The 204,575-nt window shown below is 71.7% G+C and carries 189 protein-coding genes, 2 tRNA genes and 3 pseudogenes (1 of these 194 cut by a window edge); 82 read left to right on the plus strand and 112 right to left on the minus strand.

Going from position 1 to position 204,575, the window contains the following annotated elements:
- The 5 genes from ABD374_RS20605 to ABD374_RS20625 all read right to left on the minus strand — a co-directional run.
- Positions 1–556, minus strand: partial view of an HD-GYP domain-containing protein gene (locus ABD374_RS20605; RefSeq protein WP_344497045.1) — the beginning only. Its footprint begins 875 nt before the window's first position; only the first 556 of its 1,431 coding nucleotides appear in the window; it begins with the start codon at positions 554–556; its stop codon lies beyond the left edge, outside the window.
- A gap of 167 nt (positions 557–723) precedes the next feature.
- A complete protein-coding gene (gene rsrA / locus ABD374_RS20610) occupies positions 724–1,050 on the minus strand; it encodes a mycothiol system anti-sigma-R factor (protein WP_093799134.1) in 327 nt (108 codons plus the stop codon).
- A complete protein-coding gene (locus ABD374_RS20615; RefSeq protein ID WP_167518243.1) occupies positions 1,047–1,706 on the minus strand; it encodes a sigma-70 family RNA polymerase sigma factor in 660 nt (219 codons plus the stop codon). The genes rsrA and ABD374_RS20615 overlap by 4 nt, the downstream gene beginning before the upstream one ends.
- 234 nt (positions 1,707–1,940) lie before the next feature.
- The gene (locus ABD374_RS20620) at positions 1,941–2,585 is read right to left on the minus strand and encodes an alpha/beta hydrolase family protein (RefSeq protein ID WP_344497046.1); all 645 of its coding nucleotides are present in this window, start codon (positions 2,583–2,585) and stop codon (positions 1,941–1,943) included.
- 31 nt (positions 2,586–2,616) lie between these two features.
- On the minus strand, positions 2,617–3,432 hold the full coding sequence (locus ABD374_RS20625; protein ID WP_344497047.1) for an SOS response-associated peptidase: 816 nt from the start codon (positions 3,430–3,432) through the stop codon (positions 2,617–2,619).
- A gap of 104 nt (positions 3,433–3,536) precedes the next feature.
- Between ABD374_RS20625 and ABD374_RS20630 the strand changes: the two genes are divergently transcribed.
- The 6 genes from ABD374_RS20630 (at position 3,537) to ABD374_RS20655 (ending at position 8,676) form a co-directional block, all read left to right on the plus strand.
- On the plus strand, positions 3,537–4,250 hold the full coding sequence (locus tag ABD374_RS20630) for a M50 family metallopeptidase (RefSeq protein ID WP_344497048.1): 714 nt from the start codon (positions 3,537–3,539) through the stop codon (positions 4,248–4,250).
- Between the two features lie 128 nt (positions 4,251–4,378).
- Entirely contained in the window at positions 4,379–5,722 is a 1,344-nt protein-coding gene (gene aroA / locus ABD374_RS20635; RefSeq protein ID WP_344497049.1) for a 3-phosphoshikimate 1-carboxyvinyltransferase, read from the plus strand.
- A 14-nt stretch (positions 5,723–5,736) separates the two neighbouring features.
- Positions 5,737–6,747 (plus strand): ribosome small subunit-dependent GTPase A, encoded by a 1,011-nt coding sequence (rsgA, locus tag ABD374_RS20640; protein ID WP_344497050.1) that lies wholly within the window; start codon positions 5,737–5,739, stop codon positions 6,745–6,747.
- Positions 6,748–6,840: 93 nt separating this feature from the next.
- Complete coding sequence (locus tag ABD374_RS20645; protein ID WP_344497051.1) at positions 6,841–7,164, plus strand: DMT family transporter; 324 nt, start codon at positions 6,841–6,843, stop codon at positions 7,162–7,164.
- Between the two features lie 96 nt (positions 7,165–7,260).
- Positions 7,261–8,055 carry a histidinol-phosphatase gene (gene hisN / locus ABD374_RS20650; RefSeq protein WP_344497052.1) on the plus strand — a complete coding sequence of 265 codons (795 nt, stop codon included), beginning with the start codon at positions 7,261–7,263 and terminating at the stop codon, positions 8,053–8,055.
- Positions 8,056–8,268: 213 nt separating this feature from the next.
- Positions 8,269–8,676, plus strand: a complete 408-nt coding sequence (locus ABD374_RS20655; RefSeq protein WP_344497053.1) for a CBS domain-containing protein — start codon at positions 8,269–8,271, stop codon at positions 8,674–8,676.
- Between the two features lie 64 nt (positions 8,677–8,740).
- Here ABD374_RS20655 and ABD374_RS20660 read toward each other — a convergent pair whose 3' ends face one another.
- A complete protein-coding gene (locus tag ABD374_RS20660) occupies positions 8,741–10,192 on the minus strand; it encodes a catalase (RefSeq protein ID WP_344497054.1) in 1,452 nt (483 codons plus the stop codon).
- 144 nt (positions 10,193–10,336) lie between these two features.
- Here ABD374_RS20660 and ABD374_RS20665 point away from each other — a divergent pair, with 144 nt between their 5' ends.
- Positions 10,337–10,753, plus strand: coding sequence for a Fur family transcriptional regulator (locus ABD374_RS20665; protein ID WP_344497055.1), 417 nt, complete (start codon positions 10,337–10,339; stop codon positions 10,751–10,753).
- 146 nt (positions 10,754–10,899) lie between these two features.
- On the opposite strand, the gene ABD374_RS20670 is transcribed toward ABD374_RS20665, so the two are convergent.
- From ABD374_RS20670 to ABD374_RS20685, 4 genes are all read right to left on the minus strand, one after another.
- Positions 10,900–10,973, minus strand: a tRNA-Met gene (locus tag ABD374_RS20670).
- Positions 10,974–11,104: 131 nt separating this feature from the next.
- On the minus strand, positions 11,105–13,204 hold the full coding sequence (locus ABD374_RS20675; RefSeq protein WP_344497056.1) for a tetratricopeptide repeat protein: 2,100 nt from the start codon (positions 13,202–13,204) through the stop codon (positions 11,105–11,107).
- 210 nt (positions 13,205–13,414) lie between these two features.
- Positions 13,415–13,488: transfer RNA gene (locus ABD374_RS20680), tRNA-Met, on the minus strand.
- Between the two features lie 42 nt (positions 13,489–13,530).
- Positions 13,531–16,473, minus strand: a complete 2,943-nt coding sequence (locus ABD374_RS20685) for a UPF0182 family membrane protein (protein ID WP_344497222.1) — start codon at positions 16,471–16,473, stop codon at positions 13,531–13,533.
- 127 nt (positions 16,474–16,600) lie between these two features.
- On the opposite strand from ABD374_RS20685, the gene ABD374_RS20690 reads away from it, so the two are divergent.
- Positions 16,601–17,167, plus strand: a complete 567-nt coding sequence (locus ABD374_RS20690; protein ID WP_344497057.1) for a PPA1309 family protein — start codon at positions 16,601–16,603, stop codon at positions 17,165–17,167.
- Positions 17,168–17,209: 42 nt separating this feature from the next.
- Here the strand turns inward: ABD374_RS20690 and ABD374_RS20695 are convergent, their stop codons facing one another.
- The 4 genes from ABD374_RS20695 to ABD374_RS20710 form a co-directional block, all read right to left on the minus strand.
- The gene (locus ABD374_RS20695) at positions 17,210–18,298 is read right to left on the minus strand and encodes a YlbL family protein (protein ID WP_344497058.1); all 1,089 of its coding nucleotides are present in this window, start codon (positions 18,296–18,298) and stop codon (positions 17,210–17,212) included.
- Positions 18,299–18,397: 99 nt separating this feature from the next.
- Positions 18,398–18,568, minus strand: coding sequence for a hypothetical protein (locus ABD374_RS20700; protein ID WP_344497059.1), 171 nt, complete (start codon positions 18,566–18,568; stop codon positions 18,398–18,400).
- A 191-nt stretch (positions 18,569–18,759) separates the two neighbouring features.
- Positions 18,760–19,221, minus strand: coding sequence for a molybdenum cofactor biosynthesis protein MoaE (locus ABD374_RS20705; protein WP_344497060.1), 462 nt, complete (start codon positions 19,219–19,221; stop codon positions 18,760–18,762).
- 80 nt (positions 19,222–19,301) lie between these two features.
- The gene (locus tag ABD374_RS20710) at positions 19,302–20,435 is read right to left on the minus strand and encodes an SDR family oxidoreductase (protein ID WP_344497061.1); all 1,134 of its coding nucleotides are present in this window, start codon (positions 20,433–20,435) and stop codon (positions 19,302–19,304) included.
- A 191-nt stretch (positions 20,436–20,626) separates the two neighbouring features.
- Between ABD374_RS20710 and ABD374_RS20715 the strand changes: the two genes are divergently transcribed.
- Both ABD374_RS20715 and ABD374_RS20720 read left to right on the plus strand, forming a co-directional pair.
- A complete protein-coding gene (locus ABD374_RS20715; RefSeq protein WP_344497062.1) occupies positions 20,627–22,105 on the plus strand; it encodes a zinc-dependent metalloprotease in 1,479 nt (492 codons plus the stop codon).
- Entirely contained in the window at positions 22,102–22,659 is a 558-nt protein-coding gene (locus tag ABD374_RS20720) for an NUDIX hydrolase (protein WP_344497063.1), read from the plus strand. Before ABD374_RS20715 ends, ABD374_RS20720 begins: the two co-directional genes overlap by 4 nt.
- Before the next feature lie 129 nt (positions 22,660–22,788).
- Here the strand turns inward: ABD374_RS20720 and ABD374_RS20725 are convergent, their stop codons facing one another.
- From ABD374_RS20725 to ABD374_RS20740, 4 genes are all read right to left on the minus strand, one after another.
- Positions 22,789–23,544 (minus strand): AIM24 family protein, encoded by a 756-nt coding sequence (locus tag ABD374_RS20725; RefSeq protein ID WP_344497064.1) that lies wholly within the window; start codon positions 23,542–23,544, stop codon positions 22,789–22,791.
- 19 nt (positions 23,545–23,563) lie between these two features.
- Entirely contained in the window at positions 23,564–24,244 is a 681-nt protein-coding gene (locus ABD374_RS20730; RefSeq protein ID WP_344497065.1) for an AIM24 family protein, read from the minus strand.
- 11 nt (positions 24,245–24,255) lie between these two features.
- On the minus strand, positions 24,256–25,872 hold the full coding sequence (locus ABD374_RS20735) for a TerD family protein (protein ID WP_344497066.1): 1,617 nt from the start codon (positions 25,870–25,872) through the stop codon (positions 24,256–24,258).
- Positions 25,873–25,988: 116 nt separating this feature from the next.
- Complete coding sequence (locus tag ABD374_RS20740) at positions 25,989–26,564, minus strand: M48 metallopeptidase family protein (protein WP_344497067.1); 576 nt, start codon at positions 26,562–26,564, stop codon at positions 25,989–25,991.
- Positions 26,565–26,843: 279 nt separating this feature from the next.
- Here ABD374_RS20740 and ABD374_RS20745 point away from each other — a divergent pair, with 279 nt between their 5' ends.
- Both ABD374_RS20745 and ABD374_RS20750 read left to right on the plus strand, forming a co-directional pair.
- Entirely contained in the window at positions 26,844–28,007 is a 1,164-nt protein-coding gene (locus tag ABD374_RS20745) for a ThiF family adenylyltransferase (protein WP_344497223.1), read from the plus strand.
- A gap of 42 nt (positions 28,008–28,049) precedes the next feature.
- Positions 28,050–29,474: an ABC1 kinase family protein gene (locus tag ABD374_RS20750; RefSeq protein ID WP_344497068.1), complete on the plus strand. Its 1,425-nt coding sequence runs from the start codon at positions 28,050–28,052 to the stop codon at positions 29,472–29,474.
- A gap of 130 nt (positions 29,475–29,604) precedes the next feature.
- On the opposite strand, the gene ABD374_RS20755 is transcribed toward ABD374_RS20750, so the two are convergent.
- The 4 genes from ABD374_RS20755 to ABD374_RS20770 all read right to left on the minus strand — a co-directional run bounded on the left by ABD374_RS20755 (position 29,605) and on the right by ABD374_RS20770 (position 33,168).
- Positions 29,605–29,928 carry a hypothetical protein gene (locus ABD374_RS20755; RefSeq protein ID WP_344497069.1) on the minus strand — a complete coding sequence of 108 codons (324 nt, stop codon included), beginning with the start codon at positions 29,926–29,928 and terminating at the stop codon, positions 29,605–29,607.
- Positions 29,925–30,323 (minus strand): WhiB family transcriptional regulator, encoded by a 399-nt coding sequence (locus tag ABD374_RS20760; protein WP_344497070.1) that lies wholly within the window; start codon positions 30,321–30,323, stop codon positions 29,925–29,927. Before ABD374_RS20760 ends, ABD374_RS20755 begins: the two co-directional genes overlap by 4 nt.
- Before the next feature lie 157 nt (positions 30,324–30,480).
- Positions 30,481–30,783, minus strand: coding sequence for a hypothetical protein (locus tag ABD374_RS20765; protein WP_344497224.1), 303 nt, complete (start codon positions 30,781–30,783; stop codon positions 30,481–30,483).
- 183 nt (positions 30,784–30,966) lie between these two features.
- Complete coding sequence (locus tag ABD374_RS20770) at positions 30,967–33,168, minus strand: ATP-dependent DNA helicase UvrD2 (protein WP_344497071.1); 2,202 nt, start codon at positions 33,166–33,168, stop codon at positions 30,967–30,969.
- A 173-nt stretch (positions 33,169–33,341) separates the two neighbouring features.
- Here ABD374_RS20770 and ABD374_RS20775 point away from each other — a divergent pair, with 173 nt between their 5' ends.
- Positions 33,342–33,596: a glutaredoxin domain-containing protein gene (locus tag ABD374_RS20775; RefSeq protein ID WP_344497072.1), complete on the plus strand. Its 255-nt coding sequence runs from the start codon at positions 33,342–33,344 to the stop codon at positions 33,594–33,596.
- A 114-nt stretch (positions 33,597–33,710) separates the two neighbouring features.
- Here the strand turns inward: ABD374_RS20775 and nudC are convergent, their stop codons facing one another.
- The 5 genes from nudC to ABD374_RS20800 all read right to left on the minus strand — a co-directional run bounded on the left by nudC (position 33,711) and on the right by ABD374_RS20800 (position 44,081).
- Positions 33,711–34,664 carry an NAD(+) diphosphatase gene (gene nudC, locus ABD374_RS20780; protein ID WP_344497225.1) on the minus strand — a complete coding sequence of 318 codons (954 nt, stop codon included), beginning with the start codon at positions 34,662–34,664 and terminating at the stop codon, positions 33,711–33,713.
- Between the two features lie 77 nt (positions 34,665–34,741).
- The gene (locus tag ABD374_RS20785; RefSeq protein WP_344497073.1) at positions 34,742–36,142 is read right to left on the minus strand and encodes a dipeptidase; all 1,401 of its coding nucleotides are present in this window, start codon (positions 36,140–36,142) and stop codon (positions 34,742–34,744) included.
- A gap of 10 nt (positions 36,143–36,152) precedes the next feature.
- Complete coding sequence (locus ABD374_RS20790; RefSeq protein WP_344497074.1) at positions 36,153–39,911, minus strand: UvrD-helicase domain-containing protein; 3,759 nt, start codon at positions 39,909–39,911, stop codon at positions 36,153–36,155.
- A gap of 51 nt (positions 39,912–39,962) precedes the next feature.
- Positions 39,963–43,436 (minus strand): ATP-dependent helicase, encoded by a 3,474-nt coding sequence (locus tag ABD374_RS20795; protein WP_344497075.1) that lies wholly within the window; start codon positions 43,434–43,436, stop codon positions 39,963–39,965.
- A 231-nt stretch (positions 43,437–43,667) separates the two neighbouring features.
- Positions 43,668–44,081, minus strand: coding sequence for an MGMT family protein (locus ABD374_RS20800; protein ID WP_425577291.1), 414 nt, complete (start codon positions 44,079–44,081; stop codon positions 43,668–43,670).
- Between the two features lie 167 nt (positions 44,082–44,248).
- On the opposite strand from ABD374_RS20800, the gene ABD374_RS20805 reads away from it, so the two are divergent.
- The 6 genes from ABD374_RS20805 (at position 44,249) to ABD374_RS20830 (ending at position 53,593) form a co-directional block, all read left to right on the plus strand.
- Positions 44,249–46,942 carry a lysylphosphatidylglycerol synthase domain-containing protein gene (locus ABD374_RS20805; RefSeq protein WP_425577292.1) on the plus strand — a complete coding sequence of 898 codons (2,694 nt, stop codon included), beginning with the start codon at positions 44,249–44,251 and terminating at the stop codon, positions 46,940–46,942.
- 88 nt (positions 46,943–47,030) lie between these two features.
- Entirely contained in the window at positions 47,031–47,426 is a 396-nt protein-coding gene (locus ABD374_RS20810) for a TOBE domain-containing protein (protein WP_344497078.1), read from the plus strand.
- Between the two features lie 3 nt (positions 47,427–47,429).
- Complete coding sequence (modA, locus tag ABD374_RS20815) at positions 47,430–48,260, plus strand: molybdate ABC transporter substrate-binding protein (RefSeq protein ID WP_344497079.1); 831 nt, start codon at positions 47,430–47,432, stop codon at positions 48,258–48,260.
- A gap of 5 nt (positions 48,261–48,265) precedes the next feature.
- Entirely contained in the window at positions 48,266–50,248 is a 1,983-nt protein-coding gene (locus tag ABD374_RS20820; RefSeq protein WP_344497080.1) for an ABC transporter permease, read from the plus strand.
- A 97-nt stretch (positions 50,249–50,345) separates the two neighbouring features.
- Complete coding sequence (locus tag ABD374_RS20825; protein WP_344497081.1) at positions 50,346–51,908, plus strand: alpha/beta hydrolase; 1,563 nt, start codon at positions 50,346–50,348, stop codon at positions 51,906–51,908.
- A gap of 89 nt (positions 51,909–51,997) precedes the next feature.
- Positions 51,998–53,593 (plus strand): alpha/beta hydrolase, encoded by a 1,596-nt coding sequence (locus ABD374_RS20830; protein ID WP_344497082.1) that lies wholly within the window; start codon positions 51,998–52,000, stop codon positions 53,591–53,593.
- A gap of 85 nt (positions 53,594–53,678) precedes the next feature.
- Here the strand turns inward: ABD374_RS20830 and moeZ are convergent.
- From moeZ to ABD374_RS20865, 7 genes and pseudogenes are all read right to left on the minus strand, one after another.
- A pseudogene (gene moeZ / locus ABD374_RS20835) lies at positions 53,679–54,839 on the minus strand (adenylyltransferase/sulfurtransferase MoeZ); the annotation flags it as partial.
- Positions 54,840–54,902: 63 nt separating this feature from the next.
- On the minus strand, positions 54,903–55,658 hold the full coding sequence (locus ABD374_RS20840; protein WP_344497083.1) for a spherulation-specific family 4 protein: 756 nt from the start codon (positions 55,656–55,658) through the stop codon (positions 54,903–54,905).
- On the minus strand, positions 55,646–56,656 hold the full coding sequence (locus ABD374_RS20845; RefSeq protein WP_344497084.1) for an SDR family oxidoreductase: 1,011 nt from the start codon (positions 56,654–56,656) through the stop codon (positions 55,646–55,648). The genes ABD374_RS20840 and ABD374_RS20845 overlap by 13 nt, the downstream gene beginning before the upstream one ends.
- A 171-nt stretch (positions 56,657–56,827) precedes the next feature.
- A complete protein-coding gene (locus ABD374_RS20850; protein ID WP_344497085.1) occupies positions 56,828–58,096 on the minus strand; it encodes a hypothetical protein in 1,269 nt (422 codons plus the stop codon).
- A 127-nt stretch (positions 58,097–58,223) separates the two neighbouring features.
- Complete coding sequence (locus tag ABD374_RS20855) at positions 58,224–59,981, minus strand: DUF3492 domain-containing protein (protein ID WP_344497086.1); 1,758 nt, start codon at positions 59,979–59,981, stop codon at positions 58,224–58,226.
- Between the two features lie 217 nt (positions 59,982–60,198).
- Positions 60,199–61,746 carry a DUF3152 domain-containing protein gene (locus ABD374_RS20860; RefSeq protein WP_344497087.1) on the minus strand — a complete coding sequence of 516 codons (1,548 nt, stop codon included), beginning with the start codon at positions 61,744–61,746 and terminating at the stop codon, positions 60,199–60,201.
- A gap of 8 nt (positions 61,747–61,754) precedes the next feature.
- On the minus strand, positions 61,755–62,717 hold the full coding sequence (locus ABD374_RS20865) for an alpha/beta fold hydrolase (RefSeq protein WP_344497088.1): 963 nt from the start codon (positions 62,715–62,717) through the stop codon (positions 61,755–61,757).
- A 115-nt stretch (positions 62,718–62,832) separates the two neighbouring features.
- On the opposite strand from ABD374_RS20865, the gene ABD374_RS20870 reads away from it, so the two are divergent.
- The 4 genes from ABD374_RS20870 to ABD374_RS20885 all read left to right on the plus strand — a co-directional run bounded on the left by ABD374_RS20870 (position 62,833) and on the right by ABD374_RS20885 (position 64,834).
- A complete protein-coding gene (locus tag ABD374_RS20870) occupies positions 62,833–63,066 on the plus strand; it encodes a hypothetical protein (RefSeq protein ID WP_344497089.1) in 234 nt (77 codons plus the stop codon).
- Positions 63,067–63,241: 175 nt separating this feature from the next.
- The gene (locus ABD374_RS20875) at positions 63,242–63,880 is read left to right on the plus strand and encodes a TetR/AcrR family transcriptional regulator (RefSeq protein ID WP_093803330.1); all 639 of its coding nucleotides are present in this window, start codon (positions 63,242–63,244) and stop codon (positions 63,878–63,880) included.
- A gap of 230 nt (positions 63,881–64,110) precedes the next feature.
- On the plus strand, positions 64,111–64,338 hold the full coding sequence (locus ABD374_RS20880; protein ID WP_344497090.1) for a DUF3107 domain-containing protein: 228 nt from the start codon (positions 64,111–64,113) through the stop codon (positions 64,336–64,338).
- Between the two features lie 229 nt (positions 64,339–64,567).
- Positions 64,568–64,834, plus strand: coding sequence for a hypothetical protein (locus ABD374_RS20885; protein WP_344497091.1), 267 nt, complete (start codon positions 64,568–64,570; stop codon positions 64,832–64,834).
- A 15-nt stretch (positions 64,835–64,849) separates the two neighbouring features.
- Here ABD374_RS20885 and ABD374_RS20890 read toward each other — a convergent pair whose 3' ends face one another.
- Complete coding sequence (locus ABD374_RS20890; protein ID WP_344497226.1) at positions 64,850–65,599, minus strand: ferritin-like fold-containing protein; 750 nt, start codon at positions 65,597–65,599, stop codon at positions 64,850–64,852.
- Positions 65,600–66,063: 464 nt separating this feature from the next.
- Between ABD374_RS20890 and ABD374_RS20895 the strand changes: the two genes are divergently transcribed.
- Positions 66,064–67,734, plus strand: coding sequence for a DEAD/DEAH box helicase (locus ABD374_RS20895; RefSeq protein ID WP_344497092.1), 1,671 nt, complete (start codon positions 66,064–66,066; stop codon positions 67,732–67,734).
- A 152-nt stretch (positions 67,735–67,886) separates the two neighbouring features.
- Positions 67,887–68,744, plus strand: a complete 858-nt coding sequence (locus ABD374_RS20900; protein WP_344497093.1) for an alpha/beta fold hydrolase — start codon at positions 67,887–67,889, stop codon at positions 68,742–68,744.
- A gap of 36 nt (positions 68,745–68,780) precedes the next feature.
- Here ABD374_RS20900 and ABD374_RS20905 read toward each other — a convergent pair whose 3' ends face one another.
- Positions 68,781–69,698 carry an NYN domain-containing protein gene (locus ABD374_RS20905; RefSeq protein ID WP_344497094.1) on the minus strand — a complete coding sequence of 306 codons (918 nt, stop codon included), beginning with the start codon at positions 69,696–69,698 and terminating at the stop codon, positions 68,781–68,783.
- A 202-nt stretch (positions 69,699–69,900) separates the two neighbouring features.
- Here ABD374_RS20905 and ABD374_RS20910 point away from each other — a divergent pair, with 202 nt between their 5' ends.
- Positions 69,901–70,053, plus strand: coding sequence for a hypothetical protein (locus ABD374_RS20910; RefSeq protein WP_093799180.1), 153 nt, complete (start codon positions 69,901–69,903; stop codon positions 70,051–70,053).
- A 62-nt stretch (positions 70,054–70,115) separates the two neighbouring features.
- Here the strand turns inward: ABD374_RS20910 and ABD374_RS20915 are convergent, their stop codons facing one another.
- The 4 genes from ABD374_RS20915 to ABD374_RS20930 form a co-directional block, all read right to left on the minus strand.
- Positions 70,116–70,721 (minus strand): MarC family protein, encoded by a 606-nt coding sequence (locus ABD374_RS20915; protein WP_344497095.1) that lies wholly within the window; start codon positions 70,719–70,721, stop codon positions 70,116–70,118.
- A 68-nt stretch (positions 70,722–70,789) separates the two neighbouring features.
- Complete coding sequence (locus ABD374_RS20920; protein ID WP_344497096.1) at positions 70,790–71,656, minus strand: PHP domain-containing protein; 867 nt, start codon at positions 71,654–71,656, stop codon at positions 70,790–70,792.
- Positions 71,657–71,731: 75 nt separating this feature from the next.
- Positions 71,732–72,370 carry a DUF6758 family protein gene (locus ABD374_RS20925; protein ID WP_344497097.1) on the minus strand — a complete coding sequence of 213 codons (639 nt, stop codon included), beginning with the start codon at positions 72,368–72,370 and terminating at the stop codon, positions 71,732–71,734.
- 115 nt (positions 72,371–72,485) lie between these two features.
- A complete protein-coding gene (locus ABD374_RS20930; RefSeq protein ID WP_344497098.1) occupies positions 72,486–73,070 on the minus strand; it encodes a suppressor of fused domain protein in 585 nt (194 codons plus the stop codon).
- A 460-nt stretch (positions 73,071–73,530) separates the two neighbouring features.
- On the opposite strand from ABD374_RS20930, the gene ABD374_RS20935 reads away from it, so the two are divergent.
- Positions 73,531–74,646 (plus strand): magnesium and cobalt transport protein CorA, encoded by a 1,116-nt coding sequence (locus ABD374_RS20935; RefSeq protein WP_344497099.1) that lies wholly within the window; start codon positions 73,531–73,533, stop codon positions 74,644–74,646.
- Here ABD374_RS20935 and ABD374_RS20940 read toward each other — a convergent pair.
- Positions 74,624–75,559, minus strand: coding sequence for a DMT family transporter (locus tag ABD374_RS20940; RefSeq protein WP_344497100.1), 936 nt, complete (start codon positions 75,557–75,559; stop codon positions 74,624–74,626). The genes ABD374_RS20935 and ABD374_RS20940 overlap by 23 nt on opposite strands.
- A 140-nt stretch (positions 75,560–75,699) precedes the next feature.
- Between ABD374_RS20940 and ABD374_RS20945 the strand changes: the two genes are divergently transcribed.
- Positions 75,700–76,206, plus strand: a complete 507-nt coding sequence (locus ABD374_RS20945) for a hypothetical protein (protein ID WP_344497101.1) — start codon at positions 75,700–75,702, stop codon at positions 76,204–76,206.
- Between the two features lie 6 nt (positions 76,207–76,212).
- Here ABD374_RS20945 and ABD374_RS20950 read toward each other — a convergent pair whose 3' ends face one another.
- Positions 76,213–76,995, minus strand: coding sequence for a hypothetical protein (locus ABD374_RS20950; protein ID WP_344497102.1), 783 nt, complete (start codon positions 76,993–76,995; stop codon positions 76,213–76,215).
- Between the two features lie 173 nt (positions 76,996–77,168).
- Between ABD374_RS20950 and ABD374_RS20955 the strand changes: the two genes are divergently transcribed.
- From ABD374_RS20955 to ABD374_RS20965, 3 genes are read left to right on the plus strand one after another with little or no spacing between them, the layout of a single operon-like run.
- Positions 77,169–78,467, plus strand: coding sequence for a magnesium transporter MgtE N-terminal domain-containing protein (locus tag ABD374_RS20955; protein ID WP_344497103.1), 1,299 nt, complete (start codon positions 77,169–77,171; stop codon positions 78,465–78,467).
- Positions 78,457–79,044 (plus strand): DUF1003 domain-containing protein, encoded by a 588-nt coding sequence (locus ABD374_RS20960; protein WP_344497104.1) that lies wholly within the window; start codon positions 78,457–78,459, stop codon positions 79,042–79,044. The genes ABD374_RS20955 and ABD374_RS20960 overlap by 11 nt, the downstream gene beginning before the upstream one ends.
- 42 nt (positions 79,045–79,086) lie before the next feature.
- Positions 79,087–80,220, plus strand: a complete 1,134-nt coding sequence (locus ABD374_RS20965) for an Mrp/NBP35 family ATP-binding protein (RefSeq protein WP_344497105.1) — start codon at positions 79,087–79,089, stop codon at positions 80,218–80,220.
- Between the two features lie 90 nt (positions 80,221–80,310).
- Here ABD374_RS20965 and ABD374_RS20970 read toward each other — a convergent pair whose 3' ends face one another.
- From ABD374_RS20970 to sigE, 5 genes are all read right to left on the minus strand, one after another.
- On the minus strand, positions 80,311–80,991 hold the full coding sequence (locus ABD374_RS20970) for a hypothetical protein (RefSeq protein WP_344497106.1): 681 nt from the start codon (positions 80,989–80,991) through the stop codon (positions 80,311–80,313).
- Positions 80,992–81,109: 118 nt separating this feature from the next.
- On the minus strand, positions 81,110–81,580 hold the full coding sequence (locus ABD374_RS20975; RefSeq protein ID WP_344497107.1) for a sec-independent translocase: 471 nt from the start codon (positions 81,578–81,580) through the stop codon (positions 81,110–81,112).
- Between the two features lie 219 nt (positions 81,581–81,799).
- Positions 81,800–83,359 (minus strand): S1C family serine protease, encoded by a 1,560-nt coding sequence (locus ABD374_RS20980; RefSeq protein WP_344497108.1) that lies wholly within the window; start codon positions 83,357–83,359, stop codon positions 81,800–81,802.
- A gap of 94 nt (positions 83,360–83,453) precedes the next feature.
- The gene (locus ABD374_RS20985) at positions 83,454–84,380 is read right to left on the minus strand and encodes an anti-sigma factor family protein (RefSeq protein ID WP_344497109.1); all 927 of its coding nucleotides are present in this window, start codon (positions 84,378–84,380) and stop codon (positions 83,454–83,456) included.
- Positions 84,377–85,156, minus strand: a complete 780-nt coding sequence (gene sigE, locus ABD374_RS20990; protein ID WP_344497110.1) for an RNA polymerase sigma factor SigE — start codon at positions 85,154–85,156, stop codon at positions 84,377–84,379. Before sigE ends, ABD374_RS20985 begins: the two co-directional genes overlap by 4 nt.
- Positions 85,157–85,296: 140 nt before the next feature.
- Here sigE and ABD374_RS20995 point away from each other — a divergent pair, with 140 nt between their 5' ends.
- Entirely contained in the window at positions 85,297–85,962 is a 666-nt protein-coding gene (locus ABD374_RS20995; protein ID WP_344497111.1) for an O-methyltransferase, read from the plus strand.
- A 121-nt stretch (positions 85,963–86,083) separates the two neighbouring features.
- Here the strand turns inward: ABD374_RS20995 and ABD374_RS21000 are convergent, their stop codons facing one another.
- Positions 86,084–86,251 (minus strand): DUF3117 domain-containing protein, encoded by a 168-nt coding sequence (locus ABD374_RS21000; protein ID WP_003966491.1) that lies wholly within the window; start codon positions 86,249–86,251, stop codon positions 86,084–86,086.
- A 302-nt stretch (positions 86,252–86,553) separates the two neighbouring features.
- Between ABD374_RS21000 and chcB the strand changes: the two genes are divergently transcribed.
- A complete protein-coding gene (gene chcB, locus ABD374_RS21005) occupies positions 86,554–87,354 on the plus strand; it encodes a 2-cyclohexenylcarbonyl CoA isomerase (RefSeq protein ID WP_344497112.1) in 801 nt (266 codons plus the stop codon).
- A 37-nt stretch (positions 87,355–87,391) separates the two neighbouring features.
- On the opposite strand, the gene ABD374_RS21010 is transcribed toward chcB, so the two are convergent.
- Both ABD374_RS21010 and ABD374_RS21015 read right to left on the minus strand, forming a co-directional pair.
- Positions 87,392–87,991, minus strand: a complete 600-nt coding sequence (locus ABD374_RS21010; RefSeq protein WP_344497113.1) for a DNA-3-methyladenine glycosylase I — start codon at positions 87,989–87,991, stop codon at positions 87,392–87,394.
- The gene (locus ABD374_RS21015) at positions 87,988–88,380 is read right to left on the minus strand and encodes a hypothetical protein (protein ID WP_344497114.1); all 393 of its coding nucleotides are present in this window, start codon (positions 88,378–88,380) and stop codon (positions 87,988–87,990) included. The genes ABD374_RS21010 and ABD374_RS21015 overlap by 4 nt, the downstream gene beginning before the upstream one ends.
- A 107-nt stretch (positions 88,381–88,487) precedes the next feature.
- Here ABD374_RS21015 and folP point away from each other — a divergent pair, with 107 nt between their 5' ends.
- Entirely contained in the window at positions 88,488–89,348 is an 861-nt protein-coding gene (folP, locus tag ABD374_RS21020) for a dihydropteroate synthase (protein ID WP_344497115.1), read from the plus strand.
- Between the two features lie 118 nt (positions 89,349–89,466).
- Here folP and ABD374_RS21025 read toward each other — a convergent pair whose 3' ends face one another.
- Both ABD374_RS21025 and dapE read right to left on the minus strand, forming a co-directional pair.
- Positions 89,467–90,216: an LOG family protein gene (locus ABD374_RS21025; RefSeq protein ID WP_344497116.1), complete on the minus strand. Its 750-nt coding sequence runs from the start codon at positions 90,214–90,216 to the stop codon at positions 89,467–89,469.
- Between the two features lie 69 nt (positions 90,217–90,285).
- The gene (gene dapE, locus ABD374_RS21030; RefSeq protein ID WP_344497117.1) at positions 90,286–91,365 is read right to left on the minus strand and encodes a succinyl-diaminopimelate desuccinylase; all 1,080 of its coding nucleotides are present in this window, start codon (positions 91,363–91,365) and stop codon (positions 90,286–90,288) included.
- Positions 91,366–91,461: 96 nt separating this feature from the next.
- On the opposite strand from dapE, the gene ABD374_RS21035 reads away from it, so the two are divergent.
- Both ABD374_RS21035 and ABD374_RS21040 read left to right on the plus strand, forming a co-directional pair.
- Positions 91,462–92,448: a VldE C-terminal domain-containing protein gene (locus ABD374_RS21035; RefSeq protein WP_344497118.1), complete on the plus strand. Its 987-nt coding sequence runs from the start codon at positions 91,462–91,464 to the stop codon at positions 92,446–92,448.
- Positions 92,449–92,755: 307 nt separating this feature from the next.
- Positions 92,756–93,181 carry an ATP-binding protein gene (locus ABD374_RS21040; protein ID WP_344497119.1) on the plus strand — a complete coding sequence of 142 codons (426 nt, stop codon included), beginning with the start codon at positions 92,756–92,758 and terminating at the stop codon, positions 93,179–93,181.
- 104 nt (positions 93,182–93,285) lie between these two features.
- On the opposite strand, the gene ABD374_RS21045 is transcribed toward ABD374_RS21040, so the two are convergent.
- Both ABD374_RS21045 and fdxA read right to left on the minus strand, forming a co-directional pair.
- Positions 93,286–94,386, minus strand: a complete 1,101-nt coding sequence (locus ABD374_RS21045) for a bifunctional succinyldiaminopimelate transaminase/glutamate-prephenate aminotransferase (RefSeq protein WP_344497120.1) — start codon at positions 94,384–94,386, stop codon at positions 93,286–93,288.
- A gap of 118 nt (positions 94,387–94,504) precedes the next feature.
- A complete protein-coding gene (gene fdxA / locus ABD374_RS21050; protein ID WP_019058397.1) occupies positions 94,505–94,825 on the minus strand; it encodes a ferredoxin in 321 nt (106 codons plus the stop codon).
- Between the two features lie 141 nt (positions 94,826–94,966).
- Between fdxA and ABD374_RS21055 the strand changes: the two genes are divergently transcribed.
- The 8 genes from ABD374_RS21055 (at position 94,967) to ABD374_RS21090 (ending at position 102,266) form a co-directional block, all read left to right on the plus strand.
- Positions 94,967–95,962: a GNAT family N-acetyltransferase gene (locus ABD374_RS21055; protein ID WP_344497121.1), complete on the plus strand. Its 996-nt coding sequence runs from the start codon at positions 94,967–94,969 to the stop codon at positions 95,960–95,962.
- 67 nt (positions 95,963–96,029) lie between these two features.
- Positions 96,030–96,863: a transglutaminase-like and tetratricopeptide repeat-containing protein gene (locus ABD374_RS21060; protein ID WP_344497122.1), complete on the plus strand. Its 834-nt coding sequence runs from the start codon at positions 96,030–96,032 to the stop codon at positions 96,861–96,863.
- Between the two features lie 143 nt (positions 96,864–97,006).
- Positions 97,007–97,642 (plus strand): MerR family transcriptional regulator, encoded by a 636-nt coding sequence (locus ABD374_RS21065; RefSeq protein WP_344497123.1) that lies wholly within the window; start codon positions 97,007–97,009, stop codon positions 97,640–97,642.
- A gap of 245 nt (positions 97,643–97,887) precedes the next feature.
- Positions 97,888–99,000 carry a sensor histidine kinase gene (locus ABD374_RS21070; RefSeq protein WP_344497124.1) on the plus strand — a complete coding sequence of 371 codons (1,113 nt, stop codon included), beginning with the start codon at positions 97,888–97,890 and terminating at the stop codon, positions 98,998–99,000.
- A complete protein-coding gene (locus ABD374_RS21075) occupies positions 98,963–99,631 on the plus strand; it encodes a response regulator (protein WP_344497125.1) in 669 nt (222 codons plus the stop codon). The genes ABD374_RS21070 and ABD374_RS21075 overlap by 38 nt, the downstream gene beginning before the upstream one ends.
- Before the next feature lie 272 nt (positions 99,632–99,903).
- Positions 99,904–100,701, plus strand: coding sequence for a UbiA prenyltransferase family protein (locus tag ABD374_RS21080; RefSeq protein ID WP_344497126.1), 798 nt, complete (start codon positions 99,904–99,906; stop codon positions 100,699–100,701).
- 87 nt (positions 100,702–100,788) lie between these two features.
- Complete coding sequence (locus tag ABD374_RS21085) at positions 100,789–101,574, plus strand: AfsR/SARP family transcriptional regulator (RefSeq protein ID WP_344497127.1); 786 nt, start codon at positions 100,789–100,791, stop codon at positions 101,572–101,574.
- On the plus strand, positions 101,571–102,266 hold the full coding sequence (locus tag ABD374_RS21090) for a 4'-phosphopantetheinyl transferase family protein (protein WP_344497128.1): 696 nt from the start codon (positions 101,571–101,573) through the stop codon (positions 102,264–102,266). Before ABD374_RS21085 ends, ABD374_RS21090 begins: the two co-directional genes overlap by 4 nt.
- A gap of 139 nt (positions 102,267–102,405) precedes the next feature.
- On the opposite strand, the gene ABD374_RS21095 is transcribed toward ABD374_RS21090, so the two are convergent.
- The 5 genes from ABD374_RS21095 to ABD374_RS21115 form a co-directional block, all read right to left on the minus strand.
- Positions 102,406–103,593 (minus strand): lactonase family protein, encoded by a 1,188-nt coding sequence (locus ABD374_RS21095; protein ID WP_344497129.1) that lies wholly within the window; start codon positions 103,591–103,593, stop codon positions 102,406–102,408.
- Positions 103,590–104,333: a hypothetical protein gene (locus ABD374_RS21100; RefSeq protein ID WP_344497130.1), complete on the minus strand. Its 744-nt coding sequence runs from the start codon at positions 104,331–104,333 to the stop codon at positions 103,590–103,592. Before ABD374_RS21100 ends, ABD374_RS21095 begins: the two co-directional genes overlap by 4 nt.
- A gap of 179 nt (positions 104,334–104,512) precedes the next feature.
- Positions 104,513–106,723, minus strand: a complete 2,211-nt coding sequence (locus tag ABD374_RS21105; RefSeq protein WP_344497131.1) for an MMPL family transporter — start codon at positions 106,721–106,723, stop codon at positions 104,513–104,515.
- A 56-nt stretch (positions 106,724–106,779) separates the two neighbouring features.
- Positions 106,780–108,237: an MFS transporter gene (locus ABD374_RS21110; protein ID WP_344497132.1), complete on the minus strand. Its 1,458-nt coding sequence runs from the start codon at positions 108,235–108,237 to the stop codon at positions 106,780–106,782.
- 103 nt (positions 108,238–108,340) lie between these two features.
- The gene (locus tag ABD374_RS21115; RefSeq protein ID WP_344497133.1) at positions 108,341–108,982 is read right to left on the minus strand and encodes a DedA family protein; all 642 of its coding nucleotides are present in this window, start codon (positions 108,980–108,982) and stop codon (positions 108,341–108,343) included.
- A gap of 267 nt (positions 108,983–109,249) precedes the next feature.
- On the opposite strand from ABD374_RS21115, the gene ABD374_RS21120 reads away from it, so the two are divergent.
- A complete protein-coding gene (locus ABD374_RS21120) occupies positions 109,250–109,879 on the plus strand; it encodes a class I SAM-dependent methyltransferase (RefSeq protein ID WP_344497134.1) in 630 nt (209 codons plus the stop codon).
- Positions 109,880–109,959: 80 nt separating this feature from the next.
- On the opposite strand, the gene ABD374_RS21125 is transcribed toward ABD374_RS21120, so the two are convergent.
- Complete coding sequence (locus ABD374_RS21125; protein WP_344497135.1) at positions 109,960–110,601, minus strand: MerR family transcriptional regulator; 642 nt, start codon at positions 110,599–110,601, stop codon at positions 109,960–109,962.
- A gap of 143 nt (positions 110,602–110,744) precedes the next feature.
- Between ABD374_RS21125 and ABD374_RS21130 the strand changes: the two genes are divergently transcribed.
- The 4 genes from ABD374_RS21130 to ABD374_RS21145 are packed head-to-tail and all read left to right on the plus strand — an operon-like array spanning position 110,745 to position 113,608.
- On the plus strand, positions 110,745–111,737 hold the full coding sequence (locus tag ABD374_RS21130; RefSeq protein ID WP_344497136.1) for an AfsA-related hotdog domain-containing protein: 993 nt from the start codon (positions 110,745–110,747) through the stop codon (positions 111,735–111,737).
- Positions 111,734–112,408, plus strand: coding sequence for an HAD-IA family hydrolase (locus ABD374_RS21135; RefSeq protein ID WP_344497137.1), 675 nt, complete (start codon positions 111,734–111,736; stop codon positions 112,406–112,408). Before ABD374_RS21130 ends, ABD374_RS21135 begins: the two co-directional genes overlap by 4 nt.
- Before the next feature lie 4 nt (positions 112,409–112,412).
- Positions 112,413–113,117 carry a 3-oxoacyl-ACP reductase FabG gene (fabG, locus tag ABD374_RS21140; RefSeq protein WP_344497138.1) on the plus strand — a complete coding sequence of 235 codons (705 nt, stop codon included), beginning with the start codon at positions 112,413–112,415 and terminating at the stop codon, positions 113,115–113,117.
- 47 nt (positions 113,118–113,164) lie between these two features.
- Positions 113,165–113,608 carry an ester cyclase gene (locus ABD374_RS21145; RefSeq protein ID WP_344497139.1) on the plus strand — a complete coding sequence of 148 codons (444 nt, stop codon included), beginning with the start codon at positions 113,165–113,167 and terminating at the stop codon, positions 113,606–113,608.
- 99 nt (positions 113,609–113,707) lie between these two features.
- Here ABD374_RS21145 and ABD374_RS21150 read toward each other — a convergent pair whose 3' ends face one another.
- The 5 genes from ABD374_RS21150 to ABD374_RS21170 all read right to left on the minus strand — a co-directional run bounded on the left by ABD374_RS21150 (position 113,708) and on the right by ABD374_RS21170 (position 117,314).
- Positions 113,708–114,130 (minus strand): MaoC/PaaZ C-terminal domain-containing protein, encoded by a 423-nt coding sequence (locus ABD374_RS21150; RefSeq protein WP_344497140.1) that lies wholly within the window; start codon positions 114,128–114,130, stop codon positions 113,708–113,710.
- Positions 114,127–114,531 carry an FAS1-like dehydratase domain-containing protein gene (locus ABD374_RS21155; protein WP_344497141.1) on the minus strand — a complete coding sequence of 135 codons (405 nt, stop codon included), beginning with the start codon at positions 114,529–114,531 and terminating at the stop codon, positions 114,127–114,129. The genes ABD374_RS21150 and ABD374_RS21155 overlap by 4 nt, the downstream gene beginning before the upstream one ends.
- Positions 114,532–114,680: 149 nt before the next feature.
- The gene (locus tag ABD374_RS21160; protein WP_344497142.1) at positions 114,681–115,817 is read right to left on the minus strand and encodes a beta-ketoacyl synthase N-terminal-like domain-containing protein; all 1,137 of its coding nucleotides are present in this window, start codon (positions 115,815–115,817) and stop codon (positions 114,681–114,683) included.
- Complete coding sequence (locus ABD374_RS21165) at positions 115,814–117,046, minus strand: beta-ketoacyl-[acyl-carrier-protein] synthase family protein (RefSeq protein ID WP_344497143.1); 1,233 nt, start codon at positions 117,044–117,046, stop codon at positions 115,814–115,816. Before ABD374_RS21165 ends, ABD374_RS21160 begins: the two co-directional genes overlap by 4 nt.
- On the minus strand, positions 117,039–117,314 hold the full coding sequence (locus ABD374_RS21170; RefSeq protein WP_344497144.1) for an acyl carrier protein: 276 nt from the start codon (positions 117,312–117,314) through the stop codon (positions 117,039–117,041). The genes ABD374_RS21165 and ABD374_RS21170 overlap by 8 nt, the downstream gene beginning before the upstream one ends.
- A gap of 275 nt (positions 117,315–117,589) precedes the next feature.
- Here ABD374_RS21170 and ABD374_RS21175 point away from each other — a divergent pair, with 275 nt between their 5' ends.
- Genes ABD374_RS21175 through ABD374_RS21185 form a run of 3 tightly spaced genes read left to right on the plus strand, consistent with a single transcriptional unit; the run spans position 117,590 to position 121,112 of the window.
- Entirely contained in the window at positions 117,590–118,594 is a 1,005-nt protein-coding gene (locus tag ABD374_RS21175) for an ACP S-malonyltransferase (protein WP_344497145.1), read from the plus strand.
- Entirely contained in the window at positions 118,591–120,333 is a 1,743-nt protein-coding gene (locus ABD374_RS21180) for a phytoene desaturase family protein (protein ID WP_344497146.1), read from the plus strand. Before ABD374_RS21175 ends, ABD374_RS21180 begins: the two co-directional genes overlap by 4 nt.
- Positions 120,330–121,112 carry an SDR family NAD(P)-dependent oxidoreductase gene (locus tag ABD374_RS21185; protein WP_344497147.1) on the plus strand — a complete coding sequence of 261 codons (783 nt, stop codon included), beginning with the start codon at positions 120,330–120,332 and terminating at the stop codon, positions 121,110–121,112. The genes ABD374_RS21180 and ABD374_RS21185 overlap by 4 nt, the downstream gene beginning before the upstream one ends.
- A gap of 6 nt (positions 121,113–121,118) precedes the next feature.
- Here the strand turns inward: ABD374_RS21185 and ABD374_RS21190 are convergent, their stop codons facing one another.
- From ABD374_RS21190 to ABD374_RS21205, 4 genes are all read right to left on the minus strand, one after another.
- Positions 121,119–123,200 carry a peptidoglycan binding domain-containing protein gene (locus ABD374_RS21190; protein ID WP_344497148.1) on the minus strand — a complete coding sequence of 694 codons (2,082 nt, stop codon included), beginning with the start codon at positions 123,198–123,200 and terminating at the stop codon, positions 121,119–121,121.
- A 168-nt stretch (positions 123,201–123,368) separates the two neighbouring features.
- Positions 123,369–123,746, minus strand: a complete 378-nt coding sequence (locus tag ABD374_RS21195) for a DUF6113 family protein (RefSeq protein WP_344497149.1) — start codon at positions 123,744–123,746, stop codon at positions 123,369–123,371.
- Complete coding sequence (gene mshB, locus ABD374_RS21200; protein WP_344497150.1) at positions 123,743–124,630, minus strand: N-acetyl-1-D-myo-inositol-2-amino-2-deoxy-alpha-D-glucopyranoside deacetylase; 888 nt, start codon at positions 124,628–124,630, stop codon at positions 123,743–123,745. Before mshB ends, ABD374_RS21195 begins: the two co-directional genes overlap by 4 nt.
- Before the next feature lie 23 nt (positions 124,631–124,653).
- Positions 124,654–124,848, minus strand: a complete 195-nt coding sequence (locus tag ABD374_RS21205; protein ID WP_138896464.1) for a hypothetical protein — start codon at positions 124,846–124,848, stop codon at positions 124,654–124,656.
- Positions 124,849–125,016: 168 nt separating this feature from the next.
- Here ABD374_RS21205 and ABD374_RS21210 point away from each other — a divergent pair, with 168 nt between their 5' ends.
- Positions 125,017–127,182 (plus strand): prolyl oligopeptidase family serine peptidase, encoded by a 2,166-nt coding sequence (locus ABD374_RS21210; protein ID WP_344497151.1) that lies wholly within the window; start codon positions 125,017–125,019, stop codon positions 127,180–127,182.
- Positions 127,183–127,324: 142 nt separating this feature from the next.
- On the opposite strand, the gene ABD374_RS21215 is transcribed toward ABD374_RS21210, so the two are convergent.
- The 12 genes from ABD374_RS21215 to ABD374_RS21270 form a co-directional block, all read right to left on the minus strand.
- Positions 127,325–128,407: an ABC transporter ATP-binding protein gene (locus ABD374_RS21215; RefSeq protein ID WP_344497152.1), complete on the minus strand. Its 1,083-nt coding sequence runs from the start codon at positions 128,405–128,407 to the stop codon at positions 127,325–127,327.
- Entirely contained in the window at positions 128,400–129,383 is a 984-nt protein-coding gene (locus ABD374_RS21220; protein WP_344497153.1) for an ABC transporter ATP-binding protein, read from the minus strand. Before ABD374_RS21220 ends, ABD374_RS21215 begins: the two co-directional genes overlap by 8 nt.
- Positions 129,384–129,394: 11 nt before the next feature.
- Complete coding sequence (locus ABD374_RS21225) at positions 129,395–130,378, minus strand: ABC transporter permease (RefSeq protein ID WP_344497154.1); 984 nt, start codon at positions 130,376–130,378, stop codon at positions 129,395–129,397.
- Positions 130,371–131,294 (minus strand): ABC transporter permease, encoded by a 924-nt coding sequence (locus ABD374_RS21230; protein ID WP_344497155.1) that lies wholly within the window; start codon positions 131,292–131,294, stop codon positions 130,371–130,373. The genes ABD374_RS21225 and ABD374_RS21230 overlap by 8 nt, the downstream gene beginning before the upstream one ends.
- Before the next feature lie 42 nt (positions 131,295–131,336).
- Positions 131,337–132,965, minus strand: coding sequence for a peptide ABC transporter substrate-binding protein (locus tag ABD374_RS21235; protein ID WP_344497156.1), 1,629 nt, complete (start codon positions 132,963–132,965; stop codon positions 131,337–131,339).
- Positions 132,966–133,158: 193 nt separating this feature from the next.
- Positions 133,159–134,310, minus strand: coding sequence for an ABC transporter ATP-binding protein (locus ABD374_RS21240; RefSeq protein WP_344497157.1), 1,152 nt, complete (start codon positions 134,308–134,310; stop codon positions 133,159–133,161).
- The gene (locus ABD374_RS21245) at positions 134,303–135,361 is read right to left on the minus strand and encodes an ABC transporter ATP-binding protein (RefSeq protein WP_344497158.1); all 1,059 of its coding nucleotides are present in this window, start codon (positions 135,359–135,361) and stop codon (positions 134,303–134,305) included. Before ABD374_RS21245 ends, ABD374_RS21240 begins: the two co-directional genes overlap by 8 nt.
- A gap of 15 nt (positions 135,362–135,376) precedes the next feature.
- Positions 135,377–136,330, minus strand: a complete 954-nt coding sequence (locus tag ABD374_RS21250; protein ID WP_344497159.1) for an ABC transporter permease — start codon at positions 136,328–136,330, stop codon at positions 135,377–135,379.
- Positions 136,323–137,252 (minus strand): ABC transporter permease, encoded by a 930-nt coding sequence (locus ABD374_RS21255; RefSeq protein WP_344497160.1) that lies wholly within the window; start codon positions 137,250–137,252, stop codon positions 136,323–136,325. Before ABD374_RS21255 ends, ABD374_RS21250 begins: the two co-directional genes overlap by 8 nt.
- Before the next feature lie 121 nt (positions 137,253–137,373).
- Entirely contained in the window at positions 137,374–138,993 is a 1,620-nt protein-coding gene (locus ABD374_RS21260) for a peptide ABC transporter substrate-binding protein (protein WP_344497161.1), read from the minus strand.
- 491 nt (positions 138,994–139,484) lie between these two features.
- The gene (gene typA / locus ABD374_RS21265) at positions 139,485–141,356 is read right to left on the minus strand and encodes a translational GTPase TypA (RefSeq protein ID WP_344497162.1); all 1,872 of its coding nucleotides are present in this window, start codon (positions 141,354–141,356) and stop codon (positions 139,485–139,487) included.
- Positions 141,357–141,710: 354 nt separating this feature from the next.
- Positions 141,711–144,086, minus strand: coding sequence for an ABC transporter family substrate-binding protein (locus ABD374_RS21270; RefSeq protein ID WP_344497163.1), 2,376 nt, complete (start codon positions 144,084–144,086; stop codon positions 141,711–141,713).
- Between the two features lie 303 nt (positions 144,087–144,389).
- Here ABD374_RS21270 and ABD374_RS21275 point away from each other — a divergent pair, with 303 nt between their 5' ends.
- The 3 genes from ABD374_RS21275 (at position 144,390) to ABD374_RS21285 (ending at position 147,655) form a co-directional block, all read left to right on the plus strand.
- Positions 144,390–144,683: a hypothetical protein gene (locus tag ABD374_RS21275; RefSeq protein WP_344497164.1), complete on the plus strand. Its 294-nt coding sequence runs from the start codon at positions 144,390–144,392 to the stop codon at positions 144,681–144,683.
- 139 nt (positions 144,684–144,822) lie between these two features.
- Positions 144,823–145,659 (plus strand): hypothetical protein, encoded by an 837-nt coding sequence (locus tag ABD374_RS21280; protein WP_344497165.1) that lies wholly within the window; start codon positions 144,823–144,825, stop codon positions 145,657–145,659.
- A 43-nt stretch (positions 145,660–145,702) separates the two neighbouring features.
- Positions 145,703–147,655 (plus strand): fumarate reductase/succinate dehydrogenase flavoprotein subunit, encoded by a 1,953-nt coding sequence (locus tag ABD374_RS21285; protein ID WP_344497166.1) that lies wholly within the window; start codon positions 145,703–145,705, stop codon positions 147,653–147,655.
- 31 nt (positions 147,656–147,686) lie between these two features.
- On the opposite strand, the gene ABD374_RS21290 is transcribed toward ABD374_RS21285, so the two are convergent.
- The gene (locus ABD374_RS21290; RefSeq protein ID WP_344497167.1) at positions 147,687–148,883 is read right to left on the minus strand and encodes an RNA-guided endonuclease InsQ/TnpB family protein; all 1,197 of its coding nucleotides are present in this window, start codon (positions 148,881–148,883) and stop codon (positions 147,687–147,689) included.
- Between the two features lie 119 nt (positions 148,884–149,002).
- Between ABD374_RS21290 and ABD374_RS21295 the strand changes: the two genes are divergently transcribed.
- From ABD374_RS21295 to ABD374_RS21310, 4 genes are all read left to right on the plus strand, one after another.
- Positions 149,003–149,773, plus strand: a complete 771-nt coding sequence (locus tag ABD374_RS21295; RefSeq protein WP_344497168.1) for a succinate dehydrogenase/fumarate reductase iron-sulfur subunit — start codon at positions 149,003–149,005, stop codon at positions 149,771–149,773.
- A 63-nt stretch (positions 149,774–149,836) separates the two neighbouring features.
- Positions 149,837–150,685: an arylamine N-acetyltransferase family protein gene (locus tag ABD374_RS21300; protein WP_344497169.1), complete on the plus strand. Its 849-nt coding sequence runs from the start codon at positions 149,837–149,839 to the stop codon at positions 150,683–150,685.
- Positions 150,686–150,860: 175 nt separating this feature from the next.
- Positions 150,861–152,963 (plus strand): TPM domain-containing protein, encoded by a 2,103-nt coding sequence (locus ABD374_RS21305; protein WP_344497170.1) that lies wholly within the window; start codon positions 150,861–150,863, stop codon positions 152,961–152,963.
- Positions 152,964–153,000: 37 nt separating this feature from the next.
- Entirely contained in the window at positions 153,001–153,711 is a 711-nt protein-coding gene (locus ABD374_RS21310; RefSeq protein WP_344497171.1) for a PspA/IM30 family protein, read from the plus strand.
- A gap of 45 nt (positions 153,712–153,756) precedes the next feature.
- Here ABD374_RS21310 and ABD374_RS21315 read toward each other — a convergent pair whose 3' ends face one another.
- The 8 genes from ABD374_RS21315 to ABD374_RS21350 all read right to left on the minus strand — a co-directional run bounded on the left by ABD374_RS21315 (position 153,757) and on the right by ABD374_RS21350 (position 160,872).
- On the minus strand, positions 153,757–156,273 hold the full coding sequence (locus ABD374_RS21315; protein ID WP_344497227.1) for a SpoIIE family protein phosphatase: 2,517 nt from the start codon (positions 156,271–156,273) through the stop codon (positions 153,757–153,759).
- Positions 156,274–156,463: 190 nt separating this feature from the next.
- A complete protein-coding gene (locus ABD374_RS21320) occupies positions 156,464–156,892 on the minus strand; it encodes an ATP-binding protein (RefSeq protein WP_344497172.1) in 429 nt (142 codons plus the stop codon).
- A gap of 213 nt (positions 156,893–157,105) precedes the next feature.
- Positions 157,106–157,534, minus strand: coding sequence for a (deoxy)nucleoside triphosphate pyrophosphohydrolase (locus ABD374_RS21325; RefSeq protein ID WP_344497173.1), 429 nt, complete (start codon positions 157,532–157,534; stop codon positions 157,106–157,108).
- Between the two features lie 93 nt (positions 157,535–157,627).
- The gene (locus tag ABD374_RS21330; protein ID WP_344497174.1) at positions 157,628–157,807 is read right to left on the minus strand and encodes an SPOR domain-containing protein; all 180 of its coding nucleotides are present in this window, start codon (positions 157,805–157,807) and stop codon (positions 157,628–157,630) included.
- 182 nt (positions 157,808–157,989) lie between these two features.
- Positions 157,990–158,250 (minus strand): hypothetical protein, encoded by a 261-nt coding sequence (locus tag ABD374_RS21335; protein WP_425577295.1) that lies wholly within the window; start codon positions 158,248–158,250, stop codon positions 157,990–157,992.
- Between the two features lie 139 nt (positions 158,251–158,389).
- A complete protein-coding gene (locus ABD374_RS21340; protein ID WP_344497175.1) occupies positions 158,390–159,142 on the minus strand; it encodes a GntR family transcriptional regulator in 753 nt (250 codons plus the stop codon).
- 276 nt (positions 159,143–159,418) lie between these two features.
- Complete coding sequence (locus ABD374_RS21345) at positions 159,419–160,318, minus strand: alpha/beta hydrolase fold domain-containing protein (protein ID WP_344497176.1); 900 nt, start codon at positions 160,316–160,318, stop codon at positions 159,419–159,421.
- A complete protein-coding gene (locus ABD374_RS21350; protein ID WP_344497177.1) occupies positions 160,315–160,872 on the minus strand; it encodes a quercetin 2,3-dioxygenase in 558 nt (185 codons plus the stop codon). Before ABD374_RS21350 ends, ABD374_RS21345 begins: the two co-directional genes overlap by 4 nt.
- A gap of 172 nt (positions 160,873–161,044) precedes the next feature.
- Here ABD374_RS21350 and ABD374_RS21355 point away from each other — a divergent pair, with 172 nt between their 5' ends.
- Positions 161,045–161,488: a MarR family winged helix-turn-helix transcriptional regulator gene (locus ABD374_RS21355; RefSeq protein WP_344497178.1), complete on the plus strand. Its 444-nt coding sequence runs from the start codon at positions 161,045–161,047 to the stop codon at positions 161,486–161,488.
- Between the two features lie 154 nt (positions 161,489–161,642).
- On the opposite strand, the gene ABD374_RS21360 is transcribed toward ABD374_RS21355, so the two are convergent.
- Positions 161,643–163,220 carry a S8 family peptidase gene (locus ABD374_RS21360; protein WP_344497179.1) on the minus strand — a complete coding sequence of 526 codons (1,578 nt, stop codon included), beginning with the start codon at positions 163,218–163,220 and terminating at the stop codon, positions 161,643–161,645.
- A 576-nt stretch (positions 163,221–163,796) separates the two neighbouring features.
- On the opposite strand from ABD374_RS21360, the gene ABD374_RS21365 reads away from it, so the two are divergent.
- Positions 163,797–164,102, plus strand: coding sequence for a hypothetical protein (locus ABD374_RS21365; protein ID WP_344497180.1), 306 nt, complete (start codon positions 163,797–163,799; stop codon positions 164,100–164,102).
- A 93-nt stretch (positions 164,103–164,195) separates the two neighbouring features.
- Here the strand turns inward: ABD374_RS21365 and ABD374_RS21370 are convergent, their stop codons facing one another.
- Positions 164,196–164,708 carry a MarR family winged helix-turn-helix transcriptional regulator gene (locus ABD374_RS21370; RefSeq protein WP_344497181.1) on the minus strand — a complete coding sequence of 171 codons (513 nt, stop codon included), beginning with the start codon at positions 164,706–164,708 and terminating at the stop codon, positions 164,196–164,198.
- Between the two features lie 111 nt (positions 164,709–164,819).
- Between ABD374_RS21370 and ABD374_RS21375 the strand changes: the two genes are divergently transcribed.
- Positions 164,820–166,052 carry an MFS transporter gene (locus tag ABD374_RS21375; protein ID WP_344497182.1) on the plus strand — a complete coding sequence of 411 codons (1,233 nt, stop codon included), beginning with the start codon at positions 164,820–164,822 and terminating at the stop codon, positions 166,050–166,052.
- Positions 166,053–166,143: 91 nt separating this feature from the next.
- On the plus strand, positions 166,144–166,587 hold the full coding sequence (locus tag ABD374_RS21380) for a nuclear transport factor 2 family protein (RefSeq protein ID WP_344497183.1): 444 nt from the start codon (positions 166,144–166,146) through the stop codon (positions 166,585–166,587).
- Between the two features lie 378 nt (positions 166,588–166,965).
- Here the strand turns inward: ABD374_RS21380 and ABD374_RS21385 are convergent.
- Positions 166,966–167,457, minus strand: a pseudogene (locus ABD374_RS21385) (DUF234 domain-containing protein); the annotation flags it as partial.
- 291 nt (positions 167,458–167,748) lie between these two features.
- Here ABD374_RS21385 and ABD374_RS21390 point away from each other — a divergent pair.
- Both ABD374_RS21390 and ABD374_RS21395 read left to right on the plus strand, forming a co-directional pair.
- Positions 167,749–168,024 carry a hypothetical protein gene (locus ABD374_RS21390; protein ID WP_014048106.1) on the plus strand — a complete coding sequence of 92 codons (276 nt, stop codon included), beginning with the start codon at positions 167,749–167,751 and terminating at the stop codon, positions 168,022–168,024.
- On the plus strand, positions 168,021–168,428 hold the full coding sequence (locus ABD374_RS21395) for a type II toxin-antitoxin system VapC family toxin (RefSeq protein WP_344497184.1): 408 nt from the start codon (positions 168,021–168,023) through the stop codon (positions 168,426–168,428). The genes ABD374_RS21390 and ABD374_RS21395 overlap by 4 nt, the downstream gene beginning before the upstream one ends.
- 13 nt (positions 168,429–168,441) lie before the next feature.
- On the opposite strand, the gene ABD374_RS21400 is transcribed toward ABD374_RS21395, so the two are convergent.
- The 3 genes from ABD374_RS21400 to ychF all read right to left on the minus strand — a co-directional run bounded on the left by ABD374_RS21400 (position 168,442) and on the right by ychF (position 170,534).
- Positions 168,442–168,981: a hypothetical protein gene (locus ABD374_RS21400; RefSeq protein ID WP_344497185.1), complete on the minus strand. Its 540-nt coding sequence runs from the start codon at positions 168,979–168,981 to the stop codon at positions 168,442–168,444.
- Positions 168,939–169,223, minus strand: coding sequence for a type I restriction-modification system subunit M N-terminal domain-containing protein (locus ABD374_RS34685; protein ID WP_425577296.1), 285 nt, complete (start codon positions 169,221–169,223; stop codon positions 168,939–168,941). Before ABD374_RS34685 ends, ABD374_RS21400 begins: the two co-directional genes overlap by 43 nt.
- Positions 169,224–169,445: 222 nt before the next feature.
- Positions 169,446–170,534 carry a redox-regulated ATPase YchF gene (gene ychF, locus ABD374_RS21410; protein WP_093799267.1) on the minus strand — a complete coding sequence of 363 codons (1,089 nt, stop codon included), beginning with the start codon at positions 170,532–170,534 and terminating at the stop codon, positions 169,446–169,448.
- A gap of 283 nt (positions 170,535–170,817) precedes the next feature.
- On the opposite strand from ychF, the gene ABD374_RS21415 reads away from it, so the two are divergent.
- Positions 170,818–171,417 carry a DUF6542 domain-containing protein gene (locus tag ABD374_RS21415; protein ID WP_344497228.1) on the plus strand — a complete coding sequence of 200 codons (600 nt, stop codon included), beginning with the start codon at positions 170,818–170,820 and terminating at the stop codon, positions 171,415–171,417.
- 28 nt (positions 171,418–171,445) lie between these two features.
- Here ABD374_RS21415 and ppgK read toward each other — a convergent pair whose 3' ends face one another.
- Positions 171,446–172,186: a polyphosphate--glucose phosphotransferase gene (gene ppgK / locus ABD374_RS21420; RefSeq protein WP_344497186.1), complete on the minus strand. Its 741-nt coding sequence runs from the start codon at positions 172,184–172,186 to the stop codon at positions 171,446–171,448.
- 30 nt (positions 172,187–172,216) lie between these two features.
- Complete coding sequence (locus tag ABD374_RS21425; protein ID WP_344497187.1) at positions 172,217–173,209, minus strand: 4-hydroxy-3-methylbut-2-enyl diphosphate reductase; 993 nt, start codon at positions 173,207–173,209, stop codon at positions 172,217–172,219.
- 85 nt (positions 173,210–173,294) lie between these two features.
- Here ABD374_RS21425 and ABD374_RS21430 point away from each other — a divergent pair, with 85 nt between their 5' ends.
- The 4 genes and pseudogenes from ABD374_RS21430 (at position 173,295) to ABD374_RS21445 (ending at position 177,003) form a co-directional block, all read left to right on the plus strand.
- Positions 173,295–174,680 (plus strand): APC family permease, encoded by a 1,386-nt coding sequence (locus ABD374_RS21430; protein ID WP_344497188.1) that lies wholly within the window; start codon positions 173,295–173,297, stop codon positions 174,678–174,680.
- Between the two features lie 9 nt (positions 174,681–174,689).
- Complete coding sequence (xseA, locus tag ABD374_RS21435; protein ID WP_344497189.1) at positions 174,690–175,898, plus strand: exodeoxyribonuclease VII large subunit; 1,209 nt, start codon at positions 174,690–174,692, stop codon at positions 175,896–175,898.
- 129 nt (positions 175,899–176,027) lie between these two features.
- Positions 176,028–176,325 (plus strand): annotated as a pseudogene (locus tag ABD374_RS21440) (exodeoxyribonuclease VII small subunit).
- An 87-nt stretch (positions 176,326–176,412) separates the two neighbouring features.
- A complete protein-coding gene (locus tag ABD374_RS21445; RefSeq protein WP_344497191.1) occupies positions 176,413–177,003 on the plus strand; it encodes a malonic semialdehyde reductase in 591 nt (196 codons plus the stop codon).
- 102 nt (positions 177,004–177,105) lie between these two features.
- Here the strand turns inward: ABD374_RS21445 and ABD374_RS21450 are convergent, their stop codons facing one another.
- Complete coding sequence (locus ABD374_RS21450) at positions 177,106–177,630, minus strand: DUF4245 domain-containing protein (protein WP_344497192.1); 525 nt, start codon at positions 177,628–177,630, stop codon at positions 177,106–177,108.
- Positions 177,631–177,790: 160 nt separating this feature from the next.
- On the opposite strand from ABD374_RS21450, the gene glpX reads away from it, so the two are divergent.
- Positions 177,791–178,822: a class II fructose-bisphosphatase gene (gene glpX / locus ABD374_RS21455; protein WP_344497193.1), complete on the plus strand. Its 1,032-nt coding sequence runs from the start codon at positions 177,791–177,793 to the stop codon at positions 178,820–178,822.
- A gap of 325 nt (positions 178,823–179,147) precedes the next feature.
- On the opposite strand, the gene ABD374_RS21460 is transcribed toward glpX, so the two are convergent.
- Positions 179,148–179,516 carry a WhiB family transcriptional regulator gene (locus ABD374_RS21460; RefSeq protein WP_344497194.1) on the minus strand — a complete coding sequence of 123 codons (369 nt, stop codon included), beginning with the start codon at positions 179,514–179,516 and terminating at the stop codon, positions 179,148–179,150.
- 92 nt (positions 179,517–179,608) lie between these two features.
- Entirely contained in the window at positions 179,609–180,271 is a 663-nt protein-coding gene (locus ABD374_RS21465) for a DUF1707 SHOCT-like domain-containing protein (RefSeq protein ID WP_344497195.1), read from the minus strand.
- Between the two features lie 158 nt (positions 180,272–180,429).
- Here ABD374_RS21465 and ABD374_RS21470 point away from each other — a divergent pair, with 158 nt between their 5' ends.
- Together ABD374_RS21470 and ABD374_RS21475 are read left to right on the plus strand one after the other, a co-directional pair.
- Entirely contained in the window at positions 180,430–182,121 is a 1,692-nt protein-coding gene (locus ABD374_RS21470; protein ID WP_344497196.1) for a fumarate hydratase, read from the plus strand.
- Positions 182,118–182,429 carry a hypothetical protein gene (locus tag ABD374_RS21475; RefSeq protein WP_344497197.1) on the plus strand — a complete coding sequence of 104 codons (312 nt, stop codon included), beginning with the start codon at positions 182,118–182,120 and terminating at the stop codon, positions 182,427–182,429. The genes ABD374_RS21470 and ABD374_RS21475 overlap by 4 nt, the downstream gene beginning before the upstream one ends.
- A 33-nt stretch (positions 182,430–182,462) precedes the next feature.
- Here ABD374_RS21475 and ABD374_RS21480 read toward each other — a convergent pair whose 3' ends face one another.
- Entirely contained in the window at positions 182,463–183,998 is a 1,536-nt protein-coding gene (locus ABD374_RS21480; protein ID WP_344497198.1) for a ricin-type beta-trefoil lectin domain protein, read from the minus strand.
- 117 nt (positions 183,999–184,115) lie between these two features.
- Between ABD374_RS21480 and ABD374_RS21485 the strand changes: the two genes are divergently transcribed.
- The 3 genes from ABD374_RS21485 to ABD374_RS21495 all read left to right on the plus strand — a co-directional run bounded on the left by ABD374_RS21485 (position 184,116) and on the right by ABD374_RS21495 (position 188,405).
- Entirely contained in the window at positions 184,116–185,531 is a 1,416-nt protein-coding gene (locus ABD374_RS21485; protein WP_344497199.1) for a class II fumarate hydratase, read from the plus strand.
- Between the two features lie 89 nt (positions 185,532–185,620).
- Complete coding sequence (fomD, locus tag ABD374_RS21490) at positions 185,621–186,295, plus strand: cytidylyl-2-hydroxypropylphosphonate hydrolase (protein ID WP_344497200.1); 675 nt, start codon at positions 185,621–185,623, stop codon at positions 186,293–186,295.
- A 262-nt stretch (positions 186,296–186,557) separates the two neighbouring features.
- Positions 186,558–188,405 carry a SpoIIE family protein phosphatase gene (locus ABD374_RS21495; RefSeq protein ID WP_344497201.1) on the plus strand — a complete coding sequence of 616 codons (1,848 nt, stop codon included), beginning with the start codon at positions 186,558–186,560 and terminating at the stop codon, positions 188,403–188,405.
- A gap of 115 nt (positions 188,406–188,520) precedes the next feature.
- Here ABD374_RS21495 and ABD374_RS21500 read toward each other — a convergent pair whose 3' ends face one another.
- Entirely contained in the window at positions 188,521–190,896 is a 2,376-nt protein-coding gene (locus ABD374_RS21500) for a transglycosylase domain-containing protein (RefSeq protein ID WP_344497202.1), read from the minus strand.
- A 250-nt stretch (positions 190,897–191,146) separates the two neighbouring features.
- On the opposite strand from ABD374_RS21500, the gene ABD374_RS21505 reads away from it, so the two are divergent.
- On the plus strand, positions 191,147–192,097 hold the full coding sequence (locus ABD374_RS21505) for an SPFH domain-containing protein (RefSeq protein ID WP_344497203.1): 951 nt from the start codon (positions 191,147–191,149) through the stop codon (positions 192,095–192,097).
- Entirely contained in the window at positions 192,094–192,375 is a 282-nt protein-coding gene (locus tag ABD374_RS21510; protein ID WP_344497204.1) for a type II toxin-antitoxin system antitoxin, read from the plus strand. Before ABD374_RS21505 ends, ABD374_RS21510 begins: the two co-directional genes overlap by 4 nt.
- 131 nt (positions 192,376–192,506) lie before the next feature.
- Here the strand turns inward: ABD374_RS21510 and ABD374_RS21515 are convergent, their stop codons facing one another.
- A complete protein-coding gene (locus tag ABD374_RS21515) occupies positions 192,507–193,481 on the minus strand; it encodes a hydrogen peroxide-inducible genes activator (protein WP_344497205.1) in 975 nt (324 codons plus the stop codon).
- Between the two features lie 132 nt (positions 193,482–193,613).
- On the opposite strand from ABD374_RS21515, the gene ABD374_RS21520 reads away from it, so the two are divergent.
- Both ABD374_RS21520 and ABD374_RS21525 read left to right on the plus strand, forming a co-directional pair.
- The gene (locus ABD374_RS21520; protein WP_093799289.1) at positions 193,614–194,168 is read left to right on the plus strand and encodes a peroxiredoxin; all 555 of its coding nucleotides are present in this window, start codon (positions 193,614–193,616) and stop codon (positions 194,166–194,168) included.
- A gap of 5 nt (positions 194,169–194,173) precedes the next feature.
- Positions 194,174–194,707, plus strand: a complete 534-nt coding sequence (locus ABD374_RS21525) for an alkyl hydroperoxide reductase (RefSeq protein ID WP_344497229.1) — start codon at positions 194,174–194,176, stop codon at positions 194,705–194,707.
- A gap of 66 nt (positions 194,708–194,773) precedes the next feature.
- Here the strand turns inward: ABD374_RS21525 and ABD374_RS21530 are convergent, their stop codons facing one another.
- The 5 genes from ABD374_RS21530 to ABD374_RS21550 all read right to left on the minus strand — a co-directional run bounded on the left by ABD374_RS21530 (position 194,774) and on the right by ABD374_RS21550 (position 200,647).
- Positions 194,774–195,505: a hypothetical protein gene (locus tag ABD374_RS21530; RefSeq protein ID WP_344497206.1), complete on the minus strand. Its 732-nt coding sequence runs from the start codon at positions 195,503–195,505 to the stop codon at positions 194,774–194,776.
- Positions 195,502–196,935: an AI-2E family transporter gene (locus ABD374_RS21535; protein WP_344497207.1), complete on the minus strand. Its 1,434-nt coding sequence runs from the start codon at positions 196,933–196,935 to the stop codon at positions 195,502–195,504. Before ABD374_RS21535 ends, ABD374_RS21530 begins: the two co-directional genes overlap by 4 nt.
- Before the next feature lie 120 nt (positions 196,936–197,055).
- The gene (locus tag ABD374_RS21540; protein ID WP_344497208.1) at positions 197,056–197,814 is read right to left on the minus strand and encodes an aggregation-promoting factor C-terminal-like domain-containing protein; all 759 of its coding nucleotides are present in this window, start codon (positions 197,812–197,814) and stop codon (positions 197,056–197,058) included.
- 431 nt (positions 197,815–198,245) lie between these two features.
- Complete coding sequence (phoH2, locus tag ABD374_RS21545) at positions 198,246–199,568, minus strand: RNA 5'-3' helicase PhoH2 (RefSeq protein ID WP_344497209.1); 1,323 nt, start codon at positions 199,566–199,568, stop codon at positions 198,246–198,248.
- 317 nt (positions 199,569–199,885) lie between these two features.
- Complete coding sequence (locus ABD374_RS21550; RefSeq protein ID WP_344497210.1) at positions 199,886–200,647, minus strand: isoprenyl transferase; 762 nt, start codon at positions 200,645–200,647, stop codon at positions 199,886–199,888.
- 166 nt (positions 200,648–200,813) lie between these two features.
- Between ABD374_RS21550 and mgrA the strand changes: the two genes are divergently transcribed.
- The gene (gene mgrA / locus ABD374_RS21555; RefSeq protein ID WP_344497211.1) at positions 200,814–201,851 is read left to right on the plus strand and encodes an L-glyceraldehyde 3-phosphate reductase; all 1,038 of its coding nucleotides are present in this window, start codon (positions 200,814–200,816) and stop codon (positions 201,849–201,851) included.
- 348 nt (positions 201,852–202,199) lie between these two features.
- Here the strand turns inward: mgrA and ABD374_RS21560 are convergent, their stop codons facing one another.
- The 3 genes from ABD374_RS21560 to ABD374_RS21570 all read right to left on the minus strand — a co-directional run.
- Positions 202,200–202,559, minus strand: a complete 360-nt coding sequence (locus ABD374_RS21560) for a winged helix-turn-helix transcriptional regulator (RefSeq protein ID WP_425577297.1) — start codon at positions 202,557–202,559, stop codon at positions 202,200–202,202.
- Positions 202,560–202,671: 112 nt separating this feature from the next.
- Positions 202,672–203,790, minus strand: a complete 1,119-nt coding sequence (locus ABD374_RS21565; RefSeq protein ID WP_344497212.1) for a baeRF3 domain-containing protein — start codon at positions 203,788–203,790, stop codon at positions 202,672–202,674.
- A gap of 121 nt (positions 203,791–203,911) precedes the next feature.
- Positions 203,912–204,575, minus strand: a 664-nt coding sequence (locus ABD374_RS21570) for a prepilin peptidase (protein WP_344497213.1), incomplete at its 5' end; no start/stop codon positions are given.

Below are 204,575 nucleotides of genomic sequence, written 5' to 3' on the forward strand. Positions count from 1 at the left end.
CGCGCCACGCCGTCCGTACGGGCAGCCGCTCGGCCGTCGCCAGGATGCCGCCGTCCAGGGCGGTCAGGACCAGGCAGAAGGCGAGGACGGCGGCCCCGGCGGGCAGCAGGACGTACGGGAAGTCGGGCGCCGCCGGCCCGGCTGCCCCGCCCCCGCCCAGCGACGCACCGCCGCCGAGGAGCGTGCAGACATGGGCCGCGGCCCACGCGGCGAGCGCGAGCTGCGCCGCCCGCCAGGCCCGCCGCACGGCGCGCGGGCGGCGCTCGACATGGCCGACGAGGGCCCCGGGTACGGCGACGAGCGCGGCGGCCGGCGGCGGCAGCAGCAGTACGGCGGCGAGCAGCACGGGGAAGAAGGACCCCGCGCCGACCCGCAGCGCGCTGACGAGGAACGGCCGGCGCCCGAGCAGCTCGCAGGCGGCGTGGAGCGCGGCGAGCAGTGCGGCGGTGCCCCAGGGGGTGCCGACGCCGGGCCGCAGGGCGGGCAGCGCGCACCAGGCGGCCGCCAGCAGCGCACACAGGAGGTACGCGCGCGCCGCCACCGAAAGGACTCCCACCAGCCTCGCTCCTGTTGTCCCGAGTCCGCCCGCCACAATCAGTGCGTCACGCTAGCGAGTTGAGCGGGGCTGGAGACGACGAAGCGGCCGATTAGCACCTTCGAGTGATAATCGGCCGCTTCGTGACGCGGGAGCCCGGCCGGGACGGGACAGGGCGGAGCCCGGGGCTACGCCTCGTTGGCGGCGGCCGGCAGGTCGGCGGACGTCGTGGCCGTCACGTCCTGCTCGGGCACGGCCTGCCCCGACCGGATCAGATCGATGCGCCCCATGACCTTGGCCCGCAGATCGGCCGGTACGTCGTCACTGCCGCAACAGCGCTTCACCAGCTTCTTGACGGCCTGCTCCAGGCCGTACTTCTCCAGGCACGGGGAGCACTCCCCGAAGTGCACCTCGAACTTGGTGCAGTCGCTGTCCGGCATCTCGTGGTCGAGGAACTCGTAGAGGTGGTCCAGGACCTCAGAGCAGTCAGTCTCGTGCGGCTCTCCGCAGCTCATGAGCCCGAACCTTTCCCGTCGTTCGACTCTCCGGCACCCGCCGGGACGAGCCCGCGGTCACGCGCGTAGTCCTCGAGCATGCCGCGCAGTTGACGGCGGCCCCGGTGCAGCCGGGACATCACCGTGCCGATGGGTGTTCCCATGATGTCCGCGATCTCCTTGTACGCAAAGCCCTCTACATCCGCGAGGTAGACCGCGATGCGGAACTCCTCGGGGATCGCCTGCAGCGCGGACTTGACGTCCGAGTCGGGCAGGTGGTCGAGCGCCTGCGACTCGGCGGAGCGCAGGCCCGTCGACATGTGCGACTCGGCGCGCGCGAGCTGCCAGTCCTCGATCTCCTCGGCGCCGCTGCGCTGCGGTTCGCGCTGCTTCTTCCGGTACGTGTTGATGAAGGTGTTCGTCAGAATGCGGTAAAGCCACGCCTTCAGGTTCGTACCCTCACGGAACTGGTGGAAGGACCCGTACGCCTTGGCGTACGTCTCCTGCACCAGGTCCTCCGCGTCGGCCGGATTGCGCGTCATGCGCAGCGCGGCCGAGTACATCTGGTCGAGGAAGCCCAGCGCGTCGCGCTCGAAACGCGCGTTGCGCTCGGCGGTGCTCTCCTCCGCCGCCTGGCCGTCGTCGGTCCCTGTGTCGGTCCCAGTGACCGGACCCACCTCCTCCAACGCCGTGGCGGGGCCGAATGCGGACCCGCTCGAAACGGAGGATAGACGACGATCCTGCCCGGCCGCCGCCCGACGGGGGGCGGTCTGGGCCGCGGTGAGCACCGTCCACTCCAGGTCAGCGGTGTTCGAGCGGCTCGGGCAGATGGTCGATCCCATGCGACGGACTCCCTCTCCACGTACGTGCGGTCTGTGTCGACGCACGGAACAACAGAGGTCTCGCGCAGATCATTCCCCGAGCCCGCCGATCCAGCCCCCGACGGCGTCCGTGATCACTTCCACCACCTGCCCGCCGGTGGTGCCGGCCTTCTTCGGCACGGCGAACCCGTGGTCGGCGTACTCCACTTCCACCAGGTCGTACGTCCCGTCCGGGAACTCCCCGGGCTTCCCGAAGGGATCGTTTCCGCCCTGTACGACCAGAGTGGGGACCCCGGCGCCCAGAAGTTCCTCCGCCCGGGACTTCTCGGGGCGGCCGGGAGGGTGGAGCGGAAAGCTCAGCGCGAGTACGGCGCGCGCGCCCAGTTCGGCGGCGGTCCGGCACGCGACGCGCGCCCCGGCGCTGCGCCCGCCGGAGACGACCGGCAGTCCGGGCTTCTCCAGGGCGGGCCACAGCCCGCGCCACCCGGCGTCCAGGGTCCGGGGCGCGGGCGCGAGCTTCTTCCCGGCCACCCGCCAGGGCTGCTCCACCAGGGCGACGCTCACCCCGCGCGCGGGCAGCGCGGCCGCGAGCCCCTGGAGGTCCCGCGCCTCGATGCCGCCCCCGGCGCCGTGGCCCACGGCCAGGACGATCCACGGCGCCTCGGCCCCGAACCAGGTGATCCGGGCCTCACCGGCCGCCGTCTCCACCGTCCCGGCCGTCCCGCTCCGCGTCACACGCACCGTCCTCCCCGCTCCCCGTACCGCCTCAGAACAGCGTTTCCTCCTCCGGAGCCGCCAGTTCCTCCAGCAGCTCCGGACCGTTGTTGCGCACGTTGCTCACCGCCGTGCCCACCGGATACGCCCGCATCAGCCCGCCCGGCGGCGGCGCCAGCAGCGACCGTACGTCCTCGGCGTCCGTACGGGCCGGATCCAGCCACGCGTCCCACCGGTCCGGCGTCAGCATCAGCGGCATCCGGGGGTGGATCTCGGCCAGCGTTCCCGGCCCGTCGGCCGGCGCGACCGCCAGCGGCGTCGTCTCCGCCTCGGTGGTGATGACCGAGCACGTCGCCCACCACGCCTGCGGGTGGTCGTCCGGCAGCGTCCGGTCGCGCCAGAACTCGTACAGCCCGGCCAGCGCCATGACCGACCCGTCCGCCGGAGTCACGAAGTACGGCTGCTTCCGCGGCCGCTTCTTCTTCCCCTGCTCCTCCAGCTGCCGCTCGTCCGCGCCGGTGACCCACTCGTAGTAGCCGTCGGCGGGAAGGACGCAGCGCCGGGAGACGAACGGCCGCCGGAACGACGGCTTCTCGTGCACCGTCTCCGCCCGCGCGTTGATCATCCGGGCCCCGCCGTCGGGCGACTTCGCCCACGAGGGCACGAGCCCCCATTTCAGCTTCCTCAACTGCCGGACCGGGCGCTCGTCGCCCGCGTCCTTCACAGGACGCTCCAGGACCGCGTAGACCTCCTTCGTCGGAGCCACGTTCCAGTCCGGGGCGAGTGCCTCCTCGGGCTCCCACTTCTGCACATCGAAGAGCCCGACGAGTTCCTCGGCACTCCGGCTCGCTGCATACCGTCCGCACATGGATGCCACACTGCCACGACTTCCGGACTTCCGGACTTCCGGACTTCCGGACTTCCGGACTTCCCGACTTCCCGACTTCCCGACTTCAAGGAGCCGCCCTGACCATGGACAGCACACCTCTCGGCGATCTGTGGGACCGCCTCTCCGGTACGCAGCCCGATCCGGGCCAGTGGCTCGTGGCGGCCGCGGCCCTCCTCGCCCTGGCCGTCGTCGTCCCGCGTCCCGTGTGGCGCCTGTCGCGCAACGCCGTCACCATCGCCCACGAGGGCGGGCACGGCCTGGTCGCCCTGCTCACGGGCCGCAGCCTCGACGGCATCCGCCTCCACTCCGACACGAGCGGCCTGACCGTGAGCCGGGGCAGGCCGACCGGCATCGGCATGATCCTGACGGCCGCCGCCGGCTACCCCGCGCCCTCCCTCCTGGGCCTCGGCGGCGCCTGGCTGCTCGCCGCGGACCGCATCACGCTCTTCCTCTGGATGGCGACGGCCCTGCTGCTGGCGATGCTGGTGATGATCCGCAACGCGTACGGCGCCCTGACCGTGATCGTCACCGGCGCCGCCTTCCTCCTGGTCTCCTGGCTCACGGCCCCGGAGATCCAGGCCGCCTTCGCGTACGCCGCCGTCTGGTTCATGCTCGTCGGCGGTGTCCGTCCCGCCTTCGAGCTCCAGTCCAAGCGCCGTCACGGGGGCGCCCCCGACTCGGACGCCGACCAGCTGTCGCGGCTCACGCACGTACCGGTCGCGCTGTGGCTGTTCTTCTTCCACACGGTGTCGGTCTGCGCCCTGCTGGGCGGCGGGCGCTGGCTGCTCGGCCTGTGACGGCGTCCGGAGCGGCCCCGGCCGGGGCCGTCACACACCGTCCGCACACTGACACCATTGAGTTACGCCCCGGTTTCGGGGCATTTGATCAAGATCGGGGCCCGCCGCGAGCCATTAAAGTGAAGGCCATGACCGAAAGCCCCGTGCACCCCGCCCTCTGGCCCGCACCCCACACCGGCGAAGCCGTCGACGCGACCGTCACCGTGCCCGGATCGAAATCGGTCACCAACCGCGCTCTCGTCCTGGCCGCCCTCGCCGCCGAGCCCGGCTGGCTGCGCCGCCCGCTGCGCTCCCGCGACACCCTGCTGATGGCCGACGCGCTGCGCGCGATGGGCGTCGGCATCGAGGAGACCGTGTCGTCCTCCTCGTCCGCCACGGGTGAGCTCGACGGCTCCGGCGAGGCCTGGCGCGTGATTCCGGCGGGGCTGCACGGCCCGGCCACGGTCGACGTCGGCAACGCGGGCACCGTGATGCGCTTCCTGCCGCCCGTCGCGGCGCTCGCCGACGGCCCCGTCCGTTTCGACGGCGACCCCCGTTCGTACGAACGCCCGCTCGGCGCCGTCATCGACGCGCTGCGCACCCTCGGCGCCCGTATCGACGACGACGGCCGCGGCGCGCTCCCGTTGACCGTGCACGGCAGCGGCGCGCTGGACGGCGGCCCGGTCGAGATCGACGCGTCCTCGTCCTCGCAGTTCGTCAGCGCGCTCCTGCTGTCCGCCCCGCACTTCAACCAGGGCGTGGAGGTGCGCCACACCGGCGCCGTCCTCCCCTCCATGCCGCACATCCTGATGACCGTCGACATGCTGCGCGCGGTCGGCGCCCAGGTGGACACCCCCGAGTCCGGCGGCGAGCCCAACGTGTGGCGGGTCTCCCCCGGCGCCCTGCTCGGCCGCGACCTGACCGTCGAGCCCGACCTTTCCAACGCGCAGCCGTTCCTCGCCGCCGCCCTGATCACCGGCGGCCGGGTCACCATCCCCGACTGGCCCGAGCGCACCACCCAGCCGGGCGACGCGCTGCGTGAGATCTTCACCGCGATGGGCGGCTCCTGCGAACTCACCGAGCAGGGCCTGACCTTCACCGGCAGCGGCACGGTGCACGGCATCGACGTGGACCTCGGCGACGTCGGCGAGCTGACTCCCGGTATCGCGGCGGTCGCCGCCCTGGCCGACTCCGAGTCCGTACTGCGCGGTGTCGCGCACCTGCGGCTGCACGAGACCGACCGGCTGGCCGCCCTCACCCGGGAGATCAACGCGCTCGGCGGCGACGTCACCGAGACCGAGGACGGCCTGCGCATCCGGCCGCGCCGCCTGCACGGCGGGACCTTCCACACATACCACGACCACCGCATGGCGACCGCGGGCGCGATCATCGGCCTCGCGGTCAAGGACGTGCTGATCGAGAACGTGGCGACCACCGCCAAGACACTGCCCGACTTCCCGCAGATGTGGACCGGAATGCTCGACGGAAACTGACGGGGCCTGACGACATGCGCCGCTACGGCAAGAACCCCGACGAGGACGACATCCGGATCCGCCCCAACCGCAAGGGCAACCGGCCTCGCACCCACACCCGCCCCAAGCACGAGGACGCCGTCGAGGGCTTTGTCCTGACCGTCGACCGGGGCCGCATCACCTGCCTCGTCGAGGACCGCACGGTGGTCGCGATGAAGGCCCGCGAGCTGGGCCGCAAGTCCGTCGTCGTGGGCGACCGGGTCGCCATCGTCGGCGACCTGACGGGCGACAAGGACACCCTGGCCCGCATCGTCCGCGTCGAGTCCCGCCGCTCGGTGCTGCGCCGTACCGCCGACGACGACGATCCGTTCGAGCGGGTGGTCGTCGCCAACGCCGACCAGCTGGCGATCGTCACGGCCCTGGCCGACCCCGAGCCGCGCCCGCGCATGATCGACCGCTGCCTGGTGGCGGCGTACGACGCCGGGCTCGAGCCTCTCCTCGTACTGACCAAGTCGGACCTGGCGCCGGCGGACCAGCTGCTGTCCGCCTACCGCCCCCTCGGCGTCCCGTACATCGTGACCAGCCGCGAGGACCTGGCGAACGGGGCCGCGACCGAGCTGGTGCGGCGGCACCTGGAGGACAAGGTCACGGCCTTCGTCGGCCACTCGGGGGTCGGGAAGACGACGCTGGTCAACACACTGGTGCCGGAGGACCGCTGGCGTACGACCGGCGTGGTCAACGCGGTCACCGGCCGCGGCCGGCACACCACCACATCGGCGCTCGCGCTGCCGCTCACGGGGGTGGACGGCTGGGTGATCGACACGCCCGGCGTCCGCTCCTTCGGGCTGCACCACGTGGATCCGTCGCGCGTCATCCTCGCCTTCCCCGACCTCGAACCGGGGACGGAGGGCTGCCCGCGCGGCTGCAGCCACGACGAGCCGGAGTGCGCGCTGGACCAGTGGGCGGCCGACGGCCACGCCGACCCGGCCAGGCTGGACTCGCTGCGGCGGCTGCTCGCGACGCGGGAGCGGCGCGAGGGCGACTGACCCGCCGCGCCGCGTTCACCGCTGCCCGCTCCCGGCAAGGGCATACTCACACCACGTACGACGAAGCAGTCACCGACGCGGGAGGAACCGGCCATGGCGTGGCTGCTGGTGGTGGTGGCGGGGCTCCTGGAGACCGGCTTCGCGGTGTGCCTGAAGCTGTCCCACGGCTTCACCAGGCTGTGGCCCACGGTCGCCTTCGCCTCGTTCGCGCTGGGCAGTTTCGGGCTGCTGACGCTCGCACTGAAGAAGCTCGACGTGGGACCCGCGTACGCGGTGTGGACCGGCATCGGGGCCGCGGGCACCGCGATCTACGGGATGGTCTTCCTCGGTGACGCGGTCTCGACGCTGAAGCTCGTCTCGATCTCGCTGGTGATCATCGGCGTCATCGGGCTCCAGCTCTCGGGCTCGGTCCACTGAGAGCGGTGCGCGGGATCCGCGGCGTACGGACGGCAGAGCGCGCCCGCACACCGGGACCGTGTGGTTCGCGGAGAACGTGGTCGATACTGTTCGGTCATGCCCGACTATCACGATGATCTGCGCTTCGCCCATGTCCTCGCGGACGCCGCGGACGCCACGACGATGGAGCGCTTCAAGGCTCTGGATCTCAAGGTCGAGACCAAACCGGACATGACTCCGGTGACGGAGGCCGACAAGGCCGCCGAGGAGCTGATCCGCAGCCACCTGCACCGCGGCAGGCCGCGCGACGCCGTCCTGGGCGAGGAGTACGGGCTGCAGGGCTCGGGCCCGCGCCGCTGGGTGGTCGATCCGATCGACGGCACCAAGAACTACGTGCGCGGCGTGCCGGTCTGGGCGACGCTGATCTCGCTCATGGAGGCCGGCGAGAACGGCTTCCAGCCCGTGATGGGCGTCGTGTCCGCGCCCGCGCTGGGCCGTCGCTGGTGGGCGGCGAAGGGCGGCGGCGCGTACACCGGGCGCAGTCTCACCTCGGCCACGCGGCTCCGTGTCTCCAAGGTCGACCGGATCGAGAACGCGTCCTTCGCGTACTCCTCGCTCAGCGGCTGGGAGGAGCAGGGGCGCCTCGACGGCTTCCTGGACCTGACCCGCGCCTGCTGGCGGACGCGCGGGTACGGCGATTTCTGGCCGTACATGATGGTCGCCGAGGGGGCGGTGGACATCTGCGCGGAGCCGGAGCTCTCGCTCTGGGACATGGCCGCGAACGCGATCATCGTCCAGGAGGCCGGCGGTGTCTTCACCAGCCTCGACGGTGTGACGGGACCCCACGGCGGCAACGCGGCGGCGTCCAACGGCCTGCTCCACGAGGAGATGCTGGGCCACCTCCGCGGATAGGGCGTCCTCCCCGTACGGAAGTCCGGCACCCGGCGCAGTTCGTCACGGCCCTCGTGAAACCGGCGCGCGGAGGCGTGTGATCGCGTCACACGCCTTCCCGCGCCCTCTTGTTGCCGTCCCGCCCGGCTGCCACTCTGGAACCCCCCACTTGTGAACTTGTGAATCAGTTCTCGCAGTTCGTGGGTTCGCTTCACCAAGGAGGTGGCTCCTTCCATGCTCGTCCGTGACGCCATGAGTACGGTGGTCCTCACCATCGGCCCCGCCCACACGCTCCGCCAGGCAGCCCGGCTGATGGCGGAGCGCCGCGTCGGGGCGGCCGTCGTCCTCGACACCGACGCCGACGGACTCGGCATCCTGACCGAACGCGACATCCTCGTCTCCGTCGGGTCGGACCAGGACCCCGACCTCGAAACGGCCGGAGCCCACACCACCACCGACGTCGTCTTCGCCGCCCCCTCCTGGACGCTGGAGGAAGCCGCGCAGGCCATGGCGCACGGGGGCTTCCGGCACCTGATCGTGCTGGACGGCGACGGCCCCGTGGGCGTCGTCTCCGTGCGCGACATCATCCGCTGCTGGGCACCGGCCCGGAGCCGGCCGCAACCGACCGCACTGGCGCTCTGAGTACGCGAGAAGGCCGGACTCCCCTCGGGGAATCCGGCCCTCCGCCTACGGCGAGCGGTCCGTACTAGCCGCGCAGGGCCTGGACCGCGGCTTCCAGCCGCTTGCCGAAGTCACCGTCGGCCTGACGGAAGTTGTTGATCGCGCGCTCCGCGATGTCGTCGCGCGACACCTTGGAGATGAACTGGGCCAGGTTGTCGACCAGACGGCCCTTCTCGTCCTCGGACATCAGACGGTAGAGGTTGCCCGCCTGGACGAAGTCGTCGTCCTCGGCGTGGCGCGGAGCCTCGTGGTTGCCCGTGGCGCCCTCGACCGGGAGGGGCTGCCACAGCGGCTTGTCCGTCTGGAACGGGCCGCCGAAGCTGTTGGGCTCGTAGTTCTTCGTGCCGTTGTGGCGGCCGTCGTACAGGTAGCCGTCACGGGAGTTCGTCCGCGCCTCGGTGGCGTGCGGGCGGTTCACCGGCAGGTGGTCAGCGTTGATGCCGACGCGGTAGCGGTGGGCGTCGCCGTACGCGAAGAGACGGCCCTGGAGCATCTTGTCGGGCGAGGGGCCGATGCCCGGCACGAAGTGCGCGGGGCTGAAGATCGACTGCTCGACCTCGGCGAAGATGTTCTGCGGGTTGCGGTTGAGCTCCAGCTTGCCGATCTCGATCGGCGGGTAGTCCGCGTGCGGCCAGACCTTGGTCAGGTCGAACGGGTTGAAGCGGTACGTCGCCGCGTCGGCCGCCGGCATGATCTGCACCTGCACGGTCCAGGACGGGAACTCACCGCGCTCGATGGCCTCGCGCAGGTCGCGCTGGTGGCTGTCCGGGTCCATGCCGGAGAGCTGGTTGGCCTCGTCGGTGGTGAGGTTCTTGATGCCCTGGTCGGTCTTGAAGTGGTACTTGACCCAGAAGACCTCGCCGGCCTCGTTGTTCCACTGGTACGTGTGCGAGCCGTACCCGTTCATGTGGCGCAGCGTCGCCGGGATGCCGCGGTCACCGAACAGCCAGGTCACCTGGTGCGTCGACTCGGGGCTCAGGCCCCAGAAGTCCCACACGTTGTCGGCTTCCTGCGAACCGGTGTACGGGTCGCGCTTCTGGGTGTGGATGAAGTCGGGGAACTTGATGGCGTCCTTGATGAAGAAGACGGGCGTGTTGTTCCCGACGAGGTCGTAGTTCCCCTCCTCCGTGTAGAACTTCAGCGCGAAGCCGCGGGGGTCGCGCACGGCGTCCGCGGAGCCGAGGTTGCCCGCGACCGTAGAGAAGCGCAGGAAGGTCTCGGTCTGCTTGCCGACCTCGGAGAGGAACTTCGCGCGCGTCCACTGCGAGACGTCACGGGTCACCGTGAAGGTGCCGTACGCACCGGCGCCGCGTGCGTGCACGACGCGCTCCGGGATGCGCTCACGGTTGAAGTGCGCGAGCTTCTCGAGCAGTGCCTGGTCCTGAACCAGGACCGGACCTCCGGCGCCCGCGGTCTCACTGTTCTGGTTGTCGGCTACCGGCGCGCCGGCCTCCGTAGTGAGCGGTCCCTGCGTCACGTGCGCCTCCTGCGTCATACCTGCAAGTCCTGTCCCTTGGTGTTTGCCGTTGTCGATCCTACAATGGACTTTGTCTAAGTCAAGCAAACATCCAAAGTCACACCCGTTCGGGACCTGGGTCCCACCACTGTTAGGCTGGACCTCATGAGTGACCTGTTGGAACGACTGCGCGGACGCGGCTGGCGCATGACTGCTCAGCGGCGCGTCGTGGCCGAAGTCCTCGACGGGGACCACATCCACCTCACCGCCGACGAGGTGCACGCGCGCGCTGTGGCCAAGCTGCCGGAGATCTCCCGGGCGACCGTCTACAACACGCTGGGCGAGATGGTGTCCCTCGGCGAAGTGATCGAGGTCTCCACGGACCGCCGGGCGAAGCGGTACGACCCGAACGCGCACCGGCCGCACCAGCACCTGGTGTGCGCGCAGTGCGGCGCCATACGCGACGTGCACCCGGTGGGCGATCCGCTCACGGACCTGCCGGACTCCGAGCGCTTCGGCTTCACCATCTCGGACGTAGAGGTCACCTACCGGGGCACCTGCCCCCACTGCGCCTCCGCCTGACGCCGGCACACGAAGGGCCCGGCACCGGTATTCCGGTGCCGGGCCCTTCTGCCACTCACGTGCACGCCCGCACGCGCCCTGGTGCGTCCGCACACGACGAAGGCCCGGATCTCTCGCGAGATCCGGGCCTTCGGCCACCTCTTCAGTAGCGGGGACAGGATTTGAACCTGCGACCTCTGGGTTATGAGCCCAGCGAGCTACCGAGCTGCTCCACCCCGCGTCGGTAAACACGACTGTACGTCGCCCCGCCGACCGGCGCAAATCCGTTCCCGTGCGAGGCGACCGGGCGAGGTGGCCGCGCCGGCCTGGCGAGATGGCGAAACGATCCGTGGGCCGCCTGGCCGGGCCCGGCTAGGCGGTGAGCTCCTGGTGCAGCGCCTCGCGCAGCCGCGCCGCGCGCTCGGCGACCTCGGGGGGCCCGAGTTCCACCGCCCGCGCGCACCACCGCTCGCCCTCGTCCAGCTCGCCGTGGCGGGCGGCCAGCAGCGCGAGGCGCAGCGCGGCGCGGCCGTGGCCGGCGTGCGCGGCGCGCGACCACCACAGGGCGGCCTCCGGCTCGCTGCCCTCGCGGGCGAGCAGCAGTCCGAGGTTGAAGGCGCCGTTGCGGCTGCCCGCCTCGGCGGCCTCCCGGTACCAGCGCGCGGCGCCCTCCAGGTCGCCGCGGCCCGCGGCGAGCATGCCGACGCGCACCTGGGCGCGGCGGTGCCCCTGCTCGGCGGCCCGCTCGTACCACTCCTCGCACTCGGACTTCTCGTTCAGCGCCTCGCCGAGGACGGGCCGGCCCGCGGGGGGCTGCCGGCAGTCGAGCAGCGTGGCGAGGCGGAAGGCCGCCTCGGCGCTGCCGCCGCCCGCGGCGCAGCGCAGATGGCGCTCGGCCTCCTGCTCCTCGCCGTCCCGCAGCAGGGCGATGCCGACCTGGAGTGCGGCCTCCGTGTGCCCGGCGGCGGCCGCGCGCTCGTACCAGACGAAGGCCGTGCGGTCGTCGTCGCGGCCCGCGTACAGGATGCCGAGGTTGAAGGCCGCGTCGACGCTGCCGGCCTCGGCGGCCTTGGAGAACCAGGGCTCGGCGCCCGCCGCGTCGCCGCCCTGGAGCAGCAGGATGGCGAGCGCGTTGGCGGCCTCGCGGTGGCCCGTGTAGGCGGCGCGGCGGTACCACTGGTCGGCCTGGGCGGTACGGCCCTGGGCGGCGCACAGCAGCCCGAGGTTGTACGCCCCGTTCACGTCACCGGCGTCCAGGGCGGCGCGGTACCACCGCTCGGCGGTCTGCTGTTCACCGCGGGCGGCGTGCAGGGCGCCCAGCGCGTTGGCGGCGTTGCCGTCGCCGTCCTGGGCGGCGCGCAGCCACCACACGGCGGCGCTGTCCTCGTCGCCCGCGTCGCGCAGCAGGAAGCCCAACGCGCAGGCGGCCCGGGGCTCGCCGTCCTTGGCGGAGGTCAGGTACCAGCGCCCGGCCTCCTTGAGCTCGCCGCGCTCCTCCAGGATGGCGCCGAGGTGCAGGGCGGCACGCCGGTGCCCGCGCGCGGCGGCCTGCCGGTACCACTGCTCGGCCTCGACGGCGGGGTCGAGCTCCCCGGCGCCGCTCCCGGCGTGCCGGGTGCCCGTGCCGGACTGCCCCGCACCGGTGCCCGCACCGGGGTGGCCGTGGCCCGGCCCGCGGGTGCCGGTGGGGGCGAGCACCGCACCGGTGCCGGGGAGCCGGGTGCCGGTGCCGAAGTCGAGGAAGCCGGTGCCCAGGCCGGTCCCGGTGTCGGGGCCGGGCCGGCGGAGGTCCGTGCGGCCGGTGGCGGGAGCCGCGCCCGTGTGCGGCCCGCCCGCGCCCGTACGCGGGTCCGCGCCGCCCGGCGCCGTACCGGAGTCGGCCGCGCCGGCGCGCGCCTCCGCGGCGGCGCGGCGGTCCAGGGTGCGGGCGAGGCGGTACGCCGCCTCGCGGTGCCCCTGCTCGGCGGCGGCGCGCAGCCAGCGCTCGGCGCCCACGTCGCTGCGGTGTTCCAGGAGGTCGGCGAGGGCGTACGCCCCCAGCGCGTGCCCCTGTTCGGCGGACTGGCGCAGCCAGTACTCCGCGGCGGGCTCGTCGCCGCGCTCACGGTAGTGGCGGCCGAGTGCGTGCGCGGCGGCGGCGGAGCCGGCCACCGCGGCGATGCGCCACCAGCCGGCCGCCTCTTCGGCGTACCCGCGCTGGTGGAGGAGGACTCCCAGGTTGTTGGCGGCGGCGCGGTCGCCGTCGGCGGTCGCGGCGCGCAGATAGGGTTCGGCACCGTCGAGGTCGCCGCGGCGCAGCAGCAGCGAACCGAGCACGCTCATGGCCTCGGTGTCGCCGTTCTCGGCGGCGCTCCGGTGCCGTGCCTCGTACTCGGCCTCGGCGGTGTCCACGGCGTCAACAGCGTGCTCTTGGTCTCGCTGCACAAACCGCCCTGTCTCCAACAGAGTTGTCCTGTCCCCCATAAAACCCATCGTCGCACCACCCGTAACCCGCGTATACCTGGTATACCGCAGCCAGTGAGGTCACTTCAGCGTTTTGTCGACATGCCCACAGAGAGACACTTCAAACGCCTTGACCCCAACTCTCCCCGCCAGAACGGGAGTTCGTACGGGCGCACGGATGTCCGGACACACGACGAGGGCCCGGATCTCTTTCGAGATCCGGGCCCTCGTCTTCTTCAGTAGCGGGGACAGGATTTGAACCTGCGACCTCTGGGTTATGAGCCCAGCGAGCTACCGAGCTGCTCCACCCCGCGCCGTTGTGTTCAAACAGTACCACGGCGCGGGGACGTCCCTGCTCAGCTGCCCTTCTGGTCGCCCTTCTCGTCCTTCTCCGCCTCGGCGCCGGGTTTGCCGCCGGGCTCGGCCTCGGCGCCCGGCTTGGCCGGCGCCCCGGTCTCCGCCCCGGCGTCGGCGGCCCGCTGCAGCGCGTCCTGGAGCTTCTCCTGCGCCTTGCCGTACGCGGTCCAGTCCTGCTCCTTCAGCGCCTCCTCGCCCTCGTCGTACGCCTTCTGGGCGTCCTCGATGGCCTCCTGGAGCGAATCGTCGCCGCCGGACGGGGGCCTGGTGGTGTCGTCCTCACCGTCACCCGGCGGCGGAGGCGTCTCGCCCTCCTCGCCGAAGACCGCGTTCAGCGCCTCGCCCAGCGTGTCCTTGAAGACGGTCTCCCTGCCGTACGAGACGGCGACCTTCTTCAGGAGCGGGTAGGCGTTGTTGCCCTGGGCGTACACCGGCTCGACGTACAGGAAGCCGTCGTTCAGCGGGATCGTCAGCAGGTTGCCGTACTCGATGTCCGAGTTGGCGCCCTTCAGGTTCCTGACGAACTCGGCGACTTCGGCGTTGCTGTTGAGCCGGTTCTGCACCTGCTGCGGGCCCGGTACGTCGCCCGTGACCCTCAACAGCCTTATCGTGCCGTAGTCCTTGCTCGACGCGTCGGCGTCGACCGCCATGAACGCACCGAGGTTCGGGCGCCCGTTGGGGGTGAACGTCGTCGTCAGCGAGAACTTCCGCTCCTGCTCCTGGGGCATCTTCAGGCTCAGGTAGTACGGCGGCACCGAGCTCTTCTCGCCGGTCGTCGGGTCGTCCGGCACCTGCCACGCGTCACTGCCGCTGTAGAACTGCGACGGGCTCTCGACGTGGTAGCGGGTGAGCAGCTCGCGCTGCACCTTGAAGAGGTCCTGCGGGTAGCGGAGGTGATCCATCAGCGCGGGGGCGATCTCGCCCTTCGCCTTCACCGTGCCCGGGAACGCCTTCATCCAGGTCTTGAGGACGGGGTCCTCGGTGTCCCACTGGTACAGCTTGACCGTGCCGTCGTACGCGTCGACGGTGGCCTTCACCGAGTTGCGGATGTAGTTGACCTGGTTCTGCTGGGCGATCACCGCGCGCTGGCTGTCGGTCTGCGACAGCGAGTCGGCCGTCGTGTCCCCCAGCGTCGTGCGCGAGGCGTAGGGGTAGCCGTTGGTGGTGGTGTACGCGTCGACGATCCACTGGATGCGTCCGTTCACGACCGCCGGGTAGGCGTCGCCGTCGAGGGACAGCCAGGGCGCGACCGCCTCGACGCGCTCCTTGGGCGTGCGGTTGTACAGGATCCGCGAGCCCTCGCCGATGGCTCCCGAGTAGAGGATCTGCGGCTCGCTGAAGGCCGCGGCGTACGCGGCGCGGTTCAGCGGGCTCGACAGGTTGACCCCGCTCTTGCCCTCGTAGCTCGTGGTCTTGGTGGGCTCGCCGTTCTTCTCGTAGTCGAGTTCCTTCTGCGGCCCGCCCACGATCGAGTACTGCTCGGTCTTCTCGCCGTAGTAGATCCGCTGCTCGTACTCGCCGAGCGTGCCCCGGGACGGCAGGCCGGACTGCACGAAGTCCGGGGCGCCCTCGGTGTCCGGCTTGACCGCGGTGCCCTTGGCGGCGACCACGCCGTATCCGTGGGTGTACGTGAAGTGGTCGTTGATCCAGTTGCTCTTGGGGATGCCCTTGACGTCGAGCTCGCGCAGGCCGACGACCGTGTCCTGGCCGTCGTACCGGTCCACGTCCAGCGTCGTGGGGAACTGGTAGTACTTGCGCTCCTGCTGGAGCTGCTGGAAGGTCGGCGAGACGACGTTCGGGTCGATCAGGCGGTAGCTGGCCGCCGTCTCGGCGTCCTCGCGCAGCTTGGCGTTGTCCTTGCTGTCGCCGACGCCCTGGTAGTCGTCCACCTTCGCGTCGTCGATGCCGTACGCCTCACGCGTCGCGTCGATGTTCTTCTTGATGTACGGCGCTTCCTTGGCCTGCTCGTTCGGCTGGACCTGGAACTTCTGCACGATCGCCGGGTAGAGCCCGCCGATGAGGATCGCCGAGAGCACCATCAGGCCGAAGCCGATGACGGGCAGCTGCCAGGTGCGGCGCCACAGCGTCGCGAAGAACAGCAGTGCGCAGATCACGGCGATGCAGAAGAGGATCGTCTTCGCCGGCAGGTAGGCGTTCGCGTCGACGTACCGCAGGCCGGCCCAGTTGCCCGTGGCCTTGAAGTCACTGGACTTCACCGCCAGGCCGTACCGGTCGAGCCAGTACGCGACGGCCTTGAGCGCCACGAAGATGCCGAGCAGCACCGACAGGTGGCCGGTCGCCGCGGCGGTCGCCCTGGCTCCCGGGCTGGTGATGCGCAGGCCGCCGTACAGGTAGTGCACCAGCGCGGCGGCGATCAGGGAGAGCACGGCGGCCGCGAAGCCGAAGCCGAGCAGGAAGCGGTACCAGGGGAGGTCGAACGCGAAGAACGACACGTCCAGCTGGAACTGGGGGTCCTTCTGGCCGAAGGGGACACCGTTGACCCACATGAGCCAGGTGCGCCACTGCCCGGACGCGGACGCTCCGGCGATCAGCCCGACCAGAGCGGTGACCGCGAGGAGCACCCACTTCTTGTACGGGGCGATGCCCATCCGGTAGCGGTCCAGGTTCTGCTGCTCCAGCGACATCGCGCTCAGCGGCGGCCTGAGCCGGTGCGCGAGCCAGATGTTCACGCCGACGGCCAGGGCCATCAGCAGGCCGAAGGCGGCAAAGAGCCCGATCTTGGTCCACAGGGTGGTGGTGAAAACGGACGAATATCTGACCGAGCGGTACCAGAGCCAGTCCGTCCAGAACCCGGCGAACATGACGAACGCCATGGCCAGTACGGCCAGGACGCCCAAGGTCATGAGCAGGGTCCTGGCACGCCGGGAGGGCCGGCCGACTCTGATCCGTGGCCCTGTCGGGCCTCCGCCGCGGTCCGGCATCTGGAAAGCCAAGGTGCGCACCTCGAAAGTTCGCTGTCGTAGGAGCAGGCTCCGCGATCGTAGAGCCCACTCATGCAACTTACTGAAGCTTTACTCAGTTCCCGCTTCGGGGTCCGAAGGAGGCAGGATGTCAAGCATGTCCAATGTTTCTCCCTCCGGGCCCCCCATGGCCACGAGCCCGCTCACCCGCGCCGTGCTCGAAATCGACGAATACACCTCCGGTCTCGGCTGGGACCAGCCCGCCAGGCTGTTCGCCCTCGTCGACACCGCCCAGCTGCGTGCCCAGGAGCCGGGCCTCGCCGCCCAGCTCGGCCTCGCCGACGGCGGGTCGACGGCCACGCTCACCCCCGTCGAGCAGGAAGAGATCCCGTCGGGCACCGCGCTCGACGAGTTCCTCGCCACGATCGCCTGGCCCGACGCGGTGGCCGGCTGCGCGCTGACGGTGGAGCGGCTGATGCTGCCGCCGTCCGCCGAGACGTCCGTACCCGAAGGGCTGAACGAGGCCCAGCTGGCGAAGTGGGTCGCGAAGCACCCGGACCGTCAGGAGGTCCGCATGACGGTGGCCGTGCTGCGCGACGGCGCGCGCGAGTCCGCGCTGCGGCTGCGGGAGAAGGACTCCCCGACCGAGGTGCTCACCGGCTCCATGCTCGTTCCCGGTCTCGCCGAGGCCCTGGCCGCGACCTTCGAGGCGTAGGCGCCGCGAAGCGTCACCGCCGTCCCCCCGGGGGCGCGGCCGTCAGCCCGTCGTGCACTGCGGCAGGCCGGCCGTGTCCCCCTTGCCGATCCTCTCCAGCGACTTCTTCGCGTCGTCGATCGTCTCGACCTTCACCAGGGTGAGGCCGTCGGGGATGTCCGCGACGGCGGACGTGCAGTTCTCGCTGGGTGTCAGGAAGTACTCGGCGCCCGCGTTGCGCGCGCCGACGGTCTTCATCTCGATGCCGCCGATCGGGCCGACCTTGCCGTCCTCGTCGATCGTGCCGGTGCCCGCCACGAACTTCCCGCCGGTCAGGTTGCCGGGCGTGAGCTTGTCGACGATGCCGAGCGAGAACATCAGGCCCGCGCTGGGGCCGCCGACGTCCGCCAGCTTGATGTCGATGTCGAACGGGAAGGTGTGGTCGGGGCCCGCCTGGATGCCGACGACCGCGCGGTCGTCGTCCTCGGCCCTCTCCGTGGTGATGACGACGTCCTCGCTGCCCATCGGCTCCTTGCCCGCCTTCTCCGCCGCGACCGCCTCCTTGGCCGGGACCACCGTGAAGACGACCTTCTCCGTGGGCTTGTGCCGGGTGACGAGCTCGGCGACGTCCTCGGGGGCCTCGACGGCCGTGCCGTCCACGGCCTTGATGACGTCGCCCGCGTGCAGCCTGCTCTCGGCGGGGCTGTCCTTGAGAACGGTGGAGACCACGACCCGTGTCTTCACCGGAATGCCCAGTTCCCTCAGCGCCGCGGTCTTGGCGCTCTCCTGGGACTGACTGAACTCCTCGGCGTTCTCCTGGGTCGACTGCTCCTCCGTCTTGCCGTCCGGATAGAGCGTGTCGTGCGGTACCACCACGCTGTCGTGCGCCAGCCAGCCGTAGACCGCCTCGACGAGGTTCATCCGGTAGTCCGCGCCGGTGACTCTGACCGTGGTCATGTTGAGGTGGCCGGTCGTCGGGTATGTCTTGTGACCGGAGATCTGCAGTACCGGCTCGCCGTCGGCCTCGCCGAGAGTGTTCACCGTCGGGCCGGGGGACATCTCCGAGTACGGAGGAGTGATGAGTACGCCCGCGCACAGCAGCGCGATCATGATGAGGGTGGAGGCGAGCATCGTCGCTGTGCGGCGTGGCATGGAACGACAGTACGGGACAGGCATGTCAGTACACCGCTGGGGCCGGTCCGTACGGGGCCTCCGGGCCCTGACGTACGGGCGGGTCCGCTTCACGGGGCCTCAGGCGGCGTCGGAACCGGAGCGGGTTTTCTCCATCGCCTCACGGAACCGGGCGTAGCCGGCGAGTTCCGAGACGTCGCCGGCTGTTCGACTACGGGTCGCCCAGGTCCCCCATATCGCAGCGCCGAATGCGGCGAACAGCGGAATCAGCAACCACGCGAGTGCCGCCATTCCGACCTCCCGACCCCAGGGACCGACCACTGTCGGCCGATCAGCAGATTAGCCATTGGTCAGTCCAACGCTCATGGCAGGGGCCCGGTTACGCAAATCGGGGCGCATGGACGCCCCCCAGGTTTCAACCGTCTCAGCGCTCTCAGCGCTCTCAGCGGTCCAGCGGTCTCAGTGGTCTCGACGGGGATCCGTCAGCACGCTCCGACCCACTCCTCCGTACCGTCGGAGAACGTCTGGTGCTTCCAGATCGGCACTTCGTGCTTCAGGTCGTCGATCAGCCTGCGGCAGGCCTCGAACGCCTCGCCCCGGTGCGGGCAGGAGACCGCCACGACGACCGCGAGGTCGCCGACCTCCAGGTCGCCCACACGGTGGACGGCCGCCAGCGCCCGCACGGGGAAGTCCGCGGCGACCTTTTCGGCCACCCGGCGTAGCTCGTCCTGGGCCGAGGGGTGACAGGAGTAGCCGAGCCGGTCGACGTCGGCGCCCCCGTCGTGGTTGCGCACGGTGCCGACGAACAGCGCCGTTCCGCCGGCGGCGTCTTCGCCCACGGCGGCGAAGACCTCGTCGACGGAGAGCGGGGTGTCGCGGATCGCCAGCAGCCGGATGGGGTCCTGTGCCGCCTGCTCGCCCGGGTGGGAGTACGTACCTGCCATGGCGCCCATCGTGCCGTACCGCACCGGCATTGCGGAATAGCGCTTTCGACCGGCTGTACGGGACCCGCGTATGGAGGGTCCTACATGCGGCCCCGCGCCTTGCGTACGCGGCGCACCAGTGCGGCCGTGCCCAGCAGGGCGACCGTGGCGCCCGCCGCGCCCGCCGCCGTGGCGTCCTTGCGGCCGAGGCGGCGGCCCGCGACGGTGTGCCGGCCCGCGACCTCCTCCAGCAGTTCGGCCAGTACCTCCTCGTTGGTCCACTGCGGTCGCCAGCCCGCTTCGTGGAGCCTGCTGACGCTCACCACCCAGGGGTGCATCGTGTAGGCGAGATCCCCGGCCGGAGAGGGCGTGAGGCCGATCCGGTGCAGCCGGGCCGCGGCGCCCAGGGCGACCGCGGACGGCAGCTCCATGCGGCGGATGCCGCTGAGCTCCTCGATTTCCTCCTGCTCAAGCCAGCCGTCGCAGCCGACCGCGATCTCGCCCTCGACCTTCTCCAGCACGGCGTACTCCAGCGCGCTGACCAGGTCCTCGACATGGCAGAACTGCCAGGTCGGGCGGGACCCGGCGACGACCAGCAGGCGCGGGGACTCGAAGTACCGGGTCAGCGCGGTGTCCGTGCCGCCGACCAGGACGGCGGGGCGGACCACGGTGACGTTGAGGCCGGGGTGCGCGCGGGGCGCCCGGCGGCCGAGGCGCTCGATCTCCAGGAGGTCGCCGACGCCGGCGGCCTCGGCGGTGGCGCGCAGTTCCGCGTCCTCGGACAGCGGGATGTCGTTGTCGGGCAGGGCGCCGTAGACCATGGCCGACGTGCAGAGCACGACGCGGTGGACACCGGCGGCCGCGGCGGCGGTGAGCACCGTCTGGGTGCCCCGCACGTTGTACGCCGTACGGGCGGCGGGGTCGGTCTCCAGGTCGAGGTCGAGCGCGAGATGCACCACGACGTCGGCACCCCGCAGCTTCTCCGCGATGGCGGGGTCGCGCACGTCCAGGATGTGCCACTGCGCCTCGGCCGCCTCGCCGCGGCGCTCGTCGATCGCGACGACCTTCTTGATCTGCTCGGACTCGGCGAGGCGCCGGGTGAGCAGCGCGCCGATGCCCGAGGCGGCACCTGTGACCGCGACCACGGGGCCGCGGGCCGATGGGGACGATTCGTTTCGCCTCTGGCGAACTTCAGCGCTCTGTGATGCGCGAACCTGCGGATCTGGGGAACTCACCGGGCATCTCCAGCGGTTGTCTTCAATACGTGCACGCTGTGACGCGTACGTACCAGGTGGCGTCCATCCTGCCGCAGGCGACGAGTCGGCGGAGCACCGAGCCCATCTCCGGCTCGGGTGTCTACGCTGGGTGGTGATGTCGGGCAGCCGCCGCCGGCCGGAGCCGGCGGCCTTACGAGCCGAGGAAACCCGTGAGTGACACCCCATTCGGATTCGGCCTTCCGCCGGAGGAGCCGGAGGACGGCGACGATGGCAAGAAGAAGGGCAGCGAGGGCGGTGGCCAGGGTGGCCAGGGTCCGGCGAACCCGTTCGGCGGGTTCGGCGGTCTGCCGGGCGGCGCGGGCGGGGAAAACCCGTTCGCCGCGATGTTCGGCTCGCTGAACCCGAACGACCTGGGCGCGGCCTTCCAGCAGCTCGGGCAGATGCTCAGCTACGAGGGCGGTCCCGTGAACTGGGACATGGCCAAGGACATCGCGCGTCAGACGGTCTCGCAGGGCACCGCCGACGGCTCCAAGGACTCCAGCGTGAGCCCCGGTGAGCGGTCCGCGGTCGAGGAGGCGGTGCGTCTCGCCGATCTGTGGCTGGACGGCGTGACCTCGCTGCCCTCCGGCGCGAGCACGTCGGTGGCGTGGAGCCGCGCCGAGTGGGTCGAGGCGACCCTGCCCGCGTGGAAGCAGCTGGTGGACCCGGTCGCCGAGCGCGTCGGCGCGGCCATGGGCGACGTACTGCCCGAGGAGATGCAGGCCATGGCGGGCCCGCTGCTCGGGATGATGCGCTCCATGGGCGGTGCGATGTTCGGCCAGCAGATCGGGCAGGCCGTGGGCGTGCTGGCGGGCGAGGTGGTCGGCTCGACCGACATCGGCCTGCCGCTGGGCCCGGCCGGCAAGGCCGCGCTGCTGCCGCTGAACATCGAGGCGTTCGGCAAGGACCTGGGCATCGAGAAGAACGAGGTGCGGCTGTACCTGGCGCTGCGCGAGGCCGCCCACCAGCGTCTCTTCGCCCATGTGCCGTGGCTGCGCTCGCACCTGTTCGGCGCGGTCGAGGGATACGCGCGCGGCATCCAGGTCGACACCTCGAAGCTGGAGGACGTGGTCGGCCAGCTCGACCCGTCGCACCCGGAGCAGCTTCAGGAAGCGCTCCAGCAGGGCATGTTCCAGCCGGAGGACACCCCGGCGCAGAAGGCGGCGCTGGCCCGTCTGGAGACGGCGCTCGCGCTCGTCGAGGGCTGGGTGGACGCCGTGGTGCACGAGGCGGCCAAGCCTCGGCTCACGTCGGCGGACGCGCTGCGCGAGACGCTGCGCAGGCGGCGGGCCTCCGGTGGTCCCGCCGAGCAGACCTTCGCGACGTTGATCGGCCTTGAGCTGCGTCCGCGGCGGCTGCGGGACGCGGCGCGGCTGTGGGCCTCGCTCACGGACGCACGCGGCCTGGACGGGCGCGACGCGCTGTGGGAGCACCCGGACATGCTGCCGACGGCAGAGGACCTGGACGACCCGGACGGGTTCGTGCACCGCGAGCAGATGGACTTCTCCGAGCTCGACAAGATGCTCGGCGAGGCGGCCGGCGGGGGTCCGGCTCCGAAGCCGGGCCTGAAGAAGGACGACGGCAGGGGCAGCGCCGCAGAGGGCGACGCCCCGGAGGGCGGCAGCGCAAAGGGCGACAGCGACAAGTGAGCCTGCACGACGACGCGGTCCTCGTGCTGAAGAGCTACGAGGACCAGGAGGAGTTGCGCCGGACGTACCTGGATCACCTGGCGGCGCACCCGAACGGGATGTGGAAGGCCTGCGAGGCCGGGCACGTCACGGCGAGTGCGCTGGTCGTCGATCCGGAGCGCGGCCGGGTGCTGCTCACGCTGCACAAGAAGCTGAACATGTGGCTCCAGATGGGCGGCCACTGCGAGCCGGACGACGCGACGCTCAAGGACGCCGCGCTGCGCGAGGCCACGGAGGAGTCCGGTATTCCGGGGCTGACGCTGCTGCCCGTCGGCCCGGTGCGACTGGACCGGCATCCGATTCCGGCGCCCTGCAACTGGCACCTGGACGTGCAGTACGCGGCGTTGGCGCCGGGTGGTGCGGTCGAGGCGATCAGCGAGGAGTCGCTGGATCTGCGCTGGTTCGCGTACGACGAGGTGGCGGGTGTGGCCGACCAGTCGGTCGTACGGCTGATGGAACGTACGCGCGCGGCACTGCAGACGGGCGTACGCATCGCAGGTGAGTGCCACAGGTGAGTGCCACAGGTGAGTGCCACAGGTGAGTGCCACAGGTGAGTGCCACAGGTGAGTGCCACAGGTAAGGGGCGGGCTCCTGGGAGCCCGCCCCTTACCTGTGCTTACGTGCGTGCCTGTCGCTGTGCGCGCTCAGTTCCAGGCGTTGTTCTGGTTCTGGCTGCGGGCACCCTGCTGGCCCACGCCGAACTGCGCGGCGACGCCCTGCCCCAGCTGCGCGTTCTGCGGCGGCATCACCTCGCTGGGCTGCACGAGTGCGAAGCCCTGGCCGAGGAAGCTGAGTTCCCAGCCCTCGCCGGTGGTGCCGCGCCGCCGGCGCACGTTGGACGAGTGCGTCTGGGCCTGCATCTGCACGCGCAGGGAGCTGGACCAGGCGACGATCGCGTCGGCGTCGGCGTTGACGTACTTCTCCGGCGTCACCTGGAGCATCAGCGGCTGGCCGGAGGTCATCAGCGCGACCTTGCCCTGCCCCGAGATGTTGAGCTGGTACTTGCCGGTGCCGGAGATGCCGTACTGGCTGTCGACGGCGATGACCTCGGTGTTGAGCGAGGAGTCCAGCGCGAGGACGTAGGCGCTGTCGACCGTCATGCCCTCGCGGTCGACGTCCACCAGATGGACGTACTGCGCGAGGTTGGCGAGGTAGACGGTGCCCTGCCCGGAGCAGCGCATCAACTCGAGGCCCTCACCGGTGTTGACCCGGGCCCGCCGCTGGCTGTTCGACTGGTACTCGCCGTCGAAATCCATCAGCCCCTGGTACGCGACCATCGCGCCCTTGCGGGCGAGGACGTCGTCGTGGCCGGTCAGCGAGATCCGCAGGAGCTGCGGGTTCTGCACGGTGTACCGGTCCTGGGACTGCTGTTCGGTGTGACTGAAAAGCGGACTCTGCATGGTGTGTTCTCGCTCCCCCTCAGCCCCGGATCCGCAGACGGTCGGTGCTGTCCTCGCTCGGCTGTACGACGACGATTCCCTCGCCGGAGAAGGCCATCTGGTACGCCTCTCCGCTGCCCCGCCCGACCAGGGCGGACGCCTTGAAGCTGCGCTTGCCCTTCACCTTGAGGTTCGGGGACCAGGCGACCAGGGCGTCGGGGTCGACGTACGTCTCGTCCTCGCCGCGCCCGGATTCGACGACGATCGGCGTACCGCGCGAGGTCACGGCGACCCAGCCGGTGCCCGCGATCTCGACGTTCCACAGGCCCTGGCCGGCGAACTTCGCCATGCCCTTGACCTTCTCCACGCTCCACCGGAGGTCCGCGTCGAAGGCCAGCACATTGCTGCCGTTGACCGAGAGCGAGTCGTTGTCGAGGTTGATGACGACGACGTCCGCCCCGTAGTCGGCGAGGTAGAGCAGGCCGTCGCCGGCGCACTTCATGATCGGCGCGCCCTCGCCGGTGACCCACTGGGACGCGACCTGGCGGGCCGCCGGCGGATTCGGTTCGTACTGGATGAAGCCCTCGTACGCCACCATCGAGCCGGTGCGCGCGTAGAGGTCCCGGCCGGTGGCCATGGCGACCTTGAGCATCGAACGCCCGTGGTTCTCCATGCGGGCCGCGATCGGGGTCGGGGCGTAGCCCGCGAGTTGCTGATTCATGACGGGCTCCCTCAGACCTCGTAGGGCTGGACGACGATGAAGTTGCCGGGCGCTCCCCGGAACTGCAGGTTGACGGTCTCTCCGCTGTGGCCCGGATAGGCGTTGCGCCGCAGCCGCACCTGGCTGGAGAGGATCACCTGGGACGCCGAGGACCATGCGACGACGGCGTTGGCGTCGGCGAACGTGGTGGGCGTGACCGGCAGGACGACCGGGATGCCGTGGGTCTTCACGACCACGGTGCCCGTGCCCTGGAACTGCATGGTGAACAGGGCGCCGCCGGGGATGCCGTGGCCCTCGATGCGGCGGACCTCGTACTGGAGCGACTCGTCGAACGCGAGAACGTTCTCGGCCGACACGCAGATGCCGTCGCCCTGGAGTTCGATGGGATGCAGGTTCGCGCCGTCCTCCGCGAGGAAGACCTGGCCGCGTCCGGTGCAGCGCATCAACTGCATCTCCTGGCCGGTCGCGTTGCCCACGATGCGGCCGGTGAAGCCCGCGCCCTTGTGGCTGAAGTCGACCTTGCCCTGGTACATCACCATGCTGCCCTGACGGGCCAGGATCGGCATACCGCCCATGGTGAGGTCGGCCCGCATGAGCTGCTGGTTCTGCGAGGTCCAACGCTGGCCGGTGGCTGCCTCGCGGTACGGCTGGAGGGCGGCCTTGAGGCCGCCACCCTGCGGGGCGCCCTGGGGCACGCCGCCCTGCGGTACGCCCTGGGGCTGGCCGTACGGGGCCGGCTGACCATAGGGGGCCGGCGCACCCGGCGGCTGGGCCTGCCCGGGAACCTGGCCCGGCATCTGGCCCGGCACCTGGCCGAACTGCGGCTGCTGGGCCGGCTGTCCGTACGGCGACGGAGGGGCCGGCGGCGCGGGCATCGGCGCCGCGACGGCAGGGGCGGCGTACATCTGCGGGGCGGGCTGCGGCGGCGGGGCGAAGCCCTGCGCGGGGGCCGGAGCGGGCGGGGGAGCCGACGGGGTGGGGGGCGCGCCGAAGGACGGGGCGGGCTGCGGCGCCTGGGGCGGCGGGGCGAAGGACGGGGCGGGCTGCGGCGGCGGGGCGAAGGAGGGGGCCGCGGCCTGCGGCGGGACGGCCGGTTCCTCCTCGGCCACCTCACCGCCGAAGTTCCTCAGCAGGGCCTCGAGTCCGCCGTCGAACCCCTGGCCGACGGCGGCGAACCGCCACACGTCCTTGAGGTAGAAGTCACCCAGCATCACTGCGCGCTCGGTGGTGAACTCCGAGCCGTCGAAGGCGTACCTGACGACTTCTTCGCCCCCCGCGACGATCCGGATGTAACCGGGTCCCACCTGCGACATCTGCCCCGCGCCGTCGATGGTCGCGGTGAAGGAGAGGCGGTGGATGTCCGCCGGGACGCGGTCCAGCGTGACACGGAACGACTCGGTGTCTCCCGACTGCGCGCCGAGTTGCCGGATCGACTCCTCGGGCGAATTCGGCTGGTTGAAGAAAATGAAATACCGGTCGTCCGAGAGCTGTTCATTGGCGTCGAGCCCGAAGCAGCTGATGTCGAAGGACAGCCCGGGTCCCCCGATCCGTACGCCCACGTACAGATCCGTACCCGCTGTGAGGTCACTGATTTTGGCCTTGTGGCCGCGTTGGAATTCCCTGGCCATGCGTAACGACCGTCCCCCATCCCGAGGTGAATGCGTCGCGTCAGGCTAACCGCAAACGCCGACATCCGGCCAAGCCGGTACAGAGTCGGTACAGAGCGGCCCGGGGTCGCCCGGAGTCACTCGCCGCGTGCGCCCGGCGGGTGCGGCAACCGCTCGGCGGCGACCACTCCTTCGAGATAACCGCGGGCCCGCTCGGTGCGCGGGTACGCCTCCAGGAGCTGCCAGAAGCGGGGGCCGTGCCCGGGCACGAGGAGATGGGCGAGCTCGTGGACGAGCACGTAGTCGACGACGTACTCCGGCATGCCCTGGAGGCGGTGCGAAAGACGGATGCTGCCTTCGGCCGGGGTGCACGACCCCCAACGGGTGTTCTGGTTCGTCACCCAGCGCACCGAGACCGGGCGCGCCCTGCCGCCGAAGTACTGGGCGGAGAGCCGCTGGGCGCGCTCGGCGAGCTCGGCGTCGCCGAAGAGGCGCTTGCTCTCCTGGGCGGCGAGCTTGTCGAGCATCACGGTCACCCAGCGTTGCTCCTCGGCCTCCGACATCCGGTCGGGGATGAGCACGACGGTGCGGTCGCCCTCGCGGTACGCGGAGACCGTCCTGCTGCGGCGGGCGCTCCTGCGGACCTCGACGGCGTTCGACCGTGAGCCGTGGGGCGGCGGGTTTGTCGCACTGTGCAGGGGGTCGGCGGGCACGGCACGACGTTACCCGGTGCCAGTGGTGGAAGTCCCGCCTCCGGATGATTCGAACGCGATCCGTTCTCCGGCGTGCGGCGTGCGGCATGCGGCACGCGAATGACCGATGCGATTCATACGACTAATACGCAGTGCCTGTGGACAACTTTCAGCCCTCTTCGGCCGCGCCGTGCATTCTGAGACCCGAGAGCGGATCTTGCGACAGACCGGCGGGCCGGCAGGCCGGTGAACCGGCGGATCGCCAGACCGATGGACCGACGAACCGACGGGGGCGACGCAATGCATCCGATGGTGAAGCCCGCGCTGCGGCGCGCATGGCGGGACCGGCAGACCGTGCAATTCGGCATGACGTCCGCGCACGCGGTGACGGTGGGCCCGGTGGACACGGCGACGGGCAGTTTCCTCGGGCTGCTCGACGGGACCCGCGGCCTGCCACTGCTGCGGGAGGAGGGGCGGACGATGGGGCTGCCCGACGGGCGGGTGGACGACCTGGTGGCCCGGCTGACGGCGGCAGGTCTGATCGACGACGCGACGGCGGGCGGAGCGGGGGCGGACGCCCTGCGGGGACGTGCCGAGGTGTTCGACCGGCTGCGCCCCGATCTGGCGTCGCTCTCCGTGGTCCACGCCGAACCGGGCGGCGGGGCACGGCGCCTGGCGGCGCGGCGCGCCATACGGGTTCAGGTACGGGGCGCCGGGCGGGTCGGCGCGACGGTCGCGACGGTGCTGGCCGCCGGAGGGGTGGGCCGCGTCGAGGTCCTGGACGGCGGGTGCACGGAGCTCTGGGACGTCGCACCGGGCGGGCTGTCCGCGGAGTCGGTGGGCGGCCGGCGGGACGTGGCGGCACGGCAGCTGGTGCGGCGGGCCGCGCCCGGCCGGCTTCCGCGTGCGGCGGAGATCGCGGATCGGGCCGGGCCCGCCGGGTCCACGGCCGGTGGTGAGCCCGGGTTGTCGCTGGTGATCGTGGCGCCCCGGGACGGATCCGCCGCGTACGCTCCCGATCCCGTCACCGCCGAGCCCTGGCTGCGTTCGGGGACGCCCCACCTCTACGTGGGGGTCGCCGAGGCGACGGGGGTGGTGGGACCACTGGTGCTGCCGGGTGGCAGTGCGTGCGCGGGCTGTATGGCGCTGGGGCGCGAGGAGCGGGATCCGGGGTGGCTGCGAATGCTGGCGCAGTGGCGCTCCGGCCGCGGCGGGCCCGTACCGGCCTGCGACATCGGTCTGGCGACCGCGGTGGCGGGACTGGCGGCGGCGCACGCCCTGTCCTTCCTGGACGGCGAGCTGCCCGCCACCACCGGGGTCCGGTGGGAGACCTCGATGCCCCTGCTGGACTGGCGGCAGGAACGGATGGATCCGCACCGCGACTGCTCCTGCGGCGCCGGTGGGCAGGCTGAGGGGGAGTGCGCCTCGGTCGCCGGAAAGCCACAGGACACAATGGCCGGGTGACCGTCGTAGGCGGCCACGGGTGTCTGGGATTTGGAGGGGCGCATGTCTGATCTTCCCCGGAAGGCGGTCACCCGTACCGCCAAGCTGGCAGCACTGCCACTGGGCTTCGCCGGCCGAGCCACCTGGGGCCTGGGCAAGCGGATCGGCGGCAAGTCGGCCGAGATAGTGGGCCGTGAGCTCCAACAGCGCACGGCAGACCAGCTGTTCAAGGTCCTCGGCGAGCTGAAGGGGGGCGCGATGAAGCTGGGGCAGGCCCTGTCGGTCTTCGAGTCCGCGCTTCCCGAGGAAGTCGCGGGCCCCTACCGGGCGGCGCTGACGAAGCTCCAGGAAGCCGCGCCGCCGATGCCGACCCGCACGGTGCACTCGGTGCTGGAGGAGCGGCTCGGGGAGAAATGGCGCGAGTTGTTCCTGGAGTTCGAGGACAAGCCTTCGGCGGCGGCCTCGATCGGCCAGGTGCACCGGGCCGTGTGGCACGACGGGCGTGAAGTGGCCGTCAAGGTGCAGTACCCGGGGGCCGGGCAGGCGCTGCTCTCCGACCTGAACCAACTGAGCCGCTTCGCGCGGCTGCTCGGCCCGCTCGTCCCGGGGATGGACATCAAGCCGCTCATCACCGAGCTGCGCGACCGGGTGTCGGAGGAGCTCGACTACGCGCTGGAGGCGCAGGCCCAGCGGGAGCACGCGGAGGAGTTCGCGGACGATCCGGACGTGCTGGTGCCCGGTGTGGTGCACCAGAGCGATCAAGTCCTGGTGACGGAGTGGATCGGCGGGATCCCGCTGGCCGATGTGATCTCGGACGGTACGGCGGAGCAGCGGGACAGGGCGGGGCAGCTGCTGGCCCGGTTCCTCTTCTCCGGGCCGGCCCGCACAGGGCTGCTCCACGCGGATCCGCATCCGGGCAACTTCCGGCTGGTGCCCGTGGGGAGTGCCGGCGCAGACCCCGACGGTGCAGACCTCTACGGCGAGGGCGGAGACGGCGAGGGCGGGGCGGTCGCACCATGGCGGCTCGGCGTCCTGGACTTCGGCACCGTGGACCGGCTGCCCGGGGGGCTGCCCTCGACGATCGGTGAATCGCTGCGGATGACGATCGACGGCCAGGCCGAGGCGGTGTACGAACTGCTCCGCGAGGAAGGCTTCGTGAAGGAGACCATCGACCTCGACCCGGACGCGGTGCTGGACTACCTGCTGCCGATCATCGAGCCGGCGCAGGCAGACGAGTTCACATTCACCCGGGGCTGGATACGCGGACAGGCGGCGCGGATAGCCGATGTCCGCTCCCCCGCACATCAGTTGGGCAAGCAGCTCAATCTGCCGCCGTCCTACCTGCTGATCCACCGGGTGACCCTGAGCACCATCGGAGTGCTCTGCCAGCTGGGTGCGACCGTACGACTGCGGCACGAGCTGGAGGAGTGGCTGCCCGGTTTCCTCGCCGATGCCCCTGCCGAAGCGGAGGAGGAGGCCGGGGCGTAGCCGGGCCGGGCGTCCCCTTGCGGCGGTGCGTCCCGCCGGCGTGCGGTGACCGGTCGACGCGCCGCGGGGGCCGGTCCGTTCGGACCGGCCCCCGCGGAGGGCCTTCGCGTGCCGGCCTGCCGAGTGCCTGTTACTGCATGACCGCCATGGCCAGGGCGCGGCGGGCGCGCAGTGACACGCGCTCTGCGCGGCGCTGCATCCGCCGGGCGGCGACCAAGCGCACGGCCTGGTGTTCCGCCTCGGCCTCCCGCCGGCGTTCTTGCATATGGGCACGGGCCAGGGCTTCTGGGATGAGTTGCATCTCGCGGTTCCTGTTCTGACGCGAGTCGTTCGCGCCGGTGATGGTGACGTCGTGGGTGGCGGTGCCGAAGGGCTCGCTGGGGGAAGAGATCATCGGGGCCTGCTTTTGGGGATCGTGCGTATGGGGTCGGTCGATGGTTCCGATGGCGTTCATACGGTGACCGGGTTCTTGCGCGGGCGGCCACGCGGCCGCTTGCGGGCGACGACGACCCCCTGGACGAAGAGCTCGCCGCCCCAGACGCCCCAGGGCTCGCGACGCTCCTTGGCCCCTGCGAGGCATGCCTCGACCAGCGGGCAGGTCCGGCAGAGCGACTTGGCGTACTCGACATCGGCCGGGGTCTCGGCGAAGAAGACCTCCGGGTCGTAGGAGCGGCAGGGGACGGGCGTACCGAGGTTCTCGATGGCGTCGTCGAGCGCGGTGAGCGCGGTGAGGGGGGTGAGGGGGGTCAAGGCGGTCTGGGCAGTCAAGGCGGGGTCCTCCGTGAGACCGGGCGGCGAGGTGATCGCTTGGGAAGGCGGTACGGACGGGGCGTGCGTTTCGAGTTGCACGGTGGTTTTTTCCTCGTCGAGTCGTTCCGGCCGGTAGGCCGGGTGGCGGTTGCTGTCCCGAGACCCCTTCGCTCTGTCTCTCCACTGCGGGAAAAACAGAAGGGCCGCGGATCCCTGGTGGGGTTCCGCGGCCCTGAGGCGCCTGCCTGATCCTGGATCAGGCTGGATCACTCCAGGGTTCGAGCCCACGGAAGGCCCACATCGTGTGGTGCTGCGTCGTCTGCTTCTTGAATCCGGCACCGGCTGCCGCAAAGGCATAGGCCTTCGCCTGTGCCGCTGCTACTGCTGCTTCCGGTGCCTCGGTCGGTCGCTCATTGCGCGCCAGGACCAGGACGGGGAGGCTCGCGAGGGACGCCGGACGGACGGCGGCAATGCCGCCGGACATACCGGTGCCACGGAGCGAGGAGCCGAGCGGGCAGGAGGCGACGACCGAGCGATCGGTCATTTTGGTGAAGGTCATGAAGCTGGTCACTGGGCTCGCCTCCTCTCGGCGTCTCGGGGACCTGGTGGCACGAGGCCGGTCCCTACGTATTCGGATAAGTACAGCACGGAATCAGGGCTTCAGAGAAGTCGCTGTTCCCGTGGTTAAGAACCTATGGGGACTCCCCGGGCATGCGCAAACTATTTTTTCGACGAGTTTGAATCAGTCCTCCTCGTCGGCCCCGCCAAGCTCCTGGCCTGCGCAAAGAGCCAGCACATCGGCTCCGAAACGCTCCAACTTGCGCGCGCCGACTCCTGAGATCACTGCCAGTTCTCCCGCCTCGGCCGGCGCCGCCTCGGCGATCGCCATCAGCGTCTTGTCGGTGAAGACGCAGTAGGCGGGCTGGCCCAGCTCCCGCGCCTGACCGGCTCGCCAGGCGTGCAGCCGTTCGTACAGCGCCTCGTCCATGTCGGACGGGCAGTCCTCGCAGCGCATCAGCTTCACCTCGCCCGCGTCGGTGAGCGTCTTTCCGCACACCCGGCACAGGGCCGAGCTGCGACGCCTGCGCTGGACCACGCCGCCGGTGCCCCTGCTGCTGCCGCTGCCGCCGTGCTCGACGCTTCCGCCGCCGCCCGCGCCACGGCTGCCGGAGAGTGCGGAGCCGGGGCGCAGTCCGCTCAGGAAGCGGCTCGGACGGCGGGAGGCCCGGCCGCCCGGCGAGCGGGACAGGGCCCAGGACAGGCCGAGGTGCTGCCGGGCGCGCGTGACCCCGACGTACAGCAGGCGCCGCTCCTCCTCGATCTGTTCGTCGGTCCTGGCGTAGGTGATCGGCATCATGCCGTCGGTGAGACCGACCAGGAACACGGCGTCCCACTCCAGGCCCTTCGCCGAGTGCAGCGAGGCGAGGGTGACGCCCTGGACGGTGGGCGCGTGCTGGGCGGCCGTGCGCTCGTCGAGCTCCGTGACGAGGTCGGAGAGCGTCGCGGCGGGCCTGGCCTTCGCGAAGTCCTCCGCGAGGCGCACCAGAGCGGCCAGTGACTCCCACTGGTCGCGTACCGCCCCGGAGCCCGCGGGGGGCTGCGTGGTCCAGCCGTTACCGCTGAGGACGGCGCGGGTCTGGGAGGGGAGGTCCACGACGTCGTCGAGCAGGGGGTCGTTGTTGCCGAACCGGGCGGCGCTGCGCAGGCCGTGGATGGCCTTCCGCACCTCCTGGCGTTCGAAGAACCGCTCCGCGCCGCGCAGCTGGTAGGGCACGCCGGCGTCGGCCAGAGCCTGTTCGTAGACCTCCGACTGGGCGTTGATGCGGTACAGCACGGCGATCTCGCCGGCCGGGACGCCCGCCGCGATGAGGTCGCGGATGCGGCGGGCGGTGCCCTCGGCCTCGGTGGGTTCGTCCGCGTACTCCGTGTAGACGGGCTCGGGGCCCGCCTCGCGCTGGGAGACCAGCTCCAGGCGGTGCTCGGCGGCCCGGCCCCGCGCCTGGCTCAGCAGGCCGTTGGCCAGGTGGACGACCTGTGGCGTCGAGCGGTAGTCACGGACCAGCTTCACCACGGTGGCGTCCGGGTGCTTGGTGCGGAAGTTCAGCAGGTGGTCGGGGGTGGCGCCGGTGAAGGAGTAGATCGTCTGGCTGGCGTCGCCGACGACGCACAGGCTCTGCCGGTCGCCGAGCCACAGTTCGAGCAGCCGCTGCTGGAGCGGGCTGACGTCCTGGTACTCGTCCACCACGAAGTGCTGGTACTGGCTGCGCACGTGGTCGGCGATGTCGTCCCGGTCCTGGAGGATGCCGACGGTGAGCAGCAGCACGTCCTCGAAGTCGATCATGGCCCGGTCGCGCTTGAGCTGCTCGTACATCGCGTAGACCTGCGAGATCTCCGCCGCGTCCCTGGGGACGTCGCGGCCGGACTTGGCGGCCGCGGCCGGATAGTCGCCGGGGACGGTCTGCGTGACCTTCGCCCACTCGATCTCGCCCGTCACGTCCCGCAGCTCGTTGCGGTCCAGACGGACGCGGCAGCGGGCGGCGGCTTCGGCGACCAGCTGGATCTTGCGCTCGACGAGACGGGGCAGGTCACCACCGACTGCTTTCGGCCAGAAGTACTGGAGCTGGCGCAGCGCGGCGGAGTGGAACGTCCGGGCCTGGACACCGCCCGCGCCGAGCTGGCGGAGCCGCCCGCGCATCTCGCCGGCGGCCCGGTTGGTGAACGTGACGGCAAGCACACTGGCGGGCTGCAGGATCCCGGCGCGTACGCCGTAGGCGATGCGGTGCGTGATGGCGCGCGTCTTGCCGGTGCCCGCTCCCGCCAGTACGCACACCGGACCGTGCAGGGCCGTGGCGACCGCGCGCTGCTCGGGGTCGAGCCCTTCGAGCACCGCGTCTGCCGAGTCGGGGACCTGCGGGAAAGGAGAGAGGTGCGTTGCTGCTGTCACCCCGCCATGCTGCCAGGTCGTGGGAGGGGGGAGCGGCCGTTGTCCACAGGGGCCGGGTGCCGGTCCTACTAATGCGGGATGCGGGAATGACGGTCGGGTCACGTACGTTCACACACTGGCATTTCCGACTCACCGGGGGACACGCCCCGGCGAACCAGAGGAGCGCATACGACATGCAGGGCACTGTGACGATGTACAGCACCACATGGTGCGGCTACTGCCGTCGGCTCAAGAGCCAGATGGACCGCGAGGGCATCGCGTACACCGAGATCAACATCGAGCTGGACCCTGAGTCGGCGGCCTTCGTCGAGAAGGCGAATGGCGGAAACCAGACGGTCCCGACCGTCCTCGTGGTCCCCGCCTCCGGTGAGCAGACGGTCATGACCAACCCGAGCCTCGCCCAGGTCAAGCAGGCGCTGACGGTCTGAGGCGCGCGTACGCGGAGCGCCGCGTACACAGAACCACCGCGTACGCAGAGCACGCGGAACACATACGGAAGGGCCCCCGGCAGCGGCGCGGGGGCCCTTCCGTATGCCGCGGGGCTACGGGCCCAGCGGCTTCGGCAGGGGCTTGCCGTACCAGATCTCCACCAGGCGGGCCGCGATGGAGATGCCCGAGGGGGACACGATCTCGCCGGACTCGATGGCGCTCCGCAGGTCGTCCCTGGAGAACCAGCGCGCCTCTTCGATCTCCTCGCCGTCCACGTTGATCTCCGACGACGTGGCGCGTGCCATGAAGCCCAGCATCAGGCTGGACGGGAACGGCCACGGCTGGCTGGCGACGTACTCGACGCTGCCGACGGTGACGCCCGCCTCCTCGAAGACCTCACGGGCCACCGACTCCTCGACCGACTCGCCGGGCTCCACGAAGCCCGCGAGCGTCGAGAACCGGCCTTCCGGCCAGTGCACCTGGCGGCCGAGCAGCGCGCGGTCCTCCTCGTCCGTGACCAGCATGATCACAGCGGGGTCGGTACGCGGGTAGTGCTCGGCGCCGCACGCCTGGCAGCGGCGGATGTGCCCGGCCGCCGCGATGACTGTGCGCTCGCCGCAGCGCGAACAGAACCGGTGCAGCCGCTGCCAGTTCTCCAGGGCCACCGCGTGGACCATCAGGCCCGCGTCGCGCGGGGAGAGCAGGAGCCCGGCTTCGCGCAGGCCCGCCGGCCGCGCGGACTGGTCCATCCGGCCGGGCAGGGAGTCCTTCTGGAGCGCGAAGTAGCTGACGCCGTCCTCGTCGGTACCGAGGAAATAGCGGTGCGTCTCGGTGACCGGGGCCTCGAAGGCCGGGGTCATGACGAGTTCGGTGCGGCCGTCGGCGCTGTCTGCGGGCTCGTCGATCAGAGCCTGGCCGCCGGAGACCACGAAGACACGGGTCGTCGGGTGGCTCCACGCCGCGGCCAGCCATGCCTCGTCGAGGCGGTGGTGCGCGGCGCGGTCGATGCCGCTCGGGGCGGTGAACCCGATCGGCCGCTCCGTGGTCCGCGCGGTCTCCGTGGTCAGGCCCGTGCCCGTGTGGTCGGTCGAGGTGCTCACAGGTGCTTCCAACTCCCCCTGGTGGATTCGGACGGTGTTCAGGTTCAGGAGGCGCGCCAGTGCGCCGCGAGGTCGCCCCACAGGTACGCGGTGGTCTCGACGCCCTTGAGGAGCAGGTCGAGTTCGACCTTCTCGTCGGGTGCGTGCCAGCCGTCGGACGGTACGGAGATACCCAGGAAGAGCACCGGTGCACCGAGTACGTCCTGGAGGTCGGCCGCGGGTCCCGAGCCGCCCTCGCGGGTGAAGCGGATCTTCTGGCCGAAGGCGCGGCCCATGGCCCGTACGACGGACTGGAGGGCGGGGTGGTCCAGCGGGGTGAGGCACGGGCGGGTGGCGGCGCCGAACGTGATCTCGTGGCGGATGCCGACCGGGACGCGGGTGGCGATCCAGTCGCGTACGGACCGCTCGATCTTGTCCGGGTCCTGGCCCGCCACCAGGCGGAACGACAGCTTCAGGTGGGCGGAGGACGGGACGACCGTCTTGCCGCCGGGGCCCTGGTAGCCGCCGCCGATGCCGTTGACCTCGGCGGTCGGGCGGGCCCAGACGCGCTCCAGGGTGGTGTGGCCCGCCTCGCCGAGGGTGGCGCGGGACTTGGCCGTGCGGAGCCACTGGGCCTCGTCGAAGGGGAGCTCGGCGAACAGCTCGCGCTCGCGGTCCGTGAGCTCGACGACCCCGTCGTAGAAACCGGGGACCGTGATGCGCTCGTCCTCGTCGTGGAGAGCGGCGACCAGGCGGGCGGCGACGGTGGCGGGGTTGGGGACGGCGCCGCCGAAGGACCCCGAGTGGATGTCCTGGTCGGGGCCGTACAGCTCGATCTCGCAGTCGGCCAGGCCGCGCATGCCCGTGCAGACGGTCGGGGTGTCCTCGGACCACATGCCGGTGTCGGAGACGATCACGGCGTCGGCGGTGAGGCGCTCGGCGTGCTCCTCGACGAGGGCGCGGAAGTGCGGGGAGCCGGACTCCTCCTCGCCCTCGACGAGGAGCTTGAGGTTGACGGCGGGGGCGGTGCGGCCGGTGGCGGCGAGGTGGGCGCGCACCCCGAGGGTGTGGAAGAACACCTGTCCCTTGTCGTCGGCGGCGCCGCGGGCGTAGAGCCTGCCGTCGACGATCTCCGGCTCGAAGGGGTCGGTGTGCCAGCCGTCCGCGCGGGCGGCGGGCTGCACGTCGTGGTGCCCGTAGACGAGGACGGTGGGGGCGGCCGGGTCGCCGCTCGGCCACTCGGCGAAGACCGCCGGGGCGCCCGCCGTGGGCCAGATCTCGGTGACCGGGAAGCCGGTCTCCTGGAGCTTCGCGGAGAGCCATTCGGCGCTGCGGCGCACGTCGGCGGCGTGGGCGGGCTGCGCGGACACGGACGGGATGCGCAGCCAGTCGGCGAGGTCACCGAGGAAGGCCGCGCGATGCGTGTCGATGTACGTACGGACGACGCTGTCCGGGGTGTCGCTCATGTCCTTGAGCCTATCCGCCCGCCGGAGGGGGCTCGTCCAGCAGGATCCGTTCGAGTTCGGCACGGCCGGGGAGGCGGGCGGGGCGCGCGATTTCGCCGGTGCGCACGTAGAGGAAGGCGGCGGCCACGGAGTCGAGGGGCAGGTCGTACCGCTCGGCCCAGGCGAGGCGGTAGACCGCGAGCTGGAGGGGGTCGGCGGTGCGCTCGCGGCTGGTCTTCCAGTCGACGATCTCGTACGCGCCGGTGTCCTCGTCGCGGTACACCGCGTCCATCCGGCCCCGGATCACCCGGCCCGCGAGGGTGAGGTGGAAGGGCACCTCGATGCGGTACGGGGTGCGGCGGGCGTAGGGGGTGCGCTCGAACGCCTCCTTGAGGGCGGCCAGGTCGCGCTCGTCCGCGATCTCGGCCTCGGTCCCGTCGCCGCCGGGCAGCTCGTCGGGGCCGAGCATGGGCAGCGGCAGCTCCTCGAAACGTGACTCCACCCACGCGTGGAACCGGGTGCCGCGGCGGGCGGCGGGCTGGGGCGGGCGCGGCATGGGGCGGGCGAGCTCGTGGGCGAAGCCGTCGGGGTCGGCGGCGAGCCGCAGCAGCTGGGAGGCGGTGAGGGAGGGCGGTACGTGGACGTCGCGGGTGGTGGCGCGGGCGCGGCGGAGCTCGCCGGCGAGGGCGTCGAGGTCACGGTCCCAGGAGGCGACGGCGCGGGCCTCCTCGGGGGTGAGGGTGCTTCCGCTCCGGCCCGCCTCCTCCCGGGGCTGCGGGACGAATCCTGCGGACCTCCGGGTCCCGGGGAGGGTCGCTGGGTCCGTTGGATCCGCCGGGTCCGTCGGGTGGGGCGGGTTCGCCGGGTGGGGCGGGTCCGCCGAGTGCGCCAGGTCCGTCGGGTGGGGCGGGTCCGCCGGGTCCGCCGGGTCCGCCGGGTGGGGGCGTGCGGGCGGGGTGTCGTGGTCCCGGGCGCCGGAAGCGGGGTGGGCGTGCTCCGGTACGGCGCCGGGGCGCTCGGGGCTCGGGGGGGTCCGGGGCGCGGGTATGGCGCCGGGGCGCAGGGTCGACCAGCTGTCCCAGCCCGCCGGGCCGGGACCCTCTTCGTTGTCTTCTGCGTCTTCTGCGTCTTCTGCGTCTTCTGGGGCTTCCTCGCCTTCGTGGAACGCGTCCGGAGGACCGTCGGGGCCGACCGCCGTGGGGCGTTCCGTGAGGAGGGTGTCCCAGTCCGCCGGGCCGGTGGCGGTGTCTTCGTCCGCGTAGGCGGCGGGCGCCTCGTCGGTCCGGGCCGTGGCCAGCCTCTCCAGGTGGGCCATGACCGTTTCCGCCGCCCGGCGGCGGCGGGCCATGGACGTCGGGTCCAGCGGCAGGGGCCAGGCCCGGTCCGCCGCCGACTCGCGCAGGGAGGGGTTCTCCTCGTCCTCCGCCGGCTCGTCCGCCCATGCCTCGATCTCCCCGAAGCCGGCCGCGCAGTGGTCGTACAGCGCCCGCAGGAAGCCGGAGGGGCCGCGCGGCTTCTTCTGGGTCGGGCCCCACCAGTGGCCCGAGCCGAGCAGCAGCGAACGCGGGCGCGTGAAGGTGACGTACCCGAGGCGGAGCTCCTCGGTGTGCTGGTGGGCCTTCATGTCGTCCTTGAACGCCTTGATGCCCTTGCTGTCCCACTCCCCCACGTCCGGCAGGGTCGCCGCGTCACCGCGCAGCGCGTGCGGCAGCACCTTGGCCTGGGACGTCCAGGAGTCGCGGGACTGCTCGCTCGGGAAGTGGCCCGTGACCAGGCCCGGCACCGCCACGACGTCCCACTCCAGGCCCTTGGACTTGTGCGCGGTGAGCACCTTGACGGTGTTCTCGCCGCCGGGCAGGGCGTTGTCCAGGCCCTTCTCGTACTGGGCGGCGGTCCGCAGGAAGCCGAGGAAGGCCAGCAGGTTCGCCTCTCCGTCGAGCGCCGCGAACCCCGCCGCCGTGTCGAGGAAGTTGCTCAGCGTCTCGCGCCGGCGGGCGGCCAGGGCGTGCGGTGAGGCGGACAGTTCCACTTCGAGGCCCGTCGTGGCGAGCACCCGGTGCAGTACGTCCATGAGCGGGTCGGCGAGCGAGCGGCGCAGGTCGCGCAGCTCGGCCGCGAGACGGGCGAAACGGACCCGGGCGTCCGCCGAGAAGGGCAGGCCGTCGTCCGTACCGCCGCCGGACTCCAGGAAGGTGTCGAGCGCGTCGGCGAGGGAGACGACCTCCGCAGGGTCCACGCCCTCGACGGCCTCGGTCAGCCTCCCGTCGGGGTCGGCGTCCGGGTCGGCGGCCGGCGCGCGGTGCACGAGCAGGCGTGCCCGGCGTCCCAGCAGCGCCAGGTCGCGCGGGCCGATGCGCCAGCGCGGACCGGTGAGGATGCGGACGAGCGAGGCGTTGGCGCCCGGGTCCTGGAGGACCTCGCAGACCGCGACGAGGTCGGCCACCTCGGGGAGGTGGAGCAGCCCGGAGAGGCCGACGACCTCGACCGGTACGTCGCGGGCCACCAGCGCGCCCTGGATCTCGGCGAAGTCCCCCGCCGTCCGGCACAGGACGGCGATCTCGCCCGGCTCCTTGCCCGTACGGACGAGGTGGGCGATCGAGTCGGCCAGCCACGCGATCTCCTCCGCGTGGGTGGGCAGGAGGGCGCAGCGGACGATGCCGTCGCGCTCCGCGCCGGGGGCCGGGCGCAGCGCCTCCACGCCCTCGTGCATGGCGCGCAGCCCGGCGGCCAGGCCGTTGGCGAGGTCGAGGAGGCGGCCGCCGCTGCGGCGGTTCTCGCTGAGCGAGAACCGGGTGGCCGGACTTCCGTCGGCGTACGGGAAGTGGGCGGGGAAGTCGTCGAGGTTGGCGACGGAGGCACCGCGCCAGCCGTAGATCGCCTGGCAGGGGTCGCCGACCGCCGTCACGGCGTGCCCGGTGCCGCCGCCGAACAGGCCGGAGAGGAGCAGGCGCTGCGCGACCGACGTGTCCTGGTACTCGTCGAGCAGGACCACCCGGAACTCGTCGCGCAGGGCCCGGCCGGTCTCCTCGCTGGTGAGCGCGAGCTCGGCGGAGAGCGCGATCTGGTCGCCGAAGTCGAGGAGGTCGCGGCTGCGCTTGGCCTCGCGGTAGCGGGTGGTGAGGTCGAGCAGTTCGAGGCGGGCGGCGGCCGCCTCGGGGACCTTGCGCAGGTCGGCGTTGGAGAGCTTGACGGACGCGAGGGTGCTCAGCAGTCCGGTGTCGTACGCCGCGAGGCGGGCCGGCTTCACGAGGTGCTCGGCCAGCTCGGCGTCCAGCGCCAGCAGGTCGCTGACCAGGGACGGGAACGACCTGGTCAGTGCGGGGTACGGGCCGGGCGCCTCGCGCAGCACGCGGGCGGCGAGCTGGTGGCGGGTGGCGTCGGCGAGGAGGCGGGCAGTGGGTTCGAGGCCGATGCGCAGGCCGTGGTCGGTGAGGAGCTGCCCGGCGAAGGCGTGGTACGTCGAGATCCGGGGCTCGCCGGGAGGGTGGTCGGGGTCGATGACGTCGGGGTCGGTCACCCCGGCGCGCACCAGCGCCTTGCGCACGCGCTCGGCGAGCTCGCCGGCCGCCTTGTTGGTGAAGGTCAGGCCCAGCACCTGCTCGGGGGCGACCTGCCCGGTGCCGACCAGCCACACCACGCGCGCGGCCATGACCGTCGTCTTGCCCGAACCGGCTCCGGCCACGATGACCTGCGGGGCGGGCGGTGCGGTGATGCACGCCATCTGCTCCGGGGTGAACGGGATGCCGAGGAGCTCTTTGAGCTCCTCGGGGTCGGTGATTCGAGCTGACACCCGAGAGAGGCTATCCGGCCCCGCTGACAGCGACGTTCCGTGACGCCGGCGCTACTCGACGATGTGCCGGCCCTCCGGCTGCGCGCTGCACGCGGCGCGGAACGCGCAGTGCGTGCAGTGCTGGCCGGTGGCCGGACTGAAGCGTTCGTCGAGTACGCGGCCCGCGGCGGTGGCGAGCAGATCGCCGACCCACTCCCCGGCGAGCGGCTCCTGCGCCTGGATCCTGGGGAGGGCCTCCCCGCCGTCCCTCTTGGCGGCCGGCTGCCGCAGCTGTACGAGTTCGGCGCCGCCCGGCCCGGGGCGCGTCCCGCCGAAGACGTCGTCCACCGCGCCTTCCCGTACCGCGAGCTGGTAGACGGCGAGCTGGGGGTGGTGGGCGACCTCCTCGCGCGTGGGGGCCGCTTTTCCGGTCTTGAAGTCGACGACGTACGCCCGTCCCTCGGCGTCCGCCTCGACGCGGTCCATGGAACCGCGGATGCGCACCTCGTACTCGCCGCCCGCCTCCAGGGTCACGTCGAAGTCGTGCTCGGTGGCCACCGGGGTGCGGCCGCCGCGGTCCATGACGTGCCACTGGAGGAAGCGTTCGAGCGCCACGCGCGCGTGTTCCTTCTCCTGCACGGACTTCCAGGGGGCGTCGAAGGCGAGGGCGTCCCAGACGGAGTCGAGGCGTTCCATGAGTACGGCGAGATCGGCGGGCGTACGGCCGGACGCGACCTCGTCGGCCAGGACGTGCACGACGTTGCCGAAGCCCTGCGCGGCGGTCGCGGGCGCGTCGGCTTTCACCTCGCGTCCCAGGAACCATTGCAGGGAGCAGGTGTTCGCGAGCTGGTCCAGGGCGCTTCCCGAGAGCGCCACGGGCTGGTCGCGGTCGCGCAGGGGGATGGCGCTGTGCGTCGGGTCGTACAGGCCCCACCAGCGGTACGGGTGCGCGGAGGGGACCAGCGGCTGGCCGTCCTCGTCGGCGAGGGCGGCGAGGCGGGCCAGCCTGCGGGCGGCGGCGTCGCGCAGGGCGGGGGTCGCCGCCGGGTCGACGGTGGTGGCGCGCAGTTCGGCGACGAGGGCGGCCACGGCGAGGGGGCGGCGGGGGCGGCCGGTGACGTCCTTCGGTTCGACGCCGAGTTCGGTGAGGAAGCGGGAGGGCTGGTCGCCGTCGTCGGCGGGGGCCCTGACGGCGGTGACGACGAGGCGCTCGCGCGCGCGGGTCGCGGCGACGTAGAAGAGGCGGCGTTCCTCGGCGAGGAGGGCGCCGGGGGTGAGGGGCTCGGCGAGGCCGTCGCGGCCGATCCGGTCCGCTTCGAGGAGCGAACCGCGGCGGCGCAGGTCCGGCCACAGGCCCTCCTGTACGCCCGCCACGACGACCAGGCGCCACTCCAGTCCTTTCGAGCGGTGCGCGGTCATCAGGCGTAGGGCGTCGGGACGTACGGCCCGCTTGCTGAGGGTGTCGGCGGCGATGTCCTGGGCGTCGAGCTCTTCCAGGAAGTTCAGGGCGCCGCGGCCGCCGGAGCGTTCCTCGGCGCGGGCGGCGGTGTCGAACAGCGCGCACACGGCGTCGAGGTCGCGGTCGGCGTTGCGGCCGGCCGGTCCGCCGCGCAGGGCGGCGCGCTCCAGGCGTCCTGGCCAGGGGGTGCCGTTCCACAGTTCCCAGAGGGCCTCTTCGGCGGTGCCGCCGGTTTCGAGGAGGGTGCGGGCCTTGCGCAGCAGCGTGCCGAGGCGCTGGGCGCCACGGGCGTACGCCGGATCGTGCGCGGCCAGGCGCTCGGGTTCGGCGAGAGCGCGGGCGAGCAGTTCGTCGGAGGGCGGCGGGAGCCGGTTGCCTGCGGCACGCTCCTCGTCGCGCAGGGCGCGGCCGAGGCGGCGGAGGTCCGCGGTGTCCATGCCGGCGAGCGGCGAGGCGAGCAGTTCGGCGGCGGCTTCCGTGCTGAGCCAGGTGGTGGCGGCAGCGGGCGGGGTGGGGTCTGTCCGGTCCGTGTCCTCCTCCTGCCGCTCCTGCTCTTCCTCGGGTTCCTCGGGCCGTGGGCCGGGCTCCCCGGCCTCTCCGGCGGCGTCGGTGTCGTGACGCACGGCGGACGTGTCCGGGGTGCCGGGGCCGGATTCCCGGGACACGGCGGCGGACGGAGCGGCCGCCGCCTCGGCCACTGCCCTCAGGGCCGTCAGCAGGGGAGCCACCGCGGGCTCGTGGCGCAGGGCGAGGTCGTCGCCGTCGATCTCCAGGGGAACGCCCGCCGACGTGAGGGCCCTGCGTACGGCGGGGATCGTGCGGCCGCCGGCGCGTACCAGCACCGCCATCTCGTTCCACGGCACGCCCTCCTCCAGGTGGGCGCGGCGCAGGATGTCCGCGATGTTGTCGAGCTCCGTGCCCGCCGTCGGGTACGTGAAGACCTCCACGCGGCCCCCATCGCGTACCGGAGCCAGGTCGCGGTGGGCCCGTACCTTCTCGGCCGGCAGGCGCGTCAGCGGCATCCGGCGGGTGAGCAGGCGGGTGGCCGCCAGGAGGCCGGCTCCCGAGCGGCGCGAGGTCGTCAGCACCTCCACCGGGGAAGGGGCGCCGTCCGTTCCCCGGAACCTGTCCGGGAAGTCGAGGATGCCGCCGACGTCCGCGCCACGGAACGCGTAGATCGACTGGTCCGGGTCGCCGAAGGCCACCAGGGTGCGGCCTGAGCCGGCCAGGGCGTGGAGGAGGCGGACCTGCGCGGGGTCCGTGTCCTGGTACTCGTCCACGAAGACCGCGTCGTACCGCGCGCTGAGCCGCCCCGTGGACTCCGCCCGCTCGGCGAGCAGCACCGCGCGGTGGACCAGTTCCGCGTAGTCCAGGACGCCCTGCATGTCGAGTACGTCGAGATACTCGGCCAGGAAGGCCGCCGCGGCCTTCCAGTCGGGCCGTCCCGTACGCGCCGCGAAGGCTCCGAGGGCGTCGGGGCCGAGTCCCAGTTCCCGGCTGCGCGCCAGCACCGCGCGGACCTCGTCGGCGAAGCCGCGCGTGGTGAGACAGGCGCGCAGTTCGTCCGGCCACCGGACGGGGGAGGGCAGGCCGGTGCGCTCCAGCTCGACGTGGCCGGCGAGCAGGTCGCGTACGGCCACGTCCTGCTCGGGGCCGGACAGCAGGCGCAGGGGTTCGCTGAAGAGGTCGCTGTCCTGATGGGCGCGGACCAGGGCGTAGCAGAAGGAGTGGAACGTGGTCGCCTGCGGCCCGTACGCGCCGCCGAGCCGCAGCGCCATCCGGTCGCGCAGTTCCACCGCCGCCTTGCGGCTGAAGGTGAGCACCAGGACGCGCGCCGGGTCGGCCCCCTTGGCGACGCGCGCGGCGACGGCCTCCACCAGGGTCGTCGTCTTGCCGGTGCCCGGGCCCGCGAGGACCAGCAACGGACCGCCCGGGTGGTCAACCACAGCGCGCTGCCGTGCGTCCAGGAGAGGGGGATCCACCGGGCCCGGCGGGGTACGCACCAGTCGGTACGCGCTCGGGGTCCGCTGCCGCGCCTGACGGTGCGGGGGATTCCAGGCGGAACCTGTGGAAGTGGAGGAGCTCACGTGGATCGCCGGTCCTGGTGGGTGTACGGGTTGACTTGTCCGCCGCGCGCGGGGCGCGGTGGGTGCGGGACGAGCGCTCTGCGCGCGCCGCGTCCTGAGGACGCTACGCCAGTGGGCACCGGGGACGCAGCGACTCCGCCCCGTACCCCGTCCGGTGACCCGGCCCGTGTCCTTCGCCGCGCGGCGCACGCTCCTGGTACCGCCCGCCGCGCCGCCGCATGCTGGAGGCTGTCAGGTGTGAGCCGTGTGAGTTTGTCCACTTCCACCGGCCGGACCGACGACCGGACCGCCGGCCGCGGCGCCGTCCCACCGCGCCCGCTTCATGTCCAGGCGCGGCAGGTGGTCCCCGGACTGGCGGGTGGCCGTGCGCAGCGGGGTGCCCTCCGCGCGGTAGTGCCCCAGTGCGCGCAGTTCGTGGCCGGGCAGCAGCACGCCGTCGGAACGCACCACGCGCCACCAGGGCGCGCCGCCGCCGTAGAGCGCCATCACCCGCCCCACCTGACGGGGGCCGCCCTCCTCGAGCCACTCGGCGACGTCCCCGTACGTCATCACACGTCCGGGCGGAATCATCTCCGCCACCTCCAGCACGCGTTCGGCGTACTCGGGGAGTGCGGGGGCTTCCGGTTCGTCGTTCATCCGGCCCATCCTGCACCACCGCACCGACCGTGCACGCTGCTCCATGGGGCGTGGCCAAAACACCGCACGCCCCCGCAATGCACCCTGATGCCCCCCTCTGTCATCCGGTCATGCCACCATCATCCGGGCGGTGACAGGTGATACGAGATCGAGAAGACGTGACGAAGGAGCAGGGCGTGCAGCCTCCCCCGGTGGCGAGCACCCCTGGCGCCGAGTCGCACCCTGACGCTCCCGAGAACGCTCCCGAGAGGCCCACGAAGAACATGGACAACGGGCCCGGAGGAAGCCACATCGACCGAGTGTCCGGCGACGAACCGCTGCTCTCCGCGCGCGTGCACCGCCCCTCCGACCTGGTACGGCTGCTCGTCGGCGTACTGGGCATCGTCTGCGTACTGGCCATCGCGGCCTTCGCGCACGGCACGGCGTCCGGGCTCGAACAGGACATCAGCAAGGGCACGGGCCAGACCCCGGACGTCTTCATCAAGCTGGCCGGCCTCATCTCCAGCATCGCCGTACTGATCCTCCCGGTCGCCTTCGCGATCGAGCGGCTGGTCAAACGGGACGGGCTGCGGATCGCGGACGGCGTTCTGGCGGCCGTGCTCGCGCACGGTGTCGCGCTCGCCACCGACCTGTGGGTCTCCGAGGCCGCCCCGGACGCGATCAGGGAAGCGCTCACACAGGCCGCGGAGAACGGCGAACTGACCGATCCCGTGCACGGTTATCTCGCGCCCGTCATCGCCTACATGACGGCCGTCGGCATGGCCCGCAGGCCGCGCTGGCGCGTGGCGCTGTGGGCGGTGCTGCTGCTCAACTCGTTCGCCGTCCTGGTCGGCCGCCAGACCACCCCGTTCTCGATCATCGTCACCGTGCTGATCGGCTGGACCGTCGCGTACGGGACGCTCTACGCCGTCGGATCCCCGAACGTACGGCCCACCGGACAGACCCTCCTCGCGGGCCTGCGGCGCGTCGGCTTCCGCCCCGTGACGGCGATGCGCGCCGAGGACGTGCCCGACTCGGCCGAACCGGGCGACCGCGGGCGGCGCTACCTCGTCACCCTGGAGGACGGGCCGCCCCTCGACGTCACCGTCGTCGACCGCGAGCAGCAGGCGCAGGGGTTCTTCTACCGGGTGTGGCGCCAGGTGACCCTGCGCAGCATCACCCAGCGCCGCTCCATCCAGTCCCTGCGCCAGGCCCTGGAGCAGGAGGCGCTGATCGCGTACGCCGCCATCGCGGCCGGGGCCAACGCGCCGAAGCTGATCGCCACGTCCGAGCTCGGCCCCGACGCCGTGATGCTCGTGTACGAGCACCTGGGCGGCCGTTCCCTGGACTCGCTGCCCGACGAGGAGATCACCGACGAGTTGCTGCGCGGTGCCTGGCGTCAGGTGAAGGCCCTCCAGTCGCGCCGTATCGCGCACCGCAGACTCGTCGGCGACGCGATCCTGGTGGATCGTTCCGGCAGGGTCATCCTGACCGATCTGCGCGGCGGTGAGATCGCCGCGGGCGACGTCGTCCTGCGCATGGACGTCGCGCAGCTCCTGACGACGCTGGGGCTGCGCGCGGGCGCCGAGCGCGCCGTGGCCGCCGCCGTGGCGGTGCTGGGGCCCGACGCGGTCGCCGACAGCCTGCCGCTGCTCCAGCCGATCGCGCTCAGCCGCTCCACGCGCGCGACGCTGCGCAAGCTGGCGCGCGAACGGTCGCAGCGCGAGCGCGAGGCGGTGCTCGACGCGTCGCACGTCACCAAGGCGGCCGAAACCGGGGAGCCCGGCGCCGGCGAAGCCGCGGGGACCGGTGGCCGCAAGTCCGTACGCGCGGGGAAGAAGGCCGAGAAGGGCGCCATAGAGGAGGCCCTGGAGGAGGCGCGCGAAGAGGACCTGCTGACGCAGATCCGTCACCAGGTGCTGCTCATCCGGCCGCAGGCGCTGGTCGAGCCGGCCCGCCTCGAACGCATCAGACTCCGTACGCTCGTCAGCGTCGTCGCCGGCGCGTTCGCCGCCTACTTCCTGATCTCGACGCTGATGGCCAACGACATGGGCGAGGCGATCGCGAAGGCGGACTGGCGCTGGGCCGCGGTGGCCCTGCTGTTCTCGGCGCTGAGCTATCCGGCCGCGGCGATGAGCCTGCTCGGCTTCGTTCCCGAAAAGGTCGCCTTCTGGCGAACGGTCAAAGCACAGGTGGCCGGGTCCTTCGTGAAGCTGGTCGCGCCTGCGGCGATCGGCGGCGTGGCGCTCAACACCCGTTTCCTCCAGCGTGCCGGCGTACGCCCGGGGCTCGCCGTGGCGAGTGTCGGCGCCTCGCAGCTCTTCGGCCTCGCGAGCCACATCACGCTGCTGATGGTCTTCGGCTATGTGACGGGCACCGAACACACCCCCACGCTCTCCCCGTCCCGGACGGTGATCGCGGGGCTGCTGACGGCGGCGGTGCTGGCGCTGGTGGTGACGGCCGTGCCGATCCTGCGCAGGTTCGTGGTGACGCGGGTGCGGTCGTTGTTCGCGGGTGTGGTGCCGCGCATGCTCGACGTCCTCCAGCGGCCGCAGAAGCTGATCACCGGTATCGGCGGGATGCTCCTGCTGACCGCGGCGTTCGTGATGTGCCTGGACGCCTCGATCCGCGCCTTCGGCAGCGACGTCCACCTGAGCTACGCCACCGTCGCTGTCGTCTTCCTGACCGCCAACGCGCTCGGCTCCGCGGTGCCGACGCCCGGCGGTATCGGCGCGGTCGAGGGCGCGCTCATCACGGCGCTGTCGTTCGCGGGCCTGCCCTACGCGGTCGCGACGCCGGCGGTGCTGCTGTACCGGCTGCTGACCTTCTGGCTGCCGGTGCTGCCGGGCTGGCTGTTCTTCAACCACCTGACCCGCAGGGAACAGCTCTAGTCGCTTCGTACGAGCCGTACCGCATCCGCCAGGAGCATCGACCGATCTTCCTTGCAGGTGCGACCCCGACGGCCTTAGATTGCCGCACATGCGGTCCTACACCACTCAGCAGGCGGCGCGGCTCCTCGGCGTCAGCCCCGACACCGTCCGCCGCTGGGCCGACGCCGGCCGGATCACCACGCGCAGGGACGAGACCGGCCGGCGGCTGATCGACGGGCCCGTTCTCGCGGCGTACGCCGTGGAGCTGGCCCAGCAGGCCGACGAGCACGGCGAGGTCCCGTACACGACCGCGCGCAACGCCTTCGCCGGGATCATCACCGCGGTGAAGCTCGGCGATGTCGCCGCCCAGGTCGAGATACAGGCGGGCCCGCACCGGCTGGTCTCCCTGCTGACCCGGGAGGCCGTCGAGGAACTCGGCCTGGAGGTGGGGATGGAGGCGGTGGCCCGCGTGAAGTCGACCAATGTCCACATCGACCGTGCGTGAAGCATGCGTGAACCGTCCGTGTGCCCGCCGACCGTGACCGACACCCCAGGGGTTTCCGTGCGCCGTACTGTCCTGCCCGTCATCGCCGCCTCGCTGCTCGTCCCGCTGCTCGCCGCCTGTGGCGCCGAGGACGGCGACGGGGGCCCGCAGGCCGGCAGGAAGACGGGGACCACCGAGATCACCGTGCTGGCCGCGGCCTCGCTCACCGATGTCTTCGAGGCGGCCGGGGCGGCGTACGAGAAGGAACACCCCGGCACGGAGGTCGCCTTCTCCTTCAACGGTTCGCAGGAACTCGCCTCCCAGGTGCGCCAGGGGGTGCCCGCCGACGCGCTGGTCACCGCCGACACCAAGACCATGGACGGGCTGAGGGAGAACACCGGTGACCCGGTCGTCATCGCCAGGAACCGCCTCACCGTCGCCACCTCGAAGGGCAATCCGGAGAGGATCGGCGGCCTGGAGGACCTCTCCAGGGACGGCCTGAAGGTGGTTCTCGCCGCGCCCGAGGTGCCGGTCGGCCGTTACAGCCAGAAGATTCTGGACGGGGCGGGGGTGAAGGTGAAGCCCGTCTCCCAGGAGCCGAACGTGCGCGCGGTGCTGAGCAAGGTGGAGCTGGGCGAGGCCGACGCGGGCCTGGTGTACGTGACGGACGCCGCGGCGGCCGGGGGCAAGGTCACCACGGTCGCCGTACCCGACGCACAGAACGCGGTCGCGTCGTACCCGGCCGCGGTCCTCGACGGCTCGGAGCACAGCGAGGAGGCCTCGGACTTCGTGCGGTGGCTCGCCTCCCCCAAGGCGCAGAAGCTGCTGCGTGACGCGGGATTCCAGGCACCGTGAGCCCGGTGAAGGGGCTGAAGGGGCGTGCGCCGCTCACGCTCACGCTTCCGGCGGGGCTGGCTGTCGCCTTCCTGCTGCTCCCGCTGGCGGGGGTGCTCACCGGCGCGCCGTGGTCCTCGCTGCCACGGCGGCTGTCCGCGCCCGCCGTGACCGAGGCGCTCGGCCTGTCGCTGGTGGTCTCCGGGTGGGCGCTGCTCCTGTCGCTCGTACTCGGGGTGCCGCTGGCGTGGCTGCTGGCGCGGGTCTCCTTCCGCGGCAAGGCCCTGGTGCGCGTTCTGGTGATGCTGCCGATGGTGCTGCCGCCGACGGTCGCCGGTGTGGCGCTCCTTCAGGGGTACGGGCGGCGCGGACTGATCGGCGGGCAGCTGTCGGACTGGTTCGGGGTGACCCTGCCGTTCTCGACGGCGGGGGCGGTCGTCGCGTCCGCGTTCGTCTCGATGCCGTTCCTGGTGATCAGCCTGGAGGGCGCCCTGGCCGGGCTGCACCCCCGGTACGAGGAGACGGCTGTCTCGCTCGGCGCGTCACCGCTGCGCACGTTCTTCACGGTGACCGTTCCGATGGTCGCTCCGGGACTGCTCGCGGGTGCGGCGCTGTGCTGGGCGCGGGCACTGGGCGAGTTCGGGGCGACGATCACCTTCGCCGGCAATCTGCCGGGCACCACACAGACCCTGCCGCTCCAGGTCTACCTGCTGCTGCAGAACGACCCGGACGGCGCCGTGGCGGTGTCCCTGCTGCTGCTCGCGGTGGCGACAGCGGTACTGATCGCTCTGCGGGGCCGCTGGCTGGGCCCGCGGGGCACGGGCCGCGGCGCGCCGGTGACGGCGCCCGCGTCGGCCTCCGAGGACGACGTGCTGCTCCCGGGCGCCCCGTCCGGGGGACCGGGCTCCGTTCCCGGGAACGCGCCCTCCGCCGGTGATGCCGGTGACCGGTCCGGTGAACGGTCCGGTGACGTTCCCCGGTGGCCGCTGGCCGCCCGGGTCGACGGGCACGCGCGCGTGGGGCTCGAGGTCGCGGGCGGCCGTACGGTCGCCGTCGTCGGACCCAACGGGGCGGGCAAGACCACCCTCCTGCGCGCCCTCCTCGGACTCACCGACCGGGCCACCGCGCTCTCCCTCCGGCTCGGTGAACAGGACGTCGCTGCGCTCCCGCCGCACCGGCGCGGCATCGCCTGGGTGCCGCAGGACGGCGCGCTGTTCCCGCACATGACCGCACTCGCCAACACGGCGTACGGGAGAACCTCCCAGGGCGCCTCCACGGCACGCGCGCGCGTGGAGGCCCAGGAGTGGCTCGACCGGCTCGGCGTCGGCCACCTCGCGCACCGCAGGCCCGGCCAGCTCTCGGGGGGCCAGGCCCAGCGCGTCGCCCTCGCCCGCGCCCTCGCCGCACGCCCCCGGCTCCTCCTCCTCGACGAGCCGCTCGCCGCACTGGACCAGACGACCCGGGCCCACGTCCGGCACGCCCTGCGCGACCACCTCGCGGGCTTCCCCGGTGTCTGCCTGATCGTCACGCACGATCCGGTCGAGGCCGTTTCGCTGGCGGACCACGTCCTCGTACTGGAGGAGGGCGAGTCCGTGCAGTACGCCCCTCCGGCGGAGATCGCCCGGCATCCGCGTTCACCCTGGGTGGCCCGGATGCTCGGCCGCAACGCCTGGCCCGGCACGACGACGGCCGACGGCCTGGAGCTGCGCGGCGGCGCGCACCTGGTCGCCGCGGAGCCGCTCCCCGGTGGCGCCCCGGGCCTCGCCGTCGTGGGCCCCGAGGCCGTGTCCGTGCACCGGAACCGGCCCACGGGGAGTCCGCGCAACAACTGGCCGGGAACGGTCCGCGAGCTGACGGCGCACGGGAGCCGTCTGCGCGTCCTGATCGACGCGGCCCCCGGGGTCGTCGCGGAAGTCACTCCGGCGGCGGCCGCGGAACTGGGACTCGCGGAGGGCGTGCGGGTATGGGTGAGCGTGAAGGCGACGGAGGTCACCCTGGTCGCGCTCTGAGCCGTACCCCGGAGCGCACGGACGGCACGGCTGCCCGCGCCGTCCCGAATGGCGCTCCCGGAGCGCACGCTCCCGCGCCCCGTCGCACGATGGATCCATGCCGACTTCCGCCGCCCTGCGTGCCACGGCCGTTCTCGCCACCACCGCCGTTCTCGTGTCCCTCGCCGGCTGTTCCGGCAACGGCGGCCAGGGTGAGGACGGGACCGGGAACAGGGATTTCGCCACCCAGAAGCTGGACTGGGCGGACTGTCCCGCCCCGTCCGTCGCGGAGGGCGGCGGCGCTTCCCCGGCACCCCTCCCCGGCGGCGACGCCTGGCAGTGCGCCTTCATGGAGGCCCCGCGCGACTACGCGAAGCCCGGTGGCGAGACGATCGAGATCGCGCTCGTCCGCGCGAAGGCCCGTGACACGGACAACCGCATCGGCTCCCTCGTCTTCAACTTCGGCGGCCCCGGCGCTTCGGGCGTGACCGGCCTGCCCTCCCTGGCCGCGAACTACGAGCGGCTGCGCTCCCGTTACGACCTCGTCAGCTTCGACCCGCGCGGCGTCGGCCGCAGCGTGGGCATCCAGTGCCAGGACGACAAGGAGCTCGACGAGCTCTACGCCCAGGACGGCACCCCGGACGACGCCGCCGAGGAGAAGACCTTCACCGACAGCCTCGCGTCGTACGCCTCCGCCTGCGAGGAGAACTCGGGCGACGAGCTCCCGTACGTCGGCACCACCGACGCCGCTCGTGACATGGACCTGATGCGGCAGGTCCTCGGCGACGACAAGCTGCACTACTTCGGCTTCTCGTACGGCACCGAACTGGGCGGCGTCTACGCGCACCTGTTCCCCCAGAACGTCGGCAGGGCGGTCTTCGACGCCGTCGTCGACCCCACCCGGTCCTCCGAGGAGAGTTCGCTCGGCCAGGCCAAGGGGTTCCAGCTCGCCCTGGAGAACTTCGCCGAGGACTGCGTCGAACGCGGCGACGAGTGCGCGCTGCCCGGCGGTTCCGTTGAGGAGATCGAGGACTTCGTCGCCGACCTCCTCCAGAGGCTCGACAAGAAGCCCGTCAAGGGCATCGGCGACCGCGAGCTGACGCAGAGCCACGCCACCAACGGAATCATCCAGACCCTCTACTCCAAGGAGTACTGGAAGTACCTGGAGCAGGGCCTCGACGAGGCGGACAGCGGCAGCGGCGAGCTTCTGCTCAGCCTCTCCGACTCCATGAACGGCCGCAGCCCCGACGGTGCGTACAGCAACATCGGCGCCGCCAACGCCGCCATCGGCTGTGTGGACACCAAGGAGCGTTACGACATGGCGCAGGCCAAGGCGAAGCTCCCCGCGTTCCGCAAGGTCTCGCCCGTCTTCGGTGGCCCTCTGGGCTGGGGCCTGATGGGCTGCTCCGAATGGCCGGTGCCCGGCACGTGGGACACCCCCGACGTGAGCGCGCCCGGATCGGCCCCCATCGTCGTCATCGGCACCACCGGTGACCCGGCGACACCCTACGAAGGGGCGAAGAGGATGGCCGGCGAGCTGGGCAAAGGCGTCGGCATCGAGCTGACGTACAGGGGCGAGGGCCACGGCGCGTACAACAACGGCGACCAGTGCGTGCAGAGAGCCGTGGACGCGTATCTGCTGAGGGGCAGGGTCCCGGCCGCCGGGACCGTCTGCCCGTGAGCCCGCCCGCGGCCCTGTCACTGGTCCTGTCAGTGGCTCCGCCTAGGATGACGAATCCGTTTTCGAATGCCGGTGTCTGTGGGGCCGCAATGGCGAATCTTGTACGGACAGTCGCCCTGACGGCCGCTGCGCTGCTCACGGCGGGGGCCGCCACCGGCTGCGGCAGCGGCTCCACGGGCGGCGGGGACAGGTCCCCCACGTCCGCGACGCCCACCTCCACCGCCCCGCGGGGCGGCCACGACGACGGTGAGCAGCCCCCCGCCCTCCCCGCCGCGCTCACCGGCCAGCAGCTCGACTGGAAGCGGTGCGCCGCGCCCCGCAAGGCGGACGGCAGCGCCGCCCGGGCTCCCGGCGGGGACTGGCGGTGCGCCACCCTCACCGCACCGCTGGACTACCGCAAGCCGGACGGCGACACGATCGGCATCGCGCTGATCCGCTCCGAGGCCACCGACGGCGACCGGCGCATCGGTTCGCTCCTGTTCAACTTCGGCGGGCCCGGCGGCTCCGGCGTGGCGGGGCTGCCCGGCGCGGCACCGGCGTTCGACACCCTGCACGCCCGCTACGACCTGGTCAGCTTCGACCCGCGCGGCGTCGCGGAGAGCTCCGCCGTCGTCTGCCAGGACGACGAGCAGGCCGAGGCCTCCTTCCGGCTGGACTCCACCCCCGACACCCCCGCCGAGGAGAAGGCCTACCTCGACGACTCGGCCGCCTTCGGCGCGGGCTGCGCCAGGCGTTCCGGAAAGGTCCTGCCGTACGTCGGTACGAGCAGCGCCGCCCGCGACATGGACCTGATCCGCCACGTCCTCGGCGACAAGAAGCTGAACTACTTCGGCTTCTCCTACGGCACGGAGCTGGGCGGCGCCTACGCCCACCTGTTCCCGGAGAACGTCGGCCGCATGGCGCTGGACGCGGTCGTCGACCCGTCCGCGGACTTCGTCCGCCACGCCCACAACCAGGCCCTGGGCTTCCAGCGCGCGCTGGAGAACTACTTCAGGAGCACCGGCACCACGGCAGAGGCGGGTACCGCGCGCGTGGTGCGCCTGCTCGACCGGCTCGACAAGAAGCAGCTGACGACCAGCACCGGCCGTCCGCTGACGCAGAGCCTCGCGGTCACCGGCATCATCGCCCCGCTGTACGGCGAGGACGGCTGGCCGGCGCTGACCAAGGCCCTGCGCGAAGCCGAGAACGGCGACGGCACGGCGCTGCTGACGCTCGCCGAGTCGTACAACGACCGCGACCAGGAAGGGCGTTACGGCACGGCGCACCACGCCCAGCGCGCCATCTCCTGCGCCGACGCCAAGGGGCGTGTGAGCGGCGAGCGGGTCAGGGCGGTCCACCTGGGCGACTTCCGGAAGGTCTCCCCCGTCTTCGGCCCGTACCTCGCCTGGGACCTGGCCGGCTGGTGTGCCTCCTGGCCGGTCGACGGGGAGCACGAGACCCCCGAGGCCGGCGCGGAGGGCGCGGCTCCCGTCCTCGTCATCGGGGGCAAGGGCGACCCGGCCACGCCGTACGAGGGTTCGCTGCGGATGGCCGAGGAGCTCGGCAAGGGCGTCGGCGTACAGATCACGTACGAGGGCGAGGGCCACGGCGCGTACCTGACGGCCAACGCATGCATAGCGCGCACCGTCGACCCGTACTTCCTGGACGGCGAGGTCCCGGCCAACGGCACCACCTGCGCCGCGTGACCGACAGCCGCGCGAAGCGCCGGCCCCGGTGCGTACGCAACGGTCCCGGACCGCGCCGGAGAACCGGGGAGCCGGAGGAAGGGGGGGGGGCNATCTGGTTGACCCAGCCGATGACGCCGCCACCGACATGCACCGCGTCCGCGAAACCCGCGGACTTGAGCACCGCGAGGACCTCCGCACTGCGGACGCCCGTCTTGCAGTGCAGGACGATGCGCTTGTCCTGCGGCATGTCCTGGAGGGCGGCGCCCATCAGGAACTCGTTCTTCGGGATCAGCCGCGCGCCCGGGATGGAGACGATCTCGTACTCGTTCGGCTCGCGGACGTCGATGATCTCGATCTTCTCGTCGGCGTCGATCCACTCCTTGAGCTGCTTGGGAGTGATCGTGGAGCCGAGCGCCGCCTCCTGCGCCTCCTCGGACACGACGCCGCAGAAGGCCTCGTAGTCGATGAGCTCGGTGACGGTCGGGTTCTCGCCGCAGACCGCGCAGTTCGGGTCCTTGCGGACCTTGACCTGGCGGTACTGCATCTCCAGGGCGTCGTAGATCATCAGCCGGCCGACCAGCGGGTCGCCCACGCCGGCCAGCAGCTTGATCGCCTCGGTGACCTGGATGGAGCCGATGGACGCGCAGAGCACGCCCAGCACGCCGCCCTCGGCGCAGGACGGGACCATGCCCGGCGGCGGGGGCTCCGGGTAGAGGCAGCGGTAGCAGGGGCCGTGCTCGGACCAGAACACGGACGCCTGGCCGTCGAAGCGGTAGATCGAGCCCCAGACGTACGGCTTGTCCAGGAGCACGCACGCGTCGTTGACCAGGTAACGGGTCGCGAAGTTGTCGGTGCCGTCGACGATCAGGTCGTACTGGGAGAAGATCTCCATCACGTTCTCGGCTTCGAGCCGCTCTTCGTGAAGGACCACGTTCACGTAGGGGTTGATGCCGAGGACCGAGTCGCGGGCGGACTCGGCCTTCGAGCGGCCGATGTCGGCCTGGCTGTGGATGATCTGGCGCTGCAGGTTCGACTCGTCGACCTCGTCGAACTCCACGATGCCGAGCGTTCCCACGCCGGCGGCGGCGAGGTACATCAGCGCGGGCGAACCCAGGCCACCGGCGCCCACGGCGAGCACCTTGGCGTTCTTCAGCCGCTTCTGCCCGTCCATCCCGACATCCGGGATGATCAGGTGGCGGGAGTACCGGCGAACCTCGTCGACAGTGAGCTCGGCAGCGGGCTCGACCAGGGGTGGCAGCGACACGGGGACTCCGTAGGTCGGTCAATCAGTACGGTTGTTCTCCGCGTAACACTGCCACGCCCCTCCTCATTCCGAGACACCCGGTCCGATCCGCGAGACGATTTCGTCCCAGTAACCGGGCAGTGTCTCGAATGGATCGTTTTGTCCGTCTTGGTCACCGCGGTCGGTCAGGAAGACCGTCCCCGCGCCCTGCCAGCGGGCGATCCGCACGGCCTCCTCCAGATGTGTGCGCGGCAGGCCGTGCACCAGGTGGCAGAAGCGCTCGGGCGGGTGGTCCGCGGTCCATTCCGCCACCTGTGACCAGCGGTAGTCCGCCCACGACCCCGAGAACGTCACCAGCTGGTCGGCGGTCTCCGCGTAGCCCGGATACGGGTGCGTGCCGTGACCGAGGACCAGATGGCCGCCGCCGTCGGCCGGCCCGGACAACGCGGCGCCGAGGCGCCGCACCCCGGGGAGCTCTGTCCGGCCGGTGGGACAGCGGTCCAGATAGAAGCCGTCGACCCGGTACCAGTCGCGGAACCGGTGCGCGTCGGAGACGAGTTCGCCGAAGGATCTCGCTCCGTACGCCGCATCGAGCCGGCCCAGCACCCTGACACCGGCGTTGCGGATGCGGCCCGCCGCCTCCAGGCAGTGCGGGTCGGGGCGGGAGCCCGGGCCGTTGGAGACGTTGAGGACCACCCAGTGCAAGGGGGCCCCCGGACGGGTGAGTTCGGCCCATTCGACCGGGGCGACGAGCGGGTGGGCGTAGCCGGGGACCCCGAAGCCCATGCGGTCGGCGGCGGTCGCGGCCTGGTGCGGCCGGGGCGTGGTCAGATGCGGCACGCGGCCTCCATCCAGATGTCGGCGAGCGACTCCTCCAGGTTGATCCGGGGACGCCAGCCGAGCCGGTCGCGCGCGGTGCGCACGTCGGCCTGCTGCCAGCTGCCGCAGCCGTCCGGGTACGGGTACGGGGCTCCCAGGTGCTCCGGGGCCATCTCGCCGCGCGGTGCGCCCACCGAGGCGAGCACGCTGCCCACCCCCCCGTTGCGCGCCGCCGCCGACGCGCTGCCCGCGGCGTAACCGGGAGGGGCGTCGAGTTCGTGCAGGGCGCCGCCGTAGCCCGCGACCCTGGCCAGGACCGCGGCGGCGTCCCGCAGCCGGACCGCGCGGCCGGTGCCGATGTTGATGGCGCCCTGCGCGGCGGAGAGGGAGGCGGCGTGCACGGCGCGCGCCACGTCGCGCACGTCGACGAAGTCGCGCTGTACGCCGAGCCCGCCGAGCTTCAGCTCGCCGTCCCCGGACTGCATCGCGCGGCGCATCGCCTCGGCGAGCCGGCCCAGCGGTGAGCCGGCGGGCGTGCCGGGCCCGACCGGCGAGAAGACCCGGAGCACGACGGCGTCGAGCCCGGAGCCGAGGACCAGCTCGGTGGCGGCGAGCTTGCTCACGCCGTACGGGCCGCCGGGGCGGGGTACGGCGTCCTCGGCGGTGGACGACCCCGGCTGCGAGGGCCCGTACTCGGCGGCGCATCCCAGCTGGACGAGGCGTGCCCCGCAGCCGCTGCGGCGCAGGGCCTCGCAGACGGTGGCGACGGCGACGGTGTTGTGCCGGGTCAGGTCACGGGCGCCGCCGCGGGTGGCACCCGCGCAGTTGATGACGACTCCGGGGTGGACGGCGTTCAGGAAGCGGGTCAGCGCACCGGGGCTGCCGGTGGCGAGGTCGAACCGTACGTCGGCGTCGTCGCCCCGTCCGAGGGCGGTGAGCTGCACGGCCGGGTCGGCGAGCAGCCGGTCGGCGACGAAGCGGCCGAGATATCCGTTGGCACCCAGCAGCAGGACCCTCATCGCGCGTCCCCTCGGTGCCGACCGGCTGTTGCTGGGGGTTGGGGGGTCATGATCACGTTCTCCTTCGGGGATGTTTCGGTGAGTGCTGCGGTGTACGCCCGCGACGCCGGTTCCGCGGGAGGCGGTGGCTGTGACGGCGGCGGTCGCGGTGGCTGTGGCGGATCTGTGGGGTCAGTGCGGGCCCTGCGGGCCGGATGTGCCGGATGCGTCGGGCGTGCCGGGTCCGGGCGCGTGGGCGGAGGCGCGGGAGAGCGCCACCGTGGCGTGGACGAGCAGGGCGAGCGCGGCCAGGGTGCAGGCGGCGGCCGGGACGGCGCCCGCGCCGCCGGCCTCCACGAGCACCTCGACGGGCCGGGCGAGGAAACCGCAGCCGGGCAGGCGGGCGGCGAGCACGGCGGAAAGCGCGGCGATCTGCACGGCGGACGCGGCGGCGAGCCCGGCGGATGCGGTCCTGGAGAAGCCGTGGACGGTGAGCAGTCGGGCGAGGAAGAGGAGCGCGCCGAGGGTGACGCCGGACGCCGGAGCGGCCCACCCGCTGTCACCGGACACGCTTCCCGCCCCGATGCGGAGGCAGAGGAGCACGCCCACGAACAGTCCGGTGACGCCGAGCACGAGGGGCCGGGCCGCCGCCGCGAACTCCTCGGTGCCACGGCTCGCGACGAGTTTGCGCCGCGCCTGGACGGCGATGAGGTGTGCGCACCAGGCTGCGGGGGCCAACGCCGCGGCGAGGGCCACCAGCGTCGCCGTCGCCGTCGGCCAGGGCCCTTCGAGACCGGGACCAGGACCAGGAACGGTGCCGGGACCGGGGCCGCCCGTGACGAGCCGGCCGAGCAGCCCGTCGCCGAAGACGGTGTATCCGAGCAGCCAGCACACCCACAGGCGCGCGGCGGGCGCCGTGCGCCCCTCGGCGCGCAGGGGCCCGTGGCGCAGGGACAGGGCGAGTGTGACGGCGGCGACCAGGGCCCCCGTCGCGCCGACCGCCAACTGCGGCTGACCGGAGGTGAGTTCGACCCCGACAGCGGTGAGGGCGCAGGCGACGCCGGGCAGCAGCGCGTAAGCGGTCCAGCCGGCGCGCGCGGGTGTATCGGGTTCCGGGGGGCGCCGGACGCTGTCACCGGTGCGCGGCACGCGTGCGTACAGCTCCTCGGCGAGCGCGAAGACGTCCCGGTGGCGGAAGCGCGCGGCGGCCCTGTCGGTCACCCCGTGCGCTTCGAGGCCGGCGGCGATCTCCAGTGGATCGACGGCCCGCTCACAGAGCTCCCGGTGCCGGTGCATGAGCGTCCGTACGGGGTCGGCGGGCCCGCGGCGCGGCGAGGGGGTCCCGGAGCCCCTGCCGCGACCGGGGGCGGCGAGTGCCGCTTCCGGTACGGCCACGGCCGCCGGTGCCCACGAGTCGCCGCCCCACCCGCCGGGGGCGGCCGGCGTACGGGATGCGCTCATCGGCGTACCTCCTGCGCTGACGGTCGGGGCTGCGGCCGAGGTCGTAGTTGCGGTTGCGGTCGTAGTTGCGGTTGCGGTCGTAGTTGCGGTTGCGGGGCATCTCGCCGGGTCCTGCCGGCCTGGCCGCTCAGACATCGCGCTCCCCCGGCCCGGCGCCCGCACCCGCGCCCACCGGCCGGGCCGCACCGATGCCCTCCGCCCAGCGCGGCCCCGGCGTCCCGCCGCCCGGACCGCCCGCGCCGTCTCCCGCCCAGCGGCCCGGCACATGCTCTTCCGCCGGGTTGGCGAAGAGCAGGGGCCCACCGTCCGTCCCGAGCGCTTCGCGACGCACCGGGCAGTGCGAGATCAGCTCCAGGTAGATGCCGCGAAATGCCTCGATGTTCTGCTCGACCGTGAAGAGTTCGAGCGCGCGTGCGCGCGCCGCCGCACCCAGCCGTTCGCGCCGCCGCGGATCACGGAGCAGCGCCACACAGGCGTCGGCCAGTGCGCGGGGATTGCGCGGCGGGACCACCAGGCCGGTGCCGCCGATGACTTCGACGACCGCGCCGACGTCCGTCGAGACCGTGGCGCGTCCGCAGAACATCGCCTCGACCAGGCTGACCGGGAAGCCTTCGACGACGCTGGAGAGCACCACCACGCTCCCCGCGGCGTACGCGTCGGCCAGGTCCGCCGCCTCGGGACCGCCGATGTCCTCGAAGGAGACGGGGTTGTCGCCGACGGCGTGCGCGTCGGTCGCCTCGTCGGGGAAGAGCTGGGCGGCGAGTGCCCGGCAGTGCGCGAGATAGGCGGCGGCCTCGCCGCCCTGCCCGTGCCTGCTGTGGACGATGCGCAACCGGGCCTGCGGCTCCTCCTTGCGCACCTCGGCGAAGGCATGGAGCAGCGAGACGAGGTCCTTGGCGGGCTCGACGCGGCCGACCCAGACCAGCGTGCGGGGGTCCCCGCCGTCGCCCCCCTCCCCCACCGCCGCGAAACGGCCGGACTCCATGCCGGGGTGGACGGTACGCAGTTTGGCGCGGTCGGCGCCGCACCGCTCCTGCCACCGCCTGACGTGCGTATTGCCCGGCGTGATGAGGGCGGCCCGGGCGTACACCTCGGCGGCGAGCCTGCCGTGGAAAGCGGCCAGGAGCGTCCGTACCGGCATGCTCCGGGCCGTGCCGCCGGCCGCGAGGTAGTGCGCGCGCAGCTGTACGCCGTACTCGGTGACCAGCAGCGGGACGCCGAAGAAGTTTTTGGCCAGCAGCCCCGGCAGAGCGGCGGACCCGCCGGAAGCCGCGTGGCACAGGTCGACGGCGCCGAGGCTCTGGGCGTCGTACCAGTCCAGGGACAGCGGCCGCAGCGCGCGCTCCAGCAGGCCGACGGCTTCGAGGTGGTCGGAGACCTTCGCGGCGTGCGCCGCGCGGTGGGTGCCGGGGGCGCGGCAGGCGGCTTCGAGGGTGCGTACGGCGGTTTCGGAACGCAGGGCGGTGGGGAGTCCGCCGCGCTCCGCGGCCAGTTCCGCGAGCCCGTAGAGACCGTCGGCGAAGCGGTCGCCCGCGCCTCGTCCGTCAGGCTCTCCGCCCGGCCCTTCGCCCGGTCCACCGTCCGGCCCTCCGCCCGGCACGCAGATCGCCCCGGCCAGTTCGCCGAAGTGCTCGGTGAAGCGGCGCCGTTCGCGTCGGCCGTACGTCCTGCCGTCGTCCTCCGGCGCCCACAGCGGTGCGGTGCGCACGCTCCGCACCTGGGGCGGCAGCCGGACCCGGCCCCGTGCCTCCTGGCGGGCACTGCGGCTCAGGGCGTAGATGTCGAATTCGTGCTGCGCGAGCCCGCGCACGAGCCGGTCGCACCAGAGCCTGGACTCACCTGTGGCATACGGATAGCCACCCTCCGTAAGCAGTCCGATCCGCACGGGCGCACCTCCGATCTCCCTTGCGGGCGGCCGCCGTTGGTCCGGCGGCTCGCAGCGGGACGACCGTATGCGGACATGCCGGTGACGCGACGGACGGTTGTCCGTCGCGCCACCAAAAGGGGTGAACACGCGTAACTTTCGCCCCGCGATAGCGTTCTGTCGCGCTAAGGGGCCCTGCGGTTACGGAGGGTCAGGCTGCGGCCAGCACGCAACGGCCTCAATTGCCCGGATACACCCAGGCGTTGGGCTTGCACGTGATGCCGCCGATCCTCAGCGACTTCGTCTGCTGCTGCATGATCGGCGCGAGCTCGCCGGGCGTCTCGCAGTTCTTGTGACCGTGCCCGAGCCGGTGGCCGATCTCATGGTTGATCAGCATCTGGCGGTATTCGAACATCTTGCCCTTGCCGAACGTCTTCGCCCCCTGCGCCCACCGGTACGCATTGATCATGACGCGCTCGGTCGCCGCCGAGTCGCACGAGACGTTGCCGGAGAGCGTGTCGAGACCCGACTTCGCACACCACACACCCGTGGTGCCCGGGCTCGCGAGCGTGATGACGAAGTCCGGCCGGCCGGAGGAGATCCGCTCGAACGTCATGGCACCGTCGTGCGCCCAGCTCCGGTCGTCGTTGAGCGTCTCCTGTACGGCGCGGGCGAAGAGGGCACCGTCGAGTCCGAGCCCCTTCTCGACGTCCACCCGGTAGGAGAACTTCTGTCCCTTGCCGGGCGCCTTGTCGAAACCGCCGATCGCCTCGAAGTCACCGCCCCCGGTCAGCCTCGGGTCGATCGGGTACGTCCTGGCCATCTGCTGCTCGTACGTCGCCGGGGCGGCGTCCGCTTCCCGGGACGGCGTCGGCCGGGCGTCCGAACGGGAGGCGTCGCTCGCCTTGGTGCTCCGGCCCCCGGCGGCCGGAGCCGCGGCGGACTCCTTCTCGCCCTGGGCGACCTGCCCGGCCACCACGACGGCGAGCACGGTGGTCACCGCGGCCGCGGCGATCCCGGTGAAGGTCCGGCCCCTGCCGCCCCTGGCCGGCGCGTCACCCGTCTCTTCCGCCTCGTCCGCCTCACCCGTCTCGCCGAAACCACCGTCGTGCCCGTCGTGCCCGTCGCGGCCATCAGGACGACCACCGGCAGCGGCAGGGGCATCAGCAGCGGCTTCGCGTCCCGCTTCCGTGCGGTCCGGGCCGGTTGCCGTGGGAGTGGAATCGGAAGGGGCGCGCGGGGCGGACGGAATCCGGGGCGGGGCGTCGAAGGCCTGGAGGAAATCCTGCCGCGGGCCCGGTATCCGGGCCCCGGCCGCGAACCGCACCTGGGGCTGAGGACCGGTCGAGTCCGACCGCGGTCCCTGCGACCCTTGCGGTCCCTGGGCCCCCTGCGTCTCATGCGACCCCTGCGCCTCATGCGACCCCTGCGGCGCGCGAGGCGCACCCTGCAAGTCGCCGTACCGGCCGCCGCCCTGTGCGGCGCTCCAGCCACCGCCGGACTCACGCCGCTCGGGGTGCCCACCGCGCACGTGCGGCACCCCGCGAGCCGGAGTGCCGCCGTACTGCTGACGCTGCTGTGACTGCTGTTGTTGTGGCTGCGGTGGCAGCGGCGGCCCTTGCCGGTACCCGGGCGCCGGCGGAGCGTCGTACCCCGCCTCTTCCCCGCGCCTGCGTCGTCCGCTTCCCGCGCCCCGCCCCGCCGCGGCTTCCTCGCCGGTACCGGATATGGCGGGGTTCTCGGCTGCCCCCCGGGGGGCAGGGCCTCGGCGACTATGACGTCCCACGCGCCGGATCAGCTCCTACCGCAGTCATCGATCAGTTCCCGGACAGCGCTGGCGACCGCCTCCGGATATTCCATCATCGCCACGTGCCCGGCGTCGGGCAGTGTCAGCAGCCTCGCATCGCGGAAAGCCGCTGCCGCCCTGCGCGCCATACGGTACGACACGAGCTGGTCCCGCCCTCCGTACACCAGCAGCGTCGGCGCGAGCACCCGCTCCGCCTGTCGCCACAGGCCGTGCTGTCCGCCCAGTGTGTACGCGTCGACTATGCCCCGCGCCGAACGTGTCATCGCGTCCCAGAAGTACGGCAGTTGCAGCCGCCGTTCCATCTCCTGCACGGCGTGCTGGAATGCCTCGGGCTCGACCGCCTCGGGATCGCCGTAGCAGAGCGCCATCACACCGCGCGTGCGCTGCTCCGCCGTCCAGTCCTTGCTGAGCCGGGCGAACAGCGAGGCGACACCCGGCACCGCGAGCAGCCCGGTCGGCACCGCCGTGCGCTGCACCCGGAGTTCGGGGAGGGCGGGCGAGACGAGCGTGAGCGTGCGCACCAGATCGGGCCTGACGGCCGCGATACGCGTGGCGACCGCGCCGCCCAGCGAGTTGCCGAAGAGGTGCACCGGCCCACGCCCGCTCGCGTCGAGCAGCCGGATGCACGCACGCGCCTGCCCGCTGAGCGAGTAGTTGCCGTCGTCCGGCGGCGGGGAGTCCCCGAAGCCTGGCAGGTCGACGGCCTCGCCGTCCACGTGGTCGGCGAGCAGCGGCATCAGCGCCGACCAGTTCTGCGAGGAACCGCCGAGCCCGTGCACGTACAGCGCGGGCGGGAGGCCGGCGCGCGTCGCGGGCCGCGTGCGTACGTTCAGCGTCAGCCCGGGCAGGGTGACGGAGCGCAGCTTCTCACCCTCGGCGATCCGCACGGCACCGACCCGTGGTACCGCGGTGGCGGCGAGGCTGGATCCGGGCAGCTCGGTCGAAGACATGCGGCAATGTTACGAGACGATCACGTACTGAATCGTGTGTTCGCCGTCACAGATCTACCCTCGGAGCAAGGGGGTACGCGTCGCCCCCTGTCTCCTCCCCGGAAGGAAGCCACGCATGACTGTCGATCCCACCGACCCGGACACCTTCGTGGAAGTGGAAGAGGAGTCCCTCGACGCGCCGGGCGTACTCGACGACGACGTCTCCGAGGCGGACGCCGCGGAACAGCACACGGAGTGGCTGGAGAACCATGACGCTCCGCTGACCGGCGTCGACCCGGGCTCCGCGAACGAGGCGGACGCCGCGGAACAGGCCCGCGTCGTCGCCCTCGACGAGGACGACTACCGCTGATCAGCTCCTGATCAGCGCCTGATCGGCCTTCCGCGGTTGTCCGGTCCGTGAAATTCTGCGTCCGCACCGCGCACAGGCGGGTTACCCAAAAGTACGATGGCGGGCGTGGCGCACACGGCGCACGGAACGGCCGTGCTGTTGAAAGGCCGCGACACCGAAAGACATGGGAGGCGGCGTGACAGCCACCGAGCAGACAGAGGCGGCACGCCCACGAGGCACGCGCCTGCCCCGCCGAGCCCGACGCAATCAACTCCTGGGCGCGGCGCAGGAGGTCTTTGTCGCGCAGGGGTACCACGCGGCGGCGATGGACGACATCGCGGAGCGGGCCGGGGTGAGCAAGCCGGTCCTGTACCAGCACTTCCCGGGCAAGCTGGAGCTCTACCTGGCCCTTCTCGACCAGCACTGCGAGTCGCTGCTCCAGGCGGTACGCACCGCCCTCGCGTCGACCACGGAGAACAAGCTGCGCGTGGCCGCGACGATGGACGCCTATTTCGCGTACGTCCAGGAGGAGGGCGGCGCGTTCCGCCTGGTCTTCGAGTCGGACCTGACGAACGAGCCCGCCGTGCGCGAGCGCGTCGACCGGGTGTCGCTCCAGTGCGCCGAGGCGATCAGCGAGGTCATCGCCGAGGACACCGGCCTGTCCAAGGACGAGTCGATGCTGCTGGCCGTCGGGCTCGGCGGTGTCTCCCAGGTGGTCGCCCGCTACTGGCTCTCCAGCGGCAGCACCATCCCGCGCGACACGGCGGTGCAGCTGCTGACGTCGCTCGCCTGGCGCGGCATCGCGGGCTTCCCGCTACACGGCACGGAGCACTGACACGGCGCGTTCCGGGGTGTTCCGGGGAACGCTCCGGAACGCACTCCGGAGCGTTCCCCGCGGTGTGCCCCGGAACGCCTTCCGGATCGTCCCGGGAGCGTGTTCCCGGTCCGTGTTCGCTTCCGGCGTGCGGCGTCGGAGCATTCCGTGTCCCCTCACCGGGCTAATGTGTGCTGCGTACAGCGCGGCTGACCGCGCACCGCAGCACCGACCGTCGGAGGGACATAGCCGTGGAGGTCAAGATCGGCGTGCAGCACGCGCCCCGGGAGATCGTTCTGGAGAGCGGGCAGTCCGCCGAGGAGGTCGAGCGCGCGGTATCCGACGCGCTGGCCGGCAAGGCGCAGCTGCTCAGCCTCAAGGACGAGAAGGGCCGCACGGTCCTCGTTCCCGCTGACCGGATCGCCTACGTGGAGATCGGCGAGCCGATGACGCGCAGGGTGGGCTTCGGCGCGCTGTAGGCGTCGACGGCACAGCAGCATCACAGACGGAACCGGCCCGGTGGGATGTCCCACCGGGCCGGTTCCGTCTGTCTGTACGCGCGGCCTGCGCGCCCGGCCTGCACGCCGGGCCCCTCCGCGAGTCCCCTCCGCAGGCCCTCTCCACCGGCCCGAGGAGGGTTGTCTTCCGCAAGGCGGGGGTAGTACGGGCTACGACCCATTCGCACCCGGCTGCACGGGAGGAAACCACGTGATCCTGGAAGCGCTCGGCTCCATCGCCCTCGGCTTCGCCCTTGCCTGGGCGGCCGGCCACCGGCTCGGGGACCGACTGCCCGCACGGCACCTGGTCCTGGCCGCGGGCCCGCTCGGCGCCCTGTTCGGCGCGTACGTCACCCATTCCGCCCTCGGCCCCGGCCACGTCGTCGCGACACTGGCCGGCGCGGTGGCGGTGGGAGCGGTCCTGCTGTCGCTCCTCATCCGCCCCAGGGGCCGCGTCCGCCGTTCGGCGGCGGCGTAACGTCCCTCTGCGGCGTTACGCCGCCAGCCCCAGCGCGGCCATCCGCTTCGTGTGCGCCTCGGTGATCCGCGAGAACATCCGCCCCACCTCCGCCAGGTCGAAGCCGTCGGCGACACCGCCCACGAGCATCGTGGAGAGCGCGTCGCGGTCCGCCACGACCCGCTGGGCCTGCGAGAGCGCCTCACCCATCAGCCTGCGCGCCCACAGCGCGAGCCGGCCGCCGCAGCGCGGGTCCGCCTCGATCGCGGCACGCACCTTCTCCACCGCGAAGTTCCCGTGACCGGTGTCGTCGAGCACGGCGAGCACCAGCCCCCGGGTGTCCGAGTCGAGCCGCTCCGCGACCTCGCGGTAGAAGTCACTGGCGATCGAGTCTCCGACGTACGCCTTGACCAGGCCCTCCAGCCAGTCCGACGGCGCGGTCTGGCGGTGGAAGTCGTCCAGCGCCTTCGCGAAGGGCTCCATCGCCGCCGTCGGCTCCTCGTCGATCGCGGTCAGCCGGCCCCGCAAACGCTCGAAGTGGTGGAACTCCGCCGACGCCATCTTCGCGAGCTCCGCCTTGTCGGCGAGTGTCGGCGCGAGCTTGGCGTCCTCGGCGAGGCGCTCGAAGGCCGCCAGCTCTCCGTACGCGAGCGCGCCCAGCAGGTCCACGACCGCGGCGCGGTAGTGCGGCTCGACGGACGCCGTCGCCCAGTCCTGGGCTGCGATACCGGTCCGGGGTGTCTCGTCGGGTGCGATGGCGTTGTCAGGCGTCTCCATGAACCGCACAATAGCCCGCTCCGCACGGTAGGTAAGGGCCTGGTCAGCCACTCCCGCCACACCGATCCGGGAAATCGTTCCGACACACCTGCGCGAATCCGGGGTACAGTGGTAAAGCGCCTGCAGAGTACCCAGGGTATTTCGCGGCGCAATTGAATGAGGATGCCCGGTCGGTGGCCCGATCGGCTCCGACCCGACAGCCCTCCACGCGGTGCGTACCAAGGCGTACGACCGCAAGATGAGGGGCCCCCTCAGCGGCACGAGCGCTTGAGCGACGGCACGTGGTCCCGCGCCACCCGGCCCATCAGCGGCCGGACGAGAAACCGGCACGGTACGACCCCCTTCGTTCGCGTCATGCCGCGTCTCACAGAAGAGGCAGCACCCTGACTACGTTCCGAGACCTCGGGATTCTCTCCGAGACCGCCGAAGCCCTTGAAGCCGTCGGCATTCTGTCCCCCTTCCCCATCCAGGAGATGACGCTCCCCGTCGCGCTCTCCGGCAGCGACGTCATCGGCCAGGCCAAGACCGGCACCGGCAAGACGCTCGGCTTCGGCCTCCCGCTGCTGGAGCGCGTCACCGTCCCCGCGGACGTCGAGGCGGGCCGGGCCGAGCCCGCGAAGCTGACCGAGGCCCCGCAGGCGCTCGTCGTCGTCCCCACCCGTGAGCTGTGCCAGCAGGTCACCAACGACCTGCTGACGGCCGGCAAGGTCCGCAACGTCCGCGTGCTCGCCATTTACGGCGGCCGGGCGTACGAGCCCCAGGTCGAGGCGCTCAAGAAGGGGGTCGACATCGTCGTGGGCACGCCCGGGCGCCTGCTCGACCTGGCCGGCCAGAAGAAGCTCGACCTCTCCCACGTGCGTTCGCTCGTGCTCGACGAGGCCGACGAGATGCTCGACCTGGGCTTCCTGCCCGACGTCGAGAAGATCATGAAGATGCTGCCGCCGAAGCGCCAGACGATGCTGTTCTCGGCGACCATGCCGGGCGCCGTCATCGGCCTCGCCCGCAAGTACATGTCGCAGCCGACGCACATCAGCGCCACGTCGCCCGACGACGAGGGCGCGACCGTCGCGAACATCACGCAGCACGTCTTCCGCGCCCACAACATGGACAAGCCGGAGCTCGTCTCCCGCATCCTCCAGGCCGACGGCCGCGGGCTCGCGATGATCTTCTGCCGTACGAAGCGGACCGCCGCCGACATCGCCGAGCAGCTGGAGAAGCGCGGCTTCGCCTCCGGCGCGGTCCACGGCGACCTCGGCCAGGGCGCGCGCGAGCAGGCGCTGCGCGCGTTCCGCAACGGCAAGGTCGACGTGCTGGTCTGCACCGACGTCGCCGCGCGCGGCATCGACGTCGAGGGTGTGACGCACGTCATCAACTACCAGTCGCCCGAGGACGAGAAGACGTACCTGCACCGCGTCGGCCGCACCGGCCGCGCGGGCGCGAAGGGCATCGCCGTCACACTGGTCGACTGGGACGACATCCCGCGCTGGAAGCTCATCAACAAGGCGCTGGACCTGCCGTTCGACGAGCCCGAGGAGACGTACTCCACGTCCGCTCACCTGTACGAGATCCTGAGCATCCCGGCCGGCACGAAGGGCGTACTGCCCCGGGCCGACCGGACCCGCGCGGGTCTGGGCGCGGAGCAGGTCGAGGACCTCGGCGAGACGGGCGGCCGTGGGCGCAAGTCCGCGGCGGCCGCTGCCGCGCCGGCCGTCGTCGAGGAGCGCGCCCCGCGCACGCCGCGTCAGCGCCGCCGTACGCGCAACGGCGCGCCGGTGACGGCGGTCGGGGCGGACGAGGCGACGGCGGTCTCCGCCGAAGCCACCGCGGCGCCGGAGGCGGCGACCGAGGCCGCCGAGGCCCCTGCCGAGCCGCGCACCCCGCGCCGCCGCCGCCGCACCCGCGCGGCGAACCCGGCGAACGCGGTGGACACCGCGGAGGCCGTGACGGAGACGGCGGAGGCCCAGATCCCCGCTCCCGCGGAGGAGTCCGAGGCTCCGAAGAAGCCCCGTCGCCGTACGCGCGCCGCGAAGCCGGCCGAGGCCGCCGCCGAGGCTCCCGCGTCCGCCGAGGCGTCGGCTCCGGCTCCGGTGAAGGCACCTCGCCGCCGCACGCGCGCCGCCGCCGCGGCGCAGCCCGAGAGCTGATCCAGCACGCCCCGGCGGCCCGGTTCCCCTTCAGGGGGGCCGGGCCAGCGGCGTACCGAGGCGGGGACACGGCTTCCCGCCGCCACGAAAGGTGCGGCCCGTGCGGTGCATACAGCCCGTACGCCGCGTCGTGCAGCCGTTAGCCTCGTCGCATGAGCAGGCCGCCCACTTTCGCCCCGCCCCCCGGCTCCCGCGCCCTCCCCCTGCACACGTCGCGCGGTGTGTTCGCCGCGCTCGAAGCACGGCCGCGACGCGCGGAGCCCAGAGGCACCGCGCTGCTGCTTCCCGGCTACACCGGGAGCAAGGAAGACTTCATCGCGATGCTGGTACCGCTCGCCGGGGCCGGGTACCGGGTCGTCTCGGTCGACGGGCGCGGGCAGTACGAATCCGAGGGGCCCGACAGTGAAGAGGCTTACACACAGGGCGAGTTGGCCCGCGACGTGCATGCGCAGGCGGCTGCCTGCGGTACGCCGGTGCACCTCGTCGGGCACTCCCTCGGCGGCCAGATCGCCCGCGCGGCCGCACTGCTCGACGCGGCGCCGTTCGCGTCGCTGACCCTCATGTCGTCGGGCCCGGCCGAGGTCTCACCCGCGCAGCAGCAGAAGATCGCACTGCTGACGCAGGCCCTCGGCTTCATGACCATGGCCGAGGTGTGGGAGAGCATGAAGGCGCTCGACCCCCCGGAGGACGCCGACCTCGACGGCGCCGCCCTGCGCGCGCGCTGGCTCCGGCACAGCCCCGCCCAGCTCGTCGCCACCGGCAGGCAGCTGACGGGCGAGCCGGACCGCGTGGCCGAGCTCGCCGCGCTGGGACTCGCGACGCACGTGGTGTCGGGGTCCACGGACGACACCTGGCCGGTGCCGCTGATCGACGGGATGGCCGAACGGCTGGGCGCGTACCGGACGGTCGTCGGAGGCGCCGGGCACTCCCCGAACACCGACCGGCCCGAGGAGACCGCGAAGGCGCTGGCGGGGTTCTGGGACGCCCTCTCGGACCGGGCCGGGCAGTAGCCCTTCGCAGCCGGGCCGGCCGGCAAGGGGCCAGGGCTAGTACTGGGCCTGGAGGTGGTGCCAGAAGCCGTCCCGCAGCGCCCGGCGGAGGTCCGCGTGGCCGCGCAGGGACCGCTGGAGCAGCCGTTCCGCCTCCACCAGGAGCTCCTGGTCCACCGAGCCCGGCAGGTAGGGGTGGCCGGGCAGCAGGTCGGCCAGCGATTCCCGGCCCCGCGCCCCCAGCCACGCCGCCGCGATCTGCGCGCCGATGAAGCGGACGTCCTCGCGGGACGGCCGCGGGGCGCCCTCGTTCTCGTACGTCGTGACGGGGCGCCGCGTGACGTACGGCTTGCAGAAGTCGAGGTCGAACGTGCGCTGGCTGTCGACCTCCCACAGGAGCGGTTCGGCCTGGTTGCGGCCCTCACCCGCCTCGATGCCCCACAGGTGGACCCGCGCGCCGTAGCCCTGCGCGGCCTCGACCGCGGAGACCAGGTCCTCGTCACCGCCCACCAGGGCCGCGTCGCTGATGGCGCGGTGCCTGGCCAGTGACTCCAGGTCCGTACGGATCAGGGAGTCGACGCCCTTCTGCTGGTTGTTGGCGTTGAGGTTGCCGAGGCGGACCTTGACGTCGGGCAGCTCGGCGATCGACTGCTGCTCGGTGGTGTGGATGCGGCGCCTGGCCCCGTCGTACCAGTACACCCGCAGCAGCCTGCTGTCCGCGAAGATCGTCCGGGCCTTGTCGATGAACGCCTCGATCATCCCCTCCGCGTCCAGGTCGAAGGACCTGCGGTCCTCGGTCCCGGTCACGAGCAGCCCGGCCGCCGCGTAGACGTATCCGGCGTCGACGAAGATCGCGTGGGTGGAAGGGGTCTTCGCCACCTCGGCGAGCATGCGCTGGAGCAGCTCGTTGGTGCGCTCCAGGCGGGAGGCGATCCCGGCGGGTTCAGTGGGGCCCGAAGGCTGTGCGTCGTCCATACGGATCTCATTGTCCGTGGCGTGAGCGAGCGGGCACAACCGGTCCCGCCACCCGTGGGTATTTAGAGAGCCAAAAATTTTCTTTAGCGTAGGGAATGACTGCGGCGGGTACACGGTTGTAACCCTCGGAGAACGTGCGACGCCTAGTCTCGCGTTCCCACCCACAGTTCTCCAGCAGGAGGATCAGACGAAGGGAGAAGCCTTGCGCTTCGAAATCATGCGCCTGGACGACGTCGACGGTTCCGCCGTCGACAGCACCGTCGTGGACGCCGCCTCCGTCAACCGGATCGTGCAGCAGGCCGCCTCCGTCGGCCAGCGCATCTACATCCGCCCGGCCGAGACCTCGGCTTCATAACGCCGTAGTGGTTTGTTGAGGTAAGCGCCCCCGTACGTCGCGTACGGGGGCGCTCGTGCGTGTCAGCCGCCCCGGATCACCTGGGTGACGCCGTTGATGATCTGCTGCACGGCGATCGCGGACAGCATCATGCCCGCGAGACGCGTCACCAGGACCACGCCGCCGTCCCTGATCACACGGATGATCAGCAGCGAGTAGCGCATGGCCAGCCACAGGACCACGTGCATCGCGCCGATCGCCGCCCAGACCGAGACCTGCGCCGTGACGCTGTCCGCGTGCTGTACGGCGAGGATCACCGAGACGATCGCGCCGGGGCCCGCCAGCAGCGGCATCCCCAGCGGCACGAGCGCGACGTTGACGTCCTTGGTCTGCGTCGGCTCGTCGGTCTTGCCGGTCAGCAGGTCGAGCGCGATCAGGAGGAGCAGCAGGCCGCCCGCGATCATCAGCGCCGGCACGGACACGTGCAGGTAGTCGAGGATCTGCTGGCCGAGGACGCCGAAGACGGCGATCACGCCGAAGGCGACGGCGACGGCCTGCCAGGCCATCCTGCGCTGCACCTTGGCGGGCCGGCCCGAGGTCAGGGCGAGGAAGATCGGGGTGATCCCCGGGGGGTCCATAATCACAAAAAGCGTGAGAAAAAGGGATCCGAAAACAGCGAAGTCGAGCACAGTGATGCCTTGCGAGAAGAGGGTCGTACGAGGGGGAGGTGCAGGGGGGAGAGCGCCGGGGTACGGCGTTACGGGCGGGGGCTTCCGCCCGCGCCGGGCACCGGGAAGGCGCCGGTCGCGCGTCGCGTGATCTCGCCGTAGATCTCGGGGTCCGTCGTGAACTCACCGAGCTGTACGGTCTTGCGGCTGCCGTGGTAGTCGCTGGACCCGGTCGTCAGCAGCCCCAGCTCGGCGGCGAGGCCGCGCAGCCGTGCACGGGTGGGCCCGTCGTGGTCCATGTGGTCGACCTCGATCCCGTCGAGGCCGGCGGCGGCCAGCTTCGCGAGCGCGCTCTCCGGAACGGTTTCGCCGCGCTTGGCGGCGCCGGGGTGCGCGAAGACGGTGACTCCGCCGGCCGCCTTGACGAGGCGGATCGCGTCGAAGGGGTCGAGCTCGTGCTTCTCGACGTACGCCCGGCCGTCGTCGGCCAGCCAGTCGGACGTGAAGGCGTCGGAGACGCTCTCGACGACGCCGAGCTCCATCAGCGCGGACGCGATGTGCGGACGGCCGACCGAACCGTCCCCGGCGATACGGGCCACCCGGTCCCACTCGATCGCGACGCCCAGTTCCTGGAGCTTGCCGACCATGGCCCGCGCGCGGGGCACCCGGTCGTCCCGCACCAGCTCGCGCTCGCGCGCCAGCTCGGGCTCGTCGGGGTCGAAGAGGTACGCCAGCATGTGCAGCCCGACGCCGTCGAGGCGGCAGGAGAGCTCGGCGCCGGTGACCAGCGTCAGCCCGGCCGGGAGCGCGGCGGTCGCCTCGGCGTGGCCGCGCGTCGAGTCGTGGTCGGTGAGCGCCACGACGTCGAGCCCGGCCGCGGCGGCGTTACGCACCAGTTCCGCGGGGGTGTCCGTGCCGTCCGACGCGGTGGAGTGGGTGTGCAGGTCGATGCGCACGACGCGTGACTCCGGGGCTCGGCGGGACGGGGGACCGCTCCAGGATAGCCGGGAATCGAACAGTCCCCTGTCCTGTCAGGAGAGGAGACGCGGCGACAGCGCCCCGCACGGCACCAGGTCCACTTCCGCGCCCGCGTCGCGCAGATCGGTCAGTATCAGTTCGTCGTACATCAGCAGGCCCGCCTGCTCCGGCCAGGCGATCGCCCACACCCACAGTCCGCACGCCTCGCCCGCGAAGACCGCGCGGTCGTCGGGGGTGCCGGAGACGTGCCACAGCGGGGTCGGCCGGCCGGCCGCGAGGACCTTGGCCTGCGGCGGTTTCCTCATGTCGATGTACGCCCCGGGATCGGGCCCGTCCACACCCGCGTAGCGCGCGCCGAGACCGACCCCGAGCTCCTCGGCCACCAGCAGCAGCTCACCGGGTCCGCCGAGCGGTCCGGGCCCGGAGCAGGCGACGACGGTGGCACGGGAGCCACTGCGGTCGTCACCCGCGCAGGACACCCCGGTGAACAGCCACCCGACGGGCAGCGGCCACGGCATCCACACCGGAACCCTGGCGCGCTTCACCGCGACGGTGAGGGCCTCCACGCTGGGCGGGACCACGGGCTGCTGTGGATGCACCGTCCCGTGCACATCGCACTGCCAGGAGTCGGAGAAGAGACCGGGCGCCCTGACCCGGCCACCGCACTTCGGGCAACTGGGTTCGCCCCTCATAGGGCCCAACGGTCCTCCCCGGCCGTCCCCGCGTCAAGGACGATCACCCGTCCGGACCCGATTGCGCGGCTCGCGAGAGGTCCCGGGGCGGGAGCTCCGAGGAAGGATCGAACAATCAGTCGAGCGGCACCGGCGCACGCAGCGGATCGCGCAGGTCCGTGCCGTGCGTCAGCCAGCGCTCCTGGAGTTCCTGCGCGCCCTTGACCCGCTTCCACGCCGCCTCGTTCGGCGTCATGGGCAGCAGGGGCAGAAAGCGCACCGGGTCCATCGGGGCGTCCAGCTCCAGGTCCTCCACCAGGCCGCCGGCCTCCGCGACGAGTACGGAGCTGAACGGCGCCCCGGGCCACAGCGGCTCCCCGAGGTCCAGCGAGGCCCCCGGGGCCACGATCACACCCTCCACCTGCGGCGACGCCGCGAGGACCGCGAGCGGGCGCAGCACCTTGTCGGTGTCGGCGAGACCGGCCCGCACCGACAGGACCAGTTCGGCGCGCGGGCCCTTCACCGGGTCGGCGAGGACCGCGGTCGGGTCGGCCATCGGCTGGGCCGACATGCCGAGGGTGGCGTAACGGACGACGTCGCCGTCCACGAAACGCAGCACCTCCGTACGGTCCGTACCGAGGAACGTGACGGCGGCGCGCGCGTCCGGTTCACCCAGCGCCGTACGCAACCGGGCTTCCACCAGCGCAAGAACATCTCCCATGCCCGTGAGCATAGGCGCGTAGGGAAGCGGTGAAGAAAGGTCTTGACACAACAGTGGACTGATAGTCTTGGCCGCTGGTCGGGGCAGCACGCAGAAGCGTGGCTTTCGAGTCCCGGCATCACGTCATCCCCCAAGGGGGACCGGCCGGAGGAGGTGGGGCTGCGGTGGATCGAAGTCGACCAGGCAGTACCAACCGCTCTTCCGCACCGCCAGTGTTCCCCGGGGCCTGAAGCCCTTCGTACCCGGCCGCCAACCGGTGAAACCTACGGGGCCCACGGCATTTCGCGCGACGGAAGAGCACTTCGTTTTTGCCTGATCCGTGTCTGAGCGAACGCCGTCACCGCGTCCCTGCGGTGCCGCCCGCTTTGCCGACGTACGGCGCCCCGATGCCGTGGCCCGCACGTCTCCATTCCGGGCAGTGCCATGCCTCGCTGACGGCTTCTCCGTGAAGGAGCCCGCCATGTCGATGATCCGTGACCTGCGCGCAGCGGTCCGTCCGTCCCTGCGCAAGAGCAGCACCGTGTACAGCAGTTACGACACCACCCGTGACCCGTCCGCGAGCAGCGCGGTCGTCGACTGCGCGGTCTACCGCGACGGGCGCCGGGTGAAGGACGCGGAGTGCCTCACTCCGCACGAGGCGATGATCCGCGTCCGGGAGGGCGGCGGCTTCGCCTGGATCGGTCTGCACGAGCCGACCGAGGCCGAATTCGCCGGTATCGCGGCCGAGTTCGGACTGCACCCGCTGGCCGTCGAGGACGCCGTGCACGCGCATCAGCGGCCCAAGCTGGAGCGGTACGACGACACCCTCTTCACCGTCTTCAAGACGATCCACTACGTCGACCACGCCGAACTCACCGCGACCAGCGAGGTCGTGGAGACCGGTGAGGTCATGTGCTTCACCGGCAAGGACTTCGTCATCACCGTGCGGCACGGCGGCAAGGGGTCGCTGCGGGCGCTGCGCCACCGGCTCCAGGACGACCCGGAGCTGCTCGCCAAGGGGCCCTCGGCGGTGCTGCACTCGATCGCCGACCACGTCGTCGACGGGTACATCGCGGTCGCGGCGGCCGTGCAGGACGACATCGACGAGGTCGAGATCGACGTCTTCTCGGAGCCGGCCAAAGGCAGTACGCGCGGCTCGGACGCCGGCCGGATCTACCAGCTCAAGCGGGAAGTGCTGGAGTTCAAGCGGGCCGTGGCGCCGCTGCTGCGGCCGATGCAGCAGCTCAGCGAGCGGCCGATGCGGCTCGTCGATCCGGACATCCAGAAGTACTTCCGTGACGTCGCCGACCACCTCGCGCGCGTGCACGAAGAGGTCGTCGGCTTCGACGAGTTGCTGAACTCGATCCTCCAGGCCAACCTCGCCCAGGCGACCGTCGCCCAGAACGAGGACATGCGCAAGATCACGTCCTGGGCGGCCATCGTCGCCGTACCGACGATGATCTGCGGTGTCTACGGCATGAACTTCGACCACATGCCGGAGCTGCACTGGCGGTACGGCTATCCGCTGGTGCTGGGCTCGATCGTGGTGGTCTGTGTGTCCATCCACCGCACGCTCAAGCGGAACGGCTGGCTCTGACCACGAGCGCGAGCCCGGCCAGGATCACCAGCAGGGCGGGGTAGGCGGCCACCGGCGGCTGCTGCCCCAACCAGAGGGCGGCGATCAGGGCGGCGCCCGGGGTCTCCAGGAGGATCGCCGTCGAGGTGACGGAGGGGCCCAGGGTGCTCACGACGCGGTTGAGGAGCGAGTGGCCCAGGAGCTGGGCGGCGGCGGTGAGGGCGGCGAGCTGGAGCCAGGTGGTGGCGTCGTACCCGCCGAGGCCGGCGCCCGAGACGAGACAGACCGCCAGCAGGATCAGGGCGGTCGTCGAGTAGCAGATGGAGGTGTACGCCGTCGTGCTCACCGTCCGCCGCACCTCGGCCCCGAGCAGGACGTACCCGGCGGCCGCGATGCCACCGCCGAGCGCGAGGGCGTCGCCGGCGAGGGCCCGGGGGGACAGCGTCAGGTCGACACCGGTCAGGACGACGACGCCCACGACGGCGAGCAGGGTCCCGGCCCACACCATGCGGGGCGGCCGGTGGCCGCGCATCCGCAGCAGGATGGTCGTCCAGATGGGCGTGGTGGTGCAGAGCGCGGTCGAGGACGCCACGGAGGTCATCCGGAGGCTGGGCAGCCAGAGTCCGAAGTGCAGGGCGAGCAGGGCACCGGCAGCTACGGCGAGCAGCAGTGGCCTGCGCCCGATGCGGCGCAGCTCGGCACGGTGCTTCAGCAGCACCACCGGGCCCAGTACCCCGACCGCCATGGCGTTGCGCCAGAACGCGATGGCGAGCGCGGGGGCGGCGGTCGCCGCGATGAGCGGCGCGGAGAACGACACGGCGGCGACGGCGACACCGAGCAGCACGAGGTCGGTGCGGGGGGCGGCGTGGAGTCCGGGGTGCTGCGGATTGGGCGCGGTGGTGGGGCCGTCGGTGCGGCGGGCTGTTGCGGGCACGGGATCACGGTAAGCGGTAAGGGGCATGGCCCGGTAACAGGACTGTCCGGCCCCACCGCACCCGTCCGGGGCGGAGCCCGGGTGCGGGAAGGGGCGGGCAGGGGAGAGCCCCGCCGCGCACGGGGCCTAGGCTTGCGCCCATGACGCAGACGTTGCTCGACCGGGCCCTCGTCGAGGAGGCCACCAAGAAGTCCGGGCTCATCTGGGTGCGGGGCACCGGCCCCGCCCGCTCCCTGTGGCACGTGTGGCACGACGGCGCCGCGTACGTCGTCGGCGACGGCCCCGGCGAGCAGCCGCTGCCCGGTCTGGCCGACGGCGAAAGCGCCGAAGTGACCGTACGCAGCAAGGACAAGGGCGGCCGGATCGTCGCCTGGACGGCCGCGGTCACCGAGCACCCGGCCGGGTCCGAGGCGTGGGAGACGGCGGTCGCCGAGCTCAAGGGCAAGCGTCTGAACGCGCCCGACGCCGAGCAGATGACCGAGCGCTGGGCCCGCGAGTGCCGCGTACTGCGCCTGGAGCCGCGGAGCGTGCACACCGGCCTGCCGGACGGTTCGCTCTCGGCCGCCCCGCTGCCGACGGACGCGACGACGCGGCGGCCCGCGCCGGCAGCGCTCCCGCGCCTCCTGCTCAAGCGCGGGAAGCGCTAGCGCCGGCTAGGAAGCGCCGTCCGAGGTCTTGGGGAGCCGGCCGCCGTAGTCGACGGTCTCGTCCTTGTCCGGAGCTTCCAGCGCGAACTCCTCGTCCCAGTCGGCGAGCCTGACCACGCCCGCGCCGCCCGCCCGTTCCAGCTTCAGCGGGTACGGCGTGCCGATCAGCGACACGGCGAGGCTGCCCCCCGCGCCCCTGCCGCCGGTGACCTCGATCGTGCGGACGCCGCCGACCTTGCGGCGGTCGCCCTTGGCCAGCTTGCCGTGCAGTCCGAGCAGGCCGTCGAGCAGGACGTCCTTGTCCGTGAAGCCGCGCAGCTGGTCGTACGCCGGGTCGCCGTCCGGGACCTTCACGTACTTGTCCTCCAGCTTGCCCGCGGCCGCCTCGTCGGACGCCGAGGACTCGGGGGACCGCTGCGCCCCGTGGTCCCAGAAGTCGGCGCCGGCCTTCATGAAGAGCTCGTCCTCGATGCGCAGCAGCTCGAACGTGCTGTCCTCGGAGGTCACGGAGCCCGTGCCGCCGTCCTCCTTGAGCCGCATGTCGAGCGTGTACGAGCGTTCCTTGCTGACGACGGTGCCCGAGAGCCGTACCGATTCCGCGTCGCGCGCCGCGTTCCGCGCCTTGGCCTCGATGGCCGAGGCCGAAAGTCTGCCCACCCCGTTCGTCCCCTTGTCCGGGTCCGGTTTCGGTTCCTCACCGCAGGCGGTGAGCGCCGCGGTCAGCCCGACGCACACGGCGCCGAGCAGGGCAGCCCGGCGGGCTCGGGCGGCCGGGGGAAATGCAGTCACAAGCGCACTGCCTCTCATACGGGTGTCCGGGGTGGCAGCAGGCAGCGTACCCGTGCCGTCTACGCTGTCCGGAAGGGAGCCGTCCGGACGGCTCTTGGGAGCGGGGCGGATCTGCACGGGCTAGCCTGAACCCGTTATCGGCCTCTATTTACCGACATAGGGAGGCGCATCGGATGGCATCAGGCGCTCCCCGGATCTTCGTCTCGCACCTCGCGGGCATCGCCGTGTTCGACCCGAACGGCGACCAGGTCGGCCGGGTCCGTGACCTCGTGGCGATGCTGCGCGTGGGCAACCGGCCGCCGCGCCTGCTCGGCCTGGTCGTCGAGGTGGTGAGCCGGCGCCGGATCTTCCTGCCCATGACCCGCGTGACGGGTGTCGAGTCGGGCCAGGTCATCACGACGGGCGTGGTCAACATGCGCCGCTTCGAGCAGCGCCCGACCGAGCGCCTGGTCCTCGGCGAACTCCTCGACCGCCGGGTGAGCCTGGTGGACACCGGCGAGGAGGTCACGGTCCTCGACGTGTCGATCGTGCAGCTGCCCGCCCGCCGCGACTGGGAGATCGACAAGGTCTTCGTACGCAAGGGCAAGGGCGGGGCACTGCGGCGCCGTGGGGAGACGCTGACCGTGGAGTGGTCGGCGGTGAGCGGCTTCTCGCTGGAGGAGCACGGACAGGGCGCGGAGAGCCTGCTGGCCACCTTCGAGCAGCTGCGCCCCGCCGACCTCGCGAACGCCCTGCACCATCTGACGCCCAAGCGGCGCGCCGAGGTGGCCGCCGCGCTCGACGACGACCGGCTCGCCGACGTACTCGAAGAGCTGCCCGACGACGACCAGGTGGAGATCCTCGGCAAGCTCAAGGAGGAGCGCGCGGCCGACGTCCTGGAGGCGATGGATCCGGACGACGCCGCCGACCTGCTGTCCGAGCTGCCCGAGGAGGACAAGGAGCGGCTGCTGATGCTGATGAAGCCGGACGACGCGGCCGACGTACGGCGGCTCCTGGCGTACGAGGAGCGGACGGCCGGCGGTCTGATGACGACCGAGCCGATCGTGCTGCGGCCCGACGCGACGGTCGCGGACGCGCTCGCGCGCGTACGCCAGCAGGACCTCTCCCCCGCGCTGGCCGCGCAGGTGTACGTCTGCCGCCCGCCGGACGAGACCCCCACGGGCAAGTACCTCGGGACGGTGCACTTCCAGCGGCTGCTGCGCGAACCGCCGTTCACCCTGGTCAGCTCGGTCGTGGAGTCCGACCTGCCGCCGCTGTCGCCGGGCACGCCGCTGCCGGCCGTGACGAGCTACCTGGCGGCGTACAACATGGTCTCCGCGCCGGTCGTGGACGCGAGCGGCTCGCTGCTCGGCGCGGTGACGGTCGACGACGTACTCGACCACCTGCTGCCCGACGACTGGCGCGAGACGGAGTTCCACGAGCCGCCGCAGGCACCGGGGACCGCGCGCGGGGAGGCCGTCCGTGGGCGCTGACAGGAGCACGGAGGCGCGGGAGCGCGGCCGGACGGCGACGGGTGCGAGCGCGCTGCCGCGCGCGTCCCGGGTGCGCCTGGACCAGCCGAGGCCCGCGCGCAAGCGGCTGCTGCCGGAGTACGACCCGGAGGCGTTCGGCCGGTTCTCGGAGCGGATCGCGCGGTTCCTGGGCACCGGGCGCTTCCTCGTCTGGATGACCCTGACCATCGCCCTGTGGGTCCTCTGGAACATCTTCGCGCCCCCGGCCCTGCGCTGGGACGAGTACCCGTTCATCTTCCTGACGCTGATGCTGTCCCTCCAGGCGTCGTACGCCGCCCCGCTGATCCTCCTCGCGCAGAACCGCCAGGACGACCGGGACCGGGTCACCCACGAGCAGGACCGCAAGCAGAACGAGCGGTCCATCGCGGACACCGAGTACCTCACGCGGGAGATCGCGGCGCTGCGGATGGGGCTCGGCGAGGTCGCCACCCGGGACTGGATCCGCTCGGAGTTCGTGGACCTGATCAAGGAGATGGAGGAGCGGCGCTCCCCCTTCCCGCCCGAACCCGCGCCCGGGAGTGACGAAGGCGACCGCTGACGGGCTTCCCCGGGGCGGCGGTGCGCGCCGTACCATCACGGTATGGCTATGGAAGACGCGGTGCGCGAAGCACTGGCGACGGTGAACGACCCCGAGATCCACCGACCGATCACTGAACTCGGCATGGTCAAATCGGTTGAGATCGGGGCAGACGGTGCGGTCGTTGTCGCGGTCTACCTCACCGTCTCCGGCTGCCCGATGCGCGAGACCATCACCAGCAACGTGCGGGAGGCGGTCGAGCGCGTCGAGGGTGTGACAAGCGTCTCCGTCGAGCTCGACGTGATGAGCGACGAACAGCGCAAGGAACTCGCGGGCGCGCTGCGCGGCGGCACCGCCGAGCGCGAGGTGCCCTTCGCCCAGCCCGGCTCGCTGACCCGGGTCTACGCGGTGGCGTCCGGCAAGGGCGGCGTCGGCAAGTCCTCGGTGACGGTCAACCTGGCCGCGGCGATGGCGGCGGACGGGCTGAAGGTCGGCGTCGTCGACGCGGACATCTACGGTCACAGCGTGCCGCGCATGCTGGGCGTGGACGGCAGGCCCACCCAGGTCGAGAACATGATCATGCCGCCGTCGGCGCACGGCGTGAAGGTCATCTCGATCGGCATGTTCACCCCCGGCAACGCGCCGGTGGTGTGGCGCGGGCCGATGCTGCACCGCGCGCTCCAGCAGTTCCTCGCGGACGTGTACTGGGGCGACCTGGACGTGCTGCTGCTCGACCTGCCGCCGGGCACCGGCGACATCGCCATCTCGGTGGCGCAGCTCGTACCGAACGCCGAGATCCTCGTCGTGACGACGCCTCAGCAGGCCGCGGCCGAGGTGGCCGAGCGGGCCGGCTCCATCGCCGTGCAGACCCACCAGAAGATCGTCGGCGTCGTCGAGAACATGTCGGGTCTGCCGTGCCCGCACTGCGACGAGATGGTCGACGTCTTCGGCACCGGCGGCGGCCAGAAGGTCGCCGAGGGGCTGACGAAGACGACCGGCGCGAACGTGCCGGTGCTGGGCTCCATCCCCATCGACGTACGGCTGCGGGAGGGCGGCGACGAGGGCAAGCCCGTCGTGCTGACCGACCCGGGCTCCCCGGCCGGCGCCGCGCTGCGGGCGATCGCGGGCAAGCTGGGCGGCCGCGCGCGCGGCCTGTCGGGCATGTCGCTGGGCATCACCCCCCGCAACAAGTTCTGACCCGGCCCGGGTACGGCCCGGGTACGACGAAGGGGGTGCCGCCCCGCGTGGGCGGCACCCCCTTCGTCGTACCTCCGGTCCCGGCTCCGCCTAGTCGTGGGCGTACGCCGAGATGTCCTTGATCACCGAGAAGCCCAGTCCGTACGCGCTGATTCCGCGTCCGTACGCCCCCAGGAGCACGCCGTCCCCGCCGACCCCCGCCAGTACCCAGCCGAACTCCGTCTCGCGGTAGTGGAAGGGCCTCGCCACGCCGTCCACCGGCAGTGACAGCGCCGACCAGGCGGGCCCCGACAGATCGTCGGCCAGCTCGAAGGCCGCCTCGGTCTGCTGGTCCAGCCAGTCGTCGCGCAGCGAGTGGTCGAGCTGCGCGGGCCAGGTGGAGGAGAGCAGGCCGGAACCGGCCAGCAGGGCGGCGGAGGAGACCGACGTGGCCTCCAGTACACCCGTACCGTCACTGCTGCGCCGAACGGGGCTGCTGGCGACGGTGACGACCACCACGAAGCTCTCCTTCTCCTGGGCGTCGTCGGTGACGGGCCGTATCGGCGGCTCTTCGCCGTGGCCCGTGGAACCGTGCTGCACCGTGCCGTCCGCCGCCATGCCGACCTGCATCAGCCAGCGGGGCCCGGTGAACGCCTCATCCAGCCCGTACCAGGGGAAAGGTGCGCGCAGATAGCCGTCGACCGTACGCCGGGCTGCTGGCACCCCCTCCGCTGTGGACGCGCTGGGCGGCAGGGGTGCTCCCTGCGCTCCGACCCGACTCGTGGTCTCCATCTATCCGGCCGCCTCCTTGATCCGTGGCGTCCGGCGCGGCCCGCCCCCCTCGGGCGTCCTCGCATCCGGACAGATGGAGGATAGCCACCTTGACGCGACTCGGCCGGAAGGGCGGGCCTCAGGTGGCGTCTGCGTCGAAGGGCGGGCGCTCGCCCCGGGCGGGCGTTTCGCGCTTCTTGAGCGGGTCCGGGGCGCCGGCCGGTTCCTTCGACAGGTTCGCCCTGCCGGCGGATCCGTTGGGGGAACCCGCCGGCGAACCGCTGTCGCGCCCGTGCACGGCGTCCGCGACCTCGGCCATCTCGCTCTTGAGGTCGAAGCTGCTGCGGATCTCCCTGAGCCCGAGGTCGTCGTTCTCCATCAGCTGCTTGCGGACGAAGGTCTTCGGGTTCAGGTCCTCGAAGTCGAAGTCCTTGAATTCCGGACCGAGTTCGGAGCGGATGTCCTGCTTCGCGCTCTCGGAGAACTCACGGAGCTTGCGGATCATCCCCGTGACGTCCTGGATGAGCTTCGGCAGCTTCTCCGGCCCGAAGACGAGCACGGCAAGGACCACGAGCGTCACCAGCTCGAGTGCGCCTATGTCACTGAACACCTTGTTGCTCCTTGGGTTCTCCGCGCCCGCAGGTCGGGTGGGTCTCCCCGCCGCAGGCAGAGGACCGGTCCGGGCCCGGTCAACGGTACCCGCCCCATCTGTCCGGACGGTACCTTCACGCAACACTCATATGGACGCCTGTGTCGTCGCTCACGTGTCGTCGTTCGCGTGCCTCCCCCCGCGTTCCGTCGCTCGCGCGCCTCCGCCGCATGCTGCCGCTCACTTGCCGTCCGCCGAGCCGAGCGTCACGGTGACGGTCCGTTCCCGGCCGGCGCGCACCACGGTCAGTTCGAGGCGGTCGCCGGGGCGGTGGGCGCGGATCCTGACGATCAGCTCCTGCCCGTTGTGCACCTTCCGGCCGTCGACCTCGGTGATGATGTCGCGCGGCTCGATCCCGGCCCGGGCGCCGGGGCCGTCGGGCGTCACCGCCGGTCCTTCCGCGCCCTTGGCACCGACGCGGGCGCCGTCGCCCGTGTACTTCATGTCCAGGGTGACGCCGATCACCGGGTGCGTCGCCCGGCCGGTGTTGATCAGCTCCTCGGCGACCCGCTTGCCCTGGTTGATGGGGATCGCGAAACCCAGGCCGATACTGCCGCCCTGGCTGCCCTCCAGGCCCGTACCGCTGTCGGCCGCCCGTATGGCGCTGTTGATGCCGATGACGCGGGCCTGGGCGTCCACCAGCGGACCACCCGAATTGCCCGGGTTTATCGGAGCGTCGGTCTGGAGCGCGTCGACATAGCTGATGTCGCTGCCGTCGCCCTTCTCGCCGCCCGCGGTGATGGGGCGCTCCTTGGCGCTGATGATCCCGGAGGTCACGGTGTTCTCGAGGTCGAACGGCGCGCCGATGGCCACCACCGGGTCCCCCACCCGTACGTTCTCGGAGTTGCCCAGGGGCAGCGGCTTGAGCCCGTCGACCCCCAGGACGCGGACGACCGCGAGGTCGTAGCCGCTGTCCTTGCCGACGATCTTCGCCTTGGCGCTCTGGCCGCCGCTGAAGGTGACGGTGACGGTGCCGCCCGCTCCGGCCGGGGCCACCACGTGGTTGTTGGTGAGGATGTGGCCCTTCGCGTCGAGCACGAAGCCGGTGCCCGTGCCCTGCTCACCGGCCCCGGTGACGTGCAGGGTGACCACGCTCGGCAGGGCGCTGGCCGCGATGCCCGCGACGCTGTCGGGGGCGCGGCCCTTGCCGTCCTCCGCCCGGGCCTGGGGGAGCTCGACGCGGGTGACGCCGCCGTTGCGTTCGACGTACGCCCCGACGCCGCCGCCGATGCCGCCGGCGACCAGCGCGATCATCAGCGCCCCGGCGAGCAGCGCACCCCGGCTGCCCTTCTTCCTCCGGCCGCCGTCCGCCCCCGACGGGTCACCGGGGTGGACCAGCGGCTGCCGGTGCGCGCCCCAGGGGTCGTACTGCAACCAGTGGGAAGGCTGGAGGTGCGGCGCCAGGGGCACGCCGGCCCCGGTCGCCGAAGGCGCTGCCGGCGGTACGAAGGTGCCCTGCGGCGGGGACGGCACCGGCCGCTGCACGGGCGGCGCGGGGGCCCAGGGCCCCGGGTCCCCGTACGGCGGTGTCGCGTACGGGTCGGGCGCGTGCAGGGGCTGCGGACGCGGCTGTGACTGTGACTGCGGCTGTGACCGCGTGGGCTCGGAGCCCCGCGACGTCACGGGGGCGGGCTCCGGGGGTAGTGGTACCGGTATCGGTGTCGGCTCCGGTCCCTGGTGGACCGGAGCGGGACGGCTCCACCACTTCGCCTTCGGCCCGGTGGGCATGCCCTCGTCCATGTTCTCCCCGCAACCCCACGAGCACGCCCGTAGGGCAGTGCCACTTCGCTGTCCGCGCCCCCGTGGGGGCACGCCTCCCAGGATTCAACCAGTCTCAGGGGGAAACGGGCAGTCCGGACTGGGGCGGAGCGGCCAGGCGGAGCGGCGACGGCGGTGCGGTCAGCAGCAGGCTCCGGCCGGGGACGGGCCCCGGCGACAGGACAGCGGCCGGCGGACGTATCAGCGGCAGCGGGAGCTGGCCGGCGAGCGCGGGCGCCGAGAAAGGCTGTGTCAGCGAGACGCTCCGGGCCCCGGCGGCGACCGGGGCCACCGTGGCAGCGGGGGCGGGCCGCGCGGTGGACGCGGCGAGGAGGCCGCTCCCCGTGAGGCGGCGGCGGGTGTTCTCCGTGGCGCCGCCGCTCGGGCTCGCCGCACGCGGCGGAGTGACGTTGTTGCCCGATCCGCCGCTTCTGGCACTGGGCTCGCCCGCGGATCCGACGGGCATGGCGCCGCCGAGCGCGAACGCGGCGAGCGAGACGGCGCTCGCCGCCGCGAAGGCCAGCCGCCTCCCGCGCCCGCCGGAACGCTCCGCCTCCGCGCGGCCCACGTCATGGATGCGGAAACCACGGCCGGACGCGGCGCCGGGGAGCGCACCGCCGTGCCCGGCGGCCGGCACGTAGTGGAAGCCGAAGGTGCCGCCGGGTCTGCCGGGTCTCGCCCCCGGGGCGTCGCCGTCGAAGACTCCGTGCCCGAAGCTTCCCCGTCCGAACGGCCTGGTGCCGTCGCCGTCCTCACCGTCGGACCCGCCGCCGGGCAGCCCCTGGAGCCGGGCGAGCAGCCCCTCGGAGGGCGGGGGCGGTGCGGTGGTGGAGAAGACGTTCTTCAGGCGGCGCTGGGCGTCGGCCTCGGCCTTGCACTTGGCGCAGGTCGCCAGGTGCGACAGGACACGCTCGCGGACGTCGTGGCTCAGCTCGCCGTCCACCAGGGCGGCCAGCCGGTCCCCCAGGTGCTGCTCGGCAGAGGTCGGTCGGGTGCCACTCACTCGGCTCCGCCCTCTCCGCCCACCACGGGGACACCGGGGCCCACGGTCGCGAGCGAGCGCTGCCCGGCGCGCGCTTCGGGAGACCGGTGCTTCAGAGCCTTGCGCAGGTGGGAGCGGCCGCGGTGGATGCGGCTGCGTACGGTCCCGAGCTTGACGCCCAGGGTCGCGGCGATCTCCTCGTACGACAGGCCCTCGATGTCACAGAGCACGACCGCCGCCCGGAACTCGGGCGCGAGGGTGTCCAGCGCCTGCTGCACGTCCGCGTCGAAGTGGGTGTCGTTGAAGACCTGCTGCGGGGACGGCTCACGGCTCGGCAGCCGCTCCGCGGCGTCGTCGCCGAGCGCGTCGAAGCGGATGCGCTGCTTGCGGCGGACCATGTCCAGGAACAGGTTGGTCGTGATGCGGTGCAGCCAGCCCTCGAAGGTGCCGGGCGTGTACGTCGACAGCGAACGGAAGACGCGGACGAAGACCTCCTGCGTGAGGTCCTCGGCATCGTGCTGATTTCCTGTCAGGCGGTAGGCGAGACGGTAGACGCGACCACTGTGCGTGCTGACGATCTCCTCCCAGGTGGGAGGCGTCCACGCCTGGGATTCCGCATCCGAGGCGAAGGTCGCGGTCTGTGCGGAGTGCGTGGGACGTGCGCGGTCAGCAATGTCGGTCACGGATTTCGGCTCACCCGCCGACCTGAGAAAGCGCCGCAGCACTCCTCCCCGATCCACAGGCGCAGCCGCACCTCCCCTATCGGCTCTGGTGGTGTCCAGTGGAGCCCCTACCATAGCCACCTCGCCCGTTAGCTCCGGATAAGCATCTTTACGAGAATTTGGAACTCGCATGCGGTCCTGATCCATGTCTCCCCGCCCTCTCCTAACGCCCGGTCCCATCTGCGGGTTCCCGACGCCAGCGGATACAGTCACGGTTGCGCCAACTACGGGGACAGGAGAGGGCCATTACCGCCAACCGGCAGACGAACTGGGCGTTCGCCGACGCCTATGTCGCCGAGGACGAAGCCCTGCGCTGGGCGCGTGACCGGGCCGAGGAGGCAGGACTGCGCTCGGTGTCACCCGGCACCGGCGCCGCGCTGCGCCTTCTCGCCGCCACCGCGGACGCCAAGGCGGTGGCGGAAATCGGTACGGGCACCGGCGTTTCCGGCATCTACCTGCTGAACGGGATGCGGCCCGACGGCGTACTCACCACCGTGGACCCGGAGCCGGAGCGGCAGCAGTTCGCCCGCGAGGCGTTCCGTGCGGCCGGCTTCGCCGGGAACCGCGCGCGCTTCATTCCCGGGCACGCCCTGGACGTGCTCCCGCGCCTCGCCGACGGCGGGTACGACCTCGTCTTCTGCGACGGCGACCTGCACGAGTGCATGGACTATCTCGCTGAATCGTTGCGCCTGCTGCGGCCCGGCGGAATCGTCGTGTTCGAAGGCGTCTTCGCGGACGGCCGTACGGTCGACTCCTCGGCGCAGGCGGCGGAGGTCCAGCGCCTGCGCGAACTGCTGCGCGAGGTGCGCGAGAGCCGCAGCCTCCTCCCGACACTGCTCCCGGTCGGCGACGGCCTCCTCTGCGCGGTACGCCGCGGCTGACCCGGGTGCGGCCCCGCGGGGAATCCGGGGCAGCCCCGCGCGGGGAATCCGGGGCCGGGCACGCCACTGCCCCGGCACGCCAGTGGCGTGCCGGGGCAGTGGAAAGTTCGGTGCTTCCGCGTTAGCCGACGACCTTCTTCAGAGCGTCGCCGAGCGCATCGGCCTCATCCGGAGTCAGCTCGACGACAAGTCGTCCGCCGCCTTCGAGCGGAACGCGCATGACGATGCCCCGCCCCTCCTTGGTCACCTCGAGCGGGCCGTCGCCCGTTCGCGGCTTCATGGCCGCCATGCTCGTTCCCCTTCCTGAAACCAGCTCATCGCAGCCGACAACCCAGGTGTCACCGGCATCGAACATATTGCTTCCAGGCCATTATCCCGCATCACAGGACCCAATGACCAACATCGTTCGGCATCGCTTGCGCAACGCGCTCTCTCAAAACCACTCAATTCGGCGTTCCGCCTGCGATACTTCGCCGCCACTGGGCACCTGGGGGCCTCACTTCGTTAGACGCAGGTCACATGTGCAGCTCCGGTGATCTCCGCCATGCTGGGCGAGGACATGCCTGCCGAGCTGCAAAAGGGGACCCACCGATGGCCGACACCGTGCTCTACGAGGTGACCGACGGACTCGCGACGATCACGATCAATCGTCCCGAGGCCATGAACGCCATGAACACCGAGGCCAAGGTCGCCCTGCGGGACGCGGTGCGGGCCGCGGCCGCCGATCCGGCGGTACGGGCGGTCCTGCTCACCGCCGCCGGCCGGGCGTTCTGCGTCGGCCAGGACCTCAAGGAGCACATCTCCTCGCTCGCCGCCGACCGCGAGGCGGGCACCGGCCGGACCATGAACACGGTGCGCGAGCACTACAACCCCATCGTGCGGGCCCTGACCGGGATGCCGAAGCCCGTCGTCGCCGGGGTCAACGGCGTCGCCGCCGGCGCGGGCGCGGGCTTCGCGTTCGCCGCCGACTACCGGGTCGTCGCCGACACGGCCGCCTTCAACACGTCCTTCGCGGGGGTCGCGCTGACCGCCGACTCGGGCGTCTCGTGGACCCTGCCGCGCCTGATCGGCCGGAGCCGCGCCGCCGACCTGCTGCTCTTCCCGCGCTCGGTCCCCGCGCAGGAGGCGTTCGAGCTGGGCATCGCCAACAAGATCGTGCCCGCCGCCGACCTGGCCGCCGAGGCCGAGGCCGTCGCCCGTGCCCTGGCCGCGGGCCCGACCCTGGCGTACGCCGCGCTCAAGGAGTCCCTGGCGTACGGCGCGGACCACAGCCTGGACGAGACCCTCGAAAAGGAGGACGAACTCCAGACGAGGGCGGGCGCGTCGGAGGACCACGCCATCGCGGTGCAGGCGTTCATCGCCAAGGAGAAGCCGCAGTACCTCGGCCGTTAGGACCGCCGGTCCGCCAGGTCTGCCGGGTCCGCCACGTCTACGTCCGTGCCGCTCCGCCGCGCGCCACGCACGGGGCGAGATGGTCGTCGACCAGACCGCACGCCTGCATCAGCGCGTACGCCGTGGTGGGGCCGACGAACCGTATGCCGCGCTTCTTGAGCGCCCGGGAGAGCGCGACGGACTCCGGGGTGATCGCGGGGACGTCCGCGACCGTCCGCGGGGCCGGGCGCGTCGCGGGGTCCGGGGCGTACGACCAGATCAGGGCGTCCAGCTCGCCGGCGCGCCAGCCGGCGAGCGTCCTGGCGTTGGCGAGGGTCGCCTCGATCTTGGCGCGGTTGCGGATGATCCCGGGATCGGCGAGCAGGCGCGCGGCGTCCTCGTCGGTGAAGGCGGCCACCGACGCGATCTCGAAACCGGCGAAGGCGGTACGGAAGCCCTCCCGCCGGCGCAGGATCGTCAGCCAGGACAGGCCGGACTGGAACGCCTCCAGGCAGAGGCGCTCGTACAGCGCGTCGTCGCCGTGGACCGGCCGGCCCCACTCGCCGTCGTGGTACGCGACGTACTCCGCGGTGGCCAGGCCCCACGGGCAGCGGAGCCTGCCGTCGGGGCCCGGCGCGGCGCCGCCCGCCCCCGTCATGACCGGGGCCCGTCGTCGGAGGCGTCGGAGGCAGGGGCGTCCTCGAAGGCGGCGTCCCCGAAGAGGCCCGCGCCGCCGACCGTGCCGGCCTGGACACCGGCCAGCGCGGCCTCCAGCTCGGCGATCCGCGCGTCCCGCTCGGCGAGCTCGGCGCCGAGACGGCCGAGCACGTCGTCGACGGCACCCATCCGGTAGCCCCGGAGAGCCATCGGAAGGCGCAGCGCCTCGAGGTCGGCGCGGCCCACCGGCCGCGTCACGGGCAGCGGGTCCACGAGCTGCTCGGGCGCCGCTTCGGGCAGGGCCCCGCCGGCGCCGTCGCCTCCGCCGACCACGACGAGGGTGACCGCGGCGACCACGACGACCATCGCCACCACCAAGAACAAGAACACGAGTGTCTCCCCGGGCCACGCGCACCTACCGAAACCGTCCAGTCCCGATCGTGCCATGCGGCACCGGCAGTTAAGGTCGCAGGCGACCGACGCGAGGAGGAGAAACGGTGCTCAGGCTGGGACAACGCGAGTTCGGAGCGCATGAGCCGGTGATCATGGCAATCGTGAACCGGACCCCTGATTCCTTTTACGACCAGGGTGCGACCTTCCGCGACGAGCCCGCGCTCGCCCGCGTCGAGCAGGCGGTGTCGGAGGGCGCCGCCATCATCGACATCGGCGGCGTGAAGGCCGGTCCCGGCGAAGAGGTGAGCGCGGCCGAGGAGGCGCGGCGCACGGTCGGTTTCGTGGCCGAGGTGCGCAGGCGCCACCCGGACGTGGTGATCAGCGTCGACACCTGGCGGCACGAGGTGGGCGAGGCGGTCTGCGAGGCGGGGGCGGACCTGCTGAACGACGCGTGGGGCGGTGCCGACCCCCGGCTGGCCGAGGTGGCGGCCCGTTACGACGTGGGCCTGGTGTGCACGCACGCGGGCGGCGCGCAGCCGCGGACCCGGCCGCACCGGATCGCGTACGACGACGTGATGGCGGACATCCTCGGTGTCACGCTCGGCCTGGCGGAGCGCGCGGAGGGCCTGGGCGTACGGCGTGACGCGATCCTGATCGACCCGGGGCACGACTTCGGCAAGAACACCCGGCACAGCCTGGAAGCGACCCGCAGGCTGGGCGAGATGGTGGAGACGGGGCGGCCTGTGCTGGTCTCGCTGTCCAACAAGGACTTCGTCGGCGAGACGCTCGACAAACCGGTGAAGGAGCGGCTCGTCGGGACGCTGGCGACGACGGCGGTGTCGGCGTGGCTGGGGGCGCAGGTCTATCGCGTGCACGAGGTGGCGGAGACGCGGCAGGTACTGGACATGGTGGCGTCCATCGCGGGGCACCGGGCGCCGGCGGCCGCCCGGCGGGGGCTGGCCTGAGCGGGGCGCCCCTCGGGCCCCCGCTCCTCGCCCTCCCCCGGACTTCGCCCCGGGGCCCCGAGGGGCCGAGGGCCGCCGCACCGCCGCGGCCCTCGGCCCCTCGGGCGTCCGCCGGCCGCTACCGCTCCGACTCCTTCGACACCAGCGCCACCGCTTCCTCCACGCTGTCCGTCACGTGGAACAGCAGCAGGTCCTTCTCGGACGCCTTGCCCTCGGCGATCACCGTGTCGCGCAGCCAGTCGACCAGGCCGCCCCAGTACGCCGTGCCGAAGAGCACGATCGGGAAGCGGGTGACCTTGCGGGTCTGGACGAGAGTGAGGGCCTCGAAGAGCTCGTCCAGGGTGCCGAGGCCGCCCGGCAGGACCACGAAGCCGTGCGCGTACTTCACGAACATGATCTTGCGGACGAAGAAGTAGCGGAAGTTCACGCCGATGTCGACGTGCGCGTTGATGCCCTGCTCGAAGGGCAGCTCGATCCCGAGGCCGACCGAGATGCCCTTGGCGTCCCGGGCCCCCTTGTTCGCCGCCTCCATCGCCCCGGGACCACCGCCCGTGATGACGGCGAACCCCGCTTCGGCCAGCCCCCTGCCGAGCTCCACGCCCGCTTCGTAGTCGGGCGTACCGGGCCGTGTGCGCGCCGAACCGAAGACGCTGATGGCGGGGGGCAGTTCGGCGAGGGCGCCGAAGCCGTCCACCAGCTCCGCCTGCATCCGCATGACCCGCCAGGGGTCCGTGTGCACCCAGCCGGTGTCGCCGTCGGAGTCCAGCAGCCGCTGGTCGGTCGTGCCCGGCTGGATCTGGTCGCCACGGCGTACCACAGGGCCCAGACGCTGCTCTTCCGGTACCCGCTCCTCTTCAGGAATCGTCATGCCGTACTCCCTCCGCTGCCGAACATTGTCCGGTCAGGGTAGATCCACAGACGTGACGAACAGTGAAATTCAGGCAGTCAGCCAGGCGCGCAGCCGTTCTTCGCAGTGCGTGATCCGCTCGACGGCGACGTGCTCGTCCCGCTTGTGCGCGAAAAGCGCGTCCCCGGGCCCGTAGTTGACCGCGGGCACGCCGAGCGAGCTGAAGCGCGCGACGTCGGTCCAGCCGAACTTGGGCCGCGCGCTGCCGCCCACCGCCGCCATGAACGCCGCGGCGGCCGGGTGCGAGAGGCCGGGCAGGGCCGCCCCCGAGTGGTCGTCCACGACGAACTCCGCGACGCCGCTGTCCTGGAAGACCTCCCGCACGTGCGCGATCGCCTCCTCCTCGCTGCGGTCGGGCGCGTAACGGAAGTTGACCGTCACCGTGCACGCGTCGGGGATGACGTTGCCCGCCACGCCGCCCTCGATCGCGACGGCGTTGAGGCCCTCGCGGTACTCCAGTCCGTCGATCACGGGCCGCCTCGGCTCGTACGCCGCCAGCCTGGCCAGGATCGGCGCCGTCGAGTGGATCGCGTTGGACCCCATCCAGCCCCGCGCCGAGTGCGCCCGCTCCCCCGCGGTGCGCAGCAGGACCCGCAGCGTGCCCTGGCAGCCGCCCTCGACCTGCGCGTCGGACGGTTCGAGGAGTACGGCGAAGTCGCCCACGAGCCAGTCGGGGTGCGCGTCGGCGACGTGCCCGAGGCCGTTCAGGTGCGCGGCGACCTCTTCGTTGTCGTAGAAGACGAAGGTCAGGTCCCGGTTGGGCGCGGGGACGGTCGCGGCGATACGCAGCTGGACGGCGACGCCGGACTTCATGTCGCTCGTACCGCAGCCCCACAGGACGCCGTTCTCGTCGAGCCTGGACGGCACGTTGCCGGCGATCGGCACGGTGTCGATGTGCCCGGCCAGGACGACCCGCTCGGCGCGCCCCAGGTTCGTCCGGGCCACCACGTTGTTGCCGTGCCGGTCGACGGTCAGGTGCGGCAGCGCGCGCAGCGCCTCCTCGACGGCGTCGGCGAGTGCCTTCTCGTTGCCGCTCTCCGACGGGAAGTCGACGAGCCGGGCGGTCAGCGCGGGGGCGTCCAGGGCGAGGTCAAGCATGGTTTCGGCCATGCCCCGAGCCTAACGGCCCGGGCCGGGGAGGAGGCGGGCGGACGGAAGCGCGAGGACCCCACGGGGCCCGCGGCCGCCTCCAGTACCTTTGGCAGCGTGCCTGAGTCCACCTCTTCCCTCACTCGCGGCCGCACCCTGCGCATCGTGGCGGGTGTCGCCGTGCTGCTGGCGCTGGCCGGGTACCTGGTGGCGCAGTACGTGACCGGCGGAGGAGGCGCGCCGCGCTGTGTCGTGCGCTCCGCGGAGGGCGACGGGGCGACGTACGAGATCAGTCCGGAGCAGGCGGTCAACGCCGCGACGATCTCCGCCGTCGGCACCTCGCGCGGGCTGCCGGAGCGGGCGGTGACGATCGCGCTCGCGACCGCGCTCCAGGAGTCGGCGCTGCGCAACATCGAGCACGGCGACCGGGACTCGCTGGGGCTCTTCCAGCAGCGCCCCTCGCAGGGGTGGGGCACCGAGAAGCAGATCCTCGACCCCGGGTACTCGGCGGGGAAGTTCTACGAGCACCTGGAGAAGGTCCCCGGCTACTCCCGGCTGCCGCTGACCGTCGCCGCCCAGCGCGTCCAGCGCAGCGGCTTCCCGCAGGCGTACGCGAAGCACGAGCCGGACGCGGCGCTGCTGGCCGCCGCGCTCACCGGGCGCGCGCCCGCTTCGCTGAGCTGCTCGGCGCCCCTGGACGCGCAGCGGGGCGAGCCGGCCGACGTACGGGCCGCGCTGGTACGGGATTTCGGGTCCGGCGTACTGCCCGGGGCCCGGGCGGCGGGGCCCCCGGACCCGGCGCGGACCACCGGCGCACCGGCCGGTGCGGGCGACTCCGCGGGCGCGGACGCGAAGCCCGGCAGCGCCTCCGCGGCGACGGTGAGCGTGCCGGTGCCCGCGCAGGCGGCGGGCGGCGGCAGGGCCGGTGGGGACCGGCGCGGCTGGGAGATCGCGCACTGGGCCGTCGCCCACTCCTCCGAGCTGCACATCGAACAGGTCTCCTACGCGGGCCGCGTGTGGACCACCGGGGACTCCGGGAAGAAATGGCAGCGGGAGAACACGGGAAAGGGCTCCGGAGAGGTCCGGATCACCACCGCGCAATAGTGCGAACGGTCGCCCGGAAGGGGTAAGCGGATCGCGCGGGATCCCGGGTACGCGCACACCGGCGGGCCCTGCCCCTCCCTTCTCCGATTCCCCGGGCAACAAAGGGAAGCAGCCTTCCGGAAGCCCTCCGGCGCTCCCTTCCCCCGCAGATCATTTGCCCGGGTTCATCCCCAGCCGATAATGCGACGCATTACAAACTCTTTACCTTGGTGCACCGCAACCTCTCCCGCCCTGCGAGCGGTTGTCAGGGCGTCTGATCGTCGGACCGACCGTCCCGACTCAACGTCTCTCCCGTCTAAGGAGCACCATGTCTCTCCCCCTGACCCGTCGGATCGCCCGCGCCGCACTGATCATCGCGGCCGGCGCAGCCCCCGTGGTCGGTGCTGCCGGCTCCGCGAGCGCCGCCGGCCTTCCCGCCCCGGAGCTGGGCGGCCTGACCGCCCTGGACGGCGCCGGCCTCGGCGACACCGTCGACGGAGCGGCGCAGAACAGCACCAAGGCGGCGGGTGACACCGGCAGCAAGGCCGTCAAGAAGGCCGTCCCGGCCGCGGGCAAGACCGTCGGCAAGACCGGCAAGACGGCCACCCCGGCCGCGCAGAAGGCGGCCGGTGACGTCGCGGGCTCCGCCGGTGAGGTGGTCGGCGACACCACGTCGACCGCGACCGACGGGGGCCTGCCCGCCGGCGGCGACCTGCCGGCCGACCAGCTGCCCACCAAGCTCCCGCTCGGCTAGTCCGTACGCGGAAGCAGGAGCAGGCAGAACAGAGGCAAGCGGAAGGGGCCCCGGGGAGCGCGAACTCCCCGGGGCCCCTTCGCGCGCTGTGCGCGCGTGGGCCGTCAGCCGCCGAGGCGCTCGACCGCCGCCGCGACGCGCTCGTCGGTGGCCGTGAACGCCACCCGTACGAAACGGCCCCCCGCGGGCCCGTAGAAGTCACCGGGGGCCACCAGGATCCCCAGCTCCGCCAGGCGGGCCACCGTCTCCCAGCACGGCTCGTCACGCGTCGCCCACAGGTACAGGCTCGCCTCGCTGTGCTCGATCCGGAAGCCGTGCGCCTCCAGGGCGGTCCGCAGCGCCGCGCGCCGGTCCGCGTACCGCTCCCGCTGCTCCGCCACGTGCGCGTCGTCGCCGAGCGCCGCGACCGTCGCCGCCTGCACCGGCGCCGGCGTCATCATGCCGCCGTGCTTGCGGATCTGGAGCAGGTCGCCGAGGACGGCCGCGTCGCCCGCGACGAAGGCCGCGCGGTAGCCGGCCAGGTTGGAACGCTTGGAGAGCGAGTGCACGGCGACGATGCCCTCGTACGTACCGCCGCAGACGTCCGGGTGCAGTACGGAGACGGGCTCGGCCTCCCAGCCCAGCTCCAGGTAGCACTCGTCGCTGAAGACCAGCACGCCGTGCTCGCGCGCCCACGCGACGATCCGGGTCAGCTCGTCCTTGGCCAGGACGCGGCCGGTCGGATTGGAGGGCGAGTTGAGCCAGAGGAGCTTGAGGCGGGCGGGATCGAGGTCCGCCACCGGGTCGTCGTACACGACCGGCTCCGCGCCCGCCAGCCGCGCGCCCACCTCGTACGTCGGGTACGCGAGCCGGGGGTACGCCACCTGGTCGCCGGCGCCCAGTCCGAGCTGCGTCGGCAGCCAGGCCACCAGCTCCTTCGAGCCGACGACCGGCAGGACGTTGGCGTGCGCCACACCGCGCGCGCCCAGGCGCCGCTCCACCCACCCCGTGAGCGCGTCCCGCAGCGCGGCCGTGCCCCACACCGTCGGATAGCCCGGGGAGTCCGCGGCCGCGACGAGGGCCCGCCGGATCAGTTCGGGGACCGGGTCGACGGGCGTGCCGACGGACAGGTCCACGATGCCGTCCGGGTGGGCGGCCGCGGTCGCCTTGTACGGCTCCAGCTTGTCCCAGGGGAAGGTGGGCAGGCGGTCAGTGACTGCGGACACGGTGGATCGCTTTCTCGTGCTCGGACGGGCGCGGGCTCGGGCTCCGGCTCTGGAAACGCCCCGGTCCCGTACGGCGGGCAGGCCGTACGGGACCGGGGCGGCGCACTTGCCTCGCCGCTTACTGGTTCTGCGGCGGGAGCGCGGCGACGAAGGGGTGGTCGCGCTCGATCAGGCCGAGCTTGGAAGCACCACCGGGCGAGCCGAGCTCGTCGAAGAACTCGACGTTCGCCTTGTAGTAGTCCTTCCACTCCTCGGGGGTGTCGTCCTCGTAGAAGATGGCCTCGACCGGGCAGACCGGCTCACAGGCACCACAGTCGACGCATTCGTCCGGGTGGATGTACAAGGACCGGGAGCCCTCGTAGATGCAGTCGACCGGGCACTCCTCGATGCACGCCTTGTCCTTGACGTCGACACAAGGCTGCGCGATGACGTAGGTCACGCTGTCGTTCCTCCTCGATAGGGCGCGGCGGGCCGATCTGCGGCTCCGTCCACGTGGCGCGCGGGAGCGCGGCGTCGTCGATGCCCGCCTCTAGTATCTCCGTTCCCGGGCACGATCCGAACAGGAGGGGCGGACAGAGCTGTGGAATTCACTGCCGGCGGACGACTCGAGGTTCGCATTTCACCCGATGACGTGGGCAAACGGGTATCAGTCAGACGCCTCGACGAGGCCGGGGCGCCGGGAGCGAAGTTCACCGACACGGTCGGCGTTCTCACATCCTGGGACGACGGGGTGCTGTCGGTCACACGGCGCGGCGGCGAATCGGTCCGTATTTCCGAATCCTCCCTGGTCGCGGGCAAGGTCGTGCCCTCCGCCCCGGCCCGGCGGCGCGGCCCCGCGGCGACTTTCGAGGAGCTGGCGCGCGTGGGCGCACGCGCGTGGCAGCCCGTCGAGAGCGAGCCGCTCGGCGAGTGGCGGCTGCGCGCCGCCGGCGGTTTCACCCGGCGCGCCAACTCGGTGCTGCCGCTCGGGGACCCCGGGATGCCCGTCGGTGCGGCGCTGGAGCGGGCACGGGAGTGGTACGCGGCGCGGGGACTTCCCGCGTACGTCCAGGTCTCCACCGGGGCCGAGGGCACGCAGGAACGCCTCGCCGCCGAACTGGGGCGGCTCGGGTGGACGCGCGAAGTCAGCGCCGAGGTGCGGATCGCCGCGCTCGCACCGATCGGGGACCGGGACGCGGACGTGTCGCGGGTCCGGCTGGAGCGGGCGTGCGACGCGGCCTGGCTCGCGCGCTACCAGCGGTTCGGGGAGCCGGGGCCGCACGTGACGAAGGTCCTGGAGAGCGGGCCTTCGGTGTGGTTCGCCTCCGTCCCCGGCGAGGGGGAGGCGCCCCTCGCGATAGGGCGGTGCGTCGTCGACGGGCGGTGGGCCGGGTTCCTGGCGGTCGAGGTCGACCCGGCGTACCGGCGGCAGGGGCTCGCCGGCGCCGTGATGACGGCGCTGGCGCGGCGGGCGCTGGAGGAGGGCGCGTCGGCCGCGTGGCTCCAGGTCGAGGCCGGCAACGAGGGCGCGCGGGCGCTGTACGACGGCATGGGTTTCGCCACCCACCACAGCTACCACCACTTCCGGCCGGCATAGACGGGTACGGACGGAACCGGATACGGGCATACAGGCGGATACGGACGTGGACGGGTACGAGGGGCGTATGGGACGACCGACCGAACACGAACGGCGGCAGCGGTTCGCCGAGGAGGCCCGCTCCGAGCGGCCGGACCTCGCGCTGCTGTGCCTGCTGGTGGCCGCGGAGGCGGACGCGTCGCTGGACGAGGCCGGGATGGAAGCGGCCGAGATGGAACTCGACCGGCTGGCGGGCCTGCTGCCGTTCCGTCCCGGCGGGGCGCGGGGGTGGGCCTCGGCCGTGTCCGGCCTGCTGGGTGGGCGCTGCGGGTTCGGGGGATCGCCCGGGGACTACCGGCGGCTGGAGTCCTCGCTGCTGCACGAGGTGCTGCGGCGGCGGTGCGGGCTGCCGATCCTGCTGTCCGTGGTGTGGATCGAGGTCGCCCGGCGGGCGGGGGCGCCGGTGTACGGGGTCGCCCTGCCCGGCCACTTCGTCGTGGGCTTCGGGTCCGGGGAGGAGCGGGTCCTCGTGGACCCCTTCGGCGCCGGGCGGCTGCTGACGGAGGCGGACGCGGAGCTGCTGGTGGCGGGGGCGACGGGGGAGCCGCTCGGTCCTTCGGCGCAGGCCCCGGCGGATCCGCCGGCGATCGTGGCGCGGATCCTGAACAACATCCGGGCGTGGGCGGCGGCCCGCCCGGAGCGTACGGACGTCCAGCTGTGGGCGGTGGAACTGTCCCTGCTGCTGCCGTCGCACGCGGCCCGGCTGAGGTTCGAGCGGGCGCAGCTGCTGGTGCGGCGCGGCGACTTCCTGGGCGGGGCGGCGGAGATGGAGGCGTACGCGGAGGTGGTGGCGGTGGTGGACCCGGCGGCGGCGAAGACCCTCCGCGGCGAGGCGCGGGCGGCACGGGCCCGTCTGAACTGAACACCTTCCCTGTACCCGTGGGGTGAGGGGCGCTGTGTCTTTCGAGGCAGTGGGGGACGGAGTCGGGTTCACGGGCTTGTAGGGGGGTCCGCGGCCCGCATAGGGTCCCGGCAACCCCGACCAGATCCCGAAGGTGGTGAGGTGTGCCGCTTTCAGAGCTGAGCCGCCAGACAGGCGTCCCCGTCCGGGCGCTCCAGATGTACCTCGACATGGACCTGCTGCGCGCCGAGCCGGTGTACGACGAACGGCACGTCCGCCGGGTCACGTTGATCAGGACGCTGCTGGACGTCGGTGGCGTCCCGTACGCCGCGGTACGGGAGATCCTGCGCCGCATCGACTCCTCCCCGCCGTCGCTGCACGAGGTGCTCGAGACCGTGCTGTACGCCCTGCCCGTACGTGGAACCGCCTCCCAGGAGGAAGAGAAGCAGGAGGAGTGGGCCCGGGCCCGGCAGCACACGGCCCGGCTGGCCGAGGCGCGCAACTGGCAGGTGAACAAGGAGAACCCGGCGTGGCTGACGCTCACCCAGGTGCTGGTCGCGTGCGAGTGGCTGGAGCAGCGCGACGTGCTGCGGCTGCTGGACACCTACGCCGACGCGCTGGAGCGGATCGGCGAGGCGGAGGTGGCGCTGCTGAGGTCGCGGCCGGCCCCGGACAGTGCCGCGGCCGGCATGGTGACCTCCTCCGTGCTGGGCGATGTCGCGCTGTCCGCGCTGCGCAGGCTTATTCATGAACATTTCTCAAATCTCGCGGAGCGGGGAGAGCCGACGCAGCGCAATTGACCGAGGGGCGGCACGCGGCAAGCCTGTTCCCGGTGTCGGCCCATTGCCGAGTACCCTTGAAACCGGCTCAAGTTGATGAATGAACAACAGCATTCCGTCACTTGACAACCCGACGGAACGCGCGGCATCATCCAAACGATCCCCGAGCCCCTTTCCCCTTGACAGCGTCGTCGAGATGTGCGAAGAGCGGCGTCGGGTGTCGATCGGGGGGGACAGGTGTGAGTAGCGCGCCATGCCAGGATGCGTTGAACGATCAGATAGATCCGGAGGGTTCGAGGCTTGCCGCGCAATTGCTGGCACTCGAACCCGAAATCCTCGACGCCTACCGGCAACTTCTGATCGAACAGAAGAACCCGCTGGGAATGCATGCCGAGATCTGGCTCTCCTGCAGTGAGCAGGGCCGTCACATTCTCGCGGAATGCGCCCACGCACTGCGGCACGGAAATTCCGCACCGCTCAATCCCCAACTGGCCAGCAAAACCCGCAAGCTGGGCGGGGCTCGGATATCCCAGGGGGTCACGCCGGTATATTCCGTGCGTGCGGGGTCTCTGTTCTTCAACCTCACGCTGGACTTCCTGGGGCGGCTCCTCGAAGGCAGCCCGGGTTCCGAGCACTACCTGATGAAGGCGCTTCCCGCCCTTCAGACCGCCATCACCCGGCGGCTGGAGGAGGGTTCCACCGGTCAGGAACTGTTCCTGCTGGACGTCGTACGCGACGCCGCCCAGCAGGGCCGGCACGGAATGGCCCGCGAGATCCACGACCGGATCGGCAGCTCGGCCAGCCTGGCCCTGCGCCAGCTGGAGCTCTACGAGCTCACCCAGAACTCCTCGTCGCCGGCGGACGTCCGGCTGAGCAGCCTCAAGCAGGCCATCCTGGAGACGCTGTACACGACCCGGGACATCGTCACCGAGCTCCGCACCCGCAGCGACTCCACCCGGTCCCTCCAGGTCGCGCTCTCCGCCTTCGTGACCGCGATGGCGGTCGAAGTGCCCTCGGTGGACATCCAGGTGGCCGACCCCGGCGACCTGCTGCCGGCCGCGCTCTGCGACGACCTGTTCATCATGGTGCGCGAGTGCCTGCGCAACGCGCTGGCCCACGCGTCCGCCTCCCGCGTGACCATCGACGTGGAGGTCGGCGCGCACGAGGCGCGGGCCGTGGTGCGGGACGACGGCATCGGCTTCTCGCCCGCGAAGCAGCGGGGGAACGGGCTGGCCTCGCTCCGCGAGCGAGCGCTGCTGCTGGGCGGGCAGGTCACCATCACCAGTACACCGGGGGCCGGTACAGCCGTCACGCTTCGCGTCCCCATCACGGAGGAGAATCATGCAGACGACGGACCACGACGTGGAGCCGACGACTGAGCCCATCCGCATCATCGCCGTGGACGATCACTCGCTCCTGCGCAGCGCGCTGTGTGAACTGATCAACACCGAGCCGGATCTCCATGTGGTGGCGGACGTGAACACCTCCAAGGGCCTCGGTGACCTGATCGAGCGGACGGGGGCGCAGGTGGTGCTGCTCGACGTGGAGATGCCCGACCACCACGCGCCCAGCGTGGTGAGCGAACTGACGGAGCGTTTCCCCGAGCTGCACGTGCTCATGCTGACCATGTACCACGAGGCGCAACTCGTGCAGGAGCTGATCGCCCGCGGCGCACGCGGCTATCTGCACAAGAGCGTGCCGCGCGAGTCGCTGCTCTCCGCCATCCGGAACACGGCCACGCACACCCCGAACATCACCATTGCCGTACCGCGCAGCGGAATATCAGAATCCGGTTTCGGTGAGGCGAGACAGACGCTCTCGCCCCGGGAGCGCGAAGTCATCACCCATGCGGCGGCGGCTCTGAGCAACCGTCAGATTTCCAACAAGCTGAATATCACCGAAGGAACCGTCAAGCGCCACCTTCGGAACATCTTCGAGAAACTTGGCGCCGTCTCCCGTATCGACGCCGTGAACAAGGCCATCGAAGCCCAGCTGATCAGAAGACCCTGACGGCCGTCCGGGGAAACAATGGAATACCGCCGGTCATACATCTTAGGGAGTAGGGCTGCTGCTCCATGGTGGTCTGTGCCGCCGCGGACGCCCAGCATAAATTCATCAGCATGCCGACAGCGACGTACGCGAGGGCCCAGAGTTCCAGTACCCCCAGGTATTCGAGCTATTCGCGTGACACGAAAAATACGAGATTCCACCGCGCACGCCTTCTCCTGTTCTGTCTCCAGGAATGCCGGCCTGCCGTCCTGACCATTTTCCTGGTTCGTTTCGTGGTGGCGGGCACGGCCGGCCTGCCCTCGGTCGCGGCGGCACCCTCCGCCCTGGTGCTCGGTTCGCTGGTGTGGCTGGCCTCGGTCGCCTTCACCTACCTCTACAACGGGGTGACGGACATCGGGGAGGACCGCGCCAACGGTTCCCGCCGCCCCGTCGCCCGCGGCGACCTGCCCGTCGCCCACGCCCGGCGCATCGCCTGGGCGCTGGCCGTCTTCGCCCTGGCCGGGGCCGCCTCGCTCGGGCACGTCATGTTCGCCGTCACCCTCTGCATGATCGCGCTCGGGTACGCCTACTCCGCCCCCGGGATCTCCCTCAAGAGCCGGACCCCGGACACCATCGCGGTGGTCGTCGCCAGCGGCGCCCTCACCTACTTCGCGGGCTGGCTCGCCGGAGCCGCGCCGCTCACGGCCCACCTGGTCGTGCTCGCCGTCGCCATGACGCTGTGGATGGGGCTGGTCGGCGCCGTGGCGAAGGACTTCTCCGACGCCCAGGGCGATGCCAAGCACGGCCGGCGCAACTGGACGGTGCTGTGGGGCGGCCGCGTCACCGCGGTCATCGTCTCGGTCGGCGCCGTCGCCGTCGGAGCCGGTCTCCTGCTCTGCGCCGCGGCTCTCGCGCTGCCGGAGCTGCTGGTCCCCGCCGGCGTGGTGCTGGCCGGTGCGCTGGCCCTGGCGGTCGCGGCGCTCACCGCACGGCCCGGCGACTCGCGCTCCCGCAGACGTCTGCCGTACCGAATCTTCATGATCACGCAGCATGCGACGCATCTCGTCGCACTCGCCCAGCCGGTCTCCTGACACCGCACGAAAACTCCCGGAACCGACTGGAAGCGACCGGAACCGACCGGAACCGACCGGGGCCACAACGCAGAACGGGGATTCATGATGAGCGACATCAGTGGAGTCAAGGCCGGTTTCCGAATACTGGGGCCCCTGGAGGGGTTCAGTGGCTCCGCGGTGCACCGGCCCCGCGGCCCCAAGGTCCGCAACCTGCTCGCCCTGCTGGCCGTGCGCGCGCACGACATCGTCGAAGTGGACACGCTCGTCGAGGAGCTGTGGGACGGCTCGCCGCCGTCCACCGCCGTCAGCACCGTACGTACCCACGTGTACCACCTGCGCCAGGAGCTGGAGCGCGAGCTGGGCGCCGAGGCCATGCGCGGGGTCATCGCCACCGAGGCCACCGGTTACTCGCTGCGCCCGGCGCCCGGCCAGCTCGACCTCGACGCCTTCACCCGGCTGTACGGGCAGGGACGCGCCGAGATGCGCGCCGGGAACCGCGAGACCGCTCTGGAGCGGTTCGACGCGGCGCTCGGCCTGTGGCGCGGCCGCACCCTCGCCGATGTGACGCAGGGCCGGGTGCTCGCCGGGCACGCCGTCAGGATCGAGGAACTGCGGGTGCGCGCGCAGGAGTTGCGCATCGAGACGGCGATGGGCCTGGGCCGCCACCGGGAACTGGTGCCCGAGCTGCGCCGGCTGGTCGCCACGCACCCGCTCAACGAGTGGATGCACGCCAGGCTGATCGACGCCCTGCACCGGTCGGGGCGCCGCGGCGACGCGCTCCGCGCGTTCCACGACGTACGGGCCGTACTGGACCGGGAGCTGGGCCTGGAACCCTCCGAGGACCTGCGGCAGCTTCAGCACCACATCCTGGCAGGCGGTTCAGCGGCGTGAGTACGGTCGACATCAGCATCTGGACGGTGCGCACCGAGCGGGGGACGGCGTCCCCGGAAGAGGAGTACGCCGTCCTCGACGCGGCGGAGCGCGAGCGGATGGCCCGGTTGCGGCGCGAGGGGGACCGGGCGCGGTACCGCACCGTCCACCACGCGTTCCGGGTGATCCTCGGGCAGCGGCTCGGGATCGCGCCCCAGGAGGTGGGCTTCCGCCGCCACTGCGCGCACTGCGACGAGGAAGGGCACGGCAAGCCGGTGCCCCACGGGCCGGACGGGACGGTGCTCTCCGCGAGCCTGTCGCACTCCGGCCGGTACGCCCTGATCGCGGTCTGCGACTCCCCGCGGGTGCCGGTCGGCGTCGACATCGAGCGCATCCGGCCGCACATGGACTGGAGCGCGATCCCGTGCGTGTCGGGCGGCCGCAGCACCCACGGCTTCGAGCAGTGGACCCGGGCCGAGGCCCTGGTCAAGGCGGCCGGTACGGGCCTCAGCCGCACTCCCCCGCGCTACACCGGCCAGTCCTTCGGGTCCTGGCGCGCGGCGCGGGTGCCTGGCTCGGGGCGCGAGTGGTTCGTACGGAGCGTCCGCAGCCCCGACGGGTACGCGGCGTCGGTGGCCGGCGGCAGCCCGGAGGCGCGTGTGAGCGTGGCCGACTGGCGGGGGCCGGCCCAGGACGGGCCGGCCCGGCGCTGACCTTCGGCGGAAGGACGTGGGCGCGGGAGTACGGGCGGCGGCCCCGGGGTTCACCCCGGGGCCGCCGCCCGTACTCCCGCTTGTTCCCGTACTCCCGCTTGTTCCCGTGCTCCCGCTTGTTCCCGTGCTCCGCGCTCCGTCAGAGGAGCAGTACGCAGGAGGGGCTCGCCACTTCCAGCGGCGGCCCCAGCGGGCGCAGCCGGCCGCTGGACGGATCGAGGCGGAACTGGCTCACCGACTGGCCCGCCTGGTTGGCCGCGTACACGAAGCGGTCCGAGGGGTCCAGGGCGATGTCGCGCGGCCAGCGGGTGCCGGGTGCCTTGGCCGTGACCGGCTGCGATTCGAGCAGGGTGAGCGTGCGGCCGGCGCCGCCGACCCGGAAGGTCTCCACCGTGTCGAGGCCGCGGTCGGTGGTGACCAGCAGCCCGGCGTCACGGGTGAGGTGCAGCGCGGAGGGCGCGTTGCGCGGATCGAGGCCGAGCGGGGCGACCGAGGCGTGCGAGACGGGGCGCAGCCTTCCGGTGGCCTGGTCGTAGGTCAGGGCGGTGACCGAGTGGCCGAGCTCGTTGGTGACGTACGCGAGCCGACCCGAGGGGTGGAAGACGAGGTGGCGGGGACCGGTGCGGCGGCCGACGGGGGTCCGGTGGGCGAGCGTCAGCCGGCCGGTGCGGGCGTCGAAGTCGTAGACGTGGATGTGGTCGTCGCCCTTGTCGGGCACGAGCACCCGGCCGCCCGCCGGGTCGAAGGCGATCATGTGCGGGTGGGGGCCGCGCTGTTCCACGGGGTGCGGGCCCTTGCCGCGGTGGCGTACCACCTGGACGGCTTCGCCGATCTCGCCGCTCGCGTCCAGCGCATGGACCGCGAGGTGCCCGGAGTCGTAGTTGGCGGTGAGCAGGAAGCGCCCGGCCGGGTGGACGGCGAGATGGACCGGGGCCGCGCCGTGGCTGGAGCGGGGCCGGCCGAGCGGGGTGAGCCGGCCGGCGTCGATCCGGTAGGCGTGGACGGCGCCGGTCGCCCCGCCGGGGAGCTGGCTGACCGCGTACAGCACACGGCGGTCCGGGGAGAGCGTGAGGAAGGAGGGGTTCTCGATGCCCCGCCGCCAGCCGGTGAGCTCCAGCCGGCCGTCCGCGCCGACGGTCGCGATCCCGATGCCGGGAAGGCCGGGCAGGCCGTATTCGCCGATGGTGAACCCGCCGATGTACGCCCGCCGGGCCCGCGGTCGCGGGCCGTCGCCGGCGGCGGCGCTCGCGCCGGTCCAGCCGAGAGCGGCCAGGGTGCCGGCCGCGCCCATGGAGAGGACGCGGCGTCTGCTGTACGGCGAATTCATACGGATGCTCCGAAGACGAGTCCCGGCGAGAACAGGACGGCGAGTCCGCCGGCGCCCAGGGCGAGCAGCACCTGCCACCCGCCGCGCAGCCGGCGGACGCGGTGGCCGCGCCGGGCCAGGGCCAGCACCGCGACGCCCGCGGCCCAGGCGGGCAGCGCAAGGCGCAGCGAGAGCTCGCCGGTGAACAGCAGCCCGGCGCGCGGGCTGATGCACTCGGTGGCGGTGCACACCGCGCCGTGGACCGGTGAGGCCCCCGCGAGGCCCGCGGTCAGGGCTGCCAGGGGGACGACGGCACCGAGGAGGGTGAGCCATACGTACGGGGCGAGTCCCGTACTCCGCCGGGGCCGTCGGCCGGTGAGGGCGAGCGCGGCGAGGGCGGGCACCCAGCCGAGCGCGACCCCGAAGAGACCGGCGTGCGCGGCCTCGGCGAGCGCGTTCCAGACGCTCTCCGGCCGGAGGGGTTCCAGCACCAGCGCCAGCAGGCCGGCCGCGGCGGCGAGTCCGGCGGCCGTATGGGCCCAGGTGCGGGCGAAGGAGGGGGCGCCGGCCCGCGCGATCAGGACGCCGGCGATCGTGAGCAGCAGCACGGGCGGGCCCGCGGTCACCCCCCAGGGCAGCGGGAACCACGACGCGCCGGTCCCGAAGGGGCCGGACCAGGCACCCCAGTCCCCGAAGAGGGCGGCCAGTACGGCGGTGACACCGGCGGCGACGGCCCCGGCGGCTCCGGAGTCCTGCCCCACGGCGGACTCCGCCCCGCCTCCGGACCCGGCAGCGACCGGCGCCGGGCCGGTCGTTGCCGGGCCGGTGACGGCGGGCGCCGGGCCGGCCCCCGCCTTCCGGGGCCCGGGGCGCCCGGGGCGCCCGGGGCCCGGCACGGTGGCCGTGGGCCCGGACGCCCGGGAATCGGGGTGGGGCGGGGTCATCGCAGGGCCCCGGCCCGGGTGTCGGCGGACGGGTCGGCCTGGGACGCCAGGGGGGCGGGGCCCGATTCGCGGATGCCGTACTTGGACCACCAGCGGGCCAGCGGCGCCGGGGCCCACCAGGCCCACTTGCCCATCAGCGCCATCGTGGCCGGCACCAGCAGGGCCCGTACGATCGTGGCGTCGACGATCACCGCGATCACCAGGCCCACGCCGATCATCTTCATGAAGAGGATCGACGAGGTCATGAAGCCGCCGACCACCACGACCAGCAGGAGCGCCGCGCTCGTGATGATCTTCGCGGTGCGCTGGACGCCCAGGGCGACCGACTCGACCGGGTCGCCGCTGACTTCCCACTCCTCGCGGACCCGGGAGAGCAGGAACACCTCGTAGTCCATGGCGAGGCCGAAGGCGATCGCGATGATCAGCACCGGGAAGTTGGCGTCCACCGCGCCGATGGCCTCGAAGCCGAGGAGCCCGGACAGGTGCCCGTCCTGGAAGATCCACTTGATCGCGCCGAAGGCGGCGAGCAGCGACAGCAGGTTCAGGATCACGGACTTGAGCGGCAGGAGCAGTGAGCCGAAGGCCAGGAAGAGGACCAGGAAGGAGACGACGGCGACGAACAGGGCCATCCAGGGCAGGCGTTCGCCGATCATGCCGACGATGTCGACGCGGGACGCGGGCATGCCGGTGACCTGGGCCGTGGTGGCGCCTTCGGGCGTTGCGACCGCCCGTACGTCATGGACCATGTCGTTCGACCGCTCCGACATGGGGTCGGGCGTGTAGCGCAGGGTGACGCGCGCGTCGTTGCCCTCGACCGCGGTGGTGCGCGCCTCGGAGATGCCGTCGACCGCAGCCAGCTTCCGCGCGTACGCGTCGACTCCGTCGCGCCGCGGCTGCGCGGGGCCGTCGAAGCGTACGACCGCGGTCATGATCTGGGCGGGGTTGACGTCGAAGTCCCGGCTCAGCTGCTTGCTGACCACCTTCGCGTCGGCGTCGGACGGCAGCACCCACTCCCCCGGGCGCGCCCAGTTGACGCCGAGCAGCGGGGCGCCGAGGCCGACGAGGACGGCGACGATCGCGAGCGTGGACAGCAGCGGCTTGCGCATCACGGCGTGGGCGGTGCGGTACCAGCGGCCCTGCGTCTCGGCCACGGGGGCCCGCCGGCGGCCGCCGGGCAGCGGGATGCGCCACTTGTCGATGCGGTGGCCGGTGTAGCGCAGCAGGGCGGGCAGGAGGGTGAGCGAGCCGACGACGGCGAAGGCGACGACGGCTACGGCCGCGTACCCCATGGAGCTGAGGAAGCGGGACGGGAACAGCGTCAGGCCCGCGAAGGAGATGGCGACGGCGAGGCCGGAGAAGGCGACGGTGCGGCCGGCGGTGGCGGTGGCGCGGTGCACGGCGGTGTCCACGTCGGCGCCCGCGTGCAGTTCCTCGCGGTAGCGGTTGACCAGGAAGAGCGCGTAGTCGATGGCCAGACCCAGGCCGAGGATGGTGATGACGTTGATGACGGTGCTGGAGATCTCGGTGAACATCGTCAGGACGCGCAGCACGACGAAGGAGCCGAGCGCGACGAACGTGCCGACGGCGAGCGGCAGCAGCGCCGCCACCGCGCTGCGGAAGATGAGAACGAGCAGCACCAGCAGGATCGGCACGGAGAGCATCTCGGCCCGTGCGATGTCCGAGCCGGTGAGGGAGTTGACCTGCTCGGTCATGGCGGCGACACCGCCGTAGCGGACCGTCACGCCCGGTACCTCGAAGGACTCCTTGACCGTGGCGAGCGACTCGACCTGCTCCTGGTCCACGTCCGAGGTGAACTGCACGGTGGCATACGTCGCGTGCCGGTCCTCGGAGACGTACGCGGCCCTGTCCTGCGAGCCGGGTTCCCAGAACGAGTTCAGCCGCTCGATGTCCTCGCGCGGCACGCCGGCGAGCGCCTTGCTCACCGCGTCGGAGAAGGCGGGGTCGTCGACGGTGCGGTCCTTGTCCTCGTACAGGACGATCAGGTCGTTCGACTCCCGGCCGAGCGGTCCGTCGAGCACCTTGTCGGCGGCGACGGACTCGCTGGCCGGGTCGTCGAAGCCGGCGCCGCCGGTGAAGGAACCGAACACACCGGTTCCCCAGACGCCGGCGAACAGCGTGAAGACCACTGCCGCGACGACGACCCATTTGCGGCGTCGTGCGCTGAACCTGCCAAGGGCGGCAAACATTTCTTTCCTCCGTTGGTACGGGACGGCCGGGCGCACGGGGGGCGCCGCTCGTGGTGTCATTCGGCGGCCGCGAGCTCGGCGCTGCGAGCCTGCGGTCCGGGGGGCGGGTCTCCTGCCACGGGCTTCTGCCGCGGGCGGCGGATCAGCAGCGCGGCGACCGCGCCGAGCGCGACCACGAGGGCGCCGAGCCACAGGGCGGGCTGCAGACCGGCGGTGAACGCCGCCGCCCCGGCCCGCGGTCCGGCTGCCACGTGGCCGGCCGAGCCGTGGGTGAACACCGTCGTCAGTACGGCGATGCCCAGCGCTCCGCCGAACTCCCGGACGGTGTTGTTCACGCCGGACGCCGTGTTGTGCTCGCTCTCCTCCACGGAGGCGATCACGGTGGCGGGGTTGGCGGCGAAGACCAGCCCCATGCCGACGCCCGCCAGCACCATGGGGACCACCATCGCCGCGTACGCCAGTCCGGGGCCGATGACCAGCGCGAACCAGGCCAGGGCGACGGCCTGCAGAGCGCAGCCCAGCGCCTGGAGGACTCCGCCGCCGATCCGGTCCACCAGCAGGCTCGCCAGGGGCACCACCGCCATGGGCGCCGCGGTCCAGGGCAGGGTGCGCAGGCCGGCCTCGAAGGGCGAGTAGCCCATCGGGCCCTGCATGAACTGCGCGAGGAAGAAGATGGAACCGAAGACCCCGAAGTACATGGCCAGGGAAACCGCGTTGCTGAGCAGGAAGGCGGGGAGCCGGTACAGGCGCAGCGGCACGAGCGGGCGGCTCGTGCGGCGTTCCCAGACGACGAAGCCGGCCAGCAGCGCGGCGGCGGCCGCCAGGCCGAGCAGGGCGCCCCGGTGGCTCCAGCCGTGCTCCGCGGCCTGTACGACGCCCCATACGGCGGCGACCACGGCCCCGGCGACGAGCGTCATCCCGGCGATGTCGAGGTGGCGCTGGACGCCCCTGCTCTCCTTGAGGGCCCAGAGCGCCAGCGGAACGGCGATCACCCCCACCGGAACGTTGATCCAGAAGATCCAGCTCCAGTCCAGGCCCTCCGTCACGAGGCCGCCGGCCAGCGGGCCGAACGCGATGCCGAGCCCGTTGACCCCGCCCCAGACCCCCACCGCCAGATTGCGCCGCTTCTCCGTGACGGCGGCCACCGCCAGCGTCAGCGAGACCGGCAGGATCATGGCGGCGCCCGCGCCCTGCGCCACCCGCGCGGCGACCAGTTCACCGATGGAGCCCGCGAGGGCGCAGGCGGCGGAGGCGGCGGTGAACAGGACGACGCCCCAGACGAACACCCGGCGGCGGCCGATGCGGTCGCCCAGCGCGGCGCCGGCCAGCAGCAGTCCCGCGAAAGGCAGCACATAGCCGTTCACGACCCATTGGAGTTCGGGCTGGGTGGTACGGAAATCACGGGCGATGTCCGCCAGCGCGTTGGTGACGACGAGGTTGTCGAGCGACACCATGAACATGGGGACCGATGTGGCCAGAAGTGCCCACAGCACCGCTGAATTCTTGTGCGACACGTCAGCCTCAGGCTTCCTTTTCTCAGCAGAGCGACTCGGCAGAGCGGCAATGCGAGCATTTCAGTGGCGTCGGGGGAGGGATATTCACGCGAGGTGGAATCCCTCATGTCTCTTTGGAGGCAGAGGTGTTCGCGGCGGCCGGCACCGCGGTACGCCGCTGGGCGAGCCAGGCGACCGCGCCCACCGCGAGCGAGAGCCCGAGCCCGAGGGCGACCGAGACGACCGGGTCGTCGCTCATCGCGCCGCCGAAGTAGCCGACGCCCACCGAGTACGCCGCCCAGACCGCCTCCGCCAGGGCCGCGCCGATCGCGAACTTGTGGACGGGGTAGCCCGCGGCGCCTGCCGCGAGGCCACCGAGCAGCCGTCCGCTCGGCAGGAAGCGCACGCCGATCACGAACGGGATGCCGCCGCGCTGCACGCGCCCGGCGGCCCAGTCGAAGAGCTCGCCCTGGCGCTTGCGGGAAGCCACGCGGCGGCGTACCGATCCCCCCGCCGACCAGCCGAAACGGTGGATGAGGAGGTCGCCGAGCAGGGCGCTGCCGGCCACCGAGAGGAGCACGAGCGTCAGTGACATCTCGCCCCGGGCGGCGAGCATCCCGCCGGTGACGAGGAGCGCGGCGTTGGGCAGCAGCGGCGGCAGCGTCGTGACCGCCAGGATCGCGTACGCCCAGCAGGCGGCCCCGGCCATGCGGGCCGTCAGTCCGGACGTGATGTCGATCCATCCCACGAGCGATGCGAAGTCCATGGTCTGCCCCTCATGCCGCCGCTTACGGAGGCCCTCAAGTCGGTCGGCGCAATGCTCCTTTGGAGACATCCGCCGGATCGTTGGTGGGTCATGACCCCTGGTCACAGGCCCACTAGCGTCGATGTCGCGGTCCGGAGGGCACGGTCCACCGGCAACTCCTCAACAACCATAACTTAGACTATCGATAGTTGCACTATCACTTTCGGCGCAGCACCTCGGTGCCGCCGTACGCACCGAGGGGTGCGGCCCCATGACGCAGGAGAGGCCATGACGGACGTGACGCTGTTCCTCAGGGAGTTCGCCCGGACCCGCCGGGACACCGGGGCCATCGCCCCCAGCAGCCCCCTGCTCGCCAGAGAGCTGACCCGCTACGTGGTGCCCTCCGCCGACCGGCCGCGCGCGGTCCTCGAGGTCGGCCCGGGGACGGGCGCCGTGACCAGGCACATCGCCGCCTCGCTCGGCCGGCTGGACACCCTCGACCTCGTCGAGGCGAACCCGCGCTTCGCCGCCCTGCTGGCGCGCACCTACCGCCACGAACAGCGGTTGCGGCTGCTGACCGGCCTGGTGCAGGAGCACGAACTCGGCTCGTACGACACGATCGTGTGCGGCCTGCCGTTCGCGAACTTCGACGCGGCGACCGCGCAGGACATCTTCGACCGGCTGATCGGCGCCCTGCGTCCCGGCGGCACCCTGTCGTTCTTCGCCTACGCCGGAGTGCCGCCGCTGCGCAGGGCGTTCACCCGGGGCGCGGCGCGCGAACGGACGCTCGCGGTCCAGGCCGTGGTGGGCCGGACGCTGCGCAGCCACGCCTTCCGCACCGAAACGGTGCTGGGCAACCTGCCGCCGGCCCGGGTGCACCACCTGGCGCCGCTGGCCAGCACGGCGTACATCGGCTGAGCCCGCGCCGGCACGCTGCGGACGGCGGACGGCGGGCGGCAGACGGGCCCGAGGTTCCGCCCGAGGTCCCGGCAGCCGGGCTAGGCGGAGTGCGGCTGCCGCTGCACCCGCCGGGAAGCGTCCTCCTGGGCGATCCTGCGCAGTGCCGCCATCGCCGCGTCGCCCAGGACCGTGCCGAGCACCGCGCTCTCCACCTTGCCGTCGGTGCTGGGCACCTGCGCCAGGACGGCCAGCTCGGCGGTGGCCAGCTCGGCGGCCGCCTCGGCGTACCCGTCGAGCAGGGCCAGCAGATCGCCCCGGTCCAGGTCCCGGTACGTCAGCACGATCTGGACCAGCGCCTTCCACCCCGGGTTGTCCGGTTTCGTCGCCCAGCCGTGGCGCCGTACCAGTTCGGCGACCTCGCGCTCCGCCCGCTCCCACTCCTCCTCGGTGCCGCGGTTCGCCGTGATCCTGGTGACCGCGGACTGGGCGGCGCCGAGCATGCCGTGGACCGTACGGGCCGGGGAGTCGACCTCGGCGAGCACCTCGCGGGCGGCCACGATGGACAGGCCGCCGACCTCCAGCATCGCGCGGACGAGCTTCAGCCTGCGCACGTGCGCGTCGGCGTACTGCACCTGGTTCGGGCTGGTGCGCTCGCCGGCAGGCAGCAGCCCCTCCCGCAGGTAGTACTTGATGGTGGGAACCGGAACTCCGGTGCGCCGCGCCAGCTCTCCAATACGCATCCCCCGAGCATAACCGGACCCGCAACCCGCCCGGCCCCCTCGCGAATTCCCCTCTTTTATCGCGCTTGAATTCGCGCTCGACCCCGGCTCCATCCGGCGCTGCGAGGCTCTCCGTACCGGTACCCGATTCCAAAGGAACAGGTATGACCACACAAACGGCCCCGGAGATTCCTTCGGCACCCGTCGAGCTCAGTTACGGACGCACCGTCGACCGCTCGCTGGTGCACCGGGCCGCGGTGTCCGAGGTCTTCGTCACGGACATCCTCCCGCTGGCCCTCAAGAAGGTGCGCGCAGCGGTGCAGCTACCGCTCATCCACGGCTACTACAGCGATCATCTGCAGCGGCCCGCCCTGTACGACGCCCTGCTGCTGCTGGAATCGGGACGGCAGGCGGCCATCGCCGGTTCGCACACCCACATCGGCCTCTCCGAGGGCACCACGATGATCGTCGACTCCTTCCGGCTGTCCCTGACCGGGCTCAAGGAGCTGCTGATCGGGTCCGAGCCCGGCCGGCTGCGCATCGACACCGACTACATCGGACGCCCCACCCGGCGCGGCCGCTACCGCAAGGGCAAGGTCGCCCAGCGCTTCTACATCGGGGACACCGAGGTGGGGGAGCACGAGATGGACGTGCTCTTCATCAACCAGCACGAGAACGAGGTGCTCCGGCACGCCCAGCGCGGCACGCCGGCCCCCCTCACCTCCGACTTCCCCGGCCAGGGTGCGGGCGCCGACGGCTCCCGGCAGGTCGAACCGGCCCGGGTGGGCCGCGGCAACCCGCTCAACGTCGTGCTGTCCCGGGCCGAGAGCTCCCCCGCGGAAGTGGCCGCCCGGGTCACCCCGTGGTTCGCCAACCGGGGACTGTTCGACCACGTCTACGACCACCTGCCGGCCATGACCCTCGTCGAGGCCGCCCGTCAGCTGTCGTTCCTGGCGGTGGACGAGCCGCTGTCGACGTACGCCGTCGGCTTCGAGGCCCGGTTCTCCCGCTTCGCCGAACTGGACGAGACCGTACGGGCCGCCGCGCCCCGGCCGCGCCTGGACGGCGGCCGCGGCGAGGTGCCGGTCCGCTTCCTCCAGGGCGACGCCGAGATCGCCCGGGTGACCGTGACCCTCGCCTCCGGGAGTGAACTGTGAGCACCGAACGCCTGGCCGTCTGGACCGACTTCGGCGGCGTACTGACCCCGTCCATCGCTCACACCATGGGCACCTTCTGCGCCGGCCAGGGCCTCGACCCCGCGGTGCTCCAGCAGGCGCTGGGGAAGGTGACGGCGCGGTACGGCACCACCGACATCATGGAGCCGATCGACACCCCCCTCGTGAGCGAGGAGGAGTGGCTCGGCCAGGTCTCCGAGGTGCTCGCGGCCGATCACGGCGTGCACGGCGTACGGCTGACGACCCTCGCCGACGCCTGGTTCGACGGCCGCGAGACGAACCTCGCCTGGGTCGCGGCGCTGCGCAAGGCGCGCGAGCGCGGTGCCTTCGTCGGGATGCTCTCCAACATGGTGCCGACCTGGGACGCGCACTGGCGCCGCATGGTCGACCCGGACGAGCTCTTCGACGACGTACTCCTGTCCTTCGAGGCGGGTCACCGCAAACCGTCGCCCGGCATGTTCGCGCTCGCCGCCGAGCGGGCCGGGGTGCCGGCCGGGCGCTGCGTGCTCGTCGACGACCTCGCGCACAACTGCGCGGGGGCCGAGGCGGCCGGCTGGACCGCCGTGCACTTCACCGATACCGCGGCGGCGGTGGAGCGGCTCGACGAGCTGCTGTCCGCCTCAGACACCTCACCAGCAGCAGAAGGGAACTGATTCCGTGAGCCGTTCCGTGCTCATCACCGGCGGGAACCGGGGCATCGGCCTCGCCACCGCCCGCGTTTTCGCCGACCAGGGCGACAAGGTCACCGTCACCTACCGCACGGGGGAGCCGCCCGAGGGGCTGTTCGGCGTGCGCTGCGACGTGACGGACCCCGATTCCGTACGCCGCGCCGTCGACGAGGCCCGCAGCCAGCACGGTCCCATCCAGGTACTGGTCTCCAACGCCGGGATCACCCGCGACCAGCTGCTGGTCGGCATGGAGGACGAGGACTTCCGCAGCGTCATCGAGACCAACCTGATGTCCGCCGTCACGGTGGCCAAGGAGGTCGTCCCGGACATGCTCAAGGCCCGCTGGGGCCGTGTGGTGTTCATGACGTCGATGAGCGCGCTGGCCGGCGCCCCCGGCCAGACCAACTACGCGGCGTCCAAGGCCGGCCTGATCGGTTTCGGCCGCTCGCTCGCCCGTGAGGTGGGCAAGCGGAACGTCACGGTCAACATGGTCTCGCCCGGCCTGATCGAGACCGACATGGTCAAGGACGTCACCGACGCCCGCCGCGAGCACGTCCTCGGGCAGACCTCGCTCTTCCGGGCCGGCCGGCCCGACGAGGTCGCCCACGTCGTGCGCTTCCTCGCCAGCGAGGAGGCCTCGTACGTCACCGCCGGGATCATCCCGGTCACCGGCGGTCTCGGCGTCGGCCACTGACACCCCCCGCACCCCCGCCCCACCCCCGTTCCCAAGGAAGGAAACCCATGTCCAACGCCACCGTGCTGGAGATCGCCCAGCAGATGGGCAAGATCTTCAACGACCTGGACGAGAAGGTCGCCCACGAGCTCGTCGCCCCGGACTTCGTCGACTACGAGGCCCCGCCCGGCACCCCCGGCGGTCCCGCCGGCTACCTCGGCACCGCCCGCTGGATGAACAGCGTGTTCTCCGAGGCCGCCTGGGACCACATCGACAGCTTCGCGGACGGCGACAAGGCCGTCATCCGGGTCCGGTTCACCGGCATCCACACCGGCAACTTCCTCGGCTTCGAGGGCACCGGCAACAAGGTGGACGTCGAGCACATCCACATCTACCGCGTCGGTGAGGACGGCCTCGTCCACGAGCACTGGGCCTGCCGCCAGGACCTGTTCCTGCTCGCGCAGATCGGCGCCGTCGAGCTGAAGCTGCCCCCGGCGGGCACTCAGGCCTGACCGGCCCCACGCACGGACGGACCGCCGGCCCCCTCGGGGGCCGGCGGTCCTCGCGTTGCGGACGCGCTCCCAGGTGTACGTCCTTCAGCTGTACGTCCCTCAGCTGTGCGTCGCCGAGGCAGCCGGCGCCAGTACGGCCCGGGTCCGCGCCAGCACCTTCGACGCGCCGCAGCGCACCGTCAGGTCGACGCGCACCGATCCGTCCGCCCGGATCTCGCCGACCGTGCCCTCGACGGTGAGTTCCACCCCCTCGGCGGTGTCGGGCACCAGCACGGGACGGCTGAAACGGGTGCTGTACTCACTGACGGCCGCGCCCTCGCCCGCCCAGTCGGTGACGGCGGTGGCCACCAGTCCCATGCTGAGCATGCCGTGCGCGATGACGCCGGGCAGGCCGACGGCCGCGGCGCGGGAATCCGACCAGTGGATGGGGTTGTGGTCGCCTGAGGCAGCGGCGTAACGCACCAGATCGGTGCGGGTGATGCGGAAGGTGCGGGTGGGAATCCGCTCGCCCGTGACCGTCATCGCCCACCTCGCGAGACGAGCGTCGACGTCGTGGTGCACACCGGCGCTCCGCCGTCCGCCTCGCGGATGTGGCCGCGCAGGGTCACGACGTCGTTGCCGTCGACGGTGTCCGCGGCGACCACCTCGACGGTGACGGTGAGCCGGTCGCCGGACCTGACCGGGCGCACCGAGTCGAACCGCTGGTCGCGGTGGACCACGCGGGAGAAGTCGAAGCCGAAGCCGGGGTCGTCCACCACCTGCTTCTCGGCGTGCATCGACAGCACGATGGGGAAGGTCGGGGGCGCGGTGCGCCCGTCGCCGGGGTCGGAGCCGACGGCGAGCGCGAACTCGCGGATCTTCTCGCGGCCGACTTCGTAGGGCTCGGTGGGCGGGTAACTCCGCCCGGCGTAGGACGTGTTCATGGGACAGGTCTCCTTGTCTTCGGTCGGACGGGCAGACATGCGGCGGCGCCCGTGGAGGGAGAGATCACGGGCGCCGCTGCTGTCCGGGGGGAAGGGGGGCCGGAGGGGAAGGGAAGTGGCCGGGGTGGTCCGGGGCCGGACCCGGGTGGTCAACGAAGCGGGCTGCGCACCACCATCGCGGCCGCGTTCCCGTCCCGGCCGACCGAGGTGACCAGCGCGTACACCCGCTCGGCCGGCGGTTCGGCCTGCCACAGGGCGAGCAGGGCGGCGAGCTGCATCGCACCACTGGCGCTGTACGTCTCACCGAGCACATCGGCGACCCGTACGGTGCGCGGCAGCCCGCCGCCGCCCAGCGCGGCCCGCACACCGCGCTCCTCGATCCGCTCCAGACCACGGTGGTGGACGGCGCCGAGGGAGACGACGTCCACCTCCTCCGGGCGGACCCCACTGCGGTCCAGGGCGCGGGTGACGGCCCCGGTCAGGCCGTCGGCGTAGTCCCGCGCGTCGGCGGAGAAGCGCACCTCGCAGGCGAGCAGTTCGGCCAGTACGTCCGCGTCGTCCGCCGGTGCCTCCCGCTGCACCGTGAACACCGCGCAGCCCTCGCCGAGCGCCGCCCGCTCCTTCAGCGCCCCGGTCCGGTGCCAGGCCCAGGCCGCGGGGGCGCTGAGCTCCTCGGCGCCGCCCACCAGCAGCCGGTCGACGCGGTCGAGCGTGAGAGCCAGACGCGCGTGCCGGAAGGCGAGCAGCGAGGCGGTCTGGCCGCCGGCCACCGTGGCGTTGAGGCCGCGCAGTCCGTTGCGGATGGCGACCTGTCCGGCGGCGCAGTTCATCACCGTGTTCGGGAACTGGCCCGGGTTGACCAGGTACGGCTTGTCCAGGGTCAGCGTGTCGTGCAGCAGGGCGCTGTGGCTGGAGACGGAACCGGTGTTGGTCGCCAGTACGACGCCGGTGCGGTCCCCCGCGACCTCGGCGGCGTCCATGCCCTCGATGGCCTCCTTGCAGGCCACCAGGCCGAAGGAGGTGAGCCGGTCCAGGTACTTGGTGCCCTTGCGGCCCAGGTGCGCCTTCACGTCGAAGCCGTCGACGGCCCGGACCGGACGGGGCGGGTACGCGGCCCCGCCCTCGCCGGCCGGCTCCCCGGCCGGCCCGGCGCCGGAGCGCAGCAGCCCGGCGAGCGCGGCGAGGCCGTGACCGGCCGAGGAGACGACGCCGGCGCTGGTGACGTAGAGCGGCCGGGTGGCCGTCCGTGTCGCGGCCGCGGCCGCTGTGGCGGTCGCCGTGGTCACGAAACCCTCCCGAGGATGGTGATGACGTTGTTGCCGCCGAACGCGAACCCGTGGTTCTGCACGATGTCCAGGCGGGCCTCGCGGCCGGTGCCCGGTACGCAGTCCACGCCGTCGCCCAGCGCGGGGTCCGCCTCGGTGACATTGGCGGTGGGCGGCAGGAAGTCCTGCTCCAGCGCCTTGCAGCAGGCGATCGCGCCGAAGCCGCTGGCCGCGCCCATGGTGTGGCCGAGCATCGACTTGATGGAGCTGATCGGCGGTATGCGATCGCCGAAGACCTCGCGGGCGGCGGCCACTTCGGTCGTGTCGTTGGTCGGGGTGCCCGTGCCGTGGGCACAGATGTAGTCGATCTGCTCCGGCTCGACGCCGGCGTTGCGGTGGGCGGCGCGGATGCACGCGGCGATGCTGGCCGCGTCGGGGTGCACCATGTGCGTGGCGTCGCAGTTGGCGGCGTATCCGAGGATCTCCGCGTAGACGCGGGCCCCGCGCTCCCGTGCGTGCTCCAGTGTCTCCAGGAGCAGTACGGCGCCGCCCTCTCCGGTGAGGATGCCGGTGCGGTCGGCGGCGAAGGGGCGCGGCAGGTCCTCGGCCATGGCGCCGAGCGCGTAGAAGCCGGCGTGGGTGAGCCGGTTGACGGCGTCCGCGCCGCCCGCCAGCATCACGTCCGCCTCGCCGCTGCGCACCAGGTCGTAGGCGTAACCCAGTGCGTAGTTGCTGGCCGAACAGGCGGTGGGAATGGTCTGGGTCTCGCCGTGCAGGCGCAGTTCGGCGCTCACCGCGTTGGCGATGCGCGAGGCCGGGGTCTGCCCGGCCAGCTCGCCGTCGATGGACTCCAGCCCGTCGGCGACCCACTGCTCGGCGAGCGCCTGGACGACGGCGGACTCACCACTGGTGGTCCCCATGATCGCCCCGGCCCGGCCCTGCTCCAGCTGCTCCTCGCCGATCCCGGCGTCCGCGACGGCGAGCCGGGCGGCCGCGGCCGCCAGCAGGCCGCTGCGGCCCCATGCCGCCGGGTCGAGGCGCTTGAGGTGGTCGGTGGGCTCGAAGTCGGTGACCTCGCCCGCCCGACGGCGCGGGAAGCCGCTCGCGTCGAAGCTCTGGATCGGCGCGGTGCCGTCGGCGCCGGCCCGGACGGCGGACGCGAAGACGTCCGCGCCGATGCCGACCGGCGACACCGCGCCGAGTCCGGTGATGACCACCCGGCGCCGTGGCGCCGAAGGAAGCTCAGCCATGGTTGCTCTCCGCTGCGTGCTGGACGACGGCCTCGACGAGAAGGCTCAGGTTCACCAGGTCGCCGAGTTCCGTCTTGGGAATGGCCACTCCCAATTCCTTTTCGATCCTGGAAACGACGGTGATGAGCGACAGGGAATCACTGTCGTAGTCGTCGATGAAGTGGCCGCTCCCGGTGAGTTCGCCCTCCTCCAGCTCCAGTTCCTCAATGACGATCCGGCTCACCTGCTCCTGGAAGTCGGCCGCCGTTGCCACAGTCTGCTGAGTCATGCGTCTACCTCTCGTTTTCCGCCGTCGCGGGCCGTTTCCGCTGTCGCGGGGCAAGACGAGAGGAACGTAAGCGGCTCGGAGTCCGGGCAGCAAGAGGGGCCGCACCAAAGAGACACGGCATTCCCCGAAAGTGATACCCGGCCCATTCATGAACCGCCCTCGACGCTTTTATCTGCCCTCCATACGCCTTTCAAATCCCGCTGCCACCATTGCCCTTGCTCGAATCGGAGGAGATTCGGCTGGAGACGGGAGAAGCCACGATGAGCGGTCCACGATTGGCCTTGACATTCCCCGGCCAGGGAGCACAGCAGCCCGGGATGGGGCGCCCCTGGGCGGGCCGGCCCGGCTGGTTCCTGGCGGAGCGGGCGGCCGAGGTGTCCGGGCGCGATGTCGTCGAGCTGCTGCTGCACGCGGACGAGGAAGCCCTGCGCCGTACGGACAACGCCCAGCTGGCCACTTTCGTCCTGGAGATGGTGATCCTCCACGAGGTGCGTCATGCGCTGCCCGCCGCCAGGCGCCCCGTCGTGTGCGCCGGTCACAGCCTCGGGGAGTACGCGGCGCTGGTGGCCGCCGGAGTCGTCGGTTTCGACGACGGTGTACGGCTGGTCGCCGCGCGCGGCGAGGCGATGCGCACGGCGTGTGCCACGGAGCCCGGCACCATGGCCGTGGTGCTCGGCCTGTCCCCGGAGCTCGTGGAGCAGGCGGCGGTGGGGGTCCGCGACGACGGCGGCCGGGTGTGGGTGGCCAACCTCAACTCGCCGCAGCAGAGCGTCATCTCCGGTGAGAGCGGATCGGTCGCCCGGTGCGCCGGGGCGGCGCAGGCCCTGGGCGCGCTCCGGATCGTGTCGATTCCGGTGGGCGGCGCCTTCCACACGCCCCTGATGCGGCCCGCGGCCCACGCGTTCGCCCGCGCGGCGCTGAGCGCGGAGTTCCGCCCCGGCCACGCGCCGGTCGTGGCCAATGTGGACGCCCGACCGCACCGCGGCACCGATGCCTGGCCGCACCGGCTCGGGCAGCAGATCACCGGGCCGGTGCGCTGGGCGGAGTCGGTACGCACGATGGCCGACGAGCTGTACTGCGACATGTTCGTGGAGATCGGCCCCGGCCGTACGCTCACCGGTCTCGCCCGCAAGATCACCCCTCAGGTCTCCCGGCTGACGATCTCCGAACCGGGCCAGCTGGTCGCCGTGCCCGCGCCGGCGCCGTCCGCCGCGGACTCCTCGACGGTGGACGCGGCGACGCCTTCGCTGCGCACCTCCTCGGTACGGAGTGCCGCGTGAGCGCCGAGGAGCACTGGGACGCGATCGTCGTCGGCTCGGGGATCGGCGGGCTCGTCTGCGCCGCCTACCTCGCGGTCGCCGGCAAGCGGGTGCTCGTCACCGAGCAGGGCGGCGTCGCGGGCGGCAACAGCCACGTCTTCCGCAGGCGCCGCGCGTACGAGTTCGACGTCGGCGTGCACTACCTCGGCGACTGCGGCTCCGACGGCCTGCTCCCCGCCATCCTGAACGGTCTCGGCCTGCGCGACCGGCTGCGCTACCGGGAGATGGACCCGGGCGGTTTCGACCGCATCGTGATTCCGGGGGCCACCCTGGACATGCCGGCCGACTGGGAGACGTACCGCAGGCGGCTGCACGAGGCGTGCCCCGCGGACGCGCCCGGCATCGACACCTTCCTGGGCGTCGTGTCCGGGCTGGGCGCGGAGCGACGGGACGCGATCGTCGCCCCCGGCGACGTGCCGATGTCCGACCTGCCGCAGCACGCGCCGCAGTCGGTGGCCTGGGGGCGGCGTACGCTCGCCGAGCTCTTCGCCCACTGCGGTCTGTCCACCCGCGCCCGGACGCTGCTCGCCGCCCAGTCCCCCAACTACGGGATGGCGCCCGACGAGGCGACCGTCGCCCTGCACGCCACGGTCACCGACCACTACGTGCGCGGCGCGTACTACCCGGAGGGCGGCGGCCAGACCCTGGCCGCCGGACTGCTGGAGGTCGTCCGCGCGTACGGCGGCGCCCTGCGCACGTACAGCAGGGTCAGCCGGATCACGGTCGGCGACGGGCGGACCCGGGGTGTCGAACTCGCCGACGGCAGCCGGGCACTGGCGCCGGTCGTGGTGTCCAACGCCGACTACCGGCGGACGATGCTCGGGCTGGTCGGCGAGGAACGGCTGCCGCGCAGGCTCGCCGCCAAGACGCGGGACGCCCGGATGGCGCTGCCCTGGGCGACCGTGTACGTCGCGCTCGACATCGACATCGAGCAGCACGCCAATCTGTGGTGGTACCGGAGCGACGACATCGAGCGGTTCTACGCCGGTCTGCGCGCCGGCGCGGACGCCGGCTCCGCTTCCGGGGACACCTCTTCGGGGGGCACGGACACAGCCGATTTCCTCTTCGCCTCGTTCGCCTCCGGCAAGGACCCCGTCACCCGGCGGATCTGCCCGCCGGGCCATTCCAACTTCCAGCTGATGACGCTGTGTCCTCCCGGTTTCGAACGCTGGGGCGTCACGGCGGGCCCGGCCGACGGCGAGAAGTACCGCCGCAATCCGGCGTACCGGGCGGAGAAGGCCCGGCTCACCGAGGCCGTGCTGGACGCGGCCGAGGAGGCGCTCGGGCCGTTCCGGGGCCACATCACGCATCTGGAAACCGCGACGCCGCTCACCCACGAGCGGTACACGCACTCCACCGGTGGCACGCCGTTCGGAATGGCGCACTGGGGCGCCGCCGGAGCCCGGCCCGACACGGCGACCTTCGTCGAGGGCCTGTACGTCGCCGGAGCCAACACCCGGTACGGGAACGGCATCACCGGTTCGGCGGTCAGCGGCATCGCCTGCGCCGGCCAGATCCTGGGCCGTCGCCTGATGCACGAGGTGCACAGCGGCACCACCCTGGGCGACCCGGCGGCGCTGCCGGAGCGCCGCGCGGACTGGGACCCGCTGGAGGTCTCCCGCGGCGACCAGGACCGGCTCGTCCGCACCGGACCGGGAACCCGCCCGGGTCTCGAGCCCGCCCTGGGGAAGAGCCGATGAGCCTGACTCCGAAAGTGGCCGTCGTCACCGGCGCCACCAGTGGCATCGGCCTGGCGGTCACCCGCGCGCTCGCCGCCTGTGGCCACCAGGTCTTCCTGTGCGCGCGCACCGCCCGCACCGTCGCGGCCACGGTCAGGGAGCTCCAGGCGGAGGCCCTGGACGTGGACGGGACGGCGGGCGACGTCCGCGACCGCGACGACATCCGGCGCGTGGTGCGGCACGCCGTCGACCGTTTCGGCACGGTCGACGTCCTGGTGAACAACGCGGGCCGCTGCGGCGGCGGCAGCACCGCCGAGCTCACGGACGAGATGTGGTTCGACGTGCTCGACACCAATCTCAACAGCGTCTTCCTGATGACCCGCGAGGTGCTCACCGCCGGAGGCATGCGCGACAAGAAGCGCGGCCGGATCATCAACATCGCTTCCACCGACGGCACGCGGGACGACGTCCTCGGCACCCCCTACTCGGCCTCCAAGCACGGCGTCATCGGCTTCACCAAGGCGCTCGCCAACGAACTGGCGCCCACCGGCATCACGGTCAACGCCGTCTGCCCCGGGCACGTCGAGACACCCACGGCCCGCCGGATCCGGCGGGAGTACGCGGCGGCGTACGGCATCGGTGAGGAAGCGGCCCTGAAGACGTTCCGGTCGAAGATCCCGCTCGGCCGCTACTCCACCCCCGCGGAGGTCGCGGGCCTGGTCGGCTATCTGACCACCGACACCGCCGCTTCGATCACCGCCCAGACACTCAACGTCTGCGGCGGCCTCGGTACCTCCTGACCTCCGCTAGCTCGGGTCGAGGCTGATCTCCTGGACACGCTGCGCCGGGGTCCTGCCCACCAGCGCCGTGCGCATGGCGTAGGCCACGTCGTCCGCGGTGACCGGGTGCTCCTTGCCGTCGCCCTTGGTGATCCGGACGCCGTCGAAGACGCCCTCCAGAAGCTGCTCGATCGCCTGCTTGTCGTAGACCTCCACCAGCCGGCCGTCGATCGGCTTCATGGAGAGGATCTTCGGCAGGGACCTCGCCGGGCCGAACTGGATCTGCTTGCCGCCCGCCTTGATCGTGATCAGGCCGGACATCGCGGGCTGGGCGAATTCCCGCATGGCCCGGTCCAGCTCGGCCTGGCCGATCGTCGGGGACTTGGTGGCGACGGGCAGCTCCACCGTGTTCGGCCTGCCGGTCTCCACCTGGGCGCGGTACGCGTCCTTGACCCGGGTCATCGAGCGGACCACGTCGAGCTGCTTGCCCGCCTTGCCCGGTACGGCGACCGCCTTGCCGGGCACGAACTTGATCGTGCCCTCGCTGGCCGTGCCCGAGGTGCCCGCCAGGTCGGCCAGCGCGACGCTCAGCTTCTCCTCGTCGACCGGGATCACCGGCTCGGCGACGCGCTCGCCGCCGAAGAGGGAACCGATCACGGATACGGGGTTGTAGTCGCTGCCCGCGGCGCCGCGCACGGTCTCCTGGCTGTCCAGGGCGAGACCGGCCTTGGACGGCTTGAGCTTCGCCTGCTTGCCGTCGACGGTGAGGACGAGCGGCGTGGCGGCACGCTCGCCGAGGGCGGTGTCGAGCTTGTTGACCGCCTCCTCCTTCGTGCCGCCGCCGATGTCGACGCCGAGGACCGTGGTGCCCTTCGGTACGTCGGAGTGGTTCATGAGGAGTCCCGCGCCGTACGCCACACCGGCCAGACCCACGACGCCCACGGCCAGCAGGACCAGCTTGGAGCGGCCCTTCTTCGCGGGGGCGGAGGAAGCGGCGGGCGGCGGTGTGGTCCGGGCCGGAACGGCCGGGACGGGGGCCGGAGTCTGCGGGCCGTCCGTGAGGGGGGTTACCGGGTCCGGGACGAAGCGGGCGCCGGCCTGCGGCGGGGCGAACGGCGAGTGCCGCTCCGCCGCCGGGACCACGGGCATGCCACTGGTCAGCGTGTCACCGGAGACGTTGTCGCCCGCGAAGGGACCGCCCGCGGAGGTGCCCGGGGCCGGGTTCTGCGGGGTCAGTACCGCCGTGTCGTCGCTCATGGAGGACTGGGCCGGGGCCGAGGGGCCCGCGGCGCCCGGCGGGTGTACGCCGGAACCGGGGCGGGGGCCGGAGCCCAGGAAGGGCGAGCTGCCGGTCATCGGGCCGGTGGTCGGACCCGCCGGACCCACGGTCGGACCCGCCGGGCCGGCCGGACCCGTCGGCCAGACGGTCGGGTCCAGGGGCCCCGCGGGGCCGGACGGGCGCGTGCCGGCGGCGCGGCCGCCCCCGTTCGCGGCCGCGTCACCGGGCGAGCCGCCGGTGGTGCGGCGCGGCAGCGGGGCGGCGCTCTGGCGCTGCGCATCTTCCGGCGCGGAGGGCGTGGAGGGCGTGGAGTACGGGAACTCGGGGCGCTGCCCACCGCCCTGCGGCGCGGCCGGCGCCGCGGCGGCCGGCGACGGCGCGGGAGCGGCCGACGGCTTGCGGGGCGCGAACCAGTTGCTGGCCGGCGGCTGCGTGTCCTCGCCGGTACCGGCCTCCTCCCGCGGCGCCTCCGCCGCGGTGTCCCGCGACGGCTCGGGCGGGCGGGGCGTGGTGCCCGTGCGGCTGCCCGTGCGCTCCGGCCTCACGGGTGAGGAGGGCGGCTCCACGTCGCCCACGGGCGTACGCATGACGACCGGAGGGATCGGCCGCGATCCGGGGATGTTGATCCGGATGCGGGTGGTCAGCGTGGTCTCGGTCCTGGGCTCGTCCGACTCCGCCCGCGCGGCGGCCCCGGCAGTCTCCTCCGGAGCGTCCTGCCCGGGGTTCGGCGACGGATACTGGCGGGATCCGTACGGCGGCGTACCCGAGGGGTACGCGGCTCCGCCACGCCCCTGGGGGCCGGAGGACGAACTGTCAGTTTCACGACTCAAGGCAGGTTCTCCCGGTTGGCTCCGCTCGCCCGCTCTTACCCTGTACTGCGGGAGGCCCGGCGGCGCGCACCACCATACTGGCCGCCGCCGACAGACGCCCCGCGCCCAGGGTGGCGAAGGGCCCGACCGCCGCGCCGGCGCGGTCGGTTCACGGGCTCAAGCAGTACGTCATGTGCCAAGTCGGCCAAGTCGGGCGCGGGTCGCATCCGGTCGCGGCAGCTCCACCATCGTGGCGCAGATCACAGCGACGGCCATCCCTCCCAGCAGGTAGGCGTACGAGACCGCGGAGCCGCCGACGAGCAGATCGCCCTCGGGACGGCTGAGGGTCAGCAGGACGACGGCCACGAGCCATCCGGCGGCGGACGCGCCGACACCGGTCCTCACGCCCGTGGCGTACAGGGAGCCGTAGAAGACGCCCGCCGCCGCGAGCAGCGCCAGCAGCAGGCCGCCGGGGAACCAGGCGGCGTGGACGAGCACGCCCGCCGCGCCCGTGAGCGCGCCCAGGACGACGAGGAGGAGGTGGACGGCGACGCGGACCACGGTCACGGGGCCACCCCCGCGAAGAGGTCCGTCTCGCGTCCGCCGGCGGCGCGTTCGCCCCGTACCAGTTCGTAGGACTCCGTGACGAGGACGGGCTGGCCCAGGTGGTTGGAGAGGGCGAAGAAACCGCCCTCCACCACGATCTGGGTGGCGTGCGCGCGCATCGCGGCGGTCTTGGCCCCGGCGTACGGCGCGCCGTCGATCTCCGTGGTGATCCGCGCGTCGTCGACGACTCCGGGGACGTCGTCCACGGCGGCGGTGGCGGAGAAGCCCACCGCCGTCGCGCGCAGGCGGGCGAAGCCTTCCTCCGCGTAGGTGCGCGGCACGCGGTTCCAGTAGATCTTGGCGATGGTGTGCGGCGCTCCGAGGTCCGGGCGGAAGTCCGGGTCGGCCGCGAGGTCGGCCGCGCGCATCGCGACGCGGTGGGCCTGGATGTGGTCCGGGTGTCCGTAGCCGCCGTCCGGGTCGTAGGTGACGAGGACCTGCGGGCGTACGGAACGGACCACCTCGACGAGGTACGCCGCCGCCTCGTCCACCGGCGCGGCCCAGAAGGCGCCTTCGCGGTGGTTCTGCGGGGTGCCCATCATCCCGGAGTCGCGGAAGCGGCCCGGGCCGCCGAGGAAGCGGTGGTCGGTGACCCCCAGCTCCTTCATCGCGGCGGCCAGTTCGGCGATGCGGTGGGCGCCGAGGGTGTCGTCGCGGTCGGCGGCCAGGTGCGCGAGGGCGGGCGGGATGACCTCGCCCTCCTCGCCGAGGGTGCAGGTCACCAGGGTGACCCGGGCGCCCTCGGCGGCGTACTTGGCCATGGTGGCGCCGTTGTTGATCGACTCGTCGTCCGGGTGCGCGTGCACGAGAAGCAGACGACGGGCTGGGTGGTCCTGGTCCGTCATGGGACCACCCTACGAGGCTCCGCTCAGAACTTGATGCCCCCGATCATCCCGGCCACGTTCGTGGTCAGTTCGTTGATGGTGGGAGCGATGGAGGAACTGGCGAGATAGAAGCCGAGCAGCACGCAGACCACCGCATGTCCGGCTTTCAGTCCCGATTTCCGGACCATCAGGATGACGATGATCGCCAACAGCACTACCGCCGAAATCGAGAGTGCCACGGCGGTTCACCTCCACTTACTCGGGCCGGAACGGGCATGCGGACAGCTCCCGGCAAGTTCATACCCACCAGGCGCTACGGATCATAACTATCCGTGTGTACGCATTGATCGGTGCACGGCAGCACGAGGGGCGCATGAAGGGGCGGCGCGAGCGGTAACTTCTGGCATATGACGTCGCATCGGCTCTCCTTCCCCCGGCAGCACGCCAGGACCCAGCGCTTCTCCCTCGGGGCACCACGCGCGTTCACGGTGTCGCCCGACGGGGCCCGTGTGGTGTTCCTCCGCTCCTCGTCCGGCACCGACCGCGCCAACCGGCTCCGGGTGCTCGACCTGGAGGGGGGCGCGCGGGAGCGCGTCGCCGCCGATCCCGGACAGCTGCTCGGCGGCGCCGCCGAGCAGCTGTCGGCGCAGGAGCGGGCGCGGCGCGAGCGCAGCCGGGAAGGGTCCGCGGGCATCGTGTCGTACGCCGTGGACGCGGCGGTCGAGCTGGCGGCGTTCGCGCTGTCGGGGCGGCTCTTCACGGCCGGGCTGCGGGCCGGCACCGCCCGTGAGCTGCCTGCCGCGGGGCCTGTTCTCGACCCCCGGCCCTCGCCGGACGGGCTGCGCGTCGCGTACGTCTCCCGGGGCGCCCTGCGGGTCATCGGCGCGGAGGGCGACGGCGACCGGGCGCTCGCGGAACCGGAGGACGAGAACACGGCGTACGGTCTCGCGGAGTTCGTCGCGGCCGAGGAGATGGGCCGCTCGCGCGGTTTCTGGTGGTCGCCGGAGTCGGACCGGCTGCTGGTCGCCCGTGCCGACGACGCGGCCGTGGCGCGCTGGTGGATCGCGGATCCGGCGTACCCGGAGCGCGAGCCCGCGCGGGTCGCCTATCCGGCGGCGGGGACGCCCAACGCCGAGGTGCGGCTCTTCCTGTACGGGGTGGACGGCGGGGAGCGCACGGAGGTGGTGTGGGACCGGGCCAGGTATCCGTACCTGGCCCGGGTCCACTGGTCGGACGCGGGCGCGCCGCTGCTGCTGGTGCAGGCCCGGGACCAGCGCGGCCAGGCGTACCTGGCGGTGGACACCGGGACCGGGACGACGCGGACCGTGCACGTGGACGAGGACCCGGTGTGGCTGGATCTTTTCGACGGGGTGCCGGTCTGGGCCCCGGACGGCCGGCTCGTACGGATCGCGGACGAGGGCGGGGCGCGGGTGCTGACCGTCGGCGACCGGGCGCTGACCGGGCCGCAGTTGCAGGTGCGGGCGGTGCTGGACGTGTCGGAGGGCGATGTGCTCGTGTCGGCCTCGGCGGGCTCGGAGGCCGCTGCCGCGGAGATCGGCGAGGTGCACGTCTACCGGGTCGACGAGCTGGGCGTGGAGCGCCTCTCGGAGGGGCCGGGCGTGCACTCCGCGGTGCGGTCGGGCGGGGTGACGGTGCTGGCTTCGGCGTGCCTGGAGAGCAGCGGCACGGTGGTGCGGGTGGTGCGCGACGGCAAGCAGGAGGCCGTGGTCGCGTCGTACGCCGAGGAACCCGTGCTGCGCGCCCGCGTGCGGCTCGTCGAGGGGGGCGCGCGGCGGATTCCGTGCGCCGTTCTGCTCCCGACGGGCTACACGGAGGAGGACGGCCCGCTTCCGGTGCTGATGGACCCGTACGGAGGACCGCACGCCCGGCGCGCCGTCGCCGCCCACAACGCCCACCTCACCTCGCAGTGGTTCGCCGACCGGGGCTTCGCGGTGGTCGTGGCGGACGGGCGGGGGACGCCCGGCCGCTCCCCCGGCTGGGAGAAGGCCGTCAAGGACGACTTCACGCTCACGCTCGACGACCAGATCGAGGCGCTGCACGGGCTGGCCGCGGACTTTCCGCTGGACCTCGGGCGGGTCGCGATCCGCGGCTGGTCGTACGGCGGCTACCTGGCGGCCCTCGCGGTGCTGCGCAGGCCCGACGTCTTCCACGCGGGGATCGCGGGCGCGCCCGTGACCGACTGGCGGCTGTACGACACGCACTACACGGAGCGCTACCTCGGGGACCCGGGGGCGCGGCCGGAGGTGTACGCCGCCAACTCGCTCGTCACCGACGACGGGCTGTCCCGGCCGGCCGGCGAACACCGGCCCCTGATGATCGTCCACGGCCTGGCGGACGACAACGTGGTGGCGGCGCACACGCTGCGGCTGTCGTCGGCGCTGCTCGCCGCGGGGCGGCCGCACGAGGTGCTGCCGCTGTCGGGGGTGACGCACATGACGCCGCAGGAGCAGGTCGCGGAGAACCTGCTCCTGCTCCAGGTGGACTTCCTGCGGCGGTCGCTGGAGCCCGGGCGGCCCCCGCAGGGCTCGTCCTCGATCGCCGGGCGGGCCTGATCTTCCGGGCCCCGGTGCGTGGGCGCCCGGCCGGGGGCGCCATGGCGACGCCCCCGGCCGGGCAACGGCACCCGCACGGCCGCACGGTGTTCAGTGTCGTGCGTCCACATATCGGTGCGGGGTCGGCCGAGTTGCGCGGCTGTTAATCCGGCCGACCGCCGGACGCGCCCGGTCCGCCCTCCGCCGGGACGACGTGCTTCTCCTCCGCGAAGTGGCACGCCGAGTCGTGCGCCGCCGGGGAGTCCTCGTCCCGGAGAACCGCCGGCACCGCCAGCAGCGGCACCTCCGCCGCGCACCGGTCCCGCGCCTTCCAGCAGCGCGTGCGGAACCGGCAGCCCGACGGGACGTTCGCCGGCGACGGCACGTCACCGGTCAGGAGGATCCGCTCGCGGTGGTCGCGGGCCTGGGGGTCCGGCACGGGCACGGCGGACAGCAGCGCCTGGGTGTAGGGGTGGGTCGGGTGGTCGTAGATCTCGGCGTCCCGGCCGGTCTCGACGATCCGCCCGAGGTACATGACCCCGACCCGGTCGGAGATGTGCCGCACGATCGACAGGTCGTGGGCGATGAAGACGTAGCTGAGGCCGAACTCGCCCTGGAGCCGGTCCAGCAGGTTGACGACCTGCGCCTGGACCGAGACGTCGAGGGCCGACACCGGTTCGTCGGCCACGATGATCTCCGGCTGGAGCGCGAGCCCCCGCGCGATGCCGATGCGCTGGCGCTGCCCGCCGCTGAACTGGTGCGGGTAGCGGTTGATGTACTCCGGATTCAGCCCCACGACGTCCAGCAGGTCCTGGACCTTCTGCCGCCGGCTGCCCTTGGGCGCGACCTCGGGGTGGATCTCGTACGGCTCACCGACGATGTCGCCCACCGTCATACGGGGGTTGAGCGAGGTGTACGGGTCCTGGAACACCATCTGGATGTTGCGGCGCACCGCCTTCAGCGCGCGCCCGGACAGCCTGGTGATGTCCTCGCCCTTGTAGCGGATCGCCCCGGACGTGGGCCGCTCCAGATGGACCAGCAGCCTGGCCAGCGTGGACTTGCCGCAGCCCGACTCCCCCACGATGCCGAGCGTCTCTCCCGCCGCCAGGCCGAGGTCGACGCCGTCGACCGCCCTGACCGCGCCGACCTGCTTCTTGAAGAGGACGCCCCGGGTGAGCGGGTAGTGCTTGTGCAGGTCCCGTACCTCCAGGATCGGCTCGGTGACCCGCTCGGCCGGCTCAGCCATGGAGGGTCTCCCGCCAGAAGTGGCACGCGCTCCCCCGGCCGTCCTCCACCTCGTACAGCGGCGGCACATCGGTGCGGCACACGTCGCGGACCAGCGGGCAGCGGGGGTGGAAGGGGCAGCCGGACGGGATGTTCGTGAGGTTCGGCGGCAGGCCCTTGATCGCGTACAGCTCCCGGCCCTTCCGGTCCAGGCGCGGGATCGAGTCCAGCAGGCCGCGGGTGTACGGGTGGGCCGGCGCCTTGTAGATGTCGTGGACCGGGGCGGTCTCGACGATCCGGCCCGCGTACATGACGGCGATCCGGTCGGCGACGTCCGCGACGACGCCCAGGTCGTGCGTGATGAGGACGAGCCCCATGCCGAGCTCGCGCTGGAGCTCCGCGAGCAGGTCCATGACCTGCGCCTGGACGGTCACGTCCAGCGCCGTGGTGGGCTCGTCGGCGATGATCAGGCCGGGCTCCAGGGCCAGCGCCATCGCGATCATGATGCGCTGGCGCATGCCGCCGGAGAACTGGTGCGGGTAGTCGCCCACCCGCTCCTTCGCCGCCGGGATGCGCACCCGGTCCATCAGCTCGACGGCCTTGGCCCTCGCGTCCTTCCTGGACAGGCCCCGGTGGACGGTGAACATCTCGCCGAGCTGGTAGCCGACGGTCAGCACCGGGTTGAGGGAGGACAGCGCGTCCTGGAAGATCATGGCCATCTCCCGGCCCCTGACCCCGCGCCGTTCGTCCTCCTTGAGCTTCAGCAGGTCGCGGCCCCGGAAGAGGATCTCACCGCCCGTGATCCTCCCCGGCGGCATGTCGAGGATGCCCATGACCGCCTGCGCGGTCACGGACTTCCCGGAGCCGGACTCGCCGAGCACGGCGAGCGTCTCGCCCTCCGCCACCGCGTAGTCGACGCCGTTGACGGCCTTGGCGACCCCGTCGCGCATACGGAATTCCACGTGCAGGTCGCGTACTTCGAGCAGCGTGCCGGGCATGTCGGGGCTCCTCAGCGCAGCTTGGGGTCGAGGGCGTCGCGCACCGCGTCACCGAGCATGATGAACGCGAGCACCGTGACCGCGAGCGCGCCCGCCGGCCAGAGCAGCATGTGCGGGGCGTTGCGGACGTAACTGGAGGCGGCGGAGATGTCGATGCCCCAGGACACGGCGGGCGGGCGCAGGCCGACGCCGAGGAAGGAGAGGGTCGCCTCCAGGGAGATGTACGTACCGAGGGCGATGGTCGCCACGACGATGACCGGCGCGACGGCGTTGGGCGCGACGTGCCGCAGCAGCATCCGCGCGTTGCTCGCGCCGAGCGCCCGCGCCGCCTGCACGTAGTCGTTCTGTTTGGCGGTGATGACCGAGCCGCGGGCGATACGGGCGATCTGCGGCCAGCCGAGCAGCACGATGAAGCCGATCACCGGCCAGACGGTGGTGCTGGTGATGACGGAGAGGAAGACGAGGCCGCCGAGGACGACGGGGATGCCGAAGAAGACATCGGTGATGCGGGACAGCAGCGCGTCCCAGCTGCCGCCGAAGAAGCCGGCGAGCCCGCCCAGGACGCTGCCGAGGAGGGCCACCCCGAGGGTGGAGCAGACGCCGACCGTCACCGACGTCCTGGCGCCGTACACGGTGCGCGTGTAGACGTCGCAGCCCTGGCCGTCGAAGCCGAAGGGGTGGCCGGGCCGGGAGCCCTCCTGGGCCCTGCCGAGGTCGCAGTGGAGCGGGTTGCCGCTCGCGATCAGGGACGGCCAGAGCGAGATGACGACGAGGAAGACGATGACGAGCCCGGAGACGACGAAGACCGGATTGCGGCGCAGGTCCCGCCAGGCGTCGGACCACAGGCTCCGCGGCCTGCCGGCGGGGTCCGGGCCCGGCGGGCCGCCACCGGGCCCCTTCTCCAGCGTCTCGCCCTCGTCCATGGCGAGGTCCGTCGCGCCGCCGGCTCCGGCCGCCGAGATCGCCGCGTCGGGATCGTAGTGGGGCTCAGGCATAGCGGATCCTCGGGTCGAGTACGGCGTACAGGAGGTCGACGATCAGATTCGCCAGCAGGAAGACCAGCACCAGGACGGTCACGAAGCCGACGACGGTCTGGGAGCTCTGCCGGACGATGCCCTGGTAGAGCTGGAAGCCGACGCCGTGGATGTTGAAGATCCGCTCGGTGACGATGGCGCCGCCCATGAGGGCGCCCACGTCCGTACCGATGAAGGTGACGACGGGGATCAGCGAGTTGCGCAGGAGGTGGCGCGAGACCACGCGGCGCCTGGGCAGGCCCTTGGCGACGGCCGTGCGGACGTAGTCGGCGCGGGCGTTCTCGGCGACGGAGGTCCTGGTGAGGCGGGTGACGTACGCCAGGGAGACGGAGGCCAGGACCAGGCCGGGGACCAGCAGTTCGTCGACCGTGGCCGCGGACGAGACGGCCGGTCTGACGACCCCCCACTTGACGCCGAGCAGCAGCTGGAGCAGCAGGCCGGTGACGAACGTCGGGACCGAGATGACCACGAGCGTCACGAGCAGGACGCCGGTGTCGGCGGGGCGGCCGCGGCGCAGGCCGGTGAGGACGCCGAGACTGATGCCGATGACGATCTCGAACACGACGGCGACGACGGTCAGCCGGACCGTCACGGGGAAGGCGGTCCCCATCAGCTCGGTGACCTTCTGGCCGTTGAAGGCGGTGCCGAAGTCGCCGGTGAAGACGTTGCCCATGTACGTCGCGTACTGCTGCCACACCGGCTTGTCGAGGCCGAACTCGGCGCGGAGCCGGGCGGCGGTCGCGGGGTCGCACTGCCGGTCGCCGCAGAGCCCCGCGACGGGGTCGCCCATGACGTTCACCATCAGGAAGATCAGCAGTGTGGTGCCGAAGAAGACCGGGATCATCTGCAGCAGACGCCGGATCACATAACGTCCCATGGTGGGCTCCTCGGAAGGGGGCGCCTACGTCCTGGCCCGGTGTCAGTCGACCGTGATCTCGTGGTAGACGGGGACGCTGAAGGGGTTGAGGGCCACGTTCGAGATCCGGTCGGAGTAGCCGGCGCTGCCGTTCTGGTACCAGAGCGGGATGGCGGCCATCTCGTCGCGCACGACCTCCTCGGCGTCCTTGAACTTCCCGGCCGCCCGCGCCGGGTCGGTCTCGGCGTTGGCCTCGTCGACGAGCCGGTCGAACTCCTCGTTGGACCACTTGCCGTCGTTGGACGAGGCGTTCGTGTAGTAGAGCGGCTGGAGGAAGTTCTGGATCAGCGGGTAGTCCATCTGCCAGCCGGCCCGGAAGGGGCCCGTCATCTTGCGGTCGGTGATCTCGTTGCGGAAGTCGGCGAAGGTGCCGACGGGGTTGCCCGTGCACGCCCGGTCGTTGTCCAGCGCGTTGTTGATGCTGTTGCAGACGGCGTCGACCCATTCCCGGTGGGAGCCGGTGTCCGCGTTGAACGTGATCCGCAGCGTGCCACCGGGGATGCCGCCGCCCTCGTCGACCAGCTTCTTCGCCTCGGCCGCGTCGAACTCGCACGCCTCGCCGCACAGCCCGTCGTCGAAGCCGCCCTCCTCCTTGAGGACCGGGGAGGTCCAGTCCTTCGCGGGGGTGCGGGTCCTCTGGAAGATCGTGTCGGTGATCTGCTGCCGGTTGATCGCCATGGACAGCCCCTTGCGGACCTTCTCCATGCCGTCGGCGTTCCACCGCTTGTCGTAGTAGGGGAAGGCGAGGGTCTGGATGATGCCGGCCGGGGTGTTGATGTAGCGGTCGCCGAGGTCGGCCTGGACGTTCCTGAGCTGGGAGGCCGGTACGTCGTCGAGGAGGTCGAGGTTGCCGGCGGTGAGGTCGGTGTACGCGATGGTGTTGTCGGTGTAGACCTTGAGGTCCACGCCGTCGTTGCGCGCCTTGTCCTCGCCGGGGTACTGGTCCCACGTGCGCAGGCTCATCATCGAGCCCTTGGTGTACGACTCGACGGTGTACGGGCCGTTGCCGACGGGCTTGGACAGCCAGGCGTCGTGGTCGTCGAAGAACGCCCTGGGCAGCGGTGCGAAGGCGTTGTAGCCGAGGGTCTCGGGCCAGGTGGAGAACTTCTGGGTGAGTTTGACGGTGAAGGTCCTCTCGTCCTTCACCTTCAGGCCGGAGAGGGTGTCGGCGGTGGCCTCGCCCTTCTCGGGGTGCACCTCGTCGTAGCCCTCGATGTAGTTGAAGAAGTAGGCGTTGCGCTGGTTGTTCTTGAGGTGCGCGCCGTAGTTCCAGGCGTCGACGAAGGACCGGGCGGTGACCTTCTCGCCGTTGCTGAACGTCCAGCCGTCCTTGACGGTGACGGTGAAGTTCTGCGAGTCGGTGGTGTCGATCTTCTCGGCCAGCCAGTTCTCGGCCTCGCCGGTCCTCGGGTCGTACCGCTTGAGGCCGCGGAAGAGCATGTCGAGGACCTTGCCGCCCTGCACCTCGTTGGTGTTGGCGGGCTCCAGCGGGTTCTGCGGGTCACCCCAGGACGAGCTGATCACCCCTGACCCACCGCCACCGCCGCCGTTGCCACCGCCGCCGCAGGCTGTCGCCGCGAGGACGACGGCCATGGCACATGCCGCCCACTTGGCGTGCGTGGCTCCGCGCATGGAGTCCCTCCTGGGGTCCTTGGGTCTCACGTAGCACCCATATCACCCCAGAGTCGTACGTACCGCACTTCAACCGCGCCCGTTCGCGCGGCGGACGCGGACACGCACCGGACACGGGCGCGCGCCGGACAGCCGAAGGCGCCCCGGGCCGCGATGGCCCGGGGCGCCCCCGTGTGCGTACGGTCGAGCGGGGTCACGCCGCGTGGACGACGTCCTTCTCCTCCGCGAAGTGACACGCCGACTCGTGCGCCGCCGGGGTGTCCGAGGACGTGAAGCGCTCGGGCACCGCCAGCAGCGGCACCTCCTCGGCGCACTTGTCCTGTGCCTTCCAGCAGCGCGTGCGGAACCGGCAGCCGGACGGCGGGTTCGCCGGTGACGGGACGTCGCCGGTGAGGATGATGCGCTCACGGCCCTCGCGGGCGTCCGGGTCGGGGACCGGGACCGCCGACAGCAGCGCCTGGGTGTAGGGGTGCGTCGGGTGGTCGTAGATCTGCGTGTCCGTACCGATCTCGGCCATCTTGCCGAGGTACATGACGCCGACCCGGTCCGAGATGTGCCGGACGATCGACAGGTCGTGCGCGATGAAGAGGTAGGACAGGTTGAACTCGTCCTGGAGCTTCTCCATCAGGTTGATGACCTGCGCCTGGACGGACACGTCCAGCGCCGACACCGGCTCGTCGCAGATGATGATCTCCGGCTGGAGCGCCAGGCCGCGGGCGATGCCGATGCGCTGGCGCTGCCCGCCGGAGAACTGGTGCGGGTACCGGTTGATGTACTCGGGGTTCAGGCCCACGACGTCCAGGAGCTCCTGGACCTTGCGGCGCCGGTCGCCCTTGGGCGCGACCTCCGGGTGGATGTCGTACGGCTCACCGATGATGTCGCCCACCGTCATACGGGGGTTGAGCGAGGTGTACGGGTCCTGGAACACCATCTGGATGTTGCGGCGCACCGCCTTCAGCGCGCGCCCGGACAGCTTGGTGATGTCCTGGCCCTTGTAGAAGACCTCGCCGGCGGTGGCCGTCTCCAGCGTCATGAGGAGCTTGGCGACGGTGGACTTGCCGCAGCCGGACTCCCCCACGATGCCGAGCGTCTCGCCCTGGTAGAGGTCGAAGGAGATCCCGTCGACCGCCTTGACCGCACCGACCTGCTTCTTGAACAGGATGCCCTGCGTCAGCGGGAAGTGCTTGACCAGGTTGCGGACCTGGAGGATCGGCTCCCCGCGCTCGACCGGGGCCTCGATCGCCGCCACCGCCTCCTCGGTGGTGGCGGCGTCGACGGCCTCGACCGCGGTGACGTTGGGGGTCGTGTCCACGGCGGCCTCGTCGTTCTTCTTCGGCTCAGCCATGGATCTGTTCCTTCCAGAAGTGGCACGCGCTGCGGCGGCCGGGCAGCTCGGCGCCGTCCCGCTCGGTGACGGACAGCAGGGCCGGGACGTCCGTACGGCAGATGTCCTGCGCCTTCGGGCAGCGCGGGTTGAAGGCGCAGCCCGACGGGATCTTCAGCAGGTTGGGCGGCAGGCCCTTGATCGCGTAGAGCTCCTGGCCCTTCTGGTCCAGGCGCGGGATCGAGTCCAGCAGGCCGCGGGTGTACGGGTGCGCGGGGCGCTTGTACAGCTCGTGGACCGGGGCGGTCTCGACGATCCGGCCCGCGTACATGACCGCGATCTTGTCCGCGACGTCGGCGACGACGCCGAGGTCGTGGGTGATCAGGATCAGGCCCATGTTGTACTCGCGCTGGAGCTCCGCGAGCAGGTCCATGACCTGCGCCTGGACGGTCACGTCGAGCGCCGTGGTGGGCTCGTCGGCGATGATCAGGTCGGGCTCCAGGGCCAGCGCCATCGCGATCATGATGCGCTGGCGCATGCCGCCGGAGAACTGGTGCGGGTAGTCGCCCACCCGCTCCTTCGCCGCCGGGATGCGCACCCGGTCCATCAGCTCGACGGCCTTGGCCTTGGCGTCCTTCCTGGACAGGCCCTGGTGGACACGGAACATCTCGCCGAGCTGGTAGCCGACGGTCAGCACCGGGTTGAGGGAGGACAGCGCGTCCTGGAAGATCATCGCGATCTTCTGGCCGCGGATCCTGCGCCGCTCCTCGTAGCCCATGGTCAGCATGTCCTGGCCGCGGAAGAGGATCTCCCCCTGCGGGATGCGGCCGGGCGGCATGTCGAGGATGCCCATGATGGCCTGCGCCGTCACGGACTTGCCGGAACCGGACTCGCCGAGCACGGCGAGGGTCTCGCCGGCGGAGACGCTGTAGTTGACACCGTTGACGGCCTTGACGACGCCGTCGCGGGTCTTGAACTCCACGTGCAGGTCACGGACGTCGAGCAGCGGTCCGCCGCTGTCCGTCGAACCTCGGGGCGCGGGAACGTCCGCCGTCTTGTCGATGATGGTCATGTACGTACGCCTCCCTCAGCGCAGCTTGGGGTCGAGGGCGTTGCGTACCGCATCGCCGAGCATGATGAAGGCCAGGACGGTGATCGACACCATGATCGACGGGATGATCAGGACGTAGGCCGCGTTGCGCAGCTGCTCCTGGCCCGACGAGATGTCGACGCCCCACGAGACGGTCGGCTCCGCGAGACCGATGCCCAGGAAGGACAGCGTGGCCTCGGCCGAGATGTAGCCGCCGAGCGCGATGGTGGCGACCACGATCACCGGGGCGATCGCGTTGGGCAGGATGTGCCGGAGCAGGATGCGGGAGGTGGAGGCGCCGAGCGCCTTCGCCGCCATCACGTAGTCGGCCTGCTTGATGGTGATGACCGAGCCCCGGGCGACACGGGCGATCTGGGTCCAGCCCAGGAACGCGAGCGCCAGGATCACGACCCAGACGTGCCGCTGCTCGAAGGAGGTCAGCACCACCATCGCGCCGAGGATGAAGGGGATGCCGAAGAAGATGTCCGTGACGCGGGACAGCAGCGTGTCGATCCAGCCGCCGAAGTAACCGGCGAGCATGCCCGTCACCGTGCCGATGACGGTGACCAGGAGGGTGACGAAGACGCCGACGGCGATCGACGCCCGGGCGCCGTAGATGACGCGGGCGTAGATGGAGCGGCCCTGGACGTCGTAACCGAACCAGTCCTCGGCGAAGAGGTTCCCCCAGTTCGGCTTCTGGAGGTAGTGCTTGGCGAGGTCCGCGTGCCGGGGGTCGGCGCTGGTGAACAGGCCCGGGAAGGCGGACATGGTCAGCAGGAACACGATCAGGATCGCCGAGATCACGAACAGCGGGTTGCGCCGCAGGTCGTGCCAGGCGTCGGACCACAGACTGCGCGGCTTCTCGGACTTGGCCGCGTCGGCGGCCTTGACCTGGGCGTCGGGTGCGACCGGCGTCCCGTCCTTGGCGATGGCTTCGAGCGCCTCAGGCATAACGGATCCTCGGGTCCAGGACCGCGTAGAGCAGGTCGACGAGCAGGCTGGCGACGAGGTACACGACCACGATGAGGGTGACGATGCCCACCACGGTGGAGCCCTCACGCGACTTCAGCGCGCCGAAGACGGCGTAACCGACGCCCTGGACGTTGAAGATGCCCTCGGTGACGACCGCGCCGCCCATCAGGGTGCCGATGTCGGTGCCGAGGAAGGTGACCACGGGGATCATGGAGTTGCGCATCAGGTGGACACCCACGATGCGCCGGCGGGGCAGGCCCTTCGCCACGGCGGTGCGCATGTAGTCGGAGCGCAGGTTCTCCGCGACCGAGGTGCGGGTGAGCCGGGCGACGTACGCGAGGGAGAGCGAACCCAGGACCACGGCGGGCAGGATCAGCTCGTGCGACTCCGCCAGGGCGCTCACGTTCGGTTCGACCCAGCCCAGCTGGTGGGCGAAGAAGTACTGGGCGAGGAAGCCGAGTACGAAGGAGGGAACGGAGATCAGCAGGAGCGTCACCACCAGCAGTCCCCGGTCCCGGAAGGTGTCGGCCTTCAGGCCGGCCAGGACACCCATGGCGATGCCGACGATCGCCGTGAAGGCGAAGGCGAACAGGGCCAGCCGGATCGTGATCGGGAACGCGTCCCCGATCACCTCGGCGACGGGGCGCTGGGTGGCGATCTGGGTGCCGAAGTCGCCCTGGAACAGGCCGGTCAGATAGTTCCAGTACTGCTGCCAGATCGGCAGATCGAGCCCGAGGTCCTTCTTCATCTGAGCGATCTGCGCCGGATCCACGGCCTGCTCGCCGGCGAGCGCGCGCACGGGGTCACCGGGCAGGGCGTACATCATCAAAAAGACCAGCAAGGTTGACCCGATGAAGACCGGGATCATCTGGAGCAGTCGCCGCGCGACATAACGCCCCATGTTTGCCTCCGTGTGGATAACTGTGGCCGGGGGCCGCTTCCTGATCGAGGAAGCGGCCCCCGGGCCTACCGCCGGTGCGGTGGCGGGTACTGACCGGATGAGGGGTGGTCAGCGGGGCGGACTACTTCTTGACGGTGACGCCGGTGACTTCGAGGTCGCCGTGGAAGTCGACCTCGACGTTGTCGACGGCCTCGGAGTGTCCGCCGTTGATGCGGTACTGCCACAGCGGGATGGCCGGCATCTTCTCCAGCAGGAGCTTCTCGGCGTCCTGGTAGAGCTTGACCGACTCCTCCAGGGACTTGGCGTTGTCGCCCTTCTTGAACGCGGCGTCGACCTCCTTGTCGGAGAACTTGCCGTTGTTCGCCTCGGCGGTGGTGCCGTACAGCTCGCGCATGAAGTTGGCGTTCACCGGGTAGTCGGCGACCCAGCCACCGCGGTAGAAGGACTTGACCTGGTCGTTGTCACGGGCCTCCAGGTCGGTCTGGAAGTCCGGCTTCGCGTCCGGGAGGCACTCGACCCCGGTGGAGTTGCGGATGGACTCGCAGACCGCGGTCACCCACTCCTTGTGGCCGCCGTCGGCGTTGTACTGGATCCAGATCTTGTTGCCCGGAACGCCGCCGCCCTCGGTGACGAGCTTCTTCGCCTTGGCCGCGTCGAACGTGAACACGTCCGTGTCCAGCTTCTGGTTGCCCTGGACGCCGACGGGCGTGAAGCTCGTGGCCGGCGTGCGCGTGCCGTTGAGCACCGTCTTGGTGATCGTCTGACGGTCGATGCCCATCGACAGACCCTGCAGGACCTTCGGGTCGATCTTCTTGAAGGTCTTGCTGTAGAAGGTCGGGACGAGCGACTGGATCGCCGCGTACTCCTGGTCGATCGCGCGGTCGCCCAGGTCCTGCTTGTACTTCGGCAGGTCCTTCGGGCCGATCTGGCGGATCATGTCCAGGTTGCCGGAGAGCAGGTCCTGGTACGCGGCCTCGACGGTCGCGTAGTTCTTGAAGAGGACACCCTTGTTCTGGGCCTTGTTCGGACCCTGGTAGTCCGGGTTGGCCTTGACCTGGATGAGCTTCTTGCGGTCCCACTTCTCGAAGACGTAGGGGCCGTTGCCGACGGGCTTCAGGCCGAACGCCTTCGGGTCGTCGTAGAAGGTCTTGGGCAGCGGGGCCCAGGTCGTGTAGCCGAGCTTGTACTCGAAGTACGGAACCGGCTTCGACAGCTCGATGGTGAACGTGGTGTCGTCCACGGCCTTGAGGCCGGACATCTTGTCGGCCTTCGGGTCGCCCTTGGCCGGGTGGACGTCCTCGTAGCCCTTGATGTCCTCGAACCAGAAGGCGTTCTGCTGCTTGTTCTTGACGTTGGCGTACCAGTTCCAGGCGTTGATGTAGGACTCGGAAGTGACAGCCTCGCCGTTGTGGAACTTCCAGCCCTTCTTGAGCTTGACCGTCCACGTCTTCGAGTCGGTCGTCTCGATCGACTCGGCGTTCGTGTAGACGATCTGGCCCTTGGCGTCGAAGTCCAGGAGCTGGGTGAACAGCGACTGGATGACGTAGCTGCCGAGCGTCTCGTTCGTGTCGGCCGGGATCAGCGGCTTCTGCGGCTCGCCGACGTCGATGGAGACGTAACCGGCGGGCTTGCCCTTTTCCTTGGCATCCGTGTCGCCGCTGTCCGAGCCACCGCACGCCGTTGCCGACAGAGCCACGACTATCGCACCTGCGACCCACTTGGCGCTCTTGGCACCGCGCATGGGTTCCTCCTCATGAGTCCACTGATCACTACAAGAGGGGTAAGCAGACGGTCGCCGACACCCCTGACGGCGATGAGTCGCATGTACCCCGAGTGTGCTCGTGAGTCGGCACTCCCCACAGTGCGTGACCCATTGACCCGAGCTCAATGGAGCCAACTATTAAGTAACACCGACCCGTAAACCACACCTAAAGGGTCTCGTTTTGACAACATCGACCGGGCCCACCTGCCCGAAATCCGGACAAAATGATCACAGACAGACACCCCCGAAACGGACTGTTAACGCAGCTTCCGGAGAGCAATGACCGATAACCGGACGCACCCGCCCCTAAATACGCTTGACGGCGAAGATCATAAGTGCGTGTCGGTTCCGGGGTCCCGACACGCCGAAGGCCGGTTCCCGTCCTTCCCCGCGGGGAGCGACGGCAACCGGCCTTCGGCGTGTCAGAACGTCAGTACGCAGCGCGTCGGCGCGTCAGACGCGTCCGGGTGTCAGCGCTTGGCGCGCGAAGCCGTACGGCCGCGCTCCTTCTGGTCCAGGACGACCTTGCGGATGCGCACGGTCTCCGGGGTCACCTCGATGCACTCGTCCTCGCGGCAGAACTCAAGGGACTGCTCCAAGGAGAGCTTGCGGGCCGGGACCACGTTCTCGGTGGTGTCCGCGGAAGCCGCACGCATGTTGGTGAGCTTCTTCTCCTTGGTGATGTTCACGTCCATGTCGTCGGCGCGCGAGTTCTCGCCGATGATCATGCCCTCGTAGACCTCAGTGCCGGCCTCGGTGAAGATGACACCGCGCTCCTGGAGGTTGACCATCGCGAACGGCGTCACCGTGCCCGCGCGGTCGGCGACCAGCGAGCCGTTGTGGCGGGTGCGCAGCTCGCCGAACCACGGCTCGTGGCCCTCGAAGATGGAGTGCGCGATGCCGGTGCCGCGGGTCTGCGTCAGGAACTCCGTACGGAAGCCGATGAGGCCGCGGGACGGGACGATCCACTCCATGCGGACCCAGCCCGAACCGTGGTTCGTCATCGTCTCCATGCGGCCCTTGCGGGTCGCCATGAGCTGCGTGATCGCGCCGAGGTGCTCCTCCGGCGAGTCGATCGTCATGCGCTCGATCGGCTCGTGCTTCTTGCCGTCGATCTCCTTGGTGACCACCTCGGGCTTGCCGACGGTCAGCTCGAAGCCCTCGCGGCGCATCTGCTCGACCAGGATGGCCAGCGCCAGCTCACCGCGGCCCTGCACCTCCCAGGCGTCGGGGCGCTCGGTGTCCAGGACGCGCAGCGAGACGTTGCCGACCAGTTCGCGGTCGAGGCGGTCCTTGATCTGACGCGCCGTGACCTTGTGGCCCTTGCCGCCCTTGCCGACCAGCGGCGAGGTGTTGGCACCGATGGTCATCGAGATGGCCGGCTCGTCGACCGTGATCAGCGGCAGCGCGATCGGGTTCTCGGGGTCGGCCAGGGTCTCGCCGATCATGATGTCCGGGATGCCGGCGATGGCGCAGATGTCGCCCGGGCCCGCCTTCTCGGCGGGCTTGCGGGTGAGGGCCTCGGTCATCATCAGCTCGGTGATGCGGACGTTGGACATCGTGCCGTCACGCTTGATCCAGGCGACGGTCTGGCCCTTGCGCAGCTCGCCCTGCTCGACGCGGCACAGCGCGATGCGGCCGAGGAAGTTGTCGGCGTCGAGGTTGGTGACGTGCGCCTGAAGGGGGGCGGACTCGTCGTACTCGGGGGCCGGGACGTGCTGGAGGATCGTGGTGAAGAACGGCTCCAGGTTCTCGCTGTCGGCCGGGACGGTGCCGTCCTCCGGCTTGGTCAGCGAGGCGACGCCGTCACGCGCGCAGGCGTAGACGATCGGGAACTCGATCTGCTCCTCGTCCGCGTCCAGGTCGAGGAAGAGGTCGTACGTCTCGTCGACGACCTCGGCGATCCGGGAGTCGGGGCGGTCCGTCTTGTTGATGCAGAGGATGACCGGCATCTTCGCCTGGAGCGCCTTGCGGAGCACGAAGCGCGTCTGCGGCAGCGGGCCCTCGGAGGCGTCGACGAGCAGGACGACCGCGTCGACCATCGACAGGCCGCGCTCGACCTCACCACCGAAGTCGGCGTGGCCGGGGGTGTCGATGATGTTGATGGTGATGACGTCGCCGCCATCCTTGGGGTGGTACTTGACGGCCGTGTTCTTGGCCAGGATCGTGATGCCCTTCTCACGCTCCAGGTCGTTCGAGTCCATCATGCGGTCGTCGAGGCTCTCGGCGGCGTGCGCGGCGAAGGCGCCCGCCTGCTTGAGCATGGCGTCGACCAGGGTGGTCTTGCCGTGGTCGACGTGGGCGACGATGGCTACGTTACGGATGTCGTGGCGCGTGGGCATGGGTGAGTTGCGCTTCTCTCGATCGTGGGATCGGGCGTCGTATTCGGTTCGTTTCCTCATACGCCCGCCGGGCGGTCGCGCCACGGCTACCCCCCATGGTACGGGGAGTGAGCCGCGCGGGCTTCCGGGGCGATCGGTACCGGCCCCGCGCGGGGGCTCCGGGCGGTCCGGCGAAGCCGTGCCGGGGAAGGCGTCCGGGCCCTTGCGGAGAGGTGGGATGGGGGGGTGTCCCGGGTCAAGGGGCACCCGCCACTCTGCCCGCCGACACGGTCGGCGGGCAAGTGACTTGAGCCAATCCTGAGGTCCTGACCTGCGAGTTCTCTTCTTCCTCCGGTTTTCTTCGCTCCTTCTTCGCTACTTCTTCGACCGGTTGTCGGTTTCGGCCTTCCGGAAGCCGATGTCCTGGTAGCGCGGGGTGGCGTAGCCGAAGGCGCCCGCGTTGGCGAGGCCGGACCTGACGGCGACGACCTCGGGACGCTGGAAGAGCGGGATGGACCCGGCTGCGGCCCAGATCCGGGCGTCGGTCCGTTTCAGCAGGTCACGGGCGGCTTCCTCGTCCAGCTCCGCCATGGCCTGGTCGAAGAGCTGGTCGATGTGGTCCGTACCGACGCGGGTGTAGTTCTGCTCCACCAGCAGCGACCCGTCGGCGGCCGGCTCAGGCTTGGCGAAGATCGGGCGGGCGTCGGTGGCCGGGTAGGGGGTGGCGGGCCAGGAGTAGAGGGCGAGGTCGTAGTCGCCCGAGGCGATGTGGTCCTTGAAGTAGCTCGCGTCGGAGACCTTGCTGATCTCCGTGCGTACGCCGATGCGCTCCAGCATCTGCGAGATCTTGTCGCCGACGGCGCGCAGCGTCTCCGAGCCGGGGCCCGCCGGGAGGACGAAACGCAGGGTCAGCGTCTTGCCGTCCTTGGCGAGCGGGCCCGGGGCGGCGCCGGCGGGGGCCGCGGTGCCGAGCGGGGCGTAGGCGCCGGCGACGCCGCCCTTCTGCCGGCCCTCGGCGCTGTCCTTGGTGCCCGCGTCGCCCTGCGGCCGGTCCACGAAGCGTGCCTGCACGCGCAGCGCCCGGCTCTGGAGGACCGCGTCCGGCGCCGGGGCCAGGACGTACGTACCGGATTCCGGGCCGTGGGCTCTGCCGCCCGGCTTGGAATCGCTCACGTCCGCGTTCTTCCCGTCGCTCTCGTCGTCTCCGACGATGTACAGGCCCTCGTCGGCTTTGCTTTCCCTGTCCTTGTCCTTCTCCTTCTCCTTCTCCTCCTTCTTTTCCGCCTCGCCGCCCGCCTTCGCCCCGTCCGGCTTCTGCCGCGCCGCGCCGCCGGGTGTCCAGCCCGCGTCGGCGAGCAGCGCCTGCGCGGCCTGGGTGTCCTGGTCGCCGAGTGCGCCGCTGCTGTCGGTGTACCCCTCCTGGCCGGCCAGCGCGAGGTGGCTGCCGAGCGGGTGGGCGGGCAGGCCGAACGGCTTCAGTACGACTTCGGCCAGCGCGCGGCGGTCGAGCGCGCGGGCCACGGCGCGGCGTACGCGGTCATCGGTGAGCGGGCCCGAGGTGCCGTTCAGCGCCAGCTGCGTGTAGGCGGGTTCGAGGGACTTGCGGACGGAGAAGCCGCGCAGCTCGGCCTGCTCGTCGGCGTACTTCCTGATCGCCTCGCGGGACTTCCTGCGGGCCTTCTGCTCGGCCTCGGCCTCCTCCTCGGCGGAGCCGTGGGCGATCGCCCAGGACCTGAGCGCGGAGGCGGGGGTGACGGCGGCTCCGGAGCCGTGGTCCGGCCGCTGCCCCTTGGCGCCGGCGCCCGCCTGCCGGGCGGCCAGGGCCATCCGGTCGGCGGTGCCGCGGCCGATGTCGGCGATGTCGAGCTCACCGGCGGCGAGTGCGGCGGTGCGCTTGTCGCGCGCCACCGCGCGGAAGACGAGCGTGTCGAGCTTGGCGGTCTGCCCCCACCAGCGGGGATTGCGGACGAGCGTCACCTTGCCGGCCGCGCGGTCCTGGCTCTTGAACACGAAGGGGCCGGCCGTCGACGTGAGCTTGGCGCGGGCGCCGTCGTTGAAGGAGTCGGGGCTGCCCGTCACGCTCTTGGGGTAGAGCGGTGTGAAGAGCGAGCGCCAGTCCGCGTAGGGCTTGCCGAAGGTGACCCGGACCTCCAGGTCGTCGGCGCCGCGCTCGATCTTCTCGATGCGCTCGTAGCCGGCGTTGCGGGCGGTCCAGTACGCGGTGTCCCTGCCGTTCAGCGCACGCCACTGGGCCACGAAGTCCGGCGCCCCGATCTCCCGGCCGTCGCTCCACACCGCCCGCTGGTTGAGCTTGTAGAGCACGACCTGCTTGGGCTCGCGCTCGACGACCTCGGCGGACTCCAGGTAGTCGGCGTTGCGCTGCGGGCGGCCGCGCTCGTCGAGGGTGAAGAGCGAGGGGAGTACGGCGTCGGTGACGCGTGTGGTGGAGGCGTCCGCGTCGGCCTGGAAGGCGTTGAGGGTGGCCGGCTTCGTGTCGAGGGCCCAGCGCACCGTGCCGCCGTCGGCCACCTGGTCGCGTCCGGCCGGGGCGATGTCCTGGGGGGCCGCCGCCGCCCGCGCCGTGCCGTCGCCCGAGGAGCAGCCGGCCAGTGCGGGCAGCGTGAGCACACCGGCGGTGACGAGCGCGAGGCAGGGGAAGGCCCGGCCCCACCGGGGCGTGCGGAGGGGTGCCTTCCTGCGGGGTGCCTCCCCGGGGGAGACCTTCCCGCGGGGGACGCCGACGTGGGACATGGCTGGTACCTCCAGGGCCGGCCCGGCCCACACCCTGTCGGAATGGGTCCGGTTTTTCACATTTGGCGGCATATGATGGTGATCACATCTACTCCTCATCCACTGAAAAGGACCCCGCGCGTGGGCCGTCGGCGACACGGCGGCACACCCCGCGAACCCCACCCGTGCGGCCCAACAGAAGGGGGCGCACGGGTCGGCGCGCGCCGAGAATCGCTGCACGTCCCTTCACAAGGAGGGATGTGACGCGCGACACTCACAGGCGCATGAGAGTGACCACGCGCCACCGTGGAAAAGAGGGCACCCATGTCCCTGCAGGACGACCTGGCGGCGGTTCAGCGCTGCCTCGACACTCTGGTCCAGTCGGTCGGACGGCTGGAGGAGCAGGTCGGCGGCGGCAGCCTGGAGATCAGGCGTGTACGCACCGACGCGAGCCACCTCCGCGAGAGCCTCGTCCTGCTGGCCGAGGCCGCCCCCGCCTTGCACCGCCCCCCGTCGCGCCTCGACCTGGTGGCCATCTCGGACGACCCGTACAACAGCGCGCTGTGGACGGACTCGGACGACGAGGGTCTCGGCGCCCGTGACCGGCGCGCGCCGTAGCGGCCCGGCCCCGTAACGTCCCGCACCCCAGCGGCCCTCGACGCAGCGGACCGCGCCCCAGCGGTACGCACCGGTCCGGTCCGCCGTCCGTCGCCCCTCCCCGCCCTGTCCCGACTGCCCGCTCCACACGGAGTCCTCGTTGGCCACTGGTACGGAACCCCAGCCCCGCACGGACGTCCCCGGCGCCCATGGCGTCCACGACGCCTCGCGCGCCACGATCGCCGCCCGCCATCTGCGTACGGACCGCTGGTGGCTGGCGCCCGCCGCGACCGCCGCCGGGCTGCTCGCATTCGTCGTGTACTCGACCTGGCGGGCCTTCGCGAACGCCGACTACTACGCGGCGCCCTACGTCTCGCCGTTCTACTCGCCCTGCCTGGCGGAGAACTGCGTACCGATGAAGGGCGGCCCCAACTGGGAGATCCTCGGCAGCTGGTGGGGCCTGTCCCCCGCGCTGCTGATCCTGGTCTTCCCGCTCGGCTTCCGGCTGACCTGCTACTACTACCGCAAGGCCTACTACCGGGGCTTCTGGGCCTCGCCCCCGGCCTGCGCCGTCGCCGAGCCGCACAAGAAGTACACCGGCGAGACCCGCTTCCCGCTGGTGCTCCAGAACATCCACCGGTACTTCTTCTACGCCGCCGTCCCGGTCGCCGGGATCCTGACCTACGACACCGTGCTGGCCTTCCGCGACGAGACGTACGCCTGGGGCCACATGGGCCTGGGCACCCTCGTCTTCCTGGTCAACATCGCGCTGATCTGGGCGTACACCTTCTCCTGCCACTCCTGCCGGCACATCGTCGGCGGCAGGCTCAAGCACTTCTCCAAGCACCCGGTGCGCTACCGGCTGTGGGGCTGGGTCAGCAGGCTCAACGCCCGTCACATGGTGCTCGCCTGGGCCTCGCTGATCAGCGTCGCGCTCGCCGACTTCTACGTGTACCTGCTGGCGTCCGGCGCCTTCGAGGACCCGCGGCTGTTCTAGACGACCGGACAGGACAACTGGACGACCGGACGAAAGGTGCCCGATGACGCAACTCGAACGGCAGCAGTGGGACGTCGTCGTGGTCGGCGCGGGCGGCGCCGGACTGCGCGCCGCCATCGAGGCGCGGGAGCGGGGGGCCCGTACCGCGGTCATCTGCAAGTCGCTCTTCGGCAAGGCGCACACGGTGATGGCCGAGGGCGGCATCGCCGCGTCCATGGGCAACGTGAACTCCGGCGACAACTGGCAGGTCCACTTCCGCGACACCATGCGCGGCGGCAAGTTCCTCAACCAGTGGCGGATGGCGGAGCTGCACGCGCGCGAGGCGCCCGACCGGGTGTGGGAGCTGGAGACCTGGGGCGCGCTGTTCGACCGTACGCCGGACGGGAGGATCTCGCAGCGCAACTTCGGCGGGCACGAGTACCCGCGCCTCGCGCACGTCGGCGACCGGACCGGCCTGGAGCTGATCCGCACCCTCCAGCAGAAGATCGTCGCGCTCCAGCAGGAGGACTTCCGCGAATCCGGCGACTACGAGGCGCGGTTGAAGGTCTTCCAGGAGTGCACGGTCACCCGCGTGCTGAAGGACGCGGACGACCGCGTCGCGGGGACCTTCTGCTACGAGCGCGAGTCCGGCCGCTTCTTCGTGCTGGAGGCACCGGCCGTGGTGCTGGCCACCGGCGGCATCGGCAAGTCCTTCAAGGTGACGTCGAACTCGTGGGAGTACACGGGCGACGGCCACGCGCTGGCACTGCTCGCGGGGGCGCCGCTGCTCAACATGGAGTTCGTGCAGTTCCACCCGACCGGGATGGTCTGGCCGCCCTCGGTGAAGGGCATCCTCGTCACCGAGTCGGTGCGCGGCGACGGCGGCGTCCTGCGCAACTCCGAGGGCAAGCGGTTCATGTTCGACTACGTCCCGGACGTCTTCAAGGAGAAGTACGCGCAGTCCGAGGAGGAGGGCGACCGCTGGTACGAGGACCCGGACAGCAACCGGCGTCCCCCCGAGCTGCTCCCCCGCGACGAGGTCGCGCGCGCCATCAACTCCGAGGTGAAGGCGGGCCGCGGCTCCCCGCACGGCGGTGTCTTCCTCGACGTGTCGACGCGCATGCCGGCCGAGACGATCCGGCGCCGGCTGCCGTCGATGTACCACCAGTTCAAGGAGCTGGCGGACGTCGACATCACCGCCGAGGCGATGGAGGTCGGGCCGACCTGCCACTACGTGATGGGCGGAGTCGCCGTCGATTCCGACACCGCCGCGACCCGTACCGTCCCGGGGCTGTACGCCGCGGGCGAGGTGGCGGGCGGCATGCACGGCTCCAACCGGCTCGGCGGCAACTCGCTCTCGGACCTGCTGGTCTTCGGCCGCAGGGCCGGCCTGCACGCCGCGCGGTACGCGATCGGGTTCGGGGCCGGGGCCGCACGGCCGCGGCCGGACACCGCCCAGGTGGACGCGGCGGCGGCCGAGGCGCTGCGCCCGTTCGGCGCGCAGGGGCCGGAGCCGGGCGCGACCGACACGCGTCCGCCGGAGAACCCGTACACCCTCCACCAGGAACTCCAGCAGACGATGAACGACCTGGTCGGCATCATCAGGCGGGCGCCGGAGATGGAGCGGGCCCTGGAGAAGCTGGCCGACCTGCGGGTACGGGCACTCCGGGCCGGGGTCGGAGGCCACCGGCAGTTCAACCCGGGCTGGCACCTCGCGCTGGACCTGCGGAACATGCTGCTGGTCAGCGAGTGCGTCGCGCGGGCCGCGCTGGAGCGTACCGAGAGCCGTGGGGGTCACACCCGCGAGGACTGCCCGTCCATGGAGCGCGCGTGGCGCCGCGCCAATCTCCTGTGTCAGTTGACCGACCCGTCGGGTGCGATGGCGCCAGCCGATCCGACGCAGGGCCAGATCTCGCTCGTACGGGAGACCACCGAGCCCATCCGCCCCGATCTGCTGGGCCTCTTCGAGAAGGAAGAGCTGGTCAAGTACCTGACCGAAGAGGAGCTCCTGTCTTGACATCCTCCCCCTCGTGAACGAGGGGGATTCCTCACTTCGCAGTGAGGGTTTCCTGCTTCGCAGCAGGTTGCCCCGTCCGGGAGGATTCCCGTTGAGGTCTTACACCCGCTCCACAGGCTGTAACCGCCAGTCCGGCGGCCAGAATATTGCGCGCCACGTTCACATCGCGGTCATGCGTGGTACCGCAGTCGCACGTCCACTGGCGGACGCTCAACGGCATTTTCTCTCGGATCGTGCCGCATGCGGAGCAGAGCTTGGTGGAGGGGAACCAGCGGTCGATGGTGACCAGCTTCCGCCCGTACCAGGCGCACTTGTACTCCAGCATGGAACGCATGTCGGTCCAGGCCGCGTCCGAGATGGCGCGGGCCAGGCTCTTGTTCTTGACCATGTTGCGTACGGTCAGGTCCTCGATCACGATCGTTTGGTTTTCACGAACGAGTCGAGTGGTGAGCTGGTGCAGGAAGTCCCGGCGCCGGTCGGCGATCCGGGCGTGCGCCTTGGCGACTTTGATGCGGGCCTTGTCCCGGTTGCGGGAGCCCTTCTCCTTTTTCGCCAGGGCCCGCTGGGCCTCGGCCAGGCGTGCGCGGTCCCGGCGTTCGTGCCGGGGGTTGGTGATCTTCTCCCCGGTGGAGAGGGTCACGAGGCTGGTGATCCCCGCGTCGATGCCGACGGCGGTGTCCAGCGTCGGCAGAGGCTTGACGGACGCGTCCTCGCACAGCATGGACACGAACCAGCGGCCCGCGCTGTCCTGGGACACGGTCACGGTGGACGGCTCGGCCCCGTCGGGCAGAGGCCGGGACCACACGATCGCGAGTGGGGTTTTCATCTTCGCGAGCGTCAGCGCACCGTTGTGGTATTTGAACGCCGACTTGGTGTACTCCGCACTGCGGCGGGTTTTCTTCTTCGACTTAAACCGGGGGTATTTCGCCCGGCCCTCGAAGAAGTTCGAGAACGCGCCTTGCAGATGCCGCAGCGTCTGCTGCAACGGCACCGACGACACCTCGCAGAGGAAGGCCGACTCTTCGGTCTTCTTCCACTGCGTCAGCATCGCGGAGGTGGCGTTGTAGTTCACCCGTTCCTGACGCTGGTACCACGCGACCGTGCGGGCTTCCAGCGCCAGGTTGTAGACCTTGCGGACACACCCGAACGTGCGCGACAGCTCCGCCGCCTGCTCGTTCGTGGGGTGAAAGCGGAACTTGAACGCCCGCTTCACCAGCTCGGTCTTCACATCCCACTAACCACCAGACCCGTTAATAAGACACGGACAGCCAGAACGGATACGCACGAGACCAAGGACGCGCTTTTTCCCCGAGCTAATGCACGGGGTATCCACTCAAGGAGATTGGGATGAGCGGCTACACAGCGGCCTTCAGGGTCTGGCGTGGTGATGCGGACGGCGGGGCCCTGGAGGACTTCGAGGTCGAGGTGAACGAGGGCGAGGTCGTCCTCGACATCGTCCACCGCCTCCAGGCCACCCGGGTGCCGGACCTGGCGGTGCGCTGGAACTGCAAGGCGGGCAAGTGCGGTTCGTGCAGCGCGGAGATCAACGGGCGGCCGCGGCTGATGTGCATGACGCGCATGTCGGTCTTCTCGCGCGAGGAGACGGTCACCATCACACCGCTGCGCGCCTTCCCCGTCGTCCGCGACCTGGTGACGGACGTGTCCTTCAACTACGCGAAGGCACGGGAGGTGCCCGCCTTCGTACCGCCTCCGGGGGTCGCGGCGGGCGACTACCGGATGCAGCAGATCGACGTGGAGCGGCCGCAGGAGTTCCGCAAGTGCATCGAGTGCTTCCTGTGCCAGGACACCTGCCACGTGGTGCGCGACCACGAGGAGAACAAGGAGTCCTTCGCCGGTCCGCGGTTCCTGATGCGGATCGCCGAGCTGGACATGCACCCGCTGGACGCGGCGGCCGAGGCCGGCGTCGACCGCAAGAAGACCGCGCAGGACGAGCACGGGCTCGGCTACTGCAACATCACCAAGTGCTGCTCGGAGGTCTGTCCCGAGAACATCAAGATCACGGACAACGCCCTGATCCCCCTGAAGGAGCGGGCCGCCGACCGCAAGTACGATCCGCTGGTCCGGCTGGGCAACAAGATCTTCCGGCGCCCGGAATAGCGGCGGTACGCCGCCACGCTGCACCTGTCGCAACGAGCCGACGAGACGACGGGGAACGTACGCATGTGGAACGGTGACGCACTCGATCTGGACGCCTACCTGGCCCATCTGGGGTACGAGGGGGACCGCTCCCCCACCCTGGAGACCTTGCGCGGGCTGCACCGCGCACACGTGCTGAGCGTGCGCTGGGAGAACCTGGAAGCGGTTCTGCGGGGGGACGTCCCGCTCGATCCGGCCGCGCTCCAGAGCAAGATGATCGGCAACCCGCGCGGCGGCTACTGCTTCGAGCACGCCTCGCTGTACGCCGCGGCCCTGGAGCGGCTGGGCTTCCGGTTCTTCGCGGTCCTGGGCCGCATCCGGATGGGCGCGCCCAAGATGCTGCCCACCACGCACGCCATGCTGATCGTGGAGGCCGACGGTCGGCGCTGGCTGAGCGACATCGGCTTCGGGGCGAGCCCGCTGGAGCCGATCGAGCTGACGGACGGCACGCACACCACGGACGGCGTGTGGGCGTACCGGCTGCGGCGCGGGGAGGTCACGCCGGGCGCGGACGGGTGGACGCTCTACCAGCCGGCCCGCGAGGGCGAGAGCGACGACACCGGTGACGGGTGGATGGCGCGGCACACCTTCACCCTCGACCCGCAGTACCCGGTCGACTTCCGGATGGCGAACCACTTCATCGCGACGAGCCCGCACTCCCCCTTCAGCCACCGCCCCTTCGTCCAGCGGGTGCACCCCGACCGGCTGTACGTCCTGGACAACCGCACGCTGACCACCGTCGGGCCGGGTGCCGCCGGGCCGCCGGAGGTGCGGGAGCTGGAGCCGGAGGAGGTACCGAAGGTCCTGGCGGACGTGTTCGGCATCGAGCTCACCCCGGACGACGCGGACCTGCTCCTGACGAAGCTGGTCTGACGCCGGCGGCGCCGTCCCGGCCCCGCGCCTCGGACCCCTCCCCCCGGACACCCCCGGGGGGGAAGCCCCACGAGGCCGGAATCGCCGGGGGCGGGACGGGAACGTGCCCCGCGGGGCACGTTCCCGTCCCGCCCTCCGCTCGCGAGCCGCGCAGCACGGACATAACCTCACAGACGTGACGCGAACCGCCGCCGCCCGGATCCTCCTCAGCACCCTGCTCGCGGCCTGGTGTCTCGCGGTGCCCACGGCCCCCGCATCCGCCGAGGACCCCCTCCGCCTCTCCCGCGACGGCCAGATCACCGACGGGGCGGGCGCGCTCGGCGACCGTACGGACGACGTCGAGGCCGCGCTGGACCGCCTCTACGACACCCGCCGCGTCCAGCTCTTCGTCGCGTACGTCCGTGACTTCTCCGGGAGGCCCGGGCAGAGCTGGGCCGACGCCACCGCCGGGCGCAGCGGCCTCGGCCGCGACGACGTGCTGCTCGCGGTCGCCACCCACGACCGGCAGTACGCCTACTCCGTCGACCAGGACTCGCGCCTCACCGACACCCAGCTCGACGACGTCGCCAGGACCGCGATCGAACCCGCCCTGCGGGAGAACGACTGGGCGGGCGCGGCGATCGGCGCCGCGAACGGCTGCGCCGCGGTGCTCGCCGGGCAGCCCGTCCCGGTCCCCACCCTCACGCCGGGCGAAGCCGACCCCGGCGGCGGCGCGGGGGACGGCGTGGGCGGCGCCGGGGATCTGGTGCTTCCCGTGGTCGCGGTCGGCGCGGCCGGTGCGCTGGCGGCGTACACGTACACCCGGCGCAGGAGGCGCGCGAGCACCCGGACCACGCCCGCCCGGGAGGCCCAGGCGGTCCGGGAGGTCCGGGAGCCGGAGATCCCGCTGTCCGAGCTGGACGCGCGGGCCGGGCGGGAGCTCGTCGGGACGGACGACGCGATCCGCACGAGCGAGGAGGAACTGGGCTTCGCGACCGCCCAGTTCGGCGAGGAGGCGGCCCGCCCCTTCGCCGAGGCGCTCGCACACGCCAGGAGCGAGCTGGCCGTCGCCTTCCGGCTGCGCCAGCAGCTCGACGACGCCCACCCGGAGGACGACGCCGTCCGCCGCCGCATGCTCGACGAGATCGTCGCCCGCTGCGCCGAGGCCAACCGCCGGCTCGACGCCGAGGCCGAGTCGTTCGACCGACTGCGCGCCCTGGAGCAGAACGCCCCGCAGGCGCTGGCCGCCGCCGAGGCGGCGTTCCGCGATCTCGCCGGGCGTACGGGGACGGCGGAGGCGGTGCTGACCGCGATGCGCGGACGGTACGCCGACTCCGCGGCCGCGCCGGTCGCCGGCCACGCCGAGCGGGCCAAGGACCGGCTCGCCTTCGCGACCGGCAGTCTCTCCGAGGCCCGGCAGGCGGTGAACGCGGGCGACACGGGCCGGGCGGCCGTGTTCGTACGGGCCGCCGAGAGCGCCGTCGGCCAGGCGGCCACGCTCATCGACGCCGTCGACCGCCGGGCGCGCGAGCTCGCCGAGGCGGCGGGCAGACTGCCCGGCGCGCTGACCGAGACCGAGACCGACCTGGCCGACGCCCGCGGTCTTCTGGAGGGCCTCAGGTCCGCGGCGGAAGGCGGTGGCGGCGGAGCCCCGACCGCCGGCCTCCAGGGGCGCATCGCCCGCGCGGAGGCGGTGGTCACCGGCGTACGGCAGGAGGAGCGGTCGGGGCGGTACGACCCGATCGACGCCCTGCGCCGCGTCGAGGAGGCCGACTCGGTGCTCGACGCGACCCTGGCGGGGGCGCGCGAGCGCGAGACGGCGGCCCAGCGGGCACGCGCCCTGCTGGGCCAGGCCACGCTCGCCGCCCGTGCCACGGCCGGGGCGGCCGCCGACTACATCACCACGCACCGGGGCGCGGTCGGCAGCCGGGCCCGCACCCGGCTCGCGGAGGCGCAGCGCCACCTCGAACGGTCCGCGGCAACCGCGCCGTCCGACGCGCCCGGCGCGCTCGCCGAGGCCCAGCGGGCGGACGCCATGGCCCGGCAGGCGCAGAGCCTGGCCGAACAGGACGTACGCGGGTACGACGGCGGCTTCGCCGGCGCGGGCGGCGCGGCCGGAGCCGGCCTGGACGGGGCCGTGCTCGGCGGCATCCTCCTCGGCGGCCTCCTCGGCGGCGGCCGGAGCGTGGGCGGCTTCGGCGGGGGCGGAGGTTTCGGCGGCGGGGGCTTCGGCGGCGGCCCCGGCAGTTTCGGCGGCGGGGGCACGCGGGGCCGCAGGGGCGGCGGCGGCCGGTTCTGACCCGTACACCGCTCGTACACCACTCAAGGAGACGCGCATGACGAAGCAGACGGTCCTCGGCCGCGTGACCCAGCTCGCGAGGGCCAACGTCCACTCCCTCCTCGACCAGGCCGAGGATCCGCAGAAGATGCTGGACCAGCTGATCCGCGACTACACCGACAACATCAGGGAGGCCGAGGAGGCCGTCGCGGCCACCGTCGGCAATCTGCGGCTCCTGGAGATGGACCACGAGGAGGACGTCGAGGCGGCCAGGGAGTGGGGCGTCAAGGCGCTCGCCGCCAGCAGGAAGGCGGACGAGATGCGCGGCGCCGGGCCGGCCGCGCAGGCGGACGCCTTCGACCGCCTCGCCAAGGTGGCGCTCCAGCGGCAGCTCCGGTCCGAGAGGGAGGCGGAGGCCGCCGAGCCGCTCATCGCCACGCAGACGGAGGTGGTCGACAAGCTCAAGGCCGGTCTGGTGCGGATGAGGACCCAGCTGACCGAACTGACCTCCAAGCGCGACGAGCTGGGGGCCCGCGCCGCCTCCGCGCGGGCGCAGAACCGGATGACGGACGCCGTGAAGAGCGTCGACGTCCTGGACCCGACGAGCGAACTGAGCCGCTTCGAGGACAAGGTGCGCCGCGAGGAGGCGAAGGCGATGGGCAGGCAGGAGCTGGCCGCTTCGTCCCTGGACGCCCAGTTCGAGCAGCTGGACAACCTGGGCGACGACGCCGAGATCGAGTCCAGGCTGGCCGCCATGAAGGCCCGGTGACCGCCGTTGCGTGTCGGCTCCGGTCCCCCGGCTCCCGCTTCGCCGTCAGAAGAGGCTCAGCAGCTCGTCGACACTGAGCTCGCCCTTCTCCGCCTCCCCCGTCGGCAGGGCGAGTTCGAACCAGACCGTCTTCCCGCGCGGGGTGCGCCGCGAGCCCCACGCGGCGCTGAGCAGGTCCACCAGCTGAAGCCCGCGCCCGCCCTCGTCGGTGTCACGGGCCCGGCGCCGCCGCGGCTGGACGAGGCCCGCGTCCCACACCTCGCACACGAGCGTACGGTCGAGGAGCAGCCGGATCCTGATCTCGCCCTCGCCGTACCGCAGGGCGTTGGTCACCAGCTCACTGACCAGCAACTCCGTGGTGTCCACCAGGTCTTCGAGGCCCCAGGACAGCAGCTGCGCCCGCGCCAGCTCCCGCGCCCGGCCCACCGAGCGCGGCTCGCGCGGCAGCCGCCAGTCGCCGACGGAATCGGCGGGCAGCCCCTGGATGCGGGCCATCAGCAGGGCGATGTCGTCCTCGCCGTGCCGGGTGTCGAGGGTGCTCAGCACGTGGTCGCAGACCTCCTCCAGGGGACGCACCGAATCGGCGAGCGCCCCGCGGAACTCGCGCAGCCCCTCGTCGAGCGGATGGTCCCTCGACTCGACGAGCCCGTCCGTGTAGAGGGCGAGCAGCGCGCCCTCGGCCACCTCGACCTCGACCTCCTCGAAGGGCTCGCCGCCGACGCCGAGCGGCATGCCCGGCGGTACGTCGAGCAGCAGTGCCTCCTCGCCCGGTTCGACGAGGACGGGCGGCAGGTGGCCGGCGTTGGCGAACGTACAGCGGCGGGTGACCGGGTCGTAGACGGCGTACACGCAGGTCGCGAGGTAGACCTCGGAGAGGTCGGCCTCGCGCGCCTTGTGGGCGGCGCGCGAGGCGTGCTGCGCGCCGCTGGGCGAGCCGAGGCCGCGCGCGATCTCGTCGAGGGCGTAGAGGACTTCGGCGGGCTCCAGGTCGAGGAGCGCCAAGGTCCGTACCGCCGTGCGCAGTTCGCCCATGGCGACGGCGGCGCGCAGGCCGCGGCCCATCACGTCGCCGACGACCAGGGCCGTGCGGTGGCCGGGCAGTTCGATGACGTCGAACCAGTCGCCGCCCACCTCGGTCGCGGTGTTGCCGGGCAGATAGCGGCAGGCGATGTCGAGCCCGGCGGCCTCGGGGTCGCCGGGGGGCAGCAGGCTGCGCTGGAGGATCAGGGCGCGCTCGTGCTCACGCCGGTAGAGGCGGGCGTTGTCGATGCAGACGGCGGCGCGCGCGGCGAGCTCGGTGGCGAGCGCGAGGTCGCGCTCGCCGAAGGGCTCGCTCCCCTTCGCGCGGGAGAACTGGACGAGGCCGACGACGGTGTCGTGGGCGACCATCGGCACGGCGAGCGTGGTGTGGACGAGGCTGCCCTCCTCACCGGGCACGATCCGGGCGCGGGCGGTGCGCAGGGCGCTCGCGCAGGGCGAGCTGAACGGGTAGCGGTGGACGTCGCCGACCTCGGCCGGCGCCTGGTCGTCGCCGCCGGCGAGGCGGGCCGGGACGGCCGGCGGGCCGTCCGAGACCGCGCTGGCGAAGGCCACGCGGCGCAGCTCGGCGCTGCCGTCGGCCCGGCCCGGCGGGGCCTCGTCACCGGCCAGGAGCCCTTGGTAGAGGTCGACGGACGCGAGGTCGCAGAAGCCGGGGACGGCTACGCCGAGGAGTTCGCGGGCGGTGGTCTCCAGGTCGAGGGAGTTGCCGATACGGGCGCCGGCCTCGTTCAGCAGGGCGAGGTTGCGGCGGGCGTCGGCGGCCTCGCGGGCGGCGACGTGGCGGCGGGTCACGTCGGTGGCGAGCCCGGCGACTCCGATGGTGCGGCCGGATCCGCTGTGCACCCGGTAGAGGTTGACCGACCAGTGCCTGCGCTCCGTCTCGCCGGGGGCGGTGCCGACGATCTGCAGGTCGGTGACGGCCTCGCCGGTCTCCAGGACCCGCTCCAGGGCCGCGGTCATCCGGTCGGCCTCGGGGCGGGAGAGGTAGTCGTGGACGGTGCGGCCGCGGTGGTCGGCCGCGCTGCCGCCGAAGACGGTGGCGAAGCGCTGGTTGGCGCGCTGCACGGTGAGGTCCGTACCGAAAAGCAGGAAACCGAAAGGAGATTGACCGAAAATGGCCTGCGAAGCAGCGAGGTCGGTCTCGATCCGGCGCACGGCACGGATGTCGACGACGATGCAGAGCGCGGCCCGCTCGCCGTCGGTCGCCGCGCTGGGCATCACATAGATCTCCGCGACGCCCTGCGCGCCCTGCTCACCCTCACGGCCGGGCGTCCGGAACGGGACGAGGCCCGTCCACTCCTTGCCGTCGAGGATCCCGGCGAGCCGGTGCTGTCCGCGCATCCGCAGCTCGGGGGGCATGAAGGTCTCGACCGGGTCCTTGCCCACGACCTCGTCGGCGGCCAGGCCGAACAGCTCTTCGGCCCGCCTGCTCCACTGCTCGACCAGCCCCTCGGGGCCCACCGAGAAGGAGGCGACTCCGATGTAGTCGTAGATCGAGCCGGGCGGGCTGTTCTGCCACATCACTTCGCCAGCTGTCGCTGGTATCTCGTTCACGCGACCGTCCCCTCCAGCTCAGCGCACCGGACCGGTCCTTCCCGCAGTATTCAGCACTACGGTCACAACCTGCACGGCGTTCACGATCACAGCACGGTCTCGTTCCTTTTCGGCCAGGAAAGATTTCCCCCGAGGTGATCGCTGTCCCTTCCCTCTTCTAACCAGGGAGAGCCAGCTCGAACCACACCGTCTTGCCCGTTCTGCCCCGCCGGGTGCCCCATCGCCGGGCGGAACAGGCCACCAGTTGCAGACCGCGTCCTCCCTCGTCATCGGGGCCCGCGGCCCGCTCCAGGGGCGGATCCGGAAGCGGGTCCGAGACCTCGACCACCAGTACGGGCCGCGCGCCCGGCGGGTGGCCGTCGGTGGCGGGGCACAGGAGGCGGACCCCGATCGGCCCGGACGCGTACCGCAAGGAATTGGTCACCAGCTCACTGACCAGCAGTACCGTCATGTCTCCGACGGCATCCGACAGGTCCCAGGCACGCAGCGCGTCCCGGACGGCATGGCGGGCGGCACGGACGACACCGGGCTCAGCAGGGAACGACCACTCGGCGCAAGCGCCGTCGGTGTCGATCACGCCGATCACATCCCAGATCCCAGACCTGCAGCAGACCCGCGTCCTTTTTCGTGGGGTTAATCAGCACATACCCGATATGAGGTCCGAGCTACCGCAGTCCTGGGTGCACAGTGGCACGAACGGCGTACAGGACCCCGCCGCACGCCCCGCGGCCGGGGCTCCGGGTCCGCGTGGGGGCCGTGTGTGCGGCGGGGGGTCGTGCGGCGGGGGTCGCGGCGTCCGTCACGCCTGCGCGGCGGTCCCCGGCAGAGCGCTCAGGCGGCGTATCGCCTCGGCGACGGCGGGGCGGTCCTGGACGAGCCAGTCCACGGTGTCCGCCTCGTGCGGAAGGAGCCAGCGCAGGGCGTCGTGGTCCTGGAGCGGGCGAGGGGTGCCGGACAGCAGCCGGACGGTCCACACCTGAAGGACGTAACCGGGCTTGAGGGGCCACTCGCCGGGGATGCGCTCCCTCACGTCCGCCTCGACGCCCAGCTCTTCACGCAGCTCGCGCACGAGCGCCCGCTCCGGGCTCTCGCCGGGCTCGACCTTGCCGCCGGGCAGCTCCCAGCCGCCGGCCAGCTCGGGCGGGGCGCTGCGGCGCGCGGCCAGCAGCCGCCCCTCGTGGAACACGGCTGCGCCCACCACCACGACACGGTCAGTCACGCCAGTCATGCCCCGGAGCCTACGGCGTACGGGAAAAGCGGCGGGACGCGACCGCGCGGTCCCGGACGGGTGGTTCCGGACGGGTGGCCACGGGACGGGTGGCTACTGGACGCTCTGGCCGACCCGTTCGACCCAGTACAGCTGCTTGTGGCCGCGGTCGTCGAAGCTGTCGACGATCTTCTGCGCCTCGGCCCTGGTCGCGTACCGGCCGACGCGGTACCGGTTGCCGTTGTCGTCCTGCCGTATGACCAGCCACGGGAGCACAGCGCCGCTGTCGCTCATCGTGCGCCTCCGTCCGCCGGTGTGCCCGTTTCTAAGGATCCCCAGGAAACCGCAGTCCGCATATGCCCGACCCTACGCCTGACCTTCACTCAGCGGATACGCTTTTACACAAAGAGGTACGCAACAAGCCATGGGAAAGGGGGCGCGCTCCGACGAGTGCGCCCCCTGTTCCCGACGGCCGTTCAGCCCTCGCGCGGCGGCAGGGGCAGCGTCGGCACCGGGATCAGCACGGGGCCCGCCGCCTCCCCCTTGCGGCACATGTCACCGCACTCCGAGTCGAGTGGGCAGCACAGCGAGCAGACGGCCCCCGACCGGGCGGGGCAGTCGGCGACGTCCGGCAGTTCGTACGCCGTCTCGCGGTCGGCGCAGGCGAGAAGAGGTCCGGCCAGGACGGCGAGCCGCTGATCGGCGGCTTCCCGTCCGTCCGGTGTGCGGGTGCGCACGGGAAATGAGGACCGGGACATGACAGCCCGTCACGGCCGTCGGTCACCCGGGCCTCACGGGATCCGGCGGTGCGTCGACTCGGGATCACGGCGGGCGGAGGAGCTGTCCGCGCATCAGCCGTCGACCGCTTCGCACCGGTCACTTCACGGGCAGGTGGTAGGCGATCCGGTAGCGGTCGGCCGGGACCACCACATCGGCCGTCTCGACCGCCATCCCCGAGGCGTAGTACGTCCGCTCGATGACCAGCACCGCATGGCCCGGTACGCCGCCGAGCCTGAGCAGCTCCTCCGCGAGGCCGGGGCGTGCGCCGACCTCCTCCACCACGTTGTCCACGACGATGTCGAGGGCGGCCATCCGCTCGACGACGCCGCAGCCGGCCAGCGGGCCCTCCTCGGGCAGCATCACGGGCGTACGCCCCGTGACGGCGAGGGGCTCCCAGGAGGTGGAGAGCATCATCGCCTCGCCGGCGTCCCTGAAGACGTACCGCGTGCGCATCACGCGGTCGCCCTCCTGGATGCCGAGCCGCTTGGCGATGGACGCGGTCGCCTCCTCCTGCTCGCTGCCGGACTCCCAGGTGCCGCGCGCGCCGGCCTCCGACTGCTCCTGCCGGAACGGGGTCGAGGGTGCCGTCCCCCGGTAGCCGGCGCGGGAGATGCGGCGCGGGACGGGCTGCTCGCGCACGTACGTGCCGGAACCGGAGCGGCCTTCCACCAGGCCCTCCGCCATCAGGACCTTGCGGGCCTCCAGGGCGACGGTGTCGGAGACGCCGTACTCCGCGCGGATGCGGGCCTGGGAGGGGAGGCGGGTGTGGGGTGGCAGGGAACCGTCGGCGATCTTCTGCCGTAGATCGCCCGCGACGCGCAGATAGGCCGGCTGCTCACCGAATGTCACTGGCCACTCCCATCAGGTTGACAGACAGCAACAGCGTCGCAACCGTAGGTTGTTGACCGCAAGCACGGGCCAAAGTTTCACCCGAAGTGATGACTTGCTTTTACGCAGGGCCTTACCGTGGGTATGGATGCCAGCCCCTCACCCCGGAATCGGCCGATTCGATTCCGTTTCCGGCCCCCGCACCCCCGTCCGGCGACTCACCGTCAGGAAGGCCGTGGGCAGCGCATGCGGGGGCGGCACGGTGCGGGCGCGGTACGGGCGCGGCATGGCCGCGGTTCAGGTGATCAGGCGCAGGGCGAAGCGCAGCGAGTGGGCGAAGATGTCTTCCACCTCCTCGTCGGGCAGTCCGTACCAGCCGTGATCGGCGTCCGGCACCGTACGCAACTCGACCGGTGCACCGGCGCCCTTGAGGCCGGCGGCCAGGGCTTCGCTGTTCGCGCACGACACCATGGTGTCCTTCTCGCCGTGGACGAGCAGGAAGGGCGGCGCGTCGGAGCGGACGTGCGTGAGGGGGCTCGCGGCGCGGGCGCGGTCGGGGGCGGCGGCCGGGGCGGCCCCGATCAGCAGGGCCTCCGGGGTGGCCGGGTTCGCGGGGTCGTAGCCGTCGCGGGGGGTGGTCAGATCGCTCGGACCGTACCAGACGACGGCGCCGGCCAGGGGCGGGTCGGCGTGGGTGAGGGCGAGGTGGGAGGCGAGGTGCCCGCCGGCGGACTCTCCCCACACCACCGTCCGCCCGGTGTCGATGCCGAGCTCCGCCGAGCGCAGCGTGAGCCAGCGCAGTGCGGTGCGGAGGTCCTCCAGCGGGGCGGGGAAGGCGGCTTCGCCGCTGAGCCGGTAGTCGGCGCAGGCGACCGCGACCCCCGCCGCCGCGATGCGGGCGAAGGGCCCCGGGGTCCAGTGGCGCGTACGCAGGCCCATGTCGTCGCGGCGTCCGCGGCGCCAGGCACCGCCGTGCACGAACAGCACCAGCGGGGCGGGCCCGGCCGGGGCGGCCCCGGGCAGCCACAGATCGAGTTCCAGCGGGCGGCTGCCCTCGACGGCACCGCAGGGGACGCCGCGCAGCACGCGTACGCCGGACTCCTCCCCGCACCCGTACGCGACGGAGGGCGGCAGGGGGGCGACGTCCGGGTGGGGCGCGGCGATCAGCTCCCGCAGGGAGGGACGGCCGGGCCTCACCGCGTCCGCCACTGGTGGTCGGGCAGGAAGCGCACGTCGAACTCCTGGGGGACGGTGCCGAACTTGTGGGGTTCGGGCACGACGGGCGCCTTCGGCAGGCCCAGTTCCTCGGCGGGCGCGCCGAGGTTCTCGAAGAACCGCTCGAAGGTGCCCCCGGGACCGGCGGCGACGCCGACGACCTGGCTGTGGTGGCGCTCCATGCGGTAGGCGTGCCGGCAGTTCTTCGGTACGAAACCGAAGTCGCCCGGGGTGAGGAGCTTTTCCTGCTGGTCGCCCTCGGTGTCCTCGACGAACAGCCGGACCGCTCCCTGGGTGATGTAGAAGACCTCGTGGGTGTCGGTGTGCAGGTGGGCCGGGATGAGGTCGCCCTTGGGGCCTTCGACGGTGAAGAAGTTGAAGGTGTTCTCGGTCTGCTCGCCGCCCGCGTAGACGGTGATCAGGTCGCCGAACAGGTGGGCGCGGTCCCCCTCGCCCCTCTCGACGAAATAGGGCTTCCCCGGTTCGGCGGGGATGCGCGAGGCGCGCCGGTAGCGGGTGGCGTACTCGATCGTCATGGGTTCTCCCAGGGTCGGCTTCGCACAAAGAATGTCAGGTAGCCTGACATAAGAGTCGGCCGACGGGCAAGTCGTCGGCCATAAACTCGTCCCCGTCGGCCCGGCCGCCCGCATGCCGGCCCGGCCGCCCGCTCGACCCGTCCGAACGCCGCGAGGAACACGTGAGGAACAGATGAACGCCACCGGCCGCGACCTTCCCCAGTTGCTCGGCGACGCCCGGCGCTGGTTCGAGGACGCACTGCTGGCGACTCTGGACGAGGCCGGCGCGGTGCCGGTGTCCCCGACCCAGGCCCGGCTCTTCGCCGTACTGGACGAGCGGGGCACCACGGTCTCCGAGCTGGCCCGGCGGATGGGCGTCACCCGGCAGACCGCGCATCAGGCCGTGCACGGCCTGGTCGCCGACGGGCTGCTGGAACAGGTCCCCGACCCGGCCTCCGGCCGGCAGCGGCTGATCCGGCGCACCCCGGAGGGCGAACGCGCGCACCACCGGGCCGGCCTCATCCTCGCGAGGCTGGAGGAGGAGCTGGCCGGACGGATCGGCCGCGAGGCGGTCGGCGCCCTGCGGGCGGCGCTGGAGGCGCCGTGGGGCCGGCCGCCCTCCCTGGACCGGGCCTGAAGGCCACCGGGGCGCGGGGCACAGGAGCACGCGGCGGCCCGGGGGGACCCGAAGGAAGCGGTACGCGGACGCACGACAGGGGGCGGCCGCCGAAGCGACCGCCCCCCTTCATCCGTTCAGCGCGTCAGAACACGTCGGAGCGCGTCGGAGCGGATCAGAACTGGAGCGCCCAGGAGTCGATCTTCCCGATGTCGTTCGCCGCGTTGTCGCTGACCCGCAGCTTCCACGTGCCGTTGGCCACCTCCGAGGAGGCGTTGACGGTGTACGTGGTGATGAGGTTGTCGCTGCTGCCGCCCGTGCCGTAGCCCTTGAGGGTGTAGGCGGTGCCGTCGGGGGCGATCAGGTCGACCTTGAGGTCACCGACGTACGTGTGCTTGATGTCGACCGGCACGCTCAGCGTCGCGGGCGCGTTGCCGGTGACGCCGCTGACGGTGACCGGCGACTCCACGGTGGCGTTGTCGCGGATCGTGTAGTCGGTGAGGTTCTCGAACCGCTTGCCGGTGGGCGGCGGGGTGGTGTCGCCCGTGCCGACGTACAGCAGGCGGTTCGGCGAGCCGGTTCCGGGGCTGGTCACCACACCCGTGGTGGCGGCCGAGGTCAGCGCGGTGGAGACCTGGGCCGGAGTGGCGGTCCTGTTGGCCGCCAGGTAGAGCGCGGCCGCGCCCGCGACGTGCGGGGAGGCCATCGACGTACCGGAGATGGTGTTCGTCGCCGTGTCGCCGGTGCTCCAGGACGAGGTGATGGACGAGCCCGGCGCGAAGATGTCGAGGACGCTGCCGTAGTTGGAGTAGCTGGCCCTGGCGTCGGTGCTGGTGGTGGCGCCGACCGTGATCGCCTCGCCCACCCGGGCGGGCGACTTGGTGGAGGCGTCGGTGGACTCGTTGCCCGCGGCGACGGCGTAGGTGATGCCGGAGGCTATGGAGTTGCGTACGGCGGTGTCGAGGGCGGCGTCGGCGCCGCCGCCGAGGCTCATGTTCGCGACGGCCGGCTTGACGGCGTTCCTCGTCACCCAGTCGATGCCCGCGACGACCTGCGCGGTGGTGCCCGAGCCCTGGTTGTTGAGGACGCGGACGCCGACGACCTTGGCCTTCTTGGCGACGCCGTACGCGCCGCCCGCGACCGTACCGGCGACGTGCGTGCCGTGGCCGTGGCCGTCCTGCGCGGTGTTGTCGTTGTCGATGGCGTCGTAGCCGTAGGAGGCGCGGCCGCCGAAGTCGCTGTGGGTGATGCGTACGCCGGTGTCGATGACGTACGCCGTGACGCCCTCGCCGGCGGCGTCCGGGTAGGTGTAGCTCTGGTTCAGCGGGAGGGCCTTCTGGTCGATGCGGTCCAGGCCCCAGGACGGCGGGCTGGGCTGGGTCGCGCTGACGGTGAAGGTGCGGTTCTGCACGACGGAGTCGACGGCCGGGTCGGCGGCGAACTTCTTCGCCTGCGCCTCGGACAGCTCGACGGCGTACCCGTTGAGGGCCGCGGTGTACGTCTTCTTGATCTTGGCGCCGTACTCCTTCGCGAGCGCCTTGCCCTCCGCCGAACCGGCGTCCGCCGCCGCCTCGTCGAGGGTCACGATGTAACTGCCCGCGATGGTTCCGGGGGCTCCGGCGTTCAGGATCCGGCCCTCGGCGGCGGTGGCCGCGGTGGCGGGGAGGGCGGAGGCCGCGCCGAGCGCGAGGGCTACGACGGCGGTGGCACTGGCTGCGGCAATTCTTCGCCGGGAACTACGCATCACGGACATGTGAGGGATCCTCCTCATTGGCGGTGCGCTGGTGGGGGGTGGTACGGCGGTGCGGCAGTACAGCGACACGACAGGGGCATGACAAAATGACGCTTCGGGGTACGCGTCGTTTCCCGCGTCCTGCCGCCAGGCGAAAGATTGACGCATCCATAGGAATCCCACAAGAGTCAATTCGGACCTGCAATACGCCTGCCACACACCCGACATGAACGATCACCGCGCGGAGGGCTTCCTCCCGCTTTCCGCATGACGGCCCCGACGACTCCGGCCACCCCGGCGGCCACCACGACTCCAGCGACTCCAGCGGCGCCGATGGCCTACCGCTGCCCCGCCGACGGCTCCCGCGCCCCCGTCGAGTCCCCCGCCGGCACCGCCCCGCCCGCGGCGGCCTCCGGGATCCCGACCTCACCCCCTCCTCGTCCGTACCGCCGAAGTCGCCGGCAGGACGGGTGAGTTCACTGCGGCGTCACGAGGACGCGCCGGCGGGCACGGCGGCCGCCGTCACGCTCGGGGAGGGCCGCACTCCGCCCCCACCCCACCACCACCGACGCCGTTTCGGCCGAACTCGACTTCCTGGTGCCGACGTTCTCGTCCAAGGACCGCGGCGCGGTCCTGCTCGCCGGCGAACGCCACCGGGGCGCGGCCTCCGGCCTCCCGCTCCCCGCCGTGAACCGCGTACCGTACGCGGGCGCCACGACGGCCGGTTCACTGCCGACGACCGCCGCTCCGGTGACGACGCCGGGTCACGCCCGCACCCCCTTCACCGCGATCGCGCCGAGCGGCCTGCCCGGCGTATCCGGCGGGGTCGCGATGGCCGTCGGCAACGCGCCGCCCCAGAAGGAGACCGAACCGCGCCACCTCGGGGCGGTGGGATCCACCTGATCGCGGCGGCCGTCGGCCGGTCGGCCCGCACCCTGCGCACCGCCGCCCTCCGAACCGCGCCCGTGCGGCGGCGCCGCCGTCCACCCGCGTCCGTCAGCCGATCGACGTGTCGCCGAAGGACTCCAGCAGCTTGCGCAGGGAGCCGCCGAGGCGGTCGCTCTCCTCGCGGTCCAGCACGCGCAGCATGCGGGCCTCGTTGGCGAGGTGGGCGGCCATGTACTCGCGGGTGACCTCGTGGCCGTGGTCGGTGAGCCGGATCCTCACCGTGCGCCGGTCGCCGCCGCTCTCCTCGCGCACGCGCTCGACCAGCCCCTTGGCCTCCATGCGGTCGATGCGGTTGGTGATCGCGCCGGAGGTCACCATGGCGGCCTTGAGGAGTGCGCCGGCCGGCAGGGCGTACGGCGGACCGGAGCGCTGGAGGGTGGTGAGTACGTCGATCTCGCCCAGTTCGAGGCCGCGTTGGGCCGCGAACGTCCTGAACTCCTTGTCCAGTACGCGCCCGAGACGCTGAAGCCGGCCGAGGACGTGCACGGGCCAGAGGTCTTCCTCCAGGTCCGGGCGCTCCGCGATCCACTGGCCGATGATCGCGTCCACCGCGTCGCTCATCCTGATTCCCTTCAACGTAAGCAATCTCAACGTTAAGACACTTGACGTTGAGACACTGGAGCTGTTTTATCTCAACGTTGAGATTATCAAGACTGAACGACTGGAGCTCCCATGCCCGAGCCCACCCCGTCCACAACCACGGCCGCCACCTCAACCCCGCCCGCTCCGGCCGGAAACCACCGGGTCCCCGCCCTCTGGCTCGCGCTGCTCGCCACCCCCGTCGCCGCCGGCGCCAACAGCCCGGTCCTGATCCTCCCGGAGATGGCCGGCTCCTTCGGAGTCCGGCCCGCGACCACCACCTGGCTCGTCACGACGTTCGCGTGGGCCATGGCGGTCGGCACCCCGCTGATGGCGAGCCTGCTGCGCCGCCGCGGTCTGCGCACCACCCTGCGCGTGAGTACGGTCCTGGTCCTGGCCGGAACCCTGCTGGTGGCCCTCGCGCCCTGGCTGGCGCTGGCCCTGCCGGGCCGGGCGGCCCAGGCCGTGGGCGGCGCCGGACTGATCACCTCGGCCATGAGCCTGGCCGGGTCGGTCCGCCGGATGGGGGTGATCACCGCGGGCTTCGGCGTCCTCGGCGCGGCCGGCCCACTGTTCGGCTCGCTGATCGCGGACGCGTTCTCCTGGCGCGTGTCGCTCACGGTCTCCGTACTGGCCCTGCTCGCCCTCCCGGCCGTGACCCGCGCGGCCCCCCGCACGCCCCCGGCCCCCACCAACGCCTTCGACCCCCGCGGTGCCTCGCTCCTGGTGGCGCTGGCGACCGCGCTGGTCCTCGTCCCGCACCACCCGCTGCCGGCGGCCTGCGCGGCGCTCGCGGCGGCCGCGCTCCTGGCGGCCCACGTCCGTACCCGTCCCGACGGCTTCGTCCCGGCCGCGCTCCTGCGCGCCCCGGCGTTCCTGTCGGCCGCGCTGCTGGCCTGCGCCCTGTCGACGTCGTACTTCACCCTGCTCTTCGCGGTGCCCCAGCTCCTCACCGCGCGTACGCACTGGTCCACCGCCGCCATCGGCGCGGGCCAGCTGATCGCCCTCCTCGCCGGCTCCCTCCTCTCCCTGGTCCTCGCCGCGCTCTCCGCCCGGCTGGGCAGGCGCAGGGTCCTCACGGTCCTGATCGCCCTGGGTGCGCTGGCGCCGGTGACGGCCGCCGTCACCCCCTGGGCGCCGCTGCTCCTCCTGGTGGCCGCGGTCGCGGTCCTCACGACCACGGCGGGCAACGCCACCCTCGCGGTGTACGCGACCCGGGCCGCCCCCGCATCCCAGCGCCCGACGGTGATCGGGCTGTTCAGCCTCTGCTACCAGCTCGGCGGCGCGTTCGGCCCGGCGATCGCGGCCCTGATCACCCTCACCTGACCGACGATCCCTCCGGCAGAACTGCCGGGTTCGTCCCGCCTTGTGGGAAAATGAGACAGACATGCCACCACGCACACATCGGAGGTGGATCATGGGACAGGCGCGCGAGGTCATGGACCGGCTCACCGAGGCGCTCACCGGGGGAACGGACCTCGAGGCCATCATGGAGTGCTTCGCGGAGGACGCGGTCGCCGTCACTCCGGACGGGGAGATCCGGGGCCGGGAGAACATCGGTGAGTACTGGCGCCAGATGACGGACGCGATCCCGGACAGCACGTACGAGTCGGTGTACGCGTACGAATCCGGCAGCACGGCGGTCGACGAGGGCTACTTCACGGGCAGGAACACCGGCCCGCTGGTGCTGCCGTCCGGCGAGAGCCTGGAGCCGACGAACAAGGAAGTGAGGATACGGGGCTGCGACGTCGCGACGGTCGAGGACGGCAGGATCGTCAGCTATCGGCTCTACCTCGACCAGCTGGAGTTCCTCGGCCAGCTCGGCCTCCTGCCGAACACGCCGGTCCGACCCGACAGGTGACGGCACCCGTCACCTGCCGGCTCCCGACGGCTGTTCACGGGTGTCCCGCGGGCCTGCGGGGCGCCACCGGTCCGGAAATACATGGCGCCGGGGGCAGCAGGTCGATGAGACTGCGCAGGTGAGCCGTCGCTGCCCCTGTCCTTGCTGCGGGCATCTCGTCCTGGACGGGATGCCCGGTTCGTACGCCGTCTCCCCCCTACGACGCCCGCGCGGAGCTCATCCGGATCGGCTCCGACACCCTCCCCGCCTTCGTCGACGGGCTCCCCCTCCTGGGCTCCTGGGCGGTCTCAGAACTCCCGGACCAGGCGCGACTTCCCTACGCGGCGCTCCGGCCGGTTCGCGCTCCCCGACCCCCTTGCCTCGCCCGCCATCCGCCACTCACCGCGGCCAGGCGGTCAGCAAATCGCCGGGGCCGCAGCCGGCATCGAGCCCCGGACAGTCGACTCCGCTGCGCGAGACCGCCACGACTGGAACAGGTTCGCCAGTGAGGGCGGCCCGGTGTCGATGGAGGGCTGCCAGGTCGGGCCGATCGAAGGGCGACTGCTCCAGCCACTTGATGGAGCCGACGAAGAGCAGTTCCTTGGCGACGGGGGCGCGGTCCGCCCCGACGATATCGATCTCGACGTCGTTGGTACGGGTCCAATAGCCGCCCACTGCGGGGGCCGCGGGCAGTCTGTCATCGGGCAGTATCCGCACCAGGGCCTCGCGGACAAGGGGCTCGACGGCTCGGCCGCGCCAGCTGGTCCAGTTCTCCCGGATGCGCGCCAAGGCCGGATCGCCCCGCCCCCGCTCGGTCTCCTGCATGGACGGGCCGAGCAGGTGCGGCCAAAACCGCAGGCAGGGATCTGTCACCCCGTAGCGGCGGTCCTTCACGGAAACCGACCAGGGGCCCGACCCCGAACGGCCAGACCCTTCTGACCTGCATGTTTGCCAGATCGGCGACGTAGTGACAAGTCAGCCGCCAGACGTTGAAGCGGAACTCCACCACAACCCGTCTGACCTGCGGTTATGTGGGCGCATCCCAGCACCATCCCAGCACGGGATTCACCGCAGAGTACAAGAAGATCCAGAAGCGCCAAGACTACGCATCAACGCCCGCCCCGGACACAGGCCGCTCGGCACTCCAGACGCTGTAATAGATTCTGTACTAGAATTGCGACCATGAAGTCACCCCGCCCCGGCGGCACGGAGAACATCTCCGTCTCGATGCCCTCGGAACTCCTCGGTGCCCTGCGCACACGTACTGGTAAGCGCGGCGTGTCCGCGTACGTGACGGCGGCGGTCCGGCATCAGCTCGCCATGGACGGCCTCGCCGAGATCGTGGCCGCCTACGAAGCCGAGCACGAACCGCTGAGCGAGGCCGAAGTCCAGGCCGCGCAGAGCGAACTGTTCGGTGACGCACCGGCGCCCTACGCGTCGAACGACAGCGCCGCGTGAAGGAGCCCGCGGCCAGGTCCCTGGTGCTCGACTCCCAGGCGCTGTCGTTGCTGCTGCGCAACGACCGTCAGATGATCACCCGGATCGAGGCCGCTCGGCGCGTGGGTGTACCCGTTCTCGTCTCTGCCCTCACGGTGGTGGAAGCCGCCTACGGGAAGACGGACACCGCCCGGCTGCGCTGGCTGCTCTCCCGCCTTCAGGTCCAAGACGTCACCCAGGCGGACAGCCTCACCGCAGTTCAGCTGCTGAGCGACGCCGGTGGCCTGCACGGCCACAAGTACGCCATCGACGCCCTCGTCGCCGCGATGGCGCTCCGCGCCCCGGCACCCGTCCTCGTACTGACCTCGGACCGCGACGACTGGTCGAAACTGTGCGGCGACCGCGTACAGATCAAGGACGTCTGACCTTGGCGTTCACTCAGGTTGAACCCACCTGCTGATCGACTGCCGCTTCGTAGAAGGCATCCGCGAGAGCGACAATGATCGCGTTGATGGCCGGCCCGTCGGTGAAGAAGTAGTCAGCCATCGTGTTGTGTGCGTCCTGGTTGTCTGCGGCTGCCTCCGTGACGGCCGCTTGGAAGTCTGGTGACTCCAGGAACTGCTTCTTGGAGTTCGCCTTGGTCTGCTTGACCAGGTTCGGGTCGGCGAGCAACCGCTCGACGAGGCCCCGCACGAACTCCCCGATCTGGGAGGCAGCGAACGTTTCGGCGCCGAAGAGGTGGTTCATCTTGTCTATGACGACCTGGAGCGCGACGTACTTCGGATCCTTCTTCGCGCCCGTACCGGCGGCGCTGATGCCCTTCAGTTGTCCGTCGCCCACGAGCGAGATGTCGACCGGGATCGCTTTGTTGTGCTTGACCCCGACCAGCACCACGTCGGAGAGGTCCACGTCGGCTGACCGAGCGGACTCGGCAATCACTTTCTCCAGCAGGCGCAGGAAGATCGAGAGCATCTCCATGTAGGGATCGCCGTAGTCGACGATCTGGGTCGCACCATCGCATGATCGGGTTCGAGGATGCAGTCGAGCCGCCGCACGATCGTGAACGGGAGAACCACTGTCCCGTACTGGTTGGGGCGACAGGGGCCCCGAAGTCGGTCAGCGATAGACCAGACGAAGCTGCCGAGCGCGCTCACAAGTTCCTCACGAGAATCGACTAGCAGTGCTGATCTCTTTGCCCGAGCCAGCAGCCACCGTCCCACGGTTCAGCCACTCACCGGAGTGGATCCCAGCACCGTCAGGGCATCCGCGTCCCAGCACCATCCCAGCACGGTAGGGATGAACAGGGGTGATGACAGGTGACGAGGGGTCAGCCATCCCAGCACCGTCCCAGCACGGGAAAAACCGAGAGCCCGACTCCGAAGAGTCGGGCCCTCTCCGACCTGCATGTTTACCAGATCAGCAACGTGGTGATATGTCAGCGGCTACACGTTGAAGCGGAACTCCACCACGTCGCCGTCCTGCATGACGTAGTCCTTGCCCTCCATGCGGGCCTTGCCCTTCGCGCGGGCCTCGGCGACCGAGCCGGTCTCGACCAGGTCGGCGAAGGAGATGACCTCCGCCTTGATGAAGCCCTTCTGGAAATCGGTGTGGATCACACCGGCCGCCTCGGGGGCCGTCGCGCCCTTCTTGATGGTCCAGGCGCGGGTCTCCTTGGGGCCTGCCGTCAGGTAGGTCTGGAGGCCCAGGGTGTCGAAGCCGACGCGGCCGAGGGTGGCGAGGCCCGGCTCCTCCTGGCCCATGGACTGGAGGAGTTCCAGGGCCTCCTCGTCGTCGAGCTCGATCAGCTCGGACTCGATCTTCGCGTTGAGGAAGATCGCCTCGGCGGGGGCGACGAGCGCGCGCTGCTCGTTCTTGAAGTCCTCGTCGACCAGCTCGTCCTCGTCGACGTTGAAGACGTAGAGGAACGGCTTGGTGGTGAGGAGGTGGAGCTCGTGGAGGAGCTGCCCCTTCTCCGTGCCGGCGGTGATGCCGGCGGCGAAGAGGGTGGTGCCCGCTTCGAGGATCTTCTGGGCCTCCTCGACCGCGGCCAGGACCGCGACCTTCTCCTTCTGGAGGCGGGACTCCTTCGTCAGGCGCGGCACCGCCTTCTCGACGGACTGGAGGTCCGCGAGGATCAGCTCGGTGTTGATCGTCTCGATGTCGTCCTTGGGCGAGACCTTGCCGTCGACGTGTACGACGTTCTCGTCCTTGAAGGCACGGATGACCTGGCAGATCGCGTCGGACTCGCGGATGTTCGCCAGGAACTTGTTGCCCAGGCCCTCACCCTCCGAGGCACCGCGGACGATGCCGGCGATGTCGACGAAGTCGACCGTGGCGGGGAGGATCTTCTGGGAGTTGAAGATCTCGGCGAGCTTCGCCAGGCGGGGGTCGGGGACGCCGACGACGCCGACGTTGGGCTCGATGGTGGCGAACGGGTAGTTGGCCGCCAGCACGTCGTTCTTGGTCAGGGCGTTGAACAGGGTCGACTTGCCGACATTCGGCAGGCCGACGATTCCGATCGTGAGCGACACGTTGGCGACTTCCTGGAGTGCGGACTGGCCCGGGAGTGGACCGATCCCCCAGTTTACGGGCGCGTCCCGTCGGACCCACGACCGGAAGGGCGAGCGGCCGCGTGACTTCGAACGCAAGGCCAAGGTCACCCAAAGGGCGTGTCCTGCGCCTGGTTCGTCCCTCCCCGCGACCTACGTTGTCCAGGTGGAGCAACACAGGGCACGTCCCCCTCGTCCCCAGCAGCGGTCGCAGACCCCCCTGCTCCCGTCGGGCGGGCCCACCGGGGCCCCCGCCGCCCACCGGGTGGCGGCGAGACCGGCACGGGCCGTGCCGCCCGTCGTACTGGCCTTGCGGCGGCTGCCCAATCCGCGGTTGACCGGGCTCGGCAGCGGGCTGTTCGCCGCGGCCGTGATGCTGGTGGCCGGCGGACTGGACCGGCTGCTGTTCGACGGTTCGCCGCTCGTGTACGGGCTGCTGTTCCTGCCCCTCAGCGCCCTCACCGCGCTGTGGGTGCGCCCCGCCGACCTGGTCACCGCGCCGATCGTCGTACCGATCGCCTTCGCCGTCGGCCTGGTGCCGATCGCCGGGGGCTCGAGCGGGTTCGGCGGCCGTGTCATGGCCGTGGTCACGGCGCTCGCCGTACACGCGGGCTGGCTGTACGGCGGCACGCTCGTCGCCGGGCTCATCGCGACCGTGCGCAAGGTGCGGCTGATGACGCGGCGGCGGACCACCGCGCGGGCAGCCGCCCAAGCCGTCGCCCAGACCGCCCGGCCCGCCGCGCACGTCACCGCCAAGGCCGCCACCCCCGAAGCCACCGCCAAGGCCGCCGCCGTCAGGTCTGCCGCCGCCAGGGCCACCACCAAGGCCGCCGCCCGGCGCGCGGCCCGCAAGCCCGCGGAGTAGCGGAAGCGGAGTAGCGAAACAGGAGCCGCTACGAGCCGGCGCCGGCCGCCATGGCCGCGCCCACGATCCCCGCGTTGTTCTGGAGCTGCGCGGGGACGATCTCGGCGCGGATGCCCTCGATCAGGGGGAGGAACTTCTCGGCCTTGCGGCTGACCCCGCCGCCGATGATGAAGAGCTCCGGCGAGAACAGCATCTCGACGTGCGCCAGGTACTTCCGCACCCGGTGCGCCCACTGCTCCCAGGACAGGTCCTCGTCCTCCTTGGCCTTCGTGGAGGCGCGCTTCTCCGCGTCGTGGCCGTGCAGCTCGAGATGGCCCAGCTCGGTGTTGGGCACCAGGACGCCCTCGCGGAAGAGCGCGCTGCCGATGCCCGTACCGAACGTCAGCAGGAAGACCGTGCCCTTGCGGCCGGCGCCCGCGCCGAACGTCATCTCGGCGACGCCGGCCGCGTCGGCGTCGTTGAGGACGGTGACGGGCATGCCCAGACGGTCACCGATCAGGGCCCGGGCGTCGACGTCGATCCAGCCCTTGTCGACGTTCGCGGCGGTACGGGTGATCCCGCCCGTGACCACGCCGGGGAAGGTGACGCCGACTCTGCCGCTCCAGCCGAAATGGCCGACGACCTCCTGGACGCACTCGGCCACGCGCTCGGGCGTGGCCGGGTGCGGAGTCAGTACCTTGTGCCGCGGTTCCGCCAAATCGCCGCGCTCCAGGTTCACGGGAGCGCCCTTGATGCCGGATCCGCCGATGTCCACTCCGAACACGTTCATGGACCCAACGTTACGGGGTGGAGCCGACCGTCACGTGCCGGAGAGGCGGGCCGCTTCGGCACGCAGGTCCCGGCGGAGCTCCTTGGGCAGCGAGAAGGTGATCGACTCGTCGGCGGTCCTCACCGTCTCCACGTCTCCGTAGCCGCGCTCGGCCAGCCACTCGATGACGCCGTCGACCAGGACGTCGGGGACCGAGGCGCCGGAGGTCAGGCCGACCGTGGTGACGCCTTCCAGCCAGGCCTCGTCGATCTCGTCGGCGAAGTCCACCAGGTGGGCGGCCGGCGCGCCGGCGTCGAGGGCGACCTCGACCATGCGGATCGAGTTCGAGGAGTTCTTGGAGCCCACGACGATGACGAGCTGGGCGTCCTCGGCCAGCTTCTTCACCGCGATCTGGCGGTTCTGCGTGGCGTAGCAGATGTCGTCGCTGGGAGGGGAGAGGAGGTTGGGGAACTTCTGCTTCAGGGCGTCGACCGTCTCCATGGTCTCGTCGACCGAGAGCGTGGTCTGGGAGAGCCAGACGACCTTGTTCTCGTCGCGTACCGAGACGTTCGCGACGTCCTCGGGGCCGTCGACCAGGGTGATGTGGTCGGGCGCCTCGCCGGAGGTGCCGATGACCTCCTCGTGGCCCTCGTGGCCGATCAGGAGGATGTCGTAGTCCTCCTTGGCGAAGCGGACGGCTTCCTTGTGGACCTTGGTGACCAGCGGGCAGGTCGCGTCGATCGTCGCGAGCTTCCGCTCGGCGGCCTCCTGGTGGACGGTCGGCGCGACGCCGTGGGCGGAGAACATGACGATCGAGCCCTCGGGGACCTCGGCGGTCACGTCGACGAAGATCGCGCCCTTCTTCTCCAGGGTCTGCACCACGTACTTGTTGTGGACGATCTCGTGGCGGACGTAGATCGGCGCTCCGTACTGCTCCAGGGCCTTCTCCACGGCGATCACGGCACGGTCCACACCCGCGCAGTAGCCACGGGGAGCGGCGAGAAGGACACGGCGGGCGGCAGGTGCAGTCGTCATGTTTCCCATCGTACGGGCGTGCCCGGAGCCCGGAGATCAGGTCCGTGGACAAGACTGGACGCCTGAACCGCGGAGTTCTGCGTACGGAGGCGCGATGACCGGGACGAGAGACGGGACGCGGGAAGAGGCGGCCGGGCTCCGGCGCAGTCTGGGGTTCCGGGATCTGGTCGTCTACGGGCTGCTCTTCATCGCTCCCATGGCTCCGGTCGGCGTGTTCGGCACGCTCGACGCCAAGTCGCACGGCGCGGTGGCCCTCGTCTACGTCGTCGCGACGGTGGCGATGGCGTTCACCGCGTTCAGCTACGCCCAGATGGTGCGGGTGGTCCCCCAGGCGGGCTCGGTCTTCGCGTACGCCCGCAAGGCGCTCGGCGAGGGTCCCGGGTTCATCGCCGGGTGGATGGCGATGCTGGACTACGTGCTGATCCCTGCCGTCGCGTACCTCTTCTCCGGGATCGCGATGCACGCGCTCGTGCCGTCCGTCTCGCAGTGGGTGTGGACGGCGCTCGCGGTGGTGGTGACCACGGGGCTGAACATGTGGGGCGTACGGGCGGCCGCGCGCGTGGGCTTCGCGGTGCTGGCCATGGAGATCGTGGTGCTGGGGGTGTTCGTGGTGGCCGCGGTCGTGGTGCTCGCGCAGGACGGGGCGCGGCGCGACTGGCTGTCACCGCTGTCCGGCGACGGCTCCCTGGGCGGCTTCCCGCTCGCCGCGGTCCTGGGCGCGGTGTCGGTGGCGGTGCTGTCGTACCTCGGGTTCGACGCGATCGCGTCGTTCGCGGAGGAGGTGACGGGCGGCTCGGCGAAGGTGGCGCGGGCGGTGCTGTTCTGCCTGGCGCTGGCAGGCGTGCTGTTCGTGGCGCAGACGTATCTGGCGGCGCTGCTCCAGCCGGTGACGGCGGCGGAGCTCGCCGCGGAACCGGGGAAGCAGGGGACCGCCTTCTACGACGCGGTGGACGCCTCGGTCGGGACCTGGCTGGGGGATCTGGTGGCGGTGAGCAAGGCGGTCGGAGCGGCGTTCGCGGCGCTGGCGGGGCAGGCGGCGGCCGGGCGGCTGCTGTTCGCGATGGCGCGGGAGCGGCGGCTGCCGCGCGTACTGGCGAGGGTCGATCCCGCTTCGGGCGTGCCGCGGTTCGCGCTGGGGGTCGCGGCCGTGGTGACGCTGGTGGCGGCGGTGTGGGCGGCCCGGCGCGACGACGGTCTCGACCATCTGGTGTCGGTGGTCGACATCGGGGCGCTGACGGCGTTCGTGCTGCTGCACGTGTCGGTGGTGAGCTGGTTCGCCGTACGGCGGATGGCGGGGCCGCCGGTGTGGTGGCGGCACGTGCTGATGCCGGCGCTGGGTGCGGTGGTGGCGGTCGCGGTGATCGTGGAGGCGTCGCGCACGGCGCAGGTGGTGGGCGCGGTGTGGCTGGTCGTGGGGCTGGTCGTGGTGGCCGCGCAACGGGGGCGCCGGACCGGGCCCGGTGTCGGTGCCGGCGGTTAGCCTTCGTGCATGGCTCTGCATACGTCCGCTGACGCTCCGCTGCCCGTCGGTGAGGTCTCGCGCCTCATCGGCGGGTGGATCGACCGGCTGGGGCCGGTGTGGGTCGAGGGGCAGATCACGCAGCTGTCGCGCAGGCCCGGCGCCGGGGTCGTCTTCCTGACCCTGCGTGATCCTTCGCAGGACGTCTCGGTGGGCGTGACCTGCTTCCGGCAGGTCTTCGACCCGGTCGCGGACGTGGTCACGGAAGGCGCGCGGGTCGTGGTGCGCGCCAAGCCCGAGTGGTACGCGCCGCGCGGACAGCTGTCGCTGCGGGCGGCGGAGATCAAGCCGGTGGGGATCGGTGAGCTGCTCGCCCGGCTGGAGCTGCTGAAGAAGTCGCTGGCGGCCGAGGGGCTGTTCGCACCGGACCGCAAGCGGCCCCTGCCGTTCCTGCCGCAGCGCATCGGTCTGGTGACGGGCCGGGCGTCGGCGGCCGAGCGCGACGTCCTGGAGAACGCGCGCCGGCGCTGGCCCGCCGTCCGCTTCGAGGTGCGCAACGTGGCGGTGCAGGGGGTGAGCGCGGTGGCGCAGGTCGTCCAGGCCGTGAAGGAGCTGGACGAGCTGACGGAGGTCGACGTCATCATCGTGGCGCGCGGCGGAGGCAGTGTCGAGGACCTGCTGCCGTTCTCGGACGAGCAGCTCGTACGGACGGTGTCCGGGTGCCGTACGCCGGTGGTGTCGGCGATCGGGCACGAGCCGGACTCGCCGCTGCTCGACCTGGTGGCGGACCTGAGGGCGTCCACGCCCACGGACGCGGCGAAGAAGGTCGTGCCGGACGTCGGCGAGGAGCTGGACCGCGTCCAGCTGCTGCGCGACCGGGCGCTGCGGACCGTGCAGGGCCTGCTGGACCGCGAGGAGCGTGGGCTCGCGCACGCGCTGGCCAGGCCCGCGATGGAACGGCCGCACCGGATGGTGGAGGACCGCGAGGCGGAGGTCGACGCGCTGGTGGCGCGCAGCCGGCGCACGCTGGGGCACCTGCTGGACCGCGCGGACTCGGAGCTGTCGCACACCAGGGCCAGGGTGGTGGCGCTGTCTCCGGCGGCCACGCTGGAGCGCGGTTACGCGGTGCTCCAGCGGGGCGGCGGCGCGGTGGTCCGCTCTCCCGGGGAGGTCGGACCGGGCGACGAGCTGCGGGCCCGGGTCTCGGAGGGGGAGTTCACCGTGCGGGTCGTGGAGTGAGGCCGGCACGGAGCCTGCCGTACCGGGGTGGAGCGGGCGGCCGGTGACCGGTTTCTCAGGGAAGGGGTGGGGCGCGGTGCAGAGACAGTCTTGTTCGTACGTACACATAGGACATACAGGGTGGAACGCATGGCCGGAACGGACGAGTCCGCGACGACGCTCGGTTACGAGCAGGCCCGGGACGAGCTGATCGACGTCGTACGGCGCCTGGAAGCGGGCGGTACGACGCTGGAGGAGTCGCTCGCGCTCTGGGAGCGCGGAGAGGAGCTGGCGAAGGTCTGCCGGCGCTGGCTGGACGGGGCCAGGGCCCGCCTGGACGCCGCACTCGCGGACGAGAGCTGAAGGGCGGGCGGGGGGAGGAGGGAGCGGGCGGAACACGCAGGGGGCCGGGCGCACTGTGAAGCCGATCACGACGATCCCGCTTTAGTTGAAAGTTAACCTAATTTGACCTACGGTGAAGCCACTGTCCGACCTCTTCGCCCCACCACCCTCGTACGCCCGGAAGGCAAGCCGCATGTCTCTCGTCCTTGACGCCGCCGCCCAGGACCTCCTCTTCCGCGAGGCCCGCACCGCGAACACCTTCACCGACGAGCCGGTGACCGAGGAGCAGGTCCAGGCGATCTACGACCTGGTCAAGTTCGGTCCGACCGCGTTCAACCAGTCCCCGCTGCGCGTCGTCCTGGTCCGCTCCCCCGAGGCCCGCGAGCGCCTCGTCCCGCTCATGGCCGAGGGCAACCGGCCGAAGACCGCCTCCGCCCCGCTGGTCGCGATCCTGGCCGCCGACAACGAGTTCCACCAGGAGCTCCCGGCCCTGCTCCCGCACTTCCCGCAGGCCAAGGACATGTTCTTCGCGGAGCGCCCGGTCCGCGAGGAGGCCGCCGGCCTCAACGCCGCCCTCCAGGCCGCTTACTTCATCGTGGGCGTCCGCGCCGCCGGCCTGGCCGCGGGCCCGATGACCGGCTTCGACTTCGCCGCCGTCCAGAAGGAGTTCCTGGACGGCGACCACACCCCGCTGATGATCGTCAACATCGGCAAGCCCGGCGACGACGCGTGGTTCCCGCGCTCCCCGCGCCTGACCTACGACGAGGTCGTCACCACCGTCTGACGTCGGTCCGGACGACGGGACGCGAGAAAGCCGCCGCAATCCCCGGATTGCGGCGGCTTCGTCGTGCTCGTCGTGTTCATCACACCCGGGCGGCCCGGCGGCTCAGGACTTCTTCGCTTCCAGGGCCTCGGCCATCTCCGTCAGCCGCTCCTGCGACGCCGTCCCCGTGACCACCGTCGTCACGCCCTTCTCCTCGCGCACCAGCGCGTCGTACTTCGGGCCTTCCCAGCGCTGCCAGCCCTCCCCGCCGACCCGCAGGGTCTTCCCGGTCCTCGTCGCCTGCCGGCTGACCTCGCGGACGAACTTCTCCGCGGGCCCGGACGACTGCTCTACCGCGACGTACTCCCGGTCGGGGTCGAGGTAGCCCAGGTGCCAGGCGTCGCCGGCCTGCCGGTCGTACGAGACGGACGTCGGCTTCCAGGTCTCCGGGAGCCCCACCGGGGCCGCCACCGGGTACGGCGCGGCCCGCCGCGCCGTGACGAGCTCGACCCGGTAGTCGACCGGCTTCAGCGGGTCCGCCGAGTCGTCGTGCGGGATGAACATGTACATGCTCGCGGCGGCGATGCCGATCACCGACATCGACAGCACCATGCCCCGGACCGTCTGCTTGCCTTTCATACCTGCCACTCCCCCATCGTCCCCCATGCCCGGACGCCGCCCGCGCGTGGGGCGTCTCATCCCGATATGCCGCTCATACGTGCCCCCCTCTGCTCATTTTTTCGACGTACCGCTAGAGTCGGCGGCACCCTCCTTATCCGGCCGTCGCCGTACAGAAAGGTGCGCTCCGATGACCGAGCACCATCTCCCGTCTCAGCTGGAGGTCTCGCCCGAGGCCCCCGACCGCAACCTGGCCCTGGAGCTCGTCCGGGTCACCGAGGCCGCCGCCATGGCCGCCGGGCGGTGGGTCGGCCGCGGTGACAAGATCGGCGCGGACGGCGCAGCGGTGAAGGCCATGCGGACCCTCGTCTCGACCGTCTCGATGAACGGCATCGTCGTCATCGGCGAGGGCGAGAAGGACGAAGCCCCGATGCTGTTCAACGGGGAACGCGTCGGCGACGGCACCGGCGCCGAGGTCGACATCGCCGTCGACCCGATCGACGGCACCACGCTCAACGCCAAGGGCATGCCGAACGCCATCGCCGTGCTTGCGGCGGCCGACCGCGGCACCATGTTCGACCCGTCCGCGGTCTTCTACATGGAGAAGCTGGTCACCGGCCCCGAGGCCGCCGACTTCGTCGACATCAACGCCCCCGTCTCGGTCAACATCCGCCGCGTCGCGAAGGCCAAGCACTCGACGCCCGAGGACGTCACGGTGATGATCCTCGACCGCCCCCGCCACGAGGGCATCGTCAGGGAGATCCGCGAGACGGGCGCGCGGATCAAGTTCATCTCGGACGGCGACGTCGCGGGCTCGGTGATGGCGGTGCGCGAAGGCACCGGCGTCGACCTGCTCATGGGCATCGGCGGTACGCCCGAGGGCATCATCTCGGCCTGTGCGATCAAGTGCCTCGGCGGCACCATCCAGGGCAAGCTGTGGCCCAAGGACGAGGCCGAGCGCCAGAAGGCCATCGACGCGGGGCACGACCTCGACCGCGTACTGCACACGAACGACCTGGTCAGCGGCGAGAACGTGTTCTTCGTCGCCACCGGCATCACCGACGGCGAGCTGCTGCGCGGCGTCCGCTACCGCGCCGAGACCGCCACCACCCAGTCCCTGGTGATGCGCTCCAAGTCGGGCACGATCCGCCAGATCGACTCGACGCACCGCCTCTCGAAGCTGCGCGCCTACAGCGCCATCGACTTCGACCGCGCGAAGTAGGGGCCCCGGGCAAGGGCGTCGCCTTCCGCTCGCCGTACGGGTGCACCCGTACGGCGAGCGGAGACAGACGCGTGGTCCGCGCGTCGCGGCCGTCGGGGTCCGCGCCACGATCCGGGCCTGCGACCGCCTCGGACCCGGCCTCCGGGTCGTGCCCGCGGTCCGCGCGTCGGCCCGTGCACCTCGGTCCGCCCCAGGGGGCACGCGTCACACGCACCCCGCCCGGCGTTCGCCCAACCGGCATGCGGCCAGGCGCCGGTGGGGACGCACGGAGGGGGAAGGGAAAGAGGGTTCCAGGGGAGTGAGAAGAGGGAGTGGGTCGCGCGGGTCAGCCCGCGGCGGCGATCCGGTCCGCGGGTGAGACGGCCTTCAGCTCTATCTCGCGCCGCCTGCGCCTGGCCAGCACCACCCGGCGCTCGGCGGCGGTCAGGCCGCCCCAGACCCCGTACGGCTCGGGCTGGAGCAGTGCGTGCTCCCGGCACTCGATCATCACCGGGCACCGCGCGCAGACCCGCTTCGCGGCTTCCTCCCGGGCCAGTCTCGCGGCCGTCGGCTCCTTTGAAGGGGCAAAGAACAGCCCGGCCTCGTCCCGGCGGCACACCGCCTCCGTGTGCCAGGGGCCGGCCTGCTCCCGGGCCGGCGCACGCTGCGACGGAACGGCGGCGACCTGCAGGGACTGATGCGGCGGATGCAGCACGGTCTACTCCTGACGACGACTTCGGGAGCGAGCAGCGATGCAGCGTTCCCTACCCGCTGTGCGCGCGCCTATGCACAGGGTTTCGAACCGCGTCAGTGCCCGAGGTGTTTGCGCATGCGACCGTGCAGGTCCGCGATGCGCTTCCCGCGCTTGGGCTTCGCCTCGATGTTGCCGAAGACCGAGTAGCCGTTGACCACCACGACCGGCGCCTCGGGGTTGCGGGCTTCGAGGGTGTCGACCTCGAAGTTGCCGAAGATCCCGGTGCCGCTGCCGCGCAGCGTGATGTTCTCGGGGACGCGGACTTCGACGTGGCCGAAGATCGAGGTCACGTTGATCACGGTCAGCCGCTGCCCGAAGAGCGCCTCGGTGAGGTCGATCTCCACGCTCCCGAAGAGCGCGAAGGCGTTGGTCCTGCGGCCGATCCGCCACCGGCCCCTGCGCGTGGAGCTGCTGAAGACCGCGACCAGGTTCTCCGCCGAGGCCGGCGCCGAGGGATCGTCCGGGGCGTACGCCGCCGTGGCCGTCCCGCCACGGGTGCCGCCGGGAACGGGCAGGTCCTGGACCAGCGGCTCCAGTTCGGCGACGGTCTTGGCGCGGTAGACCGCGTCGATGCGGTCGGAGTGCTCCTCGGCGGTCAGCCTGCCCTCGGCCATGGCATCGCGCAGGATGTCCGCGATCCGGTCGCGGTCCGCGTCGGACGCGCGGAGCGCGGGCTCGCGGGGGGTGGGCGCTGGATGGTTCTTGTCGAGGTCCACCGCCCCAGCGTACCCAGACGCGATAGATCGCGACTAGTGCGGAAGCCCGGCAACTGAGCCTTACCTCACAGACCCGGCGCCCCGCCGGAGTCTTACGCTGGTGGACGCGCTGCGCCAATGGAGGCCAGTCGCCGTCTGCCGAGTGAGGAATGGCCGTAATGCCCCCTGTCTCCCGCCCGCCCAACCCGGCGTTTGCGTACTCAGATCTGCTCCCCCTGGGAGAGGACACCACGCCGTATCGCCTGGTGACCGCCGAGGGTGTCTCCACCTTCGAGGCCGACGGCCGTACGTTCCTCAAGGTCGCACCCGAGGCGCTGCGCACCCTCGCCGCCGAGGCGATGCACGACATCTCGCACTACCTGCGGCCCGCGCACCTCGCCCAGCTGCGCCGGATCATCGACGACCCCGACGCCTCCTCGAACGACAAGTTCGTGGCGCTGGACCTGCTGAAGAACGCGAACATCGCGGCGGCGGGCGTCCTGCCGATGTGCCAGGACACCGGCACGGCGATCGTCATGGGCAAGCGCGGCCAGAACGTGCTCACGGAGGGCGGCGACGAGGAGGCCCTCTCGCACGGCATCTTCGACGCGTACACCAGGCTCAACCTGCGCTACTCGCAGATGGCCCCGCTGAACATGTGGGAGGAGAAGAACACCGGCTCGAACCTGCCCGCGCAGATCGAGCTGTACGCGACCGACGGCGGCGCGTACAAGTTCCTCTTCATGGCGAAGGGCGGCGGCTCCGCCAACAAGTCCTTCCTCTACCAGGAGACGAAGGCGGTCCTCAACGAGACCTCCATGATGAAGTTCCTGGAGGAGAAGATCCGCTCGCTGGGCACGGCCGCCTGCCCGCCGTACCACCTGGCGATCGTGGTGGGCGGTACGTCGGCCGAGTTCGCGCTCAAGACCGCGAAGTACGCCTCCGCGCACTACCTCGACGAGCTGCCCTCCGAGGGCTCGCCGACCGGCCACGGCTTCCGGGACAAGGAGCTGGAGGAGAAGGTCTTCGAGCTGACGCAGAAGATCGGCATCGGCGCGCAGTTCGGCGGCAAGTACTTCTGCCACGACGTGCGCGTGGTGCGGCTGCCGCGCCACGGCGCCTCGCTGCCCGTCGCGATCGCCGTGTCCTGCTCGGCGGACCGCCAGGCGGTCGCGAAGATCACGGCCGAGGGCGTCTTCCTGGAGCAGCTGGAGAAGGACCCGGCGCGGTTCCTGCCGGACACGACGGACGAGCAGCTCGACGAGGCGGGGGACGTCGTCAGGATCGACCTCAACCGGCCGATGGACGAGGTCCTGGCCGAGCTCACCAAGTATCCCGTCAAGACGCGGCTCTCGCTGACCGGACCGCTCGTCGTCGCCCGCGACATCGCGCACGCCAAGATCAAGGAGCGGCTGGACGCCGGCGAGGAGATGCCGCAGTACCTGAAGGACCACCCGGTGTACTACGCCGGCCCCGCGAAGACCCCCGAGGGGTACGCGTCCGGTTCCTTCGGGCCGACGACGGCCGGCCGGATGGACTCCTACGTCGAGCAGTTCCAGGCGGCGGGCGGCTCCAAGGTGATGCTGGCCAAGGGCAACCGGAGCAAGCAGGTCACGGACGCCTGCGGCGCGCACGGCGGCTTCTACCTCGGGTCGATCGGCGGGCCGGCCGCCCGGCTCGCGCAGGACTGCATCAAGAAGGTCGAGGTCGTCGAGTACGAGGAGCTCGGCATGGAGGCGGTCTGGCGGATCGAGGTGGAGGACTTCCCGGCGTTCGTCGTGGTCGACGACAAGGGCAACGACTTCTTCACCGAGCCCGCCCCGGCCCCGACGTTCACCTCGATCCCGGTACGGGGCCCCGGCCTGGCGTGACAGCGCCCCCTCCCGCTCCGGCGGGTGCCCCCGACCGCGCCTCGCGGCCGGGGGGAGGCGCCCTTCTCGCTCCCGGCGCCGAACTGCGGCGCGCAAGGGAACGCTTCGCCGAGCGGGCCCGCCCGGTGGCCGCCGGGCTCGGCAGCCCGGGCCCCGTGGCGGGCGGGCGGATCGTCGTGGCGTTCGCCGAAGGGCTCACGTACGACGGGGTGGTCCGGCCGGGGAGCGGCACCACCGGCCGGACCACCCTGCGCCAGGCGCTGGAGACCGTCCTTGCCGCCCTGGCCACGCCGTGCGGGCCCCGGTGAGGGGGCCCGCACCCGCGCGCCGCGCCGCCCCGGTTACGCGAACCGCTGGTTCGCCGCGCCCGTGCAGGGCTGGAGCCGCAGCGGGTCCTTCGCCGCCGCGAGCGTCACGCACAGGCCCGCCGACGCCGCCGGGCGGATCGTGGAGCCGTCCCGCACGAACTGCTGGTTCGGCGCGCCCGAGCAGTCCCAGAGGACCAGGCCCGTGCCCGCCCCGTACTTCGCCCCGGGCACGTCGAGGCACCGGTCGTGGCTCAGTTCCGTGCGGAGCGACTTCCGTTCGGTGTCGTACCACCAGCCCTGGTTCCGGCCGCCGTGGCAGTCCCAGCCGCCGACCGCCGTCCCCTTGCGCGTCGTCGATCCGGGGACGTCGGCGCAGGTGCCCGTCCCCGTGTTCTTCAGCGGCTTGTACGCGTCGTCCCACGCCCCCGCGAAGAGCTCCGGCTTTCCCGTACTCGCCGGGTCCGCGCAGCTCGCCTCGCGCAGGGTGGAGTTGTAGATCTGGGTGACACAGGACGCGAAGGCCGCGTGGCCGCGGATGTTGGGGTGGAAGGACTGGCGGACCGAGTTCTCGTCCGGGAGGCCCGGCTTGGACAGGTCGATGTAGAGGCCGCGCGCCCAGGGGTCCTCCATGCACACCTCGTGGCCGTGGAAGAGGCGGGAGTTGTCGAGGTAGACGGAACCGGTACTGGCCGCCGCCCTGCGCATGCCGCGCTCGAAGGCCGGCACCGCGCTGTCGCGGCCCCAGGCCGCGTCCGAGTCGTATCCCGCGCAGCCTCCGGGGATCTTGCCGGGGAAGTTCGGGTTGTCCTTGATGTCGGGGCCGATGGGGCTGGGGTAGCCCATCACGACCATCTTGTAGTCGCCGTCGGCGTATCCGGCGTCGCGCATGACGCTGCGCAGGTCCCGGACCGTCTGCTCCACCTTGGGGACGAGCCCGTCGACGCGCGCCTGCCAGCCCGGGGCGTACTTGGGTTCGCAGGGGCCCTGGACGGTCAGCCAGCGCGTGACGCAGTCCGTCATCACCGGGCCGAACTGGAGGTCGTCGTTGGCTCCGGCGACCAGCAGGACCATCTTGATGCGGGTGTTGCGGGCCTTGACGGCCAGGTTGTCGCTCTGGACCAGTTCGTCGGCGTACTGCCTGGTTCCGCCGATCCTGATGTTGCCGGTGTACGCGCCCGAGCAGGAGACGTTGTACGTGACGTCGGCCGCGATGCCGGTGCGGTGGATCGCGGCGTCCGGCGAGCGGTGGCACCAGTTGCCGGGGCGGTTGGTGGCGGGGTCGTACGTGCCGACGCCCTCGCCGGATATCTCGCTGTCGCCCAGCGAGATCAGCCCGGTCCTGCGCTGGTCCATGGGCCGCTCGGCCGGGTCGCCGTAGAGCCGGGTGGCCTCGGCGGCCCGGACCGCCTCCAGTTCGGCCGGAAGGGGCGTGGACGCCGATGACATCCTGTCGGCGGCGGTGGCGGGGGTGGTCGCCGCCAGACCGCCGACGGCCGCCGCGAGCGCGGCGGTCGCGGCGACCGTGGAGCGAAGGACCGTAGAGCGGAGTCTGAGCCGTGTGCGCTGCATTGCGCCTCCCCGGTTTGTTGTTACCCCCGTTATTTACTGGTGGGTAGGCGACTTGGGAATACGCAGAACAAGACAAGTGCTCAACTTTTTCGAACTTTCCACAGGAGGTACGTGATCATGACGACCGACGACCACCGCGACGACCACCGGGACGCCTACCGCGTCGAGCACGACTCGATGGGTGAGGTACGGGTCCCGGCGCACGCCAAGTGGCGGGCCCAGACCCAGCGGGCCGTGGAGAACTTCCCCGTCTCCGGGCAGCGCCTGGAGCGCGCCCACATCGAGGCCCTGGCCCGCATCAAGGCGGCCGCCGCCCAGGTCAACGCCGAACTCGGCGTACTCGACAAGGACATCGCGCGGGCGGTCCAGGAGGCGGCCGGGGAGGTCGCCCAGGGGCGGTGGGACGAGCACTTCCCGGTGGACGTCTTCCAGACCGGCTCCGGCACGTCCTCCAACATGAACATGAACGAGGTCGTCGCCACGCTCGCCACCGAGCGCCTCGGCAGCCCCGTCCACCCCAACGACCACGTCAATGCCTCCCAGTCGTCCAACGACGTGTTCCCGTCGTCCATCCACATCGCGGCCACCGCCGCCGTGACGGGCGATCTGATCCCGGCCCTCGACCACCTCGCGGCCGCCCTGGAGCGCAAGGCGGTTCAGTTCGCGGACGTCGTCAAGTCGGGCCGTACGCACCTGATGGACGCCACGCCCGTCACCCTGGGCCAGGAGTTCGGCGGCTACGCGGCGGCCGTGCGCTACGGCGTGGAGCGGCTGCGGGCCTCCCTGCCCCGCCTGGCCGAACTGCCCCTGGGCGGTACGGCGGTCGGCACCGGCATCAACACCCCGCCCGGCTTCTCCGCCGCCGTCATCGCCGAGATCACCCGCGCCACCGGGCTGCCGCTCACCGAGGCCCGCGACCACTTCGAGGCGCAGGGCGCGCGGGACGGGCTCGTCGAGGCGTCCGGCCAGCTCCGTACGATCGCGGTCTCCCTCACCAAGATCTGCAACGACCTGCGCTGGATGGCCTCGGGACCGCGCACCGGATTGGCCGAGATCAGCCTTCCGGACCTCCAGCCGGGCTCCTCGATCATGCCCGGCAAGGTGAATCCGGTCGTTCCCGAGGCCGTTCTGATGGTCGCGGCCCAGGTGACGGGCAACGACGCGACGGTCGCGGCGGCCGGCGCCGCGGGCAACTTCGAGCTCAACGTCATGCTTCCGGTGATGGGGAAGAACCTCCTGGAGTCGGTGCGGCTGCTCGCCAACGCGTCCCGGCTGCTGGCCGACCGTACGGTCGACGGCATCACGGCCGACGTCGAACGCGCCCGCACCTACGCGGAGTCGTCGCCGTCCGTCGTCACCCCGCTCAACCGGTACATCGGCTACGAGGAGGCCGCGAAGGTCGTCAAGAAGTCCCTCGCCGAGCAGAAGACCATCCGCGAAGTCGTCCTGGAGTCCGGGTACGTCGAGCGGGGCGACCTCACCGTGGCGCAGCTCGACGAGGCATTGGACGTGCTGCGCATGACATACCCGTGACATGCCTCTGACGTATCTCTGAACCCACCTCCGGCGCAGCCGTGACCTCGGTCGCAGCGCCCCGCCACCCGTACTCCTAAGATCTGCTCATGACAGATACGGCGGGTGAGACGGGCGGGGCGCGCTGGGCGCCGGGGGACCACATCCTCTGGCGCTACCGCGGCAACGCCTCCGACCGGATCCACATCTGCCGCCCCGTCACGGTCGTCCGCGACACCGACGAGATCCTCGCGGTGTGGATGGCGCCGGGCACCCCGTGCGTACGGCCGGTGCTGGCGGACGGCACGCCCGTGCACGAGGAGCCGCTCGCCACCCGCTACACGGCGCCGCGCACCACGACCACCTCGCGGTGGTGGGGCACCGGCGTGCTGAAGCTGGCGCGGCCCGGCGAGCCCTGGTCGGTGTGGCTGTTCTGGGACCAGGGCTGGCGGTTCAAGAACTGGTACGTGAACCTGGAGGAGCCGCGCACCCGCTGGTCGGGCGGGGTCGACTCCGAGGACCACTTCCTCGACATCGCCGTGCACCCGGACCGCGCCTGGCAGTGGCTCGACGAGGACGAGTTCGCCCAGGCCCGCCGGGTCGGGCTGCTGAGCGCCGCCCAGGCACGGCGGGTGCGGGCCGCGGGGCGGGCCGCGGTCGACGTGATCAGCGCGTGGGGCGCCCCGTTCCGCGACGGCTGGGAGCACTGGCGGCCCGATCCGAAATGGGCCGTGCCCCGATTGCCCGATGACTGGGACCGCACTCCTGTTCACATGGCACCGTGAGACCCTTGATACGCCCCCATGGGCCAAACGTAGGATCGTCTTCCGCACCATCGAGCGCACTGGACGCACCGGGCCCGCCGGCAACTGGCGGTCCCCGAAAAGGAACTGACCGTATGTCACCACAGGGGGGTGGAGCCGTGCCCGCGAGCAAGTCCGCGGAGTTCCGGGACCGCCACCCTGACGAGGCCGCCCGCAGAGCGGGTATACCGCCCCACAGAGCGATTGCCTCGCACAAGCTCCCCGGACGGACGGAACCCCACGCGTGACGGAGCACCAGTCCACCTCGCACGAAGGCCGGCAGCCCCTGGTCGCCAGGCCGCACGAGCGCACCCGGCCACGGCAGGAGGAGGTGTCCGCGGTGGTGCCAAGTCCTGCGGCAGCTCCCACGCCGGCCGCCGGCGGAGTCCCGGAGCCCGTCGGGGCGACCAGAGGAGAGGGAGACCGGCTGCGGTTCGTGGGGGCGGCGACGCGGCGGATCGCGCGCGGCATCGACCTCGACGAGATCGTGCTCGGCCTGTGCCGGGCGTCCGTGCCGACCTTCACCGACGCGATCCTCGTGTACCTGCGCGACCCGCTCCCGGTCGGCGACGAGCGTCCCGCCGTGCCCTTCATGCTGCGCCTGCGCCGCACCGACCGGCTGCGTTCGGCCGACGACGGGACCGAGGAGCTCGACCTCCAGGCCGAGCCGATGCCCGCGCCGCAGCTGTGCGAGGTACGCAGCGGCGGGGCCCTCGCCGAGGTGCTCAGGGGCGTACGCCCGGTGTTCGGCGACTCCGCGTCCGCCCGGGCGGCCCTGTCCGAGCTGCTCGGGGACTCCATGGGACTGCCGGGCGGACGCCGTGCGATCCTGGCGCCGCTGCGCGGCCGGCGCCGGGTGATCGGCGCCGCCGTGTTCCTGCGCCGCCCGGAGCGGCACGCCTTCGAGGCGAACGACCTGCTGGTCGCCGCCCAGCTGGCGACGCACACGGCGCTCGGCATCGACAAGGCGGTGCTGTACGGGCGTGAGGCGTACATCGCCGACGAGCTCCAGCGCACCATGCTGCCCGACTCGCTCCCCCAGCCGACCGGCGTCAAGCTGGCCTCGCGCTACCTGCCGGCCGCCGAGACGGCCCGCGTCGGTGGTGACTGGTACGACGCGATCCCGCTGCCGGGCAGCCGCGTCGCGCTCGTCGTCGGCGACGTCATGGGGCACTCCATGACATCCGCCGCGATCATGGGCCAGCTGCGGACGACGGCGCAGACCCTCGCCGGTCTCGACCTGCCGCCGCAGGAGGTCCTGCACCACCTCGACGAGCAGGCGCAGCGGCTGGGCTCGGACCGCATGGCGACCTGCCTGTACTGCGTCTACGACCCGGTCTCGCACCGGATCACCATCGCCAACGCGGGGCACCCGCCGCCCGTACTGCTGCACCTGGGCGGCCGGGCCGAGGTCCTCCGGGTGCCGCCGGGCGCTCCCATCGGCGTCGGCGGGGTCGACTTCGAGGCCGTCGAGCTGGACGCCCCGGCGGGCGCCACGCTGCTGCTGTACACCGACGGGCTGGTCGAGTCGCGGCTGCGGGACGTGTGGACGGGCATCGAGCAGCTGCGGGAGCGGCTCGCCGCCACCGCGCAGCTGACGGGGCCCGACCACTCCCCGCCGCTGGAAGCCCTGTGCGACGACGTACTCGACATGCTCGGGCCCGGTGACCGCGACGACGACATCGCGCTGCTCGCCGCCCGTTTCGACGGGATCGCGCCGAGCGATGTCGCGTACTGGTTCCTGGAGCCTGAGGAGCAGGCGCCCGGCCGGGCTCGCAGGCTGGCGCGGCGGGCACTGGTGCGCTGGGGTCTGGAGGAGCTGAGCGACTCGGTGGAGCTGCTGGTCAGCGAGGTGGTGACGAACGCGGTGCGGTACGCCGAGCGGCCCGTGACGCTGCGGTTGCTGCGGACGGACGTACTGCGCTGCGAGGTCGGCGACGACTCGCCGCAGCTGCCGCGGCAGCGGCGGGCGCGGGAGACGGACGAGGGCGGGCGCGGGCTCTTCCTGGTGAACCGGCTGGCGAGACGGTGGGGCGCGACGCGGCTGTCGTCCGGCAAGGTCGTCTGGTTCGAGCTCGCCACCCGCTCGTAGCCGCTCCGCGGCTCGGTGCGCACGGCTGCGGCGGACACCCGGTGGTGTCCGCCGCAGCCGTGCGGGCGCTGTCCGTCAGGGCGCCCGCCCCGGTGTGTCCGTCAGGCGTGTCCGTTCAGGGACGCGGCGGCCGGGTGTCGTCGCGGCCGCCGATGTTCGTGCCGCCCTCGGTGATGCCGCCGTCGGTGTCCCCGCCGCCGGTGTCACCGCCCGTGTCGCCGCCACCGGTGTCCCCGCCGCCGGTGTCACCGCCCGTGTCGCCGCCACCGGTGTCCCCGCCGTCCGTGGCGCCACCGTCGTCCGCACCGCCGTCGGCGCCCTCGGTGTCACCGCCGCCGGTGGCGGGCGGGGTGGTCGTCACGGTCGGGTCCGGGGACTTGCTCGTCGGCGTACGGCTCGGGGGCGTGCTGGACGGCGTGTCGGCCGGAGGCGTGGTCGGGGTCGCCGGGGGCGTGGTCGGCGTACGGGTCGGTTCGGGGGTGTCGGTCGGCGGGGGCGAATAGGTGTCGTCCGGGTCGATCTCCAGGTCGAAGTCGGCGTCGGAGCCGCCGCCCAGGGCGCCGCGGGTGTAGTCCGCCCAGATCTTGGCGGGGAAACCGCCACCGCTGGCGCGGCCGGCGTTGGCCGTACCGGTCAGGGAGACCTGCCCGCCGCCCCGCTTCGTGGACTCGCCGAAGATGGCCACGGCGGTGGAGAGTTCGGGGGTGTAGCCGACGAACCAGGCGGAGCGGTTCTTCTCCGACGTGCCGGTCTTGCCCGCCGCGTTGTAGGCCGGGCTGTAGACCTGGCGCCCCGTACCGTTCCTCACGACTCCGGTCAGCACCTTGGTCACGCTGTCCGCCGTCGACCGGTCGACGACCTGCTCGGGGGCCGGCTCGGGGAGATCCACCCGGCCGCCCTCGCGGTCCTTGTGCTCCGCGGACTTCACGATGGTCGGCGTGACCTTCCTGCCGTGGTTGTCGAGCGTCGCGTAGACGCCCGCCATGTCCATCGTGCTGGCGCCCATCACACCGAGGGACATGGCGGGGCGCTCGTCGAAGCCGCCCTTGTCCTCCATGCCCAGGCCGAGGGCGGTCTCCTTGACGCGCGCGGGGCCGACGTCCACGGCCATCTGCGCGAAGACGGAGTTGACCGAACTGGCCATGGCCTGCTCGACGGGGATGGGCCCGAAGCTCCTGCCCAGGTCGTTCTGCGGGGCGAAGGGGGTGGGGCTGCCCTCGACGGGGCGCTTGCTGGTGCCGTCGTAGATCGTGTGGGGCGTGATGGGCCGGCCGTCCTGCGTCGTGGAGTCGTTCTCCAGGGCGGCGGCGAGGACGACGGGCTTGAAGGTCGAGGCCGGCTGGTAGTCGGAGCGGGTGGCATTGGAGAGGTAGTGCTCGGTGGCGCCCACGCCCCCGTACAGCGCGACGACCTTGCCGGTCTTCGGGTCCACCGAGGTCGCGCCGGCCTGGAGGGTCGCGTCGACCTTGTTCTTCTTGCGGTCGAGCTGGGACTCCAGTTGCCGCTCGACCGCCCGCTCCAGCGCCTTCTGGCGCTTCTCGTCGATGTTGAGCGTGATCGTCCAGCCGCCCGCGTCGAACTCGGCGTCGCTGACGCCCTGCTTCTTCAGCTCGGCCTTCGCGGCGTCGACCATGTAGCCGGTCTGGCCCTCCATACCGGCGGCGCCCTTGGGGTCCTCCGGTATGTCGAACTTCATGGCGTCGCGCTCGGTCCGGTCGAGCGCCTTCATCTCGATCATGTTGTCGAGTACGTAGTTCCAGCGCTCCTCGACCAGCTTCCTGCTGGTGGGGCTTGCCACCGCCCAGTCGTACTGGCTGGGGGCCTGGAGGAGCGCCGCGAGGTACGCGCCCTGCGAGACGGTCAGCTCCTCGGCGTCGACGCCGTAGTACGCCTGGGCCGCGGCCTGGATGCCGTACGCGCCGCGTCCGAAGTAGCTGGTGTTGAGATACCCGGCCAGGATGTATTCCTTGCTCTGCTTCCGGTCCACCTTGATGGAGATCACAAGCTCCCTGAGCTTGCGGGTGACCGTCTGGTCCTGGGTCAGGTAGTAGTTCTTCACGTACTGCTGGGTGATGGTCGAGCCACCCTGCTTGCCCTTGCCCGTGACGGTGTTGAGCAGGCCGCGCGCGGTGCCCCTGAAGTCGACGCCGGAGTCCTTGTAGAAGTTCTGGTTCTCGGCGGCCACGAAGGCGGTCTGGACGTCCTTGGGGATCTTGGCGAGCGGGAGGATCTCACGGTTGACCTCGCCGGACCGGGCCATGATCTCGCCGTCGCTGTACTTGTAGACGTTGCTCTGCAGCTTGGCCTCGGCGTTGGCCGCCGGTACCGGGACCCATATGTACAGGGCCACGAAGACGCCCATCAGGAGCAGGCAGAGCCCGAAGAAGGTGCCCAGCACCTTCTTCCAGGTGAAGAAGCGGCGTATGCCTCCCGGCTTCTTCGCCCGGCGCGCACCGCGCTTCCGGTCCTGTCGCGCTTCCGCTCGGCCCATTGGTCCGTAACTCCGCTCGTCGAGTCCCCCGGATGTCAGCTCAGAAAGCTAACACCGCACCTGCGGACAAAGGGCTGCCGATCCGCCCTTTTCCGTACGTGACAATCAGCACCTGTCTCACTGGAACCGACTCATGAGGAGGCTCCAGGGTTGCGAAAACCCCCGCACAGGTTTACGAACGCCCAAAAAGTGATATCACTTTGCTAGAACAACCGGAGCACCACCAGCGCACGAAACCGGGGGGACCACCATGCCCACGACCAGCCCGTCCACGCCCAGCCCGTCCGTACCTGCCGACCTGCCCGAGATGCCCGCGCCACGCGTCCGCGAGAGGGCCGCGCACAGCATCGGCGGCGGCCTCGCCCTGCTGCTGGGCCTGCTGGGGCTGCTCGCCGGGGCGGCCCTCGCCGTCTTCGGCGCCACCCTCACCACGACCGGACCGAAGGCCGCGCTCATCGTCGCCGGCATCCTGGTCGCCTTCGCCGCGTTCCTCGCGATGTGCGGCCTCAACATGGTCGCGCCGGGCGAGGCCCGCGTCGTCCAGCTCTTCGGGCGCTACCGCGGCACCATCCGCACCGACGGGCTGCGCTGGGTCAACCCGCTGACCACCCGCTCGAAGATCTCGACCCGGATCAGGAACCACGAGACCGCGGTCCTCAAGGTCAACGACGCCTACGGCAACCCGATCGAGCTGGCCGCGGTGGTGGTCTGGAAGGTGGAGGACACCGCGCAGGCCACGTTCGAGGTCGACGACTTCCTGGAGTTCGTCGCCACCCAGACCGAGGCCGCCGTACGCCACATCGCCATCGAGTACCCCTACGACGCCCACGACGAGGACGGCCTGTCCCTGCGCGGCAACGCCGAGGAGATCACCGAGAAGCTCGCGGTCGAGCTGCACGCGCGCGTCGAGGCGGCCGGGGTCCACATCATCGAGTCCCGCTTCACCCACCTCGCGTACGCGCCCGAGATCGCGTCGGCGATGCTCCAGCGCCAGCAGGCCGGCGCGGTCGTCGCGGCGCGCAAGCAGATCGTCGAGGGGGCGGTCGGGATGGTGGAGATGGCGCTCACCCGGATCGCCGAGCAGGACATCGTCGAGCTCGACCCGGACCGCAAGGCGGCGATGGTCAGCAACCTGATGGTGGTGCTGTGCGGTGACCGGTCCGCCCAGCCCGTCCTCAACACCGGCACCCTTTACCAGTGACGGACGAGACTCCCCGGCGGAAGCAGCCGCAGCGGCAGCGCAAGCAGGTGCTGCTGCGGCTGGATCCCGTCGTGTACGACGCCCTGGCCCGCTGGGCGTCCGACGAGCTGCGCAGCGCGAACGCGCAGATCGAGTTCCTGCTGCGGCGGGCGCTGTCGGAGAGCGGCAGGCTCCCCGGCGGGGCGGCGCCGATCCGCCGCCGGGGGCGGCCCCCGAAGGAGCCGGACGCGGACACGGACGCGGACACGGACGCGGAAACGGAGCCCCCGGCCCCGTAGGAGCCCCGGTCCTGCGGGGCCGTTCCCCACCCCGCCCCTTCCCGCCACCGGGGCCCCGCTCCCCCAGGCCGGAGGGGCTGGATCCCCCGTCCCCTCCGGCGTTCGAGGGCAAGGCCCGAAGGACCCCCATCTCACCCCGCGCCGGCCACCACCCGCACCGGCAGCCTCCGCATCGCCTCCCGCAGCGCCTGCGCGAACGTCTCGAACTCGCTCTGGCGCGCCGCCCCCGTCCGCATCGCCAGTGCGACCCGGCGCGACGGCGCCGGGTCGGCGAAGTACCCCGTCACCAACTGGTCGTTGCGGTCCGTCTCCACCTTCACCGCCGTGCGCGGCAACAGCGTCACCCCGAGCCCGCCCGCGACCAGCTGCACCAGCGTGGAGAGGCCGGCGGCGGTCGTCGTGACCGGTGCGCCCTGGGTGCGGCCCGCCTCCCGGCAGATGTCGAGCGCCTGGTCGCGCAGGCAGTGCCCCTCGTCGAGCAGCAGCAGAGGCAGCTCCCTGAGCGCCTCGCGCGGTATGCCGGCGCGCCCGCCCAGTCCGTGGCCCCGCGGGGTGACCAGCACGAAGTCCTCGTCGAACAGCGGCAGTTCGGCCACCCCCGGCACCCCGAGCGGCACCGCGAGCAGCAGCAGGTCGAGCCGCCCCGCCGCCAGCCCCTCCAGCAGCGAGGACGTCTGCTCCTCGTGCACCTGGAGGTCCAGTTCCGGATACCGCTCGTGTACGAGGGTGAGCACCGTCGGCAGCAGGTACGGCGCCACCGTCGGGATCACCCCGAGCCTGAGCACCCCGGTGAAGGGCGCCCGTACCGCCTCCGCCTCCTCCATCAGCTCGCCCACCGCGTCGAGCACGGCCCGGGCCCGCACCGCGAGCCGCTCCCCCGCCGGAGACAGCAGGACCTTGCGCGTCGTACGCTCGACGAGCTGCACGCCGAGGGTCTCCTCCAGCGCCGAGACCGCCCCGGACAGCGCCGGCTGACTCATGCCGATCGCGGCGGCAGCATCCCTGAAGTGCAGATACTCGGCGACGGCGGCGAACGCGCGCAGCTGCGCGAGGCTGGGCTGCTTGCCCTTGCCGCCGTTCCCACCGCTCCCGGCACCACTGGCCACTGATAACCACCTCCGATCGGATCAAGCCAGTCTAGCTATTTCCGCGATCAATGCTTCTTGTGTCACTGTGGGGATCCGTCCAACCCCCAGGAACCTCCCGTAACGGGATTTCCTTCTCTGCAAGGAGCGCGTGTGCTCACTGTTGGTGACCAGTTCCCCACGTACGACCTCACTGCCTGTGTGTCCCTGGAGGCCGGCAAGGAGTTCGAGCAGATCAACCACAAGTCCTACGAGGGCAAGTGGCGCGTCGTCTTCGCGTGGCCCAAGGACTTCACCTTCGTCTGCCCGACCGAGATCGCCGCCTTCGGCAAGCTGAACGACGAGTTCGCCGACCGCGACGCGCAGGTCCTCGGCTTCTCCGGCGACTCCGAGTTCGTGCACCACGCCTGGCGCAAGGACCACCCGGACCTGACCGACCTGCCGTTCCCGATGCTGGCCGACTCCAAGCACGAGCTCATGCGTGACCTCGGCATCGAGGGCGAGGACGGCTTCGCGCAGCGCGCCGTCTTCATCGTCGACCCGAACAACGAGATCCAGTTCACGATGGTGACCGCCGGTTCCGTGGGCCGTAACCCCAAGGAGGTCCTCCGGGTCCTCGACGCGCTCCAGACCGACGAGCTGTGCCCGTGCAACTGGACCAAGGGCGAGAACACCCTGGACCCCGTCGCCCTGCTGTCGGGCGAGTGACTGACATGGCACTCGACGAGCTGAAGTCCGCCGTACCGGACTACGCCAAGGACCTGCGCCTGAACCTCGGCTCGGTCATCGGCAACAGCGACCTCCCGCAGCAGCAGCTGTGGGGCACGGTCCTGGCCTGCGCGATCGCCTCGCGGTCGCCCCGGGTGCTGCGTGAGCTGGAGCCGGAGGCGAAGGCCAACCTCAAGCCCGAGGCGTACACCGCCGCCAAGTCCGCCGCCGCGATCATGGCGATGAACAACGTCTTCTACCGCACGCGCCACCTGCTCTCCGACCCGGAGTACGGGACGCTGCGCGCCGGTCTGCGGATGAACGTCATCGGCAACCCGGGCGTCGAGAAGGTCGACTTCGAGCTGTGGTCGCTCGCGGTCTCCGCGATCAACGGCTGCGGCCAGTGCCTGGACTCGCACGAGCAGGTCCTGCGCAAGGCCGGTGTCGAGCGCGAGACGATCCAGGAGGCGGTCAAGATCGCCGCGGTGATCCAGGCCGTCGGCGTGACCATCGACTCCGAGGCCGTCCTGGCCGAGTAGTCGGCAGTACGCACCTGAGGGGCCCCGGCGGACGCGATGTCCGCCGGGGCCCCTCACGCGTGTGCGTCAGCCCTTGAGCGCGGCCATGAGGTCCCGCACGTCCTCGATCATGGAGGCTTCGAGCGGGGGCGGTTCCGGCTCTGACCCGGCATCGTCCGGCGGCGGTTCCTGGTCGCCGTACCCCATGGTGGGGGTGACCCGGAGGTCGAACACCGCGCCGCCGTCCAGGACGATCAGCCGCCGGCCCTCCATCTCGCCCGGCTCCGTCAGCAACGCCGTCTCCCCGAGGCCGACGATTCCCACCGTCAGCGGCGGCACCACGTCGCCGTGGCGGGGCTGGTCGATGAGGGCCTCGAACTCCGGCTCGGGGTCGGTCTTCTTGTGCAGTTCGACATCGAGCCACACCTCGTAGCTCACCGCGGCCCCGTCCTCGGACGGCTTTCCCCTCGGATCGAAGCCGAAGACACAACGGGCGGTGTCCAGGGCGCTGTGCTCGCTCGCCACCTCGACCGGGTCTTCCGACGGCTTCCCGAGCTCCAGCGACAAGGCCGTCAGCTCGGCCTTGGCACACAACCCTTTGCCCACCCGGTAGCCCCGTGTGTCGACCGCCTGCCCCGCCCCCACCGCGTACAGCCCGCCCGCCCACACCGCCGAAGCGGCCACCGCGCCGCCCACGGCCCACAGCCACGGCCGGCGGCCGTGCGGCCCCCCGGGGTGTTGTTCCCCGTCCGTGCTCGTCACGGTCTCGGGGGCCTGCGCGGCCGGGAAGTCCCCCACCAGCTCCGGTTCGGAGATCACTCCTGGCCCACCGCGCCCTCCCCCTGCGCCGGCACCGGCGCGGACGCGGATGCCGGCGCGGGTCCAGGTTCCGGTGCGGGTGCCTGCGCCGGTCCGGCCGCTGTGGCGCCCCGCGGCTCCGGCGCCGTACGCAGCGCCGTCTCCATGCTGTACGTCCGCAAGTAGCCGACCACCGTGTTGGTCACCGCCACCAGCGGCACCGCCACCACCGCGCCGCCGATGCCGGCGACCAGACCGCCCGCCGCGACCGCGAGGACGACGGCCAGCGGATGCACCCGGACCGCGCGGCCGAGGATGAACGGCTGGAGCACGTGGCCCTCGATCTGCTGTACGGCCAGTACGACGATCAGCACCATCAGCGCCGTGAACACGCCCTGCGTGACCAGCGCGACGACCACCGCCAGCGCGCCCGACATGACCGCGCCGACCAGCGGGATGAAGGCGAACAGGAAGATGAAGACGGCGAGCGGCACGGCCATCGGTACGTCGAGGAACCAGATCCCGAGGCCGATGAATATCGCGTCGATCAGGGCCACTATCACCGTGCCCCGCACGTACGCGGTGAGCGTGCGCCACGCGCGCGGCCCCGCGCCCGCGACGCCGGGCCTGGCCTGCGCGGGCACCAGCTTGAGCGTCCACTGCCAGATGCGCTTGCCGTCGTACAGCAGGAAGAGCGTCGAGAACATCGCGAGCAGCATGCCGGTGAGGAGCTCGACGATCACGGTGACGCCCTGGAGGCCCGCCGAGGTGATCTCCTCGGTGTTGGTGGCGACCGCGTCGGTGAGGTTCTCCGCGATGTCGTTGATCTGCTTCTCGGTCACGTGGAACGGACTGTTGAGCAGCCAGCGCTTGAGCTCCTCGATGCCGTCCTTGAGCCGGTCGGAGAGGTTGTCGATGTTCTCCATGACCTGCCACACCACGAACCAGCCGACCAGACCCATGACGACGAAGCCGAGGACCGCGGTGACGGCGGTGGCGAGGCCGCGCGGCAGTCCGGTCCTGCGCAGCCGGGCGACCGTGGGCTGGAGCATCGCGGTGACGAGCAGGGCGGCGGCGAAGGCGAGGACCACCAGCTGCACAGCGCTGATGATCTTCATCAGCACCCAGAGCGTGCCCGCCAGCACGAGCAGCCGCCAGCTCGCCTCGGCCGCCACGCGCATCCCCCACGGGACGGCGGCGACGGGGTCGGGCCGGGCGGCGACGGCGGGGGCGTAGGCGGGCGGCGCGGGGACGTGCTCGACACCGGCGTCCGCGGAGCCGTACGGCGGCGCGCCGCCGGGGCCCGTGGCGTCGTCGGCCTCGGCCTCGGCGCGGCGCTCGTTCAGCCGCTCCCCGATCCGGGACAGTCCCGCTCCCAGCCGGCCGAGCCATCCCGGCTGTATCTGTTGCTGCGGCTGTGGTTCCGGCTGTGGCTCTGGCTGTGTTGACATGTCGCTCTCTCTTCTTCCCCGTCGCGGTCCCCCGGGGGAGACACCGGTCCGACCGTACACGCGCAGAACCCCCCACCGTAGGACGGTGAGGGGCTCTGCGAGGTTGAGCTGCCGCCGGTACTAGTACCAGTGGTTGGCCTGCCAGAACGACCAGGCGCCGCAGGGGCTGCCGTAGCGCTCGTCCATGTAGTTCAGGCCCCACTTGATCTGGGTGGCGGGGTTGGTCCGCCAGTCGGCGCCCGCGGAGGACATCTTGGAGGCGGGCAGCGCCTGCACGAGGCCGTAGGCACCGGACGAGGGGTTGCTCGCCTGGTAGTTCCACGTCGACTCGTGGTTCACGATGTTGCTGAAGCACTGGAACTGGTCGCCCGGCACCATCTGCCGCGCCATCGCCTGGACCTCGGCGACGGTGTAGGAGCTCTTCGCGGAGAAGCTGGTGGCGTCACGCGTGGCGGAGCGGCTGGCGGCCTGCTCCTTCTGCTCCTCGCGCTCCTTGGCTTCCTCGGCGGCCTTCGCCCTCGCCTTCGCTTTCGCTTCCTCGGCCGCCTTGCGGTCCGCTTCGGCCTTCGCCTCGGCGGCCTCCTTCTTGGACTTGGCGTCCTTGGCCGCCTGGAGGCGGGCCGATTCCTCCGCGGCCTTCTTCGCGTTCACATCGGCGGCATAGGCCTGTGCGTCGGCCTGCTGCGTCAGGGACGCGGTCTGCACCTGGGCCTGCTGGCCGGCAGGGATGTCTGCGAGGAGCGTCATGTCGGCTGCGGTCGCCTCGAAGTTCTCGTTCGAGGGCTGAGTGTCGCCCGAGGCGACGCCCACGACGGCGCCGACAGTGGTGACCGCGGTAGCCGAAGCCACGGCGAATCCCCGGACCGAAATCCGGCTCACACGGTTTCCTTCCAGCAGTGCCCGCTCGGGTGACCTCGCGGACGCAATCGTGCCCCTGGCACTGGCCTTCCCTCGCGTTGGTTCGGGGAGGCGCGGACCCGGTGGGCAACTCCTCTGCGGGAGCGCCGCGTAGTGACTCGGGCGGCATACGGCGACGGCTGTTGAGTTGTGTGGTGCCGCATCCTCGTGAGGAGGCGGCGTACTGGTGTGCCGTATGCGGGGCCTGACGGAAGCAAGACTCTGCCGGAAGCGGACGCCGGGAAGCAATTATTCGTTGCGTGGGAAAGCTCACACGCCGTTTGTCCCACTCGTTTCACCGAAATTTCCCCGCAGCGCGACGCCGCCCGGCTAGGATCCTGCGCCCGGCCGGACGGCGCCAACTGCCTTTCCCCCCTTATGGGATGAGAGGGGTCAGAGGGAGACCAGAGGACTCAGAGGTGCACGTCCTCCAGCATTTCGGTCACCAGTGCGGCGATCTGCGAGCGCTCCGAACGGGTGAGAGTGACGTGCGCGAAGAGCGGATGGCCCTTCAGCTTCTCGACGACGGCGACCACTCCGTCGTACCGGCCGACCCTCAGGTTGTCGCGCTGGGCGACATCGTGGGTCAGCACCACCCGTGAATTCGCCCCGATCCGGGACAGAACGGTCAACAGGACGTTCCGTTCCAGCGACTGGGCCTCGTCCACGATCACGAACGCGTCGTGCAGCGAGCGGCCCCGGATGTGCGTGAGCGGCAGCACTTCGAGCATGCCGCGCCCCAGCACTTCCTCGATCACCTCGCGGCCCGCCACGGCCGACAGCGTGTCGAAGACCGCCTGCGCCCAGGGGCTCATCTTCTCGGACTCGGAGCCGGGCAGATAACCGAGCTCCTGCCCGCCCACCGCGTACAGCGGCCGGAAGACCATCACCTTCTTGTGCTGCCGCCGCTCCAGCACCGCCTCAAGACCCGCGCAGAGCGCCAGCGCCGACTTTCCGGTGCCCGCGCGCCCGCCCATCGAGACGATGCCGACGTCCGGGTCGAGGAGCAGGTCCAGCGCCACCCGCTGCTCGGCGCTGCGCCCGTGGATGCCGAACGCCTCCCGGTCGCCGCGTACGAGCCGGACCGTGCCCTCGGCGGTCACCCGGCCCAGCGCCTTGCCGCGCTCGGACTGGATGACCAGGCCCGTATGGACGGGAAGGTCCGCGGCGGCCGGTTCGTACACCGTCTCCTCGGTGTAGAGCAGGTCCACCTGTTCGGCGGAGAGCGTCAGTTCCGCCATCCCGGTCCAGCCGGAGTCGGTGATGGCGAGCTCCGCCCGGTACTCCTCGGCGAGCAGTCCGACCGAGGACGCCTTGATCCTCAGCGGCAGGTCCTTCGACACGACGGTCACGTCGAACCCCTCGGCCTGGAGGTTGCGTGCCACCGCCAGGATCCGTGAGTCGTTGTCCCCCAATCGATAGCCGGCCGGGAGCACGCCGGGATCGGAGTGGTTGAGCTCGACACGGAGCGTTCCGCCCAGGTCGCCCATCGGGATGGGGGCGTCGAGGCGTCCGTACCTGATCCGGCAGTCGTCGAGCAGGCGCAGGGCCTGCCGGGCGAAGTAGCCGAGTTCCGGATGGTGCCTCTTGGCCTCCAACTCCGTGACCACGACGATCGGCAGCACGACTTCGTGCTCGTCGAAGCGGGACATGGCGTTGGGGTCGGCCAGCAGGACGCTGGTGTCGAGAACGTAAGTGCGCCTGTCGGGCATGCGGCGCTTTGTGCTGGTCACCACGGAAGGACGTACCCCCTCTGAAGACGAGCCTGAGGTCGGGGTGCGACGGCGTCGCGAGCGGTGGGACCGGGCTCGGACCGCGATGCGCGGGCCGAACTCCGGCCCTCCGCTTCGTCCACGCTCCGCGCGTGGTCGTCCTGGTGCACGGGGCCTCCCGGGCGAGCGGACTTGCCGCTCACTGAGATACGGCGTCCGTGGACCGGACGTCGACCTGGAAGGGGTATTCCCTTTCTCGCCCGTCGTCATGCCATGGCATATGACACCTCGTGAGGCGGGAACCTTCCCGCGCCTCCCGGTGTACGCACGGGCGCCGCGGATCAGGTCCCGTAGCGCCGGTGGCGGGCCGCGTAGTCACGCAGGGCGCGCAGGAAGTCGACCTTGCGGAAGGCCGGCCAGAAGACTTCGCAGAAGTAGTACTCCGAGTGGGCGCTCTGCCAGAGCATGAAGCCCGAGAGCCGCTGCTCGCCGCTGGTGCGGATCACCAGGTCAGGGTCCGGCTGGCCGCGCGTGTAGAGGTGTTCCGAGATGCGCTCGACGTCGACGAGCTCGGCGACCTCCTCCAGGGAGGTGCCCTTCCCGGCGTGCTCCATCAGGAGCGAGCGCACGGCGTCCGCGATCTCCTGGCGGCCTCCGTAGCCCACGGCGACGTTGACGAGTATCCCGTCGTTGCCGATCGTGGCCTGCTCGGCCTCCTTGAGCACGGACTGGGTACGGGCGGGCAGCACGTCCAGCGTCCCGACGTGGTGCACGCGCCAGCGGCCGTCGGCGGCGAGGTCGCGGACCGCGCCCTCGATGATGCCGAGCAGCGGCGTCAGCTCGGCCTCGGGGCGGTCCAGGTTCTCGGTGGAGAGCATCCAGAGCGTGACGACCTCGACGTCCGTCTCGGCACACCAGCCGAGCAGCTCCTGGATCTTGCTGGCACCCGCCTTGTGTCCCTGCTCGGTGGTGCCGCCGGAGGCCTTCGCCCAGCGCCGGTTGCCGTCGAGGATCACGCCGATGTGCTTGGGCACCTGGTCGTGGTCGAGACGGCCTTCCACCCTGCGTGCGTACAGCCTGTACACCAGGTCGCGCAGGTTCACTGGGTCTCACCTCATGGCGTCGTGCGTGTCGGTCGTCCCGCGGGACCATCAGGCACGCGCGGCCGTTGTCCGCCGCACACGTGCGGTCCCGAAGCGGCCACACTACTGCGCGGCCGTCCCGGCGGCCCAACCCGGCCTGTCACAAGTCCGTGATAAGGAGGGGAATGTGACTGATTCCCCTTCGTACCTCGCTGCCGGTGACCGCTACGACTCCATGGAGTACCGGCGCACCGGCCGCAGCGGTCTCAAGCTGCCCGCCGTCTCGCTCGGCCTCTGGCACAACTTCGGCGACGACCGCGCGCTGGACTCGCAGCGCGCGATCCTGCGCCGCGCGTTCGACCTCGGTGTGACGCACTTCGACCTCGCGAACAACTACGGCCCGCCGGCCGGCTCCGCCGAGCTGAACTTCGGGAAGATCTTCGCCCAGGACTTCGCCCCGTACCGGGACGAGCTGGTCATCTCCACCAAGGCCGGCTACCTGATGCACCCCGGGCCGTACGGAGAGTGGGGTTCGCGCAAGTACCTGCTGTCCTCGCTGGACGCCTCGCTGTCCCGGATGGGCCTCGACCACGTCGACATCTTCTACTCCCATCGCTTCGACCCGGAGACCCCGCTCGAGGAGACGATGGGCGCGCTGGCGTCCGCGGTGAAGCAGGGCAAGGCGCTCTACGCCGGTGTGTCGTCGTACAACTCCGAGCAGACCGCCGAGGCGGCCGGGCTGCTGCGGGAGATGGGCGTACCGGCCCTGATCCACCAGCCCTCGTACTCGATGATCAACCGCTGGACCGAGGACGACGGCCTGCTCGACACCCTGGAGGAGGCCGGCATGGGCTGCATCTCGTTCGTGCCGCTCGCGCAGGGGCTGCTCACCGGGAAGTACCTGAAGGGCATCCCGGAGGGCTCGCGCGCCACGCAGGGCAAGTCGCTCGACCCGCAGCTGCTGTCGGACGAGGTCGTACGCCGTCTGAACGGGCTGAACGACATCGCGGCGCGGCGCGGCCAGTCCCTCGCCCAGCTGGCGCTGTCGTGGGTGCTGCGCGACCCGCGCATGACGTCGGCGCTGATCGGCGCGTCGAGCGTGCGGCAGCTGGAGGAGAACGTCGCGGCGCTGGGCGGGCCCGCCCTGTCCGACGAGGAACTGAAGGAGATCGACACCTTCGCGGTCGACACCGAGGGCACCAACATCTGGGCCGGGCGGGGCTGACGGCACTGACGACATGAAAAAACGGGCCGGTCCGTGGGGGGGATACGGACCGGCCCGAGGGGGGGTTTCCACCATAACCCTTCGTGAGGGGTGCTCGGGGCCGCGCCCCGCCAAAAGTCGGTCCTGATTTTTTTCGCGCAGGCGACTGGACGGCCACCGGGCCAGTCGGCCCTAGGGAAAATACGCTTCTGCGGGCCGCTCCCCGTAACCCCCAAGAGCTAACCCGGCGGAGGGACCCGACTTGACGCTCCGCTTACGGCCGGGACACTCAGCGCTCTCCCCGCCCTCCGCGCCGCCGTCTTGCGCGCCCCTCCCGCACCCGTCCCGCGGCCCGTCCCGCACTCCGCCCTACGCCACGTCGCGGTGCTTGGCGGCGAGGATCTGGTCCATGTGCCGGGTGGCCCAGGCGCCGAGCGGGCCGAGAGCCTCGTTGAGGCCCTCGCCCATCTCCGTGAGCGAGTACTCGACGCGCGGCGGGACCTCCCGGTACACCTCGCGGTGGACGATGCCGTCCGCCTCCAGCTCGCGCAGCTGCTGGATCAGCATCTTCTCGCTGACGCCGGGCACCTGACGCTTGAGCTGCCCGAAGCGGAGGGTGCCCTCGTGGTCCAGCGCCCAGAGGATCAGTGCCTTCCACTTGCCGCCCACCACGTCCATCCCGGCGTCGATGCCGCAGACGTAAGGTCCGGTGCCGTTGCTCACTGCCAACTCCTCTGTCCGTACCAGCTGTTGCCGACTGTACGGGAGCGGATGACGGCACGGCAGGACCGCTCGCCGGGGGAGACGGCGGGGCCGGGGGCGGTCCGGGGCGGCCCCGGGGTCAGTAGCGGAGGGCCGCCGCCAGTCCCTGGGCGTCCGCCAGGGACTCGTCGGGGACGAAGACGACCTCGCCGTCCGCGGACAGCACCGTCTCCACCAGCGAGTCGACGATGTCCTCCTCCGCGCCCTCGGTGTCCGCCTCCGCCTCGTCCAGCAGGGTGAGGGTCGCGCGCTGTGCGCCCTCGACGGTCTCGGGGCGGGCCGTGACGCGCAGCCCCTCCTCGACGACGAGCAGCGCGACCCGGCCCTCGCCCGCCGCCTGCCACACGTCCTGCACGCCCGCCGCGTAGCGCTTGCCGCTGCGGGCCTCGTCGAGCGCGTGCCGCGCGCGCGCCGTGTCGCCGTCGGCGAGGGCCTGGCGGGCCGGGGCCAGTTGCGCGGAGAGCTCCGCCGGCGTCGTGTGCGTCAGCCCGCCCACCTCAAGGTCGACGACGATCGCCTGCCCGTGGCTGGTGACCTCGCGGTAGATCGAGAGGTGCTTGCTCAGCCCGACCAGCACGACCGGCAGCGGAGTCGCCCGGAGCACGCCCGTGAGCTTCCTGTCGGCGTCCATGAGCATGTTCCGGAAGTCCTGGGTGGTCCACTGGCCGCCGTCACGGCTGGGCGCCTTCTCGCGTTCCGCGCCCGACGAGACGACCGGGAAGTCCGACTCGTGGTCCTCGGTCACCTGGTCGCCGTGCCCGCGCCACAGCCGCACCTCCCCCGTGCTGAGCACGAGGACCAGGTACGGCCGCTCCCGCGCCTCCAGGGCGACCAGGTTGCGGGTGAGGTACGTCGTATTGATCACGATGCGCTCGGGCACGGACCCGCCGACGAGGAAGCTCCGGTGCTCCTCGGGCGAGGCGTAGACGACGAGGCCGCCGCCGAAGTACTCCGGGTCGAGCTCGTCGGCGGCGGCGGCCAGGTGCTGGGCGACTGCGGCCGCCTGGGCCTTGGTGACCTCGGGGTCGCCGGCGAGGCGCTTCTCGGCCTCGCCGAGGAGGTTGCGCAGGCGGATGTCGTCCTGCTGGCTCTCCGGCCAGTGCCGGTGCGTGGGCAGTGTGACCGATACCGCCGGGTACGGGCGGGGCTTGCGCAGTTCGGCGAGCAGTTCCGGGGTGGGGCGGGTCGGCTGCGTCATTCGGGCACTCCTGGCTGCGGCTGCGGCGGTGGATCGCGGGCAGGCGGCTTCCCGTGCCGCCCGTCCGTCCATACGTGCGTCTCATGGCAACTTCTCACGATTGTCCGGTTGGCGCGCGCGGTCAGGCGCCCGGTCCGCCCGGTCCGCTCAGTCCGCCCAGCAGCAGACCCGCCAGGGCCCCGGCGATCATGAAGGGGCCGAACGGGATCGCGGTCCTGCGCCCGGCGCGCCGCAGGACCATCAGCCCGACGCCGTACACCGCACCGAGCAGGAACCCGGCGAACGTCCCGGCGAAGAGGACCGGCCATCCGTACCAGCCGAGCGCGGTGCCCAGGGCGACGGCCAGTTTGACGTCGCCGAAGCCCATGCCGTTCGGATTGATCAGGAAGAGGAGGAAGTAGCCGCCGCCGAGGGCCACGCCGCCGAGCAGCGCGGCCGGCCACGACCCGCCGCCGCCGGGCAGCAGCGCGGCCGGCCCCAGCAACGCGGCGGTCGCGGCGGCGAGCGGCAGGGTCAGTACGTCGGGCAGCCGGTGCACGCGGTGGTCCACCACCGCGAGGAGCACCGCGAACGGCGCCAGCAGCAGCCACACCGCGAGCTCGGGCCGGGCGCCGGTCGCGGCGGCGAGCAGCGCGCACACGAGGGCGGTGAGGAGAGCGTGGCGGGCGGTGTGGCGGACGGTGTGCGGGTACGGCGCGGGGGCGGGCCCCCGGTGCGGTGCGCCGGCCGGCGCGCGTACCGGCGCGGCGGCGCCCGCACGCACCGCCGCCGCGCACCCCGGGCGG

This window comes from Streptomyces enissocaesilis, from assembly GCF_039533765.1.
Lineage (GTDB): Bacteria > Actinomycetota > Actinomycetes > Streptomycetales > Streptomycetaceae > Streptomyces > Streptomyces enissocaesilis.

Coding starts and splice junctions, on each gene's coding strand:
- ppgK (WP_344497186.1), bottom strand. CDS start 172,186: ATGAACGTGTTCGGAGTGGACATCGGCGGATCCGGCATCAAGGGCGCT.
- ABD374_RS20690 (WP_344497057.1), top strand. CDS start 16,601: ATGTCAAGCATGTCCAATGTTTCTCCCTCCGGGCCCCCCATGGCCACG.
- ABD374_RS21060 (WP_344497122.1), top strand. CDS start 96,030: ATGGGACGACCGACCGAACACGAACGGCGGCAGCGGTTCGCCGAGGAG.
- ABD374_RS21105 (WP_344497131.1), bottom strand. CDS start 106,723: ATGTTTGCCGCCCTTGGCAGGTTCAGCGCACGACGCCGCAAATGGGTC.
- glpX (WP_344497193.1), top strand. CDS start 177,791: ATGACCGAGCACCATCTCCCGTCTCAGCTGGAGGTCTCGCCCGAGGCC.
- ABD374_RS21010 (WP_344497113.1), bottom strand. CDS start 87,991: ATGACGGGGGCGGGCGGCGCCGCGCCGGGCCCCGACGGCAGGCTCCGC.
- ABD374_RS20955 (WP_344497103.1), top strand. CDS start 77,169: ATGGCATCAGGCGCTCCCCGGATCTTCGTCTCGCACCTCGCGGGCATC.
- ABD374_RS20730 (WP_344497065.1), bottom strand. CDS start 24,244: ATGAATCAGCAACTCGCGGGCTACGCCCCGACCCCGATCGCGGCCCGC.
- ABD374_RS21350 (WP_344497177.1), bottom strand. CDS start 160,872: ATGACGATCGAGTACGCCACCCGCTACCGGCGCGCCTCGCGCATCCCC.
- ABD374_RS21325 (WP_344497173.1), bottom strand. CDS start 157,534: ATGACTGGCGTGACTGACCGTGTCGTGGTGGTGGGCGCAGCCGTGTTC.
- ABD374_RS20695 (WP_344497058.1), bottom strand. CDS start 18,298: ATGCCACGCCGCACAGCGACGATGCTCGCCTCCACCCTCATCATGATC.
- ABD374_RS21095 (WP_344497129.1), bottom strand. CDS start 103,593: ATGAATTCGCCGTACAGCAGACGCCGCGTCCTCTCCATGGGCGCGGCC.
- ABD374_RS20685 (WP_344497222.1), bottom strand. CDS start 16,473: ATGCCGGACCGCGGCGGAGGCCCGACAGGGCCACGGATCAGAGTCGGC.
- ABD374_RS21120 (WP_344497134.1), top strand. CDS start 109,250: ATGACGGACGTGACGCTGTTCCTCAGGGAGTTCGCCCGGACCCGCCGG.
- ABD374_RS21480 (WP_344497198.1), bottom strand. CDS start 183,998: ATGCAGCGCACACGGCTCAGACTCCGCTCTACGGTCCTTCGCTCCACG.
- ABD374_RS21235 (WP_344497156.1), bottom strand. CDS start 132,965: ATGCGCGGAGCCACGCACGCCAAGTGGGCGGCATGTGCCATGGCCGTC.
- ABD374_RS21295 (WP_344497168.1), top strand. CDS start 149,003: ATGAGCGGCTACACAGCGGCCTTCAGGGTCTGGCGTGGTGATGCGGAC.
- hisN (WP_344497052.1), top strand. CDS start 7,261: ATGCCCGACTATCACGATGATCTGCGCTTCGCCCATGTCCTCGCGGAC.
- ABD374_RS20895 (WP_344497092.1), top strand. CDS start 66,064: ATGACGCTCCCCGTCGCGCTCTCCGGCAGCGACGTCATCGGCCAGGCC.
- ABD374_RS21355 (WP_344497178.1), top strand. CDS start 161,045: ATGAACGCCACCGGCCGCGACCTTCCCCAGTTGCTCGGCGACGCCCGG.
- ABD374_RS21425 (WP_344497187.1), bottom strand. CDS start 173,209: ATGGGAAACATGACGACTGCACCTGCCGCCCGCCGTGTCCTTCTCGCC.
- ABD374_RS20625 (WP_344497047.1), bottom strand. CDS start 3,432: ATGTGCGGACGGTATGCAGCGAGCCGGAGTGCCGAGGAACTCGTCGGG.
- ABD374_RS21370 (WP_344497181.1), bottom strand. CDS start 164,708: ATGAGCGACGCGGTGGACGCGATCATCGGCCAGTGGATCGCGGAGCGC.
- ABD374_RS20700 (WP_344497059.1), bottom strand. CDS start 18,568: ATGGCGGCACTCGCGTGGTTGCTGATTCCGCTGTTCGCCGCATTCGGC.
- ABD374_RS21525 (WP_344497229.1), top strand. CDS start 194,174: ATGGCACTCGACGAGCTGAAGTCCGCCGTACCGGACTACGCCAAGGAC.
- ABD374_RS21535 (WP_344497207.1), bottom strand. CDS start 196,935: ATGTCAACACAGCCAGAGCCACAGCCGGAACCACAGCCGCAGCAACAG.
- ABD374_RS21285 (WP_344497166.1), top strand. CDS start 145,703: ATGACGCAACTCGAACGGCAGCAGTGGGACGTCGTCGTGGTCGGCGCG.
- ABD374_RS20810 (WP_344497078.1), top strand. CDS start 47,031: ATGCGGTCCTACACCACTCAGCAGGCGGCGCGGCTCCTCGGCGTCAGC.
- ABD374_RS21375 (WP_344497182.1), top strand. CDS start 164,820: ATGCCCGAGCCCACCCCGTCCACAACCACGGCCGCCACCTCAACCCCG.
- ABD374_RS20725 (WP_344497064.1), bottom strand. CDS start 23,544: ATGCAGAGTCCGCTTTTCAGTCACACCGAACAGCAGTCCCAGGACCGG.
- dapE (WP_344497117.1), bottom strand. CDS start 91,365: ATGGCCGAAACCATGCTTGACCTCGCCCTGGACGCCCCCGCGCTGACC.
- ABD374_RS20830 (WP_344497082.1), top strand. CDS start 51,998: ATGGCGAATCTTGTACGGACAGTCGCCCTGACGGCCGCTGCGCTGCTC.
- ABD374_RS21445 (WP_344497191.1), top strand. CDS start 176,413: ATGTCTCTCGTCCTTGACGCCGCCGCCCAGGACCTCCTCTTCCGCGAG.
- mshB (WP_344497150.1), bottom strand. CDS start 124,630: ATGACGGACCAGGACCACCCAGCCCGTCGTCTGCTTCTCGTGCACGCG.
- ABD374_RS21470 (WP_344497196.1), top strand. CDS start 180,430: ATGCCCCCTGTCTCCCGCCCGCCCAACCCGGCGTTTGCGTACTCAGAT.
- ABD374_RS20675 (WP_344497056.1), bottom strand. CDS start 13,204: ATGGGTTTTATGGGGGACAGGACAACTCTGTTGGAGACAGGGCGGTTT.
- ABD374_RS21390 (WP_014048106.1), top strand. CDS start 167,749: ATGAAGTCACCCCGCCCCGGCGGCACGGAGAACATCTCCGTCTCGATG.
- ABD374_RS21130 (WP_344497136.1), top strand. CDS start 110,745: ATGACCACACAAACGGCCCCGGAGATTCCTTCGGCACCCGTCGAGCTC.
- ABD374_RS21225 (WP_344497154.1), bottom strand. CDS start 130,378: ATGCCTGAGCCCCACTACGATCCCGACGCGGCGATCTCGGCGGCCGGA.
- ABD374_RS21165 (WP_344497143.1), bottom strand. CDS start 117,046: ATGGCTGAGCTTCCTTCGGCGCCACGGCGCCGGGTGGTCATCACCGGA.
- ABD374_RS21210 (WP_344497151.1), top strand. CDS start 125,017: ATGACGTCGCATCGGCTCTCCTTCCCCCGGCAGCACGCCAGGACCCAG.
- ABD374_RS20870 (WP_344497089.1), top strand. CDS start 62,833: ATGACTGTCGATCCCACCGACCCGGACACCTTCGTGGAAGTGGAAGAG.
- ABD374_RS21230 (WP_344497155.1), bottom strand. CDS start 131,294: ATGGGACGTTATGTGATCCGGCGTCTGCTGCAGATGATCCCGGTCTTC.
- ABD374_RS21240 (WP_344497157.1), bottom strand. CDS start 134,310: ATGGCTGAGCCGAAGAAGAACGACGAGGCCGCCGTGGACACGACCCCC.
- ABD374_RS21270 (WP_344497163.1), bottom strand. CDS start 144,086: ATGTCCCACGTCGGCGTCCCCCGCGGGAAGGTCTCCCCCGGGGAGGCA.
- ABD374_RS21315 (WP_344497227.1), bottom strand. CDS start 156,273: ATGTGGCAGAACAGCCCGCCCGGCTCGATCTACGACTACATCGGAGTC.
- ABD374_RS21185 (WP_344497147.1), top strand. CDS start 120,330: ATGAGCCTGACTCCGAAAGTGGCCGTCGTCACCGGCGCCACCAGTGGC.
- ABD374_RS21075 (WP_344497125.1), top strand. CDS start 98,963: ATGCAGACGACGGACCACGACGTGGAGCCGACGACTGAGCCCATCCGC.
- ABD374_RS21115 (WP_344497133.1), bottom strand. CDS start 108,982: ATGGACTTCGCATCGCTCGTGGGATGGATCGACATCACGTCCGGACTG.
- ABD374_RS21310 (WP_344497171.1), top strand. CDS start 153,001: ATGACGAAGCAGACGGTCCTCGGCCGCGTGACCCAGCTCGCGAGGGCC.
- ABD374_RS20750 (WP_344497068.1), top strand. CDS start 28,050: ATGTCTGATCTTCCCCGGAAGGCGGTCACCCGTACCGCCAAGCTGGCA.
- ABD374_RS21260 (WP_344497161.1), bottom strand. CDS start 138,993: ATGCGCGGTGCCAAGAGCGCCAAGTGGGTCGCAGGTGCGATAGTCGTG.
- ABD374_RS21125 (WP_344497135.1), bottom strand. CDS start 110,601: ATGCGTATTGGAGAGCTGGCGCGGCGCACCGGAGTTCCGGTTCCCACC.
- ABD374_RS20965 (WP_344497105.1), top strand. CDS start 79,087: ATGGCTATGGAAGACGCGGTGCGCGAAGCACTGGCGACGGTGAACGAC.
- ABD374_RS20735 (WP_344497066.1), bottom strand. CDS start 25,872: ATGGCCAGGGAATTCCAACGCGGCCACAAGGCCAAAATCAGTGACCTC.
- ABD374_RS20645 (WP_344497051.1), top strand. CDS start 6,841: ATGGCGTGGCTGCTGGTGGTGGTGGCGGGGCTCCTGGAGACCGGCTTC.
- ABD374_RS20905 (WP_344497094.1), bottom strand. CDS start 69,698: ATGGACGACGCACAGCCTTCGGGCCCCACTGAACCCGCCGGGATCGCC.
- ABD374_RS21380 (WP_344497183.1), top strand. CDS start 166,144: ATGGGACAGGCGCGCGAGGTCATGGACCGGCTCACCGAGGCGCTCACC.
- xseA (WP_344497189.1), top strand. CDS start 174,690: ATGGCTCTGCATACGTCCGCTGACGCTCCGCTGCCCGTCGGTGAGGTC.
- rsgA (WP_344497050.1), top strand. CDS start 5,737: ATGCGCCGCTACGGCAAGAACCCCGACGAGGACGACATCCGGATCCGC.
- ABD374_RS20825 (WP_344497081.1), top strand. CDS start 50,346: ATGCCGACTTCCGCCGCCCTGCGTGCCACGGCCGTTCTCGCCACCACC.
- typA (WP_344497162.1), bottom strand. CDS start 141,356: ATGCCCACGCGCCACGACATCCGTAACGTAGCCATCGTCGCCCACGTC.
- ABD374_RS20980 (WP_344497108.1), bottom strand. CDS start 83,359: ATGGACGAGGGCATGCCCACCGGGCCGAAGGCGAAGTGGTGGAGCCGT.
- ABD374_RS21040 (WP_344497119.1), top strand. CDS start 92,756: ATGTCTCTCCCCCTGACCCGTCGGATCGCCCGCGCCGCACTGATCATC.
- ABD374_RS21275 (WP_344497164.1), top strand. CDS start 144,390: ATGTCCCTGCAGGACGACCTGGCGGCGGTTCAGCGCTGCCTCGACACT.
- ABD374_RS20665 (WP_344497055.1), top strand. CDS start 10,337: ATGAGTGACCTGTTGGAACGACTGCGCGGACGCGGCTGGCGCATGACT.
- rsrA (WP_093799134.1), bottom strand. CDS start 1,050: ATGAGCTGCGGAGAGCCGCACGAGACTGACTGCTCTGAGGTCCTGGAC.
- fomD (WP_344497200.1), top strand. CDS start 185,621: ATGACAGATACGGCGGGTGAGACGGGCGGGGCGCGCTGGGCGCCGGGG.
- ABD374_RS20850 (WP_344497085.1), bottom strand. CDS start 58,096: ATGAGCGCATCCCGTACGCCGGCCGCCCCCGGCGGGTGGGGCGGCGAC.
- ABD374_RS21500 (WP_344497202.1), bottom strand. CDS start 190,896: ATGGGCCGAGCGGAAGCGCGACAGGACCGGAAGCGCGGTGCGCGCCGG.
- aroA (WP_344497049.1), top strand. CDS start 4,379: ATGACCGAAAGCCCCGTGCACCCCGCCCTCTGGCCCGCACCCCACACC.
- ABD374_RS20745 (WP_344497223.1), top strand. CDS start 26,844: ATGCATCCGATGGTGAAGCCCGCGCTGCGGCGCGCATGGCGGGACCGG.
- ABD374_RS21155 (WP_344497141.1), bottom strand. CDS start 114,531: ATGAACACGTCCTACGCCGGGCGGAGTTACCCGCCCACCGAGCCCTAC.
- ABD374_RS20765 (WP_344497224.1), bottom strand. CDS start 30,783: ATGACCTTCACCAAAATGACCGATCGCTCGGTCGTCGCCTCCTGCCCG.
- ABD374_RS21150 (WP_344497140.1), bottom strand. CDS start 114,130: ATGACGGTCACGGGCGAGCGGATTCCCACCCGCACCTTCCGCATCACC.
- ABD374_RS20775 (WP_344497072.1), top strand. CDS start 33,342: ATGCAGGGCACTGTGACGATGTACAGCACCACATGGTGCGGCTACTGC.
- ABD374_RS21000 (WP_003966491.1), bottom strand. CDS start 86,251: ATGGCGGCCATGAAGCCGCGAACGGGCGACGGCCCGCTCGAGGTGACC.
- ABD374_RS20925 (WP_344497097.1), bottom strand. CDS start 72,370: ATGAGGGGCGAACCCAGTTGCCCGAAGTGCGGTGGCCGGGTCAGGGCG.
- ABD374_RS21255 (WP_344497160.1), bottom strand. CDS start 137,252: ATGGGGCGTTATGTCGCGCGGCGACTGCTCCAGATGATCCCGGTCTTC.
- ABD374_RS21245 (WP_344497158.1), bottom strand. CDS start 135,361: ATGACCATCATCGACAAGACGGCGGACGTTCCCGCGCCCCGAGGTTCG.
- ABD374_RS21485 (WP_344497199.1), top strand. CDS start 184,116: ATGACGACCGACGACCACCGCGACGACCACCGGGACGCCTACCGCGTC.
- ABD374_RS21400 (WP_344497185.1), bottom strand. CDS start 168,981: ATGGAGATGCTCTCGATCTTCCTGCGCCTGCTGGAGAAAGTGATTGCC.
- ABD374_RS21330 (WP_344497174.1), bottom strand. CDS start 157,807: ATGAGCGACAGCGGCGCTGTGCTCCCGTGGCTGGTCATACGGCAGGAC.
- ABD374_RS20630 (WP_344497048.1), top strand. CDS start 3,537: ATGGACAGCACACCTCTCGGCGATCTGTGGGACCGCCTCTCCGGTACG.
- ABD374_RS20945 (WP_344497101.1), top strand. CDS start 75,700: ATGACGCAGACGTTGCTCGACCGGGCCCTCGTCGAGGAGGCCACCAAG.
- ABD374_RS21215 (WP_344497152.1), bottom strand. CDS start 128,407: ATGGCTGAGCCGGCCGAGCGGGTCACCGAGCCGATCCTGGAGGTACGG.
- modA (WP_344497079.1), top strand. CDS start 47,430: ATGCGTGAACCGTCCGTGTGCCCGCCGACCGTGACCGACACCCCAGGG.
- ABD374_RS21505 (WP_344497203.1), top strand. CDS start 191,147: ATGCCCACGACCAGCCCGTCCACGCCCAGCCCGTCCGTACCTGCCGAC.
- ABD374_RS21565 (WP_344497212.1), bottom strand. CDS start 203,790: ATGACGCAGCCGACCCGCCCCACCCCGGAACTGCTCGCCGAACTGCGC.
- chcB (WP_344497112.1), top strand. CDS start 86,554: ATGGCCGACACCGTGCTCTACGAGGTGACCGACGGACTCGCGACGATC.
- ABD374_RS21250 (WP_344497159.1), bottom strand. CDS start 136,330: ATGCCTGAGGCGCTCGAAGCCATCGCCAAGGACGGGACGCCGGTCGCA.
- ABD374_RS21085 (WP_344497127.1), top strand. CDS start 100,789: ATGAGCGACATCAGTGGAGTCAAGGCCGGTTTCCGAATACTGGGGCCC.
- ABD374_RS21145 (WP_344497139.1), top strand. CDS start 113,165: ATGTCCAACGCCACCGTGCTGGAGATCGCCCAGCAGATGGGCAAGATC.
- ABD374_RS20705 (WP_344497060.1), bottom strand. CDS start 19,221: ATGGCAGGTACGTACTCCCACCCGGGCGAGCAGGCGGCACAGGACCCC.
- ABD374_RS21300 (WP_344497169.1), top strand. CDS start 149,837: ATGTGGAACGGTGACGCACTCGATCTGGACGCCTACCTGGCCCATCTG.
- ABD374_RS21025 (WP_344497116.1), bottom strand. CDS start 90,216: ATGACGATTCCTGAAGAGGAGCGGGTACCGGAAGAGCAGCGTCTGGGC.
- ABD374_RS20900 (WP_344497093.1), top strand. CDS start 67,887: ATGAGCAGGCCGCCCACTTTCGCCCCGCCCCCCGGCTCCCGCGCCCTC.
- ABD374_RS20785 (WP_344497073.1), bottom strand. CDS start 36,142: ATGAGCGACACCCCGGACAGCGTCGTCCGTACGTACATCGACACGCAT.
- ABD374_RS21220 (WP_344497153.1), bottom strand. CDS start 129,383: ATGCCCGGCACGCTGCTCGAAGTACGCGACCTGCACGTGGAATTCCGT.
- ABD374_RS20935 (WP_344497099.1), top strand. CDS start 73,531: ATGTCGATGATCCGTGACCTGCGCGCAGCGGTCCGTCCGTCCCTGCGC.
- ABD374_RS20930 (WP_344497098.1), bottom strand. CDS start 73,070: ATGGGAGATGTTCTTGCGCTGGTGGAAGCCCGGTTGCGTACGGCGCTG.
- ABD374_RS20755 (WP_344497069.1), bottom strand. CDS start 29,928: ATGAACGCCATCGGAACCATCGACCGACCCCATACGCACGATCCCCAA.
- ABD374_RS21360 (WP_344497179.1), bottom strand. CDS start 163,220: ATGTCCGTGATGCGTAGTTCCCGGCGAAGAATTGCCGCAGCCAGTGCC.
- ABD374_RS21170 (WP_344497144.1), bottom strand. CDS start 117,314: ATGACTCAGCAGACTGTGGCAACGGCGGCCGACTTCCAGGAGCAGGTG.
- ABD374_RS20655 (WP_344497053.1), top strand. CDS start 8,269: ATGCTCGTCCGTGACGCCATGAGTACGGTGGTCCTCACCATCGGCCCC.
- ABD374_RS20800 (WP_425577291.1), bottom strand. CDS start 44,081: ATGGGCCGGATGAACGACGAACCGGAAGCCCCCGCACTCCCCGAGTAC.
- ABD374_RS20970 (WP_344497106.1), bottom strand. CDS start 80,991: ATGGAGACCACGAGTCGGGTCGGAGCGCAGGGAGCACCCCTGCCGCCC.
- ABD374_RS20865 (WP_344497088.1), bottom strand. CDS start 62,717: ATGTCTTCGACCGAGCTGCCCGGATCCAGCCTCGCCGCCACCGCGGTA.
- ABD374_RS21430 (WP_344497188.1), top strand. CDS start 173,295: ATGACCGGGACGAGAGACGGGACGCGGGAAGAGGCGGCCGGGCTCCGG.
- ABD374_RS20845 (WP_344497084.1), bottom strand. CDS start 56,656: ATGAGGGTCCTGCTGCTGGGTGCCAACGGATATCTCGGCCGCTTCGTC.
- sigE (WP_344497110.1), bottom strand. CDS start 85,156: ATGGTAGGGGCTCCACTGGACACCACCAGAGCCGATAGGGGAGGTGCG.